Source organism: Neoaquamicrobium sediminum (assembly GCF_040970315.1).
GTDB classification, from domain to species: domain Bacteria; phylum Pseudomonadota; class Alphaproteobacteria; order Rhizobiales; family Rhizobiaceae; genus Aerobium; species Aerobium sediminum.
Genome location: NZ_JAZHFV010000005.1, coordinates 1 through 220,000, shown reverse-complemented (window position 1 = coordinate 220,000; position 220,000 = coordinate 1). Strand labels below are relative to the sequence as shown.

225 protein-coding genes, 2 tRNA genes, 1 pseudogene and 1 riboswitch (1 of these 229 cut by a window edge) are annotated in these 220,000 nt (G+C 63.8%); of the genes and pseudogenes, 118 read left to right on the top strand and 110 right to left on the bottom strand.

Annotation, left to right across the window (positions count from 1 at the left end):
• A protein-coding gene (locus tag V1479_RS16280; protein WP_368803839.1) for a M23 family metallopeptidase crosses the window boundary here: on the top strand, positions 1-61 show its 3' end. The gene continues 1,901 nt to the left of window position 1, outside the view; only the last 61 of its 1,962 coding nucleotides appear in the window; its start codon lies beyond the left edge, outside the window; the stop codon is at positions 59-61.
• A gap of 20 nt (positions 62-81) precedes the next feature.
• On the opposite strand, the gene V1479_RS16275 is transcribed toward V1479_RS16280, so the two are convergent.
• The 4 genes from V1479_RS16275 to V1479_RS16260 all read right to left on the bottom strand — a co-directional run bounded on the left by V1479_RS16275 (position 82) and on the right by V1479_RS16260 (position 4,071).
• Positions 82-1,632: an MFS transporter gene (locus tag V1479_RS16275; RefSeq protein WP_368803837.1), complete on the bottom strand. Its 1,551-nt coding sequence runs from the start codon at positions 1,630-1,632 to the stop codon at positions 82-84.
• Between the two features lie 73 nt (positions 1,633-1,705).
• Positions 1,706-3,232, bottom strand: coding sequence for a L,D-transpeptidase (locus tag V1479_RS16270; RefSeq protein ID WP_438620604.1), 1,527 nt, complete (start codon positions 3,230-3,232; stop codon positions 1,706-1,708).
• A gap of 12 nt (positions 3,233-3,244) precedes the next feature.
• On the bottom strand, positions 3,245-3,604 hold the full coding sequence (locus V1479_RS16265) for an MmcQ/YjbR family DNA-binding protein (protein WP_368803835.1): 360 nt from the start codon (positions 3,602-3,604) through the stop codon (positions 3,245-3,247).
• Between the two features lie 14 nt (positions 3,605-3,618).
• Complete coding sequence (locus V1479_RS16260; protein ID WP_173189675.1) at positions 3,619-4,071, bottom strand: Lrp/AsnC family transcriptional regulator; 453 nt, start codon at positions 4,069-4,071, stop codon at positions 3,619-3,621.
• 117 nt (positions 4,072-4,188) lie between these two features.
• On the opposite strand from V1479_RS16260, the gene V1479_RS16255 reads away from it, so the two are divergent.
• The 5 genes from V1479_RS16255 to V1479_RS16235 all read left to right on the top strand — a co-directional run bounded on the left by V1479_RS16255 (position 4,189) and on the right by V1479_RS16235 (position 7,385).
• The gene (locus V1479_RS16255; RefSeq protein ID WP_368803834.1) at positions 4,189-5,166 is read left to right on the top strand and encodes a nucleoside recognition domain-containing protein; all 978 of its coding nucleotides are present in this window, start codon (positions 4,189-4,191) and stop codon (positions 5,164-5,166) included.
• A 124-nt stretch (positions 5,167-5,290) separates the two neighbouring features.
• Positions 5,291-6,025, top strand: a complete 735-nt coding sequence (gene minC / locus V1479_RS16250) for a septum site-determining protein MinC (protein ID WP_368803833.1) — start codon at positions 5,291-5,293, stop codon at positions 6,023-6,025.
• Positions 6,026-6,059: 34 nt separating this feature from the next.
• Positions 6,060-6,875, top strand: coding sequence for a septum site-determining protein MinD (minD, locus tag V1479_RS16245; RefSeq protein ID WP_368803832.1), 816 nt, complete (start codon positions 6,060-6,062; stop codon positions 6,873-6,875).
• Positions 6,872-7,150, top strand: coding sequence for a cell division topological specificity factor MinE (gene minE / locus V1479_RS16240; protein WP_173189669.1), 279 nt, complete (start codon positions 6,872-6,874; stop codon positions 7,148-7,150). Before minD ends, minE begins: the two co-directional genes overlap by 4 nt.
• Positions 7,151-7,193: 43 nt before the next feature.
• Positions 7,194-7,385: a hypothetical protein gene (locus V1479_RS16235; protein ID WP_173189667.1), complete on the top strand. Its 192-nt coding sequence runs from the start codon at positions 7,194-7,196 to the stop codon at positions 7,383-7,385.
• Between the two features lie 62 nt (positions 7,386-7,447).
• Here the strand turns inward: V1479_RS16235 and V1479_RS16230 are convergent, their stop codons facing one another.
• Positions 7,448-8,335, bottom strand: coding sequence for an EamA family transporter (locus V1479_RS16230; protein WP_173189665.1), 888 nt, complete (start codon positions 8,333-8,335; stop codon positions 7,448-7,450).
• Positions 8,332-8,946, bottom strand: a complete 615-nt coding sequence (locus V1479_RS16225) for a nitroreductase family protein (RefSeq protein ID WP_368803831.1) — start codon at positions 8,944-8,946, stop codon at positions 8,332-8,334. Before V1479_RS16225 ends, V1479_RS16230 begins: the two co-directional genes overlap by 4 nt.
• 105 nt (positions 8,947-9,051) lie before the next feature.
• Here V1479_RS16225 and V1479_RS16220 point away from each other — a divergent pair, with 105 nt between their 5' ends.
• On the top strand, positions 9,052-9,966 hold the full coding sequence (locus tag V1479_RS16220; protein WP_368803830.1) for a LysR family transcriptional regulator: 915 nt from the start codon (positions 9,052-9,054) through the stop codon (positions 9,964-9,966).
• A 91-nt stretch (positions 9,967-10,057) separates the two neighbouring features.
• Here the strand turns inward: V1479_RS16220 and clpB are convergent, their stop codons facing one another.
• The 8 genes from clpB to V1479_RS16180 all read right to left on the bottom strand — a co-directional run bounded on the left by clpB (position 10,058) and on the right by V1479_RS16180 (position 21,279).
• Positions 10,058-12,664, bottom strand: a complete 2,607-nt coding sequence (gene clpB / locus V1479_RS16215) for an ATP-dependent chaperone ClpB (protein WP_368803829.1) — start codon at positions 12,662-12,664, stop codon at positions 10,058-10,060.
• Positions 12,665-12,884: 220 nt separating this feature from the next.
• The gene (locus V1479_RS16210; protein ID WP_368803828.1) at positions 12,885-13,538 is read right to left on the bottom strand and encodes a DUF4167 domain-containing protein; all 654 of its coding nucleotides are present in this window, start codon (positions 13,536-13,538) and stop codon (positions 12,885-12,887) included.
• A gap of 304 nt (positions 13,539-13,842) precedes the next feature.
• The gene (gene prmC, locus V1479_RS16205; RefSeq protein ID WP_368803827.1) at positions 13,843-14,697 is read right to left on the bottom strand and encodes a peptide chain release factor N(5)-glutamine methyltransferase; all 855 of its coding nucleotides are present in this window, start codon (positions 14,695-14,697) and stop codon (positions 13,843-13,845) included.
• 5 nt (positions 14,698-14,702) lie between these two features.
• Positions 14,703-15,779, bottom strand: a complete 1,077-nt coding sequence (gene prfA / locus V1479_RS16200) for a peptide chain release factor 1 (protein ID WP_368803826.1) — start codon at positions 15,777-15,779, stop codon at positions 14,703-14,705.
• 11 nt (positions 15,780-15,790) lie between these two features.
• Positions 15,791-18,061 (bottom strand): phosphoenolpyruvate--protein phosphotransferase, encoded by a 2,271-nt coding sequence (ptsP, locus tag V1479_RS16195; RefSeq protein ID WP_368803824.1) that lies wholly within the window; start codon positions 18,059-18,061, stop codon positions 15,791-15,793.
• Between the two features lie 98 nt (positions 18,062-18,159).
• Positions 18,160-19,434: an aspartate kinase gene (locus V1479_RS16190; protein WP_368803951.1), complete on the bottom strand. Its 1,275-nt coding sequence runs from the start codon at positions 19,432-19,434 to the stop codon at positions 18,160-18,162.
• 160 nt (positions 19,435-19,594) lie between these two features.
• The gene (locus V1479_RS16185; RefSeq protein WP_173189649.1) at positions 19,595-20,356 is read right to left on the bottom strand and encodes an ABC transporter permease; all 762 of its coding nucleotides are present in this window, start codon (positions 20,354-20,356) and stop codon (positions 19,595-19,597) included.
• Entirely contained in the window at positions 20,353-21,279 is a 927-nt protein-coding gene (locus tag V1479_RS16180; protein WP_368803823.1) for an ABC transporter ATP-binding protein, read from the bottom strand. The genes V1479_RS16185 and V1479_RS16180 overlap by 4 nt, the downstream gene beginning before the upstream one ends.
• Positions 21,280-21,477: 198 nt before the next feature.
• On the opposite strand from V1479_RS16180, the gene ubiG reads away from it, so the two are divergent.
• Positions 21,478-22,227 carry a bifunctional 2-polyprenyl-6-hydroxyphenol methylase/3-demethylubiquinol 3-O-methyltransferase UbiG gene (gene ubiG, locus V1479_RS16175; RefSeq protein ID WP_173189646.1) on the top strand — a complete coding sequence of 250 codons (750 nt, stop codon included), beginning with the start codon at positions 21,478-21,480 and terminating at the stop codon, positions 22,225-22,227.
• A 12-nt stretch (positions 22,228-22,239) separates the two neighbouring features.
• On the opposite strand, the gene V1479_RS16170 is transcribed toward ubiG, so the two are convergent.
• The 4 genes from V1479_RS16170 to V1479_RS16155 are packed head-to-tail and all read right to left on the bottom strand — an operon-like array spanning position 22,240 to position 24,610.
• The gene (locus tag V1479_RS16170) at positions 22,240-22,665 is read right to left on the bottom strand and encodes a DUF1178 family protein (protein ID WP_368803822.1); all 426 of its coding nucleotides are present in this window, start codon (positions 22,663-22,665) and stop codon (positions 22,240-22,242) included.
• Positions 22,662-23,522, bottom strand: coding sequence for a carbon-nitrogen hydrolase family protein (locus tag V1479_RS16165; protein ID WP_368803821.1), 861 nt, complete (start codon positions 23,520-23,522; stop codon positions 22,662-22,664). Before V1479_RS16165 ends, V1479_RS16170 begins: the two co-directional genes overlap by 4 nt.
• A 9-nt stretch (positions 23,523-23,531) precedes the next feature.
• Entirely contained in the window at positions 23,532-23,798 is a 267-nt protein-coding gene (gene grxC, locus V1479_RS16160) for a glutaredoxin 3 (protein ID WP_173189640.1), read from the bottom strand.
• Between the two features lie 26 nt (positions 23,799-23,824).
• Positions 23,825-24,610 (bottom strand): ComF family protein, encoded by a 786-nt coding sequence (locus V1479_RS16155; protein ID WP_438620600.1) that lies wholly within the window; start codon positions 24,608-24,610, stop codon positions 23,825-23,827.
• Positions 24,611-24,685: 75 nt separating this feature from the next.
• Between V1479_RS16155 and V1479_RS16150 the strand changes: the two genes are divergently transcribed.
• A complete protein-coding gene (locus V1479_RS16150) occupies positions 24,686-25,558 on the top strand; it encodes a methyltransferase domain-containing protein (protein WP_368803820.1) in 873 nt (290 codons plus the stop codon).
• Between the two features lie 10 nt (positions 25,559-25,568).
• On the opposite strand, the gene V1479_RS16145 is transcribed toward V1479_RS16150, so the two are convergent.
• The 6 genes from V1479_RS16145 to V1479_RS16120 form a co-directional block, all read right to left on the bottom strand.
• The gene (locus tag V1479_RS16145) at positions 25,569-25,742 is read right to left on the bottom strand and encodes a Flp family type IVb pilin (RefSeq protein ID WP_173189634.1); all 174 of its coding nucleotides are present in this window, start codon (positions 25,740-25,742) and stop codon (positions 25,569-25,571) included.
• 88 nt (positions 25,743-25,830) lie between these two features.
• Entirely contained in the window at positions 25,831-26,154 is a 324-nt protein-coding gene (locus V1479_RS16140) for a hypothetical protein (RefSeq protein ID WP_173189632.1), read from the bottom strand.
• A 110-nt stretch (positions 26,155-26,264) separates the two neighbouring features.
• Positions 26,265-26,684 carry an 8-oxo-dGTP diphosphatase MutT gene (mutT, locus tag V1479_RS16135; RefSeq protein ID WP_368803819.1) on the bottom strand — a complete coding sequence of 140 codons (420 nt, stop codon included), beginning with the start codon at positions 26,682-26,684 and terminating at the stop codon, positions 26,265-26,267.
• Entirely contained in the window at positions 26,681-27,466 is a 786-nt protein-coding gene (locus V1479_RS16130) for a GNAT family N-acetyltransferase (protein WP_368803818.1), read from the bottom strand. The genes mutT and V1479_RS16130 overlap by 4 nt, the downstream gene beginning before the upstream one ends.
• Before the next feature lie 13 nt (positions 27,467-27,479).
• On the bottom strand, positions 27,480-28,721 hold the full coding sequence (gene argJ / locus V1479_RS16125; protein WP_368803817.1) for a bifunctional glutamate N-acetyltransferase/amino-acid acetyltransferase ArgJ: 1,242 nt from the start codon (positions 28,719-28,721) through the stop codon (positions 27,480-27,482).
• A gap of 92 nt (positions 28,722-28,813) precedes the next feature.
• A complete protein-coding gene (locus tag V1479_RS16120; protein WP_368803816.1) occupies positions 28,814-29,083 on the bottom strand; it encodes a putative antibiotic biosynthesis monooxygenase in 270 nt (89 codons plus the stop codon).
• A gap of 170 nt (positions 29,084-29,253) precedes the next feature.
• Here V1479_RS16120 and V1479_RS16115 point away from each other — a divergent pair, with 170 nt between their 5' ends.
• Complete coding sequence (locus tag V1479_RS16115) at positions 29,254-29,874, top strand: TetR/AcrR family transcriptional regulator (protein ID WP_368803815.1); 621 nt, start codon at positions 29,254-29,256, stop codon at positions 29,872-29,874.
• Between the two features lie 59 nt (positions 29,875-29,933).
• On the opposite strand, the gene V1479_RS16110 is transcribed toward V1479_RS16115, so the two are convergent.
• Positions 29,934-30,833: a peptidylprolyl isomerase gene (locus tag V1479_RS16110; RefSeq protein WP_368803814.1), complete on the bottom strand. Its 900-nt coding sequence runs from the start codon at positions 30,831-30,833 to the stop codon at positions 29,934-29,936.
• Positions 30,834-31,084: 251 nt separating this feature from the next.
• Between V1479_RS16110 and secA the strand changes: the two genes are divergently transcribed.
• From secA to V1479_RS16090, 4 genes are all read left to right on the top strand, one after another.
• Positions 31,085-33,814 (top strand): preprotein translocase subunit SecA, encoded by a 2,730-nt coding sequence (gene secA, locus V1479_RS16105; RefSeq protein ID WP_368803813.1) that lies wholly within the window; start codon positions 31,085-31,087, stop codon positions 33,812-33,814.
• A 152-nt stretch (positions 33,815-33,966) separates the two neighbouring features.
• On the top strand, positions 33,967-34,659 hold the full coding sequence (locus V1479_RS16100; RefSeq protein WP_368803812.1) for a glutathione S-transferase family protein: 693 nt from the start codon (positions 33,967-33,969) through the stop codon (positions 34,657-34,659).
• The gene (locus tag V1479_RS16095; protein WP_368803811.1) at positions 34,656-35,003 is read left to right on the top strand and encodes an ArsR/SmtB family transcription factor; all 348 of its coding nucleotides are present in this window, start codon (positions 34,656-34,658) and stop codon (positions 35,001-35,003) included. Before V1479_RS16100 ends, V1479_RS16095 begins: the two co-directional genes overlap by 4 nt.
• Entirely contained in the window at positions 35,000-35,473 is a 474-nt protein-coding gene (locus V1479_RS16090) for an SRPBCC family protein (RefSeq protein ID WP_368803810.1), read from the top strand. Before V1479_RS16095 ends, V1479_RS16090 begins: the two co-directional genes overlap by 4 nt.
• A gap of 19 nt (positions 35,474-35,492) precedes the next feature.
• Here V1479_RS16090 and V1479_RS16085 read toward each other — a convergent pair whose 3' ends face one another.
• Positions 35,493-36,524 carry a D-glucuronyl C5-epimerase family protein gene (locus V1479_RS16085; protein ID WP_368803809.1) on the bottom strand — a complete coding sequence of 344 codons (1,032 nt, stop codon included), beginning with the start codon at positions 36,522-36,524 and terminating at the stop codon, positions 35,493-35,495.
• A gap of 273 nt (positions 36,525-36,797) precedes the next feature.
• Here V1479_RS16085 and V1479_RS16080 point away from each other — a divergent pair, with 273 nt between their 5' ends.
• Entirely contained in the window at positions 36,798-37,439 is a 642-nt protein-coding gene (locus V1479_RS16080) for an FMN-binding negative transcriptional regulator (protein ID WP_368803808.1), read from the top strand.
• A gap of 8 nt (positions 37,440-37,447) precedes the next feature.
• Here the strand turns inward: V1479_RS16080 and V1479_RS16075 are convergent, their stop codons facing one another.
• Complete coding sequence (locus tag V1479_RS16075; protein WP_368803807.1) at positions 37,448-38,218, bottom strand: SDR family oxidoreductase; 771 nt, start codon at positions 38,216-38,218, stop codon at positions 37,448-37,450.
• A 173-nt stretch (positions 38,219-38,391) separates the two neighbouring features.
• Between V1479_RS16075 and V1479_RS16070 the strand changes: the two genes are divergently transcribed.
• Together V1479_RS16070 and V1479_RS16065 are read left to right on the top strand one after the other, a co-directional pair.
• The gene (locus V1479_RS16070; RefSeq protein ID WP_368803806.1) at positions 38,392-39,804 is read left to right on the top strand and encodes a lipopolysaccharide biosynthesis protein; all 1,413 of its coding nucleotides are present in this window, start codon (positions 38,392-38,394) and stop codon (positions 39,802-39,804) included.
• On the top strand, positions 39,805-41,085 hold the full coding sequence (locus V1479_RS16065; protein ID WP_368803805.1) for a GNAT family N-acetyltransferase: 1,281 nt from the start codon (positions 39,805-39,807) through the stop codon (positions 41,083-41,085).
• 24 nt (positions 41,086-41,109) lie between these two features.
• On the opposite strand, the gene V1479_RS16060 is transcribed toward V1479_RS16065, so the two are convergent.
• Positions 41,110-42,741, bottom strand: coding sequence for an AMP-binding protein (locus V1479_RS16060; protein WP_368803803.1), 1,632 nt, complete (start codon positions 42,739-42,741; stop codon positions 41,110-41,112).
• Between the two features lie 380 nt (positions 42,742-43,121).
• On the opposite strand from V1479_RS16060, the gene V1479_RS16055 reads away from it, so the two are divergent.
• The gene (locus V1479_RS16055; protein WP_173189606.1) at positions 43,122-43,313 is read left to right on the top strand and encodes a hypothetical protein; all 192 of its coding nucleotides are present in this window, start codon (positions 43,122-43,124) and stop codon (positions 43,311-43,313) included.
• 76 nt (positions 43,314-43,389) lie between these two features.
• Here V1479_RS16055 and V1479_RS16050 read toward each other — a convergent pair.
• Together V1479_RS16050 and V1479_RS16045 are read right to left on the bottom strand one after the other, a co-directional pair.
• Positions 43,390-43,474 (bottom strand) — tRNA-Leu (locus V1479_RS16050).
• Positions 43,475-43,571: 97 nt separating this feature from the next.
• Positions 43,572-44,357, bottom strand: a complete 786-nt coding sequence (locus V1479_RS16045; protein WP_368803802.1) for an SGNH/GDSL hydrolase family protein — start codon at positions 44,355-44,357, stop codon at positions 43,572-43,574.
• Positions 44,358-44,714: 357 nt separating this feature from the next.
• On the opposite strand from V1479_RS16045, the gene V1479_RS16040 reads away from it, so the two are divergent.
• Together V1479_RS16040 and V1479_RS16035 are read left to right on the top strand one after the other, a co-directional pair.
• Positions 44,715-45,296: a YqaA family protein gene (locus V1479_RS16040; protein WP_368803801.1), complete on the top strand. Its 582-nt coding sequence runs from the start codon at positions 44,715-44,717 to the stop codon at positions 45,294-45,296.
• A gap of 8 nt (positions 45,297-45,304) precedes the next feature.
• Positions 45,305-45,811 (top strand): disulfide bond formation protein B, encoded by a 507-nt coding sequence (locus tag V1479_RS16035; protein WP_368803800.1) that lies wholly within the window; start codon positions 45,305-45,307, stop codon positions 45,809-45,811.
• Positions 45,812-45,853: 42 nt separating this feature from the next.
• Here the strand turns inward: V1479_RS16035 and V1479_RS16030 are convergent, their stop codons facing one another.
• Together V1479_RS16030 and V1479_RS16025 are read right to left on the bottom strand one after the other, a co-directional pair.
• A complete protein-coding gene (locus V1479_RS16030) occupies positions 45,854-46,411 on the bottom strand; it encodes an HNH endonuclease (RefSeq protein ID WP_368803798.1) in 558 nt (185 codons plus the stop codon).
• A gap of 99 nt (positions 46,412-46,510) precedes the next feature.
• Positions 46,511-47,185, bottom strand: a complete 675-nt coding sequence (locus V1479_RS16025; protein ID WP_368803949.1) for a DNA-3-methyladenine glycosylase family protein — start codon at positions 47,183-47,185, stop codon at positions 46,511-46,513.
• A 77-nt stretch (positions 47,186-47,262) separates the two neighbouring features.
• Between V1479_RS16025 and gluQRS the strand changes: the two genes are divergently transcribed.
• Together gluQRS and V1479_RS16015 are read left to right on the top strand one after the other, a co-directional pair.
• Positions 47,263-48,138 carry a tRNA glutamyl-Q(34) synthetase GluQRS gene (gene gluQRS / locus V1479_RS16020; protein ID WP_368803797.1) on the top strand — a complete coding sequence of 292 codons (876 nt, stop codon included), beginning with the start codon at positions 47,263-47,265 and terminating at the stop codon, positions 48,136-48,138.
• 169 nt (positions 48,139-48,307) lie between these two features.
• Complete coding sequence (locus V1479_RS16015; protein WP_368803795.1) at positions 48,308-49,171, top strand: DMT family transporter; 864 nt, start codon at positions 48,308-48,310, stop codon at positions 49,169-49,171.
• Positions 49,172-49,177: 6 nt separating this feature from the next.
• Here the strand turns inward: V1479_RS16015 and V1479_RS16010 are convergent, their stop codons facing one another.
• Positions 49,178-50,956: a methyl-accepting chemotaxis protein gene (locus V1479_RS16010; RefSeq protein WP_368803794.1), complete on the bottom strand. Its 1,779-nt coding sequence runs from the start codon at positions 50,954-50,956 to the stop codon at positions 49,178-49,180.
• Between the two features lie 187 nt (positions 50,957-51,143).
• Entirely contained in the window at positions 51,144-51,998 is an 855-nt protein-coding gene (locus tag V1479_RS16005; protein ID WP_173189421.1) for a YihY/virulence factor BrkB family protein, read from the bottom strand.
• A gap of 51 nt (positions 51,999-52,049) precedes the next feature.
• Here V1479_RS16005 and V1479_RS16000 point away from each other — a divergent pair, with 51 nt between their 5' ends.
• From V1479_RS16000 to V1479_RS15945, 12 genes are all read left to right on the top strand, one after another.
• Positions 52,050-52,916: an SDR family oxidoreductase gene (locus tag V1479_RS16000; protein WP_368803792.1), complete on the top strand. Its 867-nt coding sequence runs from the start codon at positions 52,050-52,052 to the stop codon at positions 52,914-52,916.
• 19 nt (positions 52,917-52,935) lie between these two features.
• Positions 52,936-53,127 carry a twin transmembrane helix small protein gene (locus V1479_RS15995; RefSeq protein ID WP_173189417.1) on the top strand — a complete coding sequence of 64 codons (192 nt, stop codon included), beginning with the start codon at positions 52,936-52,938 and terminating at the stop codon, positions 53,125-53,127.
• 19 nt (positions 53,128-53,146) lie between these two features.
• Complete coding sequence (locus V1479_RS15990) at positions 53,147-53,728, top strand: cob(I)yrinic acid a,c-diamide adenosyltransferase (protein ID WP_368803791.1); 582 nt, start codon at positions 53,147-53,149, stop codon at positions 53,726-53,728.
• A 30-nt stretch (positions 53,729-53,758) separates the two neighbouring features.
• Positions 53,759-54,523 carry a rhomboid family intramembrane serine protease gene (locus V1479_RS15985; RefSeq protein WP_368803790.1) on the top strand — a complete coding sequence of 255 codons (765 nt, stop codon included), beginning with the start codon at positions 53,759-53,761 and terminating at the stop codon, positions 54,521-54,523.
• Positions 54,524-54,736: 213 nt separating this feature from the next.
• On the top strand, positions 54,737-55,483 hold the full coding sequence (locus V1479_RS15980) for an electron transfer flavoprotein subunit beta/FixA family protein (protein WP_173189411.1): 747 nt from the start codon (positions 54,737-54,739) through the stop codon (positions 55,481-55,483).
• A gap of 25 nt (positions 55,484-55,508) precedes the next feature.
• Entirely contained in the window at positions 55,509-56,438 is a 930-nt protein-coding gene (locus tag V1479_RS15975; protein ID WP_368803789.1) for an electron transfer flavoprotein subunit alpha/FixB family protein, read from the top strand.
• 121 nt (positions 56,439-56,559) lie between these two features.
• Entirely contained in the window at positions 56,560-57,441 is an 882-nt protein-coding gene (locus tag V1479_RS15970; RefSeq protein ID WP_368803788.1) for a 3-hydroxybutyryl-CoA dehydrogenase, read from the top strand.
• A 230-nt stretch (positions 57,442-57,671) separates the two neighbouring features.
• On the top strand, positions 57,672-58,877 hold the full coding sequence (locus V1479_RS15965; RefSeq protein WP_368803786.1) for an ABC transporter substrate-binding protein: 1,206 nt from the start codon (positions 57,672-57,674) through the stop codon (positions 58,875-58,877).
• 277 nt (positions 58,878-59,154) lie between these two features.
• Entirely contained in the window at positions 59,155-59,952 is a 798-nt protein-coding gene (locus tag V1479_RS15960) for an ABC transporter ATP-binding protein (RefSeq protein ID WP_368803785.1), read from the top strand.
• Positions 59,949-60,653, top strand: coding sequence for an ABC transporter ATP-binding protein (locus tag V1479_RS15955; protein ID WP_368803784.1), 705 nt, complete (start codon positions 59,949-59,951; stop codon positions 60,651-60,653). Before V1479_RS15960 ends, V1479_RS15955 begins: the two co-directional genes overlap by 4 nt.
• Positions 60,654-60,657: 4 nt before the next feature.
• Positions 60,658-61,662, top strand: a complete 1,005-nt coding sequence (locus V1479_RS15950) for a branched-chain amino acid ABC transporter permease (RefSeq protein ID WP_368803783.1) — start codon at positions 60,658-60,660, stop codon at positions 61,660-61,662.
• Complete coding sequence (locus tag V1479_RS15945) at positions 61,659-62,981, top strand: branched-chain amino acid ABC transporter permease (protein WP_368803782.1); 1,323 nt, start codon at positions 61,659-61,661, stop codon at positions 62,979-62,981. The genes V1479_RS15950 and V1479_RS15945 overlap by 4 nt, the downstream gene beginning before the upstream one ends.
• Before the next feature lie 201 nt (positions 62,982-63,182).
• Here the strand turns inward: V1479_RS15945 and tlpA are convergent, their stop codons facing one another.
• The gene (tlpA, locus tag V1479_RS15940) at positions 63,183-63,851 is read right to left on the bottom strand and encodes a thiol:disulfide interchange protein TlpA (protein ID WP_173189395.1); all 669 of its coding nucleotides are present in this window, start codon (positions 63,849-63,851) and stop codon (positions 63,183-63,185) included.
• Positions 63,852-63,891: 40 nt separating this feature from the next.
• On the opposite strand from tlpA, the gene argH reads away from it, so the two are divergent.
• The 4 genes from argH (at position 63,892) to V1479_RS15920 (ending at position 69,515) form a co-directional block, all read left to right on the top strand.
• Positions 63,892-65,313: an argininosuccinate lyase gene (gene argH, locus V1479_RS15935; RefSeq protein WP_368803781.1), complete on the top strand. Its 1,422-nt coding sequence runs from the start codon at positions 63,892-63,894 to the stop codon at positions 65,311-65,313.
• Positions 65,314-65,347: 34 nt separating this feature from the next.
• Positions 65,348-65,560 carry a hypothetical protein gene (locus tag V1479_RS15930; protein ID WP_173189391.1) on the top strand — a complete coding sequence of 71 codons (213 nt, stop codon included), beginning with the start codon at positions 65,348-65,350 and terminating at the stop codon, positions 65,558-65,560.
• Positions 65,561-65,572: 12 nt separating this feature from the next.
• Positions 65,573-66,838, top strand: a complete 1,266-nt coding sequence (gene lysA, locus V1479_RS15925) for a diaminopimelate decarboxylase (RefSeq protein ID WP_368803780.1) — start codon at positions 65,573-65,575, stop codon at positions 66,836-66,838.
• A 124-nt stretch (positions 66,839-66,962) separates the two neighbouring features.
• The gene (locus tag V1479_RS15920) at positions 66,963-69,515 is read left to right on the top strand and encodes a TIGR02302 family protein (RefSeq protein ID WP_368803779.1); all 2,553 of its coding nucleotides are present in this window, start codon (positions 66,963-66,965) and stop codon (positions 69,513-69,515) included.
• A gap of 155 nt (positions 69,516-69,670) precedes the next feature.
• On the opposite strand, the gene V1479_RS15915 is transcribed toward V1479_RS15920, so the two are convergent.
• Together V1479_RS15915 and rpmB are read right to left on the bottom strand one after the other, a co-directional pair.
• Entirely contained in the window at positions 69,671-70,288 is a 618-nt protein-coding gene (locus V1479_RS15915) for a queuosine precursor transporter (RefSeq protein WP_368803778.1), read from the bottom strand.
• 78 nt (positions 70,289-70,366) lie between these two features.
• Positions 70,367-70,663: a 50S ribosomal protein L28 gene (rpmB, locus tag V1479_RS15910; RefSeq protein ID WP_173189385.1), complete on the bottom strand. Its 297-nt coding sequence runs from the start codon at positions 70,661-70,663 to the stop codon at positions 70,367-70,369.
• Between the two features lie 254 nt (positions 70,664-70,917).
• On the opposite strand from rpmB, the gene V1479_RS15905 reads away from it, so the two are divergent.
• The 3 genes from V1479_RS15905 (at position 70,918) to V1479_RS15895 (ending at position 73,307) form a co-directional block, all read left to right on the top strand.
• Positions 70,918-71,679 (top strand): DUF3108 domain-containing protein, encoded by a 762-nt coding sequence (locus V1479_RS15905; RefSeq protein ID WP_368803776.1) that lies wholly within the window; start codon positions 70,918-70,920, stop codon positions 71,677-71,679.
• Positions 71,680-71,751: 72 nt separating this feature from the next.
• Complete coding sequence (gene yddG, locus V1479_RS15900) at positions 71,752-72,642, top strand: aromatic amino acid exporter YddG (RefSeq protein WP_368803775.1); 891 nt, start codon at positions 71,752-71,754, stop codon at positions 72,640-72,642.
• Positions 72,639-73,307: a lysoplasmalogenase family protein gene (locus V1479_RS15895; protein ID WP_368803774.1), complete on the top strand. Its 669-nt coding sequence runs from the start codon at positions 72,639-72,641 to the stop codon at positions 73,305-73,307. The genes yddG and V1479_RS15895 overlap by 4 nt, the downstream gene beginning before the upstream one ends.
• Here V1479_RS15895 and V1479_RS15890 read toward each other — a convergent pair.
• Both V1479_RS15890 and gloB read right to left on the bottom strand, forming a co-directional pair.
• Positions 73,297-73,728 carry a cupin domain-containing protein gene (locus tag V1479_RS15890; protein WP_368803773.1) on the bottom strand — a complete coding sequence of 144 codons (432 nt, stop codon included), beginning with the start codon at positions 73,726-73,728 and terminating at the stop codon, positions 73,297-73,299. The two genes, V1479_RS15895 and V1479_RS15890, sit on opposite strands and share 11 nt — an antisense overlap.
• A gap of 1 nt (position 73,729) precedes the next feature.
• The gene (gloB, locus tag V1479_RS15885; RefSeq protein WP_368803772.1) at positions 73,730-74,497 is read right to left on the bottom strand and encodes a hydroxyacylglutathione hydrolase; all 768 of its coding nucleotides are present in this window, start codon (positions 74,495-74,497) and stop codon (positions 73,730-73,732) included.
• Positions 74,498-74,605: 108 nt separating this feature from the next.
• Between gloB and V1479_RS15880 the strand changes: the two genes are divergently transcribed.
• Both V1479_RS15880 and V1479_RS15875 read left to right on the top strand, forming a co-directional pair.
• Positions 74,606-75,358: a class I SAM-dependent methyltransferase gene (locus tag V1479_RS15880; RefSeq protein WP_368803948.1), complete on the top strand. Its 753-nt coding sequence runs from the start codon at positions 74,606-74,608 to the stop codon at positions 75,356-75,358.
• Positions 75,359-75,417: 59 nt separating this feature from the next.
• Positions 75,418-76,728, top strand: a complete 1,311-nt coding sequence (locus tag V1479_RS15875; protein WP_368803771.1) for a mechanosensitive ion channel family protein — start codon at positions 75,418-75,420, stop codon at positions 76,726-76,728.
• Between the two features lie 20 nt (positions 76,729-76,748).
• Here the strand turns inward: V1479_RS15875 and metA are convergent, their stop codons facing one another.
• Positions 76,749-77,687 carry a homoserine O-acetyltransferase MetA gene (gene metA / locus V1479_RS15870; RefSeq protein WP_368803770.1) on the bottom strand — a complete coding sequence of 313 codons (939 nt, stop codon included), beginning with the start codon at positions 77,685-77,687 and terminating at the stop codon, positions 76,749-76,751.
• Between the two features lie 54 nt (positions 77,688-77,741).
• Positions 77,742-77,819: riboswitch (SAM riboswitch) on the bottom strand.
• Positions 77,820-77,899: 80 nt separating this feature from the next.
• Between metA and hisC the strand changes: the two genes are divergently transcribed.
• On the top strand, positions 77,900-79,003 hold the full coding sequence (gene hisC, locus V1479_RS15865) for a histidinol-phosphate transaminase (protein WP_368803769.1): 1,104 nt from the start codon (positions 77,900-77,902) through the stop codon (positions 79,001-79,003).
• Positions 79,004-79,006: 3 nt separating this feature from the next.
• Positions 79,007-79,942 carry a prephenate/arogenate dehydrogenase family protein gene (locus V1479_RS15860; protein ID WP_368803768.1) on the top strand — a complete coding sequence of 312 codons (936 nt, stop codon included), beginning with the start codon at positions 79,007-79,009 and terminating at the stop codon, positions 79,940-79,942.
• 3 nt (positions 79,943-79,945) lie between these two features.
• On the opposite strand, the gene V1479_RS15855 is transcribed toward V1479_RS15860, so the two are convergent.
• Positions 79,946-80,938 carry a DUF2125 domain-containing protein gene (locus tag V1479_RS15855; protein ID WP_368803767.1) on the bottom strand — a complete coding sequence of 331 codons (993 nt, stop codon included), beginning with the start codon at positions 80,936-80,938 and terminating at the stop codon, positions 79,946-79,948.
• A gap of 62 nt (positions 80,939-81,000) precedes the next feature.
• Here V1479_RS15855 and V1479_RS15850 point away from each other — a divergent pair, with 62 nt between their 5' ends.
• A complete protein-coding gene (locus tag V1479_RS15850) occupies positions 81,001-81,549 on the top strand; it encodes a gamma-glutamylcyclotransferase (protein WP_368803766.1) in 549 nt (182 codons plus the stop codon).
• On the opposite strand, the gene V1479_RS15845 is transcribed toward V1479_RS15850, so the two are convergent.
• The 4 genes from V1479_RS15845 to ftsE all read right to left on the bottom strand — a co-directional run bounded on the left by V1479_RS15845 (position 81,509) and on the right by ftsE (position 84,787).
• Positions 81,509-82,309 (bottom strand): lysophospholipid acyltransferase family protein, encoded by an 801-nt coding sequence (locus tag V1479_RS15845; RefSeq protein WP_368803764.1) that lies wholly within the window; start codon positions 82,307-82,309, stop codon positions 81,509-81,511. The genes V1479_RS15850 and V1479_RS15845 overlap by 41 nt on opposite strands.
• An 85-nt stretch (positions 82,310-82,394) precedes the next feature.
• Positions 82,395-83,084: a YdcF family protein gene (locus tag V1479_RS15840; RefSeq protein ID WP_173189361.1), complete on the bottom strand. Its 690-nt coding sequence runs from the start codon at positions 83,082-83,084 to the stop codon at positions 82,395-82,397.
• Positions 83,085-83,148: 64 nt separating this feature from the next.
• Entirely contained in the window at positions 83,149-84,135 is a 987-nt protein-coding gene (locus tag V1479_RS15835) for a cell division protein FtsX (protein WP_368803763.1), read from the bottom strand.
• On the bottom strand, positions 84,128-84,787 hold the full coding sequence (gene ftsE / locus V1479_RS15830) for a cell division ATP-binding protein FtsE (protein WP_173189357.1): 660 nt from the start codon (positions 84,785-84,787) through the stop codon (positions 84,128-84,130). The genes V1479_RS15835 and ftsE overlap by 8 nt, the downstream gene beginning before the upstream one ends.
• Positions 84,788-84,967: 180 nt before the next feature.
• Between ftsE and V1479_RS15825 the strand changes: the two genes are divergently transcribed.
• From V1479_RS15825 to V1479_RS15815, 3 genes are read left to right on the top strand one after another with little or no spacing between them, the layout of a single operon-like run.
• Complete coding sequence (locus V1479_RS15825) at positions 84,968-85,594, top strand: hypothetical protein (RefSeq protein ID WP_368803761.1); 627 nt, start codon at positions 84,968-84,970, stop codon at positions 85,592-85,594.
• Positions 85,594-86,136, top strand: coding sequence for a hypoxanthine phosphoribosyltransferase (hpt, locus tag V1479_RS15820; protein WP_368803760.1), 543 nt, complete (start codon positions 85,594-85,596; stop codon positions 86,134-86,136). The genes V1479_RS15825 and hpt overlap by 1 nt, the downstream gene beginning before the upstream one ends.
• Before the next feature lie 3 nt (positions 86,137-86,139).
• Positions 86,140-86,502: a response regulator gene (locus V1479_RS15815; protein WP_173189351.1), complete on the top strand. Its 363-nt coding sequence runs from the start codon at positions 86,140-86,142 to the stop codon at positions 86,500-86,502.
• 206 nt (positions 86,503-86,708) lie between these two features.
• Here V1479_RS15815 and V1479_RS15810 read toward each other — a convergent pair whose 3' ends face one another.
• The 4 genes from V1479_RS15810 to V1479_RS15795 all read right to left on the bottom strand — a co-directional run bounded on the left by V1479_RS15810 (position 86,709) and on the right by V1479_RS15795 (position 91,285).
• Positions 86,709-87,710, bottom strand: a complete 1,002-nt coding sequence (locus V1479_RS15810; protein ID WP_368803759.1) for an esterase-like activity of phytase family protein — start codon at positions 87,708-87,710, stop codon at positions 86,709-86,711.
• Positions 87,707-89,599: a cobaltochelatase subunit CobT gene (gene cobT, locus V1479_RS15805; RefSeq protein ID WP_368803758.1), complete on the bottom strand. Its 1,893-nt coding sequence runs from the start codon at positions 89,597-89,599 to the stop codon at positions 87,707-87,709. The genes V1479_RS15810 and cobT overlap by 4 nt, the downstream gene beginning before the upstream one ends.
• A gap of 3 nt (positions 89,600-89,602) precedes the next feature.
• On the bottom strand, positions 89,603-90,589 hold the full coding sequence (gene cobS, locus V1479_RS15800) for a cobaltochelatase subunit CobS (RefSeq protein ID WP_368803757.1): 987 nt from the start codon (positions 90,587-90,589) through the stop codon (positions 89,603-89,605).
• Between the two features lie 78 nt (positions 90,590-90,667).
• The gene (locus V1479_RS15795; protein WP_368803756.1) at positions 90,668-91,285 is read right to left on the bottom strand and encodes a J domain-containing protein; all 618 of its coding nucleotides are present in this window, start codon (positions 91,283-91,285) and stop codon (positions 90,668-90,670) included.
• Between the two features lie 147 nt (positions 91,286-91,432).
• Between V1479_RS15795 and V1479_RS15790 the strand changes: the two genes are divergently transcribed.
• Positions 91,433-91,735, top strand: a complete 303-nt coding sequence (locus V1479_RS15790; RefSeq protein WP_173189343.1) for a BolA family protein — start codon at positions 91,433-91,435, stop codon at positions 91,733-91,735.
• Positions 91,736-91,741: 6 nt separating this feature from the next.
• Here the strand turns inward: V1479_RS15790 and rlmN (V1479_RS15785) are convergent, their stop codons facing one another.
• From rlmN (V1479_RS15785) to V1479_RS15765, 5 genes are all read right to left on the bottom strand, one after another.
• Positions 91,742-92,761, bottom strand: a complete 1,020-nt coding sequence (gene rlmN, locus V1479_RS15785) for a 23S rRNA (adenine(2503)-C(2))-methyltransferase RlmN (RefSeq protein WP_368803755.1) — start codon at positions 92,759-92,761, stop codon at positions 91,742-91,744.
• 105 nt (positions 92,762-92,866) lie between these two features.
• Complete coding sequence (locus V1479_RS15780; RefSeq protein WP_368803754.1) at positions 92,867-93,445, bottom strand: TetR/AcrR family transcriptional regulator; 579 nt, start codon at positions 93,443-93,445, stop codon at positions 92,867-92,869.
• A 10-nt stretch (positions 93,446-93,455) separates the two neighbouring features.
• Entirely contained in the window at positions 93,456-94,727 is a 1,272-nt protein-coding gene (locus V1479_RS15775; protein WP_368803753.1) for an HlyC/CorC family transporter, read from the bottom strand.
• Positions 94,724-95,851, bottom strand: coding sequence for a 3-dehydroquinate synthase (gene aroB, locus V1479_RS15770; RefSeq protein WP_368803752.1), 1,128 nt, complete (start codon positions 95,849-95,851; stop codon positions 94,724-94,726). The genes V1479_RS15775 and aroB overlap by 4 nt, the downstream gene beginning before the upstream one ends.
• Positions 95,851-96,447: a shikimate kinase gene (locus V1479_RS15765; protein WP_368803751.1), complete on the bottom strand. Its 597-nt coding sequence runs from the start codon at positions 96,445-96,447 to the stop codon at positions 95,851-95,853. Before V1479_RS15765 ends, aroB begins: the two co-directional genes overlap by 1 nt.
• A 254-nt stretch (positions 96,448-96,701) precedes the next feature.
• Here V1479_RS15765 and V1479_RS15760 point away from each other — a divergent pair, with 254 nt between their 5' ends.
• Entirely contained in the window at positions 96,702-96,851 is a 150-nt protein-coding gene (locus V1479_RS15760) for a histidine kinase (RefSeq protein ID WP_173189337.1), read from the top strand.
• 12 nt (positions 96,852-96,863) lie between these two features.
• Here V1479_RS15760 and V1479_RS15755 read toward each other — a convergent pair whose 3' ends face one another.
• From V1479_RS15755 to V1479_RS15740, 4 genes are all read right to left on the bottom strand, one after another.
• Positions 96,864-97,043 (bottom strand): hypothetical protein, encoded by a 180-nt coding sequence (locus V1479_RS15755; protein WP_368803750.1) that lies wholly within the window; start codon positions 97,041-97,043, stop codon positions 96,864-96,866.
• 242 nt (positions 97,044-97,285) lie between these two features.
• Positions 97,286-98,233: a sensor histidine kinase gene (locus tag V1479_RS15750; RefSeq protein ID WP_368803749.1), complete on the bottom strand. Its 948-nt coding sequence runs from the start codon at positions 98,231-98,233 to the stop codon at positions 97,286-97,288.
• A 270-nt stretch (positions 98,234-98,503) separates the two neighbouring features.
• Complete coding sequence (locus V1479_RS15745) at positions 98,504-98,671, bottom strand: DUF1328 domain-containing protein (RefSeq protein ID WP_173189334.1); 168 nt, start codon at positions 98,669-98,671, stop codon at positions 98,504-98,506.
• A 145-nt stretch (positions 98,672-98,816) separates the two neighbouring features.
• Positions 98,817-99,611 carry a response regulator gene (locus V1479_RS15740; RefSeq protein WP_173189333.1) on the bottom strand — a complete coding sequence of 265 codons (795 nt, stop codon included), beginning with the start codon at positions 99,609-99,611 and terminating at the stop codon, positions 98,817-98,819.
• Between the two features lie 222 nt (positions 99,612-99,833).
• On the opposite strand from V1479_RS15740, the gene V1479_RS15735 reads away from it, so the two are divergent.
• Complete coding sequence (locus tag V1479_RS15735; protein ID WP_368803748.1) at positions 99,834-100,046, top strand: NepR family anti-sigma factor; 213 nt, start codon at positions 99,834-99,836, stop codon at positions 100,044-100,046.
• Between the two features lie 2 nt (positions 100,047-100,048).
• Complete coding sequence (locus tag V1479_RS15730; RefSeq protein WP_173189331.1) at positions 100,049-100,600, top strand: sigma-70 family RNA polymerase sigma factor; 552 nt, start codon at positions 100,049-100,051, stop codon at positions 100,598-100,600.
• On the opposite strand, the gene V1479_RS15725 is transcribed toward V1479_RS15730, so the two are convergent.
• The gene (locus V1479_RS15725) at positions 100,586-101,026 is read right to left on the bottom strand and encodes a response regulator (RefSeq protein WP_368803747.1); all 441 of its coding nucleotides are present in this window, start codon (positions 101,024-101,026) and stop codon (positions 100,586-100,588) included. The two genes, V1479_RS15730 and V1479_RS15725, sit on opposite strands and share 15 nt — an antisense overlap.
• Before the next feature lie 106 nt (positions 101,027-101,132).
• Between V1479_RS15725 and V1479_RS15720 the strand changes: the two genes are divergently transcribed.
• The 4 genes from V1479_RS15720 to V1479_RS15705 all read left to right on the top strand — a co-directional run bounded on the left by V1479_RS15720 (position 101,133) and on the right by V1479_RS15705 (position 103,068).
• The gene (locus V1479_RS15720; RefSeq protein ID WP_368803746.1) at positions 101,133-101,888 is read left to right on the top strand and encodes a Crp/Fnr family transcriptional regulator; all 756 of its coding nucleotides are present in this window, start codon (positions 101,133-101,135) and stop codon (positions 101,886-101,888) included.
• An 88-nt stretch (positions 101,889-101,976) separates the two neighbouring features.
• On the top strand, positions 101,977-102,318 hold the full coding sequence (locus V1479_RS15715) for an ElaB/YgaM/YqjD family protein (RefSeq protein ID WP_368803745.1): 342 nt from the start codon (positions 101,977-101,979) through the stop codon (positions 102,316-102,318).
• A gap of 123 nt (positions 102,319-102,441) precedes the next feature.
• A complete protein-coding gene (locus V1479_RS15710) occupies positions 102,442-102,780 on the top strand; it encodes a hypothetical protein (RefSeq protein WP_368803744.1) in 339 nt (112 codons plus the stop codon).
• Positions 102,781-102,864: 84 nt separating this feature from the next.
• Positions 102,865-103,068, top strand: a complete 204-nt coding sequence (locus V1479_RS15705; RefSeq protein ID WP_368803743.1) for a hypothetical protein — start codon at positions 102,865-102,867, stop codon at positions 103,066-103,068.
• A 6-nt stretch (positions 103,069-103,074) separates the two neighbouring features.
• Here the strand turns inward: V1479_RS15705 and V1479_RS15700 are convergent, their stop codons facing one another.
• Positions 103,075-103,980 carry a diacylglycerol/lipid kinase family protein gene (locus V1479_RS15700; RefSeq protein ID WP_368803742.1) on the bottom strand — a complete coding sequence of 302 codons (906 nt, stop codon included), beginning with the start codon at positions 103,978-103,980 and terminating at the stop codon, positions 103,075-103,077.
• Positions 103,981-104,228: 248 nt separating this feature from the next.
• On the opposite strand from V1479_RS15700, the gene V1479_RS15695 reads away from it, so the two are divergent.
• The 9 genes from V1479_RS15695 to V1479_RS15655 all read left to right on the top strand — a co-directional run bounded on the left by V1479_RS15695 (position 104,229) and on the right by V1479_RS15655 (position 114,621).
• Positions 104,229-105,320 (top strand): PRC-barrel domain-containing protein, encoded by a 1,092-nt coding sequence (locus V1479_RS15695; RefSeq protein WP_368803741.1) that lies wholly within the window; start codon positions 104,229-104,231, stop codon positions 105,318-105,320.
• Between the two features lie 205 nt (positions 105,321-105,525).
• Complete coding sequence (locus tag V1479_RS15690) at positions 105,526-106,461, top strand: VOC family protein (RefSeq protein ID WP_368803740.1); 936 nt, start codon at positions 105,526-105,528, stop codon at positions 106,459-106,461.
• A gap of 4 nt (positions 106,462-106,465) precedes the next feature.
• On the top strand, positions 106,466-107,095 hold the full coding sequence (locus V1479_RS15685; protein WP_368803739.1) for an alpha/beta hydrolase: 630 nt from the start codon (positions 106,466-106,468) through the stop codon (positions 107,093-107,095).
• Positions 107,092-107,388 carry a GNAT family N-acetyltransferase gene (locus V1479_RS15680; RefSeq protein WP_368803738.1) on the top strand — a complete coding sequence of 99 codons (297 nt, stop codon included), beginning with the start codon at positions 107,092-107,094 and terminating at the stop codon, positions 107,386-107,388. Before V1479_RS15685 ends, V1479_RS15680 begins: the two co-directional genes overlap by 4 nt.
• 75 nt (positions 107,389-107,463) lie before the next feature.
• Positions 107,464-109,305 (top strand): sensor histidine kinase, encoded by a 1,842-nt coding sequence (locus tag V1479_RS15675; protein WP_368803737.1) that lies wholly within the window; start codon positions 107,464-107,466, stop codon positions 109,303-109,305.
• Positions 109,302-110,645: a sigma-54-dependent transcriptional regulator gene (locus V1479_RS15670; protein WP_368803736.1), complete on the top strand. Its 1,344-nt coding sequence runs from the start codon at positions 109,302-109,304 to the stop codon at positions 110,643-110,645. Before V1479_RS15675 ends, V1479_RS15670 begins: the two co-directional genes overlap by 4 nt.
• A 229-nt stretch (positions 110,646-110,874) precedes the next feature.
• Positions 110,875-111,849, top strand: coding sequence for a TAXI family TRAP transporter solute-binding subunit (locus V1479_RS15665; protein ID WP_368803735.1), 975 nt, complete (start codon positions 110,875-110,877; stop codon positions 111,847-111,849).
• A gap of 112 nt (positions 111,850-111,961) precedes the next feature.
• Positions 111,962-114,154 carry a TRAP transporter permease gene (locus V1479_RS15660; RefSeq protein ID WP_368803734.1) on the top strand — a complete coding sequence of 731 codons (2,193 nt, stop codon included), beginning with the start codon at positions 111,962-111,964 and terminating at the stop codon, positions 114,152-114,154.
• Between the two features lie 152 nt (positions 114,155-114,306).
• A complete protein-coding gene (locus V1479_RS15655) occupies positions 114,307-114,621 on the top strand; it encodes a hypothetical protein (RefSeq protein ID WP_368803732.1) in 315 nt (104 codons plus the stop codon).
• 15 nt (positions 114,622-114,636) lie between these two features.
• Here V1479_RS15655 and V1479_RS15650 read toward each other — a convergent pair whose 3' ends face one another.
• From V1479_RS15650 to V1479_RS15635, 4 genes are all read right to left on the bottom strand, one after another.
• Positions 114,637-114,891 (bottom strand): GlsB/YeaQ/YmgE family stress response membrane protein, encoded by a 255-nt coding sequence (locus V1479_RS15650; protein ID WP_173189313.1) that lies wholly within the window; start codon positions 114,889-114,891, stop codon positions 114,637-114,639.
• Positions 114,892-115,346: 455 nt separating this feature from the next.
• Positions 115,347-118,202 carry a S8 family peptidase gene (locus V1479_RS15645; protein WP_368803731.1) on the bottom strand — a complete coding sequence of 952 codons (2,856 nt, stop codon included), beginning with the start codon at positions 118,200-118,202 and terminating at the stop codon, positions 115,347-115,349.
• A gap of 397 nt (positions 118,203-118,599) precedes the next feature.
• A tRNA-Arg gene (locus V1479_RS15640) sits at positions 118,600-118,676 on the bottom strand.
• 65 nt (positions 118,677-118,741) lie between these two features.
• Positions 118,742-119,908, bottom strand: a complete 1,167-nt coding sequence (locus V1479_RS15635) for a M20 aminoacylase family protein (RefSeq protein ID WP_173189306.1) — start codon at positions 119,906-119,908, stop codon at positions 118,742-118,744.
• A 209-nt stretch (positions 119,909-120,117) separates the two neighbouring features.
• Between V1479_RS15635 and V1479_RS15630 the strand changes: the two genes are divergently transcribed.
• Together V1479_RS15630 and V1479_RS15625 are read left to right on the top strand one after the other, a co-directional pair.
• Positions 120,118-121,212 (top strand): D-alanyl-D-alanine carboxypeptidase family protein, encoded by a 1,095-nt coding sequence (locus V1479_RS15630; protein ID WP_173189304.1) that lies wholly within the window; start codon positions 120,118-120,120, stop codon positions 121,210-121,212.
• Between the two features lie 7 nt (positions 121,213-121,219).
• Positions 121,220-122,323, top strand: a complete 1,104-nt coding sequence (locus V1479_RS15625; protein WP_438620576.1) for a CobW family GTP-binding protein — start codon at positions 121,220-121,222, stop codon at positions 122,321-122,323.
• A 10-nt stretch (positions 122,324-122,333) separates the two neighbouring features.
• On the opposite strand, the gene V1479_RS15620 is transcribed toward V1479_RS15625, so the two are convergent.
• The 4 genes from V1479_RS15620 to V1479_RS15605 all read right to left on the bottom strand — a co-directional run bounded on the left by V1479_RS15620 (position 122,334) and on the right by V1479_RS15605 (position 125,924).
• Complete coding sequence (locus V1479_RS15620; protein WP_368803728.1) at positions 122,334-122,573, bottom strand: sulfurtransferase TusA family protein; 240 nt, start codon at positions 122,571-122,573, stop codon at positions 122,334-122,336.
• Entirely contained in the window at positions 122,574-123,767 is a 1,194-nt protein-coding gene (locus V1479_RS15615) for a L,D-transpeptidase family protein (RefSeq protein ID WP_368803727.1), read from the bottom strand.
• Between the two features lie 207 nt (positions 123,768-123,974).
• A complete protein-coding gene (locus tag V1479_RS15610) occupies positions 123,975-124,925 on the bottom strand; it encodes an acetyl-CoA carboxylase carboxyltransferase subunit alpha (protein ID WP_368803726.1) in 951 nt (316 codons plus the stop codon).
• A gap of 84 nt (positions 124,926-125,009) precedes the next feature.
• On the bottom strand, positions 125,010-125,924 hold the full coding sequence (locus V1479_RS15605) for a site-specific tyrosine recombinase XerD (RefSeq protein WP_368803725.1): 915 nt from the start codon (positions 125,922-125,924) through the stop codon (positions 125,010-125,012).
• 235 nt (positions 125,925-126,159) lie between these two features.
• Here V1479_RS15605 and V1479_RS15600 point away from each other — a divergent pair, with 235 nt between their 5' ends.
• On the top strand, positions 126,160-126,417 hold the full coding sequence (locus V1479_RS15600; RefSeq protein ID WP_173189295.1) for a YMGG-like glycine zipper-containing protein: 258 nt from the start codon (positions 126,160-126,162) through the stop codon (positions 126,415-126,417).
• A gap of 76 nt (positions 126,418-126,493) precedes the next feature.
• On the opposite strand, the gene V1479_RS15595 is transcribed toward V1479_RS15600, so the two are convergent.
• The 3 genes from V1479_RS15595 to xylF all read right to left on the bottom strand — a co-directional run bounded on the left by V1479_RS15595 (position 126,494) and on the right by xylF (position 129,753).
• Positions 126,494-127,279 (bottom strand): ATP-binding cassette domain-containing protein, encoded by a 786-nt coding sequence (locus tag V1479_RS15595; protein ID WP_368803724.1) that lies wholly within the window; start codon positions 127,277-127,279, stop codon positions 126,494-126,496.
• 12 nt (positions 127,280-127,291) lie between these two features.
• Complete coding sequence (locus tag V1479_RS15590) at positions 127,292-128,602, bottom strand: sugar ABC transporter permease (RefSeq protein ID WP_368803723.1); 1,311 nt, start codon at positions 128,600-128,602, stop codon at positions 127,292-127,294.
• 107 nt (positions 128,603-128,709) lie between these two features.
• Complete coding sequence (gene xylF / locus V1479_RS15585) at positions 128,710-129,753, bottom strand: D-xylose ABC transporter substrate-binding protein (protein WP_368803722.1); 1,044 nt, start codon at positions 129,751-129,753, stop codon at positions 128,710-128,712.
• A gap of 188 nt (positions 129,754-129,941) precedes the next feature.
• Here xylF and V1479_RS15580 point away from each other — a divergent pair, with 188 nt between their 5' ends.
• Entirely contained in the window at positions 129,942-131,174 is a 1,233-nt protein-coding gene (locus tag V1479_RS15580; RefSeq protein ID WP_368803721.1) for an ROK family protein, read from the top strand.
• A 12-nt stretch (positions 131,175-131,186) separates the two neighbouring features.
• Here V1479_RS15580 and V1479_RS15575 read toward each other — a convergent pair whose 3' ends face one another.
• The 10 genes from V1479_RS15575 to V1479_RS15530 form a co-directional block, all read right to left on the bottom strand.
• Positions 131,187-132,782, bottom strand: a complete 1,596-nt coding sequence (locus tag V1479_RS15575; protein WP_368803720.1) for a CRTAC1 family protein — start codon at positions 132,780-132,782, stop codon at positions 131,187-131,189.
• Positions 132,779-134,089 carry a vanadium-dependent haloperoxidase gene (locus tag V1479_RS15570; RefSeq protein WP_368803719.1) on the bottom strand — a complete coding sequence of 437 codons (1,311 nt, stop codon included), beginning with the start codon at positions 134,087-134,089 and terminating at the stop codon, positions 132,779-132,781. Before V1479_RS15570 ends, V1479_RS15575 begins: the two co-directional genes overlap by 4 nt.
• 100 nt (positions 134,090-134,189) lie before the next feature.
• Positions 134,190-134,879 carry a phosphate regulon transcriptional regulator PhoB gene (gene phoB / locus V1479_RS15565; protein ID WP_194248456.1) on the bottom strand — a complete coding sequence of 230 codons (690 nt, stop codon included), beginning with the start codon at positions 134,877-134,879 and terminating at the stop codon, positions 134,190-134,192.
• Between the two features lie 18 nt (positions 134,880-134,897).
• Positions 134,898-135,605: a phosphate signaling complex protein PhoU gene (phoU, locus tag V1479_RS15560; protein ID WP_368803718.1), complete on the bottom strand. Its 708-nt coding sequence runs from the start codon at positions 135,603-135,605 to the stop codon at positions 134,898-134,900.
• A 29-nt stretch (positions 135,606-135,634) separates the two neighbouring features.
• Positions 135,635-136,480 carry a phosphate ABC transporter ATP-binding protein PstB gene (gene pstB / locus V1479_RS15555; protein WP_421929414.1) on the bottom strand — a complete coding sequence of 282 codons (846 nt, stop codon included), beginning with the start codon at positions 136,478-136,480 and terminating at the stop codon, positions 135,635-135,637.
• Positions 136,481-136,509: 29 nt separating this feature from the next.
• Entirely contained in the window at positions 136,510-137,883 is a 1,374-nt protein-coding gene (pstA, locus tag V1479_RS15550) for a phosphate ABC transporter permease PstA (protein WP_368803717.1), read from the bottom strand.
• Positions 137,884-137,885: 2 nt separating this feature from the next.
• Positions 137,886-139,256 (bottom strand): phosphate ABC transporter permease subunit PstC, encoded by a 1,371-nt coding sequence (gene pstC, locus V1479_RS15545; protein WP_368803716.1) that lies wholly within the window; start codon positions 139,254-139,256, stop codon positions 137,886-137,888.
• A 75-nt stretch (positions 139,257-139,331) separates the two neighbouring features.
• Positions 139,332-140,372 (bottom strand): substrate-binding domain-containing protein, encoded by a 1,041-nt coding sequence (locus V1479_RS15540; protein WP_173189283.1) that lies wholly within the window; start codon positions 140,370-140,372, stop codon positions 139,332-139,334.
• Between the two features lie 172 nt (positions 140,373-140,544).
• Positions 140,545-144,687, bottom strand: a complete 4,143-nt coding sequence (locus V1479_RS15535) for a PAS domain-containing hybrid sensor histidine kinase/response regulator (protein ID WP_368803715.1) — start codon at positions 144,685-144,687, stop codon at positions 140,545-140,547.
• 88 nt (positions 144,688-144,775) lie between these two features.
• Positions 144,776-145,339 (bottom strand): sugar transferase, encoded by a 564-nt coding sequence (locus V1479_RS15530; RefSeq protein ID WP_368803714.1) that lies wholly within the window; start codon positions 145,337-145,339, stop codon positions 144,776-144,778.
• A gap of 307 nt (positions 145,340-145,646) precedes the next feature.
• Between V1479_RS15530 and V1479_RS15525 the strand changes: the two genes are divergently transcribed.
• Together V1479_RS15525 and V1479_RS15520 are read left to right on the top strand one after the other, a co-directional pair.
• Complete coding sequence (locus tag V1479_RS15525) at positions 145,647-147,530, top strand: polysaccharide biosynthesis protein (RefSeq protein ID WP_438620623.1); 1,884 nt, start codon at positions 145,647-145,649, stop codon at positions 147,528-147,530.
• Positions 147,527-148,480 carry an NAD-dependent epimerase/dehydratase family protein gene (locus V1479_RS15520; RefSeq protein WP_368803712.1) on the top strand — a complete coding sequence of 318 codons (954 nt, stop codon included), beginning with the start codon at positions 147,527-147,529 and terminating at the stop codon, positions 148,478-148,480. The genes V1479_RS15525 and V1479_RS15520 overlap by 4 nt, the downstream gene beginning before the upstream one ends.
• Before the next feature lie 27 nt (positions 148,481-148,507).
• Here the strand turns inward: V1479_RS15520 and V1479_RS15515 are convergent, their stop codons facing one another.
• The gene (locus V1479_RS15515) at positions 148,508-149,725 is read right to left on the bottom strand and encodes an O-antigen ligase family protein (protein WP_368803710.1); all 1,218 of its coding nucleotides are present in this window, start codon (positions 149,723-149,725) and stop codon (positions 148,508-148,510) included.
• Positions 149,726-149,886: 161 nt separating this feature from the next.
• On the opposite strand from V1479_RS15515, the gene V1479_RS15510 reads away from it, so the two are divergent.
• The gene (locus V1479_RS15510; RefSeq protein WP_368803709.1) at positions 149,887-150,282 is read left to right on the top strand and encodes a hypothetical protein; all 396 of its coding nucleotides are present in this window, start codon (positions 149,887-149,889) and stop codon (positions 150,280-150,282) included.
• 130 nt (positions 150,283-150,412) lie between these two features.
• Here the strand turns inward: V1479_RS15510 and V1479_RS15505 are convergent, their stop codons facing one another.
• The 3 genes from V1479_RS15505 to V1479_RS15495 form a co-directional block, all read right to left on the bottom strand.
• Positions 150,413-150,973 carry a fasciclin domain-containing protein gene (locus V1479_RS15505; protein ID WP_173189273.1) on the bottom strand — a complete coding sequence of 187 codons (561 nt, stop codon included), beginning with the start codon at positions 150,971-150,973 and terminating at the stop codon, positions 150,413-150,415.
• A 151-nt stretch (positions 150,974-151,124) separates the two neighbouring features.
• A complete protein-coding gene (locus tag V1479_RS15500) occupies positions 151,125-151,847 on the bottom strand; it encodes an anti-sigma factor (RefSeq protein WP_368803708.1) in 723 nt (240 codons plus the stop codon).
• On the bottom strand, positions 151,844-152,398 hold the full coding sequence (locus tag V1479_RS15495) for a sigma-70 family RNA polymerase sigma factor (RefSeq protein WP_368803707.1): 555 nt from the start codon (positions 152,396-152,398) through the stop codon (positions 151,844-151,846). Before V1479_RS15495 ends, V1479_RS15500 begins: the two co-directional genes overlap by 4 nt.
• 119 nt (positions 152,399-152,517) lie before the next feature.
• On the opposite strand from V1479_RS15495, the gene V1479_RS15490 reads away from it, so the two are divergent.
• Positions 152,518-153,387, top strand: coding sequence for a bile acid:sodium symporter family protein (locus V1479_RS15490; protein ID WP_368803706.1), 870 nt, complete (start codon positions 152,518-152,520; stop codon positions 153,385-153,387).
• A 7-nt stretch (positions 153,388-153,394) separates the two neighbouring features.
• On the opposite strand, the gene V1479_RS15485 is transcribed toward V1479_RS15490, so the two are convergent.
• The 8 genes from V1479_RS15485 to V1479_RS15450 all read right to left on the bottom strand — a co-directional run bounded on the left by V1479_RS15485 (position 153,395) and on the right by V1479_RS15450 (position 161,126).
• Positions 153,395-154,498: an ABC transporter ATP-binding protein gene (locus tag V1479_RS15485; RefSeq protein WP_368803704.1), complete on the bottom strand. Its 1,104-nt coding sequence runs from the start codon at positions 154,496-154,498 to the stop codon at positions 153,395-153,397.
• 22 nt (positions 154,499-154,520) lie between these two features.
• Entirely contained in the window at positions 154,521-155,546 is a 1,026-nt protein-coding gene (locus V1479_RS15480; RefSeq protein ID WP_368803703.1) for an SIS domain-containing protein, read from the bottom strand.
• Positions 155,547-155,579: 33 nt separating this feature from the next.
• Positions 155,580-156,374: a sugar isomerase domain-containing protein gene (locus V1479_RS15475; RefSeq protein WP_173189261.1), complete on the bottom strand. Its 795-nt coding sequence runs from the start codon at positions 156,372-156,374 to the stop codon at positions 155,580-155,582.
• Positions 156,375-156,400: 26 nt separating this feature from the next.
• The gene (locus V1479_RS15470; protein WP_173189260.1) at positions 156,401-157,144 is read right to left on the bottom strand and encodes a GntR family transcriptional regulator; all 744 of its coding nucleotides are present in this window, start codon (positions 157,142-157,144) and stop codon (positions 156,401-156,403) included.
• On the bottom strand, positions 157,141-158,016 hold the full coding sequence (locus V1479_RS15465) for an ROK family protein (RefSeq protein ID WP_368803702.1): 876 nt from the start codon (positions 158,014-158,016) through the stop codon (positions 157,141-157,143). The genes V1479_RS15470 and V1479_RS15465 overlap by 4 nt, the downstream gene beginning before the upstream one ends.
• Positions 158,013-158,873, bottom strand: a complete 861-nt coding sequence (locus V1479_RS15460; RefSeq protein ID WP_368803701.1) for a carbohydrate ABC transporter permease — start codon at positions 158,871-158,873, stop codon at positions 158,013-158,015. The genes V1479_RS15465 and V1479_RS15460 overlap by 4 nt, the downstream gene beginning before the upstream one ends.
• Positions 158,870-159,751 carry a carbohydrate ABC transporter permease gene (locus V1479_RS15455; RefSeq protein WP_368803946.1) on the bottom strand — a complete coding sequence of 294 codons (882 nt, stop codon included), beginning with the start codon at positions 159,749-159,751 and terminating at the stop codon, positions 158,870-158,872. The genes V1479_RS15460 and V1479_RS15455 overlap by 4 nt, the downstream gene beginning before the upstream one ends.
• 85 nt (positions 159,752-159,836) lie before the next feature.
• Positions 159,837-161,126 carry an ABC transporter substrate-binding protein gene (locus V1479_RS15450; RefSeq protein WP_368803700.1) on the bottom strand — a complete coding sequence of 430 codons (1,290 nt, stop codon included), beginning with the start codon at positions 161,124-161,126 and terminating at the stop codon, positions 159,837-159,839.
• A 101-nt stretch (positions 161,127-161,227) separates the two neighbouring features.
• On the opposite strand from V1479_RS15450, the gene nagA reads away from it, so the two are divergent.
• A complete protein-coding gene (gene nagA, locus V1479_RS15445) occupies positions 161,228-162,325 on the top strand; it encodes an N-acetylglucosamine-6-phosphate deacetylase (protein ID WP_368803699.1) in 1,098 nt (365 codons plus the stop codon).
• Positions 162,326-162,334: 9 nt separating this feature from the next.
• Here nagA and V1479_RS15440 read toward each other — a convergent pair whose 3' ends face one another.
• Positions 162,335-163,162: a universal stress protein gene (locus tag V1479_RS15440; protein WP_368803945.1), complete on the bottom strand. Its 828-nt coding sequence runs from the start codon at positions 163,160-163,162 to the stop codon at positions 162,335-162,337.
• 165 nt (positions 163,163-163,327) lie between these two features.
• Here V1479_RS15440 and V1479_RS15435 point away from each other — a divergent pair, with 165 nt between their 5' ends.
• The 6 genes from V1479_RS15435 to V1479_RS15410 all read left to right on the top strand — a co-directional run bounded on the left by V1479_RS15435 (position 163,328) and on the right by V1479_RS15410 (position 168,093).
• Complete coding sequence (locus V1479_RS15435; protein ID WP_368803698.1) at positions 163,328-163,714, top strand: hypothetical protein; 387 nt, start codon at positions 163,328-163,330, stop codon at positions 163,712-163,714.
• A 118-nt stretch (positions 163,715-163,832) separates the two neighbouring features.
• The gene (locus tag V1479_RS15430) at positions 163,833-165,338 is read left to right on the top strand and encodes a two-component system sensor histidine kinase NtrB (protein WP_368803697.1); all 1,506 of its coding nucleotides are present in this window, start codon (positions 163,833-163,835) and stop codon (positions 165,336-165,338) included.
• A 6-nt stretch (positions 165,339-165,344) separates the two neighbouring features.
• Positions 165,345-165,956, top strand: coding sequence for a response regulator FixJ (fixJ, locus tag V1479_RS15425; protein ID WP_368803944.1), 612 nt, complete (start codon positions 165,345-165,347; stop codon positions 165,954-165,956).
• Positions 165,957-166,011: 55 nt separating this feature from the next.
• A complete protein-coding gene (locus tag V1479_RS15420; protein WP_368803696.1) occupies positions 166,012-166,428 on the top strand; it encodes a hypothetical protein in 417 nt (138 codons plus the stop codon).
• A gap of 81 nt (positions 166,429-166,509) precedes the next feature.
• Positions 166,510-167,145 (top strand): helix-turn-helix domain-containing protein, encoded by a 636-nt coding sequence (locus V1479_RS15415; RefSeq protein ID WP_173189248.1) that lies wholly within the window; start codon positions 166,510-166,512, stop codon positions 167,143-167,145.
• A 120-nt stretch (positions 167,146-167,265) separates the two neighbouring features.
• Positions 167,266-168,093, top strand: a complete 828-nt coding sequence (locus V1479_RS15410; protein WP_368803695.1) for a universal stress protein — start codon at positions 167,266-167,268, stop codon at positions 168,091-168,093.
• Positions 168,094-168,163: 70 nt separating this feature from the next.
• Here V1479_RS15410 and V1479_RS15405 read toward each other — a convergent pair whose 3' ends face one another.
• The 3 genes from V1479_RS15405 to V1479_RS15395 form a co-directional block, all read right to left on the bottom strand.
• Positions 168,164-168,943 (bottom strand): Bax inhibitor-1/YccA family protein, encoded by a 780-nt coding sequence (locus V1479_RS15405; RefSeq protein WP_173189244.1) that lies wholly within the window; start codon positions 168,941-168,943, stop codon positions 168,164-168,166.
• Positions 168,944-169,147: 204 nt separating this feature from the next.
• Entirely contained in the window at positions 169,148-171,697 is a 2,550-nt protein-coding gene (locus V1479_RS15400; protein ID WP_368803694.1) for an ABC transporter permease, read from the bottom strand.
• A gap of 10 nt (positions 171,698-171,707) precedes the next feature.
• On the bottom strand, positions 171,708-172,406 hold the full coding sequence (locus tag V1479_RS15395; RefSeq protein WP_368803693.1) for an ABC transporter ATP-binding protein: 699 nt from the start codon (positions 172,404-172,406) through the stop codon (positions 171,708-171,710).
• A 62-nt stretch (positions 172,407-172,468) separates the two neighbouring features.
• Between V1479_RS15395 and V1479_RS15390 the strand changes: the two genes are divergently transcribed.
• The 8 genes from V1479_RS15390 to V1479_RS15355 all read left to right on the top strand — a co-directional run bounded on the left by V1479_RS15390 (position 172,469) and on the right by V1479_RS15355 (position 177,817).
• Complete coding sequence (locus tag V1479_RS15390; protein WP_368803692.1) at positions 172,469-173,113, top strand: arylesterase; 645 nt, start codon at positions 172,469-172,471, stop codon at positions 173,111-173,113.
• 108 nt (positions 173,114-173,221) lie between these two features.
• Complete coding sequence (gene thpR, locus V1479_RS15385; RefSeq protein ID WP_368803691.1) at positions 173,222-173,818, top strand: RNA 2',3'-cyclic phosphodiesterase; 597 nt, start codon at positions 173,222-173,224, stop codon at positions 173,816-173,818.
• Between the two features lie 5 nt (positions 173,819-173,823).
• Positions 173,824-174,120 carry a 4a-hydroxytetrahydrobiopterin dehydratase gene (locus V1479_RS15380; protein ID WP_368803690.1) on the top strand — a complete coding sequence of 99 codons (297 nt, stop codon included), beginning with the start codon at positions 173,824-173,826 and terminating at the stop codon, positions 174,118-174,120.
• Positions 174,121-174,198: 78 nt separating this feature from the next.
• A complete protein-coding gene (locus V1479_RS15375) occupies positions 174,199-174,777 on the top strand; it encodes a tyrosine phosphatase family protein (protein WP_368803689.1) in 579 nt (192 codons plus the stop codon).
• 66 nt (positions 174,778-174,843) lie between these two features.
• Entirely contained in the window at positions 174,844-175,218 is a 375-nt protein-coding gene (locus V1479_RS15370; protein ID WP_368803943.1) for a YkvA family protein, read from the top strand.
• A gap of 252 nt (positions 175,219-175,470) precedes the next feature.
• On the top strand, positions 175,471-175,974 hold the full coding sequence (locus tag V1479_RS15365; protein WP_368803688.1) for an invasion associated locus B family protein: 504 nt from the start codon (positions 175,471-175,473) through the stop codon (positions 175,972-175,974).
• A gap of 173 nt (positions 175,975-176,147) precedes the next feature.
• Entirely contained in the window at positions 176,148-177,380 is a 1,233-nt protein-coding gene (rlmN, locus tag V1479_RS15360) for a dual-specificity RNA methyltransferase RlmN (protein ID WP_368803942.1), read from the top strand.
• The gene (locus V1479_RS15355) at positions 177,377-177,817 is read left to right on the top strand and encodes a hypothetical protein (RefSeq protein ID WP_368803687.1); all 441 of its coding nucleotides are present in this window, start codon (positions 177,377-177,379) and stop codon (positions 177,815-177,817) included. Before rlmN (V1479_RS15360) ends, V1479_RS15355 begins: the two co-directional genes overlap by 4 nt.
• A 12-nt stretch (positions 177,818-177,829) precedes the next feature.
• Here V1479_RS15355 and V1479_RS15350 read toward each other — a convergent pair whose 3' ends face one another.
• A complete protein-coding gene (locus tag V1479_RS15350; RefSeq protein ID WP_368803941.1) occupies positions 177,830-178,462 on the bottom strand; it encodes a LysE family translocator in 633 nt (210 codons plus the stop codon).
• A 226-nt stretch (positions 178,463-178,688) separates the two neighbouring features.
• Here V1479_RS15350 and V1479_RS15345 point away from each other — a divergent pair, with 226 nt between their 5' ends.
• The 4 genes from V1479_RS15345 to V1479_RS15330 all read left to right on the top strand — a co-directional run bounded on the left by V1479_RS15345 (position 178,689) and on the right by V1479_RS15330 (position 182,077).
• Entirely contained in the window at positions 178,689-179,813 is a 1,125-nt protein-coding gene (locus V1479_RS15345) for a TRAP transporter substrate-binding protein (protein WP_173189226.1), read from the top strand.
• 81 nt (positions 179,814-179,894) lie between these two features.
• Positions 179,895-180,515, top strand: coding sequence for a TRAP transporter small permease subunit (locus V1479_RS15340; RefSeq protein ID WP_173189224.1), 621 nt, complete (start codon positions 179,895-179,897; stop codon positions 180,513-180,515).
• Positions 180,512-181,864 (top strand): TRAP transporter large permease, encoded by a 1,353-nt coding sequence (locus tag V1479_RS15335; protein WP_173189222.1) that lies wholly within the window; start codon positions 180,512-180,514, stop codon positions 181,862-181,864. The genes V1479_RS15340 and V1479_RS15335 overlap by 4 nt, the downstream gene beginning before the upstream one ends.
• A gap of 36 nt (positions 181,865-181,900) precedes the next feature.
• Positions 181,901-182,077: a hypothetical protein gene (locus V1479_RS15330; RefSeq protein ID WP_368803686.1), complete on the top strand. Its 177-nt coding sequence runs from the start codon at positions 181,901-181,903 to the stop codon at positions 182,075-182,077.
• Between the two features lie 4 nt (positions 182,078-182,081).
• On the opposite strand, the gene V1479_RS15325 is transcribed toward V1479_RS15330, so the two are convergent.
• Positions 182,082-183,089, bottom strand: a complete 1,008-nt coding sequence (locus tag V1479_RS15325) for a hypothetical protein (protein ID WP_368803685.1) — start codon at positions 183,087-183,089, stop codon at positions 182,082-182,084.
• Positions 183,090-183,299: 210 nt separating this feature from the next.
• Here V1479_RS15325 and V1479_RS15320 point away from each other — a divergent pair, with 210 nt between their 5' ends.
• Positions 183,300-184,523 (top strand): argininosuccinate synthase, encoded by a 1,224-nt coding sequence (locus tag V1479_RS15320; RefSeq protein ID WP_368803684.1) that lies wholly within the window; start codon positions 183,300-183,302, stop codon positions 184,521-184,523.
• Positions 184,524-184,566: 43 nt separating this feature from the next.
• Here the strand turns inward: V1479_RS15320 and V1479_RS15315 are convergent, their stop codons facing one another.
• Positions 184,567-185,382 (bottom strand): lytic murein transglycosylase, encoded by an 816-nt coding sequence (locus V1479_RS15315; protein ID WP_368803683.1) that lies wholly within the window; start codon positions 185,380-185,382, stop codon positions 184,567-184,569.
• 152 nt (positions 185,383-185,534) lie between these two features.
• Between V1479_RS15315 and V1479_RS15310 the strand changes: the two genes are divergently transcribed.
• The 5 genes from V1479_RS15310 to rpsP all read left to right on the top strand — a co-directional run bounded on the left by V1479_RS15310 (position 185,535) and on the right by rpsP (position 190,268).
• Entirely contained in the window at positions 185,535-186,779 is a 1,245-nt protein-coding gene (locus V1479_RS15310) for a flavin monoamine oxidase family protein (protein ID WP_368803682.1), read from the top strand.
• Between the two features lie 121 nt (positions 186,780-186,900).
• Positions 186,901-187,593: a DUF1236 domain-containing protein gene (locus V1479_RS15305; protein WP_173189214.1), complete on the top strand. Its 693-nt coding sequence runs from the start codon at positions 186,901-186,903 to the stop codon at positions 187,591-187,593.
• Between the two features lie 304 nt (positions 187,594-187,897).
• The gene (gene ffh, locus V1479_RS15300; RefSeq protein ID WP_368803681.1) at positions 187,898-189,469 is read left to right on the top strand and encodes a signal recognition particle protein; all 1,572 of its coding nucleotides are present in this window, start codon (positions 187,898-187,900) and stop codon (positions 189,467-189,469) included.
• A 7-nt stretch (positions 189,470-189,476) separates the two neighbouring features.
• Positions 189,477-189,797 carry a chorismate mutase gene (locus tag V1479_RS15295; RefSeq protein ID WP_173189210.1) on the top strand — a complete coding sequence of 107 codons (321 nt, stop codon included), beginning with the start codon at positions 189,477-189,479 and terminating at the stop codon, positions 189,795-189,797.
• A gap of 42 nt (positions 189,798-189,839) precedes the next feature.
• On the top strand, positions 189,840-190,268 hold the full coding sequence (gene rpsP, locus V1479_RS15290; RefSeq protein WP_368803680.1) for a 30S ribosomal protein S16: 429 nt from the start codon (positions 189,840-189,842) through the stop codon (positions 190,266-190,268).
• Between the two features lie 77 nt (positions 190,269-190,345).
• Here rpsP and V1479_RS15285 read toward each other — a convergent pair whose 3' ends face one another.
• From V1479_RS15285 to V1479_RS15275, 3 genes are all read right to left on the bottom strand, one after another.
• On the bottom strand, positions 190,346-191,725 hold the full coding sequence (locus V1479_RS15285; RefSeq protein WP_368803679.1) for an aspartate aminotransferase family protein: 1,380 nt from the start codon (positions 191,723-191,725) through the stop codon (positions 190,346-190,348).
• A 19-nt stretch (positions 191,726-191,744) separates the two neighbouring features.
• Positions 191,745-193,238 carry an NAD-dependent succinate-semialdehyde dehydrogenase gene (locus V1479_RS15280; protein WP_368803677.1) on the bottom strand — a complete coding sequence of 498 codons (1,494 nt, stop codon included), beginning with the start codon at positions 193,236-193,238 and terminating at the stop codon, positions 191,745-191,747.
• Positions 193,239-193,369: 131 nt separating this feature from the next.
• On the bottom strand, positions 193,370-193,861 hold the full coding sequence (locus tag V1479_RS15275; RefSeq protein ID WP_368803676.1) for an Lrp/AsnC family transcriptional regulator: 492 nt from the start codon (positions 193,859-193,861) through the stop codon (positions 193,370-193,372).
• A gap of 83 nt (positions 193,862-193,944) precedes the next feature.
• Between V1479_RS15275 and ehuR the strand changes: the two genes are divergently transcribed.
• The 10 genes from ehuR to doeB all read left to right on the top strand — a co-directional run bounded on the left by ehuR (position 193,945) and on the right by doeB (position 203,951).
• Complete coding sequence (ehuR, locus tag V1479_RS15270; RefSeq protein ID WP_368803675.1) at positions 193,945-195,330, top strand: MocR-like ectoine utilization transcription factor EhuR; 1,386 nt, start codon at positions 193,945-193,947, stop codon at positions 195,328-195,330.
• Between the two features lie 168 nt (positions 195,331-195,498).
• Entirely contained in the window at positions 195,499-196,515 is a 1,017-nt protein-coding gene (locus V1479_RS15265; RefSeq protein WP_368803674.1) for a TRAP transporter substrate-binding protein, read from the top strand.
• A gap of 75 nt (positions 196,516-196,590) precedes the next feature.
• Positions 196,591-197,169: a TRAP transporter small permease gene (locus V1479_RS15260; RefSeq protein ID WP_368803673.1), complete on the top strand. Its 579-nt coding sequence runs from the start codon at positions 196,591-196,593 to the stop codon at positions 197,167-197,169.
• 10 nt (positions 197,170-197,179) lie between these two features.
• Positions 197,180-198,463, top strand: a complete 1,284-nt coding sequence (locus tag V1479_RS15255; RefSeq protein ID WP_173189196.1) for a TRAP transporter large permease — start codon at positions 197,180-197,182, stop codon at positions 198,461-198,463.
• Between the two features lie 26 nt (positions 198,464-198,489).
• Complete coding sequence (locus V1479_RS15250; protein ID WP_368803672.1) at positions 198,490-198,930, top strand: universal stress protein; 441 nt, start codon at positions 198,490-198,492, stop codon at positions 198,928-198,930.
• A gap of 7 nt (positions 198,931-198,937) precedes the next feature.
• Positions 198,938-199,738, top strand: a complete 801-nt coding sequence (gene eutA / locus V1479_RS15245; protein ID WP_438620568.1) for an ectoine utilization protein EutA — start codon at positions 198,938-198,940, stop codon at positions 199,736-199,738.
• Between the two features lie 8 nt (positions 199,739-199,746).
• On the top strand, positions 199,747-200,745 hold the full coding sequence (eutB, locus tag V1479_RS15240; protein ID WP_368803671.1) for a hydroxyectoine utilization dehydratase EutB: 999 nt from the start codon (positions 199,747-199,749) through the stop codon (positions 200,743-200,745).
• On the top strand, positions 200,742-201,734 hold the full coding sequence (gene eutC, locus V1479_RS15235) for an ectoine utilization protein EutC (RefSeq protein ID WP_368803670.1): 993 nt from the start codon (positions 200,742-200,744) through the stop codon (positions 201,732-201,734). The genes eutB and eutC overlap by 4 nt, the downstream gene beginning before the upstream one ends.
• Positions 201,735-201,756: 22 nt before the next feature.
• A complete protein-coding gene (gene doeA / locus V1479_RS15230; RefSeq protein ID WP_368803669.1) occupies positions 201,757-202,938 on the top strand; it encodes an ectoine hydrolase DoeA in 1,182 nt (393 codons plus the stop codon).
• Positions 202,939-202,943: 5 nt separating this feature from the next.
• On the top strand, positions 202,944-203,951 hold the full coding sequence (doeB, locus tag V1479_RS15225) for a N(2)-acetyl-L-2,4-diaminobutanoate deacetylase DoeB (protein ID WP_368803668.1): 1,008 nt from the start codon (positions 202,944-202,946) through the stop codon (positions 203,949-203,951).
• A 4-nt stretch (positions 203,952-203,955) separates the two neighbouring features.
• Here doeB and V1479_RS15220 read toward each other — a convergent pair whose 3' ends face one another.
• From V1479_RS15220 to V1479_RS15190, 7 genes are all read right to left on the bottom strand, one after another.
• Positions 203,956-204,966 (bottom strand): SMP-30/gluconolactonase/LRE family protein, encoded by a 1,011-nt coding sequence (locus tag V1479_RS15220; protein ID WP_368803667.1) that lies wholly within the window; start codon positions 204,964-204,966, stop codon positions 203,956-203,958.
• Between the two features lie 55 nt (positions 204,967-205,021).
• The gene (gene kce, locus V1479_RS15215; protein WP_173189186.1) at positions 205,022-205,960 is read right to left on the bottom strand and encodes a 3,5-dioxohexanoate:acetyl-CoA acetone transferase; all 939 of its coding nucleotides are present in this window, start codon (positions 205,958-205,960) and stop codon (positions 205,022-205,024) included.
• 36 nt (positions 205,961-205,996) lie between these two features.
• Positions 205,997-206,773, bottom strand: coding sequence for a cyclase family protein (locus V1479_RS15210; protein ID WP_368803666.1), 777 nt, complete (start codon positions 206,771-206,773; stop codon positions 205,997-205,999).
• A gap of 17 nt (positions 206,774-206,790) precedes the next feature.
• Complete coding sequence (locus V1479_RS15205) at positions 206,791-208,110, bottom strand: TRAP transporter large permease (RefSeq protein WP_368803665.1); 1,320 nt, start codon at positions 208,108-208,110, stop codon at positions 206,791-206,793.
• Positions 208,107-208,682 (bottom strand): TRAP transporter small permease subunit, encoded by a 576-nt coding sequence (locus tag V1479_RS15200; RefSeq protein ID WP_368803663.1) that lies wholly within the window; start codon positions 208,680-208,682, stop codon positions 208,107-208,109. Before V1479_RS15200 ends, V1479_RS15205 begins: the two co-directional genes overlap by 4 nt.
• Positions 208,683-208,793: 111 nt before the next feature.
• Positions 208,794-209,861, bottom strand: a complete 1,068-nt coding sequence (locus tag V1479_RS15195; protein ID WP_368803662.1) for a C4-dicarboxylate TRAP transporter substrate-binding protein — start codon at positions 209,859-209,861, stop codon at positions 208,794-208,796.
• A gap of 23 nt (positions 209,862-209,884) precedes the next feature.
• Entirely contained in the window at positions 209,885-210,592 is a 708-nt protein-coding gene (locus tag V1479_RS15190) for a TetR family transcriptional regulator (RefSeq protein ID WP_368803661.1), read from the bottom strand.
• A 404-nt stretch (positions 210,593-210,996) separates the two neighbouring features.
• Here V1479_RS15190 and V1479_RS15185 point away from each other — a divergent pair.
• The 9 genes and pseudogenes from V1479_RS15185 to dctP form a co-directional block, all read left to right on the top strand.
• Positions 210,997-211,677 (top strand): annotated as a pseudogene (locus V1479_RS15185) (ABC transporter ATP-binding protein); the annotation flags it as partial.
• Positions 211,674-212,426 carry an ABC transporter permease gene (locus tag V1479_RS15180; protein ID WP_368803659.1) on the top strand — a complete coding sequence of 251 codons (753 nt, stop codon included), beginning with the start codon at positions 211,674-211,676 and terminating at the stop codon, positions 212,424-212,426. The pseudogene V1479_RS15185 and the gene V1479_RS15180, both read left to right, overlap by 4 nt.
• Positions 212,417-213,196: a nucleoside phosphorylase gene (locus tag V1479_RS15175; protein ID WP_368803658.1), complete on the top strand. Its 780-nt coding sequence runs from the start codon at positions 212,417-212,419 to the stop codon at positions 213,194-213,196. Before V1479_RS15180 ends, V1479_RS15175 begins: the two co-directional genes overlap by 10 nt.
• A gap of 34 nt (positions 213,197-213,230) precedes the next feature.
• Positions 213,231-214,235 carry an ABC transporter substrate-binding protein gene (locus V1479_RS15170; RefSeq protein ID WP_368803657.1) on the top strand — a complete coding sequence of 335 codons (1,005 nt, stop codon included), beginning with the start codon at positions 213,231-213,233 and terminating at the stop codon, positions 214,233-214,235.
• Between the two features lie 51 nt (positions 214,236-214,286).
• A complete protein-coding gene (locus V1479_RS15165) occupies positions 214,287-215,054 on the top strand; it encodes an ABC transporter permease (protein ID WP_368803656.1) in 768 nt (255 codons plus the stop codon).
• Between the two features lie 285 nt (positions 215,055-215,339).
• Positions 215,340-216,698: a UDP-glucose dehydrogenase family protein gene (locus V1479_RS15160; protein ID WP_368803655.1), complete on the top strand. Its 1,359-nt coding sequence runs from the start codon at positions 215,340-215,342 to the stop codon at positions 216,696-216,698.
• A complete protein-coding gene (locus tag V1479_RS15155) occupies positions 216,695-217,726 on the top strand; it encodes an NAD-dependent epimerase (RefSeq protein ID WP_368803654.1) in 1,032 nt (343 codons plus the stop codon). The genes V1479_RS15160 and V1479_RS15155 overlap by 4 nt, the downstream gene beginning before the upstream one ends.
• Positions 217,727-217,798: 72 nt before the next feature.
• Entirely contained in the window at positions 217,799-219,487 is a 1,689-nt protein-coding gene (locus V1479_RS15150; RefSeq protein WP_368803653.1) for an alpha/beta hydrolase, read from the top strand.
• A 101-nt stretch (positions 219,488-219,588) separates the two neighbouring features.
• Positions 219,589-220,000: TRAP transporter substrate-binding protein DctP (gene dctP / locus V1479_RS15145; RefSeq protein ID WP_368803652.1), on the top strand; the 412-nt coding region annotated here is incomplete at its 3' end.

Sequence of the window (220,000 nt, the reverse complement as noted above, 5' to 3'; positions counted from 1 at the left end):
GCTCAAGGAGCAGGAAACGCCGGCGCTGAAGATGGCGAGCGCAGACAACAACGGCGGCTGACAGCCACGCCGTTCTGGGCCTTACCCCGCAACCTTTTCATGAATATCGTTGGCCGGCGCCGTGTCGCCCGCTCCCGGCGTCGTCGCCCAAGCGATCAACGCCGCCGCAAGGCTGAGGGCCGCCGTAACCCATGCGACCGCCGCTAATGCCGCATCGCTTGCGGCAATCCTCAACGCCTCGGCATCGCCAGGCAGGTTGCCCGGCTCGCCGAAGCCCGGCATATCCGGCGTTCCGCCGAGCACCGCCGCATACCGTCCCGCAACGACGACGCCCAGTACCGCGACGGCCACCAGGCCTGCGATCCGCGAGACCGCATTGTTGATGCCGGAAGCAGCGCCGGTATCGTCGTCTTCAACCGCGGTCATCACCGCGCTCGACAGCGGCGAGACAACCAGAGCCATGCCAAGCCCCATCAAAACCATCAATGGAAAGACCCCGGTCCAGAAGTGTCGGATGCCCGAACCGACCAGCAAGGCAAGGCCGGCAAACGCTAGCGCCACGACAAGGCTGCCGCCGGCAATGGGCACGCGCGGGCCGATCCGGTCGGCCAGCCTGCCGACGAAGCCTGAAAGCAGCGCAATCGCTGCGGAGAGCGGCAGGAAGATGAAACCGGTCTGCGCCTCGTCGACGCCCCACCCCGCAATCAGCAGCATCGGCAGGAAAAACAGGATCCCCGACAGGGCGAAATACAGGCAGAAAGTGGCGGCGTTGGCGCCGGAAAAAGCGGCAATGGAAAACAGCGAAAGCTTCATCATCGGCGCCTCCGCCCTCGCCTCCCACCACAGGAAGACCGCCAGAGCGAAAAGGCCCGCTGCGATGAACGCAACCGGACCGGCTCCGCTTGCTCCGGAGGTCAGTCCATAAGCGAGACTGCCGAGCGCCACGGTCGCCAGCGCGGCGCCGCCAATGTCGAGCTTGCGCTTTTCGGTCGGCGAATCGTCTGGGACCTTTGCGATCAACAGAAAGATGGCCAGCCCGCCCAACGGCAGGTTCACCGCGAAGATCGCGCGCCAGACCGAATCGTCGAACGCCGAAAGGACCATGCCCCCGACCACCGGTCCAAGCGCGGTCGTCAGCGCCGAGGCTGCAGCCCAGATGCCGATTGCGCGGCCGCGTTCCGCCTTCGGATAGGCCTTGGCGATAATGGCGAGGCTACCCGGCACCATCAGCGCCGCTCCGACGCCTTGCAACGCCCGCGCGCCGATCAGAAACGGTGCGTTGGGCGCGAAGGCGCACAGCAGCGACGTCGCGATGAAGAAGCTGATGCCGGCGATGAATGCGCGACGCATGCCGAACCGGTCACCGGCGGCGCCCCCGACGAGAATCAGGGCAGATAGCGTCAGCGCATAAGCGTTGGAAATCCACTGCGCATCGACAAGCGAGGCGCTGAGATCGGCGCGGATAGCCGGCAGGGCGATGGAGACGACGGAACCGTCGATGAAACCCAGTGCAGAAGCAAGGATAGCCGAGATAAGCACATACCGCCGGCGCGACTGCGGGCAAAACGTTCCGTTGGTGTGCGGAACGGATTGTGGGGCGGGCTCGCTTCCGGCTTCGCAGGGTGACTGCATTGCCCATTGCTAATCCAATCGGCTGGGCTCGACAATCTATCGGGCGACGCCAAACACGGCACCCGCGACTGACCTACTCCACGAATTCGACGCTCGCGCCGACCTTGACCATCTTCGCCAGTTCCTGCGCGTCCCAGTTGGTCAGGCGGATGCAGCCGTTCGATCCGGTCTTGCCGATCTTGGAAGGGTCCGGCGTGCCATGGATCCCATAGGTCGGCTTCGACAGCGCGATCCAGATCGTGCCCACCGGCCCGTTCGGCCCGGGCGGAATCCTCAGCACGCTCGTGTTGTTGCCCTGCTGGAAGTTGATCTTGGGATTGTAGGTATATTCGGGATCGGTCGCGATCCGCTCCACCGAATGCGTGCCCGTGGGCGACGGCGTCGCTGCGGAGCCGATCGTCGAGGGATAGATGGCGATCAGGCTGCCATCCTCGCCATAGGCCCGCACCTGACGTTTGCCCTTGTCGGCGATGATGCGCGTGACCGTGCCAGTGCGAAGCTTGCCGGTGTTGACGACCTTGATGATCGTGCCGGGCCGGTCGAACGCGACACCGGGATTGAGCGCACGCAGATATTTCTCGTCCATGTGGAAACGCTCGGCCAGCATCTCGGCCACCGAGACGAAACCCATACGTTCCATCTGCGCCTTCTCGGCGTAGTCGGTTGGGATCGACGCGACGAACGGGCCGGCCACGTCAACCGACGTGATCTCATAGGTGGTGAAAGCATCGCCGCCGGTCGCCTGAAGCTGCGCTTCGACATAATCGACATCGTAAGTGCGAAGCGTTTCTCCCGTCAGCTCGCGATAGGCGGCGATCGCCTTGTTGACGTTGTCGCCGATGCGGCCGTCGATCACGCCGGGCGACGCCCCGACCCGGTCGAGAAGCACCTGAATCTTGGCGATCTCTTCCTTGGCGCCTGAACGCGCGATCTCGGGCTGCTCCGTCACGTCGGGAATCGTTCCCTGTTGCGGCGGTCCTTCGATGGTCGTGCCCGGCTGCTGCGAATCGGGAACGGTGACAATCGATGGCGACCGGTCGAGCGGGGCACGCTCAACCTGCTCGCGCTCGGGTACGCCGGGCCGGGGTTGGCCGTAGCCCGGTTGCTCGCGCGCGAATTCACTGTCGCCATCGTCCGGCGCGGGCAGAGCACGGTAGTCGCGATATTCGGGCAGCGGGTCCACCGAAGGGAAAGGCTCGCGGCCCAGCTCCCGCATCCGCTCCTCGCGGCGCGCGCGCGCATCATAGGGATCGCGTCGCGGATAATCGTCATAACGCGGCCGATAGACCGGCTCGTCCTCATAACGCGGTCGATAGACTGGCTCGTCCTCGTAGCGAGGGAGCGAATCCCGTGGCTCACGCACGCCGAGCACCTCGCCGGTATAAGGATCCAGCATCACCTCGCGGCCGTAGCGATCGTAAAAGATCTCGACTTCGCGGGCCTGCGCCGCCGCTTCCGCCGATAGCCCAAGAACCATCACCGCTGCCAATGAAAGAAGTCTGCCGTTCATTCCCTTTTGTCCCGCATACCCGCAATCAGGCTTATATCCTTCGACGATGCGACATGAACGGGACATGAAGATGGCGATCGCATGGCACATCGGGACCGATAATCAGTCGAAACCGAGCATTCGCCGCTGCTTCAGCGACAACTTCGACGCGATCAGCCTGTGGCTCTCGCGCAGATAATCAGCAAGGGCCGCATCGTCCATCGATTCGTCGCCAACGCACTGGATCCATGTCATGCCGCGCGAGGCAAGATAAGGTGCCGGCCGCAAACCGGGCTGCTCGCGCAAGATGTCGAACCCCACCTCCGAAACCTTGAAGGTTACGCCGAGCGTACCGCCGTCGCTCCAGCCGGCAATCGCAAAGACCTTCCCGGCGACCTTCCAGACATGGGCGCCACCCCACTGCACCACATGCGTGGTGTGCGGCAGTGAACCACAGAATTCGTTGTAGTCGTCGAGGGTCATGATCCAAGCCGCCTCTAGAGTTGAATAGCCGTCTCGTCCTTGGCGGTGCGGATCACCACCATGGTGAAGAAGCGGGCCACGTTGGTCCTGTCGCGGAAGAGCCGGTCGCAAAGCGCGTCGTACTCGTCCATGTCGCGCAGGCGCAGCATAAGCACGACATCTGTCTCGCCTGTCACCGCATAGGCCTGCGAGACGGCTTCCTCGGCCGTCGCCAGGTCGAGAAAGCGGCGCATGTGCTGCTCGCCATGAAGCTTGAGCTCGACCGTGACCAGAGCCTTTAGCACGCGGCCGGCCCGGGCGGGGTTCAGGATGGCCACGATGCGGTCGATGACGCCCGTCTTGCGAAGCCGCCGAAGCCTGCGCAGGCAACTGGACGGGGACAGGCCGACCTCTTCGGCCATATCCACATTTGTCCTCGAGGCGTCACGTTGCAGAAGGTTCAGAAGCTTTTTGTCGATCCGGTCCATGCGCGGCATCCCTTAAGAAGCCAGAATGCAATAAAATTGCACACTACCGCAATCTTTGACCACAAATGCGAAACCAATTCCGCTAGCAGTTGCGGGCAACATCACAGGAGCTCACGAATGCCCGTCCTCACGACCGCTCTGCGCAAAACCCGGGAAACGCTCGAAATCTATTGGGTGCTCGCGCGGATCATGGTTCCGATCACGATCGCCGCAGAAATCCTGTCGCGTATAGGTGTGGTCGAAGCCGTCGCCCCGGCATTCGCTCCGGTGATGGCCGTCGTGGGGTTGCCGCCCGAATTGGGACTGGCATGGCTCAGCGGGATGCTGGTCGGCATATGGGGCGCCATTCCGCTGGTCTTCACGCTCGTCCCGGTGTCGTCGTTGAGCGTGGCGGATGTGACCATCTTCTCCGCACTGCTCCTGTTCGCGCATGGTCTACCGATCGAGCAGAAGATCATCCAGAAGGCCGGCCCCGGCATGATCGCGACCACCCTGCTCCGCATCGCGGGCGGAGTGCTCTACGCATTCATCCTTCATCGTCTGTTTGCAGCCACCGGCTGGCTTTCGGCACCGGTGAATCCAACCCTGATCCCGATGAGCGCAGCACAGGATTGGCCCGGCTTCTTCGTCGGCCTGCTCGAGATGATGATCACCATGCTCGTCATCCTGCTGGTCCTGTCGTGGGGCCTGGAGATTCTGCGCGCCACCGGCATCCTGAAACTCATGATGAAGGCGCTCGCGCCCCTGCTTCGGCTTGCCGGCATACGTGAGGAAGCCGGGCACTTCACCGCGGTCGGCCTGTTCCTCGGAATTTCCTATGGCGGCGGTCTGTTGATTCGCGAGGCGCGATCAGGCGCGGTATCGCCGCGCCAGGTCTTTCTGTCCTGCGTTTTCATGGGGTTTGCCCACAGCATCATCGAGGACACGCTGGTCGTAATGGCGCTCGGCGCGGACATGAGCAGTGTTCTGTTCGGCAGGCTGGCTTTCGCGGTGGCGGCAACAGCCCTGATTGCCGCCCTTCTCAGAAGCCTTTCCGACGAGACCTTCTTTACGTGGGCATTCCGGGCGACGAAGACGATTCCAGAAGGTCGGTAATCACGCGGCGAAATGGCCATATTACAGCCGATCACATTTTCCGCCGCTCCCCACTGAGAGCGGTCGCGTTTACCACTTGTTAACCATTTTTTCGGTAGATCGGGTCAACCGAAAATTTACCAAGATGACCAACGTGTTAACTCAACCCAGGCCCATCCGCCTCAAGGGGCGGTCCTTCCTTGCCCTCGCGCTGACCCCGGAGTTGCCCTTCGAGGACTGGCTCGCGCGGCTCGACGATCTCGCTGCCCGCTCCGCCGGTTTCTTCCTGCGCCGGCCCGTGGTGCTCGACGTCGACGGGCTCGACACGAACCGGGCTGAGCTGCGCGAGCTGATCGAGGAACTCGGCAAGCGCAACGTGCGCATCATGGGCATCGAGGGCGCGCGCCCGTCCATGCTCGGATCGGACATGCCGCCTGCCATGACCGACGGTCGGCCTGCCTCGGACTTCGAGGAACCGGACGGCGACGAGGTTGAGGAAGCTGCGGCTCCGCTGGAAGCGGCGCCCGTCCAGCCATTGAGCGGAAACGTCGTGCCGTCGATCGTGGTGACCGAGCCGGTCCGTTCTGGCCAGTCGATCTTCTTTCCCGAAGGCGACGTGACGATCGTGGGCTCGGTCGCATCCGGCGCGGAAGTCGTCGCCGGCGGTTCGATCCACGTCTATGGCACGCTGCGCGGACGCGCGATGGCAGGCACCCGCGGTGACGGCGCGGCGCGTATTTTCTGCAGCAAGCTCGAAGCCGAGCTGATCGCCATCGACGGCTTTTACAAGACGGCCGAGGACATGGAGCCGGACCTGCGCGGGCGGGCCGTGCAGATCTGGCTCGACGGCGAAAAGGTCAATACCGGAATTCTCGGCTGAGCCGGGGCGCGTCCCAGAAGAACAGGAGAGGTCAATGGGCAAGGTAATCGTGGTCACATCGGGCAAGGGCGGCGTCGGCAAGACGACCTCCACCGCCGCGCTAGGCGCCGCGCTTGCGCAGAACGGCGACAAGGTCGTGGTCGTGGACTTCGATGTGGGCCTGCGCAATCTCGATCTCGTCATGGGCGCCGAGCGGCGTGTGGTCTACGACCTCGTCAACGTGATCCAGGGGGAGGCTAAGCTAACCCAGGCGCTGATCCGCGACAAGCGTGTCGAAACGCTCTACCTGCTGCCGGCCTCCCAGACGCGCGACAAGGACAACCTGACGCCCGAGGGTGTCGAGAAGGTCATCGCGGCGCTGAAGACCGCCTTCGACTGGGTGATCTGCGACAGCCCCGCCGGCATCGAGAGCGGCGCGACGCTGGCCATGCGCCATGCCGACATCGCCATCGTCGTGACCAATCCGGAAGTCTCCTCGGTGCGCGATTCGGATCGCATCATCGGCCTGCTCGATTCCAAGACCGTGAAGGCGGAAAAGGGCGAGCGCATGGAAAAGCACCTGCTTCTGACCCGCTACGAGCCGGCGCGCGCAGAGCGCGGCGACATGCTCAAGGTCGACGACGTCCTCGAAATCCTGTCGATCCCGCTGCTGGGCATCGTGCCGGAGAGCATGGACGTGCTGCGCGCCTCCAACCTCGGCTCGCCGGTCACCCTCGCAGACGGCGCCAGCGCGCCGGCGCGGGCCTATTTCGAGGCAGCACGCAGGCTCAAGGGTGATGCGCTGCCGATTACCGTTCCGGGCGAGAAGCGGGGCTTCTTCGGCAAGATCTTCGGAAGGAAGGCGGCATGAACCTGCTTCGTTTCTTTTCCCGTTCACCGGAATCGGCGCCGGCCGCGCGCGAGCGCCTGCAGGTGCTGCTCGCCCACGAGCGCGCATCCACCGGCGGCTCCGACCTCGTCAACAAGCTGCGCGACGAAATCCTCGCCGTGATCTCCAAGCACATGAAGATCGACGACGAGAAGGTCAGCGTGAAGATGGAGCGCGGCGCCCAGGTCTCCACCCTTGCCGTCGACATCGAGATACCGTTCGAGGCAGGCAAGGGCACACGCAAGAAGGCGGCCTGACCGGCCGCCGCAACCCCTGTCACATCAGCAAAGGAGGGCCATCATGACCCGGCTAGCACTTCTCGAAAGACTGAAGGAAGTCCAGCAGATGCCTAGGTATCAGGGGCGCGACATCACCACGATCAGCGCGGTGCTGTCGAACGAGGCCCTGGCGAAGCATCTCGAACTCTGCGAACAGGCGGCCGGCGCGACCTCGCGCCTCGCCGGCAACACCGGCATCGCCGGCAGAGCCTGAAGCCTAAGCCCACGGAAAGGCCCCCGCCATGCGCGGGGGCTTCGTCTTTTCAGGTGCCGGCTTCATGCAGCCTTTTCCGCAATGCGTGACGACGGCGGCGTGATGCCTTCGGCACGCTGGACTAGCCAGATGCTGCCGATGACGAGGACGAAGCCGGCCATCTGCGGCACGCTTAGCGCCTGTCCCAGGAACAACCATCCGAGCACCACGGCCGTCAGCGGGCTGAGGAACAGCAGCGACGACACGACAGCCGACGGTAGTCGGGCAATCCCGCGGAACCACAGCACATAGGTCAGCGCTGCGCCGATCAGCCCGAGCCAGCCAAGCGCCAGCAGGTTGGTGGGCGTTAGCAAGGGCATCGGCGGCTCGAAGGCCAGAACCACGGGAACCAACAGCAGGCCGCCGGCCGTCAACTGCCAGCCAGTGAACGCGAGCGGCGAAACCGGCGGCTGCCATTTGCGGCTGAGCACCGTGCCGAACGCCATGGAGAGGCCACCGGCCAGCCCCGCAGCGACGCCCAGCGGATCGAGCGCGGCACCGGGCGACAGCACGAGCAGAGCCACACCGGCCACACCGGCGCCTGCCGCCAGAACCGCCAGCGCGCGGATCGGACTGCCGAGCAGCAGCCTTGCAACGAAGATGACGATCAGCGGCTGCACGGACAGGACCGTCGCGGCGACGCCGCCCGGCAACCTGTAGGCTGCAACGAAAAGCAGGCTGAGAAACAACGAGATGTTGAGCGCACCGAGCAGAAAGGCACGCGCCCACCAGATGCCTTCCGGCAGTTGGCGCACGATGAGAAGCAGCAACAGTCCGGCCGGCAGAGCGCGCAGCATCGCCACCGTCATCGGCGAGAATTCCGGCAGAAACTGCGAGGTAACGATATAGGTACTGCCCCAGACGATCGGGGTGACCGCGGTGAAAAGCAGGTCGGAGCCGGGCGTTTTCATGAGATTTCCAGAACGTCGATGAGCGGGCGCCGCGGCTTCTGCGGCCAGTTGCCGGGCGCTGCACGCCCCACGGCGACCAGCATGACCGGAACCTCATCGGCCGCAAGGCCGAAGGCGCGCGCAACGCCGCCGGCATCGAAGCCGACCATCGGACCCGAGGCGAGGTCTAGCGCTTCGGCCGCATAGATCAGCGTGGCGGCACCCAGCGTTGCCGAGCGCACCGCCTCGTCGCGCGCCATCTGCGGATCGGCATACTGGCCGCGCGCGCCTTCCAGCCAGCCCGATACCATGTCGGACGGCATGAAACCGGCCTCCACGAAGGGACGCAGACGGACGGGCACCGCCGCATGGTCCGGCAGCGTGCCGCAGACGATGAAGGTCACCGCGGCCTGCTCCACCTTGGCCTGGCCATATGCCAGCGCGCGCAGCCGCGCCTTGCTCTCAGGCGTCCGCACGGCGATGAAGCGCCAGTTCTGCAGGTTGTAGGCGGATGGCGCGCGCGTCGCGAGCCGAATGAGTTCTTCGATTTCCCGGTCCGAGAGCGTGTGGGTGTCGTCGAAGAGATTTGCCGATACGCGCTTCTCGATCAGGGTGATTGTCGGATGGGTCATGGTATCTCCAGGCAATGGGTTGCTGGCACCACACCTATTCAATTCACCAAGGAATGATAATAATCGTAAATTGCAACATATAATTTACTTTCAGGAAAATATTGGATGGACCGGCTCACAGCTATGCAGGTGTTCCGTCAGGTGGCGGAACTGAACAGTTTCTCGCAGGCAGGCAGGAGCCTTGGCCTGTCTGCGCCCGCAGTCAGCAAGAACATTGCCGAACTCGAAGCGCATTTCGGTGCGCGGCTCATCAACCGCACGACGCGCCGTATGGCGCTTACCGAGGAAGGCAGGATTTACCTCGAACATGTCGAGCGCGCCCTCGAGGCGTTGGCCGAAGCCGACCGGGCGCTTTGTCCGATCAAGTCGGAACCGGGCGGCACGCTGCGGGTAAGCGCGCCGATGACGGTGACGCTGACCCGGCTGTCAACTGCCGTCCCCGCCTTCCTCTCGCGCTATCCCGACCTGAAACTCGACCTGCACCTGGATGACAGGCGGGTCGACCTCATCCGGGACGGGTTCGACATGGCGATTCGCGGCAGCGACAATCTCGAGGATTCGAGCCTGATCGCGCGAAAGCTCGGTGTCATGCCCCATGTCGTCTGCGCTGCACCTTCCTATTTCGCCGAGCGCGGAGTGCCGGCCACGCCAGCCGATCTGCGCGCGCATAACTGCATCCGGTTCAGTCTCTCCGGCCACGCCGATGTGTGGGAATTCACCAGAAACGGAAAGACGGAGCGCGTTTCCGTCGAAAGCCGCTATTCAGTGACGTCGAGCCTAGCCGTGCGCGACGCGCTACGGGCCAGCTTCGGCCTGAGCCTGATACCCCGCCCCTATGTCGAGGCGGATATTGCGGCCGGCCGGCTGCAAACGGTGCTGGATGATTGGAAGACTGTAAAGACCACGCTCTACGCCATCTACCCGTCACGACAGCACATCGCCCCGAAGATCCGCGTGTTTCTCGATTTCCTCGTAGAGGAGTTCAACGCTGAACCACGCAAGACAACAACCGATCGGTGATGTGCAGCAGATCCGGCCTACAATTGTGAAGCCCAGACGAGAAAAGGGCCGGTCTGATGACCGGCCCTTCTTGGTTTAGAGTTGACCTCGCCTACGCCGCCTCGGCGTCTTCCACCACGCGCGGCTTGGCACGAAAGTTGAGCCGGTCAGAACCGGATGTGATCTTGACCGTCGAGCCGTCGAGGATCTCGCCCAGCAGGATCTTCTCTGCAAGCGGGTCCTGAAGCTCCTTCTGGATCACGCGCTTGAGCGGGCGGGCGCCGTAGGCAGGGTCGTAACCCTTGTTGGCAAGCCACTCGATCGCGTCTGCGTCGAGGTCGAGCTCGATCTTGCGATCGGCCAGCAGCGCCTCCAGCCGCTTGAGCTGGATCGCCACGATCTGCCCCATGTCCTGCCTGCGCAACCGGTGGAACAGGATCACCTCGTCCACGCGGTTGAGGAACTCGGGCCGGAACGACGCCCGCACCACACCCATGACCTCGTCGCGGACCTTGTCGACGTCCTCGTTCTCGCCCAGCGAGACCAGGAAATCGGCGCCGAGATTCGACGTCATGATGATCAGCGTGTTGCGGAAGTCGACCGTGCGGCCCTGACCGTCGGTCAGGCGACCGTCATCGAGCACCTGCAGGAGCACGTTGAAGACATCCGGGTGCGCCTTCTCGACCTCGTCGAACAGCACGACCTGATAGGGCCTGCGGCGCACGGCTTCGGTCAGCGCACCGCCCTCCTCGTAGCCGACATAGCCGGGAGGCGCGCCGATCAGCCGGGCGACCGAGTGCTTCTCCATGAACTCCGACATGTCGATGCGAACCATCGCGCTCTCATCGTCGAACAGGAAGTTCGCGAGCGCCTTGGTGAGCTCTGTCTTGCCAACGCCGGTGGGCCCGAGGAACATGAACGAGCCGATCGGCCGGTTGGGGTCCTGCAGGCCTGCGCGGGCCCGGCGCACAGCTTTCGACACGGCCTGAACGGCCTCGCCCTGGCCGACGACGCGCTTTGCGAGCTCGTCTTCCATGCGCAGCAGCTTCTCGCGCTCGCCCTCGAGCATCTTGTCGACCGGAATGCCGGTCCAGCGCGACACGATATGCGCGATATGCGCAGGCGTGACGGTCTCCTCGACCATCGAACCCTGCGCCTCGGCCGATTCGGCTTCCACCAGCTTCTTCTCGAGGTCGGGGATGCGGCCATAGGCAAGCTCGCCCGCCTTGGCGAACTCGCCCTTGCGCTGGGCGCTCGCCAGTTCGTTGCGCGCTTCGTCGAGCTGCTTCTTGAGGTCGGCCGCCAGACCGAGCTTTTCCTTCTCAGCCTGCCACTTCGCCGTCAGCGAGGTCGACTGCTCCTCGATGTCGGTGAGTTCCTTCTCAAGGCGGACAAGCCGGTCCTTCGACGCCTCGTCCTTCTCGACCTTCAGCGCCTCGCGTTCGATCTTGAGCTGCATGATGCGGCGATCGAGTTCGTCGAGCTCTTCCGGCTTCGAATCGACCTGCATGCGCAGCCGCGAGGCCGCTTCGTCGACGAGGTCGATAGCCTTGTCGGGCAGGAAGCGGTCGGTGATGTAGCGGTTGGAGAGGGTCGCCGCCGAGACCAGCGCGGAATCGGATACGCGCACCTTGTGGTGCTGCTCATACTTCTCTTTCAGCCCGCGCAGGATCGACACCGTGTCCTCGACCGTCGGCTCGTCCACGAAGACCGGCTGGAAGCGGCGCGCGAGCGCAGCGTCCTTCTCGACATGCTTGCGGTACTCGTCGAGCGTGGTCGCCCCGACGCAGTGCAGCTCGCCACGCGCCAGCGCCGGCTTGAGCAGGTTGGAGGCGTCCATCGCGCCGTCGGCCTTGCCGGCGCCGACCAGCGTGTGCATCTCGTCGATGAACAGGATGATATTGCCGTTGGCTGCCGTGACTTCGTTGAGGACGGCCTTAAGCCGCTCCTCGAACTCGCCGCGATATTTAGCGCCTGCAATCAGCGCGCCCATGTCGAGCGCCATCAACTGCTTGTCCTTCAGCGATTCGGGGACGTCGCCATTGACGATGCGCAGCGCGAGGCCTTCGGCGATCGCCGTCTTGCCGACGCCGGGCTCGCCGATGAGAACCGGGTTGTTCTTGGTGCGCCGCGACAGAACCTGGATCGTACGGCGGATTTCGTCGTCACGGCCGATGACCGGGTCGAGCTTGCCGGCGCGCGCGTCGGCCGTCAGGTCGCGCGCATATTTCTTCAATGCGTCATAAGCCTGCTCGGCGGACGCCGAATCGGCCGTGCGACCCTTGCGGACATCATTGATCGCCTGGTTGAGCGCGGTCGGCGTCACGCCGGCCTTGGCGAGAATGTCGGAGGTCTTGGCGGATTTTTCCATCGCCAGAGCCTGAAGCAGGCGCTCGACCGTGACGAAGCTGTCACCTGCCTTCTTGGCAAGCTCCTCGGCGGTGGAAAACACCTTGGCAAGCGGCTGCGCAAGGTAGAGCTGGCCGTTGCCGCCCTCGACCTTCGGCATCGCTTCCAGCGCGGCATCGACGCCGAGCCTGGCGTCGCGGGGGCGCCCGCCGGCGCTCTCGATCAGCGAGGCTGCCAGGCCTTCCTCATCATCGATGAGGACCTTGAGAATGTGCTCGGGCGTAAACTGCTGGTGGTTGCGCGAAAGGGCCATCGTCTGGGCAGACTGGATGAAGCCCCGAACGCGCTCGGAGTATTTCTCGATGTTCATAAGCGTCTCCATTCCCTCGCCGGCCCGCTTCGCGGCACCGGGTCAGTATTCAGGTGACGGACCCCCAGGGACAATGACCAAAGTCAAAAGACCGGTACGGCAGGTCCAGCTTTGGCGGATATGGGTATGTTTTCCCATAACCTCAAGATCGTAACGCGGGGTCGCAAACGAAAAACGGCGGGACAAGCCCGCCGTCTCATAATTCGTCATCGGAACGCGCCTACTGCGCGGCTTCAGTGACCGGTTCGTCGCTGCCCGAAGGCTGGTCACCATCAGGCGCGGCTTCTTCGCCGGCTTTCACGCGGGGGCGGCGCGGCCGGCGCGGCTTGCGCGGCGCGGCTTCGGCCGGTGCTTCTTCGGCCTTGGTCTCGCCTTCCGGCGCGGCTTCGGCGGGAGCCTGCGAACCACCGCTCTGATTCAACGCGACCTCGGCCGGCACGCCGTCGATCACTGGCTGCGGGCCGGAACCGTTGTTGCGGTTCTGGTTCTGGTTATGATTCTGCTGGTGGTTGTTCTGATGCTGCTGCGTGGGTTGCTCGTTGGCGGAAGAGCCGTTGCCCTCCTCGTCCTCGTCATCCTCGTCGCGCTGGTTGCGCACCTGCTGCTGCGGCATGTTTTCCTGCGCAGCCATGATGATGCGGTTGTAGTGCTCGGCGTGCTGCAGATAGTTTTCCGCCATCACCCGGTCACCTGCGCTCTGCGCGTCACGCGCCAGCGTGGTGTACTTCTCGGCGATCTGCTGCGCGGAGCCCCTGATCTTGACGTCCGGCCCGTTGCTTTCATAGCTGCGGGTCAGCGGATTGGGACCTTTACGGTTGGGATTGTTGCCGTTCCCGCCGCGTCCGCGCATGCGCCTGTTCTGCTGTGGCCTCATTCTTCTCTCTTCTGTTGAGAATGCTGTCCGTTCCGGAGACGCGGACGGAGCCGCCGTCTTCAGGTTTGGTGTTGGCGATCAGCCGCTAGGTTCGCGCCGCCGCCACGTCGATCCCTGTCCCGATCCATGTCAGTTGCCGGACGATCCCCGCACGAAGCTTGAGGCGTCGTTTACGCAAGAAGGCAGCTTGTTCCCTGGGAACCGAATCGATAACAGCACTGCCTGCTTCGTCTCATCCGGTAGCCGGAAACTATCCGCAATATCCATCCTTGCCAAGCGTTTTCTGCACTGCGCCAGTCCGGCTCTAACGGCTGAACGCAAGGGCTCGCACCACACCGCCGAGGTCTTGCGCCCGGCCCGCCGAACGGAAGCCCGCAGCCGCGAAAATTCCGCTAACCGCGTCGCTCTGGTCATGCCCGATCTCGACAGCGGCAATGCCGCTCTCTTCCAGATATTGAGCCGCGCCCGCGGCGATCACGCGATATGCCGCCAGGCCATCCGGCCCTCCATCGAGCGCGGCAAGCGGATCATGGTCCCGCACCTCGCGCTCCAACGACAATACATCCTTGGACGTTATGTAAGGCGGATTTGAGACGATGATGTGAAACCGCCCCTCGATCTCGCTGTACCAGTGCGAGCGCACCGCCTGGAAACGTCCGGTGTTGCCGGTCATATCGGCATTGATTGCGGCGGTTGCAAGCGCATCGTCGGAAATATCCGCGCCGACCGCCTGCGCGCGAGGCTCCTGAGACAGCAGCGCCAGCGCGATCGCACCGGTTCCGGTGCCGAGGTCGAGTATGTGACAAGTCCCGTGGCGGTCTGCGGCGGCTCGCACGAAGGGCAGGATGAGATCGACCAGCGCTTCGGTATCCGGGCGCGGCTCCAGCGTGCCCGGAGAAAGCGTCAGCCGCATGCCGTAGAATTCGCGCGCGCCGATGATGCGGTGAACCGGCTCGCCACAGATCCGCCGCGCGAGTGCCGCCAGCACGGCTTCGGCGTGTTCCTCGGACACGGGCCGCTGGGGATCGGTGATCGCATCTGTCCGGCTGGTGCCGGTGAAATGCTCGACCAGCACGCGGGCGTCTAGCGCTGCCTCGGGCTTGCCGGCCTGCTCCAGGGACGTCCGGACATGCCGCAGCAGCGGACCGAGCGTCGTCATGCCGGTCAATCCTGCCCCATCTCCGAAAGCAGCCGAGACTGGTGGTCGGCGATCAGCGCGTCGACGATTTCGTCGAGCTCGCCCTCCATCACCCGGTCCAGCTTGTAGAGCGTCAGGTTGATACGGTGGTCGGTGACGCGGCCCTGCGGGAAATTGTAGGTGCGGATACGCTCCGAGCGGTCGCCCGAGCCGACCTGGAGCCGGCGCGCCTCGGACCGTTCGCCAGCAGCCTTCTCGCGCTCCATGTCGTAGAGCCGCGCCCGCAGGATCTGCATGGCGCGCGCCCGGTTCTGGTGCTGAGACTTCTCCGCCGAGACCACCATGATGCCGGTCGGGATATGGGTGATGCGCACGGCCGAATCGGTGGTGTTGACGTGCTGGCCGCCAGCGCCCGAGGCACGCATCGTATCGATGCGGATGTCCTCGTTGCGAATGTCGATGTCGACGTCCTCGGCCTCCGGCAGCACCGCGACCGTCGCTGCCGATGTATGGATGCGCCCGCCGCCTTCGGTTTCCGGTACGCGCTGCACACGATGAACGCCGGATTCGAACTTCAGGTGCGCGAACACGCCCTTGCCCGAAACGGTGGCGATCGCTTCCTTGAAGCCACCCACCTCGCCCTCGCTCGCCGAAACCAGCTCGAACCGCCAGCCGCGCGAAGCGGCGTAGCGCTCGTACATGCGGTAGAGATCGCCGGCAAACAGCGCCGCCTCGTCGCCGCCCGTGCCGGCGCGGATTTCCAGGATCGCGCTTCTTTCGTCTGCCGCGTCCTTCGGCAGCAGCAGGATCTGGATGTCCTTTTGCAGCGCCTCGATCCGCGCCTCGATCTCGGGCTGCTCGGCTTCGGCGAGTTCGCGCATCTCGGCATCGGTGGACTTGTCTGACAGCATCGCCTCGAGATCGGCAAATTCGGCTTCCGCCGCGCGCAGCGCCCTGATCTTTTGCGCCATCTCCTCCAGATCGGAATATTCCGACGCCATCTTCACATAGGCGTCCGGATCCGGCCCGGCGGCCATCTGCGCTTCGAGCATTTCAAAGCGTTTCAGGACCTGGTCCATCCGGTCGCGCGGCAGTTCGATCATGTGGGTACTCGTCAAAGAGGAATGTCGTGCTCGGCCGCGAAGGCGTGCAGCATGGCGCGCACGTCCGCCTCGCTGGAATGAGCTTCGAGCGTCTCGTTCATCAGTCGGGTGAGGCGCTCGAGCGGCAGTTCGATCAGCATCGCCTTCACCGGACCGATCGCCGCCGGAGACATGGAGATGGAACGGTAGCCGGCCCCGAGCAGCGCCATCGCCGAGATCGGCCGACCGGCAAGCTCGCCGCACAGCGTAACAGACGTACCGGTCCTGTTGCCGGCTTCGGCGATCTGGCGCAACAGGCGCAGGAACGGAACCGAAATCGGCTCGAACCTGCCGGCAAGCTGGGTGTTGCCACGGTCGGTGGCCGTGACGAACTGGAACAGGTCGTTGGAGCCGACCGAGACGAAATCGACGACGCTCATCAGCTCGTCGAGCTGCCACATCAGCGATGGCACCTCGATCATCGCGCCGAGCTTGAGCTTGGTGGGCAGATGATGCGCGAAGCGCGACAGGTGCCGCACTTCCCTGTCGATGATCTCCCGCGCCTGCCTGATCTCGGAAATCTCGGTCACCATCGGCAGCATCACGCGCAGCTCGCGTCCGCCGGCAGCTTTCAGCAGCGCGCGCATCTGGGTACGCAGCAGCCCTGGACGGTCCAGCGTCAGGCGCACCGCGCGCCATCCGAGCGCAGGGTTCTCCTCCTGGCCAACGCCCTTGAAATAGGGCAGCACCTTGTCGCCACCGATGTCGATGGTGCGGAAAGTCACCGGCTTGCCGTCCGCTGCCTCCAGAACATCGCGATAGAGCCGCTCCTGCGCCTCGGCGCGCGGGAAGGTGGAGGCCACCATGAACTGCAGTTCTGTGCGGAACAGGCCGATGCCGGCCGCGCCTGAATCCAACAGTTGCGGCAGGTCGACGGCAAGGCCTGCATTCATCATCAGGTCGATCTGCACACCGTCCTTCGTCACGGAAGGCTTGCCGCGCAGTTCGCGGTAGAGCTCCTGCCGGCGGGCGCGGAACCTGACCTTCTCCGCATAGGCCGCCTCGACGTCGGACTGTGGCCGCAGATGGATGACACCGTCATCGCCATCCACGATGATCGCGTCGCCGTTCTCCGACATGGAGACGGCGCCCTTCATCTGGCCGGTGACGGGAATACCCATGGCACGGGCAACGATGACGACATGGCTGGTGACCGCTCCGTCCTCAAGCACCAGGCCACGCAGCTTCTCGCGCGGATAGTCGAGCAGTTCGGCTGCTCCCATGGTGCGTGCCACCACGATCGCATCGCGCGGCAGCGCGTTGGCCATCGCCTCCGGGCCGTGGCCCAGCAGCATGCGCAGCAGGCGGTTCGCGAGATCGTCGAAGTCGCTCATCCGCTCGCGCAGATAGGGATCGGTCATGTGCAGCATGCGCGCGCGCATGTCGCTCTGCACCTTCTCGACCGCGGCTTCCGCCGTCAGGCCGTTGCGGATCGCCTCTTCCAGCCGGCGCACCCAGCCGCGATCGTTGGCGAACATGCGATAGGCTTCCAGCACCTCCCGGTGCTCGCCCTCGAAAGCCACCTCGCGGCGCGACAACATGTCGTCGATGGAAAGACGAAGCGAACCGAGCGCGGTCTCCAGACGCCGCAGTTCCTCGTCGCTATCCTCGTTGAAGAGGTTGGTGACGACGATGCGCGGTTCGTGCAGCACGACGTGGCCGAGGCCGACCCCTTCGTTGAAGGACATGCCGTTGATGGTGACCGGCCGCGACAGGTCGAGTTCGAGGCCTGGCCGGGTCAGCCGCGACAGGTCGCCGGTGGCGATCATCTCGGCGATCACCATGGCGGTGGTTTCCAGCGCCTCGACCTCGTCCTCGCGGTACTGGCGCATCGTCCGGTTCTGTACCACCAGCACGCCGAGCGTGCGGCCGGCGCGCAGAACCGGCACGCCAAGGAAGGAGTTGTAGATCTCCTCCCCGGTCTCCGGCAGATAGGCAAAGGCTGGATGCTTCTGTGCTTCCGGCAGGTTGAGCGGCCGCGCGCTCGCGGCAATGGTGCCAACGAGGCCCTGCCCAAGGCGAAGCTGCGCCAGGTGAACCGATCCCGGATTTAGGCCCTCGGTGGCGTACAGCTCGAGAACCGAATCGGCCCGCAGCACGTAAAGAGAGCAGACCTCGGCGACCATGTTCTGGGCGATGTGGTGCACGATGCGGTCAAGCCTGGCCTGCGGCTCGAGAGCTTCCGCCATGAGCTCGCGAAGCCGTCTCAGCAATAGGCGTGGGCCTGCGGCCGTGTCACGCATCGGGCTTCTCTCTCCAACGCCGGACCGACTCCGCGAAGACGGCGCCTGCCCCGCCAGGGGCCGCCGTCCCGACACGCGGTGCCGGGGTGTATCGTCGTCTACTGCTTATCGAGACCGTAGACGGAATGCAAAGTGCGAACGGCGAGTTCCGTATAAGGACCGTCGATCAGGATCGAGATCTTGATCTCGGACGTGGTGATGGCACGGATGTTGATGCCCTTTTCCGACAGCGCCTTGAAGGCGGTCGCGGCGACACCGGCATGGCTTCTCATGCCGATGCCGATGACGGAGACCTTGGACATGCCATCGTCGTGCTGCACGGCGTCGTAGCCGATCGTTTCCTTGACCTTTTCGAGCACGGAAAGCGACTTGCCGACATCTGCGGACGGCACCGTGAAGGTCATGTCGGTGAACGAGCCGTCCTCGGAGATGTTCTGGACGATCATGTCGACATTGATGCCGGCCTCGGCCAGCGGCCCGAAGATGCCGGCGGCGACGCCCGGACGGTCGGAGACCCGTCGCAGCGAGATTTGCGCTTCGTCCTTGGCGTAGGCGATACCGGTGACGACCTGTTGTTCCACGATTTCATCCTCGTCACAAATGAGGGTTCCGGGCGGATTGTCGATATCGCCCATTCCGGGCGCGTCCGGATCCTCGAAGGAAGACCGCACGAAGGTGCGCACCTTGTGCACCATCGCCAGTTCGACCGACCGCACCTGCAGCACCTTGGCGCCGAGCGAGGCCATTTCAAGCATCTCCTCGAAGGAGATCCTGGCAAGCCGCCGGGCCTTGGGCTCGATGCGCGGGTCGGTCGTATAGACACCGTCGACATCGGTGTAGATGTCGCAGCGGTCTGCCTTCACGGCCGCCGCGATCGCAACCGCACTGGTATCGGACCCGCCGCGCCCCAGCGTCGCGATACGGTTGTCGGGGCCGATGCCCTGGAAGCCGGCGATGACGGCCACCTGTCCCTCGCCGAAGCGCTGGACGAGGAAGGATCCGTCGATGTCTGCGATGCGGGCGGCACCATGCGCGTTGTCGGTCCTGATCGGGATCTGCCAACCCTGCCACGAGCGCGCATGCACGCCCATCGACTGCAGCACGAGCGCCAGCAGGCCCGACGTGACCTGTTCGCCGGAAGCGACCACGGTGTCGTATTCGCGCGCATCGTAGATGTTGAAGTTGGAGCCCTCGGCCTTCGAGGCATCCTTGACCCAGCCGACGAGCTCGTTGGTCTTGCCGGACATCGCCGACACGACCACCGCGACCTCATGGCCGGCCTCCACCTCGCGTTTGACGTGCCGCGCCACGTTGCGGATGCGGGCGATGTCGGCGACCGAAGTCCCGCCGAATTTCATCACGATGCGCGCCATGGAAGCGATCAGTCCCTGCGAAGTGACGCTGGGCGGCAACGCCCCTCGCCGTCAAGATGAGAGCCCCGGAAACGAAGGGCTGGAAGTGCGCGCGTTCCATAGCGAAAAGCGGGTTGCCGCGCAAGGACATGCCGCCCCTTGGGACGGCGGCGGCAGCCGCTCAGGTCTTCAGCTTGTATCCGGTCCGGAATATCCACGCGACGATCGCGAGGCATGCGACGAGGAAGAACAGCGTCATCGCCAGGCTGATGCCGATATTGACGTCCGACGTGCCGATGAAGCTCCAGCGGAAGCCGCTGACGAGATAGACCACCGGATTGCCAAGCGAGATCGTCTGCCAGACGGGCGGCAGCATGTCGATCGAATAGAAGGTGCCGCCAAGGAAAGCGAGCGGCATGACGATCAGCAGCGGCACGATCTGCAGCTTCTCGAACCCGTCGGCCCAGATGCCGATGATGAAGCCGAACAGCGAGAAGGTGACGGCGGTCAGCACCAGGAAAAGCAGCATCATGAACGGATGTTCGATGCGCAGATCGACGAAGAACGCGGCGGTGGCCAGGATCACCAGCCCGATCATGATCGACTTGGTGGCGGCAGCACCTACATAGGCGAGCACGATCTCGCCATAGGAGATCGGTGCCGACAGCACCTCGTAGATGGTGCCGGTGAATTTCGGGAAATAGATGCCGAAGGACGCGTTGGAGATCGATAGCGTCAGCAGCGACATCATGATGAGGCCGGGCACGATGAAGGCGCCGTAGCTGACGCCGCCGATCTGCTCGATGCGCGAGCCGATGGCCGCCCCGAACACGACGAAATAGAGCGAGGTCGAGATGACCGGAGAGATGATCGACTGCATGACGGTGCGGAACGTCCGCGCCATCTCGAACATGTAGATCGACTTGACGGCGTGCAGGTTCATGCCCGCTCCTTCACCAGATTGACGAAGATTTCCTCGAGCGAGCTCTGGCGCGTCTCCAGATCGCGGAAGCGCAGGCCGGCCTGATTGAGGTCGCCCAGCAGCGCGGTTATGCCGGTGCGCTCGCCATGGGTGTCGTAGGAATAGACAAGCGTGGCGCCGCCGTCGGCGAGCTCCAGCCCGCGCCCGGCAAGCGCCTCGGGGATGGCATCGACCGGAGACAAGAGCTCCAGCCGAAGCTGCTTCTTTCCCAGATTGCGCATAAGCGTGCGCTTCTCCTCTACCAGGATAATCTCGCCATGGTTGATGACGCCGATGCGGTCGGCCATCTCCTCGGCTTCCTCGATATAATGGGTGGTCAGGATGATGGTGACGCCGGTCTCCCGCAGGCCGCGCACCATTTCCCACATGTCCCGGCGCAGCTCGACATCGACGCCGGCCGTCGGCTCGTCGAGGAACAGGATTTCGGGCTCGTGCGACAGCGCCTTGGCGATCAGCACGCGCCGCTTCATGCCGCCGGAAAGGTTGAGCACCTTCTCGTCCTTCTTGTCCCACAGGGACAGCGCCTTGAGCACCTTTTCGATGTGGGCGGGGTTCGGCCCCTTCCCGAACAGGCCGCGGCTGAACGAGACGGTGTTCCACACGCTCTCGAACGCGTCGATCGAGACTTCCTGCGGCACCAGGCCGATCAGCGAGCGCGTCTTGCGGTACTCTGAAACGACGTCGTGGCCCGAAACGAGCACCGTGCCGCCGGTGGCGTTGACGATGCCGCAGACGATGCCGATCAGCGTCGTCTTGCCGGCGCCGTTCGGCCCCAGCAGCGCGAAGATTTCGCCCTTGCGGACTTCGAGGTCGACCCCTTTGAGCGCGGTGAAACCGGTCGCATAGGTCTTGGAAAGATTGGTGATGGAAACGGCGGGGGGCATGAAAAAGCCTCAAATAAGGCGGGCGGGAAATGCGCATATAGGTTCGTACCGCGCGAGCGCAATCCTTCGCCGCACGCCCCGGCCACCCTACTGACATGAACCGCCATGGATATGGCGGGAGCCCCTGCGTGACGTCATCGCGGCTTGACATTCTGGCTCTTGCGCCCGACTTGATTGCCTCGAGAGGGAGACCCACCGATGCCAGAAGCCCGACGAACGACCATTGATTCCGCCGAAGTGGAGCGCTTCTCCGCGCTCGCGCAGGAATGGTGGAACCCCAACGGCAAGTTCCGTCCGCTGCACAAGTTCAATCCCGTCCGCCTCGCCTATATCCGCGATCATGTGGCGACCAGATTTGGCCGCGATCCCCGCGCGGCAAAGCCCTTCAGCGGCCTTCGCATCCTCGACATCGGTTGCGGCGGCGGGCTCCTGTGCGAGCCGATGGCGCGGCTGGGGGCCGAGGTAGTCGGCGCGGACGCGTCGGAAACCAATATCGAGGTTGCGAAGCTGCACGCGGCCGAAAGCGGCGTGACGATCGACTATCGTGCCACCACAGCCGAGGCTCTGGCGGATGCCGGCGAGCAGTTCGACGTCGTGCTCAACATGGAAGTGGTCGAGCACGTCACCGACGTCGACTTTTTCGTCGACAAATGCGCCGATCTCGTCAAGCCGGGCGGCATCATGTTCGTGGCCACCATCAACCGCACGCTCAAGGCGCTGGGGCTGGCCATCGTCGGCGCGGAATACGTGCTGCGCTGGCTGCCGCGCGGCACCCACCAATATGGCAAGCTGGTGCGGCCGGAAGAGCTGGAACGCGCGCTGACCGCCGCCGGCATGGGGGTGATCGACCGCACCGGCGTGACCTACAACCCCCTCTCCGACCGCTGGCAGCGCTCGAAGGACATGGACGTCAACTACATGGTGCTAGCCGAGAAGACGGCGCAGTAGGGTCGCTGCACTCTAGTTCTGGTCGTCCGGGAACACCGGGATCGGCATGAACTCTACGCCATCCTCGACCAGCTCGCGCGCTTCGTCCGGCGTCGCTTCGCCATAGATGCCGCGCGCCTCGGTCTCGCCGAAATGGATCTTGCGGGCCTCCTCGGCGAACTTGTCGCCCACATAATCGGCGTTCTCGCGCACCTTCTCGGCCAGCGCTTTGAGCTGCGCGATCGCCTTGCGCTGCTGCTCGCCCATGGCGAGCGCCATGGTTTCCTTCTTGCGGCCGGTTGAGACAGCAGGCGCCATCAGCATCTTCTCGACCTTGGCCGAGTGGCACACCGGACAGGAAACCAGCCCGCGCTTCTTCTGGGTGTCGAAATCGTCGCCGTTGCGGAACCAGCCATCGAATTCGTGATCGGCGTCGCAGCAGAGCTGGAAGCGGATCATGACGCCCGCCTCTGCTGCGCAGCACCACCCGATGCCTCGACGCGGAACTCGCGCGCGTTCTTGAGATTGGGCACCTTGGCCCGCGCCGCTGCGGACGCGGCCATGTCGAGATCGGCGATCACCACGGCGGGCTCGTCATGATCGGCCTCGGCAAGCACGCGGCCCCACGGATCGACGATGAGCGAGTGGCCATAGGTCTCGCGGCCATCCTCGTGCAGCCCGCCCTGCGCGGCGGCGATGACGAACGCGCCGTTTTCGATCGCGCGCGCCCTTTGCAGCACGTGCCAGTGCGCCTCGCCCGTCTGCCGCGTGAAGGCAGCCGGCACGGTGAGGATGTGCGCACCTTCCAGCGCCTGGGCGCGGAAAAGCTGCGGGAAGCGCAAATCGTAGCACACCGCCATGCCGAGCCGGCCGAACGGCACGTCGACGACGGTGCTGGCCGTACCCGGCTCGTAGGTGGCCGACTCGCGCCAGCTTTCGCCATTGTCGAGGTCGACGTCGAACATGTGGATCTTGTCGTAGGTGGCGAGCTTCGCGCCATCCGGCCCGAAGACGAAGCCCCGATTGGCGACCTTGCCGTCCGGCCGCGCGATCGCGGTAGAGCCGACATGGACGAAGATACCGAGTTCGCCAGCCAGTGCCGCGGCCTTGCGTGCGATGATGTCGTCGGCCTCGGGTTTTAGCAGCACCTTCAGCGCTGCCCGGTCGCGCACTAGCGCGCCGGTCATCTCCGGCGACTGCACATAGACCGCGCCCTTGCCAGCCGCCTCGCGCACAAGCGCCTCGAAATCCGCGGCATTGCGCGCCGGGTCCATGCCCGAGCGCATCTGCAACGCTGCAACCCTCACCGTCTCCATGCCGCCCTCCTAGTCCTGCCCACCTGCGAGAAGCGCATCGAGCCGGCCGCTGCGCTCCAGCGCATGAAGATCGTCGGAGCCGCCGACATGGGTATCGCCAATGAATATCTGCGGAAACGTGCTGCCCCCGTTGGCACGGCTGATCATTTCCTGCCGCAGATCCGGCGAGAAACTTGCGTCGTGTTCGGTATAGGCAACGCCCTTGTTGTCGAGCAGGCGCTTGGCGGCGGCACAGTAGCCGCACATCATGCGCGTATAGATCGTGACTTCGGCCATGGTCGGTCCTGTTTGTCTTGTAACCTTCATATAGTCCCGGCGTCGTCCGGCCGGAAGTCCCCCGGCAGAACCCGCGCGAAAGTCAGCACGTCGACCTCGGCGGCGCCACCCCGCTTGAGCGCGCGGGTCACGGCTGAAACCGTGGTCCCGGTCGTGTAGACGTCGTCGACCAGCAGGACCCTGCGCCCGCGCACCAGGATCTCAGCCTCCGTGGGCACACGAAATGCACCGCGCACGTTGGTTTCGCGCTCCCGCGCGCCAAGCCCGACCTGCTGGCGCGTCGGCCGCACGCGAATGACCGCGTCGGGCGCGAACGGCTTGCCGGACTGCACGCCGATCGCACGCGCAAGCTCGGCCGACTGGTTGAAGCGGCGCCAGAAGAAGCGCCTGCGATGCAGCGGCACCGGCACGATGACATCGGCATCGGCGACAAGCTCGCCGCCGGCCCGCATCATCCAGCGCGCCATCCAGGGACCGAGCTCGGTGCGGTCGCGGAACTTGAGCCCCAGCGCCATCTGCCGCGCCGCCCCTTCATAGACGACCGCCGAGCGGGCGCGCGCGAATGGCGGCGGATTCGCGATGGCGTCCGCAGACAGGATGCCCTCGCCGATCTCGTGCGAGAACGGTGTTCCAAGTACCTCGCACCATGGCCGCTCGATGAAGCGAAGCGTCGGCCAGCACTGGCCGCACAGCGTGCCAGGCGCGGCGACCAGCCTTCGGCAGCCGGCGCATACGGGCGGAAACAGGATGCGCGCCGGCAAATTCGCCAGCACTTCCTTCCACCTCTTGAACTCCGCCCCGCGATCGGCCACGAGAAATCCCACCCCGCCGGCACCATATCAGAGATGCCGGCGATCCGGCACCATCCGGTTGCACCGAGGAGTTTCATGGAACCGATCTTCGATCATGACAGCCTGCTGGCGAAGAAGCGCCGTGCGCTGCGCATCGCCGATGCGGGCGCCGGCTTCCTGATGCAACGCGCGGCGGGCGATCTCGAAGACCGGCTGGCGGCCGTGGAACGCCGTTTCGACCGCGCCGTGTCGCTTTTCTCGATAACCTCCGAGGCATCGGACGCCGTCTCGGCAAGCGGCAAGGCCGAAACGATCGGACGTGTGGAGGCCGACGCGGCCCTGCTCGCGCAGGGCGCGGGCGAGGTCGCTCCGCAGGAGACCCTGCCCTTCGAACCTGAAAGCCTCGACCTCGTCGTCTCGCTCTATGCGCTGCAAGACATGAACGACGTGCCTGGCATGCTGGTGCAGATCCGCCGCGCGTTGCGGCCCGACGGGCTGTTTCTGGGTTGCATGGCGGGCGCCGGGACGCTGGGCGAACTGCGTGAGGCGCTGCTGGCGGCCGAGACCGAGCTTCACGGCGGCGCGAGCCCGCGGGTCTCTCCCTTCACCGATGTCCGCGATGCCGGCGCTTTATTGCAGCGGGCCGGTTTCGCGCTGCCGGTCGCAGACCTCGAAACGGTGACGGTGCGCTACGATTCCATGTTTGCGCTGATGCGCGACCTGCGGGCTATGGGCGCGACCAATGCACTTGCTGGACGCAGCCGCAAGCCGGCAACGCGCGCGCTGTTCATGCGCGCGGCCGAAATCTACGCGGAACGGTTTTCGGACCCGGACGGGCGCATTCGGGCGACCTTCTCGACAATCTGGCTTTCAGGTTGGGCGCCGCATTCATCGCAGCAGAAGCCCCTGAAACCCGGCAGCGCGACGGTTTCGCTGGCAAAGGTGCTTGGCGAAGAAAAGGACGGCTGAGCGTTAGGGGCTAATTGCCGCTGCTGGAATCGGTCACGATATTGCTGATGTAATCGAAGTTGTTTTCGATGTTGTTCATCAACAAGCCGAGGCTGCCCACAATCGCGAGCGACAGAACCGCCACGATGAGGCCGTATTCGATTGCGGTCGCGCCGCATTCGTCCTTGATAAATCTGACCAGCATCGCCTCGTGTCCAGTTGGCTGGGGGTCGATGCAGTCACTATACGTCAGGGCTTGAACCAAACCGTTAACCGGCAGGGTTAACGGCAGATCAACAATCGCCCGTGCGCATGCCGTTGCCGCGAATGATGCAGACGGCGTTCGGCGACGGCTGCAGGACGCTGCGGCGGATCGTATATTCGCCTGGATTGGAACGCTGGCCGATGGAGCCTGTCGGCATCATGTCGAGGCCGCCGGGATAGGCCGAATAGGCCATGTTGCGCGTCCGGTCTTCGAGCATCGGTGTCAGGATGAGCGCGAGAGCGACAGCAGCCGACCCGAACAGCAGCGCGACGCGCAGCGCGCCCATGCCCGCCGGACCGATGTTCCATCCACGCGCTTGGCGCGGCGCTTCCCAATCGTCACGAAACGACATCGCTTTCCTTCCTGCCAAAGGCCAGGTACCGGGACGGAAAGCCCGCCCGTTTACTCAAAATTTCATATGGCTCTGAAGGATTGATTAACGATCCGCGGCGAGGCGGTCAGCTAAAGAAGGTCGATCAGGAAGGGGATGAGCGGCTCGTCCGCCGGCGGCATCGGATAGTCGCGCAGCTTGTTCGGGCGCACCCATTTCAGCGCCTGCCCTTCCTGCGCCTGCGGAATGCCCCAGTAGCGACGGCAGACGAAAAGCGGCATCAGCAGGTTGAAGCTCTCATAGGCGTGGCTGGCAAAGGTCAGCGGCGCGAGACATGCGACCTTGGTTTCGATCGCCAGTTCCTCGCGCAGCTCGCGCACAACCGTCTCCTCGGGCGTCTCGCCCGGCTCGACCTTGCCGCCCGGAAACTCCCACATGCCGGCGAGTTGCTTGCCCTCCGGGCGCTGCGCTATCAGCACGCGCCCGTCGCCATCGACCAGCGCGCAGGCGGCGACGAGCAGCAGCCGCTTCGATTCCTCCGGCTGGCTCATGCGGTCTCCGACGCGGGGGGCTGGCGGTAATGATAGCTGTAGAGGTCGCCGAAGCCCATCGATCGATAGAGCCCGATGGCCTGGTCGTTATCCGCCTCTACCTGCAGCCAGGCGCTGCGGGCACCCTGCGCACGCGCCCATTTCAGTGCCGACAGCAGTGTGCGCCGGCCGTAACCTTTGCCGCGCTGGCTTTCCTCGGTCGCCACCTCGAACAGGCCGGCAAGGTCGCCGTCGCGCACGCAGATTGCGGTCGAGACCGGCGTCCCGTTCTCTTCGAGCACGAACAGCCCCACCTGGGGCTGGATCGAACCGATGATTTCGGACAGCCCCGGCTGCAGCACTGGATCGAGATTGCGAATGGCGATCGCCGCATTGATAAACCGGCCGATGTCCTTCAGCGGAATCTGATGCATGGCGTCGCGCAGCAAACGGTCTTCGAGCTTTGCCCGCATGACAAGCGAAGTGGAGAAGCTGCTCCAGCCCTCGTCATCGAAATGCTTCGTAACCCCCCGACCGGCGAGTGGCGACATGCGGAACGTCAGCGGCCGGCCGTAGGCGGCGAAGCGCCGTGCCGCACGTGCGACGCGTTCGGGAACACGTCCATCGTCGCCCGGGTCCAGCGGATTGACGGAATTGAGACGCTTGGCCGGATGCCCGCCGGTCAGCCTTACCGCCCACGCTCCGTCGTAATAGACGGTCGTCGCCGGCCAGGCCCTGAAACCGGCGGCCTCGAACCGCCGCACGGTGGGCAGGTCTGCCGGGGATGGGCGTCCGGTTTCCATCAAGCGGCGTGCCTCAGCTCCTGTAGTCGCCGTTGATGGCGACATATTCCTTGGTCAGATCGCAGGTCCACACCGTTGCCTTGCCGCGTCCGAGCCCAAGATCGACGCGGATCACGATCTCGTCCTGCTTCATGTAGGCAGAGGTCTCCGCCTCTGAATAGGCAGGATCGCGCTCGCCTTCGTGCGCAACCCGGATGCCGCCGAACCAGATGGCGAGCAGGTCGCGGTCGGCGGGTTCGCCGGCCTTGCCGACGGCCATGACGACACGACCCCAATTGGCGTCCTCGCCGGCAATCGCCGTCTTGACCAGCGGCGAATTGGCGATCGACAGCGCCACGCGCTTGGCCGAGCGCGCCGACTTCGCCCCGGTAACGGTTACTTCGACCTGCTTGCGCGCGCCCTCGCCGTCGCGCACCACCTGCAGCGCAAGATTCTTGAGCATGCGGTTAAGCGCGCGGCGGAACTGCGAAAGCCGCGCATCCTTGGGATCGCTGATGCGCGGCGCACCGGACGTCTCGGCAGCCCCCGTGGCAAACAGCATCAGCGTGTCGCTGGTCGACGTATCGCTGTCGACCGTCACCGCGTTGAAGGTCTTCCCGACGCCCTTCGACAGCATGTCCTGCAGCACCGGCGCATCGATCGGGGCGTCGGTGGCCACGAAGGACAGCATCGTCGCCATATCGGGCGCGATCATGCCGGCACCCTTGGCGATGCCGTTGATGGTCACCTCCACATCGCCCAGCAGCACCTTGGCTGTGGCATATTTCGGATAGGTATCGGTGGTCATGATCGCCTTGCCGGCCTCGGCCCACATGCCAGGCTCGGCCCGGTCGACGAGGTCGTCGAGAAGATGGGCGAACCTGGCCGGATCGAGCGGCTCACCTATGACGCCGGTCGAAGCGAGGAACACCTCGCTTTCCGCACAGCCCGTGGCCTTGCCGGCCGCCGCGGCGGTCGCCGCCGTCGTCTCGCGGCCGCGCTTTCCGGTGAAGGCGTTGGCATTGCCGGAATTGACGACGAGGATGCGGGCGCTGCCGCCGGGCAGATTGGCGCGGCAGAATTCCACCGGTGCGGACGGGCATTTGGAACGGGTAAAGACGCCCGCAACCGTCGTGCCTTCGTCGAACACCATGGCCAGCAGATCGGTGCGGCCCTTGTACTTGATGCCGGCCTGGGCGGTCGCGATACGAACGCCGGGCACCGCCGGCATCCTGGGTTGCTTGCGGGGTGCGAGGGGCGAAACGGTGTCCGACATGGCAACTCGATGGGCAAGGGTGAGAAAGGCGTCGTTTGCCCGATATGTCCCGGCGGCGCAAGGCGTTTTGCACCGCCGCCCGTCCCGACGCGCTAACTTTGCGGGTTGAGAAAGCCGCGGAAATGCTTCTGCACCCCCGGGATCAAACCCCACACCATCGTGGTCACCATGATCGGCACGATGAGGAGGGTGCGCTGCCATAGCAGCCAGCCGTCCGTAAGCGGGAAGATCAGGTAGAGCAGGCCCGTGATGAGCGGATAGACGCCGAGCGCAACCAGAACGGCGAAGCGCGGACGGGAAAAGCGCGAAGGCGCCTGCGTGGCGGTTGGGGTGGATGCCGGGTTATGGGCGGTCAAGGTCATGTCATTTCTCCAGATTGTGCGGATGTCGATGGAAGACGATTGAAAGACCCCGCCTGTGACGCGGCGGGCGACTTTGGAGCGCTTTAATAGGAACGGAACGTTCCGTTATATAAAACGGGCCGTTTCGTTTTGTCAAGAGGCCTGCTATCCTGCGTGCAGGAGGACTGCCAGTGACCGAAGACGAAGCGCGCCGTTCGATAGGCGCCAGGAGAAACCCGAAAAGCGCCGAGGCCATTCTGGAGGCAGCTGAAAGCGTGCTCATGGAGGAAGGCCATCGCGGCTTTTCCATCGAGGCCGTGGCGCGCAGGGCCAGAGCGGGGAAGCCGACGATCTATCGCTGGTGGCCGAGCAAGGCCGCGCTGCTGCTCGACGTCTACCAACGGCAGAAGCGCGATGTCGTCTATCCCGACACAGGCTCGGTTGAGGAGGACATCGTGCGTTTCCTGAAGCGGCTTCTCAGCCACTGGCGCGACACACCTTCCGGCAGCATCTTCCGATCCATCATCGCCGAGGCCCAGTCCGACGAGAAGGCAGCCGAGGCGCTTGCCGGCTACGCGCGGGATCGCCGCGTGCAGACCGGAGGCATGATCGCGCGCGCGCAGCGCCGCGGCGAGGTCGGCAGCGAGGTCGACCCGCTGGTGGTGGCCGACCTGATCTCCGCATACGCCTGGTCACACCTCCTGACCGGCAGGCTGGACGAGACGGACGAGGCCGTGCGCGCTGCCGCGAGGGTGATGCTCTGCGGGATCGTCAAGACAGGCAGTCAATCCTCAGCGGAAACGCTGCCTTAAACAGCAAGGGGCGCCTCAATGCGCCCCTCACCTCATTTAAGATCAGATCTGCTTGGGCGTTATTCGGCCGGCTTTTCGGCAGGCGTCTCGCCCTCGGCAGCATCTTCACCCGCGGCGGGCTCGAGCATGGCCTTCAGCGCCTCGTCCTCGATCTCGACATCGGCGGCAGCACGCAGGTCGTTGACGACCTTCATATAGGCGTCGCGCAGAAGCACCGAGCGGAGCTGGCCAGAAACCTGCTCGAATGCCGGCGGCTGCTTGGCGCGCTTGTCCTCGAGCTTGATGACGTGCCAGCCGAACTGCGACTTGACCGGCTCGGCGGAATGCGCGCCGACTTCCATCGCAAACGCGGCCTTCTCGAATTCGGGCACCATCTGGCCGGCGCCGAAATAGCCCAGGTCGCCGCCCTGCGCGGCTGCGCCGTCGGTCGACTTCTCCTTGGCAATCGCCTCGAAATCGCCGCCCTCGTCGAGCTGCTTGATGATTTCGCGGGCTTCTTCCTCGGTCTCTACGAGAATATGGCGGGCGCGCACTTCTTCGCTGGCCGGGATCTTGGCGATCTCCTCGTCATAGCGGGCGCGGACTGCCTCATCGGTGACGAGCGCGGCAACTTCCTGCTCGATATAGGCGCTGTGGAGCGCGCGCTGGCGCAGCATGTCCATGCGGCGCGCAAAATCATCACCGTCTGCAAGGCCCTTGCCCTCGGCCTCTGCCGCCAGCAGCCTGATTTCGATCACGGCGGAGAGTGCGGCGGCGCGACGCTGCTCGGCGGGCAGCTGCGCGAACTGCTGCTCCAGATCGGAAATCGCGATCTCCAGATCGGTCTCCGTGATGGGCTGTCCGTTCACCGTTGCAACGACCGCGTTCTCCTGGGCCATGGCGGCAGTGCCGGCAAGGGCCAGAATGGCTGCGGCCGCGCCGAGGCGAACGAATGACAGGCGACGGGACGTGTGCTTCATCAGAAACTCTCCAGTGAGGGGAATGAAGGTATGGGGCGTTGCCCCTTCAACCAGCCAAAATGTGGCGATTTTCCGCTTGCTCCATGCCGGGGAAGCAACGTTGACATCGGTTGTGGCCCCTCTTATCTGTCCTTCGACTTGGCGTCCAGAAGCTATTTGAGGCGCTTTCCTCCGTTTTCCGGCCCGCCAGCACCGTCCGTAGCGGGCCTTGCCGAGGCACCGCCCGGCAATCCGTTCTGAAAGGACCTTTGATGGTCAGCTTTGGCTCTCTCGCCCGCAAGATTTTCGGTTCGTCCAACGACCGTCGCATCAAGGGCTTCCGGCCTCGCGTAGAGGCGATCAATGCGCTGGAAAAGGAGATGGAAGCCCTCTCCGATGAGGCGCTCCGGGCCAAGACCGAAGAGTTCCGGCAGGAAATCGCCGGCGGCAAGTCGCTCGACGACCTTCTGGTGCCGGCCTTCGCGGTAGCCCGCGAAGCTGCAAGGCGCGCCCTCGGACTGCGCCCCTTCGACGTTCAGCTTATCGGCGGCATGGTTCTTAATGACGGCGGCATTTCCGAGATGCGCACCGGTGAGGGCAAGACGCTGGTCGCCACCCTGCCCGTCTATCTGAACGCGCTGTCGGGCAAGGGCGTGCATGTCGTAACCGTCAACGATTACCTTGCCAGCCGCGACGCCGAATGGATGGGCCGCGTCTATGGCTTTCTCGGGCTGAGCACCGGCGTCATCGTCCACGGCCTTTCCGACGAGGAACGCAAGGCCGCCTACGCCTGCGACGTGACCTACGCCACCAACAACGAGCTCGGCTTCGACTATCTGCGCGACAACATGAAATACGATCGCGCCCAGATGGTGCAGCGCGGCCACAACTACGCCATCGTCGACGAGGTGGACTCGATCCTGATCGACGAGGCGCGCACGCCGCTCATCATTTCCGGCCCGCTCGATGATCGATCGGAACTTTATAATTCGATCGACACCTTCATCCCGAAGCTGGACGAAGGCGATTACGAGATCGACGAGAAGCAGCGCACGGCGACCTTTACCGAGGAAGGCACCGAAAAGCTCGAAAACATGCTGCGCGAAGCCGGCATGCTCAAGGGCGAGTCGCTCTACGACGTCGAGAACGTCGCCATCGTGCACCACGTCAACAACGCGCTGAAGGCGCATCGCCTGTTCCAGCGCGACAAGGACTACATCGTCCGCAACGGCGAGGTGGTCATCATCGATGAATTCACCGGCCGCATGATGCCTGGCCGCCGGTTCTCCGAAGGCCTCCACCAGGCGTTGGAAGCCAAGGAACACGTCAAGATCCACCCCGAGAACCAAACACTGGCCTCGATCACTTTCCAGAACTATTTCCGCATGTACGACAAGCTGGCCGGCATGACCGGCACCGCGCTGACGGAGGCGGAGGAGTTCGGCAACATCTATGGGCTGGAAGTCTCCGAGATTCCGACCAACCTCCCCGTTTCCCGCATCGACGAGGACGACGAGGTCTACCGGACGGTCGAGGAAAAATACAAGGCGATCGTGCGTGAAATCCGCGAGGCGCACGCCAAGGGCCAGCCGACCCTGGTCGGCACCACGTCGATCGAAAAGTCGGAGCATCTGGCCGAACGCCTGCGCGCTGAGGGCTTCAAGGACTTCCAGGTGCTCAACGCCCGCCACCATGAGCAGGAAGCCGTTATCGTCGCACAGGCGGGCCGTCCCGGTTCGATCACCATCGCCACCAACATGGCTGGCCGCGGCACCGATATCCAGCTTGGCGGCAACGCCGACATGCGCATCGCGCAGGAACTCGCCGACATGGCAGAGGGTCCCGAGCGCGACGCGAAGGAAAAGGCGATCCGCGAGGACATCGCGAAGCTCAAGCAGCAGGCGCTGGACGCCGGCGGGCTCTACGTGCTCGCCACCGAGCGCCACGAAAGCCGTCGTATCGACAACCAGCTTCGCGGTCGCTCAGGCCGTCAGGGCGACCCCGGCCGGTCGAAATTCTTCCTGTCGCTCCAGGACGACCTGATGCGCATCTTCGGCTCCGACCGCATGGACGGCATGCTGCAGAAGCTCGGCCTCAAGGAAGACGAGGCCATCATCCATCCCTGGATCAACAAGGCGCTTGAAAAGGCGCAGAAGAAGGTCGAGGCGCGCAACTTCGACATCCGCAAGAACCTGCTGAAGTTCGATGACGTGATGAACGACCAGCGCAAGGTCGTCTTCGAGCAGCGCATCGAGCTGATGGACGGCGAGAACCTCGGCGAAACCGTCGCCGAGATGCGTCAGGATGTCGTCGAGGAACTCGTTTCAAAGCACATCCCCGAAAACGCATATGCCGAACAGTGGGACCTCGACGGGCTGAAGGAAGGCGTGACCGCCTATCTCAACCTCGACCTGCCTGTCGCCGAATGGGCGGCCGAAGAAGGCATCGACGAGGAGCAGATCCGCGAGCGCATCATGGAAGCCGCCGACAAGGCCGCCGCCGAGCGTGCGGAACGGTTCGGCCCCGACATCATGGCCTATGTCGAGAAGTCAATCGTGCTGCAGACGCTCGACCATCTGTGGCGCGAGCATCTGGTCAATCTCGATCACCTGCGTTCGGTCGTCGGCTTCCGCGGCTATGCGCAGCGCGATCCGCTGCAGGAATACAAGACCGAAGCCTTCGAGCTGTTCCAGGCGATGCTGGCCAATCTGCGCCAGGTTGTCACGTCGCAGCTCATGCGCGTGGAACTGGTGCGCGAGGCCGCCGACGCACCGCCCCCGCAGGCGCCTGCCGCCATGCGCGGCGAACATATCGACGCCACCACCGGCGAGGACGATTTCGGCGAGACCGCACTGGCGCTCGCACCTGCCGACAACCGCATCGTGCCGGCCGAGCAGCGCGATCCAGCCGATCCCTCTACCTGGGGCAAGGTCGGCCGCAACGAGGTCTGCCCCTGCGGCTCGGGCAAGAAGTTCAAACACTGCCACGGCGCGTTCGCCTGACGGCGGGGCGGCTTTCCGGCGAAACCGAACGAACCACCCGGTTCGTCGCGCCGGATAGAGCGGCATGAAAGTTTCCAGCTGCGGAAACTTTCTGCTTGCCTTCACACCTTTACCTCGATAGTTTCCGACAACAGAAACTATCGAGGTTCTCCATGGGCCTGACGCTCTATCTTCATCCGCTGGCTTCGTTCTGCCACAAGGTGCTGATCGCGCTTTACGAGAACGATACGGCTTTCGAACCGGTCACTGTCGATCTGGGTGATCCGGGCTCGGCAGCCGAGCTGCTGGCGCGGTGGCCGGTCGGCAAGATCCCGGTGTTGCACGACCAGACACGCGACCGTGTCGTGCCTGAAACGACCATCATCATCGAATATCTCCAGCGGCACTATCCCGGTCGGATGCCGCTGCTGCCGCCTGATGCTGAAGCTGCGCTGGACGTGCGGCTTTGGGATCGCTTCTTCGATCTCTACGTCAGCGTACCGATGCAGAAGATCGTCCTCGACCGCATCCGCCCGCATGGCGCGACGGACCCCACAGGCGTTGCGGATGCGCGGCAGTCGCTGGATACGTCCTACGCCATGGCCGACGTACATCTGGCCGCAAGGGAATGGGCGACCGGCGACAGCTTCACGATAGCCGACTGCGCGGCCGCGCCGGCGCTGTTCTTCGCATCGATCGTGCATCCCTTCGACCCCGGCCATACCAACCTGCAAGCCTATTTCGAACGGCTGCTGGCGCGCCCCTCCGTAAGCCGCACGCTGGACGGGGCCCTGCCCTATTTTTCGATGTTCCCCTATCGCGACGCCATGCCGGCGCACTTCCTGCGTGGCGAGTGGAAAGCATGACGGGGACGGGCGAACGAAAGCTGGACCACATCTTCACCGCGTTGGCCGATCCGGGCCGGCGCGGCATGGTCGACCGGCTGAGCATCGGCCCGGCGACGGTCAAGGAACTGGCGGAACCCGCCGGCATGGGCCTGCCCTCTGCCCTCAAGCATCTCCGCGTACTCGAAAAGGGCGGCATCGTCGTCTCGACAAAGGCCGGCCGCACACGAACCTATCGCATCGATCCGGCGGCATTCGGCGCGATAAACGCATGGGTCCGCCAGCGCGAAACCGCCATGAACGCCGCCTTCGATCGCCTCGTCCTGGCGATAGCCGAAAACCCGGAAGGAGAAGACGAGACATGAGCGCAGCACACCATTCCACCTTCGTGGTCGAGCGCGAGTTGCCCACCGGGCCGAAGCATGCGTTCCGCTTCTGGTCGGACCCGGAGATGAAGCAGCGCTGGAACGCCTGCCATCCGGACTGGACCGTGCTGGAGGATGTCTTCGAGTTCCATGTCGGCGGCACCGAAACGCGCCGCTGGCGCACACCAGAAGGCCACGAACAGACCTTCGCCGCGCGCTATTTCGACATCGAGCCGCAACGCCGGATCATCTATGCTTTCCAGATGAGTTTTGGCGGCACCCGGCAATCCGTCTCACTGGCCACCGTCGAGTTTCAACCCGCCGGCGCGAAGACGCTCATGCTCTACACCGAGCAACTTGCCTTTCTGGGCAGCGCGGAGGACAGACACCAGCGCGTCGTCGGCACAGGCTCGGGCTTCGACCGGCTGGTCGAGGTGATTGCCAGCCAAATCGGGCTGGAAGCTGGATAGCGATAGCGAGTGCGTTCACTCAGTCGGCGAGTTCAGCGCTTTGCACGCAAAGACGTACGGTCCAATCGGACACCGGGCGGCCGGACGCCTCGATGTCGGTGCGGAATGCATAGGCCAGGCGGCGGAAGGTCTCTTCTCCCGTCATCGCATAGAGCTGGCACTGCTGCCTGACTGTGCGATCGGGAGAGTAGTCGGCATAGTCCTTGATCCGCAGCGAATACGCATTGATCTGGCCTTCGCGGCGAAAACGTTCGCCATTGTCGCGCAAGGTGGTGAGGCCGCCCTCGATCAGGGGAACGACGCTCTCGTCACCGATCTTGTCAGCATACAGGACGAGGCCGAATAATGCGAAAATGTGTCCGTTGAGAACAAGCGTGGGGCGGCCATCCGTCAGCGGGTATTCCTCGAACCACAGATATCCGTCTTCATCGACATAGGAAATCCAGCGCTCCGGCGCCGGCTGGCCCGCCACGCGCAAACGGGAATAGGCTGCCGCCAGCCCCTTGAGCGTCTCGCGATATTCCGGTCGGTCGAAGCAATCGAGCGCCTTGACGAGCCCCGCCATCACGAAGCCGTTGACGATCGCGCTGGACCAGCCCGCCTCCATGTGATCGCGCACGAGAGTCTTACCGAAGAAATTCGCCACGCTTTCCAAAGCCTGCTCGGTACCGGATAGCGCGTTGCCGCCGGGCGAAAAGGGAAAGTCGCTGCGAATGAAGATCAGGCCATCCTCGTTCTCGGCGAATTCCATCATCCGCAGATACATGGCGTGGAACAGCCGCCCGGCTTCGCGCCTCTGGTCCCGGTTCCTGCGCGCGAAATTGCACAGGAGAGACGAGTTCATGTAGAAAACGTTGGGCTGGAAATACTGCTCGAACCGGACCCTGTAGTGCTCGTCCCAGTCGAGCGGAAGGCGAAGCCCCAGCCGTGCCTCGCTGCTGGAAACCGGTGTCCAGTCTTCCGGCGGCTTCTTGTTCCAGTGATCGTAACTGAGCCCGGCGCGGTCGAACGCAATCGAATCGCGCCGATACATGTCCGCCCGCGCGGACATCGCAAAAACCAGCACCAGAAGCGTGATCGCTACTCGCCCCAAAAACCCCATGGGTACATGTTATAGTTGATACAACCGCAGCGGGCAATCCTGTCGCACCGCAGAGCGTCTGTCGCGACGGCGACATCAAGGACCGCGCGCAGAAGGCCCGAGACAAATCCCCGAGGCGCTTGGTCCGGGGATGGACCGCGCGGTCTGAGCCCGAAGCTGGCCCATCAACGCCTCCGCGCAGCCGCCTTATGCTGACACGCGGGAGGCTGATAGTCTGGCCTCATGTATACCCCACCAGCTTTTCGCGAAGACGACCCCGCAATCCTGCGCCGGATCATGCGCGAGGCACGGCTTGCGACGCTCATAACCGCCACAGAGGAAGGGCTCGTCGCAACGCCCCTGCCCTTGCTGCTCGCCGAAACCGAAGGCGAATTCGGTACGCTCTACGGCCATGTCGCCAAAGCCAATCCGCAGTGGAAGTTGCCCACGGCTCACGACGCCCTGGTCGTCTTTGCCGGGGCCGAGGCCTACGTCACCCCCTCCTGGTATACGACCAAGCAGGAACACGGCAAGGTCGTGCCGACATGGAACTACGAGGCCGTGCATGCCTATGGACCGGTGGAATTCTTCGAGGACGAAGAGCGCCTGCGCGACGTGGTGACCCGCCTGACGGAGCTTCACGAAAAATCGCGCGAGCAGCCATGGGCGGTGACAGATGCGCCGGACGCCTTCATCGGTGCGCAGCTTCGCGGCATCGTTGGCCTGCGCCTGCCGATCGTGCGTCTGCAGGGCAAACGCAAGATGAGCCAAAATCGGCCGGAAGCGGATCGTATCGGCGTTGCGGCGGGCCTCGCCAAGAGTGAGAAGGCCGGCGACCGCACTGTCGCCGCGATGATCCCTACCGGCCCCGCCCGAACCTCCTGAAGCGATCGCTACATCCGTACCGACATGCCACCGTCCACGGTCAGCACATGGCCGTTGACGAAGGAAGCTGCATCGCTGGCAAGGAAGAGTGCGGCGCCCGCGATCTCGTCGGGCCGCCCCCATCGCTGCAGCGGCACGCGCTGACGTGCGAAGGCGACCATGTCGGGGTTCTCGGCCAGCGCTGCGTTGGTCTCGGTGGCGAACATGCCGGGCGCGATAGCGTTGCTGGTGATACCGTGCGCCCCGCATTCGACCGCGAGGCTGCGCATCAGCCCGGTCAGTCCCTGTTTGGCGACCGGATAGACGGCATCGCCCGGCATCGCCATCTCGCCGACGATGGAGGTGACGAAGATCAGCCTGCCCCTGCCCTGTGCAGTCATAACCTTGACCGCATCGCGCGACAGCGAGATGGCGGCAAGCAGATCCGTGTCGAGCAGCGCCGCGATATGCCTGTCTTCGAAGTCGGTGAGAGGGCGACGGTCCCGCGCACCGACATTGTTCACGAGGATGTCGAGGCGTCCATGCCTGTCGACGATCCTGTCAATGGCCGAGCCGCGCGCGGACGCATCCGTAAGGTCGAAGGCTACGGCCTCCGCACTGCCGCCCGCCTCTACGATTGAATGAGCCGCCGCTTCAAGGGTTTCAGTGGTGCGGCCGGTCACAACGACATGCGCACCGGCGTCTGCGAATGCGCGCGCCATCTCGAAGCCGAGACCGCGCCCTGCGCCGGTAACCATCGCGACCTGACCCTTGAGGGTGAACCTGTCCAGAATGTTCATGCCGCGCGCTCATCGGGAGGTTGTGCCGAGATGCAACCAATAGCAGGCATTTGGCGTGATTCGAAGCGGTTGCAGCACCTCTGGCCCGGGCTCGACGGCCGCCGTCTCACCGTTTCTTAAAGACTCCGCGCTATGGGTTCCGTGACCATCGCGAAGAGACGGAGTGTATCGGGTTGCGATTTTCCGCTGCATCGACGGCCGACCGGCTACTGCCGGAGCCTCTGGCTGCACGGGCACGCCCGTTCCTTGATCGACTCGATTCCGTGGTCTTCACCGCAGACGACCGCGGTCAGGCAAGCCGTACCTCGCTGACCGCCTTTGCAATCCGCATTGTCAGTGCAGCGATAGCGCTCATCAGCCAGATCATGATGGCCCGCTGGATGGGCGGCTTCGAATACGGCATCTTCGTGCTGGTCTGGACGACGATGATCATCGTCGGCAACCTCTCGTGCCTCGGCTTCCACACCTCCATCGTGCGCTACATACCCGAATACCGGGAGCGCGGTCGCCTCGGCGAACTGCGCGGCGTGATGGCGGCAAGCCGCGCCTTCGTGCTCGCCACCTCGACGCTATTCGCCGCTGCCGGCCTTATCGGCCTGTGGCTGTTCTCCGACGCCATCGAGAGCTACTACGTCGTGCCGTTCTATCTCGGCATCGTCTGCCTGCCGATGATCGCACTTTCCGATACGCTCGAGGGCACCGCGCGGGCGAACTCCTGGGCCATTCTGGCATTGGCGCCGATCTACCTGCTGCGCCCGGTGCTGATCCTTGCGCTGATGGGCGCGGCGATCTTCGCAGGCTATCTGCCCGACGCAAAGACAGGCATCGTCGTCGCCATCGTCGCGACCTATGCGACGACCCTGTTCCAGCTTGCCGCCATTGCTCCGCAGACGGGCCGCGAAGTGCGCGACGTGCCGCCATTGTTCCGCATCCGCGAATGGGTGGTGGTGTCGCTGCCGATCTTCCTAGTCGAAGGCTTCTTCTTCATGCTGACCAATGCCGACGTGCTGATGGTCGGCTGGTACATGAAACCTGACGACGTCGCCGTCTATTTCGCCACGGTCAAAACGCTGGCGCTGGTTCATTTCGTCTATTTCGCCGTCAAGGCGGGTGTCGCGCAGCGCTATGCGCAGTACGCGCATGGCGGCAATCCCGACAAGCTGGCGGCGTTCGCCCGCGAAACCGTCGCGTGGACCTTCTGGCCGTCGCTGGCCATGGGCGCGGCGGTGCTGGTCATCGGCAAGCCGATGCTGGCCCTGTTCGGCCCGGGCTTCGATGCCGGCTACCCGCTGCTGTTCGTGCTGGTGGCGGGCGTGGTTGCCCGCGCCTCCGTAGGCCCGGCGGAAAGCCTGCTGACGATGAGCGGCAACCAGAACATCTGCGCCGTCGTCTACGGCGCTACCCTAGCCCTCAACGTCATCCTCAACGTGTTCCTCATCCCGCTCTACGGCCTGTGGGGCGCGGCGATCTCCACTGCGGTCGCCATGGCGTGCGAGGCGGCGATGCTGTCATTCACCGTCTGGCGAAGGCTGGGAATTGTCATGATTGTTCCGTTTCCGGGACGAAACAATATGGGAGTCGCCTAGATGGCCGCAGTCCCCATGCTTGAAGAACTAAGCGGCAGCGCATCCGGCCGCATGATCGGGGAGTTCGCCGAGTACACACCCGAAGGCGTTCCCGCTGCCCTCATCGAGCAGATGGACAGCCGTCCGCCGCGCAAGCTGGCGATCTACCCCGCTTCCGCCGGGTTCGAACTGGTCGAGGAACTCGATTATCTTTGCGCGCGCTCGGTCGAGCCGAACATCTTCTTCAATCCGCGTTTCCTGGCGCCGGCCATGCCGCGCCTGGAGGATCGCGACGTCCGCCTCGCGGTGATCCGCGACGGCACCGAATATCGCAGCCGCCTGCGCCTTCTGGTGCCGTTCACCATCGAGAAGCCCACGACGCCTTTCGGCGTGCCGATCCTGCGCACCTGGTCGCACCCGTTCGGCCCCCTTGGAACGCCGCTCGTCGACAGCGACGATCCGGCCGGCGTGATCGAGGACTTCTTCGGCATGCTGGCGCGCCCGCATCTGAACCTGCCGAAGGTGTTCGTCATGCCCGAAGTGCGCCTCGACGGCCCGTTCGCGGCAATGGTCAACGCGCTTGCCGAAAGCCGCAACCTGCCGCTGGAGATCACCAACAGGATGGAGCGGCCATATCTGCACAGCGATCTCGGCGGCGACGACTACGTGAAGTCCACGCTCAGCAATCACCATGCAGGCGAATTCCGGCGCCTGCGCAGGCGGCTCTCCGATCTGGGCCAGCTCGAATACCGCATCGCCCGCCAGCCCGACGAGGTCCGGCGCGGGGTTGAGGAATTCCTCGCACTTGAGGCCTCGGGCTGGAAGGGTCGGGCACGTACCGCCATGGCGATTGATCGCTTCAGGGCAGCCTTCGCGCGCGAGGCGGCACACCGGCTGGCGGAAAAGGACCTGTGCCGCGTACATGCGCTCTATCTCGACGGCCGACCGATCGCGAGCCTCGTGGTCTTCGTCGAATCCGGCTGCGCCTATACCTGGAAAACCGCCTATGACGAGGAACACGCGCGTTTCTCGCCCGGCATGCTGCTGATGATAGAGACCACCAAGACGCATCTCGAGGACCCGAACATCGACGCGACCGATTCCTGCGCGGTGCCGGATCATCCGGTGCTCAGCCGTCTGTGGAGCGAACGGCGCTCGCTGGGCACCATGGTCATCGGCCTGACGCCCGGCTCCGAAACGTTGACGCGTCGCGCTGCCTCACAGCTCCTGCGTGACCGCCAGACGCGCAACATGGCGCGCATCCTGCGCAACAAGGTCAAGAAGGCGTTCGGCAAGGGTTGAGGCGGTCGCTTCCTTCTCTGCCGGCTAACCCGCCTCGGCCTTCGCGCGGTCGCGGAAAATGCGGCGGATGACCTTGCCGGTCGTCGTCAGGGGCATGGAATCGACGAACTCCACCTCGCGCGGATATTCGTGGGCGGAGAGCCGCTCACGCACCCACAGGCTGATGTCGCCGGCCAGCTCCTCGTTGCGTTCGACGCCATCCTTCAGCACGACATAGGCCTTGACGATCTCTGTGCGCAGCGGATCGGGCTTGCCGACGACGGCTGCGAGCGCCACCGCCGGATGCCCGGTCAGGCAATCCTCGATCTCGCCGGGGCCGATGCGGTAGCCGGCCGACGTGATGACGTCATCGTCGCGGCCAAAGAAATGCACGTAGCCGTCGCCGTCCTCGATGCCCTGATCGCCCGTCACCATCCAGTCGCCGATGAACTTCCTGGCCGTGGCCTCCGGGTTCTGCCAGTATTCGAGGAACATCACCGGATCGGGACGCCTCACAGCGATCTGGCCAGGCTCTCCGGTCTTGACTCGCCTGCCTTCGCCGTCGATCACCGCAACCTCATGGCCCGGCACGGCCTTGCCGATCGCACCGCCCCGGCTGACCCCCAGCGCCGCGCAGGAGGCGAGCACCAGGTTGCATTCCGTCTGGCCGTAGAACTCGTTGATGGTCAGCCCGAGCTCGGCCTTCGCCCAATCGTAGGTCTCGCGCCCGAGCGCCTCGCCGCCGGAACCAATCGTGCGCAGCTTCAGGTCGAAGCGGCTGGCGATGCCGCTCGCCGATTTCAGCATCCGCAGCGCCGTCGGCGGGATGAAGGCGTTGCGGACCGCCATCTTTTCCATCAGCCTCAGCGCGGCCTCGGGTTCGAAACGCTCGAAGCGGCCGGCTACCACCGGCACGCCGAAATAGAGGCCCGGCAACAGCACGTTGAGCAGCCCGCCGGCCCAGGCCCAGTCGGCAGGCGTCCACAGCCTGTCGCCAGGCTGCGGCAGGAACTCGTGCGGCATCTGCACGCCCGGCAGGTGGCCGAGCAGCACGCGATGGCCATGCAAGGCGCCCTTGGGCGGACCGGTCGTGCCCGAGGTAAAGATCATCATCGCCGGGTCGTCGGGCGACGTTGCTGCCGCTTCGAAGTCCGGGGCGTGATCGGCAACCAGCGCCTCGAAACCAAGTGCGCCCGCACCCGCACCGTCGATCGACACGACCGCCTCCAGAAGCGGCAGGCGCGCGCGGATGCCGGCAAGCTTCACGGCGCCCGCCTCGGTCGTCACCACGGCCTTCACGCCGGCGGTCTGCAACCTGTATTCCAGCGCCTCGACGCCGAACAGCAGGGCCAGTGGCACCGCAATCGCGCCGAGCTTGTAGATGGCGGTGTGGGCTATGGCCGTCTCGAAGCCCTGCGGCAGCAGAAGCGCCACCCGGTCGCCGCGCATGACGCCCAGTTTGCGCAGCGCATTGGCGAAGGCGTTCGACCGATGCGCCATTTCGCCATAGGTGAGAACGTCCGGCTTGCCTTCGGGCCGATAGGCGTAGAGGGCGGGGCGATCAGGCTCCGCCTGTGCCCAGCGATCGCAGACCGCAACGCCGATATTGAAACGTGCCGGAATTTCCCAGCGGAAGCCGGAAACCAGAGCTTCATAGCTATCGTTTCGTTCTAGCATGAGGTCGCGCTCCGGCCGGATCCACCAGCGCACCAGACGATGGCTGTGTTGCGGCGCATCATGCAAAAAACCGGCATGATTTCCAGTGCCCTGACGCAGAGCTGAAAAACAGCAAAGTGAGCCCGCCGCCTGATGGCAGACGACGGGCAGTCACCTGAGAACATCCGCAGGGGATGCGCCACAAAATGCACCAGCGCCGCCGCGGTTCCTGCCAGCACCGATGACATTAGATGTCGGCCTGCAACCTTGCCTGGCTGTTTTCTCTTGGATTTCGGGCACGCAACCTGAATCGGCGGAGCGAAAATACATGTCGAGGCGCGCAACCGGGCGCCTCGCGGCCCGTTCTAGTCGGGAGGGCGATATCCATGAGGAGCAAAACCATGGCGACGACGAAAGCAGGTGGGAAGGACGCACTTTCGAAGAAGGGAAGCGAAGCCGGCAAGCATCTCCGCACCGCTGCGGCGAAGGAGGAGCGCAAGGTAGAAGCTCGAAAAGGAAGTGACCTCAAAAAGGGCGCCGACCGGTTTGAGGAGCGCGCGGAAAGCGCCAACGGCAAGGGCGCCAAGACCTGACACTTCTGAAACAGGCACTGACGAAGCGGAGTTCGAAGCGTGCCAATCTCAAAAGATCAGGCTGCTGCGAGACCGTTGGTGCCCCTGGCCGGGATCGAACCAGCACTCCTTGCGGAACTCGATTTTGAGTCGAGCGCGTCTACCAATTCCGCCACAGGGGCCCAGAAGGGCGCGTTCCGCACAGGTTCGCGGAACGCGCCGGGACTATACGAACGATAATGGGTGCGTCAAGCGATCACCGCTGCGCAAAGATGGACATCAACGCGCCTCAAAGGCCTCGACCGTGTCGGCTGCGACCTCCTGCAGGAAGACGCGCATGTCGGGGTCTACCGCTCCGTAATAATCGTATTCGAGGCCTTCCGGCGACTGCCCGTACAACGTTGCGTAGACGGTAGCCGCTGCGAGGTATGAGCCATTCACGTTGGGATGGCTGTCATCGTAGGTTTGGTGCAGGACGAGTTCGGGATCGCGCCGCTGCGCCTCGGCGAAAGCAAGGCCCACCGGAATGACGACAGCACCGGCCGATTCGCCAGCTTTGCCATAGAGGTCAGCGATAATCTCGGTGTTGTCCGCGGCGAAATCCTTGTGACCCTCGCCATAGGCATGGGTCATATAGAGTGCCACCTTTGCGCCTGTTTCCCTGATCTGCTCGCTCGCAGCCGCGACCGCCTCGTTGAAGGAGCCAGTGCGGCGTTCGCTCAGCGCCGCGCCGCTGTGCCCCTGCAGTATCACCACGTCGAACGGCGTGTCGTAGCCGATCGCACCCGGCGTCAGGTAGTGCGCGATCGGATGATGCATCAGCGATCCGCCAGAAATCGTGATCGATCGATAGTCGAGATCGCCGAGCGGAACGCCAAGGCCCTCGACCGCCATCCGGCGGACGTGATTGTGCAGGCTGTTGTTGTAATAGAAATAGCTGTTGCCAACGAAAAGGACCTGGCGGGGGCCATCTTCCTCCGGCGCTGTGGCATCCTGCGCCAGAGCCTGGACCGGCAGCATCGCCGCAAGGGCAGCGATGATGATGGCGCGCGTTCTCGGGATCATGGGTGTCTCCTCCTGTATCGGGCATGGGAATTTCCACCGTCGCGCGAGCGCGGCCATGCCTCCATGCTGCAGGCAACGGCCTCCTCCGTCGCGCGACAGGTTGACCCGAACGCGTTTCCACCCGGCGCGGCAAGGCAACGACCTGGTCGAAGGACAGGAAAGCGTCAGGAACGGACCGTCATGGGTGGATTTCGTAACATCAGGCCGAAACCCTGTTTCGGAACGCACACATCGCCGTGCAAACACGCTACCCGAGCGCGGTAACTATCGCGCGAGTTGGATCGGATGCGGCGGACCGCGCCATTGCGCGGCCACAGTTTTCTTTCTAGGAGAGGCTTCCGCAACCGGGGTCCCTCCATGCTTCGCCGCCTCTACGACTGGACGATGTCGCTCGCGCGCACCCGTCATGCAGAACGCTCGCTGGCCGCCGTTTCCTTCGTCGAAAGTTCGTTCTTCCCGATCCCGCCGGACGTGCTGCTGATCCCCATGGTGCTGGCCGAGCGCGCGCGCTGGATTCGCTACGCGCTGATCTGCACTGTTGCATCGGTGCTCGGCGCGCTGCTTGGTTATGTGATTGGTGCCTTTCTGTTCGACGCGATCGGAACACACATCATCGAGCTCTACCAAGCTGAGGACGCCTTCGCGAAGGTGCAGGGCTGGTACGACACGTGGGGCGCATGGGGCATCCTGTTCGGTGCCGTAACGCCATTCCCCTACAAGGTGCTGACGATCTTCTCGGGCTTCACCGGCTTCAACATCGTCACGCTCGTCATCGTCTCGATCATCGGGCGCGGCCTGCGCTTCTTCCTGGTGTCGTGGTTACTCTACAGGTTCGGGGAGCCCATCAGGACCTTCATCGAGAAAAATCTCGGCCTTCTTTTCACCCTTTTCATGATTCTCCTGATCGGCGGCTTCGTCGCTGTGCGCTACATATTCTGAGGGGTCCGATGTCGCTGACCGCCGCCACTGGAAAGATTCAAACCGCCGCCGCAGCGCTTCTGGCGCTGGGCATGACCGTGACTGTGGGCACCGCACTGGGATTCCAGCACATCGGCGGCTATATCCCGTGCAAGCTCTGCCTCGAGCAGCGGCTGCCCTATTATATCGGCATCCCGGTGATGGTGCTGGCGCTGGTCTCGGCTCTCTTCAGGGGACCGGCCATCGTGACGCGCGGCCTGCTGCTTGCCGGTGCGCTGTTGATGACATGGAGCCTCTATCTCGGCATCTTCCATGCAGGCGTAGAATGGGCATGGTGGCCCGGCCCGACAGATTGCGGTGTGGTGGCACCGGCACCCTCAGGCGGCAGCCTGCTCGACCAGCTCGACGCGGTGATCCCACCCTCATGCGACCAGGCGGCCGGCCGCTTCCTCGGCCTCTCCTTCGCCGGCTGGAATGTGGTGGCGAGCCTCGCGCTCGCCGCGATCGCCTACGTGGCGGCCTTTCGAAAGGCCTGAGAACCGGAACCGCAAAATTCGCGGAGATCTGATGGAAGCCGCCTACGGCTCCAGTTCGACATCCCAGTAGAGATAATCCATCCAGCTCTCATGCAGATGGTTGGGCGGGAACAGCCGGCCGTTGTTGTGCAGGTCGTGCACGGTGGGCTGCACCGGCTTCTGGCGCGGCCACATCTTGGCGTCCCGCGGCATCAACCCGCCCTTGCGCAGGTTGCATGGGGAGCAGGCCGCGACGACGTTCTCCCAGGTGGTTGCACCACCGCAGCGGCGCGGGATCACGTGGTCGAAGGTCAGATCCTCGTGAGTGCCGCAATACTGGCACTGGAAGCGGTCGCGCAGGAATACGTTGAAGCGCGTGAAGGCGGGATGCCGCGAGGGCTTCACATAGCTCTTGAGGCAGACGACGCTCGGCAGGCGCATCGAAAAGGAGGGCGACGACACCGCGTGCTCGTATTCGGCAACGATGTTGACCCGATCAAGAAAGACCGCCTTGATCGCGTCCTGCCAGGACCAGAGCGACAAGGGGTAATAGCTCAACGGACGATAGTCCGCGTTCAACACCAGTGCGGGCAGCGCATCCGGCGAGACTGCGATCGTCACTGACTGACCTCCTTGGGCTCGGGCTTCGATCGGCGCGGATACTGTAATCCCGAGATTGCAGGAATGTGAAGCGGCTATTTCGCGCCGCAAAATTCCAAATCATGCTGTTTTTGCGGCTTTTTTCGCCGTTTCGGTGGGCGGTGCAGCGTCCCGTCCGCGCAATTCGCGATAGTAGGCCCAGAAAAGCCGCGACGCGACGCCTCTCCAGGGCGTCCATGATTCGGCGATTCGGTAGAGCGTTTTCGCGTCGGGGCGGGGTTCGATAGCCAGCGCATGGCCGACGGCGGTCTGCAGCGCGACGTCGTGAGCCGGGAAGATGTCGGGATGGCCGGCGCAGAACAGCAGGTAGACTTCCGCGGTCCACGGCCCGACGCCGTGAAGCGCGGTCAGCCGCGCCATCGCGTCATCGGGATCCGCAGCGGCAAGGTGGTCGAGGTCCAGCCCGTCCTCGACAACCGCACGGGCTATCGCCAGCAGCGTCTTCTGTTTAGGCCGCGAGAGGCCGGCGGTGCGAAACGCCTCCTCGCCGGCCGCCAGCACGCCCGGAGCATCGAGCGGATCGACCAGCGCCACGAGCCTGCCGAGGATTGCGTCTGCGCTCGCCCGCGAAACCTGCTGCGAGACGATAATCGATACCAGGCTTGCAAAGCCCGGCTCCGACAGGCGCAGCGGCACCTCGCCGGCGGCAGCCACGACCGCTGACAGCCGGGGATCGATGGCCGTCAGCGCGTCCAGTCCCTCGGCAATGTGATCCAGCGTCTCGATCCTGCGCATCATTCGCCCTTGTTCTTGCTTGCCGGCCACCGTAGCAATCGCGAAATGACCCGTACAATCCGATTGCCGACACCCTCATGACACGGCCGGTCTTCCGTTTCGCACCCAGTCCCAATGGCGAACTGCATCTGGGCCATGCTTATTCGGCGCTGTTGAACGCGAGACTGGCACGCGAAACCGGCGGCCGCCTGCTGCTGCGGATCGAGGATATCGACATCGGTCGCTGCACCCCGGAATTCGAAGAGGCGATCTATCGCGATCTCGCATGGCTCGGCATCGAATGGGAAGAGCCCGTGCGCCGGCAGTCGGAGCATTTCGCCGACTATGCCGAGGCGCTCCACCGCCTGATCGATGCGGGGCTTGCCTATCCCTCCTTCATGAGCCGGGGCGAGGCGCGCGCGATGATCGTTGAAGCGGAAGCCAACGGCCGCGAATGGCCGCGCGATCCGGATGGCGCGCCGCTGTTTCCGACCGCCGAGCGCGGTCTTTCGAGCAGGGAGCGACGCACCCAGATCGACGAGGGCGAGCCCTTTGCCTGGCGGCTGGACATCGACGCCGCGCTCGCGCATGCGTCGACGCCCATCCTGTGGGACGAGCAGGGCAGCGGCCCGACGGGCGAGAGTGGTCGCGTTACAGCCGATCCGGCCGCATGGGGCGATGTTGTGATTGCGCGCAAGGAGGTGCCGACAAGCTACCACCTCGCCGTCGTGGTCGACGATGCGTTGCAGGGTGTGACCCACGTGGTGCGCGGTCGTGACCTGTTTCACGCCACGGCCGTCCAGCGACTGCTGCAGGAACTGCTCGGGCTTTCTGCGCCGGTCTATCTGCACCACGACCTGGTGCTGGGAGACGACGGCCGAAAACTGTCCAAGAGCAGGAAGGACACCGGCCTCGCCGCGCTGCGTACCGCCGGCCTCACGCCGACGGACGTCACGCGCATGGTCGGTCTGTAGCGGCTGGCGCCTGGTTGACCGTTAGACGACACAGGCGCCTGCTCCGCCAAGGTGGCGTTGTAATCTTGCCTGTCAGCGACACGAAACCATTGGCTCAATTCTAATCCTTTGCTTGTCGCGGCGATCGGCACTAGAGCGGGCTGCCTGCCATCGATCCCAAGCCCGAGCCATGTCCCGCGCCGCAAGCTTCATTCCCGTTCTTTTCGTGCTGCTCTGGGCAACCGGCTTCATTGGCGCCCGCTACGCGATGCCGTGGTCGGAGCCGTTCAGCTTCCTCGCCTTACGCTTCGTGCTCGCAGCGGTCGTCTTGTTGCTGATCATGCTGGTGATGCATTCGAAGAAGCTGCCCCCACGCCAGGCCGCGCACGCCGCATTTGCCGGCGCGCTGATCCACGGCGTCTATCTCGGGGGCGTGTTCTGGTCGATCCGGCATGGACTGCCGGCCGGGCTTTCCGCCCTCATCATCGGGCTCCAGCCGCTGATCACCGCCGTCATGGCAGGCTGGGCGCTAGGCGAGCGCATCCTGCCCCGCCACTGGGCGGGGCTCGCCGCGGGCTTCCTCGGCATAGTGATTGTGCTGGCGCCGAAGATCGGCCAGGCAATCGGCGGCGTCACGCTGGCAACATTCCTGGCCTGCCTGGCCGGCGCGGTGGCGATCAGCGCCGGCACCGTGTGGCAGAAGAAGTTCGTATCCAACGCCGACCTCGTCACCGCGACGCTGTGGCAATATCTCGGCGCCGCCATTGTGATGGCCATCGGCTCATTCGCCTTCGAGACGCGCCAGTTCACGCTGACCGGCGAACTCGTCTTCGCCATGGCGTGGCTGGTGCTGGTACTGTCAATCGGTGCGATCTTCCTTCTGATGATGATGATCCGCGAGGGCGAGATGTCGAAGGTCTCGTCACTCTTCTACCTCGTACCGGCGGTCACAGCCCTCATCGCGTGGGTGCTGTTCGGCGAAACGCTGACACCGGTCCAACTCGTCGGCATGGCGATCACCACCATCGGCGTCGCGATGGCGACCCGCCGATAGAGCGCGTCAGAATTCCTCCCAGTCGTCGCTCGCCAGCGCCGCGTTGCCGGCGAAGGCACCTTTGACCTGCCGAACGAGTTGCCGCGCGGGCGATGGCGCCGGTTGCGATTGCTGGGAAGCAGCAGGCGTTGCAGCCGCCTCACCCGTCTTGAACTGCGTCAGCAGGCTGAACAGCGATTGCGCCTCGCCAGCCAGCGAGTGGCTGGCTGCGGTCGATTCCTCGACCATTGCCGCATTCTGCTGCGTGCCCTGATCGATCGTGTTCACCGCGCGGTTGATCTCCGCGAGGCTGGTCGCCTGTTCGCGCGCGCCCTGCACGATGGCCGCGACATTCGTGTTGATCTCCTGCACCTGCTGGACGATCTGCTCCAGCACCTTGCCGGTTTCTCCCACAAGTGAGACGCCGCGCTCGACCTGGCTTCCCGAGGTGCCGATCAGCTCCTTGATGTCCTTGGCTGCCATGGCCGAGCGCTGCGCGAGTTCGCGCACCTCCTGCGCCACCACGGCAAAGCCCCGTCCGGCCTCTCCTGCACGAGCGGCTTCGACGCCGGCATTGAGGGCCAGCAGGTTGGTCTGGAAGGCGATCTCGTCGATCATGCCGATAATGTTGGAAATCTGCTGGGACGATGATTCGATCTCTCCCATGGCGGCAACCGCATTGCGCACCACGTCGGCCGAGCGTTCCGCATTCTCGCGCGTCTGCCGCACAAGGCTGCCCGCTTCCTCCGCCCGCGTGCTCGAATCCGAGACAGTCGCAGTAACCTGCTCGAGTGCCGCGGCAGTCTCCTCGACCGAGGCCGCCTGTTGCTCGGTACGCCTCGAAAGGTCCGATGCGGCAGAGCGCACCTCCTCCGCACCGGCCGCGATCGACCTTGCATTATGGCCCACAGCCTGCATCGCTGCGCAGAGCTTGCCAACGGCCTCGTTGAAATCGGCCCTCACCTGTTCCATCGAGGGCACGAAGGCGCACTCCAGCCGCTGCTCGAGGTCGCCCTCCGCTAGAGCCCGCAAGCCGCCTCCCAGCGCGACGACGGCGCTCATGCGCTCGCTGACGTCGGTGGCGAACTTCACCACCTTCACCACCTTGCCGTTGAGGTCGACGATCGGGTTGTAGGCGGCCTGGATCCAGATTTCCTTGCCGCCCTTGCCGTAGCGCACGAATTCGTTGGCAATGAATTCGCCCCGGGCGAGCCTCGGCCAGAACTGGCGATATTCGTCGCTTTGGGCATAGCCCGGGTCGCAGAAAATGCGGTGATGCCGGCCCTGGATCTCGGCGAACTCATAGCCGAGCGTTTTGCAGAAATTGTCGTTGGCAGTGAGGATTTCGCCTTCAGGCGTGAACTCGATGACCGCCTGGGATTTCGAGATCGCCGCCAGCTTGCCGGCATCCCCGGCCGCTCGCTGCCGCGCCGCGGTGACGTCTGTGGCGAACTTGACCACCTTGTAGGGCTTACCGCGCCTGAACAGAGGATTGTAGGACGCCTCGATCCATATCTCCCGACCGCCCTTGCCGAAACGCTTGTACTGGCGTTGGTCGTATTCACCGCGCGCCAATCGCGCCCAGAATTCGCGATATTCGGCACTGTCCGCTTCCGCTGGGTCTACGAACATCCGATGGTGGCGGCCGACGATCTCCGACGATTCATAGCCCATCGCCGCGCAGAAATTGGCGTTGGCAAAGAGAATGTTGCCCGCGAGATCGAAGTGGATGACAGCCTGCGAGCGGTCGATTGCGGCCACGATGGCGCTGTCGTCGGACAGAAGCGCGGAAAGCAGCTTCGGCATGGCAAAGCCTTTCGGGTTCCGGTCTTAAAAAGACCTTGCGACACTGGTCTCCAGCGCCTGAATCCACCGAAAAGCGGGCCTACCTGCCCGTCCGTTTTTGTTCGCCTCGCCCGCAACATAACTACCAGCGACAAGGTTAAACAATCGCTATTGCTTTGCCGACTTAAAGTTGGTGTCCGGTTGCAGACTACTGCGCCACCTTGGCGCGCGCATCGAGGTACCGCTTGATGGACGCGTTGAGCTCGCCGCCGAGGATGAAGATCGCCGACACGATGTAGAGGAACACCAGCGCGATCATGATCGAGGCCAGCCCCGCATAGGTCGAGGCATAGGTCGAGTAGTAGCTGAGATAGGTGGCGAACAGGGATGAACCGACCACCCAGAACACGAGCGTGAAGATCAGCCCGGGCACGATCTCGCGAAACCGGCGCTTGCCCGCCGGCAGCCAGAGATGCACCGCGATCAGCGCGAGAACGATGATGACAGCAGCAATCAGGATGCGCCACAGATTGATCGTACCGATATAGGGCTCGATCCACGGCAGGCGCTGCTGCGCGATGCCGATGGCGACCGGCAGCACGACGAGCAGCGACGAGACGACCAGAAAGCCGATCGTCGCCACCAGCACGAAGGCGAGGCTCTGCGCGCGCAGGAAGAAGATCGAGCGCCGGTCGAGCACCCGATAGGCCCGATTGAGCCCCACGCGCAACGCCTCGATGCCGTTGGAGGCGAAGAAGGCGGCCGCGAGGATGCCGATGGTCAGGAAATCGCCGCGCTGGATGGTCAGCACGCTCGACACCTCGCGAGCGATCGGCGCTGCGATCTCCTCCGGCCAGGTGTCGAAAATGAGATGCACGGCCGTTTCGGCAAAGGCATCCGCACCCAGGAAGCTGGCCAGCGATGTCGCGAAGATCAGGAAGGGAAACAGCGCCAGCAGGGCCGACAAGGCGAGATGGCTGGCGAGCGCCCACCCGTCATCATAGTTGAAATGACCGATGGCGTCGCCGAGGACGCGTTTGATGATAACCAGTCTGCGCAGCATTTTTCCGGCCGATTGTATCGCACGTGCGAATATGGGAAGGGAATCGCCTTCATGGCAAGCATCGACCAAGATACGAAGCGACAGGCTGACAAGTTGCGCACAATCATCGTCACCGGTGCGTCTTCCGGCATAGGCGCATATTGCGCCCGTGCGCTCAAGCGTGACGGCTGGAGGGTGTTCGCAACCGCGCGCAAGCCGGAAGACATTACAGCCCTGGAGGCCGAGGGCATCGAGGCCCTTTTCCTCGACTATCGCGACGCCGCCTCGATCGAAACACTCGTAGCGGAAGTGACGGCTCGTACGGGCGGTCGTCTCAACGCCCTCTACAACAACGGAGCCCACGCGCAGGCCGGCGCGGTCGAGGACCTGCCGGTGGATGCGTTGCGGGAGCAGTTCGAGGCCAATTTCTTCGGCTGGCACGACCTGACCCGGCGCATTGTGCCGATCATGCGGGCGCAGGGCCACGGCCGCATCGTACACTGCTCGTCGATACTCGGCCTCGTGCCGGTCAAATATCGCGGCGCATACACAGCGTCGAAATTCGCGCTCGAGGGGCTGATGCTGACGCTTCGGTCGGAACTCGACGGATCCGGCATCGAGGTCTCGATGATCGAGCCCGGCCCGATCGAATCGAAATTGCCGTCGAACGGCCTCGCGTGGTTCGAACGTCACATCGACGTCGAGGCTTCGCCACACCGGCAGGAATACAAGGCGCAGCTCGCGCGCCTCCGGCAAGGCGGCGTCAGGTCGCGGATGAAACTCGGCCCCGACGCGGTATATGCAGTTCTCAAACATGCGCTGGAAAGCCCGCGCCCACGGCCGCATTACCTGGTCACGACGCCGGCAAAGATAGGCGCGCTGCTCAAGCGGCTGCTGCCGGCGTCCGTGCTATACCGCTTCCTTGCCAACCGCGCCTGAACGAGATCGGAAACCAACCATGTCGACAGCCTTCAACATCATCGCCATCCTCTTCATGGTCGCCGTGGTGATCGTGCTTATCCGTGGCCTCATGAACATGCTGCGTGGCGGCTCCGGCAACACTTCCAACAAGCTGATGCAGGCTCGCGTGCTGCTTCAGTTCTTCGCGCTCGTGTTCATTCTGCTTGCGCTCTATTTCTCGCGCGGCTGAACGATCGGGGAACTGCAAGATGGTCGTACTCAACAAGATCTACACCCGCACCGGAGATGACGGCACGACGGCGCTGGGCTCCGGCGAGCGGCGTCCCAAATACGACCTGCGGGTTACCTCCTACGGGACGGTGGACGAGGCCAATGCCTGTATCGGCATGGCGCGGCTTCATACCGCGAGCGCCCATGCGGAGATCGACGCGATGCTCGGCCGCATCCAGAACGACCTTTTCGATCTCGGGGCAGATCTCGCCACGCCCGATACCGGGCAGGACCTCGGCTACGAGCCGCTGCGCATCGTCGCCTCGCAGGTGGCGCGGCTGGAGGCCGACATCGACACGCTGAACCGCAACATCAAGCCGCTGCGCACCTTCGTCCTGCCCGGCGGCTCGCCGGCAGCGGCCGCGCTTCATCTCGCGCGCACGGTCGCACGCCGCGCTGAGCGTCTGATGGTCGAACTGTCGCTGAAGGATGGTGAAACCGTCGGGCCGGAAGCGATCAAATACATCAACCGCGTCTCCGATTTCCTGTTCGTCGCCGCCCGCGCCGTCAATGACAATGGCGAAAGCGATGTGTTATGGGTGCCGGGACAAAACAGATAGCCCCAGTGCCGAGGCGGGGCGCGGGGGAACATGTTCATACCGCTTCATGACGCCAACACGCTCAAGCGCATCCGCCTTCAATATGTGACGCTGGGCCTCATCGCCGCCAACTGCCTCGTCTACCTGCTGACGGCGGTCGCCAGCGAGCAGTTCATCGAAGCAACCGTGATCGGGCTGGGCTACATACCGGCGACCTTGTTCGATAATGTCGTGCGCCCGCCCAACCTGGTTCTTGTGCCGGACCAGGCGACCTACATCACCTATTCATTCCTGCACGGCGACATCTTCCATCTGGGCGGCAACATGCTGTTTCTTTGGGTGTTCGGCGACAATGTCGAGGATGCACTCGGCCATTTCAGGTTCCTGATCTTCTATCTGGCCTGTGCAGCCGCCGGCGCGTTCATGCACGGCCTGCTGGTGCCGACCTCCCACGCACCGCTGATCGGCGCTTCGGGTGCCGTCGCCGGCATCATCGCAGCCTACCTGATCCTGCATCCACGCGTGAAAATTTGGGTGCTCGCCTTTGGCCGCCTGCCCCTGCGCCTTCCAGCCTGGATCCTGCTGGCGCTGTGGATCCTGTTTCAGTTCGCGATGATCGCGCTCGACGGCGAGGGCGAAGTGTCTTGGGCGGCCCATGTCGGCGGCATCATCGCCGGCGCAGTGCTCGTGCTGGTGCTGCGCCGGCGCGACGTTCCGCTGCTGGACCAAACAGTGGTCACGCCGAAAGCAGCCGAGGTTGAAAGGCCCGCGCCACCACCGCCGGTCGAAGCACCCTCGCCTTGGGGCAGGCGCTGACGTCCCGCTGCACAATTCAAACGGTTTGAGCCGGCAGCGGATATTGACGCTGGCGCGACGGATGACTACAGCCTCATGCGGCCACGGCACGCATTGCCCGGCGGGCGGCGCGACGTGCTGAGTTTCGTCCCGACGATGTCGGTATCCGGCAAGCGATCGGCATGAGGGGCTGCTACGCAGCTCCGACAAAAATCTCGGAAAGGTCTCACGCGCATGAAAGTTCTTGTCCCTGTCAAGCGGGTTGTCGACTACAACGTGAAGATCCGCGTCAAGTCGGACGGATCGGGCGTCGAACTCGCAAATGTGAAGATGTCGATGAACCCCTTCGACGAGATCGCCGTCGAAGAGGCGATCCGTCTGAAGGAAGCGGGCAAGGTCGAGGAGATCGTCGTCGTGTCGATCGGCCCGGCGCAGGCGCAGGAGACGATCCGCACCGCACTCGCCATGGGCGCCGACCGCGGCATTCTGGTCAAGATCGAAGAGACCACCGAGCCGCTGACCGTTGCGAAGCTCCTGAAGGGCATCGTAGACGAGGAAAAGCCGGAGCTCGTCATCCTCGGCAAGCAGGCGATCGACGACGACGCCAACCAGACCGGCCAGATGCTGGCAGCACTTCTCGGCTGGTCGCAGGGCACCTTTGCCTCCAAGGTCGAGATCGACGGCGGCAAGGCCAAGGTCACCCGCGAGGTCGACGGCGGCCTGCAGACGGTGGAGCTGTCGATGCCGGCCATCGTGACCACCGACCTGCGCCTGAATCAGCCGCGCTACGCTTCGCTGCCAAACATCATGAAGGCGAAGAAGAAGCCGCTCGACGAGAAGTCGGCCGCCGATTACGGCGTCGATGCGTCGCCGCGCCTCAAAGTGCTGAAGACCGAGGAGCCGGGCGGCCGCAAGGCGGGCGTCAAGGTCAAGGACGTCGCCGAGCTGGTGTCGAGCCTGAAGTCCGCAGGCGTCCTCTAGGGTCCGGAAAAGGGAGATTATCGATATGGCCATTCTTCTCGTTGCCGAGCACGACAACGCAACCGTTTCCGACCAGACCGCCAAGGCTCTGTCCGCAGCACTCGCGATCGGCTCCGACGTCGACATCCTCGTCGCCGGCAAGGGCGCCAAGGCTGCCGCCGACGCCGCCGCCAAGCTCAAGGGCGCGCGCAAGGTTCTGCTGGCCGAGTCCGACGAACTCGAACATCGCCTCGCCGAGCCGACGGCGGCCCTCGTGGTGTCGCTCGCCGACGGCTACGACGCGCTGGTCGCGCCGGCCACCACGATGGGCAAGAACGTGATGCCGCGCGTCGCAGCCCTGCTCGACGTCATGCAGGTGTCGGAGATCATCGAGGTCGTCTCGGCCGACACGTTCAAGCGCCCGATCTATGCCGGCAACGCCATCCAGACCGTGCAGTCGACTGACGCCAAGAAGGTTATCACGGTCCGCACCGCCTCCTTCCAGGCGGCGGGCGAAGGCGGGTCCGCTGCGGTGGAGACCGTTTCGGCGGCCGCCAATCCGGGTCTTTCGACCTTCGTCGAGAACAAGCTCTCGGAGAGCGATCGTCCGGAGCTTACCTCGGCCAAGATCATCATCTCGGGCGGCCGCGCGCTGGGCTCTTCGGAAAAGTTCCAGGAGGTCATCCTGCCTGTCGCCGACAAGCTGGGTGCCGCGGTGGGCGCGTCCCGCGCCGCGGTGGATGCCGGCTATGCGCCGAACGACTGGCAGGTCGGCCAGACCGGTAAGGTCGTGGCGCCTGAGCTCTACATCGCCGTCGGCATCTCCGGCGCGATCCAGCATCTGGCCGGCATGAAGGACTCCAAGGTGATCGTCGCCATCAACAAGGACGAGGAAGCCCCGATCTTCCAGGTGGCCGACTACGGTCTCGTCGGCGACCTCTTCACTGTTCTGCCGGAACTCGAAAAGGCGCTTTGACGCACCGCCTACCGGCGTATTAATTTGTGAAGGGCGGGGTAGACAGAAGTCACCCCGCCCTTTTAGTTTGCACCGCAACAAAAGCACGGCCGAAAAACGGCCCGACCACGGGATCAGCGTCATGACTGGCAAGATCGGAACGGTAGGCATCATCGGCGCCGGCCAGATGGGCGGCGGCATCGCCCACGTAGCGGCCCAGGCAGGCTACAAGGTCAAGCTCTACGACATCTCGCCCGAGCGCATCGAGAACGGCATCGCCACGATCAACGGCAACATGGCCAGACAGGTCTCGTCCGGCAAGATGGAGGAGGAGGTGCGCAAGGCCGCACTCGCCAACATCTCCGCAGCTCCGGCGCTGGAGGATCTCGCAGGCGTCGATCTCGTCATCGAGGCGGCGACCGAGGACGAGACCGTCAAGCGCAAGATTTTCGCCCAGCTCTGCCCGATCCTCAACCCCGAGGCGCTGCTGGCGACCAATACCTCGTCGATCTCGATCACGCGCCTCGCCGCGCAGACCGACCGGCCGGAGCGCTTCATCGGCATTCATTTCATGAACCCCGTGCCGGTGATGAAGCTGGTCGAGCTGGTGCGCGGCATCGCCACCGAGGATTCGACCTTCGAGACCGCGCGCGAATTCGTCCAGAATCTCGACAAGACGATCACGGTGGCCGAGGACTTCCCGGCCTTCATCGTCAATCGCATCCTGCTGCCGATGATCAACGAGGCGATCTACACGCTCTACGAGGGCGTCGGCTCGGTGGAAGCCATCGACACGGCGATGAAGCTGGGCGCCAACCATCCGATGGGTCCGCTGCAGCTTGCGGATTTCATCGGTCTCGATACCTGCCTGTCGATCATGCAGGTTCTGTATGACGGTCTCGCGGATTCCAAGTACCGCCCCTGCCCGCTACTGGTGAAATATGTCGAGGCCGGCTGGCTCGGTCGCAAGGCCGGACGCGGCTTCTACGATTATCGCGGCGAGCATCCCGTCCCGACCCGCTGAGCCAAGGCACGGCGCTACCCACAATTGCAGCGCGCAAAACCGCGACCCTGGTGACAGGGTCGCTGCTCCTTTCGTGCGCCCGTTAGCCAATTTCCGTTTTGTTTTCGCGGCTTGACCGTTCCCCGCTTTACAAAGCCGCGGCGCGGTAAGAGTATCGGCCTCAATCCAGCCCTAGCGGGGGCCGGGCCAAAAACAAGACGCACAAACACGACCAAGTGGAGGTTTTTCGTATGTCATCCAGAACTCGCAACGCGCTTGCCGCGTCCGTCGCCGGCGCGCTCCTTTTTGCCGCGTCCGCCGTCGCGCAGGCGCAGGAAGTGAAGGTCGGCATCATTCTGGGCTTCACCGGCCCGCTCGAAAGCATCACGCCTGGAATGGGCGGCAGCGCAGAACTCGCGCTGAAGGAAGTCAACGACAGCGGCCTGTTCCTCGACGGCCAGACGCTGGTGCCTGTACGCGCGGACTCGACCTGCATCGACAACGCTGCCGCGACGGCCGCTGCCGAGCGCCTCGTCACCACCGAGAACGTTGCCGCCATCATGGGCGCCGACTGCTCGGGCGTGACCATCGGTATCGTCAACAACGTCGCGGTGCCCAACGGTGTCGTGATGGTTTCGCCGTCGGCGACCTCGCCGGCGCTGACCGACATCGAGGACAACGACTACTTCTTCCGCACCGCGCCGTCCGACGCGCGTCAGGGCGAAGTGCTGACCGAGGTGATCCGTTCCTACGATATCGATTCCGTCGCGGTGAGCTACACCAACAACGACTACGGCAAGGGCTTCTCGGACTCCTTCGTCGCTGCCTTCGAGGCGGCCGGCGGCACGGTGACCATCGCTGCCCCGCATGACGACGGCAAGGGCGACTACTCGGCCGAGGTTGGCGCACTGGCGGCAGCCGGCGGCGACGTTCTCGTCGTGCTCGGCTATGTCGATCAGGGCGGCGTCGGCATCATCCGCTCGGCCGTCGACACCGGCGCGTTCGACCGCTTCGCGCTCGGCGACGGCATGTACGGCCAGAGCCTCATCGACGCGATGGGCGACAGCATCGAAGGTACGATCGGCGTGATCCCCGGTGCCGAGGGTGAGGGTTCGGCCAAGTTCGCTGAAGCTGCGAAGGCTGCGGGCCTCGACCCGACGAGTTCCTACACCGGCGAAAGCTACGATGCCGCTGCGCTGATCGCGCTGGCCATGCAGAAGGCAGGCTCCACGGACCGCACGGCGATCCGCGACGCGATGCTTGAGGTCGCCAACGCACCGGGCGAGCAGATCATTGCGGCAGACCTCGCCAAGGGCCTGCAGATCCTCAAGGACGGCGGTGACATCGACTATGTCGGCGCAACCAATGTCGAGCTGATCGGCCCCGGTGAAGCGGCCGGAACCTACCGCGAGTACATCATCGAAAACGGTGAGTTCAAGACGGTCCAGTACCGCTAAGCCAGCGCAAGACGACAAGACCCGGCCTCCCGCGAGGCCGGGTTTTTCGCACATGGAGCCTGCGGCAGCCGGGTGGGTGTCGCAACGACATCTGGATAAACACGGGCGGAAAGCGCAGTATAACGCGGCGTAAGGCGCTACGTTTTCGCACATAAAATGCGAAAATCTGACAAATCGGCCGCTCGCAGCTTGCTTTTTCCAAGGATTCAAGGGCAGAAGGCCCGCGTTTCATTCCAGGCAACGAGAACAAGAGCCGCAAACGGCTCAGGGGAACCGAATGATCCGTGTAGACGATCTGCATATGCATTTCGGAGGTATCAGGGCGGTTGACGGGGCGAGCATCGAGATCGCCAAAGGTTCGATCACCGGCCTGATCGGCCCGAATGGCGCTGGCAAGACCACGCTCTTCAATGTCATCGCCGGCCATTACAAGCCGTCCTCCGGAACGGTCTGGCTGGGCGATGAGGACATAACCGGCCTCACCCCGCACGAGCTGTTCCACAAGGGGCTGCTGCGTACCTTCCAGATCGCGCATGAATTCTCCACGCTGACGGTCCGCGAGAACCTGATGATGGTTCCCGACCGGCAGCCGGGCGAAAGCCTCGTCGACGTCTGGCTTCGCCCTTCAAAGGTGCGTGCCCGCGAGGAGGAAGTGCGTGCCCGTGCCGACGAGGTCATCGAGTTCCTTGAGATTTCTCATGTCGCCGACGAGTTCGCCGGCAACCTTTCCGGCGGCCAGAAGAAGCTGCTCGAGCTCGGCCGCACGATGATGGTCGATGCCAAGATCGTGTTCCTCGACGAGGTGGGCGCAGGCGTCAACCGCACGCTGCTCAACACGTTGGGCGACGCCATCATCCGCCTCAACAAGGAGCGCGGCTATACGTTCTGCATGATTGAGCACGACATGGATTTCATCGGTCGCCTTTGCGACCCGGTCATCGTGATGGCCGAGGGCAAGGTGCTGATTGAGGGCTCGGCCGAGGAGGTCAAGGCCGACGAGCAGGTGATCGAGGCCTATCTGGGCCGCGGCCTTAAGAATAGGCCGGCGAAGAAGAGCAAGGGAGGCAGCGCATGAGCTTCCTGATAGGCGAGGCGATGACCGGCGGCTATGGCGGGGCCGACATCCTGCATTCCTGCACAATTGCCGTCGAAAAGGGCGAGATCGCCGTCATCGTCGGCCCCAACGGCGCCGGCAAGTCCACTGCGATGAAGGCCATGTTCGGCATGCTGTCGCTGCGCCAGGGCCGCGTGATGCTGGGCGACCGCGACATCACCGCCCTTTCCCCGCAGGACCGGGTCAAGGCCGGCATGGGGTTCGTGCCCCAGACCTCCAATGTCTTCGTCACCATGAGCGTGCAGGAGAACCTGGAGATGGGCGCCTATATCCGCCAGGATGATTTCTCCGATACCATGGCGCAGGTCTTCGACCTGTTCCCCATCCTGAAGGAAAAGCGCCGTCAGCCGGCAGGAGAGCTATCCGGCGGCCAGCGCCAACAGGTTGCAGTCGGCCGCGCTCTGATGACCCGGCCGAGTGTGTTGATGCTCGACGAGCCGACCGCCGGCGTATCGCCCATCGTCATGGACGAACTGTTCGACCGTATTCTTGAAGTGGCGGCCACCGGCATCGCCATCCTGATGGTCGAACAGAACGCACGCCAGGCTCTCGCCATTGCCGATCGCGGCTACGTGCTCGTGCAGGGCAGCAACCGTTTCACAGACACCGGGGAGGCCTTGCTTGCCAACCCGGAAGTCCGCGCATCGTTCCTGGGAGGCTGAGGTCATGGAAGGTTTCCTCAACGCCCTGGTGGTGTTCGCAAACTTCGTCTTCATTCCGGGCCTCGCCTATGGCGCGCAGCTCGCGCTCGGCGCGCTGGGCGTCACGCTCGTGTTCGGTATCCTGCGCTTCTCCAACTTCGCCCACGGCGACCTGATGGCATTCGGCACCATGATTACGATTCTGGTGACGTGGTGGCTGATCGGCATGGGCGTCACCCTCGGCCCGCTGCCTACTGCGCTGCTGGCGCTGCCGGTGGGCATCATCGGCGCCGTCGCCATGGCGCTGCTGATCGACCGCCTCGTCTTTCGCTTCTACCGCAAGCAGAAATCGGCAGGCATCGTCTTCGTCATGGCCTCGGTCGGCGTCATGTTCGTGCTCAACGGCATCGTGCGTCTGATCATCGGACCCAACGACCAGCGGTTCGCCGACGGCGAACGCTTCCTCGTCACCGTACGCGGCTTCCGCGAATATACGGGGCTCGCCGAGGGGCTGGCGATCCGCCTGCCGGTGGCGATAACCGTGATCGTCGCCGTCATCGTCGTCGTGGCGCTGTTCTGGTTCCTGCAATATTCGCGCACCGGCAAGGCGATGCGCGCCTATTCGGACAATGAGGACCTGGCGCTGCTGTCGGGCATCAATCCTGACAAGGTCGTCATGGTGACCTGGATCATCGCGGCGGCGCTCGCGACGATCGCAGGCGTGCTTTACGGCCTCGACAAGAGCTTCCGGCCCTTCACCTACTTCCAGCTCCTTCTGCCGATCTTCGCCGCGGCCATCGTCGGCGGCATCGGCCAGCCGCTAGGCGCGATCGCCGGCGGCTTCGTGGTCGCCTTCTCCGAAGTGACGCTGACCTATGCCTACAAGCGGGTGCTGGAATATCTCGGCTTCCAGCCGGAAGGGCTCGTTCAGCTCCTGTCGACCGAATACAAGTTCGCCATCTCCTTCGTCATCCTCGTACTCGTGCTGCTGATAAGGCCGACCGGCATCTTCAAGGGGCGCGTGCTATGAGCAACCGCGAGCGCATCATCTATCTCTACGGCGCGATGGCGATCCTGCTCGTCGCGGTGGGCGTTTTCCAGAGCTGGACCCTGAGCCTCACCATCCTGAACCTCTGCCTGATCTCGGCGATCATGTCGCTGGGCGTGAACATGCAGTGGGGCTATGCCGGCCTGTTCAATGTCGGCATCATGGGGTTTGCAGCGCTCGGCGGGCTCGCCGGCGTGATCGTCTCCATGCCGCCGATACCGGGCGCCTGGTCGGCTGGCGGCGTCGGCATCGGCCTGTCTCTGCTGGCGTTGGTGGGCACGGTGGGCATCGCCGTCTTCGTGCGCGGGCGCACCTCCGGCAGCGTGCGCACACTGGCGACGCTCGCCATCGCGGTGATCGGCTATTTCGTCATTCGCCGCTTCTTCGATCCCGCCGTCTCGGCCATCGAGAGCTTCGATGCCGCGCGCACCGGTTATCTCGGCGGTCTCGGCATGCCCATCATCTTCTCGTGGCTGGTAGGCGGCGTCTTCGCGGCGGGTGCGGCATGGCTGGTCGGCAAGATCGCGCTCGGCCTGCGGGCCGACTACCTCGCCATCGCCACGCTGGGCATTTCCGAGATCATCATCGCCTTCATGCGCAACGAGGAGTGGCTGACGCGCGGCGTCAAGAACGTGTCGGGCCTGCCGCGCCCGGTTGCCTACGAGGTGCAGCTTCAGCAGGCGCAATGGTTCGTTGACCTGTCGACGCGACTGGGAATCGATCCGATCTCGTTCTCGTCGATCTACGTTCGCCTCTCCTACGCGTTGCTCTTCGCCGTCGTGCTCATTGTCCTGATGTGGCTGGCGGAGAAGGCACTCAACTCGCCCTGGGGCCGCATGATGCGTGCCATTCGCGACAACCGCGACGCGGCCGAAGCGATGGGCAAGGACGTGACCGGCCGTCACCTCCAGATATTCGTGCTCGGCTCTGCCGTCGTCGGCATTGCGGGCGCGATGCTCACCACGCTCGACGGTCAGTTCACGCCGGGTCAGTACAACCCGTTGCGCTTCACCTTCCTGATCTGGGTGATGGTGATCGTCGGCGGCTCCGGCAACAACTGGGGCGCGGTGCTGGGCGGCTTCCTGATCTGGTTCATCTGGGTCGAGGCGGAACCCGTGGGCGGCTGGCTGATGTCTGTCATCACCGCTGGCATGGAGCCGACCAACCCGGTCCGGCTGCACCTCGCCGATGCCGCGCCCTACATGCGGCCGCTGCTGATGGGCGTGATCCTGCTTGTGGTGCTGCGCTTCGCCCCGCGCGGGCTGATACCGGAACGTTCCGCGATGGCGGCTCGAAAGTGACGTGAAACCCGTCTTCCCGGAAGCCGGAGCGTAGCGAAGGCTATCCGGGACCCATTGAGCAGCGCGGCCGGGTTGCGGGTTCTCGCGACGGCGATGACATGCGGCACATCCTGAACCGGGCCATGCTCCACGATTTCCGGACCAATGGGGTCCCGGCTCTCCCTCGCTACGCTCGGTTGGCCGGGATGACGGCTACGTTCTTTACATCGCCGCTTCGATGAGACGCTTGGCGTCGTCGCTGGCCCATTCGGCTGGTCCGTTCATGTGGCCGATCATGCAGCCTTCGTCGTCGACCAGCAGCGTCACCGGCAGGCCAAGCGCCAGCCCGCGCCGCTTGAGTTCGTTGAACAGGCCGAGCGTCGAATCCCGATAGTAGCCAAGCGCGTCCACCTTCGTTTCCTCTAGGAACCGCTTGGGCTTCTCGTCGCTGCCCGTGTCGACGTTGACAGCCACCACCTCGAAGGCATCGCTTCCCATATCCTTCTGGAGCTGGTTCAGCGCGGGCATCTCCTCGCGGCATGGCGCGCACCAAGTCGCCCAGAGATTGACCAGCAGCGTCTTGCCGGACAGGTCGGCAAGCGTCATCGGGCTTCCGTCCGGGGCATTGAAGGCGAGATCCTTGACCGACTGCGGCGGGTTGGCGGCCAGTATCGCCGCGACCTCGCCGCGGGCTGCTGCATCCACGGCCTCGAGCGTTTCGGCCTTAGCCTGACAGGCCGCAGTGTCCGCATCGAGCGCGGCAACCTGCTGCGGATTGTTGCCAGAAGGTGCGCCCATCACGTATACGCCGATCGCACCGACAGTGACGCCAGCCACGATTGCAAGCGTGATCAGCCGTCCGGTCGGTAGATGGAATTTGCCGTTTGCCATCAGTCAGTCCACTCATTCCTTCGGGAGCCCCGTTATCACCATGAGCGAGAAAAAGGCCAGCAATCAGATGTGGGGCGGACGATTTGCCTCGGGTCCCGCAGCGGTGATGGAAGCGATCAACGCCTCGATCGGCTTCGACAGGAAGCTCTACGCACAGGACATCCGCGGCTCGATCGCTCACTCCGAGATGTTGGCGGAAACAGGCATAATATCTGCCGACGATCAAAAGAAGATCGCTCACGGGCTGAACACGATCCTGTCAGAGATCGAGGCGGGCACTTTCGAGTTCTCGGCCAGGCTTGAGGATATTCACATGAATGTCGAGGCGCGGCTGGCCGACCTGATCGGCCCTTCGGCAGGCCGCCTGCATACGGCACGCTCGCGCAACGACCAGGTGGCGCTCGATTTCCGCCTCTGGGTCAAGGAAGAGCTTCAGCGCACCGATGCTGCGCTGGTCCGCCTGATCGAGGCGTTTCTCGATCGCGCGCAGGATCATGCGGCTACCGTCATGCCGGGCTTCACCCATCTCCAGACGGCGCAGCCGGTCACCTTCGGCCATCATTGCATGGCCTATGTGGAAATGTTCGCGCGCGACCTATCGCGCGTGCGCGACGCCATCGAGCGCATGGACGAGTCGCCGCTGGGTGCGGCAGCCCTTGCCGGCACCGGCTTTGCCATCGACCGCCACCGCACGGCCAGGGCGCTCGGCTTCCGCGAGCCCACCCGCAATTCCATCGACAGCGTGTCCGACCGCGACTTCGCACTGGAATACCTGTCGCTGGCCGCGATCTGCGCCACCCATCTGTCGCGCCTTGCGGAAGAGATCGTCATCTGGTCGACGCCGCAGTTCGGCTTCGTGCGACTGTCCGACCAGTTCTCGACCGGCTCGTCGATCATGCCGCAGAAGAAGAACCCCGACGCCGCCGAGCTGGTGCGCGCCAAGACCGGCCGCGTCAACGGCCATCTGATCGCCCTGCTCACGGTGATGAAGGGCCTGCCGCTCGCCTATTCCAAGGACATGCAGGAAGACAAGGAAGCCGTCTTCGACGCTGCAGAAACGCTCGACCTGATGCTTGCGGCGATGACCGGCATGGTCGGCGATATGGAGATCAACGCGGCCTCCATGAAGCGCGCCGCCGGCTCCGGCTATTCGACCGCGACCGATCTGGCCGACTGGCTGGTGCGCGAGGCCGGACTACCGTTCCGCGAAGCGCACCATGTCACAGGCCGGGCCGTTGCCGCCGCCGAAGCCCGCAAGGTTGCGCTCGAAAAGCTGTCGCTGGAGGAGCTGCAGGAAATCGACAGCCGCATCACTGCGGACGTGTTCGGCGTGCTTTCCGTCGCCGCCTCCGTCAAGAGCCGCTCGTCCTTCGGCGGCACCGCCCCGCAGGAGGTGCGTCGTCAGGTGCGCTACTGGCGCAAGCGCTTGAAACGGGATGCATCGGCAGCAAAACTCCGCTAGAAACACCGCACACTCAATTGCACGGACAGGCAGGATGCACGCCGGAACCCTTATCAGAACGACACTTCTGCTGGCGGCGATCGGCGTTGCCGTGACCGCCTGCGGCCGCCGTCCCGGCACGCTCGACACGCCTTACGAAGCGGCCCGCGACGCGCGCGAGGAAGCCCGGCGCAACGATCAGCCGCTGCCGCCAGAGCCAAAGCCGCCGGTTCAGGATCGCAAATTCTTCCTCGACGGCCTGATCTAGAAAGCGGCTTCCGTGAACCATTTCGAGTATCGCGACGGCGTTCTGCACGCCGAAGACGTTTCAGTGCCGGAGATCGCTTCCGTCGTCGGCACGCCGTTCTATTGCTATTCGACCGCGACGCTGACGCGGCACTACAACGTTTTCGCAAAGGCGTTCGATCAACTCGACGCGCTCGTCTGCTACGCAACCAAGGCCAACTCCAACCAGGCGGTCATCCGCACGCTTGCCAAGCTGGGCGCGGGTGCGGACGTCGTCTCGGAAGGCGAACTGCGCCGCGCGCTGGCAGCCGGCATACCGGCCGACAAGATCCTGTTTTCCGGTGTCGGCAAGACGGCGGACGAGATGGACTTCGCTCTGGCAGCCGGCATCCGCTGCTTCAACGTCGAATCTCTGCCGGAGCTGGAACTGCTTTCAGCCCGCGCGGTTGCCGGCAACCGGACTGCGCCGACCTCGCTGCGCATCAACCCGGACGTCGACGCGAAGACGCACAAGAAGATTTCCACCGGCAAGGCCGAGAACAAGTTCGGCATAGCCTGGAAGGACGCGCGTGCCGCCTATGCCCGCGCCGCCGCGCTGCCGGGCCTGAAGGTTTGCGGCATCGACATGCACATCGGCAGCCAGATCACCGAGCTGCAGCCCTTCGATGAAGCGATCGCACTTCTGGTCGAGTTGACCAAGACGCTGCGCGCCGAAGGTCACGCGATCACCCATGTCGACGTCGGCGGCGGGCTCGGCATACCCTACCGCAACGACAACGAACCGCCGCCACTGCCCGATGCCTATGCGGCGGTGGTGAATCGCCACATGAAGCCGCTCGGCCTGCAGGTGATCTTCGAGCCCGGCCGGCTGATTGCCGGCAATTCCGGTATTCTCGTCAGCAAGGTCATTTATCTGAAGGAAGGCGCTGCAAAGAACTTCCTGATCGTGGATGCGGCGATGAACGACCTGATCCGTCCGACGCTCTACGACGCTTTTCACGACATCCGGCCCGTGGTCGAGCAGCCGGCCGACGCACCGCGACTGATGACCGATGTGGTCGGCCCGGTTTGCGAGACTGGTGACTATCTCGGCCACGATCGGGACCTGCCGAGGCTGGCATCCGGCGATCTCGTTTACGTGGCCACCGCCGGCGCCTACGGCGCAGTGCAGGCCTCGACCTACAACACACGTCTTCTCGTGCCGGAAGTGCTGGTTAACGGCGACCGTTTCCACGTCGTCCGCCCCCGCCCCACTTACGACGATGTGATCGGGATGGATTCGATCCCGGGCTGGCTGTAGCGCCAAAAGTCAGGCGCCAATCACGATTTCGCGCGCCGCCTCGCCTTCGCCGCGTTTGCTGCTATCCTTTCGTAGAGCGGTGCGATTCCGGCACCGCAGAGATGATGGCTCCCGAAAGGACCGGATGGCGGAAAGCGGCGAGAGAAGGACGCACCCGGCTGTCGAGCGCGGATTGCTCGCCCGGCTCGGGCGTACGCGCGCGGTGGTGCGCGGGGCGATCGTCATCGAGCGCCTCTGGCCGCTTGTACTCCCGTTCCTGATCGTTGCCAGCCTGTTCCTCAGCCTGTCATGGCTGGGCATCTTCCGGATGATACCGGACTGGCCCCGTATGCTGCTTGTCGGGGCGCTGGCGGTTGCGGGCATCGCGGCGCTCTACCCGCTACGTTTCTACCGCTCGCCGAAATTCGCCGAGATTGACCGACGCATCGAACGTGCCAACCGGCTTGAGCATGCGCCGGTGCTGACGCAGACGGACCAGCTTTCGCAGGCTGCGCAGGGGCCCTTTGCGCAGGCGCTGTGGCGCGAACACCAGAAACGCATGGCGGCACGACTCAACCGGCTTTCCGGCGACATGCCGCGCGCCCGCGTGCCCGAGCGCGATCCTTGGGGGCTGCGCGCGATCGCCGCACTTCTGCTGGTGGTCGCCTTTGCGTTCTCCTTCGGTCCGCTGGGCGGTTCTCCGCGTGACGCCTTCCGCAGCCATGCCAGCGCCGACGTCGTGCCGGCGCGCATCGACGCCTGGGTCACGCCGCCCGCCTATACCGGCCGCGCCCCGCTCTTCCTGAGCGCACGCGCGGGCCAAGAAGACGCGCCGGTATTCGAGGTGCCGGAGGGCAGCGCGGTCGCCGTGCGGGTGACCGGTGGCGCGGGTGACGAGACGCTTTCCTATCTCGACGCCGATACGGGCGAGGCGCTGGCGATCGAGCCCGCCTTGGCCGAGGCAAATACCGTCGCATCGACGACCGCACGTCAGTTTGCCGGAACGCTCACCGCCGACGGCATGCTGACACTCCAGTCTGGCAGCAGCGAATTGCAGCGCTGGGCCTTCAACGTCATTCCCGACGATCCGCCCGCGATCCGTTTCGCAGACGAGCCGAAGCGCGCGGTCAACGGCGCGCTGGAACTCGCCTACGAGGTCGAGGACGACTATGGCGCGGCCAGTGCCGAAGCCGTGTTTGAGCAGGCCGAACCGCAGGCAACCGGCGCGCGGCCGCTCTATGAGGCGCCCGAGATGCCGCTGGTGCTGCCACGCCGCAATGGCCGCGACATCGCCGCCCGCACGTCCCTGGACCTTACCGAACACCCGTGGGCCGGAACGCGCGTCAACCTGACCCTGGAAGCGCTCGACGGCGCCGAGCAGCGGGCTCGTAGCGAGACGAAAGAGATCGTGCTGCCGGAGCGTCCCTTCGCCAACCCGTTGGCCAGGGCGGTCGTGGAGCAGCGACGCATCCTGACCCTCGACGCCAACCGCAAGGGCCGCGTGCTCGACCTCATCGACGCGATCACGCTGCGGCCGGAGGATACGTTCGACAATCCGTCGCACTATCTGGGTATCATGGCGGCGCGCACGCGCCTTGTGATGGCAAACACAGACGAAGCGCTCCGTGACGTCGCCGACTATCTCTGGGAAATGGCGCTGACCATCGAGGACGGCGCGCTTTCTGCTGCCGAGCGCCGGCTGCGGCAGGCACAGGAGGCACTCAAGCAGGCACTCGAAAACGGCGTCAGCGACGAAGAAATCGAAGACCTCATGGCCGAGCTTCGCGAGGCGATGCGCGAATTCCTGCGCGAATTCGCCGAGCGCGCGCAGCGCAATCCCGACATGGCCATGCAGATGCCGATGGAGGGGCAGGAGCTGAGCCAGAGCGATCTCGAACGCATGATGGACCAGCTCGAGAACCTCGCCCGCTCGGGGGCACGCGACCAGGCCATGGAAATGCTGCAGCAGCTCCAGGAGATGATGAACAATCTGCAGGCCGGCAACCAGCAGCAGATGAACCCCGGCGAAGGCGAGCAGAGTGAGATGCGCCGGCAGATGGACGAGCTGGGCGAACTGATGCGCCGCCAACAGGAGACGATGAACGAGACCTTCCGTCTCGACCAGATGCAGCCCGGCCAGGAGGGCGAGCAGGGGCAGCAGGGACAGGGCCAACAGGGCGGCCAACAGCCGATGACGCCTGAGGAGTTTGCCGAGGCGATGCGCCAGCTTCAGGAAGGCCAGGGGCAGCTTCAACGCGATCTGGATGCACTGACCAGGTCTCTTGAGGGCATGGGCATGGAGCCTGGCGAAGGTTTCGGCGAGGCCGGCGAGGCCATGGGCCGCGCCGAGGGCGCCCTTGGCGACCAGCAGGGCGACCGCGCCGTCGGCGAGCAGGGGCAGGCGTTGGAGGCGCTGCGCCGTGGCGCGCAGGACATGATGCAGCAGATGATGCAGGCCATGCAGGGCGAACAGGGCGGTAGCGAGGAAGGCGGCCGCCAGCAGAGTTCCGATCGCGACCCGCTCGGCCGGCCGCGCGCCACCACCGGGCCGGATTTCGGCGATTCCGTGCAGGTGCCCGACGAGGTCGACGTGCAGCGCGCGCGCCGCATCCTGGAGGAAATCCGCCGCAGGCTCGGCAACGCGCTCAGCCCCGAACTGGAACGCAACTACCTCGAGCGCCTACTGGAGATGCGCTGAGTACTCTCCGGCGTCATCCCGGCCAAGGGAGCGTCAGCGACCGCTGAGCCGATGAGGCGCTATCGGCCGCAAACCCGACCGGGCGTCGGGCCTGATGGGCCGCCCGCGCTGAGCGCCGGCGACCCAAAGGCGAGCGATGTGGCGCGTGAGCGGAACTAAGCTCTTGCCGGCTTGAGCACGCTCAGCAGCGCGCCGTAGGGCGCCAGCATGATGATGGAAATCAGCATCTTCACGCCAAAATCGCCGAGTGCGAGCGACACCCACAACGGGAGCTCGCCGCCCAGCAGGAACGGCACGGCAAAGCCGAGCGAGCTGTCCTCGCTGCCGAGCGCTGTGTCGAGGAAGGCGAAGCGGTCGGCAAAGGCCAGCGAGAAGAACAGCACCGTGTCGACGATGGCGCCGATCACCGACGAGATCAGCGGCGCCTGCCACCAGGCACGTTCCCTAAGCCTGTCGAAGACGGAGACGTCGAGAAGCTGCGCCACCAGAAAGGCCGAGCCGGAAGCAATCGCGATGCGTGGCGTCGCCAGCCAGATCGACAGCACCACCGCGATGGCGAAGCCGACATAGACGACCTTGCGCGCGGCGGCGGGGCCGTAGCGCCGGTTCGTCAGATCGTTGACGAGGAAGGCGAGCGGATAGGTGAACGCACCCCAGGTCAGGAGATCCTGAAGCCCGAAATGCGCGAATGGAAACTGGACGAGGAAGTTGGAGGCGACGACGACTGCCGCCATGGAGGCCACGAAGGGCCAGACCTGTAGCTGTCTGGACATTTTTTTATCCTGGGTGATGGAACCAGTGGGCGGGCCGGATGCCCGCCGCATCATCGAAAGGCGCTAAAGCGACCGCGCTTAGGCGGCAGCCTGCTCGGCAACCTTCTTGGCGATCTGCTTCTTGAGCAGGCGGGCGCGCTGCGAAAGCTCGGACACGCTGGCCTTGAGCAGGAAAGCGTCGAGGCCGCCGCGATGCTCGACCGTGCGCAGCGCGTTTGCCGAGATGCGCAGGCGCACGTTCTGGCCGAGCGCTTCCGAGATCAGCGTCACGTCGCACAGGTTAGGCAGGAAGCGACGACGGGTCTTGTTGTTGGCGTGGCTAACATTGTTGCCGGTCATCACGGCCTTGCCGGTCAGTTCACAAGCGCGGGACATGTCTTGTACCTTCGTTTCGTTGCCGGGCCATACCCCACTGCCGCACCATCAGCGAACGGCGCGCGGGCAGTATCAGGCGGCCTCTTGGAAAAGTTGCCGTTCCCATAGTGGCATTTGGCCATCCGGTCAAGCGCAAGCTCACCGCGAGCGCGCAAAACCACCTCGCCCATCCTTATATTCGCCGGATTTGACCGCCAAGCAGCGGACCACCCGGAGGGAACGGAAGGGACACTCCTACCAGACGGAAGGTGCCGATGGCCCGCTCGCTTGCTTCATGTCTAGTTCTTTTTGTCCTCGCGACAACCGTGCCCGCTGCGGCTGCGCAACAGCAATCCTTCAGCGCGGATTATTCGGTGACGCTGCTGGGCCTGCCGATCGCCAAGGCGCGCTTCGACAGCACGTTCACCGCAGACAGCTTCACCATCGACGGGTCGCTCACCAGTTCGGGCATCGCCCGCATCTTCGACAAGACGACCGGAACCACGCGCGTCGAAGGCTCCATAGGCAGGGATGGAGCGTTTCCACGCACCTTCCGCTCGCACTACGATTCCGGCCGCAAGAAGAGCCGCACCACGATACGCTTCGCGCGCGGCACGGTCTCGAGCGTTGAAAACAAACCGGAACCGAAGCGCGGTGACACCTGGATACCGGTAGCCGAAGACCACTTGCGCGCAGCACTCGACCCCCTGACGTCGACGCTGATCCGCACGTCCGATCCTGACGCCGTATGCAACCGCACCATCCGGGCATTCGACGGCGAGATGCGCGCCGATCTACAGCTTTCGCCCCGCGGCCCGGCCGATTCGAACGGCCGCGTCACCTGCGACGCACGCTTCGTTGCCGTATCCGGCTATCGCAAGGGCCGCAAGCAGATCGACTTCCTGCAAACGAGAAGCCGCATCGCGATCACATTTGCCCCACTGGGGAAGACCGGCTTTTTCACGCCGGTAGACGCTTCCGTCGGCACTCAGATCGGACCCGTGCGCATCACCGCGCAGCGCATCGAAGCGCGCTGAGGACCCTCCAGCCCTTGCCGCCAGCCCGCCATCCGGCTAACGCTGCGCGCACGAGGCGAGGAGGCACCACCGATGGCGCGCGCAACCCTGATCGGATTTTCTGCGGTCGTGATGTGGGCGCTGCTGGCGCTGTTTACCGCCGCCTCCGGCGCGGTGCCGCCGTTCCAGTTGTCCGCCCTTACCTTCGCGATCGGCACTTGCGTCGGCCTCGCCATGCGCGCCGTCAGCCCGCCCGCAACGCGCGCCCCGATCCCACCCGTCGTATGGCTGATCGGCATCGCCGGCCTGTTCGGCTACCATTTTTTCTACTTCACGGCTCTGCGTAACGCGCCGGCGGTCGAGGCCAGCCTGATCGCCTATCTCTGGCCTCTGCTCATCGTGGTCGGCTCTGTCCTTCTGCCCGGCGAGACACTGCGCTGGCACCACATCGCAGGTACGGTGCTAGGGCTAGCCGGCGCGTTTCTGATCGTCTCGCGCGGTGGCGGGCTCTCCTTCGACGCGCAATATGCGTTCGGCTACGCAATGGCCGGCCTGTGCGCGTTGACCTGGTCGTCCTATTCGCTGCTGTCGCGACGGTTCCCGGCGGTGCCGACCAGCGTCGTCACCTGGTTCTGCGCGGCGACGGCCATGCTCTCGCTTGTATGCCACCTGCTGCTTGAGGAAACCATCTGGCCCGCCGATGCAGGCCAGTGGCTGGCCGTGGTGGGGCTCGGCCTGATGCCCGTCGGCGCGGCCTTCTATGCCTGGGATCACGGCGTAAAACGCGGCAACATACAGGTGCTGGGCGCAGCCAGCTATGCCGCGCCGCTGCTCTCGACGCTGGTGCTGATCGCGGCGGGCGCGGCAACCGCCAGTTTCAACATTCTTGTTGCCTGCCTGTTGATCACGGCCGGCGCAGTGCTCGCCGCCAAGTCCATGCTGTTCAAGCCCAGAACCCGGGCAAGAGGGGAGGTCGGCGCATGATGCCGTTTGCCGGCGGGCCGGAGTCGCTTTCCAACGGCACGCTGTTGCTTTCCGCCGTAGCCGCCTTTCTCCACCTGTTAATGCTGCATCGGCCGCCATCCTGGCGGAGAACGGTCGTCAAGACGGGTTCGGTCGCCCTGCTGGCGGTGTTGGCGCAGGTCGAGGGTGGGCCGCTTCTGCTGGTCGCCGCCCTGGCGCTGAGCGCGATCGGCGACGCGTTTCTGGCACAAGACGGCGAAAAAGCCTTCCTCGGCGGGCTTGCGAGCTTTCTCGTCGCCCATCTTGCCTATGTCGCGTTGTTTGTAGCTACCGGCGCGGGGACCGAAATCCTCGCCGTGCAGCCGTGGCGGCTGGCATTGCCGGTGGCCGTCACCTTGACCGCACTGCCGCTGCTGCGCCGGCTTCTGCCTGCGGCCGGACCTAACATACGGCCGGCCGTGGGGGCTTACGCGGCCGCCATCCTTGCCATGATGTGGAGTTCGGCGACGGTCGCAGCTCCGCTGGTAATGGTTGGCGCAGCGATGTTCGTTGTTTCCGACGCGATACTGGCCACGGCGAAGTTCCTCTTCGCGCCGGCATCGCGCCACCACGGCTGGGCGGCGCCCTCGGTGTGGATGCTGTATTATCTGGCGCAGGTTGCGATCACCCTCGCCTTCATCCTCTGACGGGCGGCTCCCAGCCCGGCGGGGCAAGTTCGAAAGCGGAAAACAGGAAGCCGGGCGCGACCGTGCAGCCGACCAGCGTCCAGGCACCAGTCGAACGCGCCGCCTGCCAGCAACCGGCCGGCACGATGCCCTGTGGGCGCTCCCCTGCCGCAAGGTCGGCACCGAGCCGCACCCGCTCGACAACATCATCGCCCTCGCGCCAGATCGTCAGTTCCAGCGGCGCACCGGCATGAAAATGCCAGATCTCGGCGGCATCCTTCACGCGGTGCCAATGCGAACGATCCCCCTCTTCCAGCAGGAAATAGATCGCGGTCGAATGACCGCGCTCGCCGCCGGCATCATCGCGGAAGGTCTCGACATACCAGCCGCCTTCCGGATGCCGCTGCATGCCGAGCGTGGCAATGATGTCGGCCGCCCGCATGTCAGGAGACGTCCTTGCGCTTGCGGATTTCGGCGAACACGGCCTCGTCGGTGGCATTCTCCATGCCCAGATTGCGGCGGATCGCAGGGTCGTGCCAGCGCATGAACGGGTTAGTCGCCATTTCCTCGCAGATGGTCGTCGGCAATGTCGGCTGGTTGTCGGCGCGCAACGCCTCAACGGCTTTCAAGCGCTGCTTCAGCACCGGATTGGTCGGATCGACGGTCAGCGCGAAGCGGGCGTTGGACAGCGTATATTCGTGGCCGCAATAGACGATGGTTTCAGCCGGCAGCCCGGCAAGCTTCTTCAGCGAGGCGAGCATCGTCGCCGGTGTGCCTTCGAACAGGCGCCCGCAGCCAAGCGCGAACAGCGTGTCGGCGGTGAACGCGACGCGGGACCGCGGCAGGTAGTAGGATACGTGGCCGGCCGTATGGCCCGGCGTCTCGATGACCCGCACCTCTTCATCGCCGAGCCGAACGGTATCGCCCTCGGCAACGGTCTCGTCGATGCCCGGTATCTTTGACGCCTCGGCCTTTGGCCCGACGATGCGCAGCCCGAAACGCTCCTTGAGCGCCAGATTGGCTTCCACGTGGTCGGGGTGGTGGTGCGTGGTCAGGATCATCGTCGGCGTCCAGCCGGTGCGCTCGACCGCGTCGAGGATGGCTCGCTCCTCCGGCGCATCGATCAGTGCCGTCTCGCCACTGGCGGCATCGCGCACCAGCACGCCGAAATTGTCGCTTCGGCACATGAATTGTTCGATCTCGACCGCCATGTCGCGCCTCCTTTGATTGCGGCGGCACGATAGGGCGCGGCGCACGCATTGTCACCGCCCGGCAGAGCTTTCTTGAAGTCGCATCGGCGCACGGATACGGTTCGCGCCATGTTGTCGGACATCATAGACCTGCGTGCCTTCTACGCCTCGACGCTAGGCCGCCTCGCCGAGCGCTCGATCGCGATGGCACTGTCCTCGGTCTGGGCATCGCTGCCCAACGAGCGGCTGGTCGGCCTTGGCTATACGTTGCCGTGGCTGGAGCGCTTCGGCGGTGATGCCGAGCGCGTCTTCGCCTTCATGCCCGCGCTGCAGGGGGCGGTGAACTGGCCCGCCGGCGGCCCCTCGGCTACGGCGCTGGTGTTCGACGAGGAACTGCCGCTGTTCGATTCGTCCATCGATCGCATATTGCTCGTCCACGCGCTCGAACATGCCGAGAACCCGCGCGAGACCTTGATGGAAATCTGGCGCGTGCTGGCGCCAGGTGGCAGGCTGGTCATCGTGGTACCCAACCGTCGCGGCGTCTGGGCGCGGTTCGAGCACACGCCTTTCGGAACCGGGCGGCCGTTTTCCCGCACGCAGCTCAACAACCTGCTCCGGGACACCAATTTCACGCCCGGGTCATGGGCGGACGCGCTGCATTTTCCACCATCTCGAAGACGCTGGATGATGCGACTGCACGCACTGCTGGAGCGTACCGGCCGGCGGCTATGGCCGATCTTTGCCGGCGTGATCGTGGTTGAAGCCCAGAAGCGGCTGTACCAGGGCGTGCCTGTCGCGGCGCGAGCCTCGCGGCGTGTGTTCGTGCCGGTGCTCTCCCCGCAGGGCGCGACACGGGCGGTTCGCGAAGACGCCCGCACCTAGGCCCATAGCGCTGGTAATCCTGCGTACAGTCGTTAACCTCCCAAGAGGGAGGATCGCCGATGCCTCAGGAACTCGTCGACGCCGGCCAGTCATGGCTCGAATACGCGATGCGGCCCTGGTTTGCCTACCAGCTCGTTCTCATCGCGCTCCTGTTCCTTGCGGCGAAACTCATCGCCCGCCGCCTCGAAGCCTCACTCGAGGAGCGCGCCCGGCAGATACGCGGCCAGCCGGCGATGCTGCGCGTTCTGGTGGCGCTGCTGCGGCGGGTCGACTGGATCCTGTTCGTCGCGTTCCAGGCCACCGCGCTCGTCGTGCTGAATCGCGTCACTTGGCCGAGCAACACCGTGCTGGTGTCGATTTCGCTGTCGCTTGCGCTTGCCTGGCTAGTCGTTACCGTCGCATCACGCGTCATTCGCAACAGGTTCGCAGCGCGGCTGGTGCAGTGGCTGGCCTGGATCTATGCCTGCCTGACCATTCTCGACCTTGACGACGACGCATCCCTGGCGCTGGAGAGCATTGCACTGCCGCTGGGCACAACGCGGCTGACCGTTCTTCTGCTGCTCAAGTCGACGTTGCTGCTGATCGCCGCGATCTGGCTGGCCGTGATGATCGGCAACATGATCGACGACCGGGTGAAGGCTGCAAGCGACCTGACGCCCTCGCTGCGGGTACTCATCGGCAAGATCGTCAAGTTCGCGCTGATCGTGCTTGCCGGCACCGCCGCGCTGTCGGCGGTCGGCGTCGATTTGACGGCACTGACGGTTTTTTCGGGCGCGGTCGGCGTCGGCGTCGGCTTCGGATTGCAGAAGGTCGTGTCCAACTTCGTTTCTGGCATCATCATCCTGCTCGACAAGTCGATCAAGCCCGGCGACACGATATCGCTGGGCGACACCTTCGGCTGGATTCGCGATCTGCGCGCACGTTTTGTCTCCATCGTCACGCGCGACGGCAGGGAATACCTGATACCCAACGAGGATTTCATCACACAGCAGGTGATCAACTGGTCGTTCTCGGACGAGCTGGTGCGGCTCGACGTGAAGTTCGGCGTTTCCTACGACGCCAACCCGCATCAGGTTTCCGAACTGGCGATCAAGGCCGCAATGACCGTGTCGCGCGTCGAGGCCAGCCGGACGCCGGTCTGCTGGCTGACCCAGTTCGGCGATTCCTCGCTCGACTTCGTTCTGCGCTTCTGGATCAAGGACCCGCAGCAGGGATTGACGAACGTGCGCGGCAAGGTGCTGCTGGCGCTGTGGGATGCCTTTCAGGAGGCCGGCATCGCGATCCCCTACCCGCACCGCGAGATCGTCTTCAAGACGCCGATCCCCGAAAGCAAGCCGCGATCGCAGCGGCGCAGGAAGCCGGCCGGCTGAAGCAACGGCCGGCTGCGTGATCAGGCCACCACCGCCTCCGAACTGCCGCCGAGCTCCGCCAGGTCGTACGGCGTCGTCTGATAGACTTGGTTGATCCAGTTGCCGAAGAGCAGATGCGCATGCGAGCGCCAGCGGTTGAGCGGTGGTCGCGCCGGATCGTTGCCCGGGTAATATTCGTGAGGCACCTCGATCGGCGAGCCGGCCGCGACATCGCGGTCGTACTCCTCCTTCAGCGAGGTAGAGTCGTATTCGATGTGGTTGAACATGTAGAGCCGATTTCCGGTCTTCTCGGCAAGCATGCAAGGGCCGGTGGCATCCGACTCCATCAACAGCTCCAGCCCGGTATTGGCCGCGATGTCGGCGCTGCGAACCTCCGTCCAGCGCGAGACGGGAATGGCGAAGTCGTCAGAGAAGCCTGTGAGGAAGGGCGATGCCGGAGCATGGTTTCGGTGGCGGTAGACGCCGAACGCCTTCTTCTCCAGCGTGTATTTGGGCACGCGGTGGAAATGCCACGCGGCAGCCATGGCGCCCCAGCAGATGAAGAAGGAAGAGTGCACGTTGGTCGTCGTCCAGTCGAGGATTTTGGTCAATTCGTCCCAATAGGTGACGTCCTCGAACGGCAGCAGCTCGATCGGCGCCCCAGTGACGATGAAACCATCGAACTTGCGCGACCGGACCTCCTCCCATGTCTGGTAGAAGGTGATGAGATGCTCTTCGGACGTGTTCTTGGCCTTGTGATTGCCGATGCGCACCAGCGTCAGCTCCACCTGCAGCGGCGTCGCGCCTATCAGCCGGGCAATCTGCGTCTCCGTGCGGATCTTGTTGGGCATCAGGTTGAGCAGCCCGATCTGCAGCGGCCGGATGTCCTGCCGCAGCGCCGAGCGCTCGTCCATGACGGACACGCCCTCGCGCACCAGTACGTCGCGGGCGGGAAGCTGGTCGGGGATCTTGATCGGCACTGCAAACACTCCAAAAACAAAAAACCGGCGGCGAATTCGCGGCCGGTCCCAACGGACATGTTGCAAACGGCCCTTTAGCAACTTGTTTAACGTGGCTGCAAGCCGACCGGCCAAATCACCACGGGTCTGATCTTGCTTTTAGGCCTGCCCGCCCTTTGCGTCAACGGCAAAGCTTGCTAGAGGCAGGCGGCCCTTCAAGCTGGAATACGCCCATGACCACCGAGCTTCGCCCGCAACCGCGCCCCGGCGTGATGGAGATCGATGCCTACGTGCCCGGCAAGAGCCATGCGCCGGCCGGTGTTGCGAAGGTTCACAAGCTGTCGGCCAACGAGAACCCGCTCGGGCCATCGCCGAAGGCGGTAGAGGCCGTGCGCGCGATCGCAGACCGGCTGGAACTCTATCCCGATGGTTCGTCGACGCGCCTGCGCGAGACGATTGCCAGCGTGCATGGGCTGAACGCGGCCAATGTAATGGCCTTCAACGGCTCGGACGAGGCCATCGCCCTGATGGCACGCACCTATCTGCGCGACGGCGACGAGGCGATCTACAGCGAGCACGGCTTCCTCGCCTATCCGATCTACATCCGCGCGGCCGGCGCCACCCCGGTCGTGGCCAGGGAAACCGACGAACGCGCCGACGTCGACGCAATCCTTGCCGCCGTGACGCCGAAGACGAAAGCGGTGTTCCTCGCCAATCCCAACAACCCAACCGGCACCTATCTGCCCTTCGGCGAGATACGCCGGCTGCATGCAGCGCTGCCCAGGGACGTGCTGCTCATCATCGACGCCGCCTACGCCGAATTCGTGCGCCGCAACGACTACGAAGCGGGCGTCGAGCTCGTCGCCGGTTCCGCCAACGTCGTCATGACCCGCACCTTCTCCAAGGTCTATGGCCTGGGCGGCGCGCGTATCGGCTGGATCTATGCGCCGCAACATGTCGTCGACGTGCTGGAGCGGGTGCGCGATCCGTTCAATGTCAGCGCCATGGCGATCGAGGCGGGTGTCGCTGCCATGCTCGACCGCGCGCATGTGGAGCGCTCCGCGGGCCACAACGAGGAGTGGCGCAACTGGACGAGCGAGGAACTGCGCAAGCTTGGGCTGAGGGTCACGCCCAGCGTCGGCAACTTCATCCTCATCCATTTCCCGGACGACGCACGATACTCGGCCGCCGCTGCCGACGAGTATCTGAGCGCGCGCGGCTATCTGCTGCGCCGTGTCGCCGCTTACGGCTTTCCCAACGCGCTGCGCATGACAATCGGCACCGAGGAAGCCAATCGCGGCGTTGTCGCCGCCCTGTCCGAATTCCTGAAAGACTGAACGATGCCTAATCCCATGTTCGACCGGATCGCGCTGATCGGCATCGGCCTCATCGGCTCGTCGCTGGCGCGGAAGATCCGCCAGGAAAACCTCGCTGGCGAGATCGTCATTTCGACCCGGAGCCAAGAAACGCTGGCGCGCGCCGCCGAGCTCGGCCTCGGGGACCGATACCTGTCCGATCCCGCCGAAGCGGTCGTGGAAGCCGACCTCGTCATTGTTTCGGTGCCTGTCGGCTCTTCCGGCGCGGTGGCGGAGCTCATCGCATCGTCGCTGAAGACGGGCGCCATCGTGACCGATGTCGGCTCGACCAAGGCGTCGGTGATCGCGCAGATGCAGCCGCACATGCCGGAACACGTCCATTTCATCCCCGGCCATCCGCTCGCGGGCACGGAAAAGTCCGGCCCCGATGCCGGCTTTGCGGAACTGTTCGAAAACCGCTGGTGTATCCTGACGCCTCTGGAAGGCACCGATGAAGCTGCGGTCGAACGTCTCGCCGCCTTCTGGCGCGGATGCGGCTCGAATATCGACACGATGGACCCGCAGCACCACGACATGGTGCTGGCGATGGTGTCGCACCTGCCGCATATCATCGCCTACAACATCGTCGGCACCGCCGACGATCTGGAAACGGTGACCAAGTCGGAGGTCATCAAATATTCCGCCTCCGGCTTCCGCGACTTTACGCGACTGGCGGCCTCCGACCCGACCATGTGGCGCGACGTGTGCCTGCACAACAAGGACGCGATCCTCGAGATGCTGTCGCGTTTCTCCGAGGACCTCGCCTCGCTGCAGCGCGCGATCCGCTGGGGCGACGGCGACAAGCTCTTCGAGATGTTCACGCGCACGCGCGCCGTGCGCCGCTCGATCATCGAGGCCGGGCAGGAAATCGACGCGCCAGACTTCGGCCGCTTCGTCGCCTCCCATCCGGAGAAGCGCTGAACTTCAGAGCGGCGATATAGAGCCCAGCGACAGGAAGCCAAGACGTACTTCGCCGCCGTCGATACGCAGCGGCAATGTGGGCGTGTCTCCCATCGCCGACAGTCCCGTCATGGCGAGCTCGATTTCGCTCCGGGATTCGGGCATCAGCTCGGCCAGGATGCTTGCCAGCGCCTGAGGCTCGCGCACCGTGACGCTCAGCTCGGCGTCGACAAGCCCCGCCTCGTCGATCGCCACCGGCCCGGTGATCGTCACACCCGCACCTTCAGGCGTCGAGAGCGTAATGTTGCGGATCGTGCCCGAACGGCCGCGCAGGCTGCGACGGTCCTCGATCGGCTCCGCCCAGCCAGCCAGCGACACATCCATCAGCCCCTCGAGGGGTGGCAAGGTGGTTGCACCGACCAGTTCGGCATCGAGCAGCAAAGAGGAAAAACGGACGGCCAGATCGAGGTCTGCGCCGGCCGGCCGCATGTGAAGCTGGAAGCCCTCCGCCTGCCCGAGAAGCGGCGACAGGTCGCCCGGCTCATCCAGCCTTACCACCAGGTCGCGGCTTTCCATCGACATCCGCTCGGGCAGCGGCGAGGCGAGCCGCACACTGGCCTGCAGGCTCGACCAGGTTAGATCGAGCGCGTTGAGACCCGGCACCTGCAGTGTCGCCGGCCCGTCGAGTTCGCCTATGATGTGCTTCGGCGCATAGATTTGTGCGGCCGAGCGGAACTGCCGTGCCCGGAAGCCGATGCCGTTTCGTCCGTCCTCGAACATCACCGACCGGCAGAACACGCCTATGCGGAACGGATAGCCACGCGCCTCGGCGTTTTCGCAGCTCGCGCGGCGCCCATCGCGATTAACTCCAGCCACGGTCGCGTTGACCTCGTCGACCAGACGCCCCGAAGCATAGTGCCAGCCGAACGAATAAAGCACGACCGCCAGCACGATCGCCAGCGCGAACCAGAAGAACCGTCTGCTGTAATTGGGTCGTCCTGCACCGCTTGACGCCATGCCCTCGCTCTCGCTACCCCTCGCCCCGGAACTGTCCGGTGCATTCAGTGTGGTTAGGCGATATGGGCGATTTTTGGGTGTTTGGCTATGGCTCGCTGATGTGGCGGCCGGGTTTTGCCCATACCGAAACGCACAGGGCGCGCCTCATGGGCTATCGCCGTGCGCTGTGCGTGCGCTCGCACGTCCACCGCGGAACGCCGGATCGGCCGGGCCTTGTGCTAGGCCTGGACCGTGGTGGATCCTGCCTCGGCCTCGCCTTCCGTGTCCCGGACGATCTTTCCGGCGAGGTGATGGCCTATCTGCGCGATCGCGAGCTCGTCACCAACGTCTACCTGGAAAAAAGGCTTCCTATCAGGCTCGACAGCGGCGACACGGTTGAAGCCGTGACCTACGTCGTCGACCGTCATCACCTGCAATATGCAGCGCGCGTCGATGTCGATGAAGCAGCGCGAACCGTCCGCAGCTCGGTCGGCCAGTCCGGCCCGAACGAGGAGTATGTGCTGAACACGATCGGCCACTTGAGGGCACTGGGCATCCGTGATCACTGGCTGGAGCGGGTCGCCGAGCGCCTCAGTCCCTCGCAGCCGGCGGTTCCACCCCGAGTTCCCTGAGCCGCTTTACGGCCGTGGGCGGCATCTGCGGTGGGTTGGCCGAACGCGCGGCCTCGACCAGCAGTTCATCGCAGGCAGCCTCGGTTTCGGAAACCAGTCGCTCCATGAACGCTTCCTTTCCCAGCCCCGGCTCGATCGGAGGCAGGAAGCGGGCATGGATGACGCCCGGAAACCGCAGGAACTTGCGGCGCGGCCAGTAGAGACCCGCGACATGCGCAACAGGCACCACGGGAACACCCAGCGCCGAGTAGATTTCGACGATGCCCCATTTGTAGGCCGGCTCGTCGCCGGGCGCGCGGCGCGTACCTTCCGGATAGATAATGAGCTGCCGGTTCTCCGCCATGCGCTCGCGCGCAATCACCAGCGCCTGTTTCAGCGCCTTGGAGCGGCTGCCGCGGTTGATCGGGATCATGCGCATCTTGCCGACGTACCAGCCGAACATCGGGATCCACATCAGCTCGCGCTTGAGGATGTAGACCGGGTCGCGCAGGTAGGGAAAGAACGAGATCGTATCCCAGAAGGACTGGTGTTTGGGCGCCAGGATGAACGGGCCTTCCGGCAGGTTCTCCAGGCCTTCGATCCGGCTTTCGGTGCCGGCGATCCATTCCTGCAGCTTGAGGCTCGACCGCGCCCAGAACTTCGGCACGAACCAGGCGAGATGGCGCGGCGCGATGAAATAGAACGGTGTCCAGAAGATCATCTGGACGATAAGGCTGACATAGAAGGCGACATTGAACGCCAGCGACCTGACGACGAGCATGGGGACCGGCCTGAGGGGTTGTCGTGCGGAGGTCTGGTTACACCAAGCAGCCGCAAAGGGGAATGCGTCGCGGCCCGAGCGGGTCCTATTGGACCATTTCGGCGGAAGCAGGCGCCGTCACCTCCACCATGCCGGCCTGCTGCGAGCCAAGACGCGGGAACGCTCCCCGCACCACTGCCGCGAGATATTTTGCGTACTCGGTCAACAGCACCCGCAGCGCATCGCGGTTAGTCATCCACTCTCCGCCGTCGAGGCGGGTGTTGACGACCGGATAGGGCAGCAGGTCGGTGTCGCCGATCAAACGCTTCAGTTCGAGCAGGCTGCGCGGCATGTGATAATTGTTGGTGACCACGATGACGCTGCCATAGGCATGACTGGTCACCCATTTGGCGCTCTCTTCGGCGTTGCCGATCGTATCGAGCGCCGCGCGGTCGATATCGACGCAGCAAGCGAAGAGATCCGGGTCTCCACCCGTCGCCTGTTGCAGGTCGACCACGCGCGCCGAGGGGTTCACGCCGCTGATGAGCAGCCGCTGTCCTTTGCCCGAGCGAAGCAGGTCGAATGCCGCGTCGAGACGCTTCTCACCGCCGGTCAGGACGATGATGGCGTCGGCATCGCGCGGCTCGGCAGGTGTGGCAAGTCGGGCCACATGCGTGGAAAAGGCCGCAAACCCGCCGAGAAACGCAAGACAGCCGCACAGAAGCACGACTGCCGAGACGGCAAGCGCGCGCAGCCAGCGCCTCTGTGGCGCAACTGTCCTTACGGGCCCCTTCATAGTGCCATGGTTAACTGCGAATTGCGGCAATGAATAGCCGCTTCTGAAAGAGTTTCAGCAGCTTTCAACCGTCATGATGACGGGCATCGATGTCTCCCAGATAGGAAACCACCGTCAGGTGCGATGTGGCTGCAGTCAGCGCGCCGACAGCGATAACCACCAGGGCCACACCTGCATAACCCGCTGTACCGATTGCAAAATTGCCGAAAAGCGCCGTGGCCTGATCGGCTTCGGGCGTCGCCATGTTGCGCGAAGACCACCATGAGAAGGCAACGAAGACGATGATAGCGGCTAATCCGCCCGCCGCAGCCCCCTTCATGCCGGTGAGCAGGAAATGGCGGCGGAACTCGCCGGCGATGAATCGCGCCTCGGCCCCGACGAAATGAAGCACCTCGATGATGTGGCCGTTGCCGGCCATCGCACCGCGCGTGGCGAAGACGACGGAAAGCACGGTGGCTGCAAGCATCAGTGCCAGCACCGAAATGCCGATTGTGACGGTCGTGCGCGCCATGGCGACCAGCCGGTCGACCCAGGTGCGGTGATCGTCGAGCGACGCTTGAGGCACTTCAGCGCTGAGCGCTGTACGCATCGCGGCGAAATCCGGCGGCGATGCCGGATCGATAGTCACGATCACGAGGCGTGGCACGGGCAGTTCGTCGATGTCGAGGCCCGAGCCAAGCCACGGTTCGAGCAACCTGATCGTTGCCTCCGCACCGACGATCGAGGCCGAGCGCACGCCGGCGAAGCCGGAGACGATGCGTTGCGCGGTGGCCAGACCGGCCTCCATGTCGAAGCCTTCGGCCGGCTTGATCTGGATCGTCGCCTCGCGGGCGATCTGGGTCTGCCATGTCGCCGCGGTGTCGCGCACCAGCGTGACCGCGCCAAGCGTCAGGCAGGACAGGAACGTCATGATGGCGATGACAAGGATCAGCGCGCTGCCCGCGACGTTCTGTGGTGGCACGATAGGCGCGGACTTGCGCGGCGCGCGCTCCGGGCGTGCCGGGGCCGCTTCCTCGTGCTCGGCCTCTTCTGCTGGATCCCGATCAATCATGGATTTCCAGCCGCCCGTCAGCGAGGATCATGCGCCGCGCGTCGACCTGCTCCATCAGGCCGAGATCGTGGGTGGCGATGACCACCGCCGTTCCCAGCCGGTTCAGTTCGATGAAGAGGCGCAGAAGCCGGCGCGCCAGCGGCGGATCGACATTGCCCGTCGGTTCGTCCGCCAGCAGGATTTCCGGCTGTTCGATCAGCGCCCGCGCGATTGCCGCGCGCTGCTTTTCGCCGCCCGACAGCACGGGCGGCAGCACATGCATGCGCTCGCCCAGACCCACCCATTTCAGAAGCTCGATCACGTCCGACCGATACGTGGCCTCCTCGCGCCCGCGCACACGCAGGGGCAAGGCCACATTCTCGTAGGTGGTCATGTGGTCGAGCAGGCGGAAGTCCTGGAACACGACGCCGATGCGCCGCCGCAGCATCGGCAGTTCGCGACGTGTGATGCGCGCGCGATCCTTGTTGAAGACCGTGATGAGCCCGCGCGTCGGCTTGAGCGACAGGAACAGCAGGCGCAGCAGCGTGGTCTTGCCGGCGCCCGACGGGCCGCTCAGAAACTGGAACGAGCGTTCAGGCAGATCGAATGAGATGTCGCGGAGGATCTCCGGTCCCATGCCATAGCGAAGGCCGACATTCTCGAATCGGATCACCGGGAGTCCTTACGTCTTGCGATTGGCCGGTTGCGTTTCGGCGGAACGGGGCAAGCCCGAACATCCATCGGCATGGTTAAGGCCGGGTTAAATTCCACGTCTGAAGGGTGTTTCCGCAGCGAAGCATTAACCATTTCGGTCTACTGCCTGCAGGAGCACCGCTAAAGGACGGCCGGCCGCATGAACGAGGACGACAAGGCACGCCCGGTTTCCGGCGAAATCATGACAGGCGAGGCCATACGCAGCGGAAACGTGCGCAAGGCCGATGTCACGGACGCGGAATACGAAACGGTGGACGGTCCGGCAAACGCCAGTCCGCGCGGCTTCGAGCCTGTCGCGCCGGCAACGGGCATGGATTTTCTCAAGGCCGATATCGCCGCCGCGCAGGATGAACCGCGCGGCAGGCAGGGCGGGCCCCTCTTCTGGTCTTTCGGTCTCACCCTTGTCATCCTCGCCTTCTGGATTTCCGGCGGCCATGCGCTTGTGCGCAACGTCGTGCTTCCCGCCCCTTCCGAGCGGCTGCAGCCGCTGCGGATCGGCGAGGTCAAGAGCCGGATCGAGAATCGCGGCGGCCGCGATGTGCTGTTCATCGACGGTCTTGCCGAAAACCATGGCGGCAGCGCTAGCCGGCTGCCGCCGATCGAAATCATGGTCACCGACAACAACGGCGCGGCAACGCGCTATTTTCTGGGGACAAACGGCGCCGAACTGCAGCCTGGCGACCGCTACTCCTTTTCGAGCCGCCTGGAGGCACCTAGGTACGGCGTGAAATCCGTTTCGGTCAGCTTCCGGGAAGGTAACCGCTGATGCCTGTGGTACGCGGCAAGGAAATCGAGGTTCTGTTCAGCGCCTCGGCCATCGCACGACGCAATCTTGAACTCGCCAAGGAAATCGCCGAGCGCGACTACGAGGACCTGCTGGTCATCTCGATCCTCAAGGGCTCGTTCATCTTTGCGGCCGACCTGATTCGCGCCATGCACGACACCGGGCTATCGCCGGAAGTCGAGTTCATCTTCATCTCGAGCTATGGCACCGGAACAACCTCCGGCGAGGTGAAGGTACTGCGCGACATCGACAACGAGGTCGCCGGCCGCGACGTGCTGCTGATCGATGACATTCTCGAATCGGGCAAGACACTGAAGTTCACACGCGAACTGATGATGTCGCGCGGGGCGAAGAGCGTCTCGATCGCCGTGCTGCTCGACAAGCACAGCAAGCGCCAGACCGAGCTGACGGCCGACTTCGTCGGCTTCGACTGCCCCGACTATTTCGTGGTCGGCTACGGCATGGACGTCGCGCACGCCTTTCGCGAGCTGCCGTTTGTCGGCGTGGTCAAGGGAGACGCCTGAGGTATGGCAAGGATACTGATCGTCGAGGACGACGAATCCGTCCGCGCCTTCACCGCACGCGCTATCGCCGCTGGCGGTCATGAGGTCGAGACTGCCGAAGACGGCGATCTCGGGCTCGAATCGATCCGCAGCGCCGATGGCGGTTACGACCTCGTACTCTCCGACATCCGCATGCCTGCCATGGACGGCATCGAGATGGCCAAGCGCGCCGCCAGCGAGTTCCCGGGCCTCAGAATCCTGCTGATGACCGGCTATGCCGAGCAGCGCGAACGCGCCGCGGACCTTGCCGACATCATCATCGACGTCGTGCCGAAACCCTTCACGCTGAACGAGATCAGGACCAAGGTGCAAAGGGCGCTGCAGTAGCGGCACAGCGGCCTTGGCTTTGGTGCGTCCTTCGAGGCTCGCTTCGCTCGCACCTCAGGATGAGGGATGTGGTTTGATCGAACCCGCTCGCGGTGGGCTCGATAAAAGCCGACAAGACCACCCTCGAACCCACCATCATGCAGGAGCGATGCACTACAGTCCTCATCCTAAGGTGCGAGCGGAGCGAGCCTCGAAGGACGCACGACCTAGTCCAGCAGGCGGAATTCCAGGTAGATCGTCCTTTGCAGAAAGGACTGGTTGTCGTCGGAGACGACTGAGATGATCGTCTCGCCGTCCTCGCGCTGCCAAACGTCCAGCGCTTCCATGTTGTCGATCCTGTAAGCGAGATCGGCCTGCATCAACACGGTGCCGTCGACCAACACGCCCGGCATGAGGCTTGCCGCCTCGATCCGCCGCAGCCGCATGGCAACGCCCTGTGCGATCGAGAAGCGTCGTTCCAGAAGCAGAAGGTCGCCGTCGGGCAGGAATGCCCCGTCGGTCACGTCGAAATCGTCACTGCGCAGAACCTTGAAGATGCCACGCTGCGGACCCTCGACAATCGCGGCGAAGATGTTGCCTTCGGTATCGATGCTGCGTTCTGCGACCACGATCCGGGCTCCGGCGAGCGCGCTGTCGTCGGGTGCGCGCGCGACGGTCTCGAAGCCCTGATTGTAGCGCAGCTCGTGGCGCGGCACGACGAAGTCGATCTCGCGCAGCGGGCCGGCCATCCCATCCGGGCCTATGGCATATTCGACGATGCGCGCATCGCGCTCGAAGGCGACCGTGGCGATGCCGTCATTGACCTCCAAGCCCTCGGCATCTTTGTCTTCCTTCGCGTCCACGACATTGCCGTTGGCGTCGACCATCGCCTGCAGGCTGAAATCGCTGACACGTACCGGCACATGATCGCCGTCGCGCTCGATGCGCCCGCGGAACCAGTAGCCGTGATCGGCAACGCCGAGAAACGCGCTTCCCGGCGACAGGAATCGCAGACCGGAAAACTGGCCGAAACGGCGATCCTGCGCACTCAGCTCGAGCCCGCCAACGAATTCGAGCCACCCGAAACGTGTCTCGGCCGAGCCGAGCGCGAACCGCGTAATCTGGGAACTCTGGAGCTCGACGGGCTCGGGGGCGCCTTCCTGCGCGTAGCCCGCTCCGTATGTCAGAAACAGCAGCACGGCGCCAAGCGCCGCCTGAAAACGCCTCATCGCCCGCGACGGGCGACACGCCGCGCATCGCGCTGGTTCTCTTCGCCGAACAGCGCGGCAAGCTGCTCGGTCATGGCGCCGGCCAGTTCTTCGGCATCGACGATGGTTACGGCGCGGCGATAGTAGCGCGTCACGTCATGGCCGATGCCGATCGCCAGAAGCTCCACCGGCGAACGCGTCTCGATCAGCTCGATCACGGCGCGAAGATGCCGCTCCAGATAATTGCCCGGATTGACCGACAGCGTGGAATCGTCGACCGGCGCGCCGTCCGAAATCATCATCAGGATCTTGCGCTGCTCGGGCCGCGCGATCAGCCGCTGATGTGCCCACAGGAGCGCCTCGCCGTCGATATTCTCCTTCAGCAAGCCCTCGCGCATCATCAGGCCGAGATTGCGCCGGGCGCGCCGCCAGGGCGCGTCCGCCGACTTGTAGATGATGTGGCGCAGGTCGTTGAGCCGACCCGGATTGGCAGGCTTGCCTTCTTTGAGCCACTTCTCGCGCGACTGTCCGCCCTTCCAGGCGCGGGTTGTGAAGCCGAGGATTTCCACCGACACGCCGCAACGTTCCAGCGTGCGCGCCAGAATGTCGGCGCAAGTGGCGGCGACTGTGATCGGGCGACCGCGCATGGAGCCCGAATTGTCGAGCACCAGCGTGACCACCGTGTCGCGGAACTGGGTGTCGCGCTCCCACTTGAACGAGAGCGGCTGCATCGGGTCGATAACGACACGCATCAGACGCGCTGTGTCGAGCACGCCCTCTTCCAGATCGAAGTCCCAGGAGCGGTTCTGCTGCGCCATCAGACGGCGCTGGAGGCGGTTCGCGAGCCGGCCGACCACGCCCTGCAGATTGGCGAGCTGCTTGTCGAGGAAGGCGCGCAGGCGTTCCAGCTCCTCTTCGTCGCAAAGCTCCTCGGCCCCGACCGTCTCGTCGAACGCGCCGGTGAAGATCTTGTAGTCGATCTCCTTGGGCAGGTTCGCGAAGGGGTTGTCCTGCCGCTTGGCTTCGCCCGGCGTCTCGGCGTCGAGGTCCTCGTTATCGGAAAGCTCGTCGGCGCTGGCTTCCGAGGATTCCGTTTCGCCGGTCTCCTCATCCTCGCTGGCGCTGTCGCTTTCCTCGGCCTGCGACTGCTCGGAGCCGGAATCGTCCTCGCCGCCCTGCTCGCTGCTTTCCTCGCCCTGCGGCTCGTTTTCTTCGTCTTCAGATTCCTGGCTCTGCTCGTCCTCGCCCAGCTCTTCGGCCATCTCCATCGAGGCGAGCATCTCGCGCACCACGCGGGCGAAGGCCTGCTGGTCGTCCAGCTTGTCGGCGAGCCCGGCAATGTCGCCGCCGGCCTTGTCGTCGATCCACTTGCGCCAGAGATCGACGACGCGCTGGCCGCTGCGGGGCGCTTCACGGCCAGTCAGCTTCTCGCGCACCATCAGCGCGATGGCTTCCTCCAGCGGCGCATCGGCCTGGTCGGCGACGTCGGCGAGGTTGGCCTTGGCGTATTTATCTTCCAGCATCGAGCCGATATTGTCGGCCACGCCTTGCATCGCCCGGCTGCCGATCGCCTCTACCCGTGCCTGCTCGACGGCGTCGAAGATGGCGCGCGCCTGCTTGCCCTCGGGCGCAAGACGCGTATGGACGCGCGGGTCGTGGCATGCGCGGCGCAGCGCCATCGAATCGCCCAGCCCACGCGTGACGGCAATGTCGGCGGCCGAGGCCTTCTTGGGCAGATCAGGCAAACGTGCGCGCGAACCGGCCAGCGCCGGCTTCTCCTTGGCGAACGCGACTTCGAGCTCACCGTCACCGGCAAGCGCGCGCATGCAGACCGAGACCGCCCGTTTGAACGCGTCGGTGTCGCCGCCCTTGCCGGGCTTGTTGCGCGTATTGTCGCCTGGGCCCGCCAACGGCTACCCCAGCACCACGTTTGCAGCGCTTTCCGGCAGTTCCTCGCCGAAGGCGCGCTGATAGAACTCGGCCACGACGGCGCGCTCCAGCTCGTCGCACTTGTTCAGGAATGTGAGGCGGAAGGCAAAGCCGACATCATTGAAGATTTCGGCGTTCTCGGACCACATGATAACCGTACGCGGGCTCATCACCGTCGACAGATCGCCGTTGATGAACGCGGAACGCGTCATGTCGGCGACCCGCACCATCTTGTTGACGATGTCGCGGCCCTTCTCGGTGCGGAAGTGCTTGGCCTTCGCCAGGACGATCTCGACCTCGTTGTCATGCGGCAGGTAGTTGAGCGTGGTGACGATGGACCAGCGGTCCATCTGCGCCTGGTTGATCTGCTGCGTGCCGTGATAGAGGCCGGTCGTGTCGCCGAGGCCGACCGTATTGGCGGTGGCGAACAGGCGGAATGCCGGGTGCGGACGAATGACGCGGCTCTGGTCGAGCAGCGTCAGCCGGCCGGAGGATTCAAGCACACGCTGGATGACGAACATCACGTCGGGCCGGCCGGCGTCGTACTCGTCGAAGACCAGCGCGACATTGTGCTGATAGGCCCAGGGCAGGATGCCGTCGCGGAACTCGGTGACCTGCATGCCTTCCTTGACGACGATGGCGTCCTTACCGACGAGGTCGATACGGCTGACATGGCTGTCGAGGTTGATGCGCACGCAGGGCCAGTTCAGCCGCGCCGCGACCTGCTCAATATGGGTCGACTTGCCTGTGCCGTGATAGCCCGAAACCATCACGCGGCGGTTGTAGGCAAAGCCCGAGAGGATGGCGAGCGTGGTCTGACGGTCGAACAGATAGTCCGGATCGACGTCCGGCACATGTTCGTTGGCGTCCGAATAGGCCGGCACCACCATCGAGGAATCGAAACCGAAAGTGTCCTTCACCGAGACTGTGGTGTCGGGAAGGTTTGCGATGTCGCGATCGTGCTTGTTCATCATGCCTCCACACGCGGAAGCAACGCTGCCGCCAGTGTTCCTGTCATCTTCGGGGGCCGTCTTTAGCAGACCGCGTCGCTAACACAAACCTGCTTGTTTGAGCACGCGGTAAGCTTGCAGAACATCGCGAAACCGGTCTTCCGAACCCCTGTCGCCACCATTCGCATCCGGATGGTGGCGCTTCACGAGTTCCTTATAACGCGACTTTATGGCGGCGCCAGTCGCGCTGGCCTCAAGTCCAAGCGTTTCCAGCGCCTTGGCCTCAAGAGACTTGAGCTTGCGCGTACGCGGACGCTCCGGATCCCGCTCGCCGCCAAACATGCCGAACGGGTCGCGCACGCGATTGTAATAGCCCGCGGCACCCGAGCGCTTCTGCGCATAGTCGGGGGTAGAGCGCGAATGGCCGTTGACGCCCAGCTTCCACGTTGGCCGGTGGCCCGTCATCGCTTCCTTCTGGTAGCGCGCGACCTCGCTGTCGGCCAGCCCCGAGAAGTAGTTGAAACCCTTGTTGTATTCGCGCACGTGGTTGAAGCAGAACTGGAAATATTCGCCCTCGCGCATACGGCCCACGGGTGCGCGATGGGTGCCCGCCTCCTCACAACCGTCCCACTGACATATCGGCGCGTGCGACTTCAGCTCCGCCTGCGGGTCGCGGCGGACTTTGATCTTCTCGAAATATTTTGAATACGGTTTCATCCGTTCCTGAGCCGAAGCAGCCAGACGATTATGGTCTCTTCGCAGTGCGATACAAGAATTGACATTTGCGGGATCATCCCCCAACCGCATGAATCGAAACGATGTCGGCGGTGCGGAACCGTCCTCATATGGTGAAGGAAACCGACCTTGTCCATCCAGTCCACGATCGAAGCGAAGCTTGCCGCGGCCTTTTCACCGGAACGCCTCGCCGTCATCAACGAGAGCCACCTGCACGCGGGACACCACCATACGGAGTCCGGCCACCACGAGACGTTCGACGGCACGGGTGAAACCCATTTCCGTGTCCGTATCGTGGCAGAGGCCTTCGCAAAGATGAGCAGGATAGAGCGTCACCGCGCAGTCAACGCGCTGCTGGCCGATGAGCTGGCTGCAAGCGTCCACGCGCTAGCGATCGAGCCCGCGGCGCCGGGCGAAAAGACGCGGTGGTGAAGCCCGTCAGCCTATCCTGATGCCGGTAAGGTCGCGGAGCCACAGTTGCCCACACGCAGCGCCGATGTCGCGTCCCTGCGTGTCGCGCACGACCACCGGCACGCCTGCCCTTTCAAGCTTCTGGCGGAAAAATCCGAGACGGTCATCGCTGGTGGGCGCCAGGTCGACCGAGTCGACCGGATTCCATCGCATCAGATTGATACGGGCCGGCCGGCCTGAAAACATAGAGATCAGCCGCTGCAAATCCGCGTGGGTATCGTTGATGCCCGGCAGAACGAGATAGACGAAGGTCACCACACGGTTGTGCCGCTGCGCCCATGAAAGCGCGCCAGCGACCACCTCGCGCAAGGCATGTTTGCGCGCTCCGGGGATGAGACGATCCCGCACCTCCTGTGTCGTCGCGTGCAGCGAAATCGTCAGACTGATCGCAAGATGCTCCTCGCGAAGGCTTCGCAGAGCCTTGGGAATACCAATCGTAGAGACGGTTATCCCCGACGTCGGAAACGCCATGCCGCGCCTGTCCCGCAGGATCCGTATTGCATCCAGAACATTGGCATAGTTGTTCAGCGGTTCGCCGATTCCCATGAAAACAATGCGGTTGACCTTGGGGCCGGCTCTGACCACCTGCTCGACGATTTCGCCTGCGCTCAGGTTTCTTTTGAGGCCTGCTTGACCGGACGCGCAGAAGCGGCAGGCGAATGCGCAACCCACTTGTGAGGAAACACAGGCAGTCATGCCATCGCGGCGGCGAATGAGAACGGTTTCGATCGCATAGCCGTCGTCGAGCCCAAACAGCACCTTTTCAGACCTGCTTCCGCGCTCCCGGGCTTTGGTCGAGAGCTTCCGTAGTCTGATCCCCGATTTGTCGGCCCAGTCACGCAGCCGACCTGGCAAATCCCGCTGCGGTGAGAACAGGTCCCGATAATCGATGGCGGTGCCATATGCCGCGGCCAGCATATCGAACTGTCTGGCTGTGAGGTCGAGAGCATGGATACGAGGGCTCACGCCCTCGAGGCTTTCATCCAACTTGAGTCCTGAGAGGTACATGGTCGGTCCGTGCGGCGTCACCACACATGGGCGACAATCGCTGTATAAATAACCGACGCGTAAGTTATATTCAAGCGAGTGTAGCTATGGCGCTGCCGGAAACTCCTGATCGGGGTACAGGACCGACAGCACATTGGCGGTGCTTTGAGTCATGAACGAAGCGAGGTCCCCATCACGGGCGACCATCCACTGCATGCAGCTTCCCTGAATGACGGCCTGAATAAGCAGCGACGTTTTGAACGGCTCATGTGGCCCGGCTGGAAGCCGCACTTCTATCGCGCCCCTGACCAGTTCGTTGCGCTCATTCGCAAACACACGCAAAGCGGGGTCGCGGACGTCGCCCCACAGAAGCAGGAGATAGGCTTCGCTGCCCTCGCCGGTGCCCATGCCGGCAATGAGGTCCTTCAGCATGACCCACAGCGGTTCCAAACCCCGCTCGGATGGCGCTTGCGCGAAATAGTCGCGAACTTCCTGCGTCATCCGTTCCATGACCAGAGCGTGGAGCGTGGCCTTGTCGCCGAATCGCTGAATTAACGCGGCGCGCGATAGGCCCACGGCAACGGCAACGTCCGATAACGTGAAATCCGATGGTCCCTTACGCAACAGCACGGCCTGGGCCGTTTCGAGGATTTCATCGTCGCTATGCAGCTTCGGTCGGGGCATGCTCGCTCCCCTATGCCCCTTCGGCTGGTCTGATCCTGATGCGGGTGATGCGGTTCTTGTCGCGTTTCATTACGATGAAGCGCTTGCCATGGAAGGTGAAGGCCTGCTTCTCCTCGGGGATCGACTGCGTTTCGTGAATGACGAGGCCGGCGATGGTGGTCGCTTCCTCGTCGGGCAGGTTCCAGTCGAGAGCGCGGTTGAGGTCGCGGATCGGGACCGAGCCCTCGACCACCACCGAACCGTCGGCCTCCTGCTTCACGCCCTGCATCTCGACATCGTGCTCGTCGGCGATTTCGCCGACGATCTCCTCGATGATGTCTTCGAGCGTCACCAGCCCTTCCACTTCGCCATATTCGTCGACGACGATCGCGAAATGCGACTTGCGGCGCAGGAACGCGTTAAGCTGATCCTGCAGGGACGTGGTGTCGGGCACGAACCAGGGCTTAGACGCCACCTTCATGATATCGATCTTGGCAAAGTCGTTGCCGACCTCGTTGAGCGCACGCAACAGATCCTTGGCGTGAATCACGCCGACGATGTTTTCCGTCGAACCCTTCCATAACGGCATGCGTGTATGCGGGCTCTGCAGGATCTCGCGGACCAGCGTTTCGGGTGGATCATCCGCATTCACCATGCGCATATTGGTGCGGTGGATCATGATGTCGGAGACTTCGAGTTCGTGCAGGTCGAGCAGTCCGCCCATGCGGTCCCGATCCTGCTTGACGACGGAGCCCTCGCGATGAAGCACGGCGACTGTGCCGCGCAGTTCCTCGTGCGCCGACAGCATCGAATCGTCACGGGCAAGGCTGACGCCGAACAGCGAGAGCAGGTGACGCACGATCCAGTTGGCACCGGTCGACAGCGTGCCGAACAACAGAACCACCAACCTGGCGAACGGCGACACGAAAAGCGCAAACTGCTCCGGCTTGGCCAGCGCCCACGACTTCGGCAGTATCTCGGAGAAGATAACCAGCGTGACCGTCATCGCAATCGTGGCGTAGACGACGCCGCTCTGGCCAAAAATCGAAAGCAGCAAGCTGGTCGCCAGCGCCGAGGCGAGAATGTTGACGAGGTTGTTGCCGATCAGCAGCGCGCCCACCAGCCGGTCGCGGCGTTCTATCAGCCGCTCGACAAGGATTGCGCGCTTGTCGCCGCTGTTGGCCAGCGAGTGAAGGCGCGCACGCGATACCGCGGTCATGCCGGTCTCCGTGCCGGAAAACAGGAACGACATGGCGATCAGCACCACGATCGCCGCGAGCGTGAGCCACATCTCCAAGGTCATGAGGGCAGGTTCTCCTTCAGGAATGACAGCACTTCCGAGGCCGGCACGTCCCTGGCTACGAAGGAACGGCCTATGCCGCGTGTCAAGATGAAGGTCAGGGAGCCGCGCGAGACCTTCTTGTCCTGGGCAATATAGTCGAGCATACGCTCCGGGCCCGGCAAATCGCCAGAAATCTCGGAGACCGCGACTGGCAGGCCGACCGCCGAGAGATGGGCCTCGACACGGGCTGCATCGTCAGGGCTTGCCAGGTTCATTCGGCTCGAGAAGCGATGCGCCATCGCCATGCCGATGGCAACGCCCTCTCCATGGACGAGACGCGCGCTGTCATAGCCTGTCGCAGCCTCAAGCGCGTGGCCGAAGGTATGGCCGAGGTTCAGCAACGCACGGTCGCCCGCCTCGAACTCGTCGCGCGCCACGACATCGGCCTTGGCCTGGCAGGAGACGGCGATCGCTTCCACGCGCGCGGAGCCGCCGGAGAAGATGTCCCGCCAATTGGCTTCCAGCCAGGCGAAGAAATCGGGCCGGTCGATGAGGCCGTATTTGACCACCTCGGCATAGCCGGCGCGGAACTCGCGCTCGGGCAGCGTGTCGAGGACGTCACTGTCGGCGATGACGAGCCCCGGCTGCTGGAAGACCCCGACCAGGTTCTTGCCATGCGCGGTATTGATGCCGGTCTTGCCGCCGACGGACGAATCCACCTGCGCCAACAGCGAGGTCGGCACCTGCACGAACGCCATGCCGCGACGCACGATGCCCGAGACAAAACCGGCAAGATCGCCGACTACCCCACCGCCGAGCGCGATCACAACGTCGCCGCGCTCGAGCCGCGCCGCAAGCACCTCGTCGACGACCTGTTGAAGCACGGCGAAGCTCTTGCTGCGCTCGCCCGGCGCGATCGTGATCGTCGCCGTCGCGATGCCTGCGCCTTCCAGGCTTTGCTTGAGGGTGGCCGCGTGCCGGACAGCGACGTTCTCGTCGGTGACGATAGCTGCCCGCGCACCGGGAAAACGCCTGGCGAGTGTATCGCCGGCTGAAGCCAGCAAACCGCCGCCGATGAGAATGTCATAGGCGCGGCTGCCGAGGGCAACGTGAACTGTGCGCATGTCTGGCGTGTCGGTGGTCATCAAGCAGTTCTCGTTTCGTCACGGGTGGCGAACCGCTCCAGATGGTCGCCAAGGGCCTGGATGGCTTCGTCCATGATCAGTTCGCGTTTGGCGTCGCGGGTCTCCACCGTAACATCGGCGAGCGCATAGACCGGATACCGGTCCGCCATCAGCTTGGCCATGATCGCGCGCGGGTCCGCATTCTGAAGCAGCGGCCTGTTCTGCTTCTTCGCCACGCGCCCCATCAACAGGTCGAGATCGGCCTTGAGCCAGATTGAGATGCCGTGCTCTGCGATCGCCTCGCGCGTCTGCGCATTCATGAAGGCGCCGCCTCCGGTGGAAACCACGCGCGGACCTTCACGCAGCAAACGCTCGATGACACGCTGTTCGAGTGCGCGAAATTCCGGTTCGCCGTAGCGCTCGAATAGCTCGGGCACGGTCATGCGCGACACGGTTTCGATCTCGTGATCGCTATCGACGAACGGAAGCTGCAACGCCTGCGCGACCTTGCGCCCGATCGCGGTTTTGCCGGCTCCCATCAGCCCCACGAAAACGACGACACGATCTCCGAGGCGATCACGCAACGTCGAAACGAGATGCGGGCCAGTGTTCGTCACGACGCCGTCCTCAGTAATGCGAGGAAACCGCGCGACATCGATGCCGCATCGCAGTGCATGCGGCGGCGCAAGCTCGAAATGTCGGGACACATCGCGTCCGCCATCGCCTCCGTCCTTTGAAGCCGGTATCGACATGAAAAGCCTCACCGCGTCAAGCATCGCGGCCTGTTCGCGTTGGTTCTGATCCTTGAAATGATAACGCACCCGTCCCATAACGGGACCGGTTCAATCGGCAAAAAGTTCAAGGGCGATGCATGCCAACTCTGTTCCGACTTCTAACCATATTGGCGGTCCTGGCCGGTCTGGTTTACGGCAGCATGTATGCGTTGGTTCTTTATGTTGAGCCCAACAAGGGCGAGATGACCGTCCGCATCCCGCCGGAACGCCTCAACCCGGCGCAGTAGGCGCAGCAGCTTTCACACAACCAGCAAGGCCGCGAGCACGCCGACCAGAAGTATTGCGGCAATAGTCGTCAGAATCCGCTGCTGGAGACTTGCCACAGGCTGGCGCCGGCGCCGCAGCAGCGGATCGGCAGCCCTGTGGTCGCCCATGGCGAGCCGGGCACCTTCATGAACCGCGTTCATCTGCGAAATCATCGTCATCTCCATGACAGGTCAAGGTCGCAAATGAACGTACGAAGGGGCTCGCGGTTCCTGTGAAAAGTTAATGCACTTCGCATGGAACCACCGCACCCACTGCGCGTTTGTTGTCAGTGACCGGTCGCCCGCACCCCCAATCGCCCCCTCCGATGGGCGGCCGGTCGCCAACCAAGGCAACAACCTGAAATTCGTCACAAGCCGGTCATACGACCGGCTTGTTTTTTTCGCTTGTGAAAGGGTCAGTCGGCCTCGAAATTCGCTGCCGGCACTTCAAGACGATAGTCGAGGCGATCATCCTCGACGTGGAATTCCGCCTTGCCGTCGAGCGAAAGCGGAACGACGCGTTCGAGCGCCACACTGCCGAAGCGTTTCTCGTCCTGCATCTCGGCTGCATTGGTGCGTTCGCTCCAGGTCAGGACGAGCGTAGGCGGACCATCTCCACCCGCACCGTTCAAGGCACTTGTCAGATGTGCCCGCCCGTTGGGGCGCGCCAACGCCCCATGGCTCATGGAATTAACCACCAGTTCGTGAAGCGCCAGCCCGATATGCAGGGCGGCGTTGGGGTTTAGATAAACATCGACACCCTGGAGGCTCACGCTGTCGTCATCCTCACCCCTGTATCGCGCGACCTGGCCTTCCACCAACTCGCTCAGCATGGCACCGCGCCAGTTGGACGAGGTTACCAGATCCTGGGAAGAGGCGAGTGACTGAAGCCGACCGCGAAACCTGTCGAGGAAGGTGTCGATGCTGGTCGAGTACCTGCCCGTCTGCGTAGCGATACTCTGGATGATTGCCAGCAGGTTCTTGGACCTGTGACTGACCTCACGCAGCAATGTGCGCAGTGTCTGCTCCCGCCGCTTCCGCTCGGTGATCTCGACGATGGTCGTGACAACGCCGGCGATGACGCCATCATCGTCGGTATCGGCGTCGATCCACATATCGTACCAGCGCCCGCCGTCATCGACACTTGATCTGAACTCTAGCGTTTCCGGTGCCCCAGATGCCAAAACGGCGCGCTTGCGCTCGACTATACGCTCGATCGCCGTGGCGGGCATGAACTGATTATCGACCTTGCCGGCAATGTCGTCGGACGACCATTCGGCAGGCACGTTCTGGCCCCACTGCACATGCAGGTCGGGCGTCTGATAGATGACGATGATGCCCGTGTTGCGCAGTGCGCGCAACATGCCGCGCCTCATTTCCACTTCATCCCCCCGACTTTCGCCGTATGCATAAATCCACCCTGGAATTATGGCGCGCTCTACCCGGCCGATGCAAAACGCAAATTGTACTATGCAACGAAACTTGCAGCTCGCGGTTCCAAATTAACGCCGCCGGACGCCGCAAAGTCGATGACTTGCGGCATCCGGCGGGTGGCGAAGTGCGAGCTGAGGGTTCTGCGAACTCCGCCTCTCCCATGCACCACCGCGAGCGGAGATGCATCGAAGCGCGGGACATCAGCCTGCCCGGCGCATCAGCCCTGCAATGAGCGAAATGACGAGGAAGGCGAGGAAGATAAAGAACAGTATTTGCGCAATACCGGCGGAAGCACCCGCGATGCCGCCGAATCCGAGTGCACCGGCAATGATCGCGACGACGAGAAAAACGAGAGCCCAGTAAAGCATGGCATGTCTCCTTGAACTTGTATTTCAAAAACGCTGCCTTCTGCGTTTTGTTCCCGTAAGCGCAAGGTTTCCGGCAGAAAGAGCGACAAAGAGAAGGCCGCCGGACAGGCGGCCCTAATTAATGATCGAATGGCATAAGCTGACGTCAGGCAGCAGCCTTCGCCTGCCGGTCGAAGAACAGCGCCTGGCTGATAAGCGCCTTGACCATGTCCGGATTGAACGGCTTGGTCACGAGGAACGCAGGCTCCGGTCGCTCGCCGGTGAGAAGCCGCTCCGGAAAAGCGGTGATGAAAATGACCGGAACCGGCGTACCGGCGAGGATTTCGTTGACGGCATCGATGCCTGAGGAGCCATCGGCAAGCTGGATGTCCGCCAGCACCATCTTTGGCCTTTTGGTCGAAAACAGCGCCACGGCCTCCTTGTGCGTGCGCGCGGTGCCGACCACGCGATGCCCGAGGCTTTCAACCATCTCTTCAATGTCCATGGCGATGAGCGGCTCATCTTCGATAATGAGCACGTCGGTCGCGACCTGCCGCGAAATCTCGTCGCTGGCCTCTGCGATCAGCTCCGCGAAACGATCCTCCTCGACGTCGAGGATCTCCGCGGCTTCGGCTTCCGAAAAGCCCTCGACGGCCACGAGCAGGAACGCCTGGCGCGGCATTGGCGCAAGGGCGGACAGATTTGCGGCAGCACGACTTTCCCAGCCGGCCGAATCATCAGCTTCCGGTACGCGAATGCTCACGGAGGTGAAAAGGGCGGTGAAAACCCGATACAGCGAAATCCTGTCGCTCGACAGTTTCGGAAAAACGCTGACGTCGGTGATGATCGCTTCTAGCGTTGCTGCGACCAGTGCATCGCCGCTGTTCTGCGAACCCGTTACGGCGCGGGAAAAGCGCCGCAAATAGGGAAGGTGCGGCGCGATCCTTGCGGACAAACTCATGATATGGCGTCTCCCTCAGTGACGTTAGTTGAAAGCCGGAGGACGGAAGCCGGCCGGCGTTCAGAAAGTCGAAAACGCGGTACATCCAAAAAAGTTCCAACATTTGCGGAACGATATTCAAACACGCACGTTGAAGCCCACCATAAGCGTTCGCAGGCCCGTGCGAGCGGTAGAAGACCTGAGGTTGAGTAAGTCGACAGACCGGGGGCTAGAGACATAAGCATGAAGCCAAATATAGCGGCCGCGACGGGCGGCCAGAAGAAGCCGGGGCGCAGCTCCGAAACGCTTGGGCCGAATTCGGAAATCGGCCGCAAACTCAAGCAATATTATGACGATCTGGTTTCCGACGAGGTGCCGGACAGGTTTGCGAACCTTCTCAAGCAGCTCGAGGAGAGTGAAAATTCCGGCGCCACGCCAGCCGGCGAGGGACAATGATCATGGCCGACGCAGCATCGACCTTCAAACAGGATCTGCTGAGCGCCATTCCAAGCCTTCGAGCGTTCGCCATGTCACTCTCGCAAAATGCGGACAAGGCCGACGATCTCGTACAGGAAACGCTGGTAAAGGCCTGGGACAAGCAGGCATCCTTCCAGCCCGGCACCAATCTCAAGGCCTGGGTCTTCACCATTCTGCGCAACGAATTCTATTCGCAGATGCGCAAGCGCGGCCGCGAGGTGCAGGACAGCGATGGCGTCATCACAGCACGTCTGGCTGTCCATCCGGCCCAGCAGGGCTCCATGGACCTGGACGATTTCCGCACGGCTCTCGAGACATTGCCTGAAGACCAGCGCGAAGCGATCATCCTGATCGGCGCGTCCGGCTTTTCTTATGAAGAGGCAGCCGAAATCTGCGACTGCGCCGTTGGCACTATCAAGAGCCGGGTGAGCCGGGCGCGCAGCAGGCTTCAGGAAATCCTCAACGTGAGCGGCGAGGCCGATTTCGGACCCGATGCCATTTCGGCTCAGGTTATGGGATCAAACGCCGCTTGAACGATCACGGCCGCGCTCGATCGCACGACCGAGCGCGGCGATGAGATCAGTGCCGCCGTAAGGTTTGGCGACCACCTCGATGTCGGAAACGATACCAAAACGCTCCTGGACATCTGTATGTCCGGTCGCGAAAACGAATGGTATGCCGCGTTGGGAAAGGGAGTTTGCGAATTCCGTCGTGGAATTGCCGCCCAGCATCAGATCCAGAACGGCGACATGAAACGCCTGGCCAGCGAAGGGGTCGTCGCCAAGATCCTCGATCTGGCGAACGATTGTAACTTCAGCCGCACCATGTTCCCGGCATAGCTGTTCCACATCCATGGCGATGAGGAATTCATCCTCCATGACGAGGACGTGCATGCCGTCCAAGCGAATATCCTGCAAAATATCGGGTCTCCTTGAAAGGCGATATGTGGCCGATTGCACGCATTCTGTCATTTAAAAAAGACACAGCGGCAACCTTGCCCACAGTGGCGCGTTTGATCGTTTCAAACATGACGTTGGGCAAGGCCTTCTACGGTGGGGGATCACCATGAAAGAACAGGGCAAGCTGCGCTCGGAGCGAAAATATCCGTGCGAGAAATGTCCTCTCGCCAGCCGCGATGTGTTCCGCAAATTCAAGCCCAAAGAGCTGGATTTCGTCTCTCGTTTCAAGCGAGGCGAACTCTTCGTCGACAAAGGCGCGACGGTTCTTGCGGAAGGAACACGCAACCCGCATCTCTATACGGTGCTGATAGGTTGGGGTTTCCGTTACAAGCTTATGTCGGATGGGCGTCGGCAGATCGTCAATTACGTTTTGCCGGGTGATCTGATCGGCCTCCAGGGCACCCTCATGGACGAAATCCAGCACTCCGTGGAAGCTTTGTCACCGATGACGCTGTGCGTCTTCGAACGCGGCGAGCTGATGTCGCTTTACCGCGAGCATCCCGAGCTGGCCTACGACGTGACGTGGCTGGCCTCTCGCGAGGAATGCATGCTGGACGAAAACCTGCTGAGCGTCGGCCGGCGTTCGGCACTGGAGCGGCTGGCATACCTGATCGCCTTTCTGACGAGCAGAGCTCGTGCCGTGGGCATGTTCAACGGTACCGCAACGCTACCGATAACCCAGCAACACTTTGCCGACACGCTCGGCCTTTCACTCGTCCACACCAACAAAACCATCCGCAAGCTGATTGATCGAAAGCTTGTTCGTTGGCGCGATGGCGGCTGCGAGGTTCTCGACGCCGACCAACTGGCCGAACTGTCCGGATGGGACCCGTCGAACGAGGGCTCGCGACCGTTTATTTGATCGAATTTCTATGACGATGCTTCACCCACTTCGGGAACCTGCGCTATGGTCGAGCGTTGTCCCCGGCAACACGAAAGGGAGTAACGATATGGCAACGGCACCCACCGGCAAAGTTACCAGAGGCGGCAACGGCGCTAAGGCAAAGCCGGAAGACCTTGAAGCCGAGATTGCGCGGCTGCGCGAAGATGTGGCTCGCCTGAGCGCACAATTGTCAGCTACCGGCCAGCACTCCTACTCCGCAGCGAAACGCGCGGCAACCGAGGGCGCCGAACAGCTCCGCGTCAAGGGCGAGGCCGCGATGGAGAACATTCGCGCCAATGCCAGCGACATGGAAAGGCAGGTGTCGGACGCCGTTCGGGAAAAGCCAATTAGCTCCCTCGCGATCGCGGTGGGTGTCGGCTATTTCCTCGCACTTCTTTCGCGTCGCTGACACGTGGGGGCGCTTGCATCATTGATCGCGTCGATCGTTTCCGGTGAAGCATCGGAAGCGGTCGCACGCGCACGCCGCAAAGCAATTGTGTACTTGGCCGCAGGGCTTTTGTGCCTTTGCGGCGTGAGCTTCCTTGTCGTTGCGGGCTTCATTGCCGCCGCGCGAGAGATCGGGGCGGTCGAAGCCGCGTTGGCATTTGCCGGCGGCTTTATAGTCGTCGCGCTCCTGTTGGTGGGCATCAGTTCCATAACCGCCAGGGCTCGTGAGCGCCGCGCCGCAAGGCGCCGCAAAAGCGAGGCAAGAGCGCTCGCTGGAGCGGCTGCCTTTGCGATGCTTCCCACGCTGCTCGCAAGCCGCAAAGCGGGGCTCGCTCTCGTGGTGCCTGCGGTGGCGGCTCTTGCTTGGGCGGTGATGCGCGAGAATATGCCGCCGACAGACGGCGCAGACAATTCTCCGGATTGAGTTTTATCGACGGCCCTGCCGGGAACCTGGGTGCCGTGGCCGCATTGGTGTCGGAGAAAACCTTTCTGACATCGGAGCTTCCAAATGACCAAGACCGTGGACAAAAACAAGGCCCGTCAGGGGCGCAGTGGATGGCAGGTGCTCGTCGTGCTTGTCTGCGCTCTCGCCCTTGCCATGCTGGTTTGGTGGGGCGTGGGTATCTTCGGAAGTTCAATCGATCCGGAAGATCCCGTCGGCGGGGTGCCCGCAGAACAGCCTGCCGCAGAGGGCACGCAGCCCGCAGGGTAGCGTATCTTATACTGGCTCTGCGGGAACAAGCACCTTCAGCACACCTGGATGGCAGCGAACGGTCGTCTCCTTCTCAAGCTCGCAGAGCTCGCCATCCATGGCGCTTCCAAATCGTTCGTGCCGAGCGAGCAGGCGAAGCCTTACTTCCTGCGCCGTCAGCATCTCGACCTGATCGTTCGTCTTCCATCGGCCGAGCAGCATATTGAGGGCCAGCAATATCATGTCCCCGCGGGTGCGTGACCGCGTGACGTAGACCCCAAGTACACCGCCATCCGGCACATCTGCATAAGGCAGATGGCCTTCTCCGAAGACATTATTGGTTATGCCGATGCCGGCGGTTGCCAGCATCCTCTCCTCGCCGTCATCGAGCGTGAGCCCGATCCTCATCCGGGGCGGCCGGAAGAAGGCTCCAAAACCGGCGCGTATGGACGCCCTGATCTTTCCTAGCCGGGAACGGAAGACTTCCTTCTCCCTCAGGCGAATAAGCTTGGCATGAAGCCCGACCGAAAACTGGTGAATGAACGGCTTGCCGTTGGCGCTCGCAACATCCACGTCACGAAATTCTCCGCCGCAGAGCGCGTCAGCCGCCGCTTCGAGCTCGAGCGGGATGCCCAGGCTTCTGGCAAAAAGGTTCATGGTGCCGGCTGGAAGTATCGCAAGCGCCTTGTCGCTGCCCATCAGCTTGCCGGCGGCACAGGACACCGTGCCATCGCCTCCGCCAACCATGACGACGTCGCAGTCCCCGGCAAGTGCCTCGTCAAGCGCGTGCTCGATTTCCTTGCCCGCGACGACGGCTACCATCACCTGATGGCCCGCCTCCTGCACCGTTTCGCGCAGGCGTGCGGTGAACACTGCAAGGTCGAGTGTGCGCAGCGTTCCGCCTTCACGGTTGAGGATTATCTGGAAGCGCATCGTTTGCAGGTCTCCAGACTTGATTTGCAGGAAAATCGGGCTGTTGGCGGGGCGCCTTAGCCAAGCTTAATGCGCTGACATTGCGTATCGTTCCAGTACGGCTGAGCGAACGGCTGATTTTTTTCGAGTCGGAACCAGATCGGCGGTGGCCACGTTGTCGGGTTGTGAAGGTCACGTCCGGACCTCCCCTGCGAAAGTTTGGTTCCGGACGCGACCGTGCAAAGGAACATGCACAAGGAGAGTTTAACATGATCCGGAACCTTTTGGCGACAACTGCCATCGCAACGCTTATCGCAACCGGCGCTGCCGTTGCGCAGACCACCGCTCCGTCCGCGGACGCTCCAATGGAAGCTGCGCCGCAGCCCCAGGTGAAACATGCCGAGGGACATCTCGCGTCGAACCTGATCGGCGAGACTGTTTATAATGGCAGCGGCGAGGGCGCCGAGAATATCGGCGAGGTCAAGGATCTCGTCCTCGACAGCGAGGGCAATATCCAGGCTATCGTCGTCGGTGTAGGCGGCTTCCTCGGCATTGGCGAGAAGCAGGTCGCTCTGCAGTACGATCTCGTCGAGTGGACCGAGATGGACGGCGAGGAATACATCGTCGTCGAGACGACCCGCGAGGCTCTCGAGGCTCAGCAGGAGTTTGACCTGGCGGCCTATGAGATGCAGCCGGCTGATGCCGAAGTTGGCAACACCCAGCCCGCCACGGCCGAAGATCTCGCTGCTGCACCTGTGGCCGAAGATGAAGCCGGCATGACCGATGACACGGCCGCTCCGGCTGATGACATGGCTGCCGCTCCGGCTCCCGCCGAGGACGACATGGCTGCGACGGAAGAAGCAGCTCCGGCCGACGACATGGCCGCAACCGAGGAAGCAGCACCTGCTGATGACATGGCTGCCAGCGAGGAAGCTGCGCCCGCCGGTGAGGAAACGGCTGCGGCTCCTGCCGACGACACGATGACCGAGACGGATGAAACCCAGACGTCCGCGATCGATCGCTCGTCGCTCAATGAGGTGCAGGTCGGTGACATCAGCGCCGATGACTTTGTCGGAACCACCGTTTATGGCGCCAACGACGAGAATATTGGCGAGATCGGCGATATCATCCTGTCGGATGATGGGCAGGTAGAAGCTGTTATCATCGACGTCGGCGGTTTCCTCGGCATCGGCGAAAAGGAAGTTGCAGTCAGCATGGACAATCTGGCGTTCCTGACGGATGCAGACGGCGAGTACTACCTGTACACGACGTTCACCCAGGAGCAGCTCGAGGCACAGGCCGCTTATGACGAAGGCTCGTTTGCCGAGAACCGTGACGACCAGCTTCTGACGGTCCAGTAACATTTCCGATCGGAAATTGATGAAGGCCCGCGCTTGAAGCGCGGGCCTTTTCTTTGCTTGCGGCAAATCAGTGAACGATGAAAGCATCATTGTTCGATAATACAGCACGGTCCATCGCGCCGCCGCAGTCTTCCCTCCGGGCCTTTTAGTACGACATATGGCGTCAAGCGCCGCGTTCTTGCGGCGGATAGAAGGGAGCCCGACCATGCTCGACCAGATCAAGGGACTTCACCATGTGACCTCTCTGGCGCGCGACGCCAAAGAGAACAACGACTTCTTCACCCACAAGCTCGGCCTTCGCCGGGTAAAGAAGACCGTCAACTTCGACGCGCCGGATGTCTACCATCTCTATTATGCCGATGAGTTCGGCACCCCCGGTTCTGTCATGACCTACTTTCCTTTCCCGGATGCGGCCCGCGGTCGTCCGGGGACGGGTGAGGTCGGCGTCACCGCGTTTTCCGTACCAGAAGGCACGCTTGCTTTCTGGGAGCAGCGTCTTGTCAGCGAGGGCGTGACCGGGTTGAAGCGTTCCGAGCTGTTCGGCGAGCAGCGCCTGACCTTCGAAGGACCGGATGGCGACGGTTTCGCGCTCGTCGAGACACGTGACGACAGTCGCGCACCATGGACCAACGGCGGCGTCGGCAGCGACGAGGCGATCCGTGGGTTCCACTCGGTGTCCATGCGACTGCAGGACGGCGGTGCGACAGCCGAACTCCTCAAGTTCATGAACTATGAGGAGATCGACAAGGCAGGCCCGGTGCGCCGCTTCGCGGTCAAGGGCGACAGCAACGGCGCCGATGTGATCGATGTCGAATCCCTGCCTGTCCTTGGCCATGCAAGGCAGGGTGCGGGTTCGGTCCATCACGTCGCCTTCGCGGTCGAGAACCGCGCAAAGCAACTTGAAGTCCGTAAGGCGCTGATGGAAACCGGCTACCAGGTGACGCCGGTGATCGACCGCGATTATTTCTGGGCGATCTATTTCCGCACGCCGGGCGGGGTGCTTTTCGAGGTCGCCACCAACGAACCCGGCTTCGACCGCGACGAGGACACGAAACATCTCGGCGAGGCTCTGAAATTGCCGTCGCAGCACGAGCACCTGAGGCCCTATCTGGAAAGCCATCTCCAGCCGATCGAGGACTGAGGCGATGACGAGCGACGCGTATATCCACAAGACCGCCGGGGGAGAACCCGGCGGCCCCCTGCTCTTCGTGTTCCACGGAACCGGGGCCGACGAAAACCAGTTCCTCGGCCTTGGTCGCGATCTGATGCCTGAGGCAACCGTCGTCGCACCGCGCGGCGACGTTTCCGAACATGGCGCAGCCCGTTACTTCCGTCGCACCGGCGAAGGCGTCTACGACATGGACGATCTTGGGCGCGCAACGCGGAAGATGGTCGAGTTCGTTCGCACCCACGTGGACGAGAAGAAGCCCTCGGCGGTTTTCGGTCTCGGCTACTCCAACGGCGCCAACATTCTCGCTTCGATTCTGTTTGCCGCGCCGGGCCTGTTTGACAAGGCTGTGCTGATGCACCCGCTGATACCCTTCGAGCCGCAGGTGGACAGCACGCTCGACGGCACCCAGGTGTTGATGACCGCCGGGCAGCGCGATCCGATCTGCCCACCGGCGCTGACGCAGAAACTGGAAGCCGACCTGCGAAAGCTGGGGGCGGATGTGGAACTGCTGTGGCATGAAGGCGGCCACGAGATACGCCAGCCGGAAATTCTGGGCGCCGAGGCATTCCTGTCCACAGCGCCGGCAAAAGGAGCATTTACATGACCGATGAAAACAGGATCGAACTTGAGGACAACGGCGCCAAGGGCCGCTATGTCGTCAGGGGACCGGATGGGGTCGAAGCGGAAATGACCTTCACCAAGGTCGGCGATCATCAGCTTATCATCGACCATACCGAGGTGCCGGACGCGTTCCGGGGCCAAGGTGTCGGCGCGCGGCTCGTTACTCGGGCGGTCGAGGACGCGCGGGCCGCCGGCAAGACAATCATTCCCTTGTGCCCCTTCGCGGCCGCGCAGTTCCGCCGTCATCCGGAATGGGCGGACGTGCTGAAGAAATAGCGGTCCTGCATCCGTTCGACTCGGAGCTTCGCGCCGCGCTATAGTCGGCATGAGAGCGAGAACCGGCGACGACGCATGAACAGGCTTTGGCGGCGACATTCTATTATCCTGGGCGTGGCTGCCGCTCTGTTGTGCGTGCTCGTCGCCTATTTCGGCTCGCGCCTGATGACCGCGTACTACCTCGACCAGGCGGCAATACGTGGCGAAAACACGCTCGGCCTCGCAGTTACGGCGCTGCGGGGCCAGCTCGCGCGATATGAAAAGCTGCCCGAACTCATAGCCGATCATCAGGACGTAAAGAATCTCGTCAGCAATCCCGGCGATCGGGCCGCCGTTGACGCGATGAACAGCTATCTCAAATCGGTCAATGGGCTGCTCGAATCCTCCGACATCTACGTCATGCTGCCGGACGGCCTCACGATCGCCGCCTCCAACTATGACCAGACTCCCACCTTCGTTGGCGAGAACTTCAGCTATCGCCCCTATTTCTTCGACGCCATAGCCGGCGGCGAAGGGCGCTTTTTCGCGCTCGGAACGACATCCCTGAAGCGTGGATACTATTTTGGCGCGCCGATTCGCATCGACGGCAGCATCGGCGGTGTCGTGGTTTTCAAGGTCGACATAGACTCGATTGAAAGCTCGTGGCGCGGCGACGAATACGAGATCATCGTCACCGACCCCGAGGGCATCATCTTCATGACCGGGCGGAGAGACTGGCTGTTTTCGGCCATCCTGCCGCTGACCGAGGAACGCCTCGCCCGCACGGCGGCCACACGCCGCTACGCCAACGCGAACCTCACCGAATTGCCGGTAAGCGAAGGCGGCACGCCGCGCGGCCACAACTTGCTGACGATCTCGAACGAGGAGGGCATGCGAGAATACCTCGTCGTCGGCGAAAGCATGCCGCAGGCCGACTGGACGGTGAGTGTGTTGCTGGACACCGCCTCCGCGCGCGCGCAAGCTTTGACGGTCGTTGCCGCAATGGTGCTTCTGCTGGGACTTGGAGCAACGGGCCTCGCCGCCTGGCTGCAGCGCCGGGCGCGGCTGGCCGAGCGCCTTCAGGTCCAGCGAGAGGCGCAGGAGCAACTCGAACGGCGAGTCGAGGAACGCACCGCCGATCTCGCCGCCGTCAACAACCGGCTCGAGGAAGAAGTCGCCGAGCGCCGCGCTACCGAACGCGCGCTCCGCAAGACACAGTCGGATCTCGTCCAGGCCGGCAAGCTGGCTGCCCTCGGACAGATGTCGGCGGCGCTGTCGCACGAGTTCAATCAGCCGCTGGCCGCCGTTCGCACCTATGCCGACAATGCGGCGATCCTTCTGGAGCGCGGCCGTGCCGGCGAGGCCGGAGATGCCGTTGCCCGCATCTCCAAACTGACGGACCGCATGGCGGCGATCAGCAGGCACTTGCGCAATTTCGCCCGCAAGCCGAACCAGAAGCTGCGGCCCGTTTCGCTCGACGACGTTGTCAGGGACACGCTTGAAATCGTCGCCTGGCGGCTGAATGCAGCCGACGCCGAGATCGTTGTCGATCTCGGCGCGCAACCGCCGGTCGTCAAGGCGGGGTCGGTGCGGCTCCAGCAGGTTCTGGTCAACATCCTGTCCAACGCGGCCGACGCGATCGAAGGATTGCCGGACAGGCGCATCGACCTGGCCGCGACCACTGCCGGCGGCCGCGTGACGATCACGATTCGCGACCGCGGTCCCGGCGTTCCCGCGGCCATCGCCGAACGCATCTTCGATCCATTCTTCTCCACCAAGGGCGTCGGCAAGGGTCTCGGGCTCGGGCTTTCAATTTCCTACAACATCGTCAAGGATTTCGGCGGCAGCCTCACCGTCGAGCGCCATCCCGAAGGCGGAACGCTTGCGTCGATCGTGCTTGACGCCGCCAAGCTGCCAATAAGCGAGGCGGCCGAATGAAGCCGCCCACCGTGCTCCTCGTCGACGACGAGGAGGAGATCAGGCATTCGACCGCCCAGTCGCTGGAGCTTGCCGGCATCGCGGTACACGAATTCTCGAATGCCGAAAGCGCGCTCACCTATGTGACGCCCGGCTTTCATGGCATGCTCATCACCGACATCCGTATGCCGGGCATGGATGGCATGACCCTGCTGGCCAAGGTTCGCGACATCGATTCCGATCTGCCTGTCATTCTGGTGACGGGACACGGCGACGTGCAACTGGCCGTTCGGGCGATGCGCGAAGGCGCTTATGACTTCATCGAAAAGCCCTTCGCGGCGCAGCACCTGGCCGATGTCGCCAAGCGTGCGCTCGACCGGCGCATGCTGGTACTCGAGAATCGCCTGCTGCGCGCAGCGGCCGGCCACCCCGACGACATCGAGTCGCGGCTTCCCGGCCGCTCGGCTGCAATGATCGAGCTGCGTTACAGGCTCCGGGCCGTAGGCGGCACCGACGCCGATCTGCTGATCGTCGGCGACACGGGCGTCGGCAAGGAGGTCGTCGCGCGCGCTGTGCACGACATCAGCAGCCGAGCGAACCGCCCCTTCGTCGCCATCAATTGCGCCGCCCTTCCCGGGAACCTCATCGAAAGCGAACTCTTCGGCCACGAGATCGGTGCTTTTCCCGGTGCCCTGCGGGCGCGATATGGCAAGTTCGAGCACGCACGCGGCGGCACGGTGCTACTTGACGAGATAGGCTCCATGCCCCCCGACCTGCAGGCACGGTTGCTGAGGGTCATCCAGGACCGCGTCATCGTGCGTCTCGGTTCCAACGAGCAGATACCACTCGACGTGCGTTTCATCGCCACCAGCAAGGTGAAGCTGGAGGATGAGGTCACGCAGGGGCGGTTTCGCGCGGACCTGCTCTACCGCCTCAATGTCGTGACCCTGAACGTGCCGCCATTGTCTTACCGGCGCGAGGACGTGCCGATCCTCTTCCTGCAGCTTCTCCGCGAGGCGGCCGGCCGCCACCGTCGCGATATGGGAGAGGTCTCGCCGCGACTGCTCGCCGAGATCGCGCGCCGCGAGTGGCCCGGCAATGTTCGGGAGTTGCGCAACGCAGCCGATCGCTATGTACTCGGGCTCGATATAGAAGGTGTGACCGATAGCGCCGACGATGTAACGGCGAAGTTGTCAGACCGGGTCGCGCGCTTCGAGCGCTCGGTCATCGCCAGCGCGTTGCAGGCGCACGGCGGCAGCCTCAAGCCCGTCTATGAAGAGCTGGGCATCTCCCGGAAGACGCTCTACGAAAAAATGCAGCGCTATGCGCTGGGCCGCGACGGCGAAACCACCGAGGTGTAGGCAAAAGAGACCAGCCCGCGCTTGTGTGGAAAACCACACGCCAATGGCTCCCAATGTTACGAAATCCACCCATTAGGAAAAATTAGTCACTTCCGATGCCCGGTTGCCAGCCATCGGGCCGTTGCGCGCCGGTGCCGCGTCTGCGTGTGCTGCGCGCAACCGCCAAGGCTTCGGGAGGAAACTTGCGGACCGGGCGGCCGACATCTTACGCAAACCGGGAGGATTACCCATGCGCCATTTCACCATCGCAGCGATGGCAGCCGCCACGCTTCTTGCCGTCCCCGCCTCTGCGCAGGACCGTGAGGGCTGGCCGACCAGCCTGACGATCGGCACCGCCAGCCAGGGCGGCACCTACTTCATCTACGGAACCGGCCTTGCCGGCCTGATCACCGAGTCGCTCGGCGTCAACGCCTCTGGCGAGGTCACCGGCGGCCCGGTGCAGAACGCGACGCTGGTGGAGACCGGCGACCACCAGATCGGCCTCGTCACCATGGGCCCGGCCTATGAGGCCTGGGTCGGCGAGAGCGAGCTTGCACCGGGCGTGGAGCACAAGAGCCTGCGCGCGCTGTTCCCGATGTATCAGACACCGTTTCAGGCCGTGGCGCTGAAGTCGTCCGGCATCGAGTCGCTGGCGGACCTTGAAGGCAAGCGCGTCTCCGTTGGCCCGGCAGGTGGCACGGCAGCGACCTACTGGCCGCGCTTCTTCGAAATCAACGGCATCACCGCCGACATCAGCTATTCGGGCGCCAACGACGCCGTCAGCCAGGTCAAGGACGGCCTGATCGACGCCTTCGCCTTCGCAGCCGGCGTGCCGATCGCGGCCTTCGCGCAGATCGCGGCGGAAAACCCCGTCAACATCTTCGCCTTCACCGGCGACGAGGCGGCCAAGATCCTCGAAGCGCGCCCGGAACTCTCCGCCTTCGACATTCCCGGCGGCCTCTATGAAGGCTACCCGGACCCGCAGGGCACCGTCAGCCTCTGGAACTTCGCCGTGGCCCATCAGGAAATGCCGGAATCGCTGGCCTACGAGATCACCAAGCTGGTGATGGAGAACAACGACCGGATGCTGGCGATCCACGCCACGGCAGCCGAGACCATCGCGGCCAATACCGACAAGAACAGCTTCCTGCCTTACCACCCCGGTGCGGTGCGGTACTACGAGGAAGCCGGCATCTCGATCCCGGACGAGCTCAAGGGACAGTAATCGCGCGAGGCGATTTGGCCGGCGGCGATCAATCCGATCGGCGCCGGCCTCCGCTCACGGCAAGGATCGGCAGTGGCGCTGCAGTCGCACGCGCACGCCAGGGAGGACAGCCATGACCGAAGAAGAAAAAATCAAGACGGACGCCGCACCCGTCGAGCGGATCGTATCCAGCGGGGCCGACGAGGAAGCGCTGGCCACCAATCAGCGCGATTTCACCGGCGCGCGCCTGGGCTGGCTGCTGATGGCGCTGTGCATCGCCTACACGGTTTTCCACATCGGGGTGATGAACTTCTATCCGCTGGAGACCTGGGCCTATCGTGTGACCCATGTCGCCGGCGGCCTGCTCATTGGCTTCATCCTGTTTTCTTCGAGCAATGTTGGCGGCACCGACGCCAGCACGCGTTTCCTGAAGCTCAAGCCGCTTGAAACCGCGATCGCTCTGGTCGCCGCTGCCGGCGTGCTTTACGGCGCGGCCATGGTCGGCTTCGCCTGGGCTGCGTGGTGGACAGCCGGGCTCGTTCGCCCGCCTGCCATGGTATTCGGCACCTACGGCGTGCCGCTGATCGTCGGCACCATCGCGGCGATTGCCGGAAGCTGGTTCTTCCCGCGCAAGGACCGGGACGGTGTACACTGGTCGGACCTTCTTCTGGCCATCGCGGCCGTAACGGTCGCCGGGTACATCCTATTCAACGTCCAGGCGATCCGCCTGCGCGCGGGTACCGCGCTGGCACAACCCGCCGATTTCCATGCGGCCCTCGTGGGCGCCCTGCTCATCCTCGAACTGACGCGTCGCGTCGCAGGCCTTGCGCTTGTCGCCATCGCCTGCGTGTTCATTCTCTATTCCTTCGCAGGTCCCTACCTGCCGGGCTTCCTGGCGCATCGCGGCTACACGCCCGAGCGCTTCTTCACCTACATCTACACGGACCAGGGCATCCTCGGGGACCCCGTCGCCGTGTCGTCCACCTACATCATCCTGTTCATCACTTTTGCGGCCTTCCTGCAGGCTTCGAAGGTCGGCGACTATTTCGTCAACTTCGCCTTTGCCGCCGCGGGTCGGGCACGTGGCGGCCCGGCCAAGGTGGCGGTCTTCGCATCAGGCCTGATGGGCATGATCAACGGCACGTCGGCCGGCAACGTCGTCTCCACGGGCTCGCTGACGATCCCGTTGATGAAACGCGTCGGCTACCCCGCCAAGAGCGCCGGCGCGATCGAGGCTGCCGCTTCGTCGGGTGGACAGATCATGCCGCCAATCATGGGTGCCGGCGCCTTCATCATGGCCGAAGTGACGGGCATACCCTACACCGAGATCGTGATCGCGGCACTGATCCCGTCGATCCTCTATTTCGCCTCCATCTACTTCATGGTCGACCTGCAGGCGACCAAGCTGGGCATGAAGGGCCTGCCGAAGAAGGAATTGCCTGTCTTCAAGGAACTCCTGAAGCAGGCCTATCTGTTCTTCCCGATCGTGATCCTGATCTATTCGCTCTTTGCGGGCTACTCGGTGATCCGGGCCGGCACGCTGGCGATGGTGTCGGCCGCAGTGGTAAGCTGGCTGACACCGCACCGCATGGGACCGCGCGCCATCCTCGGCGCCTTCGAACTTGCCGCCAAAATGTCGATCCAGCTCGTCGCCGTGTGCGCCTGCGCAGGCATCATCGTCGGCGTTATCGCACTGACGGGCGTCGGCGCGCGCTTCTCGACACTGCTCCTCGGCATCGCGGAACAGAACCAGTTGCTGGCCTTGTTCTTTGCGATGTGCATATCGATCATTCTCGGAATGGGCATGCCGACGACCGCGGCCTATGCGGTCGCAGCCGCCGTTGTCGCGCCAGGCCTGATCTCGCTGGGCATACCGGTGCTGACCGCGCATTTCTTCGTGTTCTACTACGCAGTGATGTCCGCGATCACGCCGCCGGTCGCGCTGGCAGCATATGCCGGGGCTGCACTGTCGGGATCCGATCCGATGCGAACATCGGTGGAAGCCTTCAAGTTCGGCCTCGCCGCTTTCGTGGTGCCGTTCATGTTCTTCTATTCGCAGGCGCTGCTCATGCAGGGCTCTTGGCTCGAAATCCTGCACGTGTTCGCAACCGCCTGCTTTGGCGTCTACCTACTTTCGGCAGCCGTGCAGGCATGGTTCTTCGGTCCGCTCAACGCAGTCATGCGTGTGCTGCTGCTGGCAGGAGCCCTGGCGATGATCAAGGGCGGGCTGGCGACCGACATCGCCGGTCTCGTGATTGCCGTGGGGGTCTTCGTCTACCAGAAGGGTCTCGTCGGAACGCGCACCATCGCAAGAGGCCTGGACTGACCGGCCGCTTCCGATGGCGGGCGCCGCGGCCTACGTCGTGCCCGCCGTCCGGACGGAACCAATTGCCACGCAATTCCGTTGCCACTACAGCACCGCCGCTGCCTTCGCAGCGGCGGCTTGGCGCTGACCCTTTCAGGCATGGAGTTTACAGCATGGCGCTTTTCTCAAGACACCAGTCCTCACTCGACCTCCATAAGGAAATCGGGGCGCTGCGCAAGGAAGTCGCGGCTCTCGGAAAGGCTGCGTCCCGACAAGGCAGCAGCGCCTATCGCGACACGCGCGACCAGGCCAGCGATCTTTATGCAGAACTTGCGGAACGCGTATCGGAGGCTTTGCCCGTCATCCGCCGGCGCGCTCACGATTTCGAGGAAACGATCCGCGCCAATCCGACGCGGACCGTTGCAGTGGTGGGGCTGGTGGCTCTGACCGTCGCCGCAGCCGCGATACTGGGCAGCCGGCGCCGTTAGCGCCGGCGCAGAGCCCTAGGCCTGTTTGATGAGCCTGATGAGCACCAGCAGGATCACCGCGCCTATCGTGGCGTGGATGATGGCGGCGATGACGCCGCTGCCCAGGCTGATGCCAAGCGCGGGGAACAGGAACCCGGCAATGAACGCGCCGACGATGCCGACCACGATATTGCCCAGCAGTCCGAACCCGTAGCCCTTGACCAACTGGCCAGCCAGCCAGCCCGCAATCGCACCGATAAGAATGAAGACGATAAGACTTTCAATGCCCATGATTCGGGGCCTCCTCTCCTGAGACAAGAGGATCATGGACCCCAGCGAAGGCGCTGTCCAGCAGCACCACGCGAGGCGCGTATCGCTTCTGTACGTGCGGCGGAACGGCGCAGCCGTTCTCGCAAGGCAGCCATGCAGATTCTGCAATTGAATTCGTGAACGGCAATTTCTATCTCACCGGTGTCGGCGATCTTCCTCCTCCCAGAAAGCCGACAACCTGGCGCGGCGAACCTCCTCCCTTGCCGCGCTTCAGATTGACCCGCCGGATCCTCCTCCCCCGGCGGGTTTTTCTGTTTCTGGAGCTTTTTCGCCCAGACATTTAAGGGCTGGCTTGCCCCAGCGGTATGAATCTGTCACCCATGAATGCGACGCCCGGAGAGGGGGTCGCTCAGGCAACAGCCCCGCAGCCTTTCGGCCGCGGGGCTTTTGACTTTCAGACCTGCCGCTGGAGAGCGTTACAGCGAACCGATTACGTGCGTACCGCCGATTTCCAGGCTGGCAGTTCCAATGGTGTCATTACCCTGCCGGAACCGGACCTGAAGAACGCCGTGGCCGGATTGAAGCGCGCTCACGTCCTCGCGACTGCTGGCAAACGCCGCAAATGTGATCACGCGATCCGGTTCGGCATCAAAGACCACGGACGTCGCCTTGACCCCGACACATCTTCCGTTGCTTGCGTCGGTCCGGCAGATCGACAGCCCTGCCGGAACCGGAATTGAAACACCATCCGCCGAGACGAACGACAGCTCCGCCGTGACCCTCGCCGCCCGGCTCCCGGCATTCGTCACGGCCAGCATCGCAACGCTCTCGCCCCCACCACCCGGCAGCACGCCATCAGTGTTTGAAGCCACGACCGTGCTGAGAAGCTTTACACCGTCGACGCTGCTGGTCGGCGCCGGCTTTAAACCGGTTGCGATGTCATTCGTATCGCCTGCCCGACGAAACGGCTTGCCCTGCTGCAACAGCGGCAGTGTTGCAGCCGATGGGCTTACGGACTGCGCTGCAGCGTTGGAGGATATCCCGTCGACAGCTTGTGATGGAGCAGACGGACCATTGACCCTGTCGGCAGCCGCAGTGTTGTCCAGCGCCGACGACCGCCTGACTGGCTCCCCACCGGTGATGTTAAGTCTGAGATTCCCGCCTCGGTTGGCGTATCCGGTGATCGCGATCTGGTATTGGCGCCCAGCAAGTGCCCGGAAGCTGACCCGCGACTGGCGCCCGAGGCCAACGGTGTTGTTGTTTGATGCGACCTCGGTGAGGTGACGCAGGCTGTTGCGGGAATAGACCGCCAGGATCGTATCGAAATCGCTGCCTCTGGTATCGATCGTCACCCGGCCCGTGCTCTGTGGCGTGAAACGATACCAGACACTGTTGCGCGAGTTTCTCCAGCCGGCGTGGTAGGGCTCGAAGCGCTCTGCGGTCGCAAGCACAGTCGAACCGGCAACGGTTCGACGCGAGCCAGCGCGCGAAGGCGGATTTACATTCTGCCTGTCGACGAAATTGTCGTTGGCCGGTGCCGCCGCCACACCACCATGCACGCTGAGGCGTATGTTGCCAGCCTCGTTCATGTAGCCGGCGACCGCGATCTGGTATTCGACGCCCGCAGTGGCGTTGAATCTGACCTGCGACTGGATCGTGTAGTAATCGGCATCGTCGTTGGAAGCGACTTCCGCCAGCGAGCCAACAGACGACCCCCGGTAGACGGCGAGAACGGTGTCGAAATTGCTGCCGAGCGTATCGATGGTGATGGGCCCCGACGCAGTCGGCGTATAACGCCACCACACGCTGTTGAGCGCACTGTGCTTGCCGGCATGGATCGGCTCGCCGCCCTCTGCAGTTCCGCCGACATTCGAGCCAGTGACCGTCCGCGTACCGCCTACAGCCGGGAGCGGCACCGTGATCCGGTTAACGAAGTGGTTGTTTGCGGGCCCGGTTGGAGGTGGTGGCGGCGTTCCACCGCCGAGCACGATGCGCGCATCGTTGACGTTGATACGCGGCTTCACCACGCCGGCCGAGGAAATACCCTCGCCGGTCGATTTGAGCGCGTTCTCGATCTGGTCGACAGTGGCGTTGGGGAAGGCGTTGCGCAGCGCCGCGAACGCACCCGCAACGTGAGGCGACGCCATTGAGGTCCCCGAACTGAAGGAGAAGTAGTTGTTGGCGCTGCCGTTGATGTAGGACGAATAGATGTCCGAGCCCGGTGCGACCACGTCGATCAGATTGCCCCAGTTGGAGAAGTCGGACCGGAAGTCCCACTTGGTGGACGAACCCACCGTGACCGCGCTGGAAATGCAGCCCGGCGCTCCGACGGCGGAATCGTAGCCGTCATTGCCCGCCGCAATCACCGTTGCGATGCGGGCGGCCTTTAGCTGGTCGATGATCGGCTTGCGCGCGTCGTTGTCGCAGTGCGCGGAAACCTCCCCTCCTCCCAGGCTCATATTGACGGCTGCAATTTTATAGGTGTTGCGCAGCGCATAGACCCTCTCCAGCCCGCGTATCTGGTCCGTATCGAAGGTCAGGACGCAATGGGTGTATCCGGGAATTGCACCGCAAGGGCTGCTCGAGTTCGCTGGAAAGCGGGAGAACACGTTGATCGAGATCAGACGCGCGTCGCGAGCGACACCGCTTGTCGGCTGTCCCGAGGCAGGCGCGGTATTGTAACCGGCGACCGTGCCGGCGACGTGCGTGCCGTGTCCGCAGCCGTAGATGTTGCTCGCCGTGCAGTCCTCGCCCGATCCCGTGGCGGTCGAGGAACTGGCGCCACCCGGACACTGGCTGACGGAGCCCTGAATCCCGGTTGTGTTGTAGCAGGCTTCGGAATTTATACGGCTCGAAAGGAATTGATGGCTACGCCGACCGCCGGTGTCGAGCACAGCCACGTGGTGCCCGTTGCCCGTTGCGCCGGCCGCATACATCGCCGGCATCTGGATCAGCGGCAGCGACTCGTTCAGTGACGGCTTGCTGAGGCGATCCTCCTGGATGAGAGTCACGTTCGGATCGGTGGCAAGGCGCGCGATCTCATCCGCGCTGGCGAGGATGCCGAACATCGGCGAGAAGTCCATGCGTTTGAGATTCTTCTCTGCCGCTGCCGCGGAAGACAGCGCTCCTTGCGGAAAAGTGGCAGCGAGGATTCTGTCCTGCGCGGCACGGATTGCCTTTGTATGGGCTTCGTCCGCCGCAGCCGGGCTCGCGAAGCTGGCGGCACCGGGCAGCGCGGGCATGTCGAAACGCACGATGACAGGCAGCCGCGCCTCGGGGTTGGCCGCGAGCTTCGCCCACAAAGCCTCATGCTTCTCGAATTTGCGGGTCACGGCAGCGGGTGCCTCCCCAGATGCCACGGACGGGCCCGCTCCCGTCGAAACCAAAAGACCGGCCGCGATCGCGCCCAAAAGGCGCCCGCGCCAAGCCTTCGCCCTATCTGCCATGAATGCCTCCTGTGCAAAAACCGCGAGCAGCATCGACCCCACCGCAGAACGGCATCCGGATTGCGCTGACTTGCATTGAAACGACCGTGTCAGCCCGCCGTGATGGCGAGCCTATGCCGCAGGGAGACCATTACCGGGCGAAGGCAATCGAACGTATCGGCGATCCCTCGGGCATACACTTTTGCACGCGCGCATAGCTTTTGGAGATGAATGCGAAGCGGTACGTAGTGGCCACCAATCACTTGAAGCGCCACGGCAAACTTTTTCTGCGGGAAGAGAGCGCTGGTGATCCCGACAGGATTCGAACCTGTGACCCTCAGATTAGGAATCTGATGCTCTATCCTGCTGAGCTACGGGACCGCTGAGCGCGGTATAGACGTTTCGCGGGCTTTCGCCAACCGTTTTGGGGCCGACGAACGGGCCTGTCAGGCCCGTCCGAGCGCGGTTTCCGTCAGGCGGACCCAGTACGAAATTCCGTGCGGGATCAGCTCGTCGTTGAAGTCGTAGGCGGGGTTGTGAAGGTTGGCGGTGTCGCCATTGCCCGCAAAGATGAAGGCGCCGGGACGGGCCTCCAGCATGTAGGAGAAATCCTCGCCGCCCATCACCGGGTTGATGTCGGTATTCACCTGCGGCGCGCCGGCCACTTCAATGGCGATGCCCGAGGCAAACTCGGTTTCCTCGGCATTGTTGAAGGTGACGGGGTAGTTCACGTCGATGTCGACATCGACGGTAGCGCCGTGCGCGGCAGCTATGCCCTGGCAGATGGCGCGCATGCGCTCACGGGAAGCCTCGCCCACCTCCGTGCGCAGCGTACGGATCGTACCGGCGAGCTGCGCCTCCTGGGGAATGACGTTGTAGGCGTCGCCCGCGTGGAACTTGGTCACGGACACAACGATCGAATCGATCGGATCGACCGAGCGCGCCGCGATCGTCTGCAGGCCCTGCACGATCTGGCTGGCGATCACGATCGGATCGACCGTGCCGTGCGGCATGGCTGCATGACCGCCGCGCCCTTTCACAGTGATGGTGAACTCGGCCGTCGCCGCCATGATCGGCCCCGGGCGGATCGCGAACTGGCCGACCGGCAGGCCGGGCATGTTGTGCATGCCGAAGACGCGAGAGATGCCGAAGCGCTCCATCATCCCGTCCTGCACCATGGCCCTGCCGCCGGCGCCACCTTCCTCGGCCGGCTGGAAGATCACCGCGACGGAGCCCGCGAAATTGCGGGTCTCAGCGAGATATTTCGCCGCGCCCAGCAGCATGGCGGTGTGGCCGTCATGGCCGCAGGCGTGCATCTTGCCCGGCGTCTGCGAGGCGTAGGGTTTGCCTGTGATCTCATTGAGCGGCAGCGCGTCCATGTCGGCCCGCAGGCCGATCGTCGGCCCGTCGCCGAGGTTTCCCTTGATGATGCCGACAACACCGGTCCGCCCCAGGCCGGGCACGACCTCGTCGCAGTCGAACTCCCGCAGCTTGCCTTCGACGAAGGCTGCCGTCTGGTGCACATCGTAGAGAAGTTCCGGGATGGTGTGCAGGTGGCGGCGCCATCCGGTGACTTCGTCGTGCAGCTCCGCGACGCGATTGAGAATTGGCATCCGCTCAGCCCCTCATGCTTGCCCCGTATTCGTTCCCCAACCGGTATCAAACCACGACGGCTTTGCCATCTTGGCGTCACATAGGCTAAATAGCAGGGGGTGAACGTCCGGGTCCTGTTGTTTCGGCAAATGATGGGTGGCGCTCGCCACCTCGGCGGAACCTTAATGACCAGCGGGCGAATTCGGCAAGAGGCGATTTTGGATTGATCATGCGGCGGCGTTTTTTCCCGACGATAGGGCTGGCATTGGCGACCGTGTTCGCGGCAGGCGCGGCACAGGCCGGCCCGGCAGTTCTTGTGGACCTCAACACCGGCAAGGTGCTGGAGCAGGAGGATGCGTTTGCGCCCTGGTATCCGGCTTCGCTGACCAAGTTGATGACGGTGCTGGTGACGTTTCGTGCCGTGAAGGCTGGGGAGATCGCGTTCGATTCGCCGGTGCGCATCTCCGAGCGCGCCGCAAAGGAGCCGCCCAGCAAGATGGGCTACAAGCCCGGCTCCGTCCTGACCGTGGACAATGCAATCAAGATATTGATGGTCAAGTCGGCCAACGACATCGCAACGGCGCTCGCCGAAAGCGTGGCGGGTTCGCGCAGCGCCTTCGCGGCACGCATGAACGCCGAAGCGCAGCGCCTCGGCATGTCCGGCACACGTTTCGTCAATCCCCACGGACTTCATGCCGACGAGCAGACGACCAACGCACGCGACCTCGCAGTGCTGGCGATGGCCCTGCGCAACGAGTTTCCCCAGCACGCGCATTATTTCAGCATGGAAGCCCTGCAAGCCGGTGGCAAACTGCTCGAGAACCACAACGACCTGATTATGCGCTTCGACGGCGCCAACGGCATGAAGACGGGCTACACCTGCCCCTCCGGCTTCAACCTGATCGCCACCGCCACCCGAGGCGGACGCAGCCTGATGGCCGTCGTGATCGGCGAGCCGACAGTGGAGGCGCGCGCCGACAAGGCTGCCAATCTGCTGGAGCGCGGCTTTGCGACCCCGGGGGATACCGCGCCCTATCTCGGCCAGCTACGCCCTTCAGGCAAGGAGGCACCGAGCGCTGTGAACCTGCGTCCGGTGATCTGCACCGAGGCGCACTGGAAGGCGGTCACCGAAGCGCGCGGTCCCGAAGGGCACCCCGTGTACACCTCTCCCTATATCAAGGAGCCGACGCGCGAGCGCGTAGCGGTGGCCGTGGCGCTTGGCGGTGCGACAGGCCCGGAATCGAAGGCACCGCGCTATGCCGACGTGCCGATCCCTACCCCGCGCCCGGATTATGCGCCAGCGGCGATGGCGGAAGGCGGCTGAACAGGTGATGCACGAACCGATCGCGGTCACGATCCTCACCGGCTTCCTCGGGGCGGGCAAGACCACGCTGCTCAACAGGCTGCTGAAAGACCCGGCGCTACAGAACACCGCTGTCATCGTCAACGAATTCGGCGAGGTCTCCATCGACCACATGCTTGTGGAACAGGCTTCCGACGGAGTCATCGAACTATCTGACGGTTGCCTGTGCTGCACGGTCCGCGGCGAACTCGTCGACACGTTGGCTGACCTGATCGACCGGGTGCAGACCGGCCGCATCGCCCCGCTGAAACGCATCGTCATCGAAACGACCGGACTGGCCGATCCTGTGCCCGTCCTGCAATCGGTAATGGGACACCCTGTGCTGGCCCAGGCGCTGCGGCTGGACGGCGTGGTCTGCGTGGTTGACGCCGTCAATGCGGCGGCAACGCTGGACACCCACGAGCAGGCCGTGCGGCAGATAGCAGTGGCCGATCGGATCGTGCTGACGAAGTCCGATCTCGCCGACGAGAGCGGGACGCTGCGCGCGCGGTTGCGCGCGCTCAACCCCAATGCACCGATCCTTGACGGCAGCGTCTCCTCAATGAGAGCGTCGGACCTGCTGGATTGCGGGCTCTACGATCCGAATTCCAAGATCGCCGATGTCCGCCGCTGGCTAGGTGAGGAACGGCAGCACGACCATCATGATCATGACGATCATGACCATGAGCATCATGATCACGGCCATCACCATCATCACGACGATCGTGTAACCACGGTGTCACTCGTCCACGACAGGCCGGTTTCGTTTTCTACGATCGAAATGTTCCTCGACCTGCTGCGTTCGACCCAGGGCAGCAAGTTGCTGCGCATGAAGGGCGTGATCGAGCTCGCGGAAGACCCGGGCCGCCCGCTGGTCATTCACGGCGTTCAGACGCTGCTTCATCCGCCCGCGCGGCTTGCAGGTTGGCCGGAAGGCCCGCGTGGCACCAGGATCGTCATCATCGCCTTCGACCTGCCGGAGGATTATGTGAGGCGGCTTTTTACCGCCTTCACGGGCGAACCGGCTATCGACACGCCGGACCGAGCGGCTCTCGCGGACAATCCGCTCGCCATCGCCGGCTACAAGGTCTGAGCGACCGCGCTCAGCCGCCCCGTTCGATCAGGAAGCGGTTTCCGCCACCGGGCGCATCCTCGGTGGCGACAAGCCTGTGGCCGCTGTCGGTGCAGAAGGCTGGAATGTCGATGATGGCGAGCGGGTCGGTGGTCTCGACCCACAGCCGTGCGCCCTGGGCCATGCTGGCCAGCCGCTTTTTTGCGCGCAGTACCGGCAGGGGGCAGTTCAAACCCCTGAGATCATACGTTTCGGCTGCGTCGCGAAGCAATTAGCCGCCGAACATGCCGAGCAGCCGGCGGCGCAGGCTCTTGCCCTCGCGCTCGGGTTGCGTGGCCTGCGCGCCGGCAGCAACGGTCTCGGACTGCGCGTTGCCCTCGGGCTCAACCGCCGGTGCAGCGGCCTGCTGGGTGGCCGGAGCCGGCGTCGGCAAGGCAGCAACCGTTGCCTCGAGCTTCTGAGGTACCTTCTGCTCTTCGGCCATCAGAACCTGCGGCCGCTCCAGCGACGGCGGCAGGCGGGTCACCTTCTCGCCACGCGCGCGGCGACGCGACCAGTCGGCGACAAGCGCTGCCTCCTTGACGCCGGCAATCGTCGGCGCAGGCGTCGACGATTTGCGCGAGCCCAGAGCCGCGGAGAAGGCGGAATCGTAAGTGGACTGATAGCTCTTGTAGGCAACAGACAGCGATTCAGGCTGCGTGGTCGCCGGGCAGGCGGCGGTCGGCGAGAATGTGGTGCCGGCCGGCGCGATCTGGTTGAACACGTAACGCTTGCCGCAGACATCGACCTTCGGCGGGACCTTGGTGATCTCGAAGTGGTCGTAGCCTTCCTTGAGCATGGTCCAGAACTCGTAGTTCGGGTCGTCCTGGTAGCGCGCCATGTTGGCGGCGGTCATGCGGAAGGGGAAAGCCTGTATCTGGAAGTCGGTCTGGCCGCCTTTGAATGCATCGCGGGCAAAAGCGTAGATCTGCTCAACCTGTTCGTCGGTCATGGAGTAGCAGCCCGCCGAAGAGCATGCGCCATGCACCATCAGATGCTGGCCAGTGCGGCCGTGCGCCCGGTCGTAAGCATTCGGAAAGCCGATGTTGAACGAGAGGTGATAGCTCGACTGCGGGTTCATCTGGTGCGGGCGCACCGTGTAGAAGCCCTCGGGCGCCTGCCTGTCACCTTCCGTGAACTTGGGCCCCAGCTTTCCGGACCACTTGCATATGTCGTAGCTGGTGGCGAGGTCGTAGCGGCCGTTGTCCTTCTGCTTCCAGACCTCCAGCACCGCCTCTTCCTTGAAGATGCGCACCATGATGGGCGAGGTCGTCGACATGCCCTTGGCGCGCATGGACTGCACGAGCGCGGGCGGCAGCCTCTTTTCCGCCTTGGGCGCGATGTCCTCGAATGTGGCCTCGGTGCAACCCGCGATGAAAAGGGCTGCCATCATCAAGAGGCTGGCGCGTGCGATACTGGTCTTCATTGGATCGCGGATCGTACTCTGGTTTGAATGCCGGGGCCGTCCGTCCCCGACACTGCTTGTGCCCCGATACCGATCATTGATCGGTTAACCTTGAAAAATTCTTACCGCAATATTTACCTTTCGCACCCGGCGAAAGCAATGCAGCGACACTTTCATTGAAAGTACAGACGCGGCGATTTTGTGGCAAAACGGTGGTGCAATTGCCCGCTAGAGCGTACGGCCCATCGCAAGGAACTTTTCGCGACGGTGCTCGCGATAGTCCATATTCGCACCGGAAAGGTCCTCAAACCCCTTGGCGATCTGTTCGCCGGTGGCCTTGATGACCGCGTCCGTGCCACGGTGCGCACCGCCCAGCGGCTCCGCGATCACGCCGTCGATGATCTTGAGCTCCAGAAGATCCTGCGCCGTGATCTTCATGTTGGTCGCGGCATCCTTGGAGCGCGTCGTATCGCGCCAGAGAATGGAGGCCGCACCTTCCGGCGAAATCACCGAATAGATGGAGTGCTCGAGCATATAGACATGGTTGGCCACGGCGATCGCGATCGCTCCGCCGGAGCCGCCTTCGCCGATGATGACCGAAATGTTGGGCGAGCGCAGCGACAGGCAGGCCGAGGTCGACCGCGCAATGGCTTCCGCCTGGCCGCGCTCCTCCGCGCCGATGCCCGGATAGGCGCCGGCCGTATCGACCAGGCTGACTACCGGGATGCCGAAACGGTCCGCCATTTCCATGACGCGCACCGCCTTGCGGTAGCCTTCGGGGCGCGCACTGCCGAAATTATGCTTGATGCGGGTCTGCGTGTCGTTGCCCTTCTCGAGCCCCAGCAAGGCAACCGCCTCACCCTGGAACCGCGCGAACCCGGCGATGACCGCATTGTCCTCGCCGAACGCCCGGTCACCCGCAAGCGGGGTGAAGTCCGTGAACAGGCCCCGCACATAATCCAGGCAATGCGGCCGGTCGGGGTGACGCGCGACCTGCACTTTCTGCCAGGGCGTCAACTGCCTGTAGGCTTCCCGCAGGGCTTCCTGGGATCGCTTCTCCAGCCGCGTGATCTCATCTCCGACATCCACCGACTCGCCACTCTCTGAGAGCTTCTTGAGCTCGAGAATCTTGCCTTCGAGGTCGGCAACCGGTTTTTCGAAATCGAGATAGTTGAACATTCGCCCTACTGTATCTGGAGGTGATTGAGCGGTCGAAAGGCGCGAAAAATGCGCTGTTGGGGGCTTCACATAACGATCCGAGCGCTACTCGGCAAGCGGATGATGCTGGCTTACGAGCTCAACCAGCCGGTTTTCAAGCACATGAGTGTAAATCTGGGTCGTGGAGATGTCCGCATGGCCGAGAAGCTGCTGTACTGCGCGCAGATCAGCGCCGTTCTGCAAAAGATGGCTGGCGAAAGCATGCCGCAGCACATGCGGCGACACCTTGGCGGCCGGCACCCCGGCCCGGCTCGCCAGTCCCTTCAATTCGCGCGCGAAAACCTGCCTGGGCAGATGCCCGCTCTCTGAAGTCGCCGGGAAAAGGAACGGACTATCCTTGAAAGACGCATGTTGCGCACGAATCTCCAGCCAGTCTCGCAGCGCCGCACGGGCCTTTTGCGACAGCGGCACCATTCTTTCCTTGCCGCCCTTGCCACGCACGACAAAGAAGCGCTCGTCACGCAAGGCGACGGTGAGAGGCAGCGACACCAATTCGGACACGCGCAATCCAGTCGCATAAAGCGTTTCGACAAGCGCATGCAGGCGGCACGCAGCGAGCCTGTCCCCGTCGTTCTCCGCCATTTGCTTGTCAGTCTCAGCCCGTTCGAGCAGACGCGTGACTGCGTCTTCTCCCATTGTCTTGGGAAGCGACCGCTCCTTCTTAGGGGTGTCGACGATGCCTGTTGGATCGTCGGTGCGCATGCCCTCGACGTAGAGGAACTTGAAGAACTGACGCACGGCGGAAAGCTTCCGCGCCTGCGAGGATCGCGCGAAACCGCGCGCAGCGACATCGTCGAGCCAGCGCCGGATATCGTCGGCGTTTGCCGAGGCAAGCCCCCCGTCGACAAAGCCTGCGGCGTCTTCGAGATCGCGCCGATAGGCCTCGAGCGTGTTGGCGCTCGCTCCACGCTCCGCGCTCATCATCTCAAGAAATGCTTCGAGCCTTGCCGCGCCCTTCATTCATATGCCTCTTTGCCGATCCCTGGACTCTAGCGCCCGACGCATTGTCAAAATATGAAGGCTTTCGACGGGCCGTTCTGGCTTGTCGGGAACCCTTTCGCCTTTCGCAAGTTTCCTTGTGGTCAAATCCCGACGCAATCATGTGGCGCGCATGCATGCCAAGGGGGGACTTGATAAGGCCACAAGCTGGCGGCATGGTGCCAGCGGAAGGGTGATTGCAACAATGGAGGCAGGTATGAAGAAAGTTATGTTGGCGGCCGCACTTGTGGCGGGCCTTGCTGCAACGGGCTGCACGACGGCCGAACAGACGGCAGTTGGCGGCGCGGCGGTTGGTGCTGCTGTCGGCGGTCTTGCGACCGGCCGTGTAGGCGGCGCTCTTGCGGGTGCGGCCATTGGCGGCGCCAGCGGCTATCTGATCGGTCGGGTTGCCGATCGCCCGGGCTATTGCCGCTACCGCGATCAGTACGGCCAGGTCTACACCGACCGCTGCTAATCGCTCGGCATCTCGCCAGACGAAAAGGGACCCGCGAGGGTCCCTTTTTAGTTCGCGCCGACGATTGGCAGGACTGTCAGGCAGCCTCGCGCATCGCGCCGGGGCCGGGCGTTGCACCAGGCGGGCACTTGCCAAGGATGATCATGCCCAGCACCTCGTCCTTGGTGACGTCTTCCGTCCGAGCGGTACCAACCACCTGCCCGTTCTTCATCACGCAGACACGATCAGCGAGATCGAACACATCGTGGATGTCGTGGCTGATGAGGAAGATGCCGATGCCGTCTGCCTTGAGCTGCTTGACCAGTTCGCCAACCTGCGCGGTCTCCTGTGGGCCGAGCGCCGCCGTCGGTTCATCCATGATGAGGATGCGTGCATTGAAGTGGATGGCGCGCGCAATGGCCACCGACTGCCGCTGGCCGCCCGAGAGCTTGATGACCGGCTCCTTGAAACGCTGGAATCGTGGATTGAGCCGTCCCATCACCTTGCGGGTTTCCGATTCCATTGCAACGTCGTCGAGCGTGCCCCATGGCGTGCGCAACTCGCGACCGAGGAACAGGTTGGCGGCGGCATCCACATTGTCGGCCAGAGCCAGCGTCTGGTAAATCGTCTCGATGCCGTATTTCTTGGCGTCGCGCGGATTGTGGATCGAGGCTTCCTCGCCATTGACGAAAATCCGCCCCTCGTCGCGCTTGTACGCGCCCGAGAGGATCTTGATCAGCGTCGACTTGCCGGCGCCGTTGTGGCCGAGCAATGCGACAACCTCACCTGCGTGGAGATCGATCGAGGCGTCGTCGACGGCATGAATGCCGCCGAAAGAGATCGAGACGTTCTTCATCTCGACGAGCGGTGCCTGGCTTGCCATGGTCATCCTCCCTTACTGCACACGACGGCGATAGACGGTGTCGAGCCACACGGCCACGACAAGCGCCAAACCGACGACAATGTTCTGCAGCGGCGTGTCGACACCGAGCAGGATCATGCCCGAGGCGAGTGACTGCATCAGCACCGCGCCGATCATCGCGCCCGCGATCGTGCCGACGCCACCCGACAGCGAGGTGCCGCCGATGACGGCCGCGGCGATCGTCAGCAGCTCGTCGAGCGTGCCCTGAGCGTTAGTGGCGGCGTTGAGGCGTGCGGTGGAGATCATGGCCGCGATGGCTGCGAGCGCGCCCATCACCATGAAGATTTTCATCGTCACCCAGCGTGTGTTGATGCCGGCGAGCATTGCAGCTTCCGGATTGCCACCGATGGCGAAGACATAGCGGCCGAAGCGGGTGCGCGTGGCAACGAATGTCATGACGATGCCGACGCCGAGCGCGATCAGAACCGGAATTGCGATCCCATGCGCAATGAACGCGTTCTCCGGCACGCTTTCGCCGAGCGCCTCATAATATCGGCGCACGATGCCGACCGGCCATGGATAGGAATTGGCGACCATCACGGCCGCAAGGATCAGACCGCAGGCGACCACGGCAAGAAACACCTCCGCCCAGACCGGGCGCAGCGGAAAGTTGAAGCGCCGCCGCTGGGTACGCCCGCCAATCAGCATCAGGACGACGGCGGCGCAGGCGACGAGGCCGACGATCCAGCTCCACATCGCGCCGATCGCGCCATCCGGCCCACCACCCATAAGGCGGAACGTGGCGTCCATAGGCGCGACGGTTCGCCCGCTGGTCACCCACCAGGCCGCGCCGCGCCAAACGAGTAATCCACCCAGCGTGACAATGAAGGCCGGAACGCCGAGATAGGCAATGATGAACCCGTGCAGCGCGCCGACGGCAACACCGACCGCAAGGCCGACAAGGGCGGCCAGCAGCCACATCGCCGGATGGCCGAAACCGATGAGGCTGGGCAGCACTTCCGCCTGTGTCACGCCCATGATCATACCGGCGAAGCCGAGGACGGAACCGACCGAAAGGTCTATGTTTCGGGTCACGATGACCAGCACCATGCCGGTTGCCATCACAGCAATGGATGACGACTGAACCGACAGGTTCCAAAGATTGCGCGGGGTCAGGAAAAGCCCCCCGGACAGCAGATGGAACACGATCCAGATCAGCAGCAGCGCCCCGATCATGCCCAGCATGCGTGTATCGAGTTCCGTTGCCTTGAGAAAGCGTGCGACAGGGCCAAGCTCGCTGGCCCGCGCCTTGTCAGCCGGCGCATGCGTTGTTGCATCCGACATTGTCGTCCTCCCATCCGGAGCGCGGAAACCGGCGCCGGCAAATTCAGCTTAATGAAACGCCGCGGTTCTCGTCAAACCGCGGCGTTTGCGAGGGCAGTCAGCCGCAATCAGTCGCAGGCCGCCACGGTGCCGGCGGCAACGCCCTGGCAGACGACATCCTTGGAGACCCAGCCCGCGTCGATGACCTCATTGAGGTTGTCGCGCGTGATCGGGTTCGGCGACAGGAAGATCGCGTTCATCTCGACGCCATTCGGGCCGTCGGACCACTTCATTGCGCCTTCCACCGCATCCATCGCGGTGCCGTCGGAAAGCTGGTTGGCGATCTCAGCCGCAGCCTTGCCGAGTTCGCGCGCATCTTTCCAGACCGAAACGGTCTGGGTGCCGAGTGCAACGCGGTTCAGCGCGGCATGGTCGCCATCCTGGCCGGAAACAGGAACCGAACCGGCAAGACCCTGTGCTTCGAGAGCGGCTACGACGCCGCCGGCCGTGCCGTCGTTGGACGCAACGACTGCGTCGACCTCGTTGTTGTTCTGGGTCAGGATCTGCTCCATGTTGCGCTGCGCGTTGGCAGGCAACCAGCCGTCAGTATAGGCCTCACCGACATTCTTGATCGCGCCGCTGTCGATCGCTTCCTTGAGCACTTCCATCTGTCCGGAGAACAGGAAATCGGCGTTCGGATCGGCCGAGGAGCCCTTGATGAAGGCATAGTTGCCCTCCGGCTTCACCTCGAACACGGCGCGTGCCTGCATGCGGCCCACTTCCTTGTTGTCGAAGGTCAGGTAGAAGGCGTCGGCATTCTCGATCAGGCGGTCATAGCCCACGACCGGGATGCCTTCCGCGACTGCGTTTTCGACGGCCGGGCCGATTGCGCTGGCATCCTGCGCCAGGATGATGAGGGCGTTGGCGCCCTGCGAGATCAGCGCCTCGACGTCGGTAAGCTGCTTGGCGGCGGACGACTGCGCATCGGCCGAGATGTAGGTGTTGCCGGCGCCTTCGATCGCTGCCTTCATCGCGGCTTCGTCGGTCTTCCAGCGCTCTTCCTGAAAGTTCGACCACGACACGCCGATGATCTTGCCTTCGGCATGAGCCGCGGCGGAAAGCGTGAGCGACAAGGCGACGCCCGCCAGCATGGCGGTTGCAAATCTCTTCATGATGTTCCTCCCTGCGCCCCGTTGGAGCGCTTGATGACACTTGCTCTACAACAGATGCGAAGCTCTTTTTTTCGAGCCTCGAAAAAAATAATGACTCAGCGGAAGCCCTGTGTCAATATCTTCCGCACGGTGCTGGCAAAGCTGCCGGAAGGCGGCTAGACCGGCGGCGCACCAGGGAGGATGGGAACATGACGGTCGGCGTACGCCACGACGATCTTCGGCGCCGCAATCGCGCAATGGTGATTGCCGCCGTGCGGCGTGCGGGACAGCCATCGCGGACCGAGATCGCCGCCGTCACCGGGCTCAGCAATTCCACCATATCGACGATCTCCGCCGACCTCATCGAGGAAGGCATCCTGGCGCAGGCCAAGAATGGAGAAACGGCAGCGCTGAAGCGCGGCCGTCCGCAGGTCGCGCTCGGCCTCAACCCACGCGCGGCCACCGTCGTCGCCATCGCCCTCTCGCTCAACTCGCTCTCCGCTTCCTTGATCGACTATTCGGGCAAGGCGATCATACACGATATTTCGCGCCCCGCGACGCTGACGATGACGGCCAGCAGCCTCGTTGAAGCCGTCACCGCCGCCGTCGGCAGGCTGCTGGCCCGCATGGAGCCAGACCACGGCCCGGTGCTGCGCATGACGCTGGCGATCCAGGGCATCACCGATTCCGAAGCGCGCAAGCTGATGTGGTCGCCGATCACGCCGCATAGCGACATTCAATTCGCCGATGCGCTGGAAATCGCCTTCGGCATTCCGGTCACCGTGGAAAACGACTGCAACATGATCGCCGTGGCCTTGCGCGGCCGTGCGCCCGACCGCTACCGCGACAACTTCTTCACCATCCTCCTGTCGAACGGCATCGGCATGGGGCTGGTGCTGCGCGGCGAGCTCTTTACCGGCTCGCATTCCTCGGGCGGCGAGTTCGGCCACATGATTCATGTTCCAGATGGCGCACAGTGCCGCTGCGGCCGGCGCGGCTGTATAGAGGCCTATGCGGGCAACTACGCCATATTCCGGCATGCGCGCGGCGAAAGCGAATACGCGCAGCCTGCTGCCGACATCGACGACGCGACAATGCTGGCGCTGGCGGCTGCCGCACGCGATCACGACGGCCGGGAACGCGAAGCCTTCCGCAAGGCTGGCGAGGCGATCGGCTTCGGCCTCGGCAGCCTGTTCGCGCTGTTCGATCCGGCGCCGGTGGCAATCGTCGGGCTTGGATCCTCGGCCTTCGACGTGATCGAGCCGGCGCTGCGCGACGCGATCTCGAAAACGGCCGGCGGCCAGCACAATGCCGCGATCTCGTTCGATCTCGAACCCGACGAGACGCCACTGATACGTGACGGCTGCGCACGCCAGGCATTGACCTTCGTCGATCAGGACATTTTCGCCGCAGGCACCGCCACCGACAAGGCCGTCGCCTGAACCAGATGGCGACTAACCCGGCCTCCAGGCGGTAGGCGCTGCACCGCGGCTCAACACGTAGAAACCATCCGCATCGAATTCCTGCCACGCGCCGGCCTCGCCGTCGGGCCAGATGACGCGGATTTCGCCCTTCGCCTCGTCCCCTAGCCCGAAATGATGCCAGCCGCCCTGGCCGCTGGCATGCCCTCCGCCTGACGACACCTCGCGGCGCAGCACCGTGTCACCGCAGCGAACCTCGATCCATGCGCCGAGAGCGTCGCGATTGGGCGCATCCTGCTCCAGCCGGACCTGCAACCAGCGCCCTGTGTCGCCCCCCGTATTGCGCCAGGTCTGAGCGGTGTGCCATCGGTTGACGACCACCAGATCGAGAAGCCCGTCGAGGTTGAAATCGGCCAACGCCGCGCCACGCCCAATCTTCGTGCTGGCAACGCCTGCCCGGTCGCCGGCTTCCTCGAATGTGCCGTCGGGCCGCTGCAGCAGGAGGTTGTTCGGGTCCTCCTCGGCAAAATCAGGCATCTTCGCGACATTGCCTTTCGCGACGAAGAGGTCCGCAAGGCCGTCATTGTTGACGTCCTCGAACTGCGCGTGCCACGCCGTGCTCGGCCGCAGATTGTCTCCAACATAGGGGCGGTGCGCCGTCACGCCCTTGGCGAAGGCGGTGTCGGCATAAGTGGGCCGCGGTGACGGACCTTCGCCACTCGCAAGCGTCTGCAGCTTGTTGTCGGCCATGCTGGTGAGGAAATATTCGGGGTAGCCGTCGGCATCGAGATCGTAGGACGCGATACCCATGCCCCAGATGCGCAACCGCTCCCAGCCTTCCTCCGCCGTATAGAGCGATGGCGTGGCGCCCTGCCCGATGCGCCAGAGCTGTTCCTGGCCGCCCTTGTAATATTCGCGATCGTTGGAGACGCGCAGCGACGGTGTGCCCGACCGGTTCCAGTCCGTGAAGAGCATGGAAAGCGCGCAGTAGCTGGGCTTCAGCGCAAACGGCGTGCCGAACCGATCCGCACCGGCGGCGGGACGGTGCAGCCAGTTGTCCGTGCAGGAGCCCCAGGGAAAGCCTTCTTCCTTGCGATCGATGTAGTTGCCAACCGCCAATGTCGGCCAGGAAGCCCCGCGTTCCCAGGTGGCGGCGAAGGCGGTCGACCACGCCTCGCCGCCGTCGAAGCCCCAGGTCTCGTTTGCACGCTCGAAACGACATCCGCCAAGCCCGCGCATCAATACGTTTTCACCGACACGCAGGACTGCGAGGTCGGTGATGCCGTCGCTGTCGATGTCGATCGGATAGGCGCCCGTCACGCCTTCAAGTTCGAGGCCGGCCTCGAAGCGCTCGAAACGCAGCGTTCCGCCCACGTCGCTGACATTGCGGTAGAAATGGGCCGGCGCAGAGCCGCCGGCGACATAGAGGTCGGCAAAACCGTCTCCGCTGCAATCGAATGCCGCGACACCGCCGCCGACCATGAACTCCCAGTCACCTTCGTAAACCGCGTCGACACCGGCAGTCGCCGTCTCCTCGACGAAATTCGGCACGGCCGGTCCGTCTGCGGCAAGCACGGGTACGCAAATGCCGACCGAAAGAAAGAGCGCTGAAACGACGTGGCGCATCATTCCGCTCTCCGCGTCACCAGCCCGTTGGTGTAAGCGCCAATGCAGTAGCCCTGCTCCAGCCCGCGCTCTATGGCAGCTCGATAATGGATCCCGCCATAGAGCCGCGAAATCGCTGCCTCCTCGGCCGCCTCGCGGAAGCTTTCGAAATGCCGGGGCGGCAGTCCGTCGTCCACATGGGTTTCGTCTTCGAAGGCAAACGTCGCGCCGAACAGATCCTCCAGCACGATGGCCGCAGCACCCGATTGCGTGCTGTGACCGCTGGGATATTCAGGAAACGGCGGCGTGATAAGGTCGGGCTGCCACTTCGCATCAATGTGGCGTTTTATGTACGTCACCGGGCGCACGAGATCGTAGCGGTATTTGGCTTCCCAGCATCCGATGAAGGAATCGGCGAGAACGATGCCGAGCCGCGCGAGCACGTCGACTGTGCGCTCGGCATCCGCACCTTCCGCTTCGAGCAGTTGCAGCGCAATCGAAATCCAGTGGCCGGGCGGTGTCGGCGACAGCATTGGGTCATCCGACCAGAACCGGGCGATCTCCCGCTGCTCCGGCGTCAGCCCCTTCGCCGCTTCGTAGACTTCCATGGCCTCGTTATGGAACGCGCTGCCTTTCTCCTCGCTGTAATTGGGCGGTGGCGGCACGCCGCATGTGGCGCCGTCGGGCATGGCAAATGTGCGGTTGGTGCCCCAGTTAGGCAGCAAAGGCGCCTGCTGCTGCGCGATAAGGCTGGTGGGAACCCAATGTTGTGGCCCCTCCGTTAGAACATAGTCGTGCGGAAAGCCCATGTTCTCCACGACAGCCCCACCATCGTCGGCGGACCACTCGATCACATGAGCGGCAATCACGCGCCCATACGCAAGGCTCCGCGCAAGAACGTCCGCATCGACGCCCTCCGAGACCAGAGCGTCGAGACGCTTCCCGATGGCATCCATCGCCCGCTGGCCCGTCGGCCCGGTATTGCTGAAGAAGTGACGCGTTGCGTTCGTGAGAGCGCTTTGCAACACGACCGCCTCGTCGTAGACGCCCTCAGACCGTGGAGGAAAGGCTTCGAGCCCGTTGAGCTGGCCGGCCAGAGAACGCATCCAAGGCCGCCCGCCAGCGAGCGCTTCCTGCGCGGCAACGCCCAGATAGGCCAGGGACCGGCTCGCGACGGGCGGTGAGTAGGTCGGCGTATGGCGCACCAGCTCCAGCGTGAGCCGGTACCAGGTCCGCGCAACCTCCACGGCCCTCTCGCCGGATTGCGCGCGGGCCGGGCCAACAAGACCCAGAACAGCCGCAACCAGCACGACATGGAAAAGAAAACGCATCACCGATTACGGGCCCTGCCCACTCCTCCCTCAGTGAAGGCAGGAAAGCATGGCGCACCTGCCGCCTGCAAGCGGAACTGGAGCGCAGGAGTATCGGCAGCTATGCCTCGCGGATCGCGTAGCCCGCGCCGCGTATCGTGCGGATCACATCGGGCAGACGGCCATTGTTGACCGCCTTGCGCAACCGGCCGACATGCACGTCAACGGTGCGCTCGTCGATGTAGATCGTCTCGCCCCAGACATTGTCGAGCAATTGCCCGCGCGAGAAGACGCGGCCGGGATGCTGCATCATGAATTCCAGCAGGCGGAACTCCGTCGGGCCGAGCCTGATCTCGGACTTGCCGCGATGCACGCGATGCGTCTCGCGGTCGAGCACGATGTCGCCGACCTTCAGCACGGATGAAAGCACCTCGGGCTTGGCGCGGCGCAGCAGCGCGCGGACCCGGGCGATGAACTCTGGCGTCGAGAACGGCTTGACCAGATAGTCGTCGGAACCGGTCGACAGGCCCCGTACCCGGTCCGTTTCCTCGCCGCGCGCGGTCAGCATGATGATCGGCAGGCGCTCGGTCTCCGGGCGCATCCGCAGCCGCCGGCACAGCTCGATCCCGGAAATGCCGGGCACCATCCAGTCGAGCACCAGCAGGTCGGGTGTGCTTTCCCGCAGCCTGATCTCCGCTTCGTCGCCGCGGCCGATCACCTCGACCTGATACCCTTCGGCTTCCAGGTTGTATTTGAGAAGCACCCCCAACGGCTCCTCGTCCTCCACCACCATGATCTTGGGTGCAATCATCTACAGGTCTCTCTGCGGTCACTCACTGTCGACTGTCACAGACGTCTCGTCCAGCTTCGGTCTGTTCAGCGGCAATTGCTGGCCGGTCACGATATAATACGCGTTTTCGGCGATGTTGGTCACATGGTCGCCGATGCGCTCCAGATTCTTGGCGCAGAACAGCAGATGCGTGCAGGCGGTGATGTTGCGCGGGTCTTCCATCATGTAGGTGAGCAGCTCGCGGAAGACGGCCGTGTACTGCACGTCGATTTTCTCGTCGTCTTCGCGCAGGCTTACAAGGTTTTTCGCGTCGCGTGCCTCATAGGCAGCGATCACCGCACCGACCTGGTCCATCACCATCTGGGCCATCGTGTCGATGGAATGGGAAAGCCCGCGCGGCGCCGAGCCTTCGCCCACCGCGTTGACGCGCTTGGCGATGTTCTTGGCCAGGTCGCCGATACGTTCCAGGTCTGCCGCCATGCGGATCGCGCCGACGACCGAGCGCAGATCCTGCGCCATCGGCTGGCGCTTGGCGATCAGCGTGATGGCGCGATCGTCCAGTTCGCGCTGACGGGCATCCATCACCACATCGTCCGAAATCACCCTCTGCGCCAGCGCGGTGTCGTTCTGCAACAGCGACCGGGTCGCGGCGGCGACCATCGCGCCGGCGAGATCGCCCATGTCGCGGATCAACTGGTCGATATGGCCAAGATCGTCGTCAAACGACGTGACCGTGTGCTCACCCATGTTTGCCTCCTCGGGCTCTTCCGGGATCGTCAGCCGAAGCGGCCGGTGATGTAGTCCTGCGTCCGCTTCTCGGCAGGGCTGGTGAATATCTGGTCGGTCGGGCCTTCCTCGACGAGATTGCCGAGATGGAAGAAAGCGGTGCGCTGCGAGACGCGCGCGGCCTGCTGCATCGAGTGCGTGACGATGGCGATCGTGTAGTTCTCGCGCAGTTCGTCGATCAGTTCCTCGATCTTGGCGGTCGCGATCGGATCGAGCGCGGAGCACGGCTCATCCATGAGGATCACTTCCGGCGAGACAGCGATGGCGCGCGCGATGCACAGGCGCTGCTGCTGGCCGCCCGAAAGACCGGTGCCCGGTTCCTGCAGACGATCCTTCACCTCGTCCCAGAGGCTTGCCTTCTGCAGGCTCGATTCGACGATTCCGTCCATGTCGGCCTTCGAAGAAGCGAGGCCGTGGATGCGCGGCCCGTAGGCGATGTTTTCATAGATCGACTTCGGGAAGGGATTGGGCTTCTGGAACACCATGCCGACACGCGCACGCAGTTCCACGACGTCGAGGCTGGCGTCATAGACGTCGTCACCGTCCAGTTCGATGCGGCCGGTGACGCGCGCGCCTTCGATGGTGTCGTTCATGCGGTTGAGGCAGCGCAGAAACGTCGACTTGCCGCAACCCGAAGGGCCGATGAAGGCGGTGACGGCCTTTTCGGGAATGTCGATCGACACGTCGAACAGCGCCTGCTTGGGGCCGTAGAAGACGCAGACTTCGCGCGCCTTGACCCGGACGGGGCGTGCCTCGGCATCCGGAGTCCGGATCGTGGACGACTTCATCGAATAGAGGTCCGTGCTGGCGACAATCTTCTCGGATGGCATCTGCATTTCCTTGGCCTCCGCTTCCAGATGTTCGTTCAATTTCGTCTCTCCAGTCTCGACCGCAGGAAGATCGCGATGGCGTTGAGCGTCAGCATCAGCCCTAGCAGAACGATGATCGCGGCCGACGTGCGCGCTTCGAAGAAGTTGCGGTTTTCATTGCCCTGCCAGAGATAGATCTGGACCGGCAGCGCAGAGGACTGGTCCATGGGCGTCCCGGGTATCTGTGCAACGAATGCGTTCATGCCGATCAGAAGCAGCGGTGCCGTTTCACCCAGCGCCTGCGCGACACCGATGATGGTGGCCGTCAGGATGCCAGGATAGGTGACCGGCAGAACGTGGTGGAACACGGTTTGCGTCTTCGACGCACCGAGGCCGAGTGCTGCCTGTCGCAACGACGGCGGCACGGCACGCAGGGCCGAACGCGTAGCGATGATGATCGTCGGAAGCGTCATCAGCGTCAGAACCAGGCCGCCAACCAGCGGCGCCGACAGTGGCAGCCGGAAATAGTTGATGAATACGGCGGCGCCCAGAAGACCGAACACGATAGACGGCACGGCTGCGAGGTTGTTGATGTTGACCTCGATCAGGTCCGTAAGCCGGTTCTTGGGCGCGAACTCCTCCAGATATACAGCGCTCATCACGCCGATCGGCACCGCCAGCACGATGACGACCAGCATCATGTAGAGCGAACCGACGAAAGCGCCCGCGAGGCCGGCCGATGCCGGCGCTGAGCGCGAATCCACATTTGTGAAGATGTGTCCGGCAAAGGCGAAGCGGATCTTGCCTTCTTCAAGCAGCCGGTCGGCCAGCGCGCGCGCATCGGCTGAAAGCTGCTGCTGGCTGTCAGGCAGCGAGCGGTCGATATTGCCCTTCAGCCAGTTGTCGGCATTGGCCGAGGCAAGCAGCGAGACGGCAACCGTCTGGCCGAGCAGGCCCGGGTTCTCGATGAACATGTCTCGCAGCACGAACCGCTCGCTCGTCTCCACGATGGAGAGCGCCGAGCGCGTGTCGACCTGCGCGTCGGGAGCGGCTTCGATAATCGCTGCTTCGATCAGCCGGTTCCAGTTCAGCATGGTGACCTGGCGCTGCCAGCCAAGCACCGCACGCTGATACTCGGCGGCGGATTGTCCTTCTCCCTGAACCGGCGGCTCGTCGGCGGAGAGCACTTCGGGATCGAAATAGACGTTGAGGGACAGTTCGGCCTGGGTGAATGCCGGCAGCCCCTTGTAGAGGATCATCGAGAAGAGGATCACGACGAAGCCGATGGCTGCGACGATGGCCGCGACGCCATAGGCACGGAAGCGGCGTTCCCGGGCGTGCCGGCGGGTCAGTCCGTCCTTGATCTTCTTCAGGCGGATTGCGTCGGCGTCGTCAGCCGGAGCGGTCGGACGGGAGATGATGTCGGCCATGGCTATTCGTACTGCTCCCGATAGCGGCGCACGATGTAGAGCGCGACAACGTTGAGGACGAGCGTCATCGCAAACAGCGTCAGCCCGAGTGCGAATGCGACGAGCGACTGCGGCGACGCGAAATCGGTATCGCCGGTGAGCTGATTGACGATGGTGACGGTGACGGTCGAAACCGGCTCGCCGGGATTGAGGCGAAGATAGGGACTGTTGCCGGCCGCAAGCACCACGATCATGGTCTCGCCGATGGCACGGCTGACAGCCAGCAGAAACGCGCCGACGATGCCGGGCAGCGCTGCGGGCAGGATCACCCGCTTGATCGTCTCCGACTGCGTTGCGCCGAGCCCCAGCGAGCCGTCTCGCATGGCGCGCGGCACCTGCCGGATCACGTCGTCGGACAGCGACGAGATGAACGGGATGATCATGATGCCCATCACCACGCCGGCCGTCAGCGCACTGGTGGCGCGAATATCGATGCCGAGCGTGTTGCCGATGGCAGCCAGGAACGGACCGACCGTCACCAGCGCGAAGAAGCCGTAGACGATGGTGGGAATGCCCGCCAAAACCTCGACAATCGGCTTGACCGTGCTGCGCACCTTTGGCGGTGCGTATTGCGACAGGTAGATCGCGGTCATCAGGCCGATGGGCAGCGCGACGATCATCGCGATGGTCGCAACCATCAGCGTACCCCAGAGCAGCGGCAGCAGCCCGTAGTCGCCGGAACCCGAACCCACGGAAGAAAAGCGCGGATTCCACACCGTGCCGAAGAAGAAGTCGACCGGGCTGACGAAGGTGAAGAAGCGGATCGCCTCTGAAAGCAGGGAAGCAACGATGCCGACTGTCGTCAGGATGGCTACCACGGAACAGCCGATCAGCAGCACACGGACGACACCCTCGACCTCGTTGCGGGCGCGGAGCCGCGCGGTAATGCGCCGCCGCGCCATGAAGAGGCCAAGCGCGCCGGTACCCGCTGCGGCGGCAAGCACCACGGCATAGGTGAGCAACCGGAATTCGCGCAGCGCCTGCGCCGCGGCGTTTTCCCACGGCGCGGTTTCGCCAAGCACACCGAAGCCGGTCTCGATCTGGCGGATGCGCGCAATCGCGCCTTCAAGGTCTGCCCCGGTCAGCGATGCGATCTCGGGGGGCAGTTGGGCAATGATGTAGGCCCGTGTGGCAGTGGTGCCGAGCAGCGCCCACAGACCGAGAATGAGGAGGGCGGGCAGCAAGGCCCATATGGCCGCGAGGGAGCCGTGGTAGGAGGGGCGCGAGTGGAGTTTACTTCCGCCCGTGACGAGTGATCGGCTGCGCGACCAGCCCATCTGGTAGGCGAAGCCAAGCAACACAAGCAGCAGGGCGGCAACGAGAGCTGTATTCACCGGATTCGTGCCCCAGACATCGTTGAAAGGCTGAAAGGGCGAGGCGCCATGGAAGCGCCCCGCCCATTGCAGGCTCTACTGCAGGTCGGCAGCCGTAAGGGACTTGCCCTCGCGGAACGCGGCGAGAACCTCAGCGGTCTCTTCGGCCGGAGCCGGGATCATGCCGGCGCTTTCAAGCGTGCCGCCGAGGCCCGCCATCTGGTCGGACAGGAAGAACTCGACATATTCCTCGATACCGGGGATGACGCCGATGTGCTCGCCCTTCACGTAGAAGAACAGCGGACGCGAAACCGGATACTCGCCGGCGGCGATGGTCTCGAGCGACGGGGTCACGCCGGACATGGTCGCAACCTTGAGCGAGTCGCGGTTCTGGTCGTAGAAGCTCAGGCCGAACACGCCGATGGTGTCCGGATTGGCCTGCAGGCGGGCCAGCGTCTCGGTGTAGTCACCGGCGATCTCGACCACGACATCCTGGCGCAGCGCGAGGCAGGCAGCCTCGAGAGCCTCTTTTTCCATTTCCGGCATGCCGGCATTCTCGCAGCCTTCGTGAACGACGCGCTCTTCGAAGACTTCGCGGGTGCCGTGGTTGGAAGCCGGGATCGCGACGGCGATCGGCTGGTTCGGCAGCGACTCGTCGACTTCGTTCCAGGTGGTGTAGGGGTTGTCGACCAGCTCGCCGTCGACCGGCACCTTGGCGGCGATCGCCTTGAAGACGTGGACCGGCTCGAGCGCGAAGTCTTCCTTGTCGGCGCCGGTGGCAAACACGATGCCGTCGTAACCGATCATGACTTCACGGATGTCCTTGACGCCGGCGGCGTTGCAGGCCTCGATCTCGCCGGCGCGGATGCGGCGCGACGCGTTGGCGATGTCGATGGTGTTTTCGCCGACGCCGCCACAGAACTGACGAAGGCCGCCCGACGAACCGCCGGAGCCGACGACAGGGGTCTTGAACTCGGGAAACGCGTTGCCGAACTCTTCTGCCACGATGCTGGCAAAGGGAAGAACGGTGGACGAACCGGCGATCTGGATCGTGTCCCGCGACTGCGCCGCAGCGACGCCGACCGATGCGGCAACAGCGATCGAAGCCGCCGACGCCGTGAGGAAGAATTTATTCATAGGGCCTACTCCTGCTCGGAATTCGGTTGGACGCCTTGACGCGTCGGGAGTGGCAATAACGGCCCTGTATGACAGTCGGATGACAGTTTTGCGTCAGTCGGATTAAACCCCGACCGCCGCGCGGAAAGCTCGAAAATAAAAGAACGCCACCGCCGGATAGCCGACGAAGGACTTATCCGGCCAGATGGCCCGCCTGGAGCGTTCCGCCCATCCAGCGCTCGATCTTCTGCATCAATGTCTTGGGGCTGATCGGCTTGGAAAGATAGTCGTCCATGCCGGCTTCGAGGCAACGTTCGCGGTCACCCTTGAGCGCATGTGCGGTCACGCCGATGATCGGCACATGCTCGCCCGATAAGGCCTCCAGCTCCCGGATTCTGGCCGTGGCTTCCAGGCCGTTCATTTCGGGCATGGAGACATCCATCAGGATCATGGACGGCTTCATGGTGCGATAGCCTTCGACCGCCTGCTTGCCATTGCTGACGATCTCGTAGCTATGGCCGGTTTCACCGAGTATCTGCGTGAAGACGAGCTGGTTCACCTCGTTGTCTTCGGCAACGAGAATATCGATGCGGTGTTCACCAGTTGCGGGTCGGCGCGCGATGCGCAGTTCGGGCCGCGGGGCCGCCACGGCGGGGACCGCTGCTTCCAGTGCAGGCGCAGGAGCTGCCTCTGCTGCCGGATCAGGGGCGTGTCCCCGAAATTTCTGGATCGCCGACACGAGCGCTTCAAGCAATGCCGACGACCGGGCGGGCTTGATGAGATGTGCGTCTATGTCGAGGCTGCGATATGTCGCCTGACCGAGCGACTGGTCGACCGACGTCAGCATCACGATAGGCGTTCCAGCGATCTGCGGCGTTGCCCGGATCACGCGGGCGACGTCACCGCCGGTCATGCCAGGCATCTGGTAGTCGAGAACAACGCAGTCGACGTGCAGCCCCAACCCTGCCACGGCGTTGAGCACGGAGATGCCCTCCTGGCCGCTTTGAGCCGCGCAAGCGTCGAAGCCCCAGCTTCCAAGCTGCTCAAGCAGAATCGTCCGGTTCACCGCATTATCGTCGATCACGAGGACCCTCGCCCCGGAAACATCGATCGGCATGGCCCTTTCCTTTCCGGATTTTCCGGTCCGCGGCAGCATCATCGTGAACCAGAATGTTGAACCTTCGCCTTCCCTGCTGTTCACTCCCATCTCGCCGTCCATCATCGCAACGAGGCGCGAAGTGATGGCGAGGCCCAGACCGGTGCCTTCATGCCGCCGGGTCGAGGACGCATCGACCTGGCTGAACTTGTCGAAAACCTGAGCCAGCTTGTCTTCCGGAATGCCGATACCGGTGTCGGTCACCGACACGCGAAGCGTCGTGTCGTTACCGGCTTCCTCGCCAGTGACATCGACCAGCACGTGGCCCGAATCCGTGAATTTGACGGCATTACCAAGCAGGTTGGTGATGATCTGACGAATGCGGCCGACATCGCCAACGTAGTGATCATGCAGCCCCGGCTGCACCCGCACGATCAGCTCCAGATCCTTTTCCTTTGCGCGTGCGGAAACCAGCGTCGCAACATCCTCGATCGCTTCGGCCAGATGGAACGGCGCGGGATCGAGCACCAGCTGCCCGGCATCGATCTTGGAAAAGTCGAGGATGTCGTTGATGATCGTCAGCAGCGCATTGCCGGATTTCACGATGATGTCGGTGAATGTCTTCTGGCGCGAATCCAGGTCGGACTTGGCAAGCAGTTCGGCCATGCCGAGCACGCCGTTCATGGGCGTCCTGATCTCATGGCTCATATTGGCGAGAAACTCGGATTTAGCGCGATCGGCCAGCACGGCCTTGCGCTGCGCCTCCTGCAGTTCGGCCTCGCGCTGCTTGAGTTCGGTGATGTCGGTGCTCGACCCGATGAGGTGAACCTTGCCGTTGCCCCCAACAAGCCGGCTTTTCTTCGCGATAAGCTGGCGCACCGTGCCGTCTCGCCGCGTAAGCATTTCCTCGGTCTCATCCATTATGCCGGATTCGAGCACCTTCAGGTCACGACCGGCGAACCCCTCGCCCTCCTCGCCGAAGAAGTCCCGGTCCGTCTTGCCAATCGCCTCTTCCTTGGCAACGCCGGTGATCTCGCACCAGGCCTTGTTGACGAATTCGAACGCGAGCGCATCCGTTTTCACGTAGGTGGAAACAGGCAGGTCGTCGAGCACGTGCTTGAAAAGCTCGATCTGCTCCATGCTCGCCTTGAGCGCGGCTTCGCGATCCTTCAGATCGGTGATGTCGAGCCGGATACCAATGAACGATCCATCGGGCATCCGCGTGTCGAGCGCCTGATACCAGCGCCCGTCCGGGTTCCGGCGCTCGAACACGGCATGCGGCAGCTCATGGCGCCGCATATATCCTTCGACCCATCCCTCGTAGTCGCTGTCGTAAAGAGCATCGACCTCCGGATCGCCGCACGCACGGAAATAGCCGAAGCTGTGTCCGAGCTCGATGGCCTCGCGATAGGTGCACCCGCGCTGCCACGTCAGCACCAGTTCGGGAAGCATGTCCTGCAGCATTCGGTTGGCAAGCACGAACCGGTCGTTGCTGTCATAGATGATGACGCCGGCGGGGAACGATTCCAGCACACCAGCGAGGTAGTCGCGCGCTTTCTGGCTCTCCCGCTCGCGCCGCTTCATCTCCGTCACGTCGAAAATCGAGCCGGCGATGTAGTCGCGACCGCTGGCGGTGCGCACCCGGTTCTTGCGCACAATCCGCGAGCCCTCGCTGCCCGAGATGTCGAACTCCTCCTGGACCTCGTAGATTTCGCCGGTCCTCAAGACCTGCTTTTCGCTATCTTCGAACAATCCGGCATTGTCGGCGCCAACGATATCCGCAGCGCCCCGTCCGATCAGTTCGCCGGGCGTCGCATCATGGAACGCCGCGAAGGCTTCGTTGACCATTACGAAATTGAGCTTTTCGTCCTTGACGAAGATTGGATTGGGAACGCTGTTGATAACTGCCTCGGCCAGGCGCGCCTGCTCCAGCGCCTTGGCAAGCTGTTCTTCGCGATCCTTGATCGCGGTTATGTCGAAATAGGAGACAAGTCGCTTGCCGCCGGAAAGCATCGTCACCGAATAGATGAGTGTCTGGCCGTCGCCGCGCTGGAACTCCCTTGGCGGCACCCCCCCTTCGCCCCTGATCTCGTCGAGACGGTATGCGACATAATCCTCCCACTCCTGATCGGCGACCTTGTAAATCCCTGTATGCCGGTTGATGTCCATGAGGGCACGAAACGGGCTCCCGACGGAAACATCGTCCGGCGTAAGTTTCCAGATGTCGTAAAAGGCCTTGTTGATCATCTCCGCGTTGAGCTCTGGATCAAGCAGAACCACGCCCATATCCAGAGAGTCGAGCGTGCTCTGCAGGTCGCCAAGCAGGGTTTCAGCCTGCTTCTTCGCCTTATCGAGCTCAGCCTCGCGGCGTTTGAATTCGGTGATATCCTTGCGGATGCCGACGCGGTCACCATTCTCGGCAAGGATGTCGCGCCGCATCATCCAGCGTCCGTCATGGGTCTGGAAGACAATATCCTGCCCGAGTTCCGCAGAACGGTTGACGACCAGTTCCTCGACCCACGCCGCCTCTCGTCCCTTCGCTTCTTCGACAATTCCAGTCTGCGCGAAGTCGAGCAGCAATTCGCGAAAACCACGCCCGGTCCGTAGATTGGGGAGGAATGCAAACTGCCTTGCAAACGCTGTGTTGAACGCCAGCAGCCGGTCGGACTTGTCCCATATGACGAAGCCGTCGCTCAGCGCGTCGATGGCAGCCTGCATACGGCTCCGCGCCTGCTCGGCCTCCACACGCGCGGCATCCAGAGCCGAATCGCTTCCGCCGGGCGGGATCACGGCGCCCAGCGTTTCAGCTAAGGCGGTTACATTGCGTCCCACCCCTCGGTAGCCGACGAATGTCCCATCCGTATCAGCTCTGGGCACGCCTGAAATGGAAAGCGATCGCCGGTTGCCGCCGGCGTCGCGGATCACATAGACATAGCCCGCAAACGGCCGCTTGGCCCGCAGATCGTCAAGCTGGCTGCCAGGTTGATCATCAGGCCGAGTACCTTCAAGCAGCGAATCGAGCCTCGACCGGCCAAGTACACGAGCCGGATCGATACCGGTCGCCTCACGATAGCCTTTCGACAGATAGGTGATCCGGTGCTGTGCATCGGTCTCCCAGAACCAGTCAGCCTCGAGCGAAAGCAGCGCAACGGAATCCGCCCCGGCGTTTTCGCCGGGCCCGCCGCTACTGCTCGCCGCTTCAGTCGTCTCGGGTGCGCCCCGCCCCTCCCGTACTACCACCGGTAGAGCTCTCCGTACGCAGATTGATGCAGGGTGAATTCTGCACCGGAAGGCTTAACGAGATGCTAACCATAAATATGGAGGTGACTTAAAGGATCGTGCGCACGATCAACCGAAGGTCTTCGCGCAACGAAATCGCGTGCATGTATTCAGCATCGGTCTCCGCGCAGCGTTGCGGATTGGACATGTCGATGCCGCGCACCTGGGCGAGGCCGGTAATGCCCGGCCTGAGTGAAAAGATCCCCAGCGTCCTGCGATGGCGGACCAATTCTTCCTGTCCAGGAAGGCACGGGCGCGGGCCGACCATGCTCATCTGCCCGATCACCACATTCCAAAGTTGAGGCAATTCGTCGATCTTGAAGCGCCGGAGAAACGCGCCGAGCGGTGTGATGGCGGAAACGGCGACCTCATGTGTAGCTACATGCGGTGTGTTCACATACATCGTCCGCAACTTGTAGCAGCGGAATGGCTGCTCGTGCCGGCCGACCCGTTCCTGGGCGAAGATCGCAGGTCCCTGCGAGGTTGCACGGATCAACGCCATCGCCACCAGCACTATCGGCGCCGCGACCGCGAGACCCGGCAGTGCCAGAGCGAGGTCGAACATGCGCTTGGCGAGAGCGGGATGGTCCATCTGAATTGCGGCTTCCTTCATGGTCTCGCCATAGCAGCAATGGTGCATATAGCACAGGTCCTTGGAGCACCCCGATGCTACCTGGACCCCAGTTGTTGCCTTCCTGTTGTGAATTGGCTATCTGGCGAGGTGGAGGAAGCCAAGGAAGATGATCGCGAAACGCTGCGGCATCGCACAATTTCAAGGCTTTCGGGGGCGTGACGGTGGGTGCGCGACTTGAGCAAGGAGTTGCCGTCTTTATCGAGGTGGCAAGTGCCTGGCCGTCCTTGGGGATGGTTGAACGGCGTGATCAGAACGCGATACGAGTAGCTGAAGCCCGGGCATGAAGATGTTTGCCGTATCGCCAGCGCTGAACCGCCTGCGGGATCGGATTTCGCGAAGCTCGCGCAACCGCAAGCGCTGGGTACTGATCCTGTTCGATGCGGTCGCCTTGACGTTTCTGTGCTGGCTCAGCTTCTCGCTGCGCTTTGGCGAGCCTTTCCGGCCAAACCCCTCTCAGGTCTTCATCATCCTCGCAGCTCCAGCCCTTGCGATACCCATTTTCGCGCGCATGGGCCTCTACCGCGCGGTGCTGAAATATCTTCCGGACCGCGCCGTATGGACCATCATGCAGGTCGTGACGCTGGCGGTGTTGAGCTGGGTCGCACTCGCGTTCCTGACGGCCATGACCGGGGCACCTGGCGTTCCCCGCAGCATCCCCGCGGTGTTCTGGGTCCTTTCGATCCTGACGATCACGGGCAGCCGTTTCGGCGCCAAGTGGCTGATCTGGCGGACAAGCCGCGCGAGCAAGGGGCTGACCAAGACGCTGATCTACGGCACAGGCGATGCCGCGACGCAGCTCGCAGGCGCGTTGCGTTCGGCGGGCGAGCGCGAGGTCATCGGCTTCATCGGCAAGGATGCCTCGCTGCATGGCCTCGACGTGCTCGGCATCCGCGTCTACGCGCCTAGCGAACTGAAGCGCCTGGTGACGAATATCGGCGTCGAGGAAATCATCGTCACCACGCCGACCCTTGCGGGGCAGGACGGTCGTGAACTGATTGCCGAGATCGGCACTGCCCCCGTCAACATCAGGATCCTGCCGTCCATCGTCGACCTGGCGGAAGGCAAATATATCGTCAGCCGTGTTCGTGACATCGACATAGACGACCTGCTCGGCCGCTCGCAGGTGCCGGCCGACCCGGCGCTGCTGCGAGGCATGATCGAAGGGCGGTCGCTGATGGTGACGGGCGCGGCAGGCTCAATCGGCTCGGCTCTCTGCCGCATCATCGCGCAGCTCAAGCCGGCACGACTGGTTCTGCTGGATACCAACGAACACGGCCTTTACCAGATAGGCCGGGAGTTGCAGCGCGAGGCGCTCTTCCCGCTGGTGACGGTGCTCGGCTCGATTACGGATGGCGACCTTGTTCGTCGCATCATCCGCGAGAACGATATCGAGACGATCTATCATTGCGCCGCCTACAAGCATGTTCATCTCGTGGAGCAGAACAGCCTCGAAGGCATCCGCAACAACGTGCTCGGCACGGAATCGCTGGCTAGGGCGGCAACTGATTGCGGCGTCCGCAACTTTATCCTGATCTCGTCGGACAAGGCGGTGCGCCCGGCGAGCGTCATGGGCGCGACGAAGCGCTGGGCGGAGAAAATCGTCCGCTATCATGGCGTGAGGACGCTGGATAAGCCCTATGAACGGAATTTCGCCTGCGTCCGCTTCGGCAATGTGATCGGATCCAGCGGGTCCGTGATCCCGCTATTCAAGGAACAGATCGCCAATGGCGGCCCGGTGACGATCACCGACGAGAAGATAACCCGCTATTTCATGTCAGTGCGCGAGGCGGCGGAATTGATCGTGCAGGCGGGTGCGCTCTCCGAGAGCGGCGACATCCTGCTCCTGGAGATGGGCGACCCGATCCGCATCCGGGATCTTGCCGAGGATATGATTGCCCTTGCGGGCCTCAGTGTGCGCGATGCGCGCAATCCCGAGGGCGATATCGAGATCGTCACAATCGGCATGCGCGAGGGCGAAAAGCTCCATGAGGAGCTTTTCTACAATCCCGAGGGTGTGACACCGACCGCTCACTCGAAGATCCTGCGCGCGCACCGGATGAACGGCAGTGGCGATACCGTTCCCGACATGCTGGCCGAACTGAGCGGCGCCGTGGCAAGCGCGGACCGCAAGGCCGCCGTCGAGGTCCTGTTCAGATATACGGAAAAATGAGCGGAGACCGGTCCGGGAAGGTGCTTGTCACCGGGGCGAGCGGCTTTATCGGACGTGCCGTGGCAGCGCACCTGCGAAGCGGCGGCTATAAGGTCCGCGTCGCCTCGCGGGACCCCAATCAGTTCGACCTGCGGCGTGAAGATCGAGCGTTGATGCCGGCGGCAAACGCAGGCGCCGGAGCATGGGATCAGCTCGTGTCCGGCGTCGACCATCTTGTCCATTGCGCCGGCATCGCGGATGCATCTACCAATTTGCGATACGACGGCTATCGCGTCGCCAATGTCGATCTTTCAGTTCAACTCGCAGACGCGGCACGACGCCATGTGCCTGGGCGATTTGTCTTTCTCTCTTCGATCCGCGCCATCACTGGCCCGACATCTCCGGAAGTGCTGACCGAGAGTTCCCCTGCCCGGCCCACTGACGACTACGGGCGTTCGAAGCTCGAGGCGGAAGAGAAGCTCGCTGAAATCTTCGCCGCCGACAGCCGACAGCTCGTCACGTTCCGACCGGTCGCGGTCTATGGTGAGGGCATGCGCGGCGGGCTTGCCGGACTGCTTCGCCTCGCACATACACCCTTTCCGCTTCCGCTCGGCGGGATCCAGGCTCGCAGATCCTTGCTCGACGTCGAACGGCTCGGCGCGGCGGTCCTACATATTCTGTCGAACCCGGTCGCCGGCGGCACCTACATCGTCAGCGACAGCAGTCCACTCACATTAGCCGGGATCGTTGCCGCCATGCGCGAAGGCATCGGCCGGAACCCCGGCATTTTCACGATCCCCGAGCCTCTGCTTGCGGGCCTGTCCGCAATGGTCGGGCGGCGCGACCTATGGCGGCGGCTATCCGGACCGCTGGTGGTCTCACCGGATCGATTGGCAGCGACGGGGTGGCAGCCGGCCGACGACACCAGCAGACGCCTTGCGGCCTACATGGCCGGGCGGCAGGCGAACTGAGTTCAGTCCTCGGACGGCATCGGGGCCTTAGCGCCGTCTCGCCCGCATATCCGTAATGCTGGCTGCCATCAGAATGGCAGAGAAGATGTAGAAGGCATCCATGATGTCGTGCTTGAACATGATCTGGGTCAGGCCGCACAGACCGAAGATAAGGCTGACCTGCAACGCCAGGAAAAAGCGCTTGCGGTGACGTATGTCCCGCGGGGCGCGCCACGCAACGAAGACCGGCACGATCAGCACCGCAATCACCGCGCCAAGGACGACGATTCCGCCGTCAATCGCAAAGGTGATAAATGCATTGTGGGCGTGGCTATAATGCTGGACAGGCAAGCCGTCGCGCAGCAGCAGCTCGGAAACCTTCGCCATGCGGTTCTGGATGCCGTGCCCCCAAAGCGGCGACTCGCCTATTGCACTCCATCCCGCGATCCACAGACGCAACCGCTCGCCGATATTGGCCGAGTTTTCGCCGGAGACCACGCTGTTGAGTTCTTCGACGGTAAGCAACAGGCGGTCGGCGATAAGGTCGGCCGCGCCATAGAGCGCGGCGGCGACGGCAACGGCAAGGCCAAGCCAAGCCACCCGCGTAGCATTGGTCAACCGCTGACGCGGCGCATAGATGACGATGACGATCAGCACGCCGATAGCCACGATGGCCACCCCTCGCGTCAGCGACAGAACGACCGCAAGCAGACCGGCAACGATGCCCGCAACGGCCAGCATGCGGTAGTTCCTGCGTGGATCGTCAAGGTTGAGGCTCGCGATTGCGGCGAGGCATAGAGATATGATGCCGAAGACGGCCGCGTTCCCAGCTCCTCCTTCGGCCCGTTGATCGAACCCCACGACCTGGACGAGACCGATAATAAGCGCTCCAACCGCGCCAACCGCGGCTCCAACCGCGAATATGTGCAGATAATCAAGATCGGGTGTGGCTCGCAGCCGCGGTATCACAACCCAGACCGAAAGAAACGGAAGCAGCCAAAGCGTATGCCATGGGATCTGCTCCAGGTTCTCGCCGAACAGAGCGGTTGCAAGCACCAGCCCAACGAAGGCGGTAAACGTCCACGCGACAAGCCGGTCACCGGGAGTGAGATGAAACTCGAACCGCCGAAACGCGAGGGATATGACAGCCCAGACCATGAAGCTGACGAGCATCACCGAGATCGCGCTGCCGGCGACCGCGGGAAGTGCGCCCATCAGGAAGACCGAGATCGCGTTGTTGCGCTCGAAGGCATTCTTGTACGTCAAGCTATTTCCGATACGACCTGTCTTCCCGCCCGTGACATGCCACCCTGTCGCGGCCAGGCAGCTTCGATTGCAATCGGCCCCTCTGGCGTCATTACGGAACTGACCAGCCTTGCGCAAGCCATTCCATGGGAGAATGAGGCTGCAACTTCGAGGGCCGACCTATGGGAAAATTCACGAACGCGACGCTCGCCGCGGCATTGCTTGCGCTAAGCGGCTGCTCAACCGTCGAAACGGGTTGGATTCACGAATTGACACCGGCAGACATCGAAGTGACGAAAGCAACCGTTTCCGCGCATCTTCTCGACCCGCGTTCCGCCCATTGGAGTCACATGATCGCGGTGCGCGACAATGCCTATGGCGACGTGACCGTGTGTGGCATGGTCAACTCGAAAGCGATCAACGGTGGCTACCCGGGCATGCGACCCTACCGCGTTCTGCTGCAGGGTGGTTCGTCGCAGTTGGTCAGCCTCGCACCGCCGATCCGCCTGTGGGACAACGCTGCCCATCATCGCGGTTGCAAGCCGCACGTGACCAGCGAGCGCAGATACGTCAAATAGAAATCGGATACAGAAAAGGCCCGGGACAGCGTCCCGGGCCTCTTCCTGTCATCGCGCAGGTATCTGCCGGCCTGATTTGCGGCGCTGAAGGGTCGGGTAGCGTCGCTCCGCCGGCCTGCGACCCCCGCAATTAGCCAGCGGGCAGCAGAACCTTGTCGATGACATGGATGACGCCGTTGGACTGGTCGACATCGGCGATTGTGACGGTGGCCACACCACCGGTCTCGTCGGTCAACGTGATCTTGTCGCCGTCCATCTTGGCCTGCAGCGTGCAGCCGCCCACCGTCTTTACCGGGTGATCGCCATTGTCGTCGGCAATCATCTTGCCGATTGCGTCGGACATCGCATCGGCCGCCACGACATGGCAGGTCAGAACCTTGGCGAGCTGGTCCTTGTTCTCGGGCTTCAGCAGTTCATCGACCGTGCCGGCCGGAAGTGCTTCGAAAGCTTCGTTGGTCGGCGCGAAAACCGTGAACGGTCCTTCGCCCTGCAGCGTCTCAACGAGGCCGGCGGCCTTGACCGCTGCGACGAGCGTGGTGTGGTCGGCCGAGTTCATCGCGTTCTCGACGATGTTCTTGTCCGCATACATGGCGGCACCGCCGACCATCGGGTTGTCCTTGGCGAAGGCGAAGCCTGCAACCGAAGTGGCGGCAAATGCGCCGGCGAGGATGGTGGATGTGATCTTGTGCATGTCCTGATACTCCTCTCGAATTTTCAATCCCTCTGATGGGGACGCACAGAGCTACGGACACCACTTTCCGGAAGTTTCAGACATTGTGAAAAAAGATGCGGGCGATTGATCTCGGGCGCGACAGGCAGCAGCCGGAAAGACGTGAAGTCGCTCAGATGGAGCGCAGGTCGCCCGCCGCCACGACCGGTCCCGTCGGCTGGCCGGTCGGCGAACCGCCTTCCGGCTCCAGGCTGATCGCAAAGAGCGCGCCGGACGCAATCATCTGACGGTGCGCCGGCGCCACGGGAACATGCACGCTGGCCCCGACCGGCACCACACCCAGCGACACCGGAGCCGCATCGCCCTCGATCAACCAGAGTTCGAAATCGCGCCCCTGCGCCCTGTCGCCTGTCACATGGGACAGCCCGATGTCGCCGGAGTGTCCATCGTAAACCGCAAGATAGCGCACGTCGGTCCCGTCATCTGCCAGCGACGCCACAAGACGCGGCGCAACCTCTGGCACTGCCGCAGGCTGCAAAAACGGCAGGGCGATCGCGATGGCAAGAGCAGCTACAGCCGCACCGGCAAGGCCCCGCCAGAAGGCAAGGCTCTCAAAGAAACCGGGCCTGGGCTCCGGCTTACGATCCGGCCGCTCGAACAATCGGGCGTCGACAAGCGTCTTGAGCGAGGCAGGCGGCTCAACATCCTCGTACCCCGCGTTAAGGGGCGAAAGCCGCTCCTCCCACGCTCCCACCAGGCTTGCAAACGCGGCGTCTTCCTCAACACGCCTCGCAACTGCCTGCCGTTCATCGCCCGGCAACACGCCCAGAACGTATTCGGCGGCGAGCGCATCGTCGCCTCCGTGTTCCAGATCTCTGTCGTCAGCCGGCGTCATCGCTCCAGGCATTCCTTCAACTTCATCAGGCTGCGTCGCAGCCAGGTTCGCATCGTGTTGAGCGGCACCGAGAAACGCTCGGCAAGCTCTGCATAGCTATCGCCGTTCAGATAGGCTGCTCGCACAGCCGCTGCCCTGTCCTGCTCCAGCTCCTGGAGGCAGGAATTAATTCTATCCCGCTCGCCGCCCGCAACCGCCTCGGCTTCCGGATCCGGCTTTTCGTCCGGCACCTCGAGCGCGGCATCGATCGCCGTCGTCCGCTCACGGCGCGCGCGTATCCGGTCGATCGAATGGTTCCGCGCGATTGCGACGAGCCACGAGATCGGGCTCAGCTCGGATACCGCGAAACGATCCGCCTTGGTCCATATCTTGACGTAGACGTCCTGCAACGCTTCCTCAGCCTCACCCCGGTCGCTCAAGACACGAAGGCAAACGCCGAAGAGTTTCGCGCTCGTTCGTCGGTAAAGCAAATCGAATGCCGCCCTGTCCTTCATGGACACGCGAACGATAAGCTTGGTGATGTCCTGCGAGGTGGGCCTGGGTGACGTCATCGGATGATCAAGCTAGCGCGTCCCGCCGTCATTGCAATGGTCCGCTGTGCATTCGCCGCATGGTAAGACTTCATAGATGACTTTCCGCTAATATTCGCGCCGAAATCGGGGATGGTCATATGCAATCCAGTCTGGCCTTGAGTGTCGGCCTGCCGGCGGCGCTCGTCATTATCATGCTGGGGCTCGGGCTGTCCCTCAGGCTCGAGGATTTCACGCGCGTCCTCGCCAGGCCATGGCCGGTCGTCATCGGCCTTTTCTGCCATATCCTGCTTCTACCCGCACTCTGTTTCGCGCTCGTGAAGGTCGCCGGCGTGCCCGCGGCCGTCGCCATGGGCATGATGCTGCTGGCGGCAAGCCCCGGCGGCACATCTGCCGCTCTCTACACGCACCTCGCGCGCGGCGACGTCGCCCTCAGCCTGTCCATGGCGGCATTAACCTCGATGCTGGCGCTGCTGACGCTGCCGGTCATCGTCAACCTGTCGCTTTTCGCCTTCTATGGCGAAACCACGGATGTGCGGCTGGAAATCGTGCAGGTGTTGCAAATTTTCGCGATCGCAATCGTGCCGGCAATCGTCGGCGTTTTCATCCGCAGCCGGTATCCCGACTTCGCCGCAAAGCTCGACCGACCGGTGAAGGCGCTCGCCACGATCTTCCTGGCGCTGGTCGTGATCTTCGCGCTCATAAGCCAGTGGAGCCTGCTCTCCTCCTGGGGTCCGACCGTCGGCACTGTCGTGGTGGCCTTCAACCTGATCGCGCTGGCAGTCGGGTATTTCCTGCCGCGCTTGCTGGGCGTCGAACGACGCCAGGCCGTCGCGCTCTCCATGTCGATGAGCATCCGCAATGCCGCGCTTGTCATCGCGCTGGCCATGAGCGAATTCATGCTCAACGATCCCGAGCTCGCCATTCCGCCTGCCGCATACGGGCTCGTCGCCTACATCGTCGGCGGCATCGCGGTCTGGATCATGAACCGGCGGCAGCCGGCACTATAGCGGGCGATCAGGCGTTACGCGGCCATGCCCGCAGCGCCTGCCCGTCCGTCCCGAACAGATGAACCCGGTCGAGCGCAAAGCCGACCCTGATCGCGTCACCGACCTTGATGGGCGAGCCTGAATCGGCGCGAGCGACGATGGTCGTGCCTGTAGCCGTCCGCAGTTCCAGCAGGCTCTGGTCGCCCAGCCTCTCGACAAGTTCGACCGCTGCGTCGATGGCGCAATCCCCGGCACCGGCTGGAACGAGATGTTCGGGTCGAATGCCGAGTGTCACGGCAGCGCCCTCTGCGAGATGTGTCCCATCCTCGACCGGAACGACGAGTTCGCCGGTCTCCTCGCTTGTCACCCGCAGGCCGCTTCCGTCGCGCCCGACAACGCTTGCGGCGATGAAGTTCATTTTCGGCGAGCCGATGAAACCGGCCACGAACAGGTTGCGCGGACGTTCGTAGAGCTCGATCGGGCTGCCGATCTGCTGGGCGACGCCGCCGTCGAGCACGACGATGCGGTCGGCGAGCGTCATCGCCTCGACCTGGTCGTGCGTGACGTAGATCATCGTCGCCTTGAGGTCGGCGTGCAGCTTGGCGAGTTCGCGCCTGGTACTTACCCGCAGCGCCGCGTCGAGGTTGGAAAGCGGCTCGTCGAACAGGAACACCTTGGGATTGCGCACGATGGCGCGGCCGATCGCCACCCGCTGGCGCTGGCCGCCGGAAAGCTGGTGCGGCCTGCGCTCCAGCAGGTGCTCCATCTGCAGGATGCGAGCGGCCTCGCGGATCTTCGTGTCGATCTCGCTTTTCGGCCGCCCGGCCAGTTTCAGGCCGAACGCCATGTTCTGATAGACGGTCTTGTGCGGGTAGAGCGCGTAGGACTGGAACACCATGGCGATGCCACGATCTTTCGGCGCGCGCGTATTGCAGCGCTCACCGTCGATGAACAGATCGCCGCCACTGATCTCCTCAAGCCCAGCGATCATCCGCAGAAGGGTCGACTTGCCGCAGCCGGACGGGCCGACGAAGACCACGAACTCGCCATCCGCGATGTCGAGATCGATACCCTTTATGACCTCGACCAAGCCATAGGTCTTCTCGATGTTGCTGAGCTGCAGCGTCGCCATGCGGCAATAATCCCTGTGTTCGTCAGACGGTCTCGGTGACCTTCTTGAGGTGCATCGGCCGGTCGGGATCGTGGCCGCGCAGGCGCGACAGCCGCTCGGCAAAGACATAGAAGGAAACCGCCTGCACCGGCGCAACCAGCGCAGGATGCGGAGCGTTGGCCGCCGGCAGCGTGTTCTGGCCCGCCTGCTCCTGATCGACGAGCCAGACGTCGGCGCCGGCCAGCGCCATCCTTTCCGCGGTGTCGAGCACACCGGCGCGCGCCACGTCCCCGGGTACGAAGGTGAGCACTTTCAGCCCCTCGCCGGCGAGCACCAGCGGACCGTGCATCGCCTCCGCGCTGCTGAACCCCTCGGCGTGTAGCGCGCAGGTTTCCTTGAACTTCAGTGCTGCCTCTGCCGCAATCGTCAGACCCGGGCCACGGCCGAGGCAGTATGCGGACTCCGCCGCAACAAAAGCCTCGTCCGCCGCGCTCCAGTCGCAGCGCAGTGCGTCTGCGAAAGCGTCGGGCAGCAGTGCAAGCGCGCGCGTAAGATCCTCGTCACCGGTCCATTCCGCGACGATCGCCGCCATGGCAACGAGCGAAGCGACATAGCTCTTGGAGGCGGCGACCGCCTTTTCCGGACCAGCCAGCAGTGGCGCCACATGCTCGCTGACGCTCGCGGCGGGCGAGCCCTCGGCATTGAGCAGCGCGACGGTGACGGCTCCGCTCTTCCGACCGGCCTCGAGCAGCGCCAGCAGGTCCGGGCTGGCGCCGGATTGCGAGACGGCAAACAGTGCCGCCTGCTCCAGATGCAGCGGCGCCTTGTAGATCGAGGCCACCGACGGCCCGATGGACGCGACCGGCAGACCGAGCCGCGTTTCCACCAGATATTTCAGGTAGGTCGCGGCATGGTCCGACGTGCCGCGCGCCGATGTAGCGGCAAACAGGGGGGCACGGTCACGCAGGATCCGGCCGATGGCCTGATAGGCGGAAAGGCCCTCGCCGAGCTGACGCGCGGTCACTGCCGGTATCTCCGCGATCTCGCGCGCCATCATCGTCTGCGTCATTGTTCGTGTCTCCCTGTCATGCCCGTTTGCTGATCAGGCCTCGCCCTGCATCCTTCCCTTGAAGAAGTCCAGATGCTTCTGCTGGGCGTCGATCATGCGCTCACGATATTTGCCGTAGATGACGTCCGTGTCGTGCAGCGTCACGCCGGCGATGGTCGGTGAGGCAAAGGTCGGCAGTTCCACACCGCGCTCGCCAAGCTTCTGCGCGGTGCGCGCGACAAGCTCGTGCATCAGGATCATCGCGAGCACTGTCGAAGACCCGGCCACGGGGCGCGACCAGCCTTCCACCGGCACCACCGCATCCTCGATCGGCGAACGCGTATCGATGACCGCGTCGGCGGCGTCGGCAAGCCGCTTGCCCGAAGAATGGGTGGCCGGCTTGTCCAGATTGTGGGTCGAGGTGATCGCGGTGACGAACAACCCGCGCTTCTTGGCATAGAGCGCGGTATCGATGCCAGATGCATTGCGGCCGCTATGACCGAAGATGATGATCGAATCGCCGGGATTCAACGGCTGATGGTCGAGGAACTTCTCCGCGTAGTTTTCGGTGCGTTCCAGCCACAGAAGCTCGCGCACGCCGCCGGCGCCAAGCACGTTGTGCCACATCACGCGCGGGTCGGTCAGCGGGTTGAAGCCGACATAGGAACCGTAGCGCGGGAAGGTTTCCTGGCACGGCAGCACCGAGTGGCCCGAACCGTAGAGGTGCACCAGACCGCCGCCCTGCAGCGAATCTGCGAGCTTCGTCGAGACGGTCTCGAACGCGGCTTCGTTGGTCTGTGCTGCCTCTTCGGCAAGCTTGGTGAGACGGCTGATATAGAGGGTCGACATGGTGATGTTCTGCCTTTCGCTTGGGATCAGATGTGGAGACGGGAACGAATCTCGTAGCGATCGCCCCGCATGATGGAGTGGACGAATTCGAACGGCCCGATGGCGTCCGAGGTGATGCGTTCGACGACGAAGGCAGGGCTGCCGGTTTCGATGCCAAGCAGGGCGGCGTCCTCCGCAGCGACGGTGCCGACGCGATAGACCTCCCGGGCCTCGCGCGGCGCGATGCCGAAATGCGCGCTCAGCGTCTGGTAGAGTGATGCCGATGGCTCCAGTGCGAGAAATCCGGGAACCCGCGCCAGCGGCATGTACGCCGTCTGGACGCCGATCGGCGCGTCATTGCCCATGCGCAGGCGACGCAGCCGCACGACTGGTTCGCCCTGGCGGATTTCCAGCGCGCTCGCCACCTCGGCCGAGGCGGCCTGCTCGTCGCGTTCGAGAATGCGCGAACCGACGATGAGGCCGAGCCCCGCCATCTCCTGTGTGAAGCTGGTCAGCCCGCGTACGCCGGCAATGACGGTGGACGAACGCACGAAGGTGCCGCGGCCGTGCTCGCGCCGCAGCAGGCCGGAATCCTCGATGTTGCGCAGTGCGTGGCGGATGGTGATGCGGCTGACACCGAGCATCGTGCTCAACCGTTCCTCATTGGGGATCTGCATGCCGTCTGTCCAGGTCCCGTCGGCGATCAACCCGCGCAGCGCCTGCTCGGCCTGATGCCACAGCGGCTCGGGGCGGTTGCGGTCTGGCTTGGCTATCGGTGCGATCTCGGTCATTTCCGATCCTCCCAAAGCGGACTTCCCGCAGCGGCTATGGCTGCGCCGGCCAGCGCGGCCCCCGGCCCGTATTGACCGGCCAGCAACCTGACAGCGCGCAGATGCGGCGGAAGCTGTCGTTGCAGCGCGGCAATGATGGACTTCTCCAGAACATCGAGCGCTGTTGCCACCCCGCCCGCGAAGACGATGGCGCGCACATCCAGCAGCGCCACGGCACCGGCCAGCGCAGTGCCCAGTGCAGATGCCGGCCCTTCGAGAAGGTGCTGTGCCTGCACATTGCCTCCGCGTGCCGCCTCTATCAGCCCGGCTCCATCGGCAAGCCCGATGGTTGCCGCGAGACGATCGAGGGCGCGGCCGGACGCATGGCGCTCCAGCCAGCCGTCCCGGTCGTCCCCTGCATCGGAAGGGTCGGCGCAGGCCCAGCCGAACGACGTCGCGCCACCCCCTGCGCCACGCACGACACGGCCGCCGGACAGAACAGCCGAGCCGATGCCGGTGCCGATCGCCAGCAGGATCGCGTCTTCGAGTTCCGAAACCGCGCCTCCGGTTGCTTCGGCCAGCAATGAAAGCTGGGCGTCGTTGCCAAGCACAAGCGGCAGGCCTGGAAACATTGCGGCAAGGTCGACGCCATCGAGCCACGGCAGGTTCGGTACCCAGGTGCAGGTGGTGCCGTTCGCAAGCCCCGGGATCGCGATACCGATGCGGGCCGGGTCATGCGTCTCGACAAGCTCGCGCAAGATGACCTCGAAATCGGCCAGGCGCGCCGGCGCCGGCCAACGACCAACGGTCTCGACCACCACAGGCCGGCCAGCATGAGCCACGCCCGCGCGCAGGTTGGTGCCGCCGAGGTCGAGTGCCAGCAGCCGGCTCATCCCTTGACCCCCGAGCTGACGATGCTGTCGACGAAGAAGCGTTGCAGCAAAACGAACATGACCAGCGGCGGCAGTACGGCGAGCGTCGCGCCGGCCATCACCAGATGCGTGTTCATCGCGCCGCGATTGTAGGAGAGAAGCCGGCTCAGGCTGATGACGATGGGGTAGTCGTCGGTGTTGCCCTGCAGCACGGTGAGCGGCCAGAGATAGGTGTTCCAGTGATAGACGAAGGCGAACAGAGTCAGCGCAGCAAGCGCCGGTACGACGGCTGGTGCTACCACCGAAAAGACGATGCGCAGTTCCGAGGCCCCGTCGACACGCGCCGCGTCGATCAGGTCGTCCGGCACGCCGGCGATGAACTGACGCATCAGGAAAATGCCGAAGGCGTTCGCCAGATGCGGAACGATGACGCCGAACAGGCTTCCGTTGAGTCCGATATAGCTCACCAGCCGGTAGAGCGGGATCAGCGTCACGATCGGCGGCAGGAACATCGTCGCGATCAGCAGCGCGAACAGCGCATCACGGCCACGGAAGCGGTATTTCGCGAAGGCGTAGCCGGCCATCAGGCTGGTAACGAGAATGCCCGCCGTAGTCACCGTGGCGATGACGGCCGAGTTCCAGAACGAGCGTCCGGCATTGATGACGCCCGCGACCTCCGAATAGGAATCGAGGCTCGGCGTCTTTGGCAGCCAGACCGGCGGCACCTGCATGCTTTCGGCCGGCGTCTTGAAACTGGAAAGCACCATCCAGACGAGGGGGAACGCCGCGACCACGGCCGCAACGACGATCAGCAGCACGAGCAAGGCATCGAACCCACTGGGATTGTTGCGCCGGAAGGGTTTTGTCGTGCCGCTCATTCGCGCTCTCCCTTGCGCGCAAACGCGAACAGCGCGACGACGACGACGATCAGCGACAGCATCAGCGTGACAGCCATGGCGGAACCCAGCCCGCCCTGCGCCCGCTCGATGCCGACGCGGCGGATGTGATAGGTCAGAACGTTGGTCGACCCCGCCGGCCCGCCTTGCGTGATGAGCGCCACGGGCTCGAAAACCTGCACGGCGTTGATAACGGCGATGACCGCGCTGAACAGCAGCGTGCGCCGCAGCAGCGGCAGGGTGATGCCGAAGAATTCCTGCACCGGGTTCGCGCCGTCGATGCGCGCAGCCTCGTAGAGGGCGTTGGGTATCTGGGTCAGGCCGGCGATGATCAGCACCGTGAAATAACCGACCTGCTGCCAGACATTGAGGAAAACGATCGAGACGAGAGCCGTATCCGGCGAGGAAAGCCATGTGCCAGGCGCTACGCCCACCCAACCGAGCATCTGGTTGATCGGCCCTTCGGCCGGCGAATAGAGCTTCGACCACACCAGCGCGACCGCGACCATCGGCACCATATAGGTGGAGAACAGCACCGCCCGCAGCAGGTGCCCGCCCCGCACGCGCGTCTGATAGACGAGCAGGCCCAGCATCACCGACAGCGGCAGGATGATGGCGACCGACAGCGCAGTGTAGATCGCCGTATTGACGAAGGCACGCTTGAAGTCGCGCCCCACCGAGATCGGGCCGACGATGTCCTGATAGTTGCGCAACCCCACATAACGCGCCGTCTCGAAGCCGGTCTGCGTCGACCAGTCGTGGAACGACAGCCAGATGGTCAGGGCCATCGGCACGAGGATGAACACGCCGATCAGCGTCACCGCCGGCGCGAGCATCACCGTGATCGAGCTTCTGGTCATCGTGGCCATATGGAGATACGCAAATCCATGACGAAGGCGGGTGTCTAGCCGGATGCGGCTCCGCCGCACCCGGCCATACCTATTGCTACTGCTTGGCCCGCTCCAGGATCGACTCGGCGTCGGCCTGTGCGTTGGCCTGCGCTTCCTGGGCGTCGACCTGGCCGTACTGCAGGGATTCGATCACCTGCTGCAGGGCCTCTGAGAACTCCTGCCCGCCAAGTACGACCGGGAATGCCTTGGCATTCTCGAGCACGTCGACATAACCGGCAAGGAAGTCTCGGCCGAGATCGTCCTGATAGGCTTCGACGTCGGAGCTGCGCGACGGAAGGATGCCCATCGACATCAGGATGCCGGACATTGCGGACGCGCCGTTCTCGCCCGATTCAGCACCGTTGAGCCAGGACAGGAAGTCCCACGCCGCCTCGCGCTCCGCATCGGCAGCGCCCGCATTGACCACCGTCAGCCATGAATAGGAGATCGAGCGGGCGGTGTCGCCGCTGGGTCCGACCGGAATCGGCGCGGTGCCGATCGTATCGAAGCGGTCGCCCATGCCGGCGCGCAGCGCGCTTTCCCACCAGTTGGCCATGATGATCATGCCGGTGTTGCCGGACACGAAGTTGTCGAGGAACGGTCCGGTGGTGTTGGCGTCGGCCGTGCCCATGGAAGGATCGGTATAACCTTCCTTGATCATTTCCTCGTAGAGCGCGAACGTCTCGCCTGCGGCCTGGCTGTCGAGCGCCGGCTTGCCGTCGACCACGAGGTCGCCGCCATTGGAAACCAGCAGCGATGAAAACGGATGTACGACACCGGCAGCCCACGAGTTGATCATGCCGAAGCCCTGGCGGCCTTCACCGCTGGCGGTGATTGCGGCGGCGGCCTCTTTCAGCGCATCCCAAGTAGCCGGCGGCTCAGCGATGCCCGCCTCCTCGAACAGCCCCTTGTTGTAGTTCAGCGCGTAGACGTTGATCTCGTTGGGAATGCCGTAGACCGCGCCGTCGACGCTGGCCGCTGCGGCAATGCCGGCCGGCCATGCGGCGCTGACGTCACCGGAGACCGCCTCGGGCGCCTTCTCGACAAGACCATCGCGCGCGAGTTCCGGCAGCCACAGATCGTAGATGCTGGCAATGGTCGGTCCACCCGCGCCGCCGCCCTGCGAGCGGATGGTCGTCAGCAGGTCACCGAACGGCACCGCCTGCACGGTGATCGTGACATCGGGATTGGCCTCGCTGTAGCTGGCCGCCGCAGCTTCGAGCAGCGCGACGGTCTCGGGCGACCAATGGGTCAGGTAGGAAATATTCACGGGCTCGGCGAATGCCGAGGCGGGCAGCGCAACGGCTGCGGCAAGCGCCAGTTTCAGTCGCGTCAGTTTCATCATGATCAACCTCCGGAAGCCTCTGTGTCAGAGTTATGTGGTATCCTCGCGGAGAATTGGTTATAACATCATAATCCATTTGGCAATCATGGAACGGATCGGAAATGCAGACAGGTGAGATCGCAGGCCGCGTGCTGACGCCAACCGGTTGGATCGAGGGGCGCGTGCGCTGGCGGGATGGGCGGATCGAGGCGGTGGAGGAGACGGATACTAGCAATGACGGCGCGATCGTGCTGCCGGGCTTCATCGACCTGCATTGTCATGGCGGCGGCGGCGCCGACATCATGGAGGCCGGCAACGCGCCGCATACAGTGGCAGCGACCCATGCGGCGGCAGGCACGACGGCCCTGCTCGCCACCACGATGACGGCCGAGGTGCCCGACATCGAACAGGCGCTGGCAGCCGCCAACCGCGCAGCACTCGAGCCAGGCAACGGCGAAGCGGCCGTTCTGGGCGTCCACCTCGAAGGTCCCTTCATCAGCCGCAGCCGGTTGGGCGCACAGCCCGATTTCGTTATCGACGGCGACACGGCCCTGATGGAGCACTTGATGGGCCTCGCTCGCATCCGCGTGGTGACACTTGCGCCGGAAGCAGATCCGGAGGAGGAACTCACCCGCTATCTCAACGAACGCGGCGTGCGCGTCCAGATCGGCCATTCGTCCTGCGACTATGAGACGGCGGCGCGCTGTTTCGAGAGCGGGCGCCACGGCGTGACGCACATGTTCAACGCCATGTCAGGCCTGCATCACCGCGAACCGGGCATCGTCGGCGCGGCCCTTGCCCATGCCGAGCATGCGGAGCTGATCCCGGACCTCCTGCACGTGCACCCCGGTGCGATCCGCGCCGCGCTGCGCGCCATCCCCAACCTCTACGCCGTAACGGACGCCACGCCGGCATCCGGCATGCCCGACGGCGACTATCGGCTTGGTACCCAGCATGTGAAGAAATGCGGCAACGGCGTGCGCCTTGCCGACGGGACACTGGCCGGAAGCAGCCTCACCATGCTTCAGGCCTTCCGCAATCTCGTCTCGATCGGTCTTGGCATCGACGAGGCCTCGCGACGCACGGCCACGATCGCCGCCGACTATCTCGGCCTGACGGATCGCGGGCGGATCGCGCCGGGCGCGGTAGCAGACTTCGTCGTGCTCGATCGCAACCTGGAACTTCGCTCGGTCATCCTGCGCGGCAAGCCGCGCGGTTGATGCAGCGTGTCAGTGCGAGAGCAGAACCGGCATCAGAAGATTGTCGAGCACACCTTTCGTCGCCCCGCCAAGCACGAAGTCGCGCAGCCGGGAGTGCCCGTAGCCGCCCATGACCAGCAGGCCGGCGCCGCGCTCCAGCGCGGTCTCCTGAAGGGTCTCTGCGATCGGCGCACCCTGCCCGCGAAGCGGAACTGCCGCCGCCTCGACGCCTCGGCGCACGAGCCCGCCGGCAAAACGCTCTGCCGCGTCGCGGCTGGACGGCTTGTCGTCGACAACCGAAAGAACGGAGACGCGCGTGGCGCGAGCCAGCAGCGGCGCTGCATCTGCGGCCGCGCGCGCGGCCACACGGCTGCCATCCCAGGCGACGGCAACATGTTCAAGCGCGCCAACAGGTGAGAGTTCGGGCAACAGAACGGTCGGACGGCCGGCGCCGAAGATGACGGTCTCGGCGGTAAGGCGTGACGTCGGGTTACCAGCCTCCCAGCCCAGCAGGCTTATGTCGTGGTAGCGTGAATGGACGGCGGCCGTTTCGGCCAGCAGCGCGGGCTTGACTGCGATCGCGTTGGTGGAGGCGGTCAAACCGGCCGCCTGCGCCCTCTCCACAATGAGCGTGAGCAGGTGATCCCCGCGCTCCCGGCTCAGCTTCTCCGCCTCGCGGATCATTTCCGGCACGTCGAGCAGGAAATGCGACAAGGCGTTGGAGACCGGCGGAATATCCGCGTTGATCGCAAGCGCATGAAGCGTTGCTCCGAGATGACCGGCCATCGCCACGACATTGGCCGTAGCCGCGTCGGAATTCGGATTGAGATAAGTAACGAGGGGAACGAAGGCTTCCATCTTCACGGCTGATCTCCTTTGTCGAGCCGATTTCATCAGGCCCGGAGGCTCCCGCGCAGGACCGACTTGCCACCAATGCGGCAAGGTGGCCCTGGCCGCCTTGATCGTGATCAAGGCCCGATCCTGTCCACTGGGATAGCCAACAGGCAACGATTGGAGCGCCCCATGACAGAGATGAAGGACCTCACACCGCGTTTCCGCCACGTGCGGCTGCTGCTGGCCCGTGAAAGCGGCCATCCCGCCGGCGACACGGAGGAAGGCTACGACCTGCTCGTTCCGCTGGATGGCGAGGGGCGTCTGGATGCCGGAGAGTGGAAAACCCATCAGGCCGCGTGCCGTGTCCGGCATTTCAGCAACGGCGACACCGAAAAGGTCGGCCGGTTGCGTCGCAAGCCCGGCGGAACCTGGTATTTCGACTATGTCGAGGGCGAGCAGGACGACGAGATCGGCTTCAAGCTCGGCGACGAGCGCTTCGTCACCGGCGAATATGTTTCGATCGGTCGCGCCGGTAAAATGCATACCTATCAGGTGTCGCGGGTCGAGAAACCCTGAGTTGTCTGTCCGGCGCGGCATGCCGCCGCGCTTGCGCTAACTGGGCTCATCGCTAAGGTTCGCGTGACGGTCGCGCAAGCGTGGCCGCAACGCCCGCTTCAGCCATCGATGCCCGCCCATGCTCGACCATTCCAACGCGAGACCTTCAAGCCGCTTTTTCGAAGCTGTGCTTGCCAACCGATTCGGCGGGTGGACGGGCTATGGCCTGGCCATTGTCGTGGTCGCGATCGCGCTGGCTGCGCAGCTTCTGCTGCGCGGCATATTGAACGACCACGCGGTATTCGTGCTGTTTGCGCCCGCGATCCTGATCGCGGCTGTCGCCGGTGGTTCGGGCGCGGGCCTGCTTTCGCTGGCACTGTCGCTTGCCGCGTCCGTCTATGCGCGCGGCCCTGCAAGCGCAACGCTGGCGAGTATCCTGGAACTCGGACTGTTCGCGCTTGCCGGCGCCATGATCGTCTGGATCGGCGGTGCGTTTCATCGGACTGCACGCCAGATCGAGGAGACGCGGGTCACGCTGGTGGATCGCGAGGCGCATTTGCGCTCGATACTCGACACGGTGCCCGACGCCACGGTAGTTATCGACGCCAAGGGAGGCATATCGTCTTTCAACGCCGCAGCGGTGCGCCAGTTCGGCTACACCGAGCAGGAAGTCATCGGCCGCAACGTCAACATCCTCATGCCGGAGCCTTACCGCAGTGGCCATGACGGCTACATCCAGCGCTATCAGGAGACCGGGGAGAAGCGCATCATCGGCATAGACCGCGTCGTGGTGGGTCGCCGCAAGGACGGTTCCACCTTTCCGATGAAGCTCGCGGTCGGCGAGGTTTCGTCCGGCGGAACCACCTATTTCACCGGCTTTATCCGTGACCTCACCGAGCGGCAGGAATCTGCGGCCCGCCTGGAGGAAATCCAGGGCGAACTGGCGCGGCTGGCGCGCCTCAACGAACTCGGGGAGATGGCCTCCACCCTCGCCCACGAGCTCAACCAGCCGCTTTCGGCGATCGCCAATTACGCCCAGGGCTGCACCAGATTGCTTCGCGACATGGACGAAGCGGTATCGGTACGCATGCGCGAGGCGCTTGAGGAGATTTCACGGCAATCGCTGCGCGCCGGGCGCATCATCCGCCACCTGCGCGAGTTCGTCATGCGCGGCGAGACCGAGAAGGCTCCCGAAGACATCCGCAAACTGGTCGAGGAAGCCGGCGCGCTGGCCCTGGTCGGCTCGCGCGAACGCGGCGTTCGTTCGGTTTTCGATTTCGAGCCGGGCGCCGAGATGGTGATGGCCGACAGGGTCCAGATCCAGCAGGTGCTGATCAACCTGATGCGCAACGCCATGGACGCAATGCGCGACAGCGAGCGCCGCAACCTCAACGTCCGCATCGCGCCGGGCACGCCGGGCGAAATCGTGGTTGAAGTCGCGGACACCGGGCCGGGTGTTTCGGAGGAAATCGCCCCCCAGCTTTTCCGCCCCTTCGTCACCACCAAGGCAGGCGGCATGGGCATAGGCCTCTCGCTGTCCAAGCGCATCATCGAGGCGCATGGCGGCGAGATCGACGTGGTCCGCAACGAGAACGGGGGCGCCACCTTCCGTTTTACCCTGCCCGCATATGAGGAGCAGAGCTGAATGGACATCGGAGACTACACTGTCCACATCGTGGATGACGAAGAGCCTGTTCGAAAATCGCTGGCCTTCCTGCTGACCATGGCCGGCTTCACCGTACGGGTCCACGAATCGGCGACCGCTTTCGTCGAGGCCGCGCCGTCGATCCGCAGTGGCTGCCTGGTTACCGACCTGCGCATGCCCGATATGAGCGGCGTAGAACTGCTGCGCCAGCTTGGCACCATGTCCGCACATATCCCCTCGATCGTCATCACCGGGCATGGCGACGTACCGATGGCCGTTGCAGCCATGAAAGCCGGCGCGCTCGATTTCATCGAAAAGCCCTTCGAGGACGAGGTGCTGATCGAGGCCATCAAACGTGCTGCCGCGAAGCTTTCCAGCGAGCCGGGCGGAGAAGACGTAGCCGCCATCCGGACCCGCCTGGAACGACTGAGCGAGCGTGAACGCGAAGTGCTTTCCGGTGTCGTCGCGGGACTGCCCAACAAGACGATCGCCTACGATCTCGACATTAGCCCGCGCACTGTCGAGGTCCATCGCGCCAACGTGATGTCCAAGATGGAGGCGAGAAGCCTGCCGGAACTGGTGCGCATGGCGTTGGCCGCCGGCTTCGGCCCGGTTTGAGCCGCGACAATTTGACCTCGCGCAAAGCGCTGCCGCGCGACGCGGCCTAATCAGGGTGACGCTGGATGGATCAGCCATCCCGATTGCCGTGGAGAAGGTCGCGTTGCATCCGCAGCATAAAGTGCTCGTCGTTGTTCCAGATCCGGAGCTGCGCAGATCGGTGGAGTTTGCACTGGAGGCGGAGGGATTCCGCGTCGATTCGCACGCCCTGCTCGCTGCAGCGTTGCAGGCGGCAACAGCCGGGCAGATGGTGTGCAGCGTGGTGGATGAGAATGCCGTGTCCGGCCGCAGCGGCATTGCGGATCGGCTGGACCCGGTCCCGCGACCGATCGTGCTCCTGGTCGATCGCCTGCGCAACGTACCAGAGACCACATCGCAAATCGCGATCCTGACCAAGCCCCTGCTCGGCCGAAGGCTCGTCGACACGGTGGTAGCTCTGGTCGGCAACGAGCCAAAGGCCAGCGCTACGTAGTTTCCCGTAGGGACATAACCGAATTTCGCCACGGCGCGATCCGCGCGATCTCTGTCTCACGATACAGATGGGGAAACCGCCATGACCATCCATCCGCTGCCCACAGGCTTCGATGCCTTTCCCTTCGCTGTCGCCGATGCCTCCGGCAACGCGCTGCAGCCGGTCACCTGTTTTGACCCCGGAGCCGAAATCTATGCGCAGGGCGAAAAGGCCGACTGCCTCTACCAGGTGGAATTCGGGGCGGTACGGGTCTATCGCCTGCTGGCCGACGGCAGGCGCCAGATCGCCGCATTTCATATGGCTGGCGAGGTGTTCGGGTTCGAGACCGACGGCTCCCACCACTTCTTCGCCGAGGCGATCGGCACAACGGGTATCCGCATCATGCGGCTGGCCTCGGCCGGCGACGTATCACGAGCGCTCCTGCCGCTGGCATTGAAGAGTCTGGTGCGGGCCCAGGAGCATCTTCTGGTGCTTGGCCGGCAGCACGCGCCGGAGCGCGTCGCGGCTTTTCTCGTCGATATGGCCGAGCGCCAGGGCGGCGACACTCGGTTCGACCTGCCGATGTCGCGCATGGATATCGCCGACTATCTGGGCCTCACCATAGAAACCGTGTCGCGCGTCTTCACCAAGCTGAAGGAAAAGGGCGTCATCAGGCTTGCAAGCCTGCGTTGCGTCGAGATCGTAAGGTGGCATGCCTTGCGTGAAATGAGCGAATAGGCGACGTCGCAGTGTCGATGCTGACCCTAATTTTCGCATCTGGCCACAGGCGAGGGTGACAGCAGGCCTTCGGCCTCTGATAATGGCGGCCGAACGTTCGAAAGCCCAATCGAGGACGACATGATCAAAGACATTCTGCTGCCCCTGCCCTCCTACCCCAAGACCGCGTCTCCCAACGAGCTGCGACGGGCCGTGGACATGGCCAGGCTGCTGGAGGCCCACCTGACAGGTCTGGTCGTGGAGACCGCGGTGCCCATGCCGGTGGGTTTCCATCCGTTTAGCACCGAGCTGGAAACGCAGCTGAAGACCCGGCAGAGCGAAGTTCATACGGTTGCCCAGGCGCAGCTCGACGCCTTCGAGGCAGAGGCGGAACGCGCGGGCATCGCCCGCCAGGGCATCATCGTCAAAGTTTCGGAAGGAAGCTCCCATCCCGCGATGGACTACGCACGCATGCGCGATCTGACGGTGGTGCCCGCCATCTCGGACAGTCAGGCCTGCATCGATCTGGTGCAGGCGCTGGTCTTCGAGTCAGGCAGGCCGGTGCTGCTGATGCCGGAGGGCAAGCAGGACACGTTCAGCCTCGACAGCGTCGTGGTGGCGTGGGATGCCAGCCGGGCATCGGTGCGCGCGATCGGCGACGCCATGCCGCTGCTGCGGCGCGCAAAGGATGTGCGCCTCGTCACGGTCAACAAGGACAAGGCCATGCCCGACAATGCAACCGGGCCTGAGCTGGCCGCCCATCTTGCGCGCAATGACGTGAAGGTGACGCTGGAGCATGTCGATCGTGGCAATGAGACGGTCGGCAAGACCCTCGACAAAATGGCGGCGGACGCAGATCTGCTCGTCATGGGCGCGTTCGGGCACTCTCGCATCCGCGACTTCTTCCTCGGCAGCGCTACCGCTCACGTGTTGAAGAACCCGCTTCGCCCGACGCTGCTGTCGCACTGAGCGCGGGAAACACCGGCAAGAAAAAAGGGCGGCTCGAGAGCCGCCCTTTCTTTTTTGGTTCTGCCGACTGCTATTCGCGGTTGCCCAGGAACTGCAGCAGGAACATGAACATGTTGATGAAGTCGAGATAGAGCCGCAGGGCGCCCATGATCGCCTTGCGACCAGCGACCAGAGCACCATCGCCCTCGTAGTACATCTCCTTGATCTGCTGGGTGTCGTAGGCGGTGAGGCCCGCAAACACCAGCACGCCGATCGCCGAGATGGCGAACTGAAGCGCGGACGATCCAAGGAAGATGTTCACGATCGACGCCAGGATCAGACCCCAGACGCCCATGATCAGGAACGAGCCCATGCCCGACAGGTCGCGCTTGGTGGTGTAACCGAACAGCGACAGCGCCAGGAACGCCGTGGCGGTGATGAAGAACGTCTGCACGATCGACGCGCTGGTGTAGACCAGGAAGATCGACGACAGCGAGATGCCCATCACGGCGGCGAAGGCCCAGAACGTGGTCTGTGCAGCCGAAAGGCTCATCTTTTCCACGCGGAACGACAGGAAGAACACCATCGCCAGCGGGGCGAGCATAACCACCCAGCGCAGCGGCGAGCCGTAGAGCGCGGTGCCGAGACCGGTCAGCATCTTGCCGTTGCCGAGCTGCGCGACGGCAGCGGACGGGTCGTTCGTGGTTGCCAGCATGACGGTACCGAGTGCGGCAATGCCGGTGATCGCGAGGCCCAGCGCCATCAGGTTGTAAACCCTGATCATGTAGGCGCGCAGCCCCTCGTCGATCGAGGCGTCAGCGCGCGAACCGGCGGTCGCCACGCGAGCCTGATAGTTGCGAAGGTCAGCCATAATTTCCTCTTTTCTGCTCATGTTCCGTCGGGTGTCGGGCATACGCCCAGGCGCCGCTGGCGGAACTCCAGCATGCCTGACATGAAATATGCTCATTCCCCATCGTTCGGACAAGAGCAATTGCACGCGGAAACGCTTCGTGAGGCTCACAAAGCGTTCATCTGCGACATCGAACCGCGCCGAAGGTTAACGCAATCGCCCGCCTCACAGATTGCGCAGCACAGGTGCTGCCTTGTGGCCCAGCACCCGCCACGTGCCGATCAAGCCGAATCCGACGGTTAGCACCAGCGCGATCACAACTGTCGAGACAGCGACCTCCGGCAGGAAGGCGGAAGGCAGCGTCATGATGCGGGAAACGACGAACCACGCGGCCGCACCACCCGCCAGAAGCGCGAACAGGGCAGTCGCGAGGCCGATGATCGTGTATTCCAGCGAAAAAGCCTGGATTAGCGTGCGCCGTGTCGCGCCCAGCGTCTTCAACACCACGGCATCGTGGACCCGGGCACGATTTCCGGCTGCCAGCGCACCGGAAAGCACCAGCACGGAAGCGACAAGAGCAATCGCCGCCGCCGCCCGGATCGCCACCGCAAGTTGCGCGACGATCGTGTTGACGATCTCGAGCGCATCCTTGACGCGCACGCTTGTCACGCCCGGAAAGGCACGCGTGACGGCATTCAGCAACCGCGCCTCGTCGGCGGATGTCGCCTGCTCGTCCGCCAGGGTGGCGAGCCAGGAATGCGGCGCGCCTGCAAACGTATTGGGCGAAAACACCATCACGAAGTTGATGCCGAGCGATTCCCACTGCACCTCGCGCAGGTTGGCGATCCGCGCGGTGATGTTGCGCCCCAGCACGTTGACGGTGACCGTATCCCCCAGTTTCAGCCCGAGTTCGCCCGCTTCCTGCGCCGCGAAGGAAACCAGCGGCTCGCCCTCATATCCGTCGGGCCACCACTCGCCGGCCGTCAACGTGGAGTTCTCCGGCACATTGCGCGCATAGGTGATGCCACGGTCGCCGCGCAGCACCCAGGCGCCTTCCGGCGGCACCTGAAGCTCACGCACATCGACGTCGTTGAGCGCCATCACCCGGCCACGCAGCATCGGCACGCGAATGAGCTTTCCTTCCGGCGATTCTGCCTGGACGAGATCGGCGAACGCATCCACGTCTCCGCTCTGGATGTCGACGAAGAAGAAATTCGGCGCCTGTTCGGGCAGGTTGCCCGCGATCTGACGCCGCAGATTGCCGTCGATCAGCGCGAGCGAGACGAGTAGCGTAAGCCCCAGCCCCAGCGACAGCACGACGGATGGCGTCAGCGCCCCGGGGCGATGGATGTTGCCGATGGCGAGCCGGAGCGCGGTGGAGCGCACACGCGGGCTGTGGCGGGCAAGCCATTGCACCAGCGATGCGACGAGGCGCAGCACCAGGAACGCGACAATCGCGGCGCCGACGAAGATGATCGCGATGCGCCGGTCGGTCGACGTCCACACGGCGAGCGCCGCCAGCACCACCGCGACCGCGAGTGTTGCAACGACATAGACCAGACGCGGCAGGCCGCGGGGATCGAACCCCATTTCGCGGAATAGCGCCGTGGCCGGCACGTCGCGCGCGCGTCCCAGCGGCAGCAGGGCGAAGGCCAACGTCACCAGCACCCCGAACAGCGCTGCAAGGGCCAGTGCGCCTGGATAAAGACCACCCGCGGCCGGCACCGGCAGCACGGACGACAGCATCGCGCTGGCCGCCAGCGGCATCAATGCGCCCAGCACCAGACCGACCGCAATGCCGATACCCGCGATAGCCAGGATCTGGACCAGATAAACGGTGAAAACGAAACGCCCCGAAGCACCGAGGCTCTTGAACGTCGCGATCACCCCGCGCTTGCTGTCGAGATAGGCGCGCACCGCGTTGGCGACGCCCACACCGCCGACAACCAGCGCCGTCAGCCCGACCAGCGTCAGGAACTGAGAGAACCGCTCCACATTGGACGACAGCGCCGGCGCGGCATTGGTGCGCGAGCGTATGCTCCAGCCGGCCTCGGGAAACGCTTCGGTCGCGCGCTCGGCGATCTGGCGCAGCGCGCCTTCACTCGTCGGCTCCGGCAGCTTCACCTTATAGGCATGTTCCACGAGGCTTCCCGGCTGTATCAGCCCGGACGCACGTAGCCCGTCGAGCGAGACCAGAAGGCGCGGTGCGAGGCCGAATCCGTCGGAAATCGCGTCCGGCTCGCTGACCACCTGCGCGCGCAGCTCAAATTCGGCATTGCCCAAACTCACCCGGTCGCCGATGGAAAGGCCCAACCTGTCGAACAGGATATCCGCCGCCGCCGCACCATGGATGCCGTCGGTTTCCGCCAGTATTTCGTCGAGCGGCATGGCTGGCTCAGCCACGAACGCGCCGTAAAGCGGATAGAGCCCGTCCACCGCCTTGACCTCGACCAGCGTCTGGTCGGAACCGTCCGCCAGCCGGGCCATAGAACGCATATTGGCGCTTTGCGCCACCGTGCCCAGCTCATCGAGGAAGGCGCGCTCCCGCTCATCGACCTCGCGGTGGATGAGCTGGAAGCGTATGTCGCCACCGAGCAGTTCTCGCCCCTGCGATTCGACGCCGACGGTAATGGCGCGCGCGACCGAGTTGATCCCGCCGATCGCAGCCACGCCCAAGGCGATGCAGGTTATGAAGATCAGGAATCCCGAAAGCCCGCCCCGCATCTCGCGAAGTGAAAAGCGAACGGCAAGGCGAAGCGTGTCCAAAGCCCCCATGCGCCGTGCCTCAGGCCGGCACGGCGGCAAGCGCCGACGATGTCTCGATGCGGCCCGAGCGCATCGCGATCTGCCGTGCACAGCGTGCGGCGAGGCTTGGATCGTGAGTAACAAGCACCAGCGTCATGCCGCGCTCCTGCGCCTTGGAAAACAGGAGATCCGCGACCTGTCGTCCGGTCGCCTGGTCGAGATTTCCGGTTGGCTCGTCGGCGATCAGTATTTTCGGGTCGGGTGCAAGCGCACGGGCGATGGCCACACGCTGCTGCTCGCCACCCGACAATTCGCCCGGGTAATGCGTTATCCGTTCTGCGAGCCCGACGGCGGCAAGCTCCTCCCGTGCAACTGCGAACGGATCGGCATGGCCGGCGAGTTCCAGCGGCACAGCGACATTTTCCAGCGCCGTCATGTTCGGGATCAGATGGAACGACTGGAACACGATGCCGACATTGCGTCCCCGGAAAGCCGCAACCGCATCTTCGCTGCGCCCGTCAATGCGTTCGCCCGCGATCCAGACTTCGCCGGCATCGACCTTCTCCAGACCCGCCAGCACCATCAGCAGCGTCGACTTGCCCGAACCGGACGGGCCGACGATCCCGGTCGCCTCTCCACGCAGCACCTCGAGGCTGACGCCCTTCAGCACATGTACCGAGGAAGCCCCTTCACCCAGGGTCAGCGATACGTCCTTCATCTGGATGACGGTTTCTGTCACGGGCAGCTTTCCTATATGTGTGATCGTCGGCGACGGCGTCGGTCAGATATGGGTTGGATAACATGGCTTTCAAACGGTTCCGGGACCTTTTGCTCACAACGGGCACACTGTTGCTGCTGGTAGTGACGACAAGTGCCGCCGATCCCATGCGAATCGTGGGTTTCGGTGACAGTTTGATGGCTGGATACCAGCTTGAAGCGGGCCAATCCTTCCCGGAAAAGCTTGAAGCGGCGCTGAAGGCCAACGGTCACGATGTCGTGATAGCCAACGCCGGCGTTTCCGGCGACACCACGGCTGGCGGCCTTTCGCGGCTCGACTGGTCGGTGCCCGACAAAACCGACCTCGTGATTCTGGAACTCGGTGCCAACGACATGCTGCGCGGCATCTCGCCGGAACTGACCGAAAAGAACCTCGTCGCGATGATCGAGAGGCTGCAGGAACGCGACATCGACGTGCTGCTTGTGGGCATGCTGGCGGCACCTAACCTAGGTCGCGACTATGGCGAGGCATTCGAAGCGATCTACCCGCGCCTGGCCAAAACCTACGATCTGCCGCTCTATCCCTTTTTTCTGGAAGGCGTAGCGGCCCAGAGCTCCCTGCTGCTGGGAGACGGGATGCACCCGAACGCGGAAGGCGTCGACCGCATGGTCGAGGAGTTTATGCCGCTGATGGAAACCACGCTCGCCGGCGCCGGGCAGGGAAGTTGATCCGCAGCAACAATTCCCCAACGGAATGGCATGTGCTCACAAAAGCGCTTGCCCGTCGGCCCGATCGATGATTCGCTGCCCTTGAGCAGTCGATTCGAGGAGGTAGCAATGCCGCGACTTTTCACCGCCCTCGAGATACCGCGCGACGCCGCCCTTTCCTTGTCGCTCCTGCGTGGCGGCCTTCCGGGCGCACGCTGGATCGACGTCGAAAGCTACCACCTGACGCTGCGCTTCATCGGAGATGTCGAAGGCCACGTGGCCGACGAGGTCGTCAATGCGCTGGACAGGGTGCGCCGTCCGGGCTTCAGCCTGACACTTTCCGGTGTTGGGGCCTTCGGCTCCAAGAAACCGCATTCCCTTTACGCGGGCGTCGTCGCGTCGCCCGATCTTGCCGCCCTCCAAGGCGAGATCGAACGCATCTGCCAGCGCCTCGGCCTGCCGGCGGATCCACGCAAGTTCGTACCGCATGTGACGCTTGCGCGGTTGCGCAACCCAAGCCCGATCGAGGTCGCAGGATACCTGTCCTCGCGCGGGAACTTTGCCGCCATGCCATTCAAGGTCGGTCGCTTCGTGCTGATGTCGTCACGCGACTCGGTTGGCGGCGGCCCTTACATCGTCGAGGAGGCATGGCCGCTGCTGGGTCGGGACACCACCCGTCCGGGTTCAGGCGAAGAAGCCTTCGACGCATCGCAATTCATGCGGTAGCGGTCATGGCGCGCGAAAAACTGGACGAAACATTGATCGCGGAGGCCCTTGCCGGGCTCGATGGGTGGACCCGGACTGAGGACGGCGCCGCGATCGAGAAGCGCTTTGCGTTCAAGACCTTCAGCGAGGCGTTCGGGTTCATGACACGGGCGGCGCTGGCCGCCGAGAAGCTCGACCATCACCCGGAATGGTTCAACGTCTACAACAAGGTCGACGTGCGCCTGACCACGCATGACGCAGGCGGGCTGACCGGGCTTGATTTCGATCTGGCGCGCCGAATGGACCGCGTCGCGGGAAGTTGAACCCGGGCAGACCTGCCCGAATCGGCAATTCTGGTGTAGGGACCTCTCCGCGATTCCTCCAGCGACAGGTGCCGAGCCATGATCCCTGCTTCCATCTCCATTCTGACGATCTGCGGCATCGACGAACTGCCCGCCCAGGGTTCGCGCTCGGTCTCGCATGTGCTCTCGGTGCTCGATCCTGGCCGCGCCGAGATCGATGCCTTCGCCGCCTATGGCGACCATCATCGCACGACGCTGCACTTTCACGATATCATCGACTCGGCCGCCGGCATGGTGATGCCGGCCCGCGAACATGTGGAAGCGATCCTCGATTTCGGGACGGGGCTACGCGGCTGGCGCGGCGAAGGCCCGAACGGCCATCTGCTGGTGCACTGCCATATGGGCATATCGCGCTCCACCGCTGCGATGCTCACGCTGATGGCGCAGACCGAGCCGGACACCGACGAGGATGTCCTCTTCGCCCGCCTGCGCGAGATCAGGTCTCAGGCGTGGCCGAATTCGGTCATGGTCGGCATGGCTGACGACATGCTGGGGCGCGAAGGCCGGCTGGTCGCGGCCCTGCGCCGCCATTACGGCCATCAGGTGCAGGCCCGCCCGGAATTCGCAGAGTGGATCAGGACCATCGGACGCGCCCGCGAAGTGGAGATGGCGGCCTGACCGAGCGGGGCGGCTCTTGCAACGCCAGATAAGACCGCCCATCTCAAGGCTATGAGCAAGAGCGTCATCAGCCAGACCAAGGTCGGAGAGATCCTCAAGCCGGTTTCCGCCGATGAAGACCGGCAGCGGGAACGGCGCGTGCGCGAGAATTTCTGGCGCACGGCACGGCGCGCTGCGCGGCATATCCCGTTCATGGAAGACGTGGTGGCGAGCTACTATGCGGCCACCGACCGCAATACGCCGACGAGAGTGCGCGGCATCCTGCTGGCCGCGCTTGCCTACTTCGTGATGCCGGTCGACATGATCCCGGACTTCCTGATCGGCTTCGGCTTTACCGACGATCTTGCAGTGCTGACCGCAGCCGTCACGGCCATCCAGGGGCACATCAAGCCCACGCATCGCGCGGCGGCCCGCGAGGCGCTGGAGCGGGAACTGGACTGATCTTTCCAGTCGGATCAAGTCAAACTCTCGCCGCTTTTCCCCTTTTCAAAACAGTGCAAGGGATGAGGCAGCCAGGTCACGGGCCTGCAATGGGTTCGTGTGGCAGTCGGGTGGCAAAGTTGCGGGGCGCTGCGGATCGGTGCGGTTCACGCTTTGGTAACCCTGATTAAATTAACATGAAGCGATTGGAACCTGATTTGGAACCAGTTCGAACACCCGTACACGACCACGCACAGGGATAACGCTACGACGATGCGCGGAACAATATTGACAATCTCCTGCCTCGCCATGCTGGCGGCGGCAACGCCGGCGCTAGCCCAATCGGCAACCAAGATCGGCCAGCACAATGCCTGGGGCACCTATTCCTACCAGGCCAACAACGGCAAGGTCTGTTACGTGCTGACGGTGCCCACCGAAAAGCAGCCCGCCAGCCTCGATCACGGCGACATCTATTTCTTCGTCAGCCAGAAGCCGGGGCAGAACGTGTCCTACGAGCCCCAGTTCATCGCCTCCTACGACTTCCAGTCGAATTCGAAGGTGCAGGTGACAATCGGCGACAAGAACTATTCGATGTTCACGCGTGGCAAGTCGGCCTGGATGGAAAACGCCGCAGAGGAACCGCAGCTCATCGCTTCGATGCGTGCCGGCGCCGACATGCGGATTCAGGCCACGTCCGGGCGCGGCAACGCGACCAGCTATACGTTCTCGCTGCGCGGCATTACCGCAGCACTCAACTCGATCCAGAACTGCCAGTAGCGGGCAGAACGGGATTCGAAAGGCCGGGCCATGCGCCCGGCCTTTTCGTTTGCAGCCCTGGCCGCCTTGGCGAACGGCATGAAGCGCCTGCCCCCGTGACGTGGCGGGCTTCTTCTGCTATGTCGCGCCCAACACTGGCGCGCGGCCACGGCCGCCACTATCTCTTTCCGATCATGACACTGACGCTCGACCTCACCTCTGCGCAGACCCGCGCCGCTCTCGGCGCCAACGCGCGCACGCCCGAAAAGCCCTCGCTCGTCGGCCTCAGCCGCGAGGAGATGGCCGAGGCCCTGGCCGTCGCCGGCATCCCGGAGCGTCAGCGTCGCATGCGTGTGCAGCAGCTCTGGCACTGGCTCTACGTGCGCGGCGTTTCCGATTTCTCGCAGATGTTCAACATCTCGAAGGACCTGCGGGCCGAACTCGACCGCCATTTCACGGTAGCCCGGCCAGAAGTCGTCGAAGAGCAGATTTCGAACGACGGCACCCGCAAATGGCTCTTCCGCTTTCCGCCGCGCGGCGCCGGGCGCCCTGTCGAGGTTGAAACGGTATACATTCCCGAGGAAGGGCGCGGCACGCTGTGCATCTCGAGCCAGGTCGGTTGTACGCTCACCTGCTCGTTCTGCCACACCGGCACCCAGAAGCTCGTGCGCAATCTCACCGCCGAGGAAATCCTCGCGCAGTTGCTGACCGCACGGGACCGTCTGGGCGATTTTCCGGAGCGTGATACGCCCGACGGCGCGATCGTCCCGGCCGAGGGCCGCAAGGTCTCCAACATCGTCATGATGGGCATGGGCGAACCGCTCTACAATTTCGAGAATGTCAAAAAGGCGTTGCTGATTGCATCAGACGGCGATGGCCTCTCGCTTTCGAAGCGGCGCATCACGCTGTCGACCTCCGGCGTGGTTCCCGAGATCGCGCGCACCGGCGAAGAGATCGGCGTGATGCTTGCAATTTCGCTGCATGCCGTGCGCGATGACCTGCGCGACATGCTGGTGCCGATCAACAAGAAGTATCCGCTCGAAGCGCTGATGGACGCCTGCCGCAACTATCCGGGCCTCTCCAACGCGCGCCGCATCACCTTCGAATATGTGATGCTGCGGGACGTCAACGATTCGCTGGACGACGCGAAGGAACTGGTGCGGTTGCTGCGCGGCATCCCCGCCAAGATCAACCTGATCCCCTTCAACCCGTGGCCGGGCACCAACTACCAGTGCTCCGAATGGGAAACGATCGAGAAATTTGCCGACTACATCAACCAGGCCGGCTATGCATCGCCGATCCGCACCCCGCGCGGGCGCGACATCCTGGCCGCCTGCGGCCAGCTCAAGTCGGAATCGGAGCGCATGCGCAAATCCGAGCGCCTTGCGCTCGAAGCGATGATGATCGCCGGACACGGCGAAGCGTGAGCCGCGTACTGGGCTATCTCTGGCGCTTCGCAGTCATCATCGTTGGCTTTGCCTTTGCCGCATTTGTCGCAAGCGCGTTCGGCGCGGTTTTACTTGCCGGAAGCGGAGAACCGGACAGCCCGCTGCCCGTGCTGGACGGGCCCTTTTACCTGATGGTGTCCGTGCTGGCCGCCCTGTTCGCCTACCATGCCTTTGCGCCGGCTCTGGCAGCAATCCTGGTCGCCGAGCTTCTTGGCCGCCGCGACTGGCTGTTTCACGCGCTTGCGGGTGCCGGCGTGGCAGCCGCCGCCGCTCTGCTGGCCTGGGAGCATAGCGTTCCCGTTTCGAGCGCCGACACGTGGCCGCTCCTGATCATGGTTGCTTGCGGCCTGGTGGCCGGAATCGCCTACTGGGCCGTGGCGGGACGCTCTTCGGGCGTCTGGCTGCACGGTCGCTGAACCGCGCCGCTGCTATCGGGCCGAGGCGGTCAGTATCCGCAGCGCGAAGGCCGAGAATATCCCCGCGAAAAGATAGTCGACGACGCGCATGACGCGCGGCATGCGCTTGAGCACGGAGGCAAAGCTGTCTGCCGCAAGCACCATCGGCACGGTGACCGGCAAGGAGATCGGGATGAAGAGCAGACCCAGGAAGAGAAGCTTCTGCGGCGCATAAGGATCGGTTGCCGAGACGAATTGCGGCAGGAAGGTCATGAAGAACAGCAGGATCTTCGGATTGAGCAGGTTGATGGCGATGCCCATCGCCCAGTTGCCCGCCAGCGACCGCCGCGGCCCCGCGGCCTTTTCCGGCGAGAACGCCGCACCCTTGCGGATCGCCTGCACCGCCAGCCAGATCAGGTAGCCTGCCCCGAATATCTTGAGCGCGAGGAAGGCCTGCGGCGAAGCCACGATCAGCGCCGAGAGCCCCAGTGAAACAAGCAGCGTGTGAACGAGAATGCCGCTCATCGCGCCCGCCATGCAGGCAAGGCCCGCCGCGCGGCCCTGCGAAAGCGTCCGGCCCACGAACAGCGTCATGTCGGGACCGGGCGTGATCGCAATGATGAGCGTGGCGAGCGCGAACTGCGCGATGATCGCGAACTCCGGAATCTATGCCATCGGCAGGGCTTCTTCTTTTGGGCGACGTTGAGCCTTGCTGATAGCGCATTTGGCAATGCATGCGCCAGGATCACGAAAGCGCCCTCGACTGGGGCAGCGCTACCTCTGAAATCACACGAGTCGAAAACGGTTGCAACAGCAACAAGATGTCATAATATATGCAGGCTGAATTCACAAAAAATATAAGTTTCAGCTTATTTGGGAGGAGATAGATAGAATGAGTGAAGCTGCGATTTCTCGCCGCAGGTTTCTGCGCAATTCGACCCTGGGTGCGGGTGCTGCCGCTGCAGCAACCACACTGGCCGCGCCTGCTGTGCTGGCGCAGGCGCCGGTACTGTTGCGCATGCAATCGTCCTGGCCGTCTTCCGACGTGTTCCAGGAGATGGCGCAACAATATGTCGAGCGCGTCGAGATGATGTCCGGCGGCCGGCTGAAGATCGACTTGCTGCCTGCCGGCGCGGTCGTCGGCGCGTTCCAGGTGCAGGACGCCTGCCATGACGGCGTCCTCGACGCCGCGCACGACGTTCCGGTCTACTGGTACGGCAAGAACAAGGCTGCCTCGCTCTTCGGCACCGGTCCGGTCTTCGGCGCCGATGCCACGCAGATGATTGCCTGGATGTATCATGGCGGCGGAAACGAGCTCTATCGCGAGCTGACCCAAGACATTCTCGGTCTCAATGTCGTCGGCTTCTTTGCATTCGGCATGCCGGCCCAGCCGCTCGGCTGGTTCAAGAACCCCATCGAGAGCGCCGACCAGCTCGCCGGCCTCAAATACCGCACGGTCGGCCTCGCCGCCGACCTGTTCCAGGCGATGGGCTGCGCCGTCGCGCAGTTGCCGGGCGGCGAAATCGTGCCAGCGATGGAGCGCGGCGTCATCGACGCGTTCGAGTTCAACAACCCGACCTCCGACATGCGTTTCGGCGCGCAGGACGTGGCCAAGAACTACATGCTCGCCTCCTACCATCAGGCGTCGGAATCGTTCGAGTTCATCTTCAACAAGGACAAGTTCGAGAGCCTCGACGACGACCTGCAGGCGATTCTGAAATACGCCGTTGAATCGGTGCATTTGTCGAACACCGCGCTGGCGATGGACCAGTACTCCAGCGATCTCGCAAAGCTGCAGAACGAGTCCGGCGTTAACGTCATGCGCACGCCGGACGACGTCCTCAAGGCGCAGCTCGCTGCCTGGGACCAGATCCTGCCGCCGCTGATGGAAGATGAATTCTTCGCCAAGGTTGTGGAGAGCCAGAAGGCGTGGTGCGAGCGGGTGGTATTCTACACCCTCCAGAATGCACCCGACTACAGGCTCGCCTACCAGCACTACTTCCCGGGCAAGATCTGATCGTCCGGAAGCGTCACGCATGAATGAACGGGGCGGTTTGGCTGCCCCGTTCTCAGCGTCCTAGGTGCGGTGAAGGACAGTATGGAACGCTATATTCGACTGGCGGACAAGCTTTCTGCATGGTTCGGTAAGGCTTTCGCCTGGTGCGTGATGGTGATGACCCTCGGCGTCGGCTACGAGGTCTTCGCGCGCTATCTCTTCAACAGGCCCACGGCCTGGGCCTTTGATCTCACCTACATGATGTATGGCACCATGTTCATGATGGCGGGCGCCTACGCGCTGTCGCGCGACGCGCATGTCCGCGGCGACTTCGTCTATCGCCTCTGGTCGATCCGCACGCAGGCCACCGTCGAACTGGTGCTCTACTTCATCTTCTTCTTTCCCGGCGTGCTGGCGCTCGTATTCGCCGGCTGGCGTTATGCCGGCCGCTCATGGCGTTACCTCGAGGTCAGCGTGATGAGCCCGGCAAACATACCGATCTATCAATTCAAGAGCGTCATCGTCGCCGCCGGCGTGCTGCTGGTCATCCAGGGCATCGCCCAGGTGTTCCGCTGCATCCTGGCGATCCGCACCGGCGAGTGGCTGAAGCCCGATGACGACGTGGAGGAACTGGAAGCCGTGCTGCAGAAGGAAGGACTTTCGGCCATCGCGCATGGCAGCGAAGCAATAGACGTGGTCGAGCCGAGGGAGCCGCGTCGATGACCGATCCGCAAATCGCGATCCTGATGCTGGGTCTGTTCATCTTCATCATCATGCTCGGCTTCCCCATTGCCTTCACGCTGATGGCGATGGGCATCGGCTTCGGCTACTACGCCTATTTCGATGCCGATCGCATGCGGCACATCTTCGACAACCGCGTGTTCGATCTGTTCGTCAACCAGACCTATTCGGTCATGGCGAACGACGTGCTGACGGCGATCCCGCTCTTCCTGTTCATGGGGTACATCGTCGAACGCGCCAACATCGTCGACAGGCTGTTCGAGACACTGAGCGTCGCCACACGCCGCTTGCCCGGCTCGATGGCGGTTGCGGCGCTCATCACCTGCGCGCTGTTCGCAACCGCGACCGGCATCGTCGGCGCGGTCGTCACGCTGATGGGCCTGCTTGCCTTCCCCGCGATGCTCAAGGCGCGCTACGATTCCCGTTTCGCGTCGGGCGTCATCTGCGCCGGCGGCACGCTCGGCATTCTCATTCCGCCTTCGATCATGCTGATCGTCTATGCGGCGTCGTCCGGCGTATCGATCGTCCGGCTTTATGCCGGGGCGCTCCTGCCGGGCTTTCTGCTGGCCGGGTCCTATCTCGTCTACATCATCATCCGGGCCACGCTGCAGCCAAACCTTGCGCCGCGCCCGCCTCAGAGCGACGAAAAGGTGCCGGTTACTCACATCCTGTGGATGATGCTGACATCGTTCTTCCCGCTGGCTATCCTGATCCTGTCGGTGCTGGGAGCGATCCTCTTCGGGCTTGCAACCCCTTCGGAAGCGGCCGCCATCGGCGCTCTGGGCGGGCTGCTGCTTGCAGCCGCCTATCGGGCACTAACCTGGGCGCGGCTGCAGGAATCCGTCTATCTGACCGTACGCACGACAGCGATGGTGTGCTGGCTGTTCGTCGGATCGTGGGTCTTCGCCTCGGTGTTCTCCTATCTTGGCGGCGAGCAGGTTGTCCGCGAGTTCGTCGAAGGCCTGTCGCTGACCCCGTTGCAGTTCCTGCTGCTCGCGCAGCTCATCATCTTCCTGCTCGGCTGGCCGCTCGAATGGTCGGAGATCATCATCATCTTCGTGCCGATATTCCTGCCGCTGCTGCCGCTGTTCGACATCGATCCGCTGTTCTTCGGTATCCTGATCGCGCTGAACCTCCAGACATCGTTCCTTACGCCGCCGATGGCGATGTCGGCTTACTACCTCAAAGGTATTGCGCCGCCGCATGTGAAGCTGACGGAGATTTTCTCCGGCTCACTGCCCTATGTGGCGATGGTGTTCCTGACGATGATCGTGGTCTACAACGTGCCAGCCATCATCTACTGGCTGCCGCAGTTGATGTATGGCCGCTAGCAGGTCTGGCGCGATGTGGAAGGCAAGGAGAAGAAAATGACAGCGGACCGCATGATGGCGGCAATCGCCTTCCTGTTCTTCGCGGGCTTCCTGGGCGTGATCGTCGTCTCGGTTGCGCACCCCATGCTGATCGTCGTCGCGTTGATCGGCATCGCGTTGGCGGCCTACGATTTCGGAACGCAGCTCGCCAGAAGGCGTTCAGCCCGGCGCTAGAGCCTCAATCGCGGCCTTGCCGCAGCGCTTGCGGGTCGAAATCGCCCGCCTCTTCGGGAAGCTCGCCCTTCAGCGCGTAGGACCAGCCGTCCCAGCGCCAGACGAGACCGGTGCCCGGGGTTCCGGCCGGCAGCGTGACGACGTCGGGCCAGCCATGGGAAAGCGAGTTCTGGTCGAGATACAGGAGCACGTTCTCCGTATCGTAGACTGTTTGCCACGCGGTTTCCGCCGCTTGCTCGTCCTCGCCACCCTCTGCCGACCCTGCGGGCTTCGGCGCGAAGCCGGTTATGTTGCAGCCGGACAGACCGTAATACCATGATGAACCGCACAGCCGGGCAAACAGCACGCGCCTGCCGTCGTCCAGTTCCACCATCGCCACGTCCAGCTTCGGTTGCGATGCGGTCGCTTGCGCGAATGCGGCGATATCGGCTGCGCGCAGCGTCCTGGCGAGATTGATGTACGAGGAAAAGGGCGTGAAGGTCACCGGCTGATAGGCCGACATGTCGCGCAGGCTGCATCGTTCCTGAGCACTGGTGATGGCAAGCTTCGATCCGCGCAGCGAAAAGACCAGCGGCGCAGCCTCCTCACCCGAAGTCGCCGCCGGCGCCAGTTCCAGCCGCGAGCCGTTCTTGAGCGGCTCAAGCGCCTCCCTCGGCAGCCTTGCCGTCAGCAGATTGCCGTCCGCTCGCATATCGAGTTCGTACCGCTGACTGCCGATCGAGATCTTTGCAGATCCCGACTTGGCATTCGCGTCTTCGCCCAGATCTAGCACCAGAGACCAGCGCTGCGCCTCGCAGGAAAGCGTGGCGGACACCACTTCGCCGGTGCTCGGCGCGGGCAGCGTCGCGCGCGCCAGCGTCTCGTCCGCCACCCAGCGGTCCGGCTGCTGTGCCATGGCGGGCTGCCAGGCAATCGCAACGGCCAGCGCCGCGCAGGACAGTGCCAGTCGTCGGCGCCACGCATTGCCGGCCAGCCCCTGCATACGCGCAACGCCGCCTGCTTGATACGACAAGTCTTCCTTCCCCTCTTCAACGCATAGAATCAGCCCCGGCAAGTCTATCGATGGCAAAACGGGCGGCAAGACACCGCCATCTCACAATCGGATGAACGGCTTGGGGGCCGATTGCGCCAGCGCGCTTGCCCGGCCCGGCATTCCTGATAAAAGTGCCGCCGATCCTCGCGTGGCGGCCTGCCGCCGCGCATGAAACGAACCGGGGGCGATATGTCCAAACTGAAAGACGTCAAGAAGGTGGTGCTGGCCTATTCGGGCGGCCTCGATACCTCGATCATCCTGAAGTGGCTGCAGACCGAGCTTGGCGCGGAGGTCGTGACCTTCACCGCGGACCTCGGCCAGGGCGAGGAGCTGGAGCCGGCACGCAAGAAGGCCGAGATGCTCGGCATCAAGGAGATTTACATCGAGGACGTCCGCGAGGAGTTCGTGCGCGACTTCGTCTTCCCGATGTTCCGCGCCAACGCGCAATATGAGGGGCTGTACCTGCTCGGCACGTCGATTGCGCGCCCACTGATCTCCAAGCGTCTCGTCGAGATCGCAGAGGAGACGGGCGCCGACGCCATTGCGCACGGCGCCACCGGCAAGGGCAACGACCAGGTCCGCTTCGAGCTTTCGGCCTATGCGCTCAATCCCGACATCAAGGTGATCGCGCCGTGGCGCGACTGGACCTTCAAGTCGCGCACCGACCTGATCAACTTCGCCGAACAGCACCAGATTCCAGTCGCCAAGGACAAGAAGGGCGAGGCACCATTCTCCGTCGACGCCAATCTTCTGCACTCCTCTTCGGAAGGCAAGGTTCTTGAAGACCCGTGGCAGGAGCCGCCCGAATATGTCCACATGCGCACAATTTCGCCGATGGACGCGCCCGACACGCCCACCGAGCTCGTCATTTCCTTCCGCAAGGGTGATGCCGTCGCGATCGACGGCAAGGAATTCTCTCCAGCGACCCTGCTGGCAAAGCTCAACGATCTCGGTCGCGACAACGGCATCGGCCGGCTCGATCTCGTCGAGAACCGCTTCGTCGGCATGAAGTCGCGCGGCGTCTACGAGACGCCGGGCGGCACGATCCTGCTGCAGGCGCACCGCGCCATCGAATCCATCACGCTCGACCGCGGTGCCGCGCACCTCAAGGACGAGTTGATGCCGCGCTATGCCGAGCTGATCTACAATGGCTTCTGGTTCTCGCCCGAGCGCGAGATGCTGCAGGCTTTGATCGACAGAAGCCAGGATGATGTCGAGGGAGAGGTGCGCCTCAAGCTCTACAAGGGCAATGTCATCGTCACGGGCCGTCGTTCGCCGAAGTCGCTTTATTCCGACGCGCTCGTGACCTTCGAGGACGATCGGGGCGCCTACGATCAGAAGGACGCCGAAGGCTTCATCCGTCTGAACGCGCTGCGGCTGCGCACGCTCGCTGCCCGCAAGCGCAAGAGCTGAGCGACTTCCCTCCCTCGCGCGAGGGAAGGAAATCAACAATAGGTCAGCCGTCGATATCGGCCGCCATGATGGCGATTGCCTGCTGGTAGACGCTGGCGGCGTTCCAGCCCTGGATCGCACGATAGTTCGCCTGGCCGGGCTGGTAGCCACCGCCCGGCCGCCATCCATGGCCGCGCAGGAAGTTGGCGGTCGAGTGAAGCGCATCGGCCTTGCTGCGGATCAGGTCGATGCGACCGTCGCCGTCACCGTCAACGCCGAACTTGACGACGTTTTCCGGCAGGAACTGCGTCTGGCCGACTTCGCCATGAGCCGCACCGATGGAATCGGCCCGCAGCGAGCCGCGATCCACGAGCTGCAGCGCGGCATGGAGCTGTCTGGTGAAGAACTCCGAGCGCCGGCAGTCATATGCAAGCGTCGCAACCGCCGAGACGATGTTCTGGTTGCCCATGAAGCCGCCGAAATTCGTCTCCATGCCCCAGATTGCGAGTAGCACGCCGGGCGGCACGCCGTAGCGGCTTTCGATGCTGGCAAAAAGCTGCGCGTTCTGCTGCTTGAGCTGGCGTCCCTTGCGCACGATCGCCGGCGCCCCGCGGCGCTGCATGAACTGGTCGAGCGAGAGCTTGAAGCTCTTCTGGCCCCGATCCGCCTTGATCGTGGCGTTGTTGTAGCGGGTGCCTTCAAGCGCCGCGAGAGCGCGCTGCCCCGCACCGCGGGCCGCCGCCTGCTGACGGAACTCCGCTTTCCAGGTGTTGAAGCCGTTGGCATTGTTGCCGCATTGCTGCGCATGCGCGACGCCGCCTGACAGCGCCAGAGCCAGCATCAACACAGCCAGCACCTTGCCCTTAGCTTTGGCCGCCATTCGTTTCTCCTTGATAGAACGATTCTACGTTGCCAGCGACTTTGCCAGCCTGACGGCGCCTTGTCACCTGCACAGCTAAGTTCTCGCGAAATGCAAAACGCTGGCGCAGGGCGCTGAACTTCAATAACCTGCCATTATTACCGGAGCCTTACATGGAGGGGGCTGTGGGCGATGTCGATGTGGTGATCGTCGGCGCGGGCTCTGCCGGACTGGCCGCCGCCAGACGGTTGCGAGCGGCCGGCAAGAGCGTCACGGTGCTGGAGGCCATGGACCGCATCGGCGGACGCGCCTTCACGTCGAGCGAACATTTCGGCATTCCTTTCGACATCGGCTGCGCCTGGCTTCACGCAGCCGACCGCAACCCGTACTTCCAGGAAGCGCAGGACGCCGGATGGACCCTGTTCCATCACGACATGGCGCTGGATCGGCTTTATTTCGACGACCGGGCTGCCAGCGTCGCCGAAGTCGAGGCTGTCAAGGCCGCCGACCTGGAGATGCAGGCGCTCATCGAGGCCCACGCGGCACCGGAAGACCGCCTCTCATCGTTGCTGCGGCAAGGCCACGCGCTGCGCGCCGCGACCACGTTCTCCGGGCCGATGGACTTCGGCAAGGACGACGACGAGATTTCAATCGCCGACTTCAAGGCCGCCGCCTGCCTCGACCCCAACTATTTCACCCGCGAGGGCTTCGGCGCGCTCGTCGCCCGCTTTGGCGCGGACATATCCGTCGAGCTGTCGACGCCGGTACGCAACATTCGCTGGGGCGGTCCGGGTGTTGCCGTCGGCACCGACCGTGGCACCATACGTGCCCGCGCCGTGATCGTGACCGCTTCTCCGGCGGTGCTGGCCTTCGATGAGATCGAATTCCTGCCGGGCCTGCCGCCCGGTCACCGCGAAGCGATCTTCGACCTGCCGATGGGCATGCTGACCAAGATCCCTGTCGAGATCAGCGGCGGCCGCTTCGGATTGAGCCCGTTCGATGACCTTCTGATCGAAGGTCATGCCCGCCACGACCTCTTCTTTCTGTGCTTTCCGTTCGACATCGACCTCATGGTTGGTTTCGTCGGCGGCGATTTTGCCTGGGAAATGGAAGCGGCGGGCGAGGATGCGGGCGTTGACTACGTCGTGCACCGGCTCTGCGCGATCTTCGGCAACGATGCGCGCAAATATGTCGGGCGCACGACGATGACGCGCTGGAGCGGCGAGCGCTATGTACGCGGCGCATATGCAGCGGCCCGGCCCGGCAAGTCCGCCGCGCGCGCGACCCTGTCCGCACCTGTCGGCGAACGCATCTGGTTCGCCGGCGAACATCTGGCGGGGCCGCTCATCCAGACATGCGGCGGCGCCCGTCTTTCAGGCGAAGATGTGGCCGACAAGGTCATCGCCCACCTTTCCTGACTTCATATCCGGCAAAGCGCCGTAGGGAATCGTGATCCCGGTGCGGTCACGATTTTGGAACGTTGCAGTTCCTGGCTCGTTGTTGCCGCCGAAGGGGAAAACCTCAAAAAGGAACATCGCTATGAAATCTCGTCTTTTTCTGTCGGTAGCAGCCGGCGCGCTTCTGGCCTCCGCTTCCCTGGCTGCGGCTCAGACATCCGTCGTTGCGACCACCGACCTCAACGTCCGCTCCGGCCCCGGCCCCCAGTATCCGGTGGTGGGCGCTATTGCAGTCGATGACCAGGCAACGCTCAATGGCTGCATCGAGGGCAGCAAATGGTGTGAAGTGAGCTACGGAGACCTCTCCGGCTGGGCTTACTCCGACTATCTGATCGCCGACAATTCCGGCGTGGAAGTCATCGTCACCGAGCGCCCGGCCGAAATGCAGGTTCCGGTTGCAGTCTATGAGCGCCCCGCTGAACCTGCGCCTGCCGATGGCGGTACCGTGGGTGGCGTAACCGGTGGTGTGACCGGCGCGATCGCCGGTGCGATCATCGGCGGCCCGGTCGGCGCGGCGGTTGGCGGTATAGCCGGCGCGGCTGGCGGCGGCGTAACGGGCAGCATCATCGACCCCGCTCCGCAGGTCCGCACCTACGTCGAGGAGAATCCCGTGGAGCCGGTCTATCTGGAAGGCGAGGTCGTGGTAGGTGCTACACTGCCCGAGACCGTCGAGGTTCGTGAAATTCCGGACTACGAGTATCGCTATGTCTATGTGAACGGACAGCCGGTCCTCGTCGAACCCGGTACGAACCGCGTCGTCTACATCGTGCGCTAATTGCACGAACCACCAATGGGATATTGGGCCGCCCGCTTTGCGAAAGCAGGCGGCCCTTCCCGTTTCAAGGCATTCTCCTTGACTCCGAAGCACTTTTCCTGTCTAGAGCGCGCTGAAATCAGCGACGAGTGACAACTCCGAGCCGCCGACCGGGGCGAAACCTGCTCAAAGCAGGCTGATCCCGGAGGTCAACACCCGGCAGCGCGATGCGCCCCCGGGTGCTTTTCGGTTTTGGCGTTTGGCATGTCGAAGCACAGGCACTACCTCTCTGGCGAACGAAAAAGTCAGGGAACGGGAAAAGCGGATGTTTGAGAGCCTACAGGAAAGACTCGGTTCGATATTGAACGGCCTCACCGGCCGCGGCGCGCTGTCGGAGGCCGATGTCTCGGCAGCGCTGCGCGAGGTGCGTCGTGCGCTGATCGAGGCCGACGTCGCGCTCGAGGTCGTCCGCTCCTTCGTCGACAAGGTGCGCGAGAAGGCCGTCGGCGCCGAGGTGCTGAAGTCGATCAAGCCCGGCCAGATGGTCGTCAAGATCGTCCACGACGAACTCGTCGAGATGCTCGGCGCCGAAGGCGCGACCATCGACCTCAACGCGCCCGCCCCGGTCGTCATCATGATGGTCGGCCTGCAGGGCTCGGGCAAGACCACCACCACCGGCAAGATCGCCAAGCGGCTGACCGAGCGCCAGGGCAAGAAGGTCCTGATGGCGTCGCTCGACACGCGCCGCCCCGCCGCGCAGGAACAGCTTCGCCAGATCGGAGAGCAGACGGGCGTCGCGACGCTGCCCATCATCGCCGGCCAGACCCCCGTCGACATCGCGCGCCGCGCCGTGCAGGCGGGCAAGCTCGGCGGCCACGACGTGGTCATCCTCGACACCGCCGGCCGCACGCATATCGACGAGCCGCTGATGGTCGAGATGGCGGATATCCGCAAGGTCTCGAACCCGCACGAAATCCTGCTCGTCGCCGACTCGCTGACCGGTCAGGACGCCGTCAACCTCGCCCGCAACTTCGATGAGCGCGTCGGCCTTACCGGCCTCGTCCTGACCCGCATGGACGGCGATGGTCGCGGCGGCGCAGCACTGTCGATACGCGCGGTGACCGGCAAGCCGGTCAAGCTCATCGGCACCGGCGAAAAGATGGATGCGCTGGAGGAGTTCCACCCCAAGCGCATAGCCGACCGCATCCTCGGCATGGGCGACATCGTCTCGCTCGTGGAGAGGGCAGCCGAAACCATCGACGCGGAAAAGGCCGCGGCGATGGCGAAGAAGATGCAGTCGGGCAAGTTCGACCTGAACGACCTCGCAGACCAGCTTCGCCAGATGCAGAAGATGGGCGGCATGGGCGGCATCATGGGCATGATGCCCGGCATGGGCAAAATGAAGGACCAGATTGCCGCCGCGAGCCTCGACGACAAGATGTTCGGCCGCCAGATCGCCATCATCCAGTCGATGACGAAAGCCGAGCGCGCCAATCCCGACCTGCTCAAACATTCGCGCAAGAAGCGCATCGCGGCCGGCTCGGGCACCGACGCGGCGCAGATCAACAAGCTTCTGAAAATGCACCGCCAGATGGCCGACATGATGAAGGCCATGGGCGGCAAGGGTAAGGGCGGCGGGATGATGCGCGGCTTGATGGGCGGCATGGCCAACAAGATGGGCCTCGGCGGCATGATGCCGGGCGGCGGCATGCCCGACCTGTCGAAGATGGATCCCAAGCAGCTCGAAGCCCTGCAGAAGCAGGCGGAAGCCGCCGGTCTTGGTGGCGGCATGCCGAAAGGTCTGCCGGGCGGTCTGCCCGGCCTTCCGGGTGGAGGACTGCCGGGCCTTCCAGGCGGCATGAAGCTTCCGGGGCTGCCCGGCGGCAAGAAGAAGTGAGGCGAGGATGAACGACGCGACACCCATGGACGCCGCCCGCGCGCAGCTTGCCGAATACCGCGCCTCGATCGACAACATCGATGCGGCGCTGATCCACATGCTTGCCGAGCGCTTCCGCTGCACCAAGGCGGTCGGCGTTCTCAAGGCGAAGCACGACCTGCCGCCGGCCGACCCTGCGCGCGAGAGCCAGCAGATCGCGCGCCTTCGTCAGCTTGCTCACGATGCAAACCTCGACCCCGATTTCGCAGAGAAGTTCCTGAACTTCGTCATCCGCGAGGTCATCCGCCACCACGAGGCGATCGCCTCCGGTGCGGATGCCGAAACCTGAAATCAACGGAACGCCACAGGCCAAAACTTTAGGAGAAATGACATGGCACTGAAAATCCGTCTTGCCCGCGCGGGCTCCAAGAAGCGTCCCTACTACCACGTCGTCGTTGCCGACGTCCGTTCGCCCCGCGACGGCCGTTTCATCGAGCAGATCGGTTCCTGGAACCCGATGCTGCCCAAGGACGGCGAGCGCGTGAAGCTCGACGAGGAACGCATCAAGCATTGGCTCGCCAATGGCGCGCTGCCGACCGACCGCGTCGCCCGCTTCCTTGACGAAGCCGGCCTCGCCAAGCGCGACGCACGCAACAACCCGAGCAAGGCGCAGCCCGGCAAGAAGGCGCAGGAGCGCGTCGCAGCCGCCAAGCAGGCAGAGGAAGCCGCCGCCGCAAAGGCCGCGGAAGAGGCCGCTGCTGCTGCCGAAGCCGCCGCCGCTCCGGCCGAGGAAGCAGCTTCGGAAGAAGCCGCTTCCTGATCGCGGTTTTCACTGCTGCATAAGCAAATGGCGGGCCTCGGCCCGCCATTTTTATTATCTGGTGATTGAACCTGGGTTCAGCCCTGGTCGAACACGCTCTTGACCGCCTCGGCAGTCTTGGCAACCACGATGTCGGCTTCCTCGCGCGTCAGGCAGAGCGGCGGCGCGAAGCCCAGTATGTCGCCCTGCGGCATGGCCCGGCCGATGACGCCGCGATCGAGCAGCGCGGCTGCAACCTGCGGCCCGATTTTCCGCGACGCATCGAAGAACTTGCGATCGTCGCGATCCTCGACGAACTCTATCGCCGCCATCAGCCCGTCGCCGCGCACCTCGCCGACATTCGCGTGCCCGCCGACCGCATCCGCAAGCGCGGCCCGGAAATAGGCCCCCGTCTCTCCGGCATTGGTGACGAGATCGAGTTCATCGATCAGTTCCAGATTGGCGACGCCCGCCGCCGCGCAGATCGGATGCGCCGAGTAGGTCCAGCCATGGCCGAGCGAACCCAGCTTGTCCGATCCGTCGACCAGCACCTTCCAGACACGATCACCGACAATCACACCGGAGAGCGGCGCATAGGCCGAGGTGAGGCCCTTGGCGATGGTGATGAGGTCGGGCTTCATCCCGTAATGGTCGGAACCGAACGTGGTGCCCAGCCGGCCAAAGCCGGTGACGACCTCGTCGGCGACCAGCAGCACATCGTACTTCTTCAGCACTGCCTGGATCTTCTCCCAGTAGCCGGCCGGCGGCGGCACGATGCCGCCCGTACCGAGGATCGGCTCGCCAATGAAGGCAGCAACCGTGTCCGGGCCCTCGGCGAGGATCATTTCCTCGAGCTTGTCTGCGCAATGCTGTGAAAACTGCTCCTCCGACATCGAGCGGTCCTCGCGCCGGAAATAATACGGCGCCTCGGTGTGCAGGATCGGCGCGCGCGGCAGGTCGAAAGCATTGTGGAAGAGTTCGAGCCCGGTCAGCGAGCCGGTCATGACGCCGGAACCGTGATAACCGCGCCAGCGCGAGATGATCTTCTTCTTCTCAGGCCGCCCCAGCACGTTGTTGTAGTACCAGATTAGCTTGATGTTGGTCTCGTTGGCGTCGGACCCGGAAAGGCCGAAATAGACGCGGCTCATGCCTTCCGGCGCCCGGTCGATGATCATCTTGGCGAGCCGGATCGACGCTTCCGTGCCATGACCGACATAGGCGTGATAGTATGCGAGTTCCTTCGCCTGCTCCGCGATCGCATCGGCAATCTTCTGGCGACCGTAGCCGACATTGACACAGTAGAGGCCGGCAAAGGCGTCGAGGCTCGTCTTGCCGTTCGCATCGGTGATGTAGACGCCCTCGCCGCCGGCGATCACGCGGTTGGGAGCTTCTCCCCGCGCATGCATGCCCATATGGGTGGAGGGATGGAAGAAATGGTCGCGGTCCCAGGCTGCGAGTTCGTTGGAGCGGTTGAGCATTGTCTTTCTTCCTTCTTCTTCAGGCTGCGTCGAGGCAGAGATATTTGAGTTCGGTAAAGGCTTCGAGCCCGTGGCGGGAGCCTTCGCGGCCGAGGCCGGACTGCTTGACGCCACCGAACGGCACCGGCGCTCCGGTGATCTTGACCCGGTTGATCGCGACCATTCCATAGTCGAGCGCCCTGCCCATGCGAAGCTGGCGCGCGCCGTTCTCGGTCACGACATAGGCCACGAGCCCGTATTCGGTCGCGTTGGCGCGGGCCACAACCTCGGCTTCGGTGTCAAACGGCGTCACCGCCGCAACGGGGCCGAAGGTCTCCTCGCGCATGATCGCGGCGCTATCGGGAACGTCGACCAGCAGCGTCGGACGATAGAAAAGCGACCCGGCTTGATCGCGCTCGCCGCCTGAAAGCAGTCGCGCGCCGTTTTCCAGCGCGTCCGCCACCTGTTCCTCGACCTTGCGCACCGCGCGCTCATGCATCAGCGGGCCGATCTCGACGCCCTGCTCGAGACCGTGCCCAACCTTGAGCGCGTCGATCCGCGCTGCATACGCCTCGCAGAAACGCCCGTATATCGAGCGCTGCACATAGATGCGGTTGGCGGCAAGGCAGTCCTGACCCGAGGTCGCGAACTTCGCATCCACTGCGATCCGCACCGCCTTGTCGATGTCGGCATCGTCGAAGATCACCAGCGGCGCATGGCCACCGAGCTCCAGCACGAGCCGTTTCATCGTCGGCGCGCATTGGCTCGCGATCAGCCGTCCGATCTCCGTCGATCCGGTAAAGCTCAGCGCCCGGACGCGCATATCGGCGCATAGTGCGCCAACGATCGTCGCAGCATCGCCGGTAACGATGTTGAATACGCCGGCGGGCAGGCCTGCGCGTTCGCCCAGCTCCGCCAGCGCGAGCGCCGAAAGCGGTGTCTCGGAAGACGGGTGCGCGACGACCGTGCAACCGGCGGCCAGAGCAGCGGCGGCCTTCCGCGTCAGCATTGCCGACGGGAAGTTCCAGGGTGTCACCAGTCCAACGACGCCCAGCGGCTCGCGTCGCACCATCATCTCCGCGCCGGGCAGGTGGCTGGTCACGCTCTCGGCGTTCACGCGCCGGGCCTCCTCCCCGTACCACTCGACGAAGGAGGCGGCGTAGTCGATCTCGCCAAGAGATTCCTGCAGGGGCTTGCCCTGTTCGAGCGTCATCAGCAGGGCAAGGTCATCCCGTGCCGCTTTGATCAGGTCGAACCACGTTCGCAGCACTGCTGCCCGCTCCTGCGGCAGCTTCGCCTGCCAGACGGACAACGCCGCAGATGCCGCGTCGATCGCGCGGCCGGTTTCCGCTTCGCCAAGCGATGCAACCCATGCCAGGCTTTCACCAGTGGCGGGGTCCGTGACCTCGAACGTCTCGCCGGCATCCCCCGCCGTCCAGTGGCCATCAACATAAGCGAGTTCCCGGTGAAGCCGACGGTCGGCCAGACTGTCGAGTGCGTCGTGACGCAATGTGGGAGCAAAACGGGCGGACATGGTCGAGCCTCTCGATAGGGTTCGACGGCAACGGTAGCCACGAAGAGGAAGAGAGTGAGACTGTTCCTGTGCCGCCGCGCAGACAGATCGTCTGTGTGGAACGACCAGAAGGAGAGATTCTCTCTACCCTGTCATGCCTCGGGCGGCAGCAACGTGGCCACCGGCAGCGCGATCTCCTCTTTCACCGTGCGGGTCACGATGTAGGTGAAATAGCGGTCGATGCCGATCTCGCGCTCCAGCATGGCATCGATGAAGCGCTGATAAGCGTCGATGTCGCGCGCGGCGACCTTGAGCATGTAATCGATGCCGCCGCCGACCGACCAGCAGGCGATGACTTCCGGGCTGCCACGCACCGCGCGTTCGAACCGGTCGAAGTCAGCCTGCCGGTGGCTCGCGAGCGTCACTTCGACGAGCACCGTCGCCACCGGTGCGACCAACCGCAGATCCACCTTGGCGTGATAGCCCGAGATGATGCCGGCCTTCTCAAGCCGCCGCAGCCGCATCCAGCACGGCGTCGGCGAAAGCCCCACCTTTTCCGCAAGCGCCAGCTTCGTGATCCGCCCGTCGCGCTGGATCGCGTCGAGGATCTTGAGGTCGATTGCGTCGAGTTTGGATGTGGTCATGGGGTGCGAGCCTGTTGCGGCGACACCATGATGGCGCGCGATTTCGATTGTCAATTGCACTGATTGTGTTCTCTAATGAAGTCATGACAATCTGGCGCCCCGATCCTGCCCTCATACGACGCCCTGCCTATCTGTCGCTTGCAGACCAGTTCGCGCGGGCGATCCATGACGGGCGGCTGGAAAACGGCACGCGCCTGCCCACGCACAGGCGGCTCGCGGACGAATTGCACCTCTCTGTGCAGACCGTCAGCCGCGCGTATGAGGAGCTGATCCGCCGCGGCCTGGTGGCAGGCGAAATCGGCCGCGGTACTTTCGTGCAGACGCGCAAGCCCGAGCCCGTCCCGCCCTATCTGCCCGAGCGGCTGGGAGAAGTGATCGATCTCTCGATCCTGAAACCCGTCTGCGAGACAATGCATCACGACAAGATGAAGCAGGCGCTCGGTTGGCTCGCCGAGAACCTGCCGGCCAGCGCGGCATTGTCTTTCCGCCCGAATGTCGTGTTTCCTCGCCATCGCGCCGCTGCGGTCGAGTGGCTGGGCCATTGCGGTCTGGAAACCTCGCAACTCAACGTCAGCGTGACGAACGGCGCGACCGCCGGCATGACAGTGGCGCTGATGGCCGCTGCTCCGCCCGGCTCCACCGTCGCAGCCGAGGCAATCGGCCACCATACGCTGGTGCCGCTCGCGACGTATCTTGGCTTCAACCTGGAAGGCCTCCCGATCGACGAAGACGGGCTGATACCGGATGCGCTCGACGAGCTTTGCAGGCACACCGACATCCGCGCCGTCTTCGTTCAGCCCTCGGTCATCAACCCGACCGCAACGCTGATGAGCAAGGCGCGCCGCGCCGCGATCGTCGAGGTGGCGCGACGGCACGACATCACCATCATCGAGAACGATGTGCTAGGTCCGCTGATCGAAGACCGCCCGCTGCCGCTCGCAGCACTCGCGCCGGAGCGCGCGCTCTACGTCACAAGCTTCACCAAGATCACCGTTCCGGGTCTCAGGATCGGTTATCTGGCGGCGCCCGACCGCTTCGTCGCCGCTGTTGCCAACCGCCACCTCGTCTCCAACTGGATGGCGACGCCGGTCGTTGCCGAGATCGCCACTAAATGGGTTCAGGACGGCACGGCGATGCAGCTTGTCGAGTGGCAGCGCGCGGCAATCCGCAAGCGCCACTCCATCGCCGCCGAGGTGCTGGCGGATGCACGGTTCCATTCACATGCTGAAAGCCTGCACATCTGGCTCCCACTGCCGCCCGGTCGCAGCGAGGAAAGCTTCGTTTCCCAGGCGCGGCTTCAAAACGTTGCGATAGCACCGGGCCTGTCCTTCCGCACTTCGGAGGCTCCTTGGGCGCCGGCCGTGCGAATCTCGCTCGGCTCGACCGACGAGGCAGAGTTGCGGACCGGTCTAGGCGTTGTCGCGAAACTTCTGCTCGCCGATCCCGAGCATCTTCTGCTCGCGATATAGGCGCTGTTGCCCGCCAATTGTGCGACTTAGCAATAATTGTCATGATATTATTTTCTGATTGACATGATTTACAATCTTCCCTGAAGTAAGGCCATGTCTCGATCGGCTCGCCGAGCGGGCGTTCCAAGCCGAACGGCATCAGACTCGGCCAAAACAAGGGGAACCTTCATGCGCAATCTTTCGAAGACCATTTCACGCGGCCTGCTTGCCGGCGTCGCGCTCGCGGTACTGCCGCTTTCCGCACATGCGGACGAGTGGCGCTACGCGTTCGAGGAAGCGTTGAACGAGGTCCAGGGCGTCTACGCGACCAAGTTCAAGGAATATATCGAGGAGAATTCGGATCACACCGTGACGCTGTTCCCGTTCGGCACGCTGGGCGAGTCGGCCGACATCATGGAACAGGCACAGGCCGGCATCCTGCAGTTCGTCGATCAGTCGCCGGGCTTCACCGGCGCCCTGATCCCCGAGGCGCAGGTCTTCTTCGTGCCCTACCTGCTGCCACAGGACGAGACGAAGCTGTTCGAGTTCTTCCGCACGTCCAAGGCGATCAACGAGATGTTCCCTGAGCTCTACGCCCAGCAGGGTCTCGAGCTGCTGACCATGTTCCCGGAAGGCGAGGTCTGCCTGACCACGCAGGAGCCGGTGAAGTCGCCGGCCGATCTCAACGAGGTCAAGTTCCGTGTCATGACCAACCCGCTTCTGGTCGAAGCCTATGCTGCCTGGGGCGCAACGCCAACGCCGCTGCCGTGGGGCGAGGTCTACGGCGCGCTGCAGACCGGCATCATCCAGGGCCAGGAAAACCCCGGCTTCTTCCTGGAATCGACCAAGATGTACGAGGTGACGAACGTCATCACCTGTCTCGGCCACAACAACTTCACGACGGCGATGATGGCCAACAAGGACTTCTTCGACGGCCTGGGCGCGGAAGACCAGGAACTGGTTCAGGCCGCGACCCAGTCGGCATTCGACTACATCCTGGATTACCAGAAGGGCCTCCAGGCGGAGTCGCTTGAGAAGATCAAGGAAGCCAAGCCCGACATGCAGATCAACATCCTCTCGGAGGAAGAGCGCAAGCCCTTCATGGAAGCCGCGGCGGAAGTCGAGAAGGAATTCATCGGTATGACCGGCGACGGCGGCAAGGCGATCCTTGACCAGATGAAGGCCGATCTCGCAGCGGTTGACTAGAGGCTCGTTGCGCGTCCGGGGCCTTGGCGCTCCGGGCGCGCCGCATTCCGTCCACTCTCGCCGTGGAGAATCGCCGTGAGCGACCAGACAGTCACCGGCACGCAGACTGAATCCAACCTGCCGGGCCTCCTCGGCGTGGTCGATACCGCGATCGCGCGCATCGAAGCCGTAATGCTTGCGGCCGGCGTGCTGCTCATGGCTGCGAACACCGTCGCCAATGTAATCGGCCGCTTCGTCCTGCAGAGCAGCATCTATTTTTCCGAGGAACTGAACTCGATCCTCATCGTGCTGATCACGTTCGCAGGCATCAGCTATGCCGCGCGGCACGGGCGCCATATCCGTATGTCGGCGATCTTCGACACGCTGCCGGCGCCCGCGCGCCGGGCCGCGATGGTCCTGATCGCCGTGGTCACTGCGATCTTCATGTTCGGCCTGTGCTGGTATGCCACCGGCTACGTCATCACGCTGGCCGGACGCGGCAGGCTTTTGCCTGCGCTGCAGATACCTGTGTGGTGGATGTACGTCTGGGTGCCTGTCGGCTTTTTCATGACCGGAGCGCAATACGCGCTCACTGCGGTGAAGAACCTGACCGAGAAGGACATATGGCTCTCGACTCTCGTGCTCGAGGGCTACGAGGAAGACAATCAGGTCTGAGGATCCCGACATGGCGCTCACCATCTTCCTCATCATGATCGTGCTGCTCCTCATCGGTTTTCCGATGATGATCCCGCTGATCGCTGCCGCCTTCGCTGGCTTCTTCGTGTTGTTCGGCGGCTTCGGGCAACTGGAGACCATGGTCCAGCAGATGCTGGCGGGCATCAGGCCCGCCTCGCTGATCGCGGTGCCGATGTTCATATTCGCCGCCGACATCATGACACGCGGCACGTCCGCCGGGCGACTGATCGACATGGTGATGGCGTTCGTGCGCCACATCCGCGGCGGCCTCGCCGTCTCCACCGCCGCCGCGTGCACCATGTTCGGCGCCGTTTCCGGCTCTACTCAGGCAACCGTCGTCGCCGTCGGCACCCCGCTGCGCCCGCGCATGCTGAAGGCCGGCTACAAGGACAGCTTCGTTCTGGCGCTGATCGTCAATTCGTCCGACATCGCCTTCCTGATCCCGCCATCGATCGGCATGATCATCTACGGCGTGGTGTCGGGCACCTCCATCGCCGAGCTATTTATCGCTGGCATAGGCCCCGGCCTTCTGATCCTGGCGATCTTCTCGATCTACGCGGTCATCTACGCGACGCGCCACAATGTGCCGACCGAGCCGAAGGCAAGCTGGGGCGAACGCGCGACGGCCGTCCAGCAGGCGCTGTGGCCGCTCGGCTTCCCCGCGATCATCGTCGGCGGCATCTATGGCGGCGTGTTCAGCCCCACCGAGGCAGCGGCGGCCTGTGTCCTGTACGCGCTGATCCTCGAACTGGTCATCTTCCGGACGATGGGCCTCAAGGAGGTCTATGCGACGGCGAAGTCGACGGGCCTGATCACGGCGGTCGTCTTCATCCTCGTTGGTGCGGGAGCTGCCTTCTCCTGGGTCATTTCGTTCGCACAGATTCCCCAGCAGATCCTCGAATCCGTCGGCATCGCCGACATGGGCCAGATCGGCGTCCTGTTCGTCATCTCGATTGCATTCTTCATCGGCTGCATGTTCGTCGACCCGATCGTGGTCATCCTCGTCCTTGTGCCGATCTTCGCACCGGTGGTGGATTCGGTCGGTCTCGATCCCGTGCTGGTCGGTACGATCATCACGCTGCAGGTTGCGATCGGTTCGGCGACCCCGCCCTTCGGGTGCGATATCTTCACCGCGATTGCGGTCTTCAAGCGCCCCTACTTCGAAGTCGTTCGCGGCACTCCGCCCTTCATCATCATGCTGCTGGGCGTGTCGGTGGCGCTTATCTTCTTCCCGCAGATCGCGCTGTTCCTGCGCGACCTGGCGTTCCGCTAGTAGGTAAAAGGAAGGGGGAAACGGCCATGTTCAACAAAATCCTGCTCCCGGTCGACGGCTCCGAGCCGGCCATGCGCGCGCTCGCAGTGGCGGCCGATGTCGCGGGCCGCTACGACGCCGAGATGGCCGTGATCTGCGTCTATCGACACCACAGCCCGCTGGAAAGTTCGCTGTCTATGGTGAGGGCTACCGATCCATCCCCGCCAGACAAGGCGCTCTCCGAGCATGCACGCGAGGTGGTGCGCGTCGCCGCCGAAGAACTGGGGCGGCTGGGCGCAAGCAAGGTGCGCACCATGGTCAAGCGCGGCCCGCCTGCGCGCACCATAGTGAACGTCGCTCGCGACGAGAATTTCGACCTGATCGTGCTCGGCAGCCGCGGGTTGGGAGATGTAGAAGGTTTCCTGCTGGGCAGCGTATCGCACAAGGTGACGAGCCTTGCCTCCTGCCCCTGCCTTACCGTGAAGTGAGCCACCAATGCGTTCGCAGTCTTCGATCGTCGAAAAGGCAGCACCGATCCGTCTTGCCGACGGACTGGTTTCGATCGACCCCGAGCCGATGGAAAGGCGGGTCGGGCTGATCATTCTCGCCACCGACCATACGACCGAGCCGGACTTCGCGCGCATGGTCGCCGGCCCTCGCATCGGCACTTATGTCGCGCGCATCGCCTATGCCAATCCGACGACGCCACAGAACCTGCGCGCGATGCAGCCGGCGCTGAGCGAAGCGGCTGCCCTGATCCTGCCGGACGAACCGCTCGATGCGATCTGCTATTCCTGCACCTCGGCCTCGGTCGTCATCGGCGATGCCGAGATCGAGCACGCCATCGCAGCCGGAAAGCCCGGCACGAAAGTGGTCACGCCCACAACTGCAGCGGTAGCCGGTCTGGCAGCGCTCGGCGCGCGCCGCATCAGCGTGCTTACGCCCTACACCGTCGAGACCAGCAGGCCGATGGCGGACTATTTTGCCGCGCACGGCTTCGACATTGCCAGCTTCACCTGCCTCGGCTACGAGGACGATCGCAAGATGGCGCGGATCGCATTGGATTCGATCGTGGAGGCGGCAAGGCAGGCCACTGCGCCCGACGCCGAGGCGCTGTTCATCTCCTGCACGGCGTTGCGTTCGGCCTCTGTCGCTGCCCGCATCGAGGATGCGATCGGCAGGCCGGTCGTCACCAGCAATCAGGCGACGGCATGGACATGCCTGCGCCTCTGCGGTGACGAAACCGCCAAACCCGAATACGGGCGTCTTATGACGCTGCCTTTGCCTACCCGCTGAGCCGCGCCATGACCCCGGCCGCAATCAGCCTCTCCGACATTCTCGCCGCCCGCGAACGCATCGCCGGCAGGATCGAGCAAACCGCGCTCGTGACGTCATCGACACTGTCGGAGACCCTTGGCGTTCCTGTCCATCTGAAGCTGGAGCACCGGCAGACGACCGGCAGCTTCAAGCTGCGCGGCGCGACCAATGCGATAACGCTGCTCGGCGCAGAAGAGCGCAAACTCGGTGTCGTCGCAGCCTCCACCGGCAACCACGGCCGCGCGCTCGCCCATGCAGCGAAGGCCGAAGGCATCCGCGCCACGATCTGCATGTCGCGCCTCGTGCCCGACAACAAGGTCTCCGAGATCCGCAGGCTGGGTGCGGAGATCCGCATCGTCGGCAACAGCCAGGACGATGCCCAGGTCGAGGTGGAGCGCCTCGTTGCCGATGAAGGCATGACGATGGTGCCGCCCTTCGATCATCCCGGCGTCATCGCGGGTCAGGGAACGCTCGGCCTTGAAATCGTCGACGCGCTTCCGGAGGTCGAGACGGTGCTGGTGCCGCTTTCGGGCGGCGGGCTTGCAGCAGGCATCGCGGCCGCCGTCAAGGGCAAGTCGCCATCGACACGGGTGATCGGCGTTTCGATGACACGGGGCGCGGCCATGAAAGCGAGCCTCGACGCGGGCGCGCCGGTCCAGGTTGAGGAAGTCGCCTCGCTGGCCGACTCGCTTGGCGGCGGCATCGGCCTCGACAACCGGCTGACCTTCGCCATGTGCCGCGAACTCCTCGACGATGTGGTGCTGCTGTCGGAAGAAGAGATCGCCGCCGGCATCGCGCATGCCTATGAGGCGGAGCGCGAGATCGTCGAGGGGGCGGGTGCCGTCGGCATAGCCGCGCTTTTGTCGGCAAGGGTGAAGCCGGCCGGCCCGACGGTTCTCATCCTGTCCGGCCGCAACATCGACATGGAACTTCACCGCCGCATCGTCTGCGGCGACAACCCCTTTGCCGGGGAGCCCGCAGCATGACACGCATGACCATCCTCACCGAAGCCGAATTGCGGAACCTCGTCCCGCTCGACCTTGAAGCGGTCGACTGCGTCGAGAACGCCTTTCGCGCGCTGGCCACCTTGCAGGTCGCCATGCCGCCGATCCTGCGGCTCGACATTCCCGAGCATCGCGGCGAGGTCGATGTGAAGACTGCCTATGTTCCCGGCGTGGACGGCTTCGCCATCAAGATCAGCCCCGGCTTCTTCGACAATCCGAAGCTCGGTCTTCCGAGCGTCAACGGCATGATGGTCCTGCTCTCGGCAAAGACCGGACTGACCGAAGCGCTGCTGCTCGACAACGGCTACCTGACCGACATCCGCACGGCGGCGGCCGGTGCGGTCGCTGCGAAGCACCTGTCGCGGGCGGATTCGACCGTCGCGGCGATCTTCGGGGCCGGCGTGCAGGCGCGCCTGCAGCTCAAGGCGTTGATGCTGGTGCGGCCGATCGCCGAGGCGCGCATCTGGGCGCGAGACGCGACCAGGGCCGAGGCGCTGGCAGCAAGGCTGCGCGAGGAACTGGGTATCCTTGTTCGCGCGGAAGCCGACCCGAAGAAGGCGGCATCGGGTGCAGATGTGTTGGTAACGACCACGCCCTCCGAGCAGCCGCTCATCAATGCCGACTGGCTGTCTCCCGGCCAGCATGTCACGGCCATGGGTTCTGATGCGGAGCACAAGAACGAGATCGACCCGGCCGTGGTCAAGCGCGCCGAACCCTATGTCGCGGACAGCCTGAAACAGACCAGACGGTTGGGCGAACTGCACCACGCCATCGAGGCGGGGGCGGTTGCCGCCGATGCCGGTTTCCCGGAACTGGGGGCGATCGTGGCAGGCAAGATGCGAGGACGCAGGTCGCCTGCGGCGATCACCCTCTGCGACCTGACAGGCACCGGTGCGCAGGACACCGCCATCGCCACACTTGCCCGGCAGCGCGCGGCGGCGGCCCAGGCAGGAACGATTTTCGAAAGCTGACCAAGCGAGGAATCCCCACTTCATGAGTTCGCCCAATCTCAAGTTCACGCGTGAGGAATATGCCCAGCGTCTGGCCAAGACGCGCCGCGCGATGGAACGGCGTGGCGTCGACGTTCTCATCGTCAGCGACCCGTCGAACATGGCCTGGCTGACCGGCTATGACGGCTGGTCGTTCTACGTGCACCAGGCCGTGATCGTGCCGCCGCAGGGCGAGCCGATCTGGTACGGACGCGGCCAGGATGCCAACGGCGCCAAGCGCACGGCCTATCTCGGCCACGAGAACATCATCGGCTATGCCGACCACTACGTGCAGTCCACCGAGCGCCACCCGATGGATTTCCTCACGCAGGTGCTGCGCGACCGTCGTCTCGACGGTCTGGCGATTGGCATCGAGATGGACAATTACTGGTTCTCGGCCGCAGCCTTCGCAGCACTCCAGAAAGGGCTGCCCAACGCACGCTTCGTGGATGTCACAGCGCTCGTCAACTGGCAGCGCGCGGTCAAGAGCCCGACCGAGATCGACTATATGCGCAAGGCGGCGCGCATCGTCGAGGCGATGCATGCCCGCATTCTCGACAAGGCGGAAGTCGGCATGCGCAAATGCGATCTCGTCGCGGAAATCTACGATGCCGGCATTCGTGGTGTCGACGATTTCGGCGGTGATTATCCCGCCATCGTGCCCCTGCTGCCGTCGGGCGCGGACGCTTCGGCACCTCACCTGACCTGGGACGACCGGCCGATGAAGGCCAATGAAGGCACCTTCTTCGAGATCGCCGGTTGCTACCATCGCTATCACTGCCCGCTGTCGCGCACTGTGTTCCTCGGCAAGCCGACCGAAGCCTTCCTTGATGCGGAGAAGGCGACGCTGGAAGGCATGGAAGCCGGCCTCGAGGCAGCGCGGCCCGGCAACACATGCGAGGACATCGCAAACGCCTTCTTCGCGGTTCTCAAGAAATACGGCATCGTCAAGGACAACCGCACGGGCTATCCGATCGGGATCAGCTATCCGCCGGACTGGGGCGAGCGCACGATGAGCCTGCGCCCGGGAGACCGGACGGTGCTCGAACCCGGCATGACGTTCCATTTCATGACCGGCCTCTGGCTCGAGGACATGGGCCTCGAGATCACCGAATCCATCCTGATTACCGAAACCGGTGTGGACTGCCTGGCCAATGTGCCGAGGCAGCTTTTCGTCAAGGACTGAGCGCAATGCTCGACCAGAACCTTCGTCCCTCTCCCATCGTGCCGACGATCGACCTCGACGGATCCGGCGCACAGCATGGTTTCCTGCGACTGCCCTTCAGCCGGGACGACTCGGCGTGGGGTTCCGTGATGGTGCCAATCGCGGTGATCAGCAACGGCCGCGGACCCACGGCGTTGCTGACGGGCGGCAACCACGGCGACGAGTATGAGGGACCGCTGGCGCTTTACGATCTGGCTCGCACGCTGGATCCGCAGGACGTGTCGGGCACGGTCATCATCCTGCCCGCCCTCAACTACCCGGCCTTCAAGGCCGGCACCCGCACCTCGCCCATCGACAAGGGCAACATGAACCGCAGCTTCCCGGGCAGGCCTGACGGCACGGTGACCGAGAAGATCGCGGACTACGTGCAGCGCCATTTGCTGCCGCGCGCCGACATCGTTCTCGACTTCCATTCGGGCGGCCGCACGCTCGACTTCGTGCCGTTCTGCGCAGCGCACGTCCTGCCCGACAAGGTACAGGAAGCGCGCGCCTTTGCAGCCGTGGAGGCCTTCGCGGCTCCATGGTCGGTGAAGATGCTGGAGATCGACGCTGTCGGCATGTTCGACACCGCGGCCGAGGACATGGGCAAGACCTTCGTCACCACCGAGCTCGGCGGTGGCGGAACCGCCCGCGCGCGCACCGTCAGGATCGCGCGGCGTGGCGTCATGAACGTGCTGCGCCATGCCGGCATCGTCTCCGGCGCGGTCGAGCAGTCCCCGACCGCCTGGCTCGACATGCCGTCGGACGACTGTTTCTCCTTCGCCGAGGATGACGGAATGATCGAGACGATGATCGATCTGGGCGACAGGGTCGAGCAGGGCATGGTCGTCGCGCGCATCCACGGCGTCGGCCGCACCGGCACGGCGCCGCAGGAGATTCGCGCAAAGATGGACGGGCTGCTCGCCGCGCGCCACTTTCCCGGTCTCGTCAAGGCCGGCGACTGCGCCGCCGTCGTTGCGGTACCGACAGGCTGACCGCCTACCAGTGCGACATCGGCAGGCCGGCAACCGGTGACCGGAAGAACGGTATGCGGGTTCCACGCAGCGAGCCGATATAGACCGTTCTGAGATCCGGCCCGCCGAACGTCACGGAAGCGAACCAGGGTGCCAGCTTGCCGCCGCAGGCCAACATCAGGTCCGGTGTGACGGCATCGCGTGCGAAGGCATCGTAGAGCACCTTCGACGGTGCGGGGTTGTCGTCGTCGAGTATCACCCGGAAATCGCCTTCCGGCGTGATCGCGAAGATGCGGTCGGACATCACGTGGGTGCCCCACAGATTGCCGTGGCTGTCGAAGGCGATGCCGTCGATGAAACCGCCGGTGTCATCCGGCCCGAAGGTTTCGCGCGCAGTCACTTCGCAGCGGTCGTCGATGCGCAGCCGCGTGATGCGCCGGCCGGTCGTCTCCACGACGTACAGCCATTCCTCCGCCGCATCGAACCGGATCTCGTTGGTGAAGCGGAAGCCGTCGGCGACGACGCGCAGGCCCTGCTCGTCGAACACGGCGACATAGCCGTCGGCGAGGTTGGGGCTGATCGCCTGCATCCAGTTGACGATGCGGGTCGAGATCGTCAGCCATACCCGGCCCTTGCTGTCGCGCAGGACGAAATTGACCTTGCCGATGGGCTTGCCGTCGAGCGTATCCGCCAGCACCGCGGTCTGACCCTCGCGGGTCATCCGCTCCAGCCTGTCGGTGCCGAAGTTGGAAACGAGGAAGGAGCCGTCGCGGTCGAAGGCGAGGCCATTCGGCAGCGTGCCGGTGGTGAAGCGCTCAGCCTCGTCGGCATTGGCAGAAAAGCGCTCGTCGAGCTGCTGGGTGACCAGGTGCTGCGAGCCGTCCGGCCGGATATGCACCACCCCGCCGCGCGCATCGGCGCTCCAAAGGCTCCCGTCACGTTCGGCCAGAATGCATTCGGGCCGCTGCAGCCCTTCCCCAATGAAGCCGACCGTTGCAGGATCGACCTCGAAGCCGTCTATCGGATTGCCCGCCATCACGCTCCTCCCCGCCGCCCCGCTGTGGGGCGGCTCCATTGCTATTGTGCTGGTGCTAGAACGAAACCCGGTCGCCGCCCTTGAGAGCCAGCGTGGCGCGGGCCTCTTCAGGCGTTGCGATGTCCAAGCCGAGCTCCTCGATGATGAGCCTGATCTTGCGCACCTGCTCGGCGTTCGATTCGGCAAGCTTGCCGCGGCCGATGTAGAGCGAATCCTCCAGCCCCACCCGCACGTTACCGCCCATCAAAGCGGCTTGCGTGGCGATCGGCATCTGGTGGCGGCCCGCCGCCAGAACCGACCACTGATAGTCGTCGCCGAACAGCTTGTCGGCCGTTTCTTTCATGAAGATCAGGTTTTCCGGCGCCGCACCGATGCCGCCGAGGATGCCGAAGATCATCTGCACGAAGAACGGCGGCTTGACGAGACCGCGGTCGACGAAATGAGCGAGATTGTAGAGGTGGCCGACATCGTAGCACTCATGCTCGAAGCGCGTGCCGTGCTTCTCGCCGAGATTCTTGAGGATGTATTCGATGTCGCGGAACGTGTTGCGGAAGATGAAGTCGTCCGTGCCGAGGATATAGGGTTTTTCCCAGTCGAACTTCCAGTCGCGCTCCTTGGCTGCCATCGGGAAGATTCCGAAGTTCATCGATCCCATATTGAGCGAGCACATCTCCGGTGCGGCCTGCATGGGGGCTGCCAGCCGCTCTTCCAGCGACATGCCGAGCCCGCCGCCCGTGGTGATGTTCACCACCGCGCCGGTCGCCTGCTTGATGCGCGGCAGAAACTGCATGAAGACGGCCGGGTCCGGCGTTGGCCGGCCGGTCTCAGGATCGCGCGCATGAAGGTGCAGGATCGCTGCGCCGGCCTCTGCTGCCTCTATCGACTGGCGGGCGATGTCGTCCGGCGTATAGGGCAGCGCGTCCGACATGGACGGCGTGTGGATGCCGCCGGTGACCGCGCAGCTTATGATGACTTTCCCGGTATTCTTGCTCATGGGTCTATGTCCTCGTGAAGGTCGGAAGAAAGGCCGTCAGTCCTCGATGATGGCGACGGCGCGAACGAAGCCCGCCGAAGCGGCGCGGATCTTGAAGGGGAAGCAGGAAATCTGGAAACCGGTTGCCGGAAGCTGCTCCAGGTTGGTCAACTTCTCGATATGGCAGTAGCCGATCTCCATGCTGGCGCGATGGCCTTCCCAGATAATCGAAGCGTCCTTGCTTTCGGCAAAGCGGTTGCGCGTATGCGAAAACGGCGCATCCCAGCTCCACCCGTCGGTGCCGGTCACCCGCACACCCTGTTCGAGCAGATACAGCGTCGCCTCGCGGCCCATGCCGCAGCCGCGATGCGTATAGTCGGGCTGACCATAGGCGGTGCCGGCGGCGGTGTTGACCACGACGATTTCCAGTGGCTGCAGCGTGTGCTCGATCCTGTCGAGTTCGCGCTTCACGTCATCCGCGGTGACGATCTGGCCATCGGCGAAATGGCGGAAGTCCAGCTTCACGCCCGGCTGGAAACACCAGTCGAGCGGCACCTCGTCGATGGTGATCGCGCGCTTGCCACCATCCATGGTCGAGTGGTGATGGTAGGGCGCGTCGAGATGGGTGCCGTTATGCGTCGTGATCTGAAGCAGCTCGATCGCCCATCCCTCCCTGCCGGGCAGGTCTTCCTCCTTCAGGCCGGGAAAGAAGCCGGTGATCTGTTCTGCCGTGTCCTTGTGCGGAAGATAGGTGATCTTCGGCTCGTGGCCGGGCGGGTCAGAGGCGATGCCCGCCTCCAGCGGAACGGACAGGTCGATGATGCGGCGTGCCATGTTTCAGTCCTTGCGGGTTAGAGAATGCCCGTCGCGATCCAGGGGAAGGCGACCACGGCAAGCAAGACGAGCAGCATGATGAGCGCGAACGGAGCCGCGCCGGCGAAGATGTCATTGAGCCCGATCGACGGATCGTCGAGCGTGCTCTTGATGACGTAGACGGAGAGCCCCATCGGCGGCGTCAGCAATCCGATCTCGACCGCCAGCACAGTGATCAGGCCGAACCAGATCAGGTCGATCCCCATCGAAGTGGCAACCGGCAGGACCAGCGGCAGCGTGATCAGCATGATCGAGGAGGAATCGAGGATCGTGCCGAGCACGATGAGCACCAGCACGAACAGCGCGATAAAGCCGTAGACGCCTATATCGAGCGCGATCACCCATTCCGTCAGGAAGGCGGGCAGGCCGGACAGCGCCAGCATGCGGCTGTACATGGTGGCCGCGATGATCAGGAAGCAGATCGACGCGGTGATGTGGCCGGTCTCGAGCGAGACGTCCCACAGCGTGCGCGCGCCGATGCGCCGCTTGGCGGCTGCGATCACGATCGCCCCCAGCGCGCCGATGGCGCCGGCCTCGGTCGGGGTGAACAGACCGCCATAGATGCCGCCGAGAACCAGCGCCACGAGCAGGAGGATCGGCATCAGCTTGGAAACGGTGTCCGAGGCAACCGACGACTGCTCTTCGGGCATCTCGGCGGTCAGTTCGTTGGGCGTCCCGGTGAAACCCTTACAGAAGCGAACCATCGCCCAGATGCCGGCGCAATATGCCAGCGCAAGCAGGACACCTGGCCCCACACCTGCAAGGAAGAGCGCGCCGACCGACTGCTCGGCGATGATGCCGTAGAGGATCAGCAGCAGGCTCGGCGGGATCAGCATCCCAAGCACCGAGCTGCCGGCAACGATGCCTGTGGCGAAGCGCGCCGTGTAGCCGATGCGTATCATCTCCGGCACGGCGACCTTGGTGAAGACGGCGGCCGACGCGATGGAAATTCCGGTGATGGCGGCAAAGATAGCGTTGGCGCCGACTGTCGCCATGCCGAGACCGCCGCGCACCTTGTGGAACAGGCGGTTGGCGACATCGAACGTGTCGCGGCCAATGCCGGCGCGGCTCACCACCAGCCCCATCAGCACGAACAGCGGGACGACGCCGAACAGGTAGCTCGAAATGCTTTCGCGCGCCGCCAGCGACAGGATGCGTGCCGCCTGGTCGGCATTGTCGCGCAAAAGCCAGATGCCAACGAAGCTGACGAGCGCGAGCGAGATCGCCACATGCAGCCCCGAATAGATCAGGACGAGGATCGCCGCGAGCGAGGCGAGACCGATCTCGACGCCGCTCATGGCTCACTCCTTTCTTGGGCCGCAGACTGAAACGCCAGGATGAAGAGTGCCACCGCACGCATCACGAAAACCGCGCACAGCACGGTCGCGCCGGCCAGCACGATGAAATGGACCGGCCAGATCGGCGCGATGAACTGCCCGACGGTACCGACGGTCTCGTTGCGGCCATAGCTGCGCAGGAACAGCGGGTAGAAGGCGGTGACGAGAACGCCGGTCAACAGCGCACCGGCGGCGTGCATCACGGCGTCGACGAACAGTCCGGCACGCGGCGCGCGGCGTGCGAGCTGGTTGATGAGCGCATCGGCCCGCGTCAACTTTCCGCGCGCCAGCGTGTTGGCGAGCTGCAGGAAGACGATGCCCAGGATGGACATCGAGATGATCTCCGGCACACCCATGATCGGCCTGCCGAACATGCCGCGGCCGATGACGTCGCAGGCGATCAGCACCATGATGGCGAGGATGCCCAGCGTACCGACGACGCTCATCGCCACCGTCAGCCGGTCGAGCAGCCTCGCGGCCAGGTCGACCGGACGATAGCCGGTTCGCAGTTCGCCGAGCGTTGCGGGAAGCATGTCTTCACCTGTCGAACGGGTTTGAAATGATCAGCGGAGACCTGCCGGGACAGGCCCGGCAGGCGATAGGCAAGGAGAAGCCTTCGTCGAGAAGGCTTCTCTCAGTGCGACCTAGCGTTGCGACCAGTCGCGCGGCAGCGGTGCGCCGGCTTCCTTGAGCGCGCCTATATAGGCGTCCAGCACTTCCGACGCCGGCAGGTTGTCAGCCTCGGCTGCCTTGGCCCAGGTGTCGGCGATCTGCGGCAGCGCCGCTGCCCAGCGGGCCTTCTCCTCGTCGGACAGCGTGGTCAGCGTGCCGCCGTTTTCCTGCATGCCGGCAAGGGCAGCCTCCACGCGGCTGTTCTGCTCCTGCAGATAGGCTTCGGTGTAGGCTTTCGCGCCTTCGCGCAGCGCCGCCTGCACGGCCTCCGGCTGCTCGTCGAACCATGGCTTGTTGGCCACGACCGAGCCGGCATACTGCGCACCGAAGTCGGTGATGGTGATGTGCGGCGCCACCTCTTGCAGCTTGGCCGGAGCCGCCGCCGTCGGGAACACGATCACGCCGTCGAACACGCCGGTCTGGATGTCGTTGTAGTAGGTGGTGAGGTTGCCGGCCACGCCGACCGCGCCGGTGCCTTCCAGCCAGTTGACCGCCGGCCCGGGCGCGGCGATGCGGCGACCGCTGAGGTCGTCGATCGACTCGACCGGGAAGTTGGTCATCAGCAGGTAGTTGTCGAGCGCGAATCCGCCGCCGAGATATTCGACGTCGTAGCGCTCCCAGCTATCGACCATGCCCGGCACGCTCTCATGCAGCGCATTGACCGTTTCCAGCACCAGGCGCGGGTCCGGCGTGCTGAACGGTGTGAAATAGGAGACGTTCTGAAGGGGCAAAGCGGTTGGCTCGAAGACCGTCGGCACCACGCCGACTTCGGCAAGCCCGTCCTCGAGCGCTTCAAGCTCGCCGCCAACGGCCGCCAGCGTACCGCCATAGGCCTCGCTCCACGCGATCGTGTAGCCGGAGCCCTCCAGCGCCTTGTTGACAGCGGGGATGTAGGTCTCGGTCAGGTGCTTGACCCACAGGAAGACCGGCGGATGACCGTTGACCAGCGTAACGCTGATCTCCTCCTGGGCTTGGGCGGAGACGCCGGTCGAAGCAAGGAAAGTTGCGGCCAAAAAGGCGCGACGCAGATGGGTGTTCATGTTTCCTCCTGGTTTGCAGCCCTTCAGGCGGGCGTGCTGTTGTTTCCGGAACGGAGCCTGCCGGCCTCGTCCACGGCATGCGATATCGCCAGCGCGCGAATGCCGGCGGCGATGAATGTGACGGCGTTGTCGATCACCGCGTCGAGATCGTCGTCGCGGCAAAGCCCGTCGGAAAGCACTGCGGCGCGGTGATTGCGCGCCATCAGCGGCATCGCGATGTTGATGGCGTGCATGTAGGACCACACCGCCATCTCGCGCGAGATGCCCGGCATGACCTTCTGGATCGCATCGATGAATTCGCGGGCGATGCCGTTGTACTGCATGCCGGTCAGGCGGGTGGAGCGCTCGTCATGACCGCTGGCGACGTTGACCACCATGCGCGCATAGTGAAAGCCGCCGCCATTGGACATGCGGCCGACCTCGATGGTCGGACGCAGCAGCGCCACCAGAATCTGCTCCAGTGCTGGCTCCGAATCTCCGGAGAAGAGTTCCGCGAGAATTCTCCGTCGACGATCGTTGATCTCGTCCGAGCGGCGCACGAAGACCGCCTCGAAAAGCTGCTCCTTGGTCCGGAAATAGTAGTGAATCAGCGCCAGGTTCACCTTGGCGAGGTCGGCGATGGCCCGCGTGGTAGCCGCGGCGAAGCCGTGATCCGCAAACACCGCTTCCGCGGCGTCGAGGATTGCGTCCGCGGCATCGCGGCGCTCCGCATTGGCAGCGGGCTGCAGCATTTCCCCTCCCAGAGAGACTGGTCAATTGATTAAATCATATGACCAAGCTATCGAATGTCAACGGGGTCGCATGCGCGCTGTGATTGCACGCGGCCGCCAACGATTCGCTTGATTCGATTTGCAGAATCCGCCTCACGGTCGCACCGCGCTTCGCGCGAGGCGTGCAAAGCCAGCATTTCTGCGGCTTGCGCGGCTCTGCATAGCGACAGAAATGTGAACGGCCCTGCGCAAACGCATTTGACGCGGCAGTTCAATTTTGCAAGCATCGTCGCATAATTGAGACAATGGGGCATAAAGTCGAAAAATTGAAACCGGCCGAAAAGACCAGCAGCCTTCCGGTTCTCGTCAGCGCGCAGGCGGTGACGAAGATCTACCGTTCGCGTCATGGCGACAGCGTCGAAGCGCTGGCGCCAACGACACTCGACATCCACGAAGGCGAATTTCTCAGCCTCATCGGCCCCTCGGGTTGCGGCAAGTCGACGCTGTTGCGCATCCTCTCCGGCCTTGAGCCGCTGACCGGCGGCACGTTGACGTGGCGCGACGGACCCCCGACCGCCGGCTCCGATGTCGGCTTCGTCTTCCAGGAACCGGTGCTGCTGCCGTGGCTGTCGATCCTCGACAATGTGCGTTTCCCGCTCGACGTTTTCCGCGCGTCGCGCGCAGAGGCCAATGAGCGCGCGCGCGCCATGCTCGCGCTGGTGGGCCTCGGGGCTTTCGAAAAGTCGCTGCCAAAGGAACTTTCGGGCGGCATGCGCCAGCGCGCGGCGATCGCCCGCGCGCTGGTCTACAGCCCGCGCATCGTGCTGATGGACGAGCCCTTCGGCGCACTCGACCTGCTGACGCGCGACCGCATGAACGACGAACTGCTGCGCATCAAGGCCGAGACCGGCTCGACGATTGTCTTTGTCACCCATTCGATCGAGGAAGCGGCCTACCTCTCCGACCGCGTGGCGGTGATGTCGGCGCGCCCCGGCCGCATCAGCGCCATTCACCACCTCGATCTCGGGCCGCAGCGCTCGGAAGCGATCAAGGACGATCCGCGCTTCTACCAGTGGCTTTCGACGCTGCGAAAGGAACTGCGGTGAACGAGACGGCGCTGCGACGCATCTTCACGGTCGCGACCCCGCTGCTGCTGATCGCCGCGTGGTGGGGTTACGTCGAGCTGTTCAACGTGCCGCGCTTCGTGCTGCCGCCGCCGGATGCGGTGTTCGAGGAGCTCGTGCGATTGTTTGCCAGCGGCACCATCTGGCCGCATCTCGCGCACACGGTCGGCATCATCGTCGCCGGCTTCGCCATCGGCTCGGCGGCCGGCTTCGCGCTCGGTTTCGCGCTTGGCAAATGGCCGCGTGTGGAGCGGATCGTCGGACCCTACCTCTTCTTCTTCCAGACCGCGCCGAAGATCGCGCTCGCGCCGCTCTTCATCCTGTGGTTCGGCCTCGGCCTCACCTCCAAGATCGTATTGACCGTGTCGCTGGTGTTCTTCCCGGTCATGGTCGGCACCATGCTCGGCCTGCGATCGGTGCCGGCGAACCTTCATGCGCTGTGCGCCATCCTGAAACTCTCGCCGCGCGACAAGCTGCTGCGCGTGGAGCTGCCTGCAGCCGTGCCGGAAATCTTCGCCGGCCTGAAGGTCGCGGCGGTACAGGCGACCATCGGCGCGATCCTCGCCGAATGGCTCTCGGGCGGCACCGGCCTCGGCTACCTGATGGTCTTCGCCGGCACGACGTACAAGACGCCGCTGCTCTTCGCGATGGTGCTCGTCACCTCGCTGCTCGGCATCGCCGTCTATCAGGCGCTCGCACTCACAGAGAAGTGGCTGCTGTCATGGCGATGAATGAGCGCTCCGCGATCTGGCCGTGGAAGGGCGACGTGCCGCCTCATTTGCCGCGCCCCGACAACATGCCCAAGGCATTCCTGCTGCCTGGCGATCCCGGCCGCGTCGACAAGGCTGCCGAGGTGCTCGACGATTTCCGCATCGTCGGCCAGAACCGCGAGTTCCGCATGGGCGTCGGCACGCTGGATGGCGTTGCGGTCGGCATCTGCTCGACCGGCATCGGCGGCGCGTCGACCGAGATCGTCATGGTCGAACTCGCCGCACTCGGCGTCGAGGTCGCGATCCGCACCGGCGGCATGGGCGCGCTCGCGAAGAATCTTGCGCTAGGCGACTTTCTCGTCGTCGCAGAGGCTGTTCGAAACAGCGGCGTGGCGACCTTCTATGCTGAACCCGGCGAACGCGTGCTGGCCGACACCGGGATCGTCGCCCTGCTCGATGCCTCACGGGGCGAACTTGGCCTACCGGGCCGTCCCGGAACCTGCGCAACCGCCGACGGCTACTATCGCGCGCAGGGACGGCCGGATCGGCCCCACGGCAATGGAACGCCCGCGATCCTCGACCAGCTCGCCGCGCGCGGCGCAGAGGGCATCGAGATGGAAGCCGAGATCGTGCTTGCCGCCGGCCATGCGCTGGGCATGCGAGCGGGCGCGGTGCTTGCCGTCCATGCCCACCGCCTCAGCGACGGCTGGCTCGAAGACTACGACAAGACGCAGCGCGACCTGCTGCGTCTGGGTGCAATGGCGGCCGCCCGCGCGGTTGTCGGACGATAGAAGCTTGAATGCAAAGGACCAGAGGAGAAATGAAATGAAACTGTTTTCGACAATCAACGCATTCGCAAAGGGCGCGCTCGTCGCCGCCGGACTTGCGCTCGGCCTCGGCGCCGCGCAGGCCCAGGAGAAGGTGACGATCCAGATCGACGGCGCGGCAGTGCCCTACTACCTGCCGATGTTCGTCGCGGACCACTATGGCTACTTCAAGGAAGCCGGCCTTGGGGTCGAGTTCCTTTATGCAAACGCCGCCGACATCCTCAACAACATCGCGGCCGGCAACGTCCAGTTCGGCTTCCCCAACGGCGACGCGGTGATTTCCGCCCGCGCCAACGGCCTGCCGGTCAAGGTCGTTCATTCGACCTATCAGCGCGGCATCGGCGCCGTGCTCTTCAAGACGTCTAGCGGCATCGAATCGCCTGCCGACCTCGAAGGCAAGAAGGTCGCCGTAACCAGCTACGGCAGCCCGAACTACATCCAGCTTCAGGTGATGATGGCGCAGGCAGGCAAGTCGATCGACGACGTGAACGTCGAGATCGTCGGCACCGGCGCGATCCTCGACGCGCTCAAGTCCGACCAGGTCGACGCCATCGTCTTCTCCATGCTGCGCTACTACGCCCTGCAGGCCGAAGGGGTCGATGTCGGCATGATCGCATCCGACGACTACCTGCCTTCCAAGGGCAACGTGCTCGTCACCTCCGAAAGCTATCTCGCGTCCAACACCGAGCAGGTGAAGGCCTTCATCACCGCCCTCGACAAGGCGCTTAAGCACATCGTCGAAGGTGACGTCGCCGCTGAGGTCGCTATGGCGATCAAGGAATATTCGCCGACTTTCGCCGGCCAGGAAGAGATCGTCACCGAGATCATCAACGAGGTGTTCGTCAAGACGCTGTGGCAGAGCGACGACACCAGGGCCAACGGCTTCGGCTACGGCAATCTCGAATCCTGGCAGACGACCATCGACACCGCGCTCGAATACGAGGCGATCCCCGAGAAGTTCGACGCCGCCGACCTCGTCGTCGAAAAGCCGTCCGAACTCTGATCAGCGAACCGGACCCCGGCTCGCCGGGGTCCTCCTTCTGAGGAACACGTCATGATCCGTACGCTGCTGTCGCTTGCAGGCTTCATCCTTGCCTGGTGGGGGCTGGTCGTGCTGTTCGACGTGCCCTCCTATCTGGTTCCCTCGCCTCTGGAACTAGCCGAGAAGTTCTGGTTCCTGACCACGCAGGCAGGCCTGTTCGGCCATGTGCCGGTGACGGTGATTGAGATCATCGTCGGTTTCGTTATCGGCACGGTGGTGGGCGTCGCCGCGGCGGTCCTGTTCACGCGTTTCCCGATGGTGGAAGTGGTCCTCAATCCGCTGATCATATTCATCCAGACAGCGCCCAAGATTGCGATCGCGCCGCTGTTGCTGCTGTGGCTCGGCCTCGGCGCGACGCCCAAGATCGTGCTTGTCGCCATCGTCAGCTTCTTCCCGGTTCTGTCGAACATGCTGAGCGCGTTGCGCTCGATCGATCCGAACTACGGCGCGCTTGCCCGCATCCTCAAGATGAACGCGTTCCAGCGACTGTGGCGCATAGAGCTTCCCCAGTCGATGCCGCTCCTCTTCGCCGGCATGAAGGTCGGCGTCACCCTCGCCGTCACGGCCGCGGTGATCGGCGAGCTGATGGGCGCGCGCGCCGGCCTGGGCTATCTGCTCAGCCTCGGCCAGGAAACCGCGGATGTCGCGCTCGTACTCGTCGCTGTCATACTGCTTTCGCTGATCGGCTACCTGCTCTACGTCGCGCTGGGCGCTGCCGAACGGCGCCTTCTCGGCTGGCACGAAAGCCGGGCAAGCGCGGCGCCGGCCGTCGAAGGCTGATCGGGCCCACCTCCCTTTTTCCGGGGCCAACCCTCAGCCTCGACACACAATCCCCTCGTTTCCTGTGAGCCGGCGCGCGGAACCCGTGCGCCGGCTTCGCCTGTCATCGAAGTTTCGTCCGCATCGACTATCGCCTGAAGGCATCATGCGGAAGGCTGATCCGTTGCCGCTTTAATCACCTGACGCATCAGGATGGTCGGCTTGTCTGTCGCTCGGCTCGGATGGCTGACTGAGTGACGACTGCCGCGCCGGGTTTTGCCCGATGGAGACGCCAGGAGGGAATGGATGCAGATCGTGATGATCGGCGCGGGGTATGTCGGCCTCGTCTCCGGAGCCTGCTTTTCCGATTTCGGCCATAACGTCATCTGCGTCGACAAGGACGAAGACAGGATCGCCGCGCTGCGACAGGCGCGCATTCCGATCTTTGAACCGGGCCTGGCGGACCTCGTCGAGCGCAACGTACGCGCCGGTCGGCTGTCCTTCACGGCCGACGCGTCATCGGCCGTTCCCGGCGCCGACGTGGTCTTTCTGGCCGTCGGCACACCGTCGCGGCGCGGCGACGGATTCGCCGACCTATCGTTCATCTACGCCGCGGTGCGCGAGATCGTGCCGCTGATGGCGGAAAACGGCGTCATTGCAACCAAGTCGACGGTGCCCGTCGGCACCGGCGACGAGATCGAGCGGATCGTCCGCGAACTCCGCCCCGAAGCCTCGATCGCGGTTGTCTCCAATCCCGAATTCCTGCGCGAAGGCGCGGCCATCGACGATTTCAAGCGGCCGGACAGGATCGTCATCGGCACCGACGATGCGTGCGCCCGGGCAGTCATGGGCGAGGTCTACCGACCGCTCTACCTCAATGCAGCGCCACTCGTTTTCGTCTCGCGACCGACGGCGGAGGTAATAAAATACGCAGCCAACGCGTTTCTGGCCACCAAGATCACCTTCATCAACGAGATTGCCGATCTCTGCGAGCAGGTCGGCGCCAACGTGTCGGACGTCGCGCGCGGCATTGGTCTGGACAAGCGCATCGGGCCGAAATTCCTCCATGCCGGGCCGGGCTATGGCGGCTCGTGCTTCCCAAAGGATACGCTGGCTCTCGTCAAGAGCGCCAACGACCATGGCGTCGCTATGCGCGTCGTGGAGGCCGTCGTTGCTGTCAACGACCAGCGCAAGCGGGCGATGGCGCGCAAGGTGGTCACCGCATGCGGCGGCTCGGTGCGCGGCAAGCGCATCGCCGTACTGGGCCTTACCTTCAAGCCGAACACCGACGACATGCGCGAGGCGCCGTCCCTCTCGATCATCCGCGCCTTGCAGGATGGGGGCGCGATCGTGCACGCGCACGACCCCGAAGGTGAAAGCCAGGCGCGAGAACTCCTATCCGACGTCACCTATTTCGCCGATGCCTATTCCTGCGCCGAGGGTGCGGATGCGATCGTCATCGTCACGGAATGGGAAGCCTTCCGCGCGCTCGACCTCGCACGGCTGCGGACCCTGCTGCATACGCCCGTGCTGGTGGACCTGCGCAACGTCTATCCGCCCGATGAGGTAAAGCGACATGGCTTCACCTATGTCGGCATCGGCCGCCCCACCGATATGGCACCATATGGTCAAATCGACGAAGGAATGGGGATCGCGGCCGAATGAATGCAGGCATACAGTCGGCGGCGCTACGCGGCCGACGCATCCTCGTCACCGGCGCGGCCGGCTTCATCTGCTTCCATGTTGCGCGCCGGCTGCTAGACACCGGCGTCCAGGTGCTCGGCATCGACAATCTCAACGACTATTACGACGTCTCGCTCAAGCAGGCGCGGCTGGATCGCCTCGCCCGTTCCGGCTTCGCCTTCGCCAGGCTCGACATCGCCGATTCCGCCGGCCTGATGCGGGAAATGGCTGCGTTCAAACCCGATGCCGTCATTCATCTGGCGGCCCAGGCCGGCGTTCGTTATTCGCTGACCAACCCACAAGCCTATGCCAGCGCCAACCTGACCGGCTTTCTCAACGTTCTGGAAGCCTGCCGCGAACATCCGGTCGAGCACCTGATCTACGCATCGTCGAGCTCGGTCTATGGCGCCAACACCAAACTGCCCTTCTCCGAGGCGGACAAGGCGGACCATCCGGTTTCGCTGTACGGAGCTACGAAACGCGCCAACGAGCTCATGGCGCATGCCTATTCGCACCTGTTCGCGATTCCAGCCACCGGCCTGCGCTTTTTCACGGTCTACGGGCCATGGGGGAGGCCGGACATGGCCTATTTCTCCTTCACCCGTAAGATCGCGGCGGGAGAGCCGATAGACGTCTTCAACGAAGGCCGGATGGAACGCGACTTCACCTATGTCGACGACGTCGTCGACGCCATTGTAGCCCTCGTCGGCCGGCCGCCTCAGCCGGCGCGAGATGCTCCCGGCACGACACCTGCGCCACATCACGTCTACAATATCGGCAATCATACGCCGGTGCCGCTCGAACGCTTCATAGCCGTCATCGAAAATGCCGTTGGCCGGCGTGCCATCAAACGCATGCTGCCGATGCAGCCGGGCGACGTCCACGCGACTTATGCCGATGTCGACGATCTCGCAGCGGCTGTGGGCTTCGCACCGCGAACGTCGATAGAGAACGGCATCAACGCCTTCGTCGACTGGTACATGGACTATTACCAGCTCCAGCACGCCTGAGCCGGGCCACCTGCGACATCGACCTCCGCCGATTATTCTAGGAAACAGCGCCCCCGGCGTTTAAATGGTCGCATGACTGCGCCGGACACCGACAGACAAACCGTAGTTGCCGCGCTCCAGGGCCAACTACTCGCTTTGGTAGCCTCGTTCTGCACCGTGGGCCTTCTGCTCGGCACGCTCTTCTTCGCCGCATCCCTTACGCCCAGCCTGCTGCCACGGGACTACGCGCTTCAGGGTGTATTGTCGGGCGTTTCCTTTGCCGCGGGCTACGGCATCGGTGTTTTTGCGCGCTGGCTCTGGGGTTATCTGGAGCTGCCTTCACCGGCGCCGCGTGTCGAGCTCATCGTCAAGGCCGTTGCCACGGTGCTGTCGCTCGCGACCGCGTTTGCTTTCCTGTGGCGCGCGTCCGACTGGCAGAATTCGATCCATGCCCTGATGGGCCTTGAGCCGGTGGAAGGCTCGCGCCCGTTGGAAGTCGGTGTCATCGCGATCGCCGTCTTTATCGTCATCGTGATGCTGGCGCGGCTCTTCAAGCTGACGCTCCATATCGTCTCCGAATGGCTGAAGCGCTACATCCCGCGCCGTGTCGCCAACGTACTTGGTGCCGCTGTGGCGATCCTGCTGTTCTGGTCGGTGGCCGACGGCGTGATGCTACGCTATGGCTTACGTCTCGCCGACAGCTCGTTCCAGCGACTGGACGCACTGATCGAAAGCGATATTGCGCCGCCGGCCGACCCGCTCAAGACCGGCAGTGCCGCCTCGCCGATCGGCTGGGAGGAACTGGGCCGCGCCGGCCGCCTGTTCGTCTCGACCGGTCCGGGCGCCACCGACCTGGCGACATTCGCTGGCAGTGCAGCGTTGGAGCCGATCCGGGTGTTTGTCGGCCTCAACTCGGCCGACACGGTCGAGGAGCGGGCAACCCTCGCGCTCGAGGAGTTGAAACGCACCGGTGCGTTCGAGCGCTCCGCGCTCGTCATCGTAACGCCGACCGGAACCGGCTGGATCGATCCGGCCGCCATGGACACGCTCGAATATCTGCATCGCGGCGACGTAGCGAGCGTGGCGGTGCAGTATTCCTACCTGACAAGCTGGTTGTCGCTGCTCATCGAGCCCGGTTACGGCGCGGATACCGCACGCGCGCTCTTCAATGTCGTCTATGATTACTGGACCAGCCTGCCGGCCGATGCCCGCCCGAAGCTCTACCTGCATGGATTGAGCCTCGGTGCGCTCAATTCCGACCTGTCCTTCAACATCTTCGATATCGTCGGAGATCCCTTCCAGGGCGCGCTCTGGAGCGGCCCCCCGTTTCCCAGTGTGACGTGGCGTGCTGCAACGGCTGGACGAGACCCGCAATCGCCCGCCTGGCTGCCGCGCTTCCGAGACGGTTCCGCGATCCGGTTCGCCAACCAGAACGGCATGCAACAGCAGCGACCCGGCGCGCAGTGGGGGCCGATCCGCATCGTCTATCTGCAATATGCCAGCGACCCCGTCACCTTCTTCGATCCCGCTTCGGTCTATCGGGAGCCTGCATGGATGCGCGGGCCGCGCGGGCCTGACGTATCGACCGAGCTGCGCTGGTATCCGATCGTGACGCTGCTGCAGCTCGCGCTCGACATGAGCCTCGCGACCACCACGCCGATGGGCTACGGCCATGTCTATGCCCCCGAACATTATATCGACGCGTGGATGCAAGTAACCGCGCCCGAAGGCTGGCAGCCCTCCGAGGTCGAAAGGCTTAAAGCACTGTTCGCAGCACGTTGAACCTCGGTTGCTAAGCTGGCATAAGCCATCACCGCACCGTGAAAATCCAACGGTCGAGGTTTCTTGGCGGCATAGCCCGCATATCAGGGAGAGAAGAGGCAATGACCCTATTCACCAGACATTTTGCGCCCGCCGCCATGGCGCTCGGTATGGCCGTTTTCGGCTTCTCAGGCGCCGCCTACGCGCAGCAGGAGGTAAAGCTCGGCTACGCTCTGGCGACGACGTCGCATTACGGCGTGGCTGCCGAGAAGTGGCAGGAGGTCGTCGAGGCCGAGACCGATGGCCGCTACGTGTTCCGCCACTTCCCCTCCTCCGGCCTCGGCGGCGAGCGCGAGGTCATCGAGGGCGTGCAGCTCGGCACCGTAGAGGCGACCATCGTCTCGTCCGGCACGCTGTCGAACTTCGTGCCCGAAACCGGCGTCTTCGACATCCCGTTCCTGTTCCGTGACCTTGCCCACGCCCGCGCCGTGCTCGACGGCCCGATCGGCCAGGAAATCCTGGCCAAGTTCGACG

Excerpts from the sequence above, each read along its gene's own strand:
- V1479_RS16275 (WP_368803837.1), bottom strand. The coding sequence starts at position 1,632 with ATGCAGTCACCCTGCGAAGCCGGAAGCGAGCCCGCCCCACAATCCGTT.
- V1479_RS16270 (WP_438620604.1), bottom strand. The coding sequence starts at position 3,232 with ATGTGCCATGCGATCGCCATCTTCATGTCCCGTTCATGTCGCATCGTC.
- V1479_RS16265 (WP_368803835.1), bottom strand. The coding sequence starts at position 3,604 with ATGACCCTCGACGACTACAACGAATTCTGTGGTTCACTGCCGCACACC.
- V1479_RS16260 (WP_173189675.1), bottom strand. The coding sequence starts at position 4,071 with ATGGACCGGATCGACAAAAAGCTTCTGAACCTTCTGCAACGTGACGCC.
- V1479_RS16255 (WP_368803834.1), top strand. The coding sequence starts at position 4,189 with ATGCCCGTCCTCACGACCGCTCTGCGCAAAACCCGGGAAACGCTCGAA.
- minC (WP_368803833.1), top strand. The coding sequence starts at position 5,291 with ATGACCAACGTGTTAACTCAACCCAGGCCCATCCGCCTCAAGGGGCGG.
- minD (WP_368803832.1), top strand. The coding sequence starts at position 6,060 with ATGGGCAAGGTAATCGTGGTCACATCGGGCAAGGGCGGCGTCGGCAAG.
- minE (WP_173189669.1), top strand. The coding sequence starts at position 6,872 with ATGAACCTGCTTCGTTTCTTTTCCCGTTCACCGGAATCGGCGCCGGCC.
- V1479_RS16235 (WP_173189667.1), top strand. The coding sequence starts at position 7,194 with ATGACCCGGCTAGCACTTCTCGAAAGACTGAAGGAAGTCCAGCAGATG.
- V1479_RS16230 (WP_173189665.1), bottom strand. The coding sequence starts at position 8,335 with ATGAAAACGCCCGGCTCCGACCTGCTTTTCACCGCGGTCACCCCGATC.
- V1479_RS16225 (WP_368803831.1), bottom strand. The coding sequence starts at position 8,946 with ATGACCCATCCGACAATCACCCTGATCGAGAAGCGCGTATCGGCAAAT.
- V1479_RS16220 (WP_368803830.1), top strand. The coding sequence starts at position 9,052 with ATGGACCGGCTCACAGCTATGCAGGTGTTCCGTCAGGTGGCGGAACTG.
- clpB (WP_368803829.1), bottom strand. The coding sequence starts at position 12,664 with ATGAACATCGAGAAATACTCCGAGCGCGTTCGGGGCTTCATCCAGTCT.
- V1479_RS16210 (WP_368803828.1), bottom strand. The coding sequence starts at position 13,538 with ATGAGGCCACAGCAGAACAGGCGCATGCGCGGACGCGGCGGGAACGGC.
- prmC (WP_368803827.1), bottom strand. The coding sequence starts at position 14,697 with ATGACGACGCTCGGTCCGCTGCTGCGGCATGTCCGGACGTCCCTGGAG.
- prfA (WP_368803826.1), bottom strand. The coding sequence starts at position 15,779 with ATGATCGAACTGCCGCGCGACCGGATGGACCAGGTCCTGAAACGCTTT.
- ptsP (WP_368803824.1), bottom strand. The coding sequence starts at position 18,061 with ATGCGTGACACGGCCGCAGGCCCACGCCTATTGCTGAGACGGCTTCGC.
- V1479_RS16190 (WP_368803951.1), bottom strand. The coding sequence starts at position 19,434 with ATGGCGCGCATCGTGATGAAATTCGGCGGGACTTCGGTCGCCGACATC.
- V1479_RS16185 (WP_173189649.1), bottom strand. The coding sequence starts at position 20,356 with ATGAACCTGCACGCCGTCAAGTCGATCTACATGTTCGAGATGGCGCGG.
- V1479_RS16180 (WP_368803823.1), bottom strand. The coding sequence starts at position 21,279 with ATGCCCCCCGCCGTTTCCATCACCAATCTTTCCAAGACCTATGCGACC.
- ubiG (WP_173189646.1), top strand. The coding sequence starts at position 21,478 with ATGCCAGAAGCCCGACGAACGACCATTGATTCCGCCGAAGTGGAGCGC.
- V1479_RS16170 (WP_368803822.1), bottom strand. The coding sequence starts at position 22,665 with ATGATCCGCTTCCAGCTCTGCTGCGACGCCGATCACGAATTCGATGGC.
- V1479_RS16165 (WP_368803821.1), bottom strand. The coding sequence starts at position 23,522 with ATGGAGACGGTGAGGGTTGCAGCGTTGCAGATGCGCTCGGGCATGGAC.
- grxC (WP_173189640.1), bottom strand. The coding sequence starts at position 23,798 with ATGGCCGAAGTCACGATCTATACGCGCATGATGTGCGGCTACTGTGCC.
- V1479_RS16150 (WP_368803820.1), top strand. The coding sequence starts at position 24,686 with ATGGAACCGATCTTCGATCATGACAGCCTGCTGGCGAAGAAGCGCCGT.
- V1479_RS16145 (WP_173189634.1), bottom strand. The coding sequence starts at position 25,742 with ATGCTGGTCAGATTTATCAAGGACGAATGCGGCGCGACCGCAATCGAA.
- V1479_RS16140 (WP_173189632.1), bottom strand. The coding sequence starts at position 26,154 with ATGTCGTTTCGTGACGATTGGGAAGCGCCGCGCCAAGCGCGTGGATGG.
- mutT (WP_368803819.1), bottom strand. The coding sequence starts at position 26,684 with ATGAGCCAGCCGGAGGAATCGAAGCGGCTGCTGCTCGTCGCCGCCTGC.
- V1479_RS16130 (WP_368803818.1), bottom strand. The coding sequence starts at position 27,466 with ATGGAAACCGGACGCCCATCCCCGGCAGACCTGCCCACCGTGCGGCGG.
- argJ (WP_368803817.1), bottom strand. The coding sequence starts at position 28,721 with ATGTCGGACACCGTTTCGCCCCTCGCACCCCGCAAGCAACCCAGGATG.
- V1479_RS16120 (WP_368803816.1), bottom strand. The coding sequence starts at position 29,083 with ATGACCTTGACCGCCCATAACCCGGCATCCACCCCAACCGCCACGCAG.
- V1479_RS16110 (WP_368803814.1), bottom strand. The coding sequence starts at position 30,833 with ATGAAGCACACGTCCCGTCGCCTGTCATTCGTTCGCCTCGGCGCGGCC.
- secA (WP_368803813.1), top strand. The coding sequence starts at position 31,085 with ATGGTCAGCTTTGGCTCTCTCGCCCGCAAGATTTTCGGTTCGTCCAAC.
- V1479_RS16100 (WP_368803812.1), top strand. The coding sequence starts at position 33,967 with ATGGGCCTGACGCTCTATCTTCATCCGCTGGCTTCGTTCTGCCACAAG.
- V1479_RS16095 (WP_368803811.1), top strand. The coding sequence starts at position 34,656 with ATGACGGGGACGGGCGAACGAAAGCTGGACCACATCTTCACCGCGTTG.
- V1479_RS16090 (WP_368803810.1), top strand. The coding sequence starts at position 35,000 with ATGAGCGCAGCACACCATTCCACCTTCGTGGTCGAGCGCGAGTTGCCC.
- V1479_RS16085 (WP_368803809.1), bottom strand. The coding sequence starts at position 36,524 with ATGTCCGCGCGGGCGGACATGTATCGGCGCGATTCGATTGCGTTCGAC.
- V1479_RS16080 (WP_368803808.1), top strand. The coding sequence starts at position 36,798 with ATGTATACCCCACCAGCTTTTCGCGAAGACGACCCCGCAATCCTGCGC.
- V1479_RS16075 (WP_368803807.1), bottom strand. The coding sequence starts at position 38,218 with ATGAACATTCTGGACAGGTTCACCCTCAAGGGTCAGGTCGCGATGGTT.
- V1479_RS16065 (WP_368803805.1), top strand. The coding sequence starts at position 39,805 with ATGGCCGCAGTCCCCATGCTTGAAGAACTAAGCGGCAGCGCATCCGGC.
- V1479_RS16060 (WP_368803803.1), bottom strand. The coding sequence starts at position 42,741 with ATGCTAGAACGAAACGATAGCTATGAAGCTCTGGTTTCCGGCTTCCGC.
- V1479_RS16055 (WP_173189606.1), top strand. The coding sequence starts at position 43,122 with ATGGCGACGACGAAAGCAGGTGGGAAGGACGCACTTTCGAAGAAGGGA.
- V1479_RS16045 (WP_368803802.1), bottom strand. The coding sequence starts at position 44,357 with ATGATCCCGAGAACGCGCGCCATCATCATCGCTGCCCTTGCGGCGATG.
- V1479_RS16040 (WP_368803801.1), top strand. The coding sequence starts at position 44,715 with ATGCTTCGCCGCCTCTACGACTGGACGATGTCGCTCGCGCGCACCCGT.
- V1479_RS16035 (WP_368803800.1), top strand. The coding sequence starts at position 45,305 with ATGTCGCTGACCGCCGCCACTGGAAAGATTCAAACCGCCGCCGCAGCG.
- V1479_RS16025 (WP_368803949.1), bottom strand. The coding sequence starts at position 47,185 with ATGCGCAGGATCGAGACGCTGGATCACATTGCCGAGGGACTGGACGCG.
- gluQRS (WP_368803797.1), top strand. The coding sequence starts at position 47,263 with ATGACACGGCCGGTCTTCCGTTTCGCACCCAGTCCCAATGGCGAACTG.
- V1479_RS16015 (WP_368803795.1), top strand. The coding sequence starts at position 48,308 with ATGTCCCGCGCCGCAAGCTTCATTCCCGTTCTTTTCGTGCTGCTCTGG.
- V1479_RS16010 (WP_368803794.1), bottom strand. The coding sequence starts at position 50,956 with ATGCCGAAGCTGCTTTCCGCGCTTCTGTCCGACGACAGCGCCATCGTG.
- V1479_RS16005 (WP_173189421.1), bottom strand. The coding sequence starts at position 51,998 with ATGCTGCGCAGACTGGTTATCATCAAACGCGTCCTCGGCGACGCCATC.
- V1479_RS16000 (WP_368803792.1), top strand. The coding sequence starts at position 52,050 with ATGGCAAGCATCGACCAAGATACGAAGCGACAGGCTGACAAGTTGCGC.
- V1479_RS15995 (WP_173189417.1), top strand. The coding sequence starts at position 52,936 with ATGTCGACAGCCTTCAACATCATCGCCATCCTCTTCATGGTCGCCGTG.
- V1479_RS15990 (WP_368803791.1), top strand. The coding sequence starts at position 53,147 with ATGGTCGTACTCAACAAGATCTACACCCGCACCGGAGATGACGGCACG.
- V1479_RS15985 (WP_368803790.1), top strand. The coding sequence starts at position 53,759 with ATGTTCATACCGCTTCATGACGCCAACACGCTCAAGCGCATCCGCCTT.
- V1479_RS15980 (WP_173189411.1), top strand. The coding sequence starts at position 54,737 with ATGAAAGTTCTTGTCCCTGTCAAGCGGGTTGTCGACTACAACGTGAAG.
- V1479_RS15975 (WP_368803789.1), top strand. The coding sequence starts at position 55,509 with ATGGCCATTCTTCTCGTTGCCGAGCACGACAACGCAACCGTTTCCGAC.
- V1479_RS15970 (WP_368803788.1), top strand. The coding sequence starts at position 56,560 with ATGACTGGCAAGATCGGAACGGTAGGCATCATCGGCGCCGGCCAGATG.
- V1479_RS15965 (WP_368803786.1), top strand. The coding sequence starts at position 57,672 with ATGTCATCCAGAACTCGCAACGCGCTTGCCGCGTCCGTCGCCGGCGCG.
- V1479_RS15960 (WP_368803785.1), top strand. The coding sequence starts at position 59,155 with ATGATCCGTGTAGACGATCTGCATATGCATTTCGGAGGTATCAGGGCG.
- V1479_RS15955 (WP_368803784.1), top strand. The coding sequence starts at position 59,949 with ATGAGCTTCCTGATAGGCGAGGCGATGACCGGCGGCTATGGCGGGGCC.
- V1479_RS15950 (WP_368803783.1), top strand. The coding sequence starts at position 60,658 with ATGGAAGGTTTCCTCAACGCCCTGGTGGTGTTCGCAAACTTCGTCTTC.
- V1479_RS15945 (WP_368803782.1), top strand. The coding sequence starts at position 61,659 with ATGAGCAACCGCGAGCGCATCATCTATCTCTACGGCGCGATGGCGATC.
- tlpA (WP_173189395.1), bottom strand. The coding sequence starts at position 63,851 with ATGGCAAACGGCAAATTCCATCTACCGACCGGACGGCTGATCACGCTT.
- argH (WP_368803781.1), top strand. The coding sequence starts at position 63,892 with ATGAGCGAGAAAAAGGCCAGCAATCAGATGTGGGGCGGACGATTTGCC.
- V1479_RS15930 (WP_173189391.1), top strand. The coding sequence starts at position 65,348 with ATGCACGCCGGAACCCTTATCAGAACGACACTTCTGCTGGCGGCGATC.
- V1479_RS15920 (WP_368803779.1), top strand. The coding sequence starts at position 66,963 with ATGGCGGAAAGCGGCGAGAGAAGGACGCACCCGGCTGTCGAGCGCGGA.
- V1479_RS15915 (WP_368803778.1), bottom strand. The coding sequence starts at position 70,288 with ATGTCCAGACAGCTACAGGTCTGGCCCTTCGTGGCCTCCATGGCGGCA.
- rpmB (WP_173189385.1), bottom strand. The coding sequence starts at position 70,663 with ATGTCCCGCGCTTGTGAACTGACCGGCAAGGCCGTGATGACCGGCAAC.
- V1479_RS15905 (WP_368803776.1), top strand. The coding sequence starts at position 70,918 with ATGGCCCGCTCGCTTGCTTCATGTCTAGTTCTTTTTGTCCTCGCGACA.
- yddG (WP_368803775.1), top strand. The coding sequence starts at position 71,752 with ATGGCGCGCGCAACCCTGATCGGATTTTCTGCGGTCGTGATGTGGGCG.
- V1479_RS15895 (WP_368803774.1), top strand. The coding sequence starts at position 72,639 with ATGATGCCGTTTGCCGGCGGGCCGGAGTCGCTTTCCAACGGCACGCTG.
- V1479_RS15890 (WP_368803773.1), bottom strand. The coding sequence starts at position 73,728 with ATGCGGGCGGCCGACATCATTGCCACGCTCGGCATGCAGCGGCATCCG.
- gloB (WP_368803772.1), bottom strand. The coding sequence starts at position 74,497 with ATGGCGGTCGAGATCGAACAATTCATGTGCCGAAGCGACAATTTCGGC.
- V1479_RS15880 (WP_368803948.1), top strand. The coding sequence starts at position 74,606 with ATGTTGTCGGACATCATAGACCTGCGTGCCTTCTACGCCTCGACGCTA.
- V1479_RS15875 (WP_368803771.1), top strand. The coding sequence starts at position 75,418 with ATGCCTCAGGAACTCGTCGACGCCGGCCAGTCATGGCTCGAATACGCG.
- hisC (WP_368803769.1), top strand. The coding sequence starts at position 77,900 with ATGACCACCGAGCTTCGCCCGCAACCGCGCCCCGGCGTGATGGAGATC.
- V1479_RS15860 (WP_368803768.1), top strand. The coding sequence starts at position 79,007 with ATGCCTAATCCCATGTTCGACCGGATCGCGCTGATCGGCATCGGCCTC.
- V1479_RS15855 (WP_368803767.1), bottom strand. The coding sequence starts at position 80,938 with ATGGCGTCAAGCGGTGCAGGACGACCCAATTACAGCAGACGGTTCTTC.
- V1479_RS15850 (WP_368803766.1), top strand. The coding sequence starts at position 81,001 with ATGGGCGATTTTTGGGTGTTTGGCTATGGCTCGCTGATGTGGCGGCCG.
- V1479_RS15845 (WP_368803764.1), bottom strand. The coding sequence starts at position 82,309 with ATGCTCGTCGTCAGGTCGCTGGCGTTCAATGTCGCCTTCTATGTCAGC.
- V1479_RS15840 (WP_173189361.1), bottom strand. The coding sequence starts at position 83,084 with ATGAAGGGGCCCGTAAGGACAGTTGCGCCACAGAGGCGCTGGCTGCGC.
- V1479_RS15835 (WP_368803763.1), bottom strand. The coding sequence starts at position 84,135 with ATGATTGATCGGGATCCAGCAGAAGAGGCCGAGCACGAGGAAGCGGCC.
- V1479_RS15825 (WP_368803761.1), top strand. The coding sequence starts at position 84,968 with ATGAACGAGGACGACAAGGCACGCCCGGTTTCCGGCGAAATCATGACA.
- hpt (WP_368803760.1), top strand. The coding sequence starts at position 85,594 with ATGCCTGTGGTACGCGGCAAGGAAATCGAGGTTCTGTTCAGCGCCTCG.
- V1479_RS15815 (WP_173189351.1), top strand. The coding sequence starts at position 86,140 with ATGGCAAGGATACTGATCGTCGAGGACGACGAATCCGTCCGCGCCTTC.
- V1479_RS15810 (WP_368803759.1), bottom strand. The coding sequence starts at position 87,710 with ATGAGGCGTTTTCAGGCGGCGCTTGGCGCCGTGCTGCTGTTTCTGACA.
- cobS (WP_368803757.1), bottom strand. The coding sequence starts at position 90,589 with ATGAACAAGCACGATCGCGACATCGCAAACCTTCCCGACACCACAGTC.
- V1479_RS15795 (WP_368803756.1), bottom strand. The coding sequence starts at position 91,285 with ATGAAACCGTATTCAAAATATTTCGAGAAGATCAAAGTCCGCCGCGAC.
- V1479_RS15780 (WP_368803754.1), bottom strand. The coding sequence starts at position 93,445 with ATGCCCCGACCGAAGCTGCATAGCGACGATGAAATCCTCGAAACGGCC.
- V1479_RS15775 (WP_368803753.1), bottom strand. The coding sequence starts at position 94,727 with ATGACCTTGGAGATGTGGCTCACGCTCGCGGCGATCGTGGTGCTGATC.
- aroB (WP_368803752.1), bottom strand. The coding sequence starts at position 95,851 with ATGACCACCGACACGCCAGACATGCGCACAGTTCACGTTGCCCTCGGC.
- V1479_RS15760 (WP_173189337.1), top strand. The coding sequence starts at position 96,702 with ATGCCAACTCTGTTCCGACTTCTAACCATATTGGCGGTCCTGGCCGGT.
- V1479_RS15755 (WP_368803750.1), bottom strand. The coding sequence starts at position 97,043 with ATGATTTCGCAGATGAACGCGGTTCATGAAGGTGCCCGGCTCGCCATG.
- V1479_RS15750 (WP_368803749.1), bottom strand. The coding sequence starts at position 98,233 with ATGTTGCGCGCACTGCGCAACACGGGCATCATCGTCATCTATCAGACG.
- V1479_RS15745 (WP_173189334.1), bottom strand. The coding sequence starts at position 98,671 with ATGCTTTACTGGGCTCTCGTTTTTCTCGTCGTCGCGATCATTGCCGGT.
- V1479_RS15740 (WP_173189333.1), bottom strand. The coding sequence starts at position 99,611 with ATGAGTTTGTCCGCAAGGATCGCGCCGCACCTTCCCTATTTGCGGCGC.
- V1479_RS15735 (WP_368803748.1), top strand. The coding sequence starts at position 99,834 with ATGAAGCCAAATATAGCGGCCGCGACGGGCGGCCAGAAGAAGCCGGGG.
- V1479_RS15730 (WP_173189331.1), top strand. The coding sequence starts at position 100,049 with ATGGCCGACGCAGCATCGACCTTCAAACAGGATCTGCTGAGCGCCATT.
- V1479_RS15720 (WP_368803746.1), top strand. The coding sequence starts at position 101,133 with ATGAAAGAACAGGGCAAGCTGCGCTCGGAGCGAAAATATCCGTGCGAG.
- V1479_RS15715 (WP_368803745.1), top strand. The coding sequence starts at position 101,977 with ATGGCAACGGCACCCACCGGCAAAGTTACCAGAGGCGGCAACGGCGCT.
- V1479_RS15705 (WP_368803743.1), top strand. The coding sequence starts at position 102,865 with ATGACCAAGACCGTGGACAAAAACAAGGCCCGTCAGGGGCGCAGTGGA.
- V1479_RS15700 (WP_368803742.1), bottom strand. The coding sequence starts at position 103,980 with ATGCGCTTCCAGATAATCCTCAACCGTGAAGGCGGAACGCTGCGCACA.
- V1479_RS15695 (WP_368803741.1), top strand. The coding sequence starts at position 104,229 with ATGATCCGGAACCTTTTGGCGACAACTGCCATCGCAACGCTTATCGCA.
- V1479_RS15690 (WP_368803740.1), top strand. The coding sequence starts at position 105,526 with ATGCTCGACCAGATCAAGGGACTTCACCATGTGACCTCTCTGGCGCGC.
- V1479_RS15685 (WP_368803739.1), top strand. The coding sequence starts at position 106,466 with ATGACGAGCGACGCGTATATCCACAAGACCGCCGGGGGAGAACCCGGC.
- V1479_RS15680 (WP_368803738.1), top strand. The coding sequence starts at position 107,092 with ATGACCGATGAAAACAGGATCGAACTTGAGGACAACGGCGCCAAGGGC.
- V1479_RS15675 (WP_368803737.1), top strand. The coding sequence starts at position 107,464 with ATGAACAGGCTTTGGCGGCGACATTCTATTATCCTGGGCGTGGCTGCC.
- V1479_RS15670 (WP_368803736.1), top strand. The coding sequence starts at position 109,302 with ATGAAGCCGCCCACCGTGCTCCTCGTCGACGACGAGGAGGAGATCAGG.
- V1479_RS15665 (WP_368803735.1), top strand. The coding sequence starts at position 110,875 with ATGCGCCATTTCACCATCGCAGCGATGGCAGCCGCCACGCTTCTTGCC.
- V1479_RS15660 (WP_368803734.1), top strand. The coding sequence starts at position 111,962 with ATGACCGAAGAAGAAAAAATCAAGACGGACGCCGCACCCGTCGAGCGG.
- V1479_RS15655 (WP_368803732.1), top strand. The coding sequence starts at position 114,307 with ATGGCGCTTTTCTCAAGACACCAGTCCTCACTCGACCTCCATAAGGAA.
- V1479_RS15650 (WP_173189313.1), bottom strand. The coding sequence starts at position 114,891 with ATGGGCATTGAAAGTCTTATCGTCTTCATTCTTATCGGTGCGATTGCG.
- V1479_RS15635 (WP_173189306.1), bottom strand. The coding sequence starts at position 119,908 with ATGCCAATTCTCAATCGCGTCGCGGAGCTGCACGACGAAGTCACCGGA.
- V1479_RS15630 (WP_173189304.1), top strand. The coding sequence starts at position 120,118 with ATGCGGCGGCGTTTTTTCCCGACGATAGGGCTGGCATTGGCGACCGTG.
- V1479_RS15625 (WP_438620576.1), top strand. The coding sequence starts at position 121,220 with ATGCACGAACCGATCGCGGTCACGATCCTCACCGGCTTCCTCGGGGCG.
- V1479_RS15615 (WP_368803727.1), bottom strand. The coding sequence starts at position 123,767 with ATGAAGACCAGTATCGCACGCGCCAGCCTCTTGATGATGGCAGCCCTT.
- V1479_RS15610 (WP_368803726.1), bottom strand. The coding sequence starts at position 124,925 with ATGTTCAACTATCTCGATTTCGAAAAACCGGTTGCCGACCTCGAAGGC.
- V1479_RS15605 (WP_368803725.1), bottom strand. The coding sequence starts at position 125,924 with ATGAAGGGCGCGGCAAGGCTCGAAGCATTTCTTGAGATGATGAGCGCG.
- V1479_RS15600 (WP_173189295.1), top strand. The coding sequence starts at position 126,160 with ATGAAGAAAGTTATGTTGGCGGCCGCACTTGTGGCGGGCCTTGCTGCA.
- V1479_RS15595 (WP_368803724.1), bottom strand. The coding sequence starts at position 127,279 with ATGGCAAGCCAGGCACCGCTCGTCGAGATGAAGAACGTCTCGATCTCT.
- V1479_RS15590 (WP_368803723.1), bottom strand. The coding sequence starts at position 128,602 with ATGTCGGATGCAACAACGCATGCGCCGGCTGACAAGGCGCGGGCCAGC.
- xylF (WP_368803722.1), bottom strand. The coding sequence starts at position 129,753 with ATGAAGAGATTTGCAACCGCCATGCTGGCGGGCGTCGCCTTGTCGCTC.
- V1479_RS15580 (WP_368803721.1), top strand. The coding sequence starts at position 129,942 with ATGACGGTCGGCGTACGCCACGACGATCTTCGGCGCCGCAATCGCGCA.
- V1479_RS15575 (WP_368803720.1), bottom strand. The coding sequence starts at position 132,782 with ATGATGCGCCACGTCGTTTCAGCGCTCTTTCTTTCGGTCGGCATTTGC.
- V1479_RS15570 (WP_368803719.1), bottom strand. The coding sequence starts at position 134,089 with ATGCGTTTTCTTTTCCATGTCGTGCTGGTTGCGGCTGTTCTGGGTCTT.
- phoB (WP_194248456.1), bottom strand. The coding sequence starts at position 134,879 with ATGATTGCACCCAAGATCATGGTGGTGGAGGACGAGGAGCCGTTGGGG.
- phoU (WP_368803718.1), bottom strand. The coding sequence starts at position 135,605 with ATGGGTGAGCACACGGTCACGTCGTTTGACGACGATCTTGGCCATATC.
- pstB (WP_421929414.1), bottom strand. The coding sequence starts at position 136,480 with ATGCAGATGCCATCCGAGAAGATTGTCGCCAGCACGGACCTCTATTCG.
- pstA (WP_368803717.1), bottom strand. The coding sequence starts at position 137,883 with ATGGCCGACATCATCTCCCGTCCGACCGCTCCGGCTGACGACGCCGAC.
- V1479_RS15540 (WP_173189283.1), bottom strand. The coding sequence starts at position 140,372 with ATGAATAAATTCTTCCTCACGGCGTCGGCGGCTTCGATCGCTGTTGCC.
- V1479_RS15530 (WP_368803714.1), bottom strand. The coding sequence starts at position 145,339 with ATGAAGGAAGCCGCAATTCAGATGGACCATCCCGCTCTCGCCAAGCGC.
- V1479_RS15525 (WP_438620623.1), top strand. The coding sequence starts at position 145,647 with ATGTTTGCCGTATCGCCAGCGCTGAACCGCCTGCGGGATCGGATTTCG.
- V1479_RS15520 (WP_368803712.1), top strand. The coding sequence starts at position 147,527 with ATGAGCGGAGACCGGTCCGGGAAGGTGCTTGTCACCGGGGCGAGCGGC.
- V1479_RS15510 (WP_368803709.1), top strand. The coding sequence starts at position 149,887 with ATGGGAAAATTCACGAACGCGACGCTCGCCGCGGCATTGCTTGCGCTA.
- V1479_RS15505 (WP_173189273.1), bottom strand. The coding sequence starts at position 150,973 with ATGCACAAGATCACATCCACCATCCTCGCCGGCGCATTTGCCGCCACT.
- V1479_RS15500 (WP_368803708.1), bottom strand. The coding sequence starts at position 151,847 with ATGACGCCGGCTGACGACAGAGATCTGGAACACGGAGGCGACGATGCG.
- V1479_RS15495 (WP_368803707.1), bottom strand. The coding sequence starts at position 152,398 with ATGACGTCACCCAGGCCCACCTCGCAGGACATCACCAAGCTTATCGTT.
- V1479_RS15490 (WP_368803706.1), top strand. The coding sequence starts at position 152,518 with ATGCAATCCAGTCTGGCCTTGAGTGTCGGCCTGCCGGCGGCGCTCGTC.
- V1479_RS15485 (WP_368803704.1), bottom strand. The coding sequence starts at position 154,498 with ATGGCGACGCTGCAGCTCAGCAACATCGAGAAGACCTATGGCTTGGTC.
- V1479_RS15480 (WP_368803703.1), bottom strand. The coding sequence starts at position 155,546 with ATGACGCAGACGATGATGGCGCGCGAGATCGCGGAGATACCGGCAGTG.
- V1479_RS15475 (WP_173189261.1), bottom strand. The coding sequence starts at position 156,374 with ATGTCGACCCTCTATATCAGCCGTCTCACCAAGCTTGCCGAAGAGGCA.
- V1479_RS15470 (WP_173189260.1), bottom strand. The coding sequence starts at position 157,144 with ATGACCGAGATCGCACCGATAGCCAAGCCAGACCGCAACCGCCCCGAG.
- V1479_RS15465 (WP_368803702.1), bottom strand. The coding sequence starts at position 158,016 with ATGAGCCGGCTGCTGGCACTCGACCTCGGCGGCACCAACCTGCGCGCG.
- V1479_RS15460 (WP_368803701.1), bottom strand. The coding sequence starts at position 158,873 with ATGAGCGGCACGACAAAACCCTTCCGGCGCAACAATCCCAGTGGGTTC.
- V1479_RS15455 (WP_368803946.1), bottom strand. The coding sequence starts at position 159,751 with ATGACCAGAAGCTCGATCACGGTGATGCTCGCGCCGGCGGTGACGCTG.
- V1479_RS15450 (WP_368803700.1), bottom strand. The coding sequence starts at position 161,126 with ATGATGAAACTGACGCGACTGAAACTGGCGCTTGCCGCAGCCGTTGCG.
- nagA (WP_368803699.1), top strand. The coding sequence starts at position 161,228 with ATGCAGACAGGTGAGATCGCAGGCCGCGTGCTGACGCCAACCGGTTGG.
- V1479_RS15440 (WP_368803945.1), bottom strand. The coding sequence starts at position 163,162 with ATGGAAGCCTTCGTTCCCCTCGTTACTTATCTCAATCCGAATTCCGAC.
- V1479_RS15435 (WP_368803698.1), top strand. The coding sequence starts at position 163,328 with ATGACAGAGATGAAGGACCTCACACCGCGTTTCCGCCACGTGCGGCTG.
- V1479_RS15430 (WP_368803697.1), top strand. The coding sequence starts at position 163,833 with ATGCTCGACCATTCCAACGCGAGACCTTCAAGCCGCTTTTTCGAAGCT.
- V1479_RS15415 (WP_173189248.1), top strand. The coding sequence starts at position 166,510 with ATGACCATCCATCCGCTGCCCACAGGCTTCGATGCCTTTCCCTTCGCT.
- V1479_RS15410 (WP_368803695.1), top strand. The coding sequence starts at position 167,266 with ATGATCAAAGACATTCTGCTGCCCCTGCCCTCCTACCCCAAGACCGCG.
- V1479_RS15405 (WP_173189244.1), bottom strand. The coding sequence starts at position 168,943 with ATGGCTGACCTTCGCAACTATCAGGCTCGCGTGGCGACCGCCGGTTCG.
- V1479_RS15400 (WP_368803694.1), bottom strand. The coding sequence starts at position 171,697 with ATGGGGGCTTTGGACACGCTTCGCCTTGCCGTTCGCTTTTCACTTCGC.
- V1479_RS15390 (WP_368803692.1), top strand. The coding sequence starts at position 172,469 with ATGGCTTTCAAACGGTTCCGGGACCTTTTGCTCACAACGGGCACACTG.
- thpR (WP_368803691.1), top strand. The coding sequence starts at position 173,222 with ATGCCGCGACTTTTCACCGCCCTCGAGATACCGCGCGACGCCGCCCTT.
- V1479_RS15380 (WP_368803690.1), top strand. The coding sequence starts at position 173,824 with ATGGCGCGCGAAAAACTGGACGAAACATTGATCGCGGAGGCCCTTGCC.
- V1479_RS15375 (WP_368803689.1), top strand. The coding sequence starts at position 174,199 with ATGATCCCTGCTTCCATCTCCATTCTGACGATCTGCGGCATCGACGAA.
- V1479_RS15365 (WP_368803688.1), top strand. The coding sequence starts at position 175,471 with ATGCGCGGAACAATATTGACAATCTCCTGCCTCGCCATGCTGGCGGCG.
- rlmN (WP_368803942.1), top strand. The coding sequence starts at position 176,148 with ATGACACTGACGCTCGACCTCACCTCTGCGCAGACCCGCGCCGCTCTC.
- V1479_RS15345 (WP_173189226.1), top strand. The coding sequence starts at position 178,689 with ATGAGTGAAGCTGCGATTTCTCGCCGCAGGTTTCTGCGCAATTCGACC.
- V1479_RS15340 (WP_173189224.1), top strand. The coding sequence starts at position 179,895 with ATGGAACGCTATATTCGACTGGCGGACAAGCTTTCTGCATGGTTCGGT.
- V1479_RS15335 (WP_173189222.1), top strand. The coding sequence starts at position 180,512 with ATGACCGATCCGCAAATCGCGATCCTGATGCTGGGTCTGTTCATCTTC.
- V1479_RS15330 (WP_368803686.1), top strand. The coding sequence starts at position 181,901 with ATGACAGCGGACCGCATGATGGCGGCAATCGCCTTCCTGTTCTTCGCG.
- V1479_RS15320 (WP_368803684.1), top strand. The coding sequence starts at position 183,300 with ATGTCCAAACTGAAAGACGTCAAGAAGGTGGTGCTGGCCTATTCGGGC.
- V1479_RS15315 (WP_368803683.1), bottom strand. The coding sequence starts at position 185,382 with ATGGCGGCCAAAGCTAAGGGCAAGGTGCTGGCTGTGTTGATGCTGGCT.
- V1479_RS15310 (WP_368803682.1), top strand. The coding sequence starts at position 185,535 with ATGGAGGGGGCTGTGGGCGATGTCGATGTGGTGATCGTCGGCGCGGGC.
- V1479_RS15305 (WP_173189214.1), top strand. The coding sequence starts at position 186,901 with ATGAAATCTCGTCTTTTTCTGTCGGTAGCAGCCGGCGCGCTTCTGGCC.
- ffh (WP_368803681.1), top strand. The coding sequence starts at position 187,898 with ATGTTTGAGAGCCTACAGGAAAGACTCGGTTCGATATTGAACGGCCTC.
- V1479_RS15295 (WP_173189210.1), top strand. The coding sequence starts at position 189,477 with ATGAACGACGCGACACCCATGGACGCCGCCCGCGCGCAGCTTGCCGAA.
- rpsP (WP_368803680.1), top strand. The coding sequence starts at position 189,840 with ATGGCACTGAAAATCCGTCTTGCCCGCGCGGGCTCCAAGAAGCGTCCC.
- V1479_RS15285 (WP_368803679.1), bottom strand. The coding sequence starts at position 191,725 with ATGCTCAACCGCTCCAACGAACTCGCAGCCTGGGACCGCGACCATTTC.
- V1479_RS15280 (WP_368803677.1), bottom strand. The coding sequence starts at position 193,238 with ATGTCCGCCCGTTTTGCTCCCACATTGCGTCACGACGCACTCGACAGT.
- V1479_RS15275 (WP_368803676.1), bottom strand. The coding sequence starts at position 193,861 with ATGACCACATCCAAACTCGACGCAATCGACCTCAAGATCCTCGACGCG.
- ehuR (WP_368803675.1), top strand. The coding sequence starts at position 193,945 with ATGACAATCTGGCGCCCCGATCCTGCCCTCATACGACGCCCTGCCTAT.
- V1479_RS15265 (WP_368803674.1), top strand. The coding sequence starts at position 195,499 with ATGCGCAATCTTTCGAAGACCATTTCACGCGGCCTGCTTGCCGGCGTC.
- V1479_RS15255 (WP_173189196.1), top strand. The coding sequence starts at position 197,180 with ATGGCGCTCACCATCTTCCTCATCATGATCGTGCTGCTCCTCATCGGT.
- V1479_RS15250 (WP_368803672.1), top strand. The coding sequence starts at position 198,490 with ATGTTCAACAAAATCCTGCTCCCGGTCGACGGCTCCGAGCCGGCCATG.
- eutA (WP_438620568.1), top strand. The coding sequence starts at position 198,938 with ATGCGTTCGCAGTCTTCGATCGTCGAAAAGGCAGCACCGATCCGTCTT.
- eutB (WP_368803671.1), top strand. The coding sequence starts at position 199,747 with ATGACCCCGGCCGCAATCAGCCTCTCCGACATTCTCGCCGCCCGCGAA.
- eutC (WP_368803670.1), top strand. The coding sequence starts at position 200,742 with ATGACACGCATGACCATCCTCACCGAAGCCGAATTGCGGAACCTCGTC.
- doeA (WP_368803669.1), top strand. The coding sequence starts at position 201,757 with ATGAGTTCGCCCAATCTCAAGTTCACGCGTGAGGAATATGCCCAGCGT.
- doeB (WP_368803668.1), top strand. The coding sequence starts at position 202,944 with ATGCTCGACCAGAACCTTCGTCCCTCTCCCATCGTGCCGACGATCGAC.
- V1479_RS15220 (WP_368803667.1), bottom strand. The coding sequence starts at position 204,966 with ATGGCGGGCAATCCGATAGACGGCTTCGAGGTCGATCCTGCAACGGTC.
- kce (WP_173189186.1), bottom strand. The coding sequence starts at position 205,960 with ATGAGCAAGAATACCGGGAAAGTCATCATAAGCTGCGCGGTCACCGGC.
- V1479_RS15210 (WP_368803666.1), bottom strand. The coding sequence starts at position 206,773 with ATGGCACGCCGCATCATCGACCTGTCCGTTCCGCTGGAGGCGGGCATC.
- V1479_RS15205 (WP_368803665.1), bottom strand. The coding sequence starts at position 208,110 with ATGAGCGGCGTCGAGATCGGTCTCGCCTCGCTCGCGGCGATCCTCGTC.
- V1479_RS15200 (WP_368803663.1), bottom strand. The coding sequence starts at position 208,682 with ATGCTTCCCGCAACGCTCGGCGAACTGCGAACCGGCTATCGTCCGGTC.
- V1479_RS15195 (WP_368803662.1), bottom strand. The coding sequence starts at position 209,861 with ATGAACACCCATCTGCGTCGCGCCTTTTTGGCCGCAACTTTCCTTGCT.
- V1479_RS15190 (WP_368803661.1), bottom strand. The coding sequence starts at position 210,592 with ATGCTGCAGCCCGCTGCCAATGCGGAGCGCCGCGATGCCGCGGACGCA.
- V1479_RS15175 (WP_368803658.1), top strand. The coding sequence starts at position 212,417 with ATGGCGATGAATGAGCGCTCCGCGATCTGGCCGTGGAAGGGCGACGTG.
- V1479_RS15170 (WP_368803657.1), top strand. The coding sequence starts at position 213,231 with ATGAAACTGTTTTCGACAATCAACGCATTCGCAAAGGGCGCGCTCGTC.
- V1479_RS15165 (WP_368803656.1), top strand. The coding sequence starts at position 214,287 with ATGATCCGTACGCTGCTGTCGCTTGCAGGCTTCATCCTTGCCTGGTGG.
- V1479_RS15160 (WP_368803655.1), top strand. The coding sequence starts at position 215,340 with ATGCAGATCGTGATGATCGGCGCGGGGTATGTCGGCCTCGTCTCCGGA.
- V1479_RS15155 (WP_368803654.1), top strand. The coding sequence starts at position 216,695 with ATGAATGCAGGCATACAGTCGGCGGCGCTACGCGGCCGACGCATCCTC.
- V1479_RS15150 (WP_368803653.1), top strand. The coding sequence starts at position 217,799 with ATGACTGCGCCGGACACCGACAGACAAACCGTAGTTGCCGCGCTCCAG.